Genomic DNA, 230,686 nt, shown 5'->3' on the forward strand with positions numbered 1-230,686 from the left:
CTAAGCGTGAAGCCCACCTCAAGATGAGATTTCCCATAGCGTAAGCTAGTAAGACCCCTTGAAGAACACAAGGTTGATAGGTCAGAGGTGTAAGTGCAGTAATGCATTCAGCTGACTGATACTAATAGGTCGAGGGCTTGATCTAGAATTTTAGTACTCTGTGCGATTTTGAAAGAACATAGTTCTTTCTATAATATCTGGTGATTATGGCTTGAAGGTAACACCCGTACCCATTCCGAACACGAAGGTTAAGCTTCAAAGCGCCAATGGTACTGCCGGGGAGGCCCGGTGGGAGAGTAGGTCGTTGCCAGATAAGTTTATTCCGTGGTAGCTCAATGGCAGAGCATTCGGCTGTTAACCGAAGGGTTGGAGGTTCGAGCCCTCTCCACGGAGCCATTTTTATTTATAGTTAAATATACGATTGATAACATTAGTCTAAAATTACATTATATTTTGTAATTTTAGGCTTTTTTTATTTTTTCTAGGATAGAAATACTATAATACTAATATATTTTAAGTTTGTTGCATAATAATATCAAGTATGGAAAAAAATATAATATCAAATAATTTTGAAAATTATATTTTTTCTAAAGGATTTTTTATTCTTTAATAGAATATATAAAGCAAAGACAAAAAGTATGTTAGGGGGCATTGCTTATGAAAGAGTATAAAACAAGAAACTTGAGAAACTTAGGTATTATAGGGCACAGTGGTTCAGGTAAGACAACTCTTGCAGATGCAATATTATATCGTACTAAATCTGTAGATAGATTTGGAAAAGTAGATGAGGAAAGTAGCATATTTGATTATGATACGGAAGAAAGAAAAAGGAGAATATCAATTTCTACTTCAGTAGCTAATTGTGAGTGGGATGATATAAAAATTAACTTAGTAGATATGCCAGGATACTTTGACTTTGTAGGAGAAATGATAGAAGGTTTGAGAGCTATAGATGTAGCACTTATAGTGCTTTCAGGATCATCTGGAGTTCAAGTAGGAACAGAAAAAGCATGGGAATATGTAAATGAGCATAATCTTTCGAGAGCATTCTATATAAATAAGTTAGATAGAGAAAATAGCAATTTCCAGAAATGTTTATCAGAATTGAAGGATAGATTTGGTATATCGGTGGTTCCAATTCAATATCCAATAGGAGAGGAAAGTGGATTTCAAGGAGTTGTGAATGTTATTTCCAATAAAGCTATGATATATAACCCTAAAAAAGATGATATAGAAGAAGCAGATGTGCCACCTGAATTATATGATAAGGTTAAGGAATGTAAAAACATGATAATGGAGGCAGTTGCAGAAACAAATGAGGAGCTTTTAGATAAGTACTTCAGTGAAGGTGAACTGAGCGAAGAAGAAATATTTAGAGGATTAATAAATGGATGTGCTAGCGGTGAAATAGCTCCTGTTATGTGTGGATCTGCTTTAACTGGAAAAGGTGTAAAGACATTAATTGATGATATAATAGAGTGCTTCCCATGTCCAGAAGATATATCAGCTATAAAGGCTAAAAGTGTAAAAGATAATAAAGAAATAGAAGTAAAGATTTCTGAAGATGGACCATTTTCAGCTTTTATATTTAAAACTATTGCAGATCCATTCATAGGAAAGCTATCAATGTTTAGAGTTATTACAGGTAAAGCAAGTCCAGATATTATGGCATACAATGGTAATAAAGATAAACAAGAAAAGTTAGGTTCACTGTATTTTATGAAAGGGAAGCAGCAAGTCAATACTGATAGTGTAATAGCTGGAGATATAGGAGCAGTTGCAAAACTTCAATATACTAGTACAGGAGACACTTTATGCGATAGTAGCTGTCCTATAATATTTGAAGAGATAAAATTCCCGCACCCTTCAATGTCTATGTCTGTCATTCCTAAATCCAAAAATGATGAAGATAAGATATCTAGTGGCTTGAACAGGCTATTAGAAGAAGATCCTACATTTAATATTTCAAGGGATTTAGAGTATGCAGAAACAATAATCTCAGGAACAGGAGAAACTCACCTAGAAGTCATAGCAAATAAATTGAAAAATAAGTTTGGAGTTGAGGTAACTCTTGAAACGCCTAAAGTTGCTTACAGAGAAACTATAAGAAAAATTTCTGATGTACAAGGAAAGCATAAAAAGCAATCCGGTGGACACGGGCAGTATGGAGATGTGAAGGTGAAATTTGAGCCAAGATTTGATGGAGACGAACTAGAGTTTGTAGACCAAGTTGTAGGCGGGGTAGTACCAAGGCAGTATATACCAGCAGTAGAAAAAGGACTTAGAGAATGCATACAGCATGGTGTATTAGCTGGATATCCTATGATAAGACTTAAAGCTACTTTGCATGACGGTTCTTACCATCCAGTAGATTCATCAGAAATGGCATTTAAAATGGCAGCTTCTTTAGCATATAAGAAGGGGATTCAAGATGCTGAACCAGTACTATTAGAACCTGTAATGCATGTAGAAATATTAATACCTGACGAATATATGGGAGATATAATAGGAGATTTAAATAAAAAGAGAGGTAGAGTTCTTGGTATGGAACAGTCAGGTAAAAACCAGAAGGTTATAGCGGAAGTTCCACAAGTTGAGATGTTTAAATATGCAACTGATTTAAGATCACTAACTCAAGCAAAAGGAAGCTTTATTATGAGGTTTGAAAGGTATGATGAAGTTCCTCACTTAGAAGCTCTTAAAATAATTGAAGAGAGAAAAAAGGAAAAGGAAGCTTTATAAAATGCAAATTAAAATCCGGTATATAATATATACCGGATTTTTTTTATTAATAGTTTTCGCAAAATACTTCGAAGTAATCTTTTGGATGATTACATGAAGGACATACATTAGGAGCCTCTACGCCTTCATGTATATATCCGCAATTGTTACATTTCCATAAAACAGTTTCATCTTTTTTAAATACTGTATCATTTTCTATATTGCTAAGTAATTTTTCAAATCTCGCTTCATGTCTTTCTTCAACTTTACTAATATTTCTAAAGCTTAAGGCTATTTCTTTAAATCCTTCCTCTTCTGCAATTCTAGCAAATTCAGGATATGCTTTAGAATGCTCTTCATGCTCACCAGCAACAGCATAGCTTAGGTTTTCTTTTGTAGTACCAAGACCTACAGGGTAATCCGCAGTAATAGTTACGGCTTCACCTTTTAAATCTTTATTTAAATGTTTAAAGAATACTTTTGCATGCTCCTTTTCGTTTTCAGCAGTTTCCATAAATATATTAGAAATTTGAACATAGCCTTCCTTTTTAGCTGCAGACGCATAGTATGTATATCTAGTTCTAGCCTGTGATTCACCAGCGAAAGCTTTTAATAAATTTTCGGCAGTTTTAGTTCCTTTTAATGATTTTTCCATATAGTACCCTCCTCAATTTTGATATAATAATATTGTTAGGAAAATTATAACATTAATTTGCAAAAAAAATAAGTGAAATTTCAGTAAATTATATAAGAATTCAATGCTTATCAAAATATATTGGTATATTTTGAATTTTGTTTACAAAAGCTAACTAGGAGGAAAAGAAGAAGGGAGTTATTTTATGTCAGATTTTAGGCTAGATATAAGGGATAGAATAATATTAGAAGATTATAGCGTATTATATGATTATATGGATATTCCATCAGAAAATGATAGACTTACTATAAATATAAAGAATAATGATAGTGAGGATATAGATTTACTATGTAAGATTTTGATGGATAAAGGATTTGATATAATAAATAAAAACAGAGATGATAGTTGGAATTGTAATATAATAGCCAATAGAAGAAATAAATTACATTAAAGTTATGATATAATAAATATTAATTACCAAATTTGGGGGAAGGGTTATGAACAAAGAATTTGTAATAGGTATAGATTTAGGAGGAACTAAAATAAATACGGCTATAGTAGATTTCGAAGGAAATATAATTAAACAGATTAATATTCCTACATTAGCAAGTGAGGGAGAAAATGTAGTTTTAAATAGAATTATTCAAACTATATATGAAGTTTTAAGTAAATCTGAAGTTAAAATTGAAAATATTAGGGCAATAGGCATAGGTGCACCAGGTCCACTAAATTCAAAGGAAGGAACAATAATTACTACACCCAATTTGCCCTTCAAAAATTTTAATATTATAAATCCAATAAAAGAAATATATAATATAAATACTTACCTAGATAATGATGCAAATGTAGCAGCTATAGGAGAGCATACATTTGGAGCAGGAAAGGGTTCTAACAATATAATATACATTACAGTAAGTACAGGTATAGGCGGAGGAGCTATATTAGATGGTAATATATATAGGGGAAATACCTGTAATGCTTTAGAAGTAGGTCATATGACAATAGATCCTAAAGGACCATTATGTAATTGTGGAAATTACGGATGTGCTGAAGTTTTAGCTTCTGGCACATCCATAGGAAGGCAAGGAAGACAAGCTGTAGAAAAAAAAGTAATAACTAGCTTAAATAAGTATTCTGATATTACAGCATATGAGGTATTTAAGGAAGCAAAAAATGGTGATAAAGTATGTAGGGAAATAGTTAATAAAAGTTTAAATTACTTAGGAATTTGTATAGCAAATTTGGTTAGTATCTTTGATCCAGAAGTTGTAATAATAGGGGGAGGAGTATCTAAGGCCGGCGAAGTAGTTTTTAGTACTGTAAAAGATGTAGTGAAGATGAGGTGTTTTAAGATTCTTTCCGATTCTTGTGAAATACTTCCTGCGAAATTAAGTACTAACTCAGGAGTAATAGGAGCGGCGGCACTTGCTTTGAGGGAGGAGAATATATTATGACAACTACTATATATATAACTAGGCATGGGCAAACTGAATGGAATGTAGAGAGAAGAATGCAGGGATGGAGCGATTCTCCGCTTACGGAATTAGGAATTCAGCAGGCAAAGTGGCTTGAGGAGAGATTAAAGGATACTAAATTAGATGTCATATATTCTAGCCCCATTAATAGAGCGTTGAGCACAGCTAATATAGTCAATAGTAAAAGGAATATACCTCTTTACACAGATTCAAGACTTAGAGAAATTAATATGGGAGTATGGGAAGGCTTGACTCAAGATGAAATAGAGGAACTTTACAGTAAGGAATTATTCAATTTCTGGAATACACCTAAAGTGTATAAGCCTTACGATGGAGAGACCTTCTACGATGTAAGACAGAGGGCAGAAGAATTTATAAAAGAGATTATAAATAAAAATATTGGTAAGGATATCCTAATAGTAACACATACAATTGCATTAAAAGCTATAATGAGTTTTTTCCAAAATACATTAATAGAGGATTTTTGGAGCCCTCCATTTATTCATCCTACAAGTTTAACAATAGTGAGATCAGAAAATGAAAGATTCGAAGTACTATTGAATGCAGATAGTTCACATTTAAGAAACTTGAAAGAAGTAAAAACTATATAATAAAGGAGAGGGGTGTAAATTATAATCATGGAGGAAAGATTATATTATACTGATCCATATATTGAAGAGTGGAATGCTAGCATAAAAGAAGTATTTCAAGAAGATGGCAAGTTTTATGTAATTTTAGATAGAACAGCATTTTTCCCAGGGGGAGGGGGGCAGCCTGAAGATAGAGGGGTAATAGATGGTTTAGAAGTAAAAGGTGTATTTGAAAGAGAAAAGGAAATAGTACATGTTTTGGAAGAGAAGCTTGATAAAACAGAAGTAAAATGCAAGTTAGATTTTTCAAAAAGGTTTTATTATATGCAGCAGCATGCAGGAGAACATTTGTTATCAGCGGTATTATATGATAGCTATGGTACTGAGAATAATGGATTTCATATGGGAGATGAGTATATAACTATTGATAATTCAATCAAAAAATTTACAGAGGATATGATAAATGAAGTAGAAAAAATGGCAAATTATTATATATATAAGGATATACCTATCATAGATTATTTTGTGGATTATCAAAAGATTTCTGACTTAAATTTAAGAAAAAAATGTACTATACAAGAAGATATTAGAATAGTTGAAATAGAAGGAATAGATCGAATAGCTTGCTGTGGAACTCATGTAAGAACCACAGGGCAGATAGGATTAATAAAAATAATTAAGACTGAAAATTATAAAGGTATGACTAGAATATATTTTAAATGTGGACAAAAAGCTTTTCAAGACTATCAACAAAAGCATAAGATTGTAGCAACTCTAAATAAAAATTATTCATCTACTGATAAGGAAATTTTAGATAAAGTAACTAATGAAAGTTTACAGGTAAAGCTACTATCCAAGCAAGTAAAAGAGCTTAAAGAAAAGTTAATGGAATTTCGTGCTAAAGATATAATTAGGGAAGTAAATAATTTAATCTTATTTAAGACCTTTAACGAAGAAACCTTTGAAGAAATTCAAATTATTAATAGATTCATTATGGTAAAAAGCCATAGTATAAATATATTAGTTTCAGAAAAAGATAAGAAAGTAATATTATCTCATGATGGAACATTTGAGTTGGATTGCGGGAAAATCTTTAAAGAAAATATAAGTAAGTTTCAGGGAAAGGGTGGCGGTGGTCATAAACATTGCCAAGGGAGTTTTCTTAAAGAAGAGGATTTAAATAAGTTTAGTGAGTTTTTAAGCTATGAGATTAATAAATATACTACATAAACTTTGATTTGTTTATTTAGTAGGGTGTATAAAACTTAAATTATGAGTAAATGGTAGCTTTTAAGAGAAAATATTAATTAATTTACTATAAAGGGCATAAATACCTATAATTTTATTTATTTGAATATTGCATTTAAGTAAGTAAAATTATAATATTTAATTAAGGTCAAAGAAAGTCAAAGTCAGGGGGTGCAAACGTGGCAAGGCTATCTGATATTATCGAAGAGTTTATTAAACAATTATTGCAAGATAACGATGAAAGTGAATTGCAAATTCAACGCAATGAATTAGCTAATTATTTTAGATGTGCCCCTTCTCAAATAAATTATGTTCTTACTACCAGATTTACTACGGATAGAGGATATTATGTAGAAAGTAAAAGAGGAGGCGGAGGCTGCATAATAATTAAACATGTGGATTTTAACCATGATAAAAGGCTTATGCAGGCTGTAAATTTACAAATAGGTGACAGTATCACCTTTGACAAATCTATAAAAATAATAAATTATTTGCAAGAGAATAATTTAGTCTCTGAGAGGGAGGCTTATATCATGAAAGTGGCTATTAATGATAGAAGTTTAAGTTTATTACAAGAAAATAAAAATACATTTAGAGCAGAGTTATTAAAAAATATGCTATCTGTTTTATCAGTTTAGTAAGCAATAATTTTAAATAGGAATAAAGTTTTTATTTTAGGAGGCAATAGTTATGATGTGTGAAGTATGTAAAAGCAATGAAGCTTATGTACACATAACTAAAATAGTTAATGGAGTAAAACAGGAGCTGAATTTATGTGAATCGTGCGCTAAGCAGTTTCAAGGAATGGCTTACCCGGGAAATATAAATGTAAACTCTCCTTTTAGCTTTCAGCAATTAATAGGATTAATAATAGAAGGGGTCAATAATTCATCCTCTTTAGATAAAAGTTCTAATATAAAATGTGAAAAATGTGGAACCACATATAAAGATTTTAAAGAAAATGGTTTTTTAGGATGCGGTGAGTGTTATAAAAATTTTAAGACTTCCACGATTCCTGTAATAAAAAGAGTACAAGGAAGTATAGAGCATAAAGGTAAAATCCCTTGTAAACAAGGTAAAGAAATAATAAACAAAAGAAGAATACTTGAATTAAAGGAAAAACTTAAAAAAACTATAGAGTCTGAGGAATATGAGAAGGCAGCAGAAATCAGAGACTTAATAAGAGAGATGGAAAAGGAAGGGTAGGGATTAGGATGCAAAATTGGATACATTCATCCTATAATGAAGATGGCATAATTTTAAGTAGTAGAATAAGGCTAGCGAGAAACTTAAAGGATAAATCCTTTCCACATAAATTATTTGAAGAACAAGGTCGAGAAATTGTTAAAGAAGTTGAAGAAGTGCTTTATGATAATGTTAATAAGGATGATTTTACTACTATATATCTTTGGCAAACTAATTCTGTAGATGATGGAATCTATTTAGAAAAACATTTTATAAGCGATAGATTGATTTCTAATAAAAATAAAGCTGCTTTTATAATAAATGATGAAGAAACTATAAGTGTTATGATAAATGAGGAAGATCATTTAAGAATACAATGTATTACATCTGGCTATAATCTAGATGAAGCATATAAGGCTGCAAATGATTTAGATGATAAATTAGAGGGAAGATTACAGTATGCCTATGATGAAGAATTGGGATATTTAACAGCATGCCCCACTAATGTAGGCACTGCACTAAGAGCTTCGGTTATGATTCATTTGCCAGCACTTACTATGAATAATGAAGTTTCTAAAATCTTTAATGCATTAAATCAAGTTGGAATTACGGTCAGAGGATTATATGGTGAAGGATCTAAGGCTGAAGGTAATCTATATCAAGTTTCCAATCAGGTAACTTTAGGATTAACAGAACAAGAAATAATAAATAATCTTAAGCTAGTTGTAAATCAATTAATAAGCGAAGAAAAGCGCGCTAGGGAGATGCTTTTAAATACTCACTTAATCCAACTAGAAGATAAAGTATATAGATCCTTAGGGGTTCTAAAATTTTCAAGGCTTTTAAATGGTGATGAGTGTCTAAAGTTACTTTCCTATGTAAGACTTGGATTAGAAATGGGCATAATTAAGGATGTAGATAAGAATACATTAAATGAATTGCTTTTAATTTCACAGCGATCTATGCTTGATAAAATAGCTTCAAAGGAATTAAGTTATTCTGAAAGAGATATACTTAGGGCGAAAATTGTAAGAGATAAGTTAAAATAATTTTAAATGGTGGTGAATTATTATGATGTTTGGAAGATTTACTGAAAGAGCTCAAAAGGTGCTTATGTATGCTCAGGAAGAGGCAAAGAACTTACAACATGGTTATGTGGGAACGGAGCATATATTGTTAGGTATTTTAAGGGAAGATAGTATGTCACAAAATTTATTAAATAATATGAATGTAACTTTAAATGATGTAAAAGAACTCATTGAAGAATATGAGGGAAAGGGAGATATAGATATATACAGGAATGAGATACCACTTACTCCTCGTACTAAAAGATTATTAGAATTAAGTTTGTTAGAAGCTAGAAACTTAAATCATAACTTCATATGTCCAGAGCATATTTTATTAGCGCTTATTAAAGAATCAGAAGGCGTTGCGTTTACAATACTAAATAATTTGGGAGTAGATTTTGAAAAGTTAAGAAAAGAACTTTTGGAAAACTTATCTGGAGAGCAATCATCTGCTACAATTAATTCAGCTAAGAGAACTAACGAAGATACCCCAACCTTAAATCAGTTTGGTAGGGATCTTACTGAGATGGCTAGGGAGGGTAAATTGGATCCTGTTATAGGAAGAGACAAGGAAACTCAAAGAGTTCTTGAAATACTTTGTAGAAGAACTAAAAATAACCCTTGTTTAATAGGAGATCCAGGGGTAGGTAAAACAGCTATAGCAGAAGGGCTATCTCAAAAGATAGTTTCAGGAAATATTCCTGAAATTTTAAAGGACAAAAGAGTTGTTACGTTAGATTTATCATCAATGATAGCAGGAGCAAAGTATAGAGGCGAATTTGAAGATAGGCTAAAAAAAATAATGGAAGAAATAAGACGAGTGGGAAATGTAATACTATTTATTGATGAAATACACACTATAGTAGGAGCTGGTGCAGCAGAGGGTGCAATTGATGCATCAAATATATTAAAGCCTGCATTAGCTAGGGGAGAGATACAATGCATAGGAGCAACTACTATAGACGAATATAGGAAGTATATAGAAAAGGATGCTGCATTAGAAAGAAGATTTCAACCTATTACGGTAGGAGAACCATCTAAAGAGGAAGCAATACTTATATTAAAAGGATTAAGAGATAAATATGAAGCTCATCATAGAGTAAAAATAACAGATGATGCAATACTCGCTGCAGTAAATTTATCAGATAGATATATAACTGATAGATTTTTACCAGATAAAGCTATTGATCTTATAGATGAAGCTGCATCAAAGGTTAGAATTGAAAATATGGTAGCTCCTCCAGACGTGAAAAAGATGGAAGAAGAGCTTGAAACTATAACTCAAGAAAAAGAGGATGCTATAAGAGTGCAGGATTTTGAAAAGGCTGCTCAGTTAAGAGATAGGGAAAAAGAAATTAAAGAAAAGCTTGATAATATAAAAACAGATTGGAAGACACAAAAGCAGGCATCTACTCTAACAGTAGGAGAGGATCAAATAGCAGCTGTAGTTTCAAAATGGACTAATATACCTGCTGAAAGACTAACACAAAAGGAATCTGAGAAACTATTAAAACTAGAAGAAATATTGCACAATAGGGTAATAGGGCAGAGCGAAGCTGTTAAATCTGTGGCAAGAGCGGTAAGAAGAGCTAGGGTAGGACTAAAGGATCCGAAAAGACCTATAGGTTCATTTATATTTTTAGGACCTACTGGGGTAGGCAAAACAGAACTTTCTAAAGCACTAGCTGAGTCTATTTTCGGAGATGAAAATAGCATGATAAGGATTGATATGTCTGAATATATGGAAAAGCATACAGTATCTAGATTAGTAGGATCTCCTCCAGGATATGTAGGATATGATGAGGGAGGACAGTTAACTGAAAAGGTTAGAAGAAATCCGTATTCTGTAGTTTTATTTGATGAAATAGAAAAGGCACATCCTGAGGTGTTTAACATATTACTACAGATATTAGAAGATGGAAGATTAACTGATGGTAAAGGTAAAACAGTAGATTTTAAAAATACACTTATAATTATGACTTCTAATGTAGGTGCATCTACTATTAAAAAGCAAAAATCATTAGGATTTTCTGTTGCTTCTAATGAAAGTGAAGATCAATATGAAAAAATGAAGGAAAATGTTATGGAAGAATTAAGACGATCTTTCAGACCAGAATTTTTAAATAGAATAGATGATATAATTGTATTTCATCAATTGGAACAAGAAGATTTACAAAAAATAGTAGGATTGATGCTTAGAACTGTAAGCGAAAGATTAAATGAACAAGGCATAAATATAAAATTTGATAGAGAAGCAGAATTGCTTCTAGCTAAAGAAGGGTTTGATCAAGTATATGGTGCAAGGCCTCTTAGAAGGGCAATAACTAAAACCGTAGAAGACAAACTCTCAGAAGAAATATTAAGAGGAAATATTAAGAAGAATGAAGATATACTTGTTACAGTAAAAGATGATAAACTAGATTTTGTAAAGCGATAATAGCAATAAACAAGGAAGTTTTATGAATAATAAAACTTCCTTGTTTATTATTAACAAAACTTTGTAATAATATTGTATAATAGTTATTTGTACAGAATATTGGGAGTTGATTATATGGCAAAAATAAAAGCCGTGTTTGTATGTCAAAAATGTGGATATGAATCTCCTAAATGGTTAGGAAAGTGTCCTGACTGTGATAGCTGGAACAGTATGATTGAGGAGATAAAGACTTCGGTAAGTAAGACAGCTTCAATAGGACTTACAAGTGAAAAGAAAACTAATCCACAAAGTATATTAGATATTAAGTCTATTCAGTATGAGAGAATGAATACTGGAATTAATGAACTTAATCGTGTATTGGGTGGAGGAATAGTTAAAGGTTCTCTCACATTAATATCTGGAGACCCTGGTATAGGAAAATCTACTTTGCTTTTGCAGGCTGCAAATGAAATATCTAATAGATATGGCAAGGTTTTATATATATCTGGGGAGGAATCTGAAGAACAGATTAAGATGAGGGGAGAGAGACTTGATACATTATCAAAAGACTTATATGTGGTGTCTGAAACAAATGTGGAGACAATTAAGAATCATATAGAAAATATATCTCCTATTTTTATAATTATAGATTCTATTCAAACTTTATTTAACCCACAAATTACTTCAGCACCTGGAACGGTATCTCAAGTAAAGGAAAGTTCAAACGAAATAATGCGTATAGGGAAAACTAAAAATATTCCATTTTTTATAGTAGCTCATGTGACTAAGCAAGGAGCATTAGCAGGACCAAAGGTATTAGAACATATGGTAGATACTGTATTAAGTTTTGAGGGAGAAAGGACTCAAGAATTTAGGATACTTAGAACAATGAAAAATAGATTTGGAACTACTAGCGAAATCGGAGTTTTTGAGATGAAGGAAGAAGGATTAGCAGAAATTTCGAATCCATCTGAGGCATTTTTAGAGGATATTCAGTTTCAAAAGGAAGGTTCAGTAGTGATAGGTATTATGGAAGGAACCAGACCTATTTTAGTAGAAGTTCAGGCACTAGTAAGTGAAACAAAAGCATATATGCCTAGGAGAACTGCAGTAGGAGTAGATAATACAAGACTTAATCTTATTTTAGCTGTTTTGGAGAAAAAGTTAAAGATTCCATTTTATACATCTGATGTATATGTGAATGTCGTTGGAGGATTAAATATTGAGGGCACATCTGGTGACTTAGGCATTGCTCTAGCGCTAATTTCCAGTGCCAAGAATAATGCTGTCAATTTAGAAAAGCTTGCAATTATCGGGGAAATCGGATTAACTGGTGAAGTAAGACCTGTTTCATTTTCAGAAAGAATAATAAATGAAGCTGTTAAAATGGGATTTAGTAATTTTATAGTTCCATTACGTAACAAAGATAGGATAAATACAGAAGGAATTAACGTAATAGGGGTTTCTACATTAAAAGAAGTGATAAGCAAAGTATTTTAAAACATAGGGTGTGAGTAAAGTGAGATTTGAAAAAGATAAGGAACTTATGAGTATTTTAAAAATAATGGCTCCAGGTACTTTTCTAAGAGAAGGATTAGAAAATATTTTAAGAGCAAAAACAGGTGGATTAATAGTTCTAGGAGATAGTGAACAGATTTTGGGGCTAGTGGATGGAGGCTTTACCATTAGCTCGGAGTATAGTCCCTCCTATGTATATGAACTAGCAAAAATGGACGGAGCAATAGTTATAAGCACTGATTTGAAAAAAATTATTAAGGCAAATGCTCAATTAATGCCGGATTCCAATATACCAACCTTTGAAACGGGAACTAGACATAGAACAGCGGATAGAATGGCTAAGCAAACAGGAAGTATTGTTATAGCTATTTCTCAGAGAAGAAACATAATTACTGTTTATAAAGGAAGTATAAAATATGTGCTAAGAGATAGCAGTGTAATTTTAGGTAGAGCTAATCAAGCACTACAAACCTTAGAGAAGTATGTATCTGTATTAGATAGAGTGGTAAATAATTTAAATACTTTAGAATTTCAAGATTTAGTGACATTATTTGATGTGATGACAGCCATACAAAGAATGGAAATGGTAATGAGGATAGTAATTGAAATAGAAAGATATATTTGTGAACTAGGTAATGAGGGTAGATTGATTTCTATGCAACTTAATGAATTAATTAAGTCTGTAGAACAAGATGAAATATTCCTTATAAGAGACTATTGTGAAAGCTATATGGATTATACGGAAGTATATAAGCAAGTTCAAAATATGTCATCTGAGGATTTACTTAATTTAGATATTATATCAAAGTTCTTAGGATATGTAGGAGTTCCTTTAGTAGATACACTTATATCTCCAAGAGGATATAGAATGCTTAATAAGATTCCTAGAATACCAGCTAATGTAATAGAAAATTTAGTGAAGAATTTCCAAGAACTTAAAGCAGTAATGGAAGCTTCCTATGATCAATTGGATAAAGTAGAAGGAATAGGGGAGGCTAGAGCAAAGGCCATAAAAAATGGACTTAGAAGATTAAGAGAACAGATTATGATAGATAGACAAATTCCTTATAGATAGCTAGCAAAAAGTAAGTAAATATCCTTTACTTAGGATATTTACTTACTTCCTTATCTTAATGAATATTTACCTAAAGTGCCTATTTTATTATGTTCTTTTAATAAGATGTCATATAAGTTTAAGTCCAATATGTTACATAATGAAGTTAGATAAAATAGGTTATTTCCTATTTCGCGCTCGATTATATCTCTACAATTATCACATAAGGCACCTTCTAAATGAGTTTTTAAAAGATGACTCATATCCTCAATATCAGTATTATCATTTGGAAGCTCCTGCTTTTTTCCGCAAATTTCTATGCAGCCGCAATTAGTAACAGATTTTGCTACGGCTCTATTAATTCTACATTCGGATTCCTGTAACTTTGTAAGTATATCCAATATACTTTTATGTCTTAATAGAGATTCATCAACTACATTTTGAAAACTGTCATAAATCAAATCTTTCATTTTAGTCAACTCCTAACAAATAAGATTAACAAGCCTAACTAAATAGATAATTGGAAATAAGAAAATTTATAGCTTATCTCCATAAATTATTTATATATATATGATAAAGTAAAATTAATAAACTTAATAGGGGGTGAAAATAAATAAAAATTGGTAAATAAATAATTAAATTATACAGTAATTATTGAAAATTGCTAATTATTAAGATATATTAGAAATGACTGAATTTAATTTGTAAATTATGTTAATAATTATTTTAGGAGGTGAAGAAATGTTAAAAAAAATATTAAGAGGATTATTTACAATTATAGGTCTTTTATTTGGATACTTTATTGGCGAGTCCTTATTGAAATCCAATTTACTTGTGCAACTTAATCATTTTCAAAATAGTCCAATTAAAACGGTATTATTCTTAATATTATCAACTTTATCATTCGGATTCATATTATTTATAATTTCCCCATGGATAACTTTTATAATTATAAAAATCATGGATTATGTAGAAAAGAGTATCCAAAGGCTTCCGGCAAATGAGGTTATCTCTGGAACATTAGGAGCTATTTTAGGTCTTGCTATATCTTCGCTATTTGTAAATTTATTAGCTCGTGTGCCAGTACTTGGAGTGCCTTTAGCAGTTGTAGTAGCTGTTATAATGGGTGCCTTGGGGGCTAATATAGGTCTTAGAAAAAGAGATGATATAATGAATTTGTTTTCAGGACTAAGAAAAGCTGGTTCTGGAACTAAGGATAAAAAGGGTAAGGGATATAAAGCTGACCCTAAAATTTTAGATACTTCAGTCATAATTGACGGTAGAATATTTGATTTGTGTCAAACAGGATTTATAGAGGGAACGCTTGTGATACCTAATTTTGTTTTAGAAGAATTAAGACATATTGCAGATTCTTCAGATGGATTAAAGAGGAATAGGGGTAGAAGAGGTCTGGATGTTCTAAATAAAATCCAAAAGGAATTAAATATTGACGTGCAAATTTATGAAAAGGACTTTCCGGATATAGCAGAAGTTGATAGCAAACTTTTGAAACTTGCACAAGTTCTAAGTGGTAAGGTAATAACTAATGACTATAATTTAAATAAAGTAGCTGAATTTCAAGGAGTGCCTGTATTAAATATTAATGAACTGGCAAATGCCATAAAACCAGTGGTACTTCCAGGTGAAGAAATGAGAATTCAAATAGTTAAGGATGGTAAAGAATCCAATCAGGGAGTAGCTTACTTAGATGATGGAACAATGATTGTAGTAGAAGGTGGGAAAAAGCACATTGGAGAAATTGTAGATGTTACAGTAACTTCGGTACTTCAAACTGCAGCAGGTAGAATGATATTTGCAAAACAAAAGGAGAACTTTGAATAAAGGGTTATGAAAGAGGGCTGGATATGTGTAAAGCTTGTGCTGTAATAGTGGCAGGGGGAAAAGGGAAAAGGATAAACGCTGGTATAAACAAGCAATTTATAGAGATAAATGAAAGGCCTGTAATCTACTATACACTAAACGTTTTTCAATTACATGAAGATATAGAAAGTATAGTATTAGTAGCTGCTCCTGAAGAGGTTGATTATTGTAAGAGGGAGATAGTGCAAAAATATAAGTTTAGTAAAGTTACTCATATTGTAGCAGGAGGAGCTGAAAGAAGAGACTCTGTATTTAATGGATTAAGGGCTGTAGAAAATTCTGAAATTGTGCTAATACATGATGGAGCCAGGCCATTTGTAAGCAGTGATGTTATAACACGGGGAATAAAATTTGCAAGCCTATATGGGGCTAGTTGTTGTAGCGTTTCGCCAAAGGATACTATAAAAATAAGAGATGAAAATGGGTTTTCTAAGAAAACATTAAATAGAGACACCTTAGCATGTTTACAAACTCCTCAATGTTTTAAATATGATATGATTTATAAATGTCATGAAGGGATTCAGAAACTTAAGGATAGTTTTACCGATGATACTTCAGTAGTGGAATATTTTGGACACCGTGTATATCTGTACTCTGGGGACTATAGAAATATTAAAATAACAACTCCAGAAGATTTACTAATAGCGAAAAGTTTATTAGGAGAAAATTAAAGAAACAAGCAAGGTCTTGACAGAAAAATGTCTTTTACTATAGTATAGATATAGTGAAATTAATATTATGCTATGATGAAGAATAGTAAAAACAAACTACAGAGAGAAGACCCTAGGCTGAAAGGTGTTCACTGTTTTGAACCTGCTTCGGAGCTGTAGTATAAAACTACCGGTGATAACCGTTATCAAAAGTGAGTGAAAAGTTAGGTGGTACCGCGTATGTTCGCCCTAAGAGGGGCGGGCATATTTTTTGTATCTAAATAATGAATTTAATATATATTTTAATTATATAGGAGGAATTTATATGAGATTATCTAACATGCTTATCAGCACTTTAAGGGAAGTTCCAGCGGAAGCTGAAATAGTAAGTCATCAGCTAATGTTAAGGGCTGGAATGATGAGAAAAATGGCTTCAGGAATTTATAATTTTATGCCTTTAGGCTTAAGAGTTATTAAGAAGATAGAAGATATAGTTAGAGATGAAATGGATAAGGCAGGTGCACAGGAATTTTTGGCATCAGCAATTCTTCCTTCAGAACTTTGGAAGGAGTCAGGAAGATGGGAAGTCTTTGGCCCTGAAATGTTTAAACTAAAGGATAGAAATGAAAGAGAATTTTGCCTAGGACCAACTCATGAGGAAGTATTTACAGATATAGCAAGAAATGAAATAAAATCTTATAAACAGTTACCTTTAAATCTCTATCAAATACAAACAAAGTATAGAGATGAGAGAAGGCCAAGATTTGGTGTTATGAGATCTAGAGAATTTATAATGAAAGATGCATATAGTTTTGATAAGGACTATGAGGCACTAGATAAATCATATAATACCATGTATGAAACATATTATAATATATTTAAAAGATGTGGCTTAAGCTGTCAATCTGTAGAAGCTGATTCAGGAGCTATGGGTGGTTCAGGTTCCGCTGAATTTATGGTTAAATCAGAAATAGGTGAAGATGAGATAGCATTTTGTACAGCTTGTGAATATGCTGCAAATGTAGAAAAGGCTCCATCTACGGCAGCAAGTTCAGAAACTGAAGATTTAAAGCCAATTACAAAGGAAGCTACATCAAATATAAAAACAATTGATCAGTTAGTTGAGTTCTTTAAAACTACTCCTGAGAAGTTCGCAAAAACACTTATTTATAAGATAGATGATAAAGTAGTAGCGGTAATGGTAAGAGGAGATAGAGAAGCAAATGAAGTTAAGATAATAAATGCTTTAGGAGGGGCAGTTTCTTTTGAAATGGCAGATGAAAAAGTGGTTAGAGAAGCTACATCTGCAGAAATAGGATTTGCAGGACCTCTAGGAATAAAGGTAGATACTTTGCTAGTTGATGAAGAAATTAGCAAAATGTATAATTTTATTATAGGTGCTAATGACACAGGTTATCATTATATAAATGCTAATTATGGAAGAGATTTTGAAGGAAAAGTAGGAGACTTTAGAAGAGTTGTAGAAGGTGATAAGTGTCCAAAATGTGGCGAAAGCTTAACTGTGGCAAGAGGCGTAGAAGTAGGACATATTTTTAAATTAGGAACAAAATATTCGGAAACAATGGGGGCTAACTTCCAAGATGAAAATGGTGAAAATAAGCCTCTTGTAATGGGATGCTATGGTATAGGTATAAATAGAACGATGGCAACTGTTATAGAGCAAAACCATGATGAAAATGGAATAGTATGGCCATTATCTATAGCACCTTACCAGGTGATGGTAATTCCAGCAGTGATGAAAGATGATGCTCAGGTTAAAACTGCAGAAGAAATTTATAATAAGCTTAAGTCTATGGGAGTAGAAGTTCTTTTAGATGATAGAAATGAAAGAGCTGGAGTAAAGTTTAAGGATGCAGATTTAATTGGTATTCCTATGAGAATTACTGTAGGTAAAAAGATACAAGAAGGTAAAATAGAATTTAAATTAAGAGACTCAAGTGATGTAGAAGTTATAGAATTAGGAGATATTTATAACAAGATAAAAGCAGAGTTTGAAAAGAAGGGTATAAGATTATAGGCTTAGTAATATAGCAAGATTTATTAATAGGTGTACACGGATATAGAAAAAGTTTTATGGAGGAGGCAATGGGTATGAAAGTATTTAATACATTAACTAGAAAAAAAGAAGAATTTGTTCCTTTACAATCGGGGATTGTGAATATGTATGTATGTGGTCCAACTGTATACAACTTTTTTCATATAGGAAATGGAAGAACCTTTATAGTATTTGATACAGTAAGAAGGTATTTTGAATATAGAGGATATAAAGTTAACTTTGTACAAAATTTTACAGATATAGACGATAAGATGATAAAAAGAGCAAATGAAGAAAATATTACTGTAAAAGAACTAGGAGATAGATTTATAGAGGAATATTATAAAGATGCAGATGCATTAAATATTGAAAGAGCTACTATAAATCCACGTGCAACAGAGTTTATTGATGAAATAATTAATTTTGTAAAAGATTTAATTGATAAGGGATATGCATATGAAATAAACGGAGATGTTTATTTTAATACTAAAAGTTTTAAAGAATATGGGAAGCTATCTGGTCAAAATTTAGACGATTTACAAGCAGGAGCAAGAATTAATATCGATGAGAGAAAAAATGATCCAATGGATTTTGCTATTTGGAAGAAACAAAAGCCTGACGAGCCTGGTTGGGAAAGTCCATGGGGAATGGGAAGACCAGGATGGCATATAGAGTGTTCTTGTATGGCTCATAAGCTATTAGGAGAAACCATAGATATTCATGCAGGTGGCCATGATCTTATATTCCCGCATCATGAAAATGAAATAGCACAAAGTGAATGCAGAACAGGGAAAGCCTTTGCAAAATACTGGATGCATTCAGCGTTTTTAAATGTTAATAATGAGAAGATGTCTAAATCACTTAATAATTTTTTTACAGCAAGAGAAATATTAGATAAATATGAACCAGATGTAGTTAGATTATTCATGTTATCCGGGCATTATAGAACTCAGCTTAACTTTTCCGAAGAATCTCTAGAAGCTTCTAAGGCTGCAATAGAAAGATTGTATAACGCTATATCAAATTTAGAAAATCTTTTAGAGGAAGTAAAGGTTGAGGTTGCAAGTGACAGTGAAAGAGAATACTTAAAACATTTAAGTGAATATAAAGATAAATATATAGAAAAGATGGATGATGATTTTAATACCGCAGATGGAATATCTGTTATATTTGACATGATAAGAGATATGAATACAAATATAACTACTGAATCATCTAAAGAGTTAGTAAATTATTGCTTAAGTCTTATAAGAGAACTTGGAAGTCCTTTAGGAGTACTTCAAAAGACTACAAAAACAACTCTAGAAAAGGAAATAGAAGAGCTAATAGAAAAAAGACAAGAGGCAAGAAAACAAAAAAATTGGGCATTATCAGATGAAATAAGAGATAGTTTAAAATCAAGAGGAATAGTTCTTGAAGATACTCCTCAAGGAGTTAGATGGAAGAAAGTAGATTAAAATTTTAAGAAATAAGGAAGAATAATAATGGAAATGTCTTTTCTAGAAAATAGATTTACTCCTGCAGAAGCTAAATATTTAAATCCTCTTGTATTAGCTTTTGTGGGGGATGCTATTTATGAGGTGTTTGTAAGAGCGTATTTAGTAGATAATTATAGAGATATGCATGTACACAAACTTCATAAAAGGGCTGTAGAATTTGTGAAAGCTCAAGCTCAGAGCGAGTTTGTAAAAAATATAATTGATGAACTAACTGAAGAGGAATTTTCTATTTTTAAAAGAGGAAGGAACACTAAATCAGCTACAGTCCCTAAAAATGCTGATGTTCAGGATTATAGGATGGCTACAGGGTTTGAAAGTTTTATTGGATATTTATATTTAACCGAACAAGGCGATAGACTAAAATATGTATTAAATAGAGTACTTGATGTTTATAAACAAAATAATAGTCAGGATAGGTAAGTTTAGGGGGAAGCGAAATTGTTGAAAGTAAGATTATTAGAATATACACCAAATCCAGAGAGAGTTATAGCTGAAGCTGCAAAATTATGCTATAGTTCTGTTGGTGTAGATGAAATAGAAACTAATTTAGACAAAGATAAAATAGAAAAGTTTTTAAATATGCTTATGTCCTATGGACATGAATCACCAATAGAGCATGTTTCATTTACTTTCGCAGTAGAAGGAATATCGAGAAGTTTATCTCATCAATTAGTTAGACATAGAATAGCATCATATTCACAGCAAAGCCAGAGATATGTGAAGCTTGATCAATTTGAATATATAATTCCACCGGAAATAGCTAACAATGAGAAAGCTAAAATATTATTCCAAAAATCCATGGAAGACAGTCAAGGCGCTTATAATGAAATAGTTAAGCTTTTAGAAAAGGGATATTTAGGCCAAGGTATTCAGAAAAGTTCAGCTGAAAAAAAAGCTATAGAAGATGCTAGATATGTATTTCCAAATGCTTGTGAAACTAAAATAGTATTTACTATGAATGCAAGAAGCTTAATGAATTTTTTTAGACACAGATGCTGTAATAGAGCGCAATGGGAAATTAGAAACTTAGCGGATGCTATGTTAGTAGAGGTTAAAAAGGTAGCACCTATTTTATTTAAATATAGCGGACCTTCCTGTATAAATAATACTTGCCCAGAAGGAAAAATGAGTTGTGGCAATATAGAATCAGTGAGAAAAAAATATAAAGAAGAACTTTAAGATAAAAAGAGGGATCAATTATGAGTGAAAATATATTAGAAGGAAGAAATGCAGTAATAGAGGCGTTAAAGACAGATACTACTATAGAGCAGGTGTTAGTAGCTAAAGGAGATACCAAAGGTTCCATTAATTTGATACTTTCATTGGCACGTGAAAAAAAGGTAGTAGTAAAAGAAGTGGATAGAAAAAAACTGGATTCGATTTCAGAAACGGGAAGTCACCAAGGGGTAATAGCATATAAAACACCCTATAAATATTGTGATGTAGTAGATATACTAAATCATGCTAAGGAAAAAGGAGAAAAACCTTTTATAGTTATTTTAGATGAAATAGAAGATCCTCATAATTTCGGTGCAATCATAAGAACTGCAGAGGTGTCTGGAGTACATGGCATAATCATTTCGAAGAGAAGAAGTGTTGGTGTAACACCAACTGTATACAAATCTTCAGCAGGAGCTGTGGAACATATGAAGATTGCAAAGGTGCCTAATATAAATAGTGCAATAGATCAATTAAAGGAAAATGGAATTTGGGTATATGGTGCTGACATTAAAGGAGAGCAATATTGCTATGAAGCTAATTTAGAAGGAAGCATAGCGCTTATAATTGGCAGTGAGGGCAAGGGTATGTCTAAATTGACTCAAGAAAAATGTGATGTATTGATAAAAATCCCTATGCTTGGAAGAGTTAATTCTCTAAACGCTTCTGTGGCGGGGGGAATATTGATGTATGAAATATTAAAGCAACGATTGGTTAGAGAGAAAAAGTGAGAAATGTATTTGTAGATGGGTATAATGTAATAAATAGTTGGCCAAATTTGAAAAAAATAAAAGATTATAGTTTAGAATCTGCTAGAGAGAAGCTTATAGAAACATTACAGAATTATGCTTCTTTTAATGGATACAAGATTTTTTTAGTCTTTGATGCACATATGGTAGAGAGAAGTATTGAAAAAAGGGAAAAGTACGGAGAAAATTTAGTTGTGGTATTTACTAAAGAAAATGAAACGGCAGATAGCTTTATTGAAAGAATAGTAAATAATGTAGGAAGAAAAATAGAGGTTTTTGTAGTAACATCAGATGCATTGGAACAACAACTAATATTCCAAAGGGGGGCAATTAGAATGTCCTCCTTGGAATTTTATCATGAAGTGAAAAGTGTAGAAAAAAGAATAAGTACCAACATAGAAAAAAGTTCTATAAGAGAAAAAATGACTTTAGAAGAGCGAATAGATAAAAATGTTCTGGAAAAACTTCAAAAAATTCGCAAAAGTTGAGTAAATTCCTTGACTATGAAAATGCTTGTAAGGTATAATTTAACTTGTAGCACAAATATCTAGGGGGGATGTTATGTGGGAAAAGGGGTTGTCAGTAAGAGTGTGAATACTCAATTATTGAAGTATAAGGAAATGTTGGATGAAGAAATAGTAAGCCAAGCCAAGGCAGGAGATTCAAGAGCTCAGGAATATTTAATTAATAAATATGAGAATTTTGTAAAATCTAAAGCAAAGTCATATTTTTTAATAGGAGCAGATAAAGAAGATATTTATCAAGAAGGAATGATAGGCTTGTATAAAGCTATTAGAGATTTTAAATCAGACAAATTATCTTCGTTTAAAGCATTTGCAGAACTCTGTGTCACAAGGCAAATAATTACAGCCATAAAAACGGCTACCAGGCAAAAACATATCCCATTAAATACGTATATTTCTCTTAATAAGCCCATTTATGATGAAGAATCAGATAGAACATTAATGGACATTTTATCTGAAGCAAAGGTGGCGGACCCTGAAGAGTTGATAATAAGCAGGGAAGAAATAAATCATATACAAACTGAAATAGGAGAAGTGCTATCTGATTTAGAGATGGAAGTATTAATGTCGTACATAGATGGCAAGTCATACCAAGAAATTGCATGTGATTTAGATAGGCATGCTAAATCTATAGATAATGCGCTTCAACGTGTAAAAAGAAAGTTGGAAAAATGTTTAAACATTAAATGAATTTTATATTGACAAAGTGTAGTAGTTATATTAAAATTAGTAATCGGTATACAGTGTTTTATTTGTATGCTGATTTGAACTATTCGGGCGGGAGTAGTTCAGTGGTAGAACACTAGCTTCCCAAGCTAGTTGCCGCGGGTTCAATCCCCGTTTCCCGCTCCAGAGTTTCGTTTTCCAAATTGCCCATATAGCTCAGTAGGTAGAGCGTCACCTTGGTAAGGTGGAGGTCACCGGTTCAATCCCGGTTATGGGCTCCATATTTTTTACATATGTAATAGCATAAACACACCAGGGTAAGTTTACTTAAGTAAAAATAATTGTTTAACATAAAGGAGGAAATAAAAAATGGCAAAGGCAAAATTTGAAAGAAACAAACCTCATGTAAACATAGGAACAATAGGTCACGTAGACCATGGTAAGACAACATTAACAGCAGCAATAACAACAGTATTATCCAAGAAGGGATTTGCAGAAGCATTTGACTATGCATCAATAGATAAGGCACCAGAAGAAAGAGAAAGAGGAATCACAATCAACACAGCACACGTTGAATATCAGACAGAAAACAGACACTATGCACACGTTGACTGTCCAGGACATGCTGACTATGTTAAGAACATGATAACAGGAGCAGCACAGATGGATGGAGCTATCTTAGTTGTAAGTGCAGCAGATGGTCCAATGCCACAGACAAGAGAACACATACTACTAGCTTCCAGAGTAGGAGTTGAAAAAATAGTAGTATTCTTAAACAAAGCAGATATGGTAGATGATCCAGAACTAATCGAATTAGTAGAAATGGAAATAAGAGAATTATTAAGTGAATACGGATTCGATGGAGACGAAGCACCAATCGTAGTAGGATCAGCACTACAAGCATTAGAAAACCCAACAGATGAAGAAAAGACAAAACCAATAATGGACTTAATGGCAGCAGTAGATGAATATATCCCAACTCCAGAAAGAGCAACTGACAAACCATTCTTAATGCCAGTAGAAGATATCTTCACAATCACTGGAAGAGGAACAGTTGCAACAGGAAGAGTTGAATCAGGAATATTAAAAGTAGCTGATGAAGTAGAAGTAGTAGGATTAACTGAAGAAAAGAGAAAGACAGTAGTAACAGGAATAGAAATGTTCAGAAAGTTACTTGACTCAGCAATGGCAGGAGACAACATTGGAGCATTATTAAGAGGAGTACAGAGAGATGACATCGAAAGAGGTCAAGTATTAGCAGCACCAAATTCTGTACACCCACACAAGAAATTCGTAGGTCAGGTATACGTATTAAAGAAAGAAGAAGGCGGAAGACACACACCATTCTTCGATGGATATAGACCACAGTTCTATTTCAGAACAACAGACGTTACAGGATCAATCAAATTACCAGATGGAATGGAAATGGTAATGCCAGGAGACCACATCGACATGAAAGTTGAATTAATCACTCCAATAGCTATGGATGAAGGATTAAGATTCGCTATCAGAGAAGGTGGAAGAACAGTAGGTTCAGGTGTTGTTACTACAATAGAAGAATAATAAAAATTAGGACTGGGTTTCTAGACCTAGTCCTTTTAAAAGTAAAACATTACTAGTTACTTTATTTATGATTTTCATTGACATATAAATTCAATTATGATAAATTATTTAAGTAATGCTTAAATACAGCCAATATAATCTTCCTGCGTTTTTATATGTACCAGGAGAGTACCAGGAGGTGTAGAGATGAGAATAAAAGTTACTTTAGCATGTACAGAATGTAAGCAAAGAAATTACGATACAATGAAAAATAAGAAAAATGATCCAGATAGATTAGAAATGAGAAAATACTGCAGATTCTGTCGCAAACACACTATTCATAAAGAAACAAAATAATACATAGAGGCATATTAAATTTCAGGGATGTGAAATTATGAGTTCTGTAGAAAAGGTAAAAAAACTTAATAATGCATCTGAAAAAAAGGGTGGATTAATTAGATTTTTTAAGGAATTTAAAGCTGAGTTTAAGAGAATAACCTGGGCCTCTAGACAAGAAGTAAAAAAAGCGACCACTACTGTGTTAACTTTTTGCCTAATCTATATAGTAGCTATTACTGTATTTGATTTTGTGTTTAAAAATTTATCTCAGTTTATATTAAAATAAATATAAAAAAGGAGGTAGGGGTCGAGAAATACTCCCGTCCCTTGAAATATGGCAGAGAGAGCTAGATGGTATGTAGTTCACACATATTCAGGATATGAGAATAAGGTTAAAGCTAACCTAGAAAAAACTATTGAAAATAGAAATCTACACGATTGGATATGTGATGTTCAAGTTCCTATGGAAGAGCAAATAGAAATAACTAAAGATGGAAAAAAGAAAGTAACACTTAAAAAGGTATTCCCGGGATACGTTCTTGTCAAAATGGTTATGACTGATGACTCCTGGTATGTAGTTAGAAATACCAGAGGTGTTACAGGATTTGTAGGACCTGGATCTAAACCTGTTGCATTAACTGATGAAGAAGTTAATTCCATGGGTATAGTAGATAGGATAATGGATATAGATTTCCAAGTTGGAGAAACCGTAAAGGTTGTTTCTGGTCCATTAGAAGATTTTGCAGCAGTTATCCAAGAGATAAATGTTGAAAAAAGAAAAATTAAGGCTTTAGTCAACATGTTTGGCAGGGAAACCCCTGTTGAACTTGATTTTAATCAGATAGATAAATTAGACTAATCAAAAGCGAAGGTTTACAAGTGGGAGGATTTTAAATCCGTATTGTACCACATTTATAGGAGGTGTAAATTATGGCTAAAAAGGTTACAGGAATGATAAAACTTCAACTTCCTGCAGGGAAAGCAACTCCAGCACCACCAGTAGGACCTGCATTAGGTCAACATGGTGTAAACATTATGGCATTTACAAAGGAATTCAATGCTAAAACAGCTAGTCAAGCTGGTTTAATAATTCCAGTTGTAATAACAGTTTACCAGGATAGATCTTTTAGTTTTATACTAAAGACTCCACCTGCAGCAGTATTAATTAAAAAGGCTGTTGGAATAGAAAGTGGATCTGGTGTGCCAAATAAGACAAAAGTTGCTAAACTTACAAAAGAACAGTTGAAGCAGATTGCCGAAACTAAGATGCCAGACTTAAATGCAGCATCAGTAGAAGCTGCTATGAGCATGATTGCTGGAACAGCAAGAAGCATGGGCGTAACTATAGAAGAATAGTTAACGTTTTAAAAGTGGGAGGTAACAACCGCTAAAACCACAAAGGAGGTAATGAAATGTCTAAAGGAAAGAAATATATCGAAAGTGCTAAATTAGTTGATAAAAATGCTCTATACTCTGCAGCAGAAGCTATGGAACTTGTTGTAAAGACTTCTAAAGCTAAGTTTGATGAAACTATTGAACTTGCTGTAAGACTAGGAGTAGATCCAAGACATGCAGATCAGCAGGTTAGAGGAGCTGTAGTTCTTCCGCACGGAACAGGTAAAACTGTAAAAGTTTTAGTGTTCGCAAAAGGAGATAAAGCTAAAGAAGCTGAAGCAGCAGGAGCTGATTATGTTGGAGCAGAAGAATTAGTAGATAAAATTCAAAAGGAAAACTGGTTTGATTTTGATGTAGTTGTTGCTACACCAGACATGATGGGAGTAGTTGGTAGACTTGGTAGAGTATTAGGACCTAAGGGATTAATGCCGAACCCAAAATCAGGTACAGTTACATTTGATGTTACTAAGGCTTTAGCAGATATTAAAGCTGGTAAAGTTGAATATAGAGTTGATAAAACTGCTATAATTCACGTTCCATTAGGAAAAGGATCTTTTGGTGCTGAAAAATTAGTTGATAACTTCCATACATTAATGGAAGCTGTTATTAAGGCTAAACCAGCAGCAGCTAAAGGACAATATGTTAAATCAGTAGTTATTTCCAGCACAATGGGTCCTGGAATAAAAGTTAACCCAACAAAAGTTTTAGAATAGTATTGACATAGAATCTAAAATTTGATATTATTTTAAAAGTTGAATAAGGCAATATACCGTAGACAGTAGGTGCGTAAGCATAACGAATTTCAACCTACCGAGGGTTCCAATATATGACTATATTTGGTTTCTCCGCGTCTACGGGAGAAACCTTTAATTTTATATAAATTAAACTGTGAGGAGGTGGACACACAGTGGCAAACAATAGACAGTTAAAAGAAGCTAAAGTAGCAGAAATAAAAGAAAAATTAGAAAAAGCAGAGAGCGTAATTTTAGCTCAATATCAGGGATTAACAGTAGAAGAAGACACTGAATTAAGAAGCAAGTTAAGAGAAGCAGGTGTTGAATATAAAGTTTATAAAAACACTTTAACTACTCTAGCTGCTAAAGAATTAGGTTATGAAGGAATGGTAGAATTTCTTCAAGGACCAATTTCAGTAGCTTTTGGATATGAAGATCCAACTGCACCAGCAAGAGTTCTTAATGACTTTGCTAAAGCTCATAAGAAACTAGAACTAAAGGGTGGATTAGTTCAAGGAGAAGTATACGATACTGATAAGATTAAACAGCTTGCTGACATACCACCAAGAGAAGTACTTATTGCAAAATTACTTGGAAGCTTCAAGGCTCCAGTATCAAACTTTGCATATTTACTAAATGCAGTTAAAGAAAAGAAAGAAACTGAGGAAACTCAAGCTTAATAATAAGAGAAAATTTGGAGGTGCTTAATAATGACAAGAGAAGAAATCATACAGACTATAAAAGAAATGACTGTTTTAGAATTAAATGAACTAGTAAAGGCATGTGAAGAAGAATTTGGAGTAAGTGCTGCTGCACCAGTTGCTGTTGCAGGAGTTGCTGGAGCAGGAGCTGCAGCTGCTGAAGAAAAAACTGAATTTGATGTTGTTTTAGCTAACGCTGGAGCAGAAAAAATAAAAGTTATAAAAGCTGTTAGAGAAATAACTGGATTAGGCTTAAAAGAAGCTAAAGAAATAGTTGACGGAGCTCCAAAGACATTAAAGGAAGCTGTAGCTAAGGACGAAGCTGAAGCAATGAAAGCTAAGCTTGCTGAAGTTGGTGCAACTGTAGAATTAAAGTAATTGCTTAAATATAATTCAAAAGAGGTACTTTCTAAGTACCTCTTTTTTTATAAGGTATATAATTTCGATATTAGTATTGACATCTTGTTATTGTTATGATAATATAATAAATTGCATTGATTATACATTATAGAATAAATATATTGTATTTATTTTTAAATATTGAATTAAATAAATAAAATTGGTTATAATATTATGATGCAATGCATACAACCCAGAAACACTAGGTGTTTTTGGTTATTTTTACTTTATGCAAGGGGTGAAATTTTAATGGTACATCCTGTCCAAGTGGGTAAAAGAACAAGAATGAGCTTTTCTAAGCTTAAAGAAGTTGGCGATATGCCAAATTTAATTGAGGTTCAATTAGATTCTTATCAATGGTTTTTAAAAGAGGGACTTGAAGAGGTTTTTGATGACATCAACCCTATTCAAGACTATACAGGGAACCTTAACCTAGAATTTATAGGTTACAAATTAGACATGGAAAATACAAAGTACTCCGTAGAAGAATGTAAGGAAAGAGACGCTACTTATGCGGCACCATTAAAGGTAAGTGTAAGACTTATTAATAAAGAAACTGGTGAAATAAAAGAACAGGAAGTATTTATGGGAGATTTCCCTCTTATGACTGAACAGGGAACTTTCATAATAAACGGAGCTGAAAGAGTTATTGTAAGCCAGCTAGTTAGGTCACCGGGTGTTTACTATAATGTTGCACTAGATAAGACTGGTAAGCCGTTGTTTTCTGCTACAGTAATTCCAAACAGGGGTGCATGGCTTGAGTATGAGACAGATTCTAATGACGTAATATATGTAAGAATAGACAAAACAAGAAAGTTACCTATTTCTATTTTAGCTAGATCAATGGGCTTCGGAACGGATGCTGAGATATTGGATTATTTTGGTGAAGACGAGAGATTGAAGGCTACTATAGAAAAAGATAATACAAAAACAAAAGAAGAAGGTTTACTTGAAATATATAAAAGATTAAGACCGGGTGAACCACCAACAGTAGATAGTGCAATATCATTGATAGAATCATTGTTTTTTGATGCTAAAAGATATGATTTATCTAGAGTAGGTAGATATAAATTTAACAGAAAGTTATCCTTACATTTAAGAATTGCAAACCAGATTGCTGCAGAAGATGTGATAAATCCTATTACTGGAGAAATTCTAGTACAGAAGGGTGAAAAAATCGAGAGAGAAAAAGCTTTAGAGATACAAAATTCTGGAGTAAACAAGGTTGATATTCATGTAGATGACAAGGTTGTTAGAGTAATAGGAAATAACTTTGTAGATATACATAAGCTTATAGAGTTTAACATAGATGATTTAAATATTAAAGAATTAGTACATTATCCAACTCTAAAAGAAATACTAGATAATTATAGCGAAGAATCTAGTATAAAGGATCAAATAAGGAAAAACATTCATAGATTGATTCCTAAGCATATAATAAGAGATGATATATATGCAACTATAAGTTACGAGTTAGGATTACCTTATGGAATAGGATATACAGATGATATAGACCATCTAGGCAATAGAAGATTAAGGTCTGTAGGAGAACTGTTGCAAAATCAGTTTAGAATAGGTCTTTCTAGAATGGAAAGAGTTGTAAAAGAAAGAATGACTATTCAAGATCAGGAATCTATAACTCCACAAGCACTGATTAATATAAGACCAGTGGCAGCTTCTATAAAGGAGTTTTTTGGAAGTTCACAGCTTTCACAGTTCATGGATCAAACTAATCCATTATCAGAACTTACACACAAGAGAAGATTGTCAGCATTAGGACCAGGGGGACTTTCAAGAGAAAGAGCAGGTTTTGAAGTTAGAGACGTTCACCATTCACATTATGGAAGAATGTGTCCTATAGAAACACCTGAAGGACCTAATATAGGTCTTATAAACTCACTGGCTACGTATGCGAGAGTGAATGAATATGGATTTATAGAAGCTCCATATAGAAAAGTTGATAAAAAAGAGTGCAGAGTAACAGATGAAGTTATTTATATAACTGCTGACGAAGAAGATCAGTATTTAATAGCTCAGGCTAATGAACCTTTAGATGAAGAAGGAAGATTTATTGATTCTAAGGTAACTGTAAGAGATAAAGAAGATGTACTAATAGTTCCTAAGGCAGAAGTAGATTTTATGGACGTATCTCCAAGACAGTTAGTTTCTGTAGCAACTGCTATGATACCATTCCTTGAAAATGATGATGCCAGCCGTGCGCTTATGGGTTCTAACATGCAGCGTCAGGCAGTACCACTTTTGAAACCTCAGGCACCTGTTGTAGGAACTGGTATAGAATATAAAGCAGCTGTTGACTCAGGAGTTCTTCCTAAGTCTAGAAATTCAGGAACGGTTATATATGCGAGTGCTAATGAAGTTAAAGTAAAAAGAGATTCAGATGGTGGAGTTGACACTTATAAACTATTGAAGTTTAAAAGATCCAACCAAGGTACTTGTATTAACCAACGTCCAATTGTAAGTAAAGGTGATAAAGTTGAAAAAGGAACTGTTCTTGCAGATGGACCATCAACTGATTTAGGAGAAATAGCATTAGGTAAAAATATTAGAATAGGTTTTATAACTTGGGAAGGTTATAACTATGAAGATGCTATGTTGATTTCAGAAGAACTTGTAAGAGAAGATGTATTTACGTCTATTCATATTGAAGAATATGAGGCAGAATCAAGAGATACAAAACTCGGACCTGAAGAAATAACAAGAGATATACCTAATGTTGGAGAAGATGCACTTAAGGATATAGATGAAAGAGGAATAATAAGAATAGGTGCAGAAGTAAGGTCAGGAGACATACTTGTAGGAAAAGTTACTCCAAAGGGTGAAACTGAATTAACAGCTGAAGAAAGACTTTTAAGAGCTATCTTCGGAGAAAAGGCAAGAGAAGTTAGAGATACTTCCTTGAGAGTTCCTCATGGGGAAGCAGGTATAATAGTAGATGTTAAGGTGTTCACAAGAGAAAATGGAGATGAACTCCCACCAGGAGTTAACAAACTAGTTAGATGTTATATAGCTCAAAAAAGAAAGATATCTGTTGGAGATAAGATGGCTGGAAGACATGGTAATAAAGGGGTTATATCAAGAGTATTACCAGAAGAAGATATGCCATTTTTACCAGATGGAAGACCTCTTCAAATATGCTTAAACCCATTAGGCGTTCCGTCACGTATGAATATAGGGCAGGTGCTTGAAGTACATTTAGGATGGGCAGCTAGTGAATTAGGATGGCATATTGCGACTCCTGTATTTGATGGAGCAACTGAATCTGAAATATTAGAATGCTTAACTAAGGCCGGTTATACTGAAGATGGAAAGACAGTATTATATGATGGAAGAACAGGAGAGCCATTCCATAATAGAGTAACTGTCGGATACATGTATATTCTTAAACTTGCACATTTAGTTGATGATAAGATACATGCTAGATCTACAGGTCCATATTCATTAGTAACTCAGCAGCCTTTAGGAGGTAAAGCACAGTTCGGTGGACAGAGATTTGGAGAAATGGAAGTTTGGGCTCTTGAAGCTTATGGAGCAGCACATACTCTTCAAGAAATATTAACAGTTAAGTCTGATGACGTAGTAGGTAGAGTGAAGACTTATGAGTCAATAGTTAAGGGAGAGAACATTCCGGAACCTGGAGTGCCAGAATCATTTAAGGTATTAATAAAAGAATTACAGGCTTTATGTCTGGATGTAAAAGTATTAAATGATGATAAGGAAGAAATAAAATTAAGGGAATCTATAGATGATGATCTAGAAGAATTAGATGTTAATATAGAGGGAACTGAAGAATTTGCTCCGGGACCACCTGAAGAGGAATTTATAGAAGAACTAAAAGATGACAATATAGATGAAGACATAGACTTAGAGGACTTCGATGATTTACCATTAGATGAGTTACAAAGCGATTTAGAATTAGGCGATTTTAATGATGAACATTAATCTGAAGGGAGGATATACCCTTGTTTGAATTAAATAATTTTGATGCACTACAGATAGGGTTGGCTTCACCTGAGCAAATTAGAGAATGGTCTAGAGGTGAGGTAAAAAAACCAGAAACTATAAACTATAGAACACTTAAGCCTGAGAGAGATGGATTATTCTGTGAAAGAATATTTGGACCTCAAAAGGATTGGGAATGTCATTGTGGAAAATATAAGAGAGTAAGATATAAAGGTATAGTTTGTGATAGATGTGGCGTTGAGGTTACTAAATCTAAAGTAAGACGTGAGAGAATGGGGCATATAGAATTAGCAGCCCCTGTATCTCATATCTGGTATTTCAAAGGTATCCCATCTCGTATGGGACTAATATTAGATATGTCACCAAGGTCACTAGAAAAAATATTATATTTCGCATCTTATGTAGTACTTGATCCTAAAGAAACTTCATTATTAAGAAAGCAGCTTTTAAATGAAAAAGAATATAGAGAAGCTGTTGATAAATATGGTGAAGAAAGCTTTGAAGCAGGGATGGGAGCAGAATCTATTAAAAGATTGCTCGCAGAAATAGAGCTAGAAAGTCTTTCTAAAGAGTTAAAGGAAGGATTAAAAACTAGTACTGGGCAAAAGAAAGTAAGGATAATAAGAAGATTAGAGGTAGTGGAATCATTTAGAAAATCCGGTAATAGACCAGATTGGATGATTATAGATGTTATACCTGTAATTCCGCCAGATTTAAGACCTATGGTTCAGTTAGATGGTGGAAGATTTGCTACTTCTGATTTAAATGATCTTTATAGAAGAGTTATAAATAGAAATAACAGATTAAAGAAGCTGCTAGACTTAGGGGCACCAGACATAATTGTACGTAACGAAAAAAGAATGCTTCAAGAAGCAGTAGATGCTTTAATAGATAATGGAAGAAGAGGAAGACCTGTTACAGGTCCTGGAAATAGACCGCTTAAATCTCTTTCCGATATGTTAAAGGGTAAACAAGGTAGATTTAGACAAAACTTACTTGGTAAGCGTGTAGATTACTCAGGACGTTCTGTTATAGTTGTTGGGCCAGAATTAAAAATGTACCAATGTGGTTTACCTAGAGAAATGGCTTTAGAGTTATTTAAGCCATTTGTAATGAAAAAGCTTGTAGAAGGCGCGCTAGCACATAATATAAAGAGTGCAAAAAGAATGGTAGAAAGAGTTCAACCTCAAGTTTGGGATGTATTAGAAGAAGCTATATCAGACCATCCTGTACTTTTAAATCGTGCTCCTACACTACACAGACTTGGTATACAGGCGTTTCAACCAGTATTAGTTGAAGGTAGAGCTATAAAGTTACATCCTTTAGTTTGTACTGCATATAATGCTGACTTTGACGGAGATCAGATGGCTGTTCACGTTCCGTTATCTGTAGAAGCTCAGTCTGAAGCTAGATTTTTAATGCTTGCAGCACATAACATATTAAAACCTTCTGATGGTAAGCCAGTTGTAGTTCCAACACAGGATATGGTTTTAGGATCATATTATCTAACTTTGGATAAAGATGGTGTAAATGGAGAAGGAAAAGTATTTTCATCACAAGATGAAGTTATTATGGCCTATGAAGTAGGTGCCATAGATATACATGCTAAAATAAAGGTTAGAATGTATAAAGAAGAAAATGGAGTAGTAGAATCAGGAATTATTGAAACTACGCCAGGTAAATTAATATTTAATGAAGCTATTCCTCAAGATTTAGGTTTTGTAGACAGAAGTATTCTTGAGAATAAGTTTAAATTAGAAGTAGAATTTTTAGTTAATAAGTCTTCTTTAGGAAAAGTAATTAATAAGTGCTATCTGAAGCATGGTCCAACTAAAACATCTGTAATGTTAGATAAAATAAAGGCAAAGGGATATCATTATTCAACTATAGGAGCTATTACAGTTGCTACAGCAGATATGGTTGTGCCTGAGTCTAAGAAAACTTTACTAGCAGAAGCAGATGAAGTAGTTAATAAAATAGAAAAGCAGTATAGAAGAGGATTTATATCTGAAGATGAAAGATATGAAAGAGTTATAGAAAAATGGACTAAAACTACAGATGAAATAGCAGATGCGCTTATGGCGAATCTAGATAAGTTTAATCCTATATTCATGATGGCAGATTCTGGGGCCAGAGGTTCTAAGAGTCAGATAAAACAGCTTGCAGGAATGAGAGGACTTATGGCTAATCCATCTGGTAAAATCATTGAATTACCTATAAGATCTTCATTTAGAGAAGGATTAGATGTACTTGAGTACTTTATTTCTACACATGGTGCTAGAAAAGGTAATGCAGATACAGCATTAAAAACGGCTGACTCAGGTTATCTTACTAGAAGACTTGTTGATGTTAGTCAGGATGTTATAGTAAGAGAAGAAGATTGTGGAACTACTGAATCATATGAAGTTTCAGAAATTAAAGAGGGTAATGAAATAATTGAAAGTATTTCAGAAAGACTTACTGGAAGATATGCAGGGGAAGACATAGTTGATCCTAACACAGGAGAGGTTTATGCATATAGAGATTCTTATATGGATACTAAAGTTGCCGATAGAATTGAAAATGCAGGCATTAAAAAAGTTAGAATAAGATCAGTCTTTACTTGTAAATCCAAACATGGAGTTTGTGCTAAGTGTTATGGAATGAATATGGCAACTGCTGAAAAAATAAATATTGGAGAAGCAGTTGGTATAGTAGCAGCTCAAAGTATAGGTGAGCCTGGAACTCAGCTTACAATGAGAACTTTCCACACTGGTGGGGTTGCTGGATCTGATATAACACAAGGTCTTCCAAGAGTTGAGGAATTATTTGAAGCTAGAAAACCAAAAGGATTAGCTATTGTTACAGAAATTTCTGGTACTGTAAGAATTGAAGAAACAAAGAAAAAGAGAACAGTAGTAGTTGTAAATGAATCTGGAGAAGAAATGAGCTATGATATTCCTTTTGGTTCAAGATTGAAAGTAGCCAATGGTGATGTAATAAGTGCAGGAGATGAAATTACAGAGGGTTCTGTAAATCCGCATGATATAATAAGAATTAAAGGTGTTAAGGGAGTTAAGAATTATCTATTATCTGAAGTGCAAAAGGTTTATAGACTACAGGGTGTTGATATAAATGATAAGCATCTTGAAGTAGTAGTAAGACAAATGACACGTAAGGTTAAAATAGAAGATTCAGGTGATACAGATTTATTACCAGGAACAATGATTGACATTTTTGATTTTAATGAAGAAAATGAGAGAGTTGAAGCCTTAGGAGGTCAACCTGCATTAGGAAGAATTGCTCTCTTAGGAATTACAAAGGCATCGCTTGCTACAGAATCATTCTTGTCTGCGGCGTCTTTCCAAGAAACAACTAGAGTATTAACTGATGCTGCTATAAAAGGAAAAATAGATCCTTTACTAGGATTAAAAGAAAATGTAATTATAGGTAAGTTGATTCCAGCAGGTACTGGTATGACAAGATATAGATCAGTTAAGCTTAGTACAGATAAGGAGTCAGAAGGGTTAGAACAGAATGCTGACGAATTAACAAATGAAATAAAAGCTTAACATGAATTATGTTGACAGGATTAAATTAAGGTGATAAAATACACCTGTATGCTTACAAAGAAGAGGTAAAGATACAAGCTTTACCTCTTGTAATATGTCAAAAGGGGGATTAAGAATGATCGACAGGCTTAAAGGCAAAAAAGTTGTCGGTTTTAAGCAATCTTTGAGAGCTATTAAAAGTGGAACTGGCAAAAAGGTATATATTGCTAAAGATGCTGATAATAAGTTAGTAGAAGAAGTTAAAATTGCTGCTCAGTATAATTCCCTTGATATAGTATACATTGACACTATGAAAGAGCTTGGAAAGCTGTGTGGCATAGAAGTTGGAGCAGCCACAGCAGTTATACTAAATGAATAGTTGCTGATTCTTAAATTTAATTTATAGAATTTTAGTCGAATACATTGAGGAGGTGTAAGAATGCCAACTATTAACCAATTAGTAAGAAAAGGTAGAAAAATGGTAGAAACTAAGTCAACAGCACCAGCATTAAAGCAATGCCCACAAAAAAGAGGAGTGTGTACTGTAGTTAAAACTACTACTCCAAAGAAGCCTAACTCAGCATTAAGAAAAGTTGCGAGAATTAGACTTACAAATGGATATGAAGTTACTGGATACATTCCAGGTATAGGACACAACTTACAAGAACACAGTGTTGTTCTTATAAGAGGCGGAAGAGTTAAAGATCTTCCAGGTGTGAGATATCACATCGTTAGAGGAGCTCTTGATTCAGCTGGAGTTGCAAACAGACTTCAAAGCAGATCAAAGTATGGTGCTAAGAGACCAAAACAAAAATAATCTAAACTAAATTGGTGCTGTGTCTTCGGCGTTTATATATAAATATTCATAAATTTGCAGAAGTACAAAGCACTTTACGGTTAAGGTTTTTAGCCGAGTACCGATGAACTTAAACTTTTAATTGTTAAGGAGGGAAGAAAAGTGCCAAGAAAAGGACATATAGCAAAAAGAGATGTGTTACCAGATCCAATGCACAATAGCAAAGTAGTTACTAAACTTATAAACAGTATAATGGAAGACGGAAAAAAGGGAGTAGCTCAAAAAATATGCTACGATGCATTTGAAATAATCCAAAATAAAACTCAGAAAGAACCTATGGAAGTGTTTGAAGCAGCAATGAACAATGTAATGCCTTTACTTGAAGTAAAAGCAAGAAGAATTGGTGGTGCTACATACCAGGTTCCAATGGAAGTAAGACCAGAAAGAAGACAGACATTAGGTATTAGATGGATCCTTGCAGCAACTGCAAAAAGAGGCGAGAGATACATGAGAGAAAGACTAGCTGCTGAATTAATGGATGCAGCTAATAATACTGGTGCATCTGTTAAGAAAAGAGAAGATACTCATAAGATGGCTGAAGCTAACAAAGCTTTTGCACATTACAGATACTAATATTAAAATAAAACTGTTTTGGTATATTACCAAGACAGTTTTATCAAATTTTAAAATTGATTTGCATAGCAAAAGCGAGAGGAGGAAATACAGTGGCAAGACAGTTTCCATTAGAAAAATTTCGTAATATAGGAATAATGGCTCACATAGATGCAGGTAAAACTACAACTACAGAGCGTATATTATTTTATACTGGTAAAACTCATAAAATAGGGGAAGTACATGAAGGTGGAGCTACCATGGACTGGATGGTACAGGAGCAGGAGAGAGGTATAACAATAACATCTGCTGCAACAACATGTATGTGGAAAGATCATGTTATAAACATAATAGACACACCAGGACACGTAGATTTTACCGTTGAAGTTGAAAGATCACTAAGAGTACTTGACGGGGCTGTTACAGTTCTTACTGCAAAGGGTGGGGTTGAACCACAGACTGAAACAGTATGGAGACAGGCAGACAAGTATAAAGTTCCAAGAATGGCTTATGTTAATAAGATGGATATAATAGGAGCCGATTTCTTTAGAGTTGTAAACATGATGAGGGATAGACTTCATGCAAATGCAGTCCCAATTCAGCTTCCAATAGGTAAGGAAGATTACTTTAAGGGATTTGTAGACTTAATAACTCAAGAGGCTCATATATATACAGATGACCTTGGTACAACTATGGATACAAGTGAAGTTCCAGAAGATATGAAGGACTTAGTTGAAGAATACAGAGCTGCAATGGTAGAAGCTATAGTTGAAGTTGATGAAGAATTAATGATGAAGTACCTAGAAGGTGAAGAAATAACAATTGAAGAATTAAATGGTGCGCTAAGAAAAGGCGTTATAGCTAATAAGATAGTTCCAGTTATTTGTGGATCTTCTTATAAGAACAAAGGTGTTCAGCCAATGATAGATGCTATCGTTAAATATATGCCTTCACCAGTAGATATTCCAGCTATAAAGGGTCATGATGTAGAAACAGGAGCAGATATGGAAAGACATGCGTCTGACGAAGAACCAATGTCTACATTAGCATTTAAAATAGCTACTGATCCATTCATAGGTAAACTTGCATTCGTTAGAGTTTATTCAGGTATAATGACAAGTGGTACATATGTATATAACTCTACAAAGGGTAAGAAAGAAAGAATCGGTAGATTAGTTAAAATGCATGCTAATCACAGAGAAGATGTTGAAGAATTACGTGCAGGAGATCTTGGTGCAGTAGTAGGATTGAAAGATACTACAACTGGAGATACTCTATGTGATGAAAAAGATCCAGTTATACTTGAAAAAATGGAATTCCCAGAACCAGTTATATCTGTAGCTATAGAGCCAAAGACAAAGGCTGGTCAGGAAAAAATGGGTATAGCTTTATCAAAGCTTGCAGAAGAAGATCCAACATTTAGAACATTTACTGATCAAGAGACAGGTCAAACAATTATTCAAGGTATGGGAGAACTTCACTTAGAAATAATTGTTGATAGACTTCAAAGAGAATTTAAGGTTGAATGTAACGTAGGAGCTCCACAGGTTGCTTACAAAGAAACTATCAGAAAGCCAGTTAAGGCAGAAGGTAAGTTTGTAAGACAGTCTGGTGGACGTGGACAGTACGGTCATTGTTGGATTGAAATGATACCAACAGAAGGAGAATATGTATTCGAAAATGCTATTGTTGGGGGAGCTATTCCTAAGGAATATATATCACCTATTGATAATGGTATAAGAGAAGCTTCAAGAACTGGTATAATTGCAGGATATGAAGTTATTAACTTTAAGATAAGATTATTTGATGGATCATACCATGACGTTGACTCATCTGAAATGGCATTTAAGATTGCAGGTTCTATGGCATTTAAAAATGCAATGGCAAAAGCAGACCCAGTGTTACTTGAGCCTATGGAAAAGGTTGAAGTAACTGTGCCAGAGGAATATATGGGAGATGTAATGGGTGACATTAACTCCAGAAGAGGTAGAATAGAAGGTATGGAGCCAGATAATGGAGCACAAATTATTAGAGCTTTTGTACCACTTTCAGAAATGTTTGGATATGCAACTACTTTAAGATCAAAAACACAGGGTAGAGGAGTTTACTCAATGACATTTGATCATTTTGAAGAAGTTCCAAAGAGTATACAAGAACAAATATCATCATCAAAATAATTGTTTAACATAAAGGAGGAAATAAAAAATGGCAAAGGCAAAATTTGAAAGAAACAAACCTCATGTAAACATAGGAACAATAGGTCACGTAGACCATGGTAAGACAACATTAACAGCAGCAATAACAACAGTATTATCCAAGAAGGGATTTGCAGAAGCATTTGACTATGCATCAATAGATAAGGCACCAGAAGAAAGAGAAAGAGGAATCACAATCAACACAGCACACGTTGAATATCAGACAGAAAACAGACACTATGCACACGTTGACTGTCCAGGACATGCTGACTATGTTAAGAACATGATAACAGGAGCAGCACAGATGGATGGAGCTATCTTAGTTGTAAGTGCAGCAGATGGTCCAATGCCACAGACAAGAGAACACATACTACTAGCTTCCAGAGTAGGAGTTGAAAAAATAGTAGTATTCTTAAACAAAGCAGATATGGTAGATGATCCAGAACTAATCGAATTAGTAGAAATGGAAATAAGAGAATTATTAAGTGAATACGGATTCGATGGAGACGAAGCACCAATCGTTGTAGGATCTGCACTACAAGCATTAGAAAACCAAACAGATGAAGAAAATACAAAACCAATAATGGACTTAATGGCAGCAGTAGATGAATATATCCCAACTCCAGAAAGAGCAACTGACAAACCATTCTTAATGCCAGTAGAAGATATCTTCACAATCACTGGAAGAGGAACAGTTGCAACAGGAAGAGTTGAATCAGGAATATTAAAAGTAGCTGATGAAGTAGAAGTAGTAGGATTAACTGAAGAAAAGAGAAAGACAGTAGTAACAGGAATAGAAATGTTCAGAAAGTTACTTGACTCAGCAATGGCAGGAGACAACATTGGAGCATTATTAAGAGGAGTACAGAGAGATGACATCGAAAGAGGTCAAGTATTAGCAGCACCAAATTCTGTACACCCACACAAGAAATTCGTAGGTCAGGTATACGTATTAAAGAAAGAAGAAGGCGGAAGACACACACCATTCTTCGATGGATATAGACCACAGTTCTATTTCAGAACAACAGACGTTACAGGATCAATCAAATTACCAGATGGAATGGAAATGGTAATGCCAGGAGACCACATCGACATGAAAGTTGAATTAATCACTCCAATAGCTATGGATGAAGGATTAAGATTCGCTATCAGAGAAGGTGGAAGAACAGTAGGTTCAGGTGTTGTTACTACAATAGAAGAATAATAAAAAAATTGTTGAAGATTTTCAAATCAAGGTATATACTTTAGCTATGCATAGCAAAAGAAGAGTGTTTTACACTCTTCTTTTTTATAAAGTGTAGATATATAACATATATTGGGCTGTTAGATAAAATAAAAAAAATACTTGTCAACTTTAAAGAAATAGTGTATACTATAGAAGTTGTATTGTGATAACAGCGATGAGGTAAGAGGTTGCCGGACTTCCGGGTAATTCTTAACCTAGTTAGTTTTGGTCTAGAACCAGGCGACGGTTATTTTGTGATGTGCTTCGTTGTGGTGTATAATGCAACACCCGGAGCAGTTTATAGAATATATCCGCTGTTGTACGTATGAAGTAAAGCGTGCAGGAAAAAAGGAGGGAAATTAAATGGCAAAACAAAAAATTAGAATTAGACTAAAAGCATTTGATCACACAATTTTAGATCAATCAGCTCAAAAAATTGTTGAAACTGCTAAAACATCAGGAGCAAAGGTAGCAGGTCCAGTGCCACTACCAACAGAAAAAGATGTTGTTACTATATTAAGAGCTCCACATAAGTACAAAGATTCAAGAGAGCAGTTTGAAATTAGAACTCATAAGAGATTAATTGATATCCTTAGCCCATCACCAAAGACTGTTGATGCGTTAATGAGATTAGATTTACCAGCAGGCGTTGATATTGAAATAAAATTATAATTGTAATAGATTTTACTATTACGAACTATTATGACTGCGTAATAATGTGGTCCGCTAATATGTTGAGGAGGTGTAACAATTGAAAAAAGCTATAATAGGTAAAAAGCTTGGAATGACTCAGATATTTGATGAAAACAATAAGGTGGTTCCTGTAACAGTAATTGAAGCAGGTCCATGTGTAGTTACTCAGAAGAAAACTGTTGAAAAAGATGGTTACGAGGCTATACAGGTAGGATATGGCGTAATAAAAGAAAAATTAGTTAACAAGCCATTAAAGGGTCACTTCAGCAAAGCAGGTGTAGAATCTAAAAGATTATTAAAGGAATTCAAATTAGAGAATTCTAATGATTATCAAGTAGGACAGGAATTAAAGGCAGATTTATTTGTAGCAGGAGATAAAGTTGACGTATCTGGAGTTTCCAAGGGTAAGGGATTCCAAGGTACAATAAAAAGATGGAATGGTCACAGAGGACCAATGACACACGGTTCTAAATTCCATAGATCAGTAGGTTCCATGGGAGCTTCTTCAGATCCATCAAGAACTTTCAAAAACAAGAAGATGCCTGGACACATGGGGAATAGAAATACAACTGTATTAAATTTAGAAGTTGTTAAAATTATGCCAGAAAAAAATATAATTTTAATTAAGGGCGGAGTACCAGGACCAAATAAAGGTTTTGTGGTAATAAGAAATACCGTTAAAGCTTAATTTTTGTAGAAAGGAGGATGCAGAATGCCTACAGTAGGATTATTTAATAAACAAGGTCAAAAGGTTGGAGATGTTCAATTAGCAGATAATATATTTGCTACTGAAATTAATGAGTATGCATTACATCAAGTAGTTGTAGCTCAATTAGCTAATAAAAGACAAGGAACTCAGTCTGCAAAGACAAGAGCAGAAGTTTCTGGAGGCGGAATAAAGCCTTGGAGACAAAAGGGAACTGGTAGAGCAAGACAAGGATCAACAAGATCTCCACAATGGATACACGGAGGTATTGTTTTTGCTCCAAAGCCAAGAAGTTATAGAGTTTCAATTCCAAAGTCAATGAGAAGGGTTGCTATGAAATCAGCTTTATCTGCAAAAGTTAAAGATAATAGCATGATAGTATTAGAAAATCTTGAATTAGAAACTCCAAAGACTAAGGAAATGGTTGCTATGTTGAAAGCTTTTGAAGCTAAAAAGACTTTAATTGTTACAGCTGAATCAAACGAAAATGTTTATAAATCAGCTAGAAACATTGAAGGAGTAGCAGTTATTCCAGTAAACAATTTAAATGTATATGATATTTTAAAGTATGAAAAGTTTATTATAACTAAGGATGCTGTATCTAAAGTTGAGGAGGTGTATGCATAATGAAGCTAACAAATTATGATATAATAAGAAGACCTGTTATAACTGAAAAAAGTATGGCTTCTATGGGAGATAAGCAGTACACCTTTATCGTAGATAAGCATGCTAATAAGTGCCAAATAAAAACAGCTGTTGAAGCAGTATTTGGCGTAAAGGTAGAAGAAGTGAGAACTGCAAACATTCTTGGAAAGAACAAGAGAGTTGGAGTGCACTTTGGAAAAAGACCTGATTACAAGAAAGCTGTAGTTAAACTAGCTCAAGATAGTAAAGCTATAGAATTCTTCGAAGGAATGTAATATTAAATTAAAGCGTTAGTGGCTATAAGCCAGATAAGCTAAGAAATGGAGGTTTACAAATGGCAGTTAAAACATTTAGACCTACCACTCCAAGTAGAAGACAGATGACTATGAGCACTTTTGAAGAAATTACAACAAATGAGCCAGAAAAGTCATTATTAGTTTCTTTAAGTAAAACAGGTGGTAGAAATAATACCGGTAAAATAACTGTTCGTCATCGTGGTGGCGGTGCAAAGAGAAAATATAGATTAATAGACTTCAAGAGAAATAAGGATGGAATTCCAGCTAAAGTTTCTAGCGTGGAATATGATCCAAACAGAACAGCATTTATAGCATTAGTTGTATATGCTGATGGTGAAAAGAGATACATAGTTGCTCCACACGGATTAAAAGTAGGGGATACAATTGTATCAGGACCAGAAGCTGATATAAAAGTAGGAAACTGCTTGCCATTAAAGAACATACCAGTAGGTACAATTGTTCATAATGTGGAATTAGCAAGAGGAAAAGGTGCTCAGCTTGTAAGAGCAGCAGGAAGTTCCGCACAGTTAATGGCTAAAGAAGGAGACTATGCAACTTTAAGACTTCCAAGTGGAGAAATGAGATACGTTAGAGTAGAATGTAGAGCTACTATAGGAACAGTATCAAATTTAACTAATGATATAATTAACATTGGTAAAGCTGGAAGAACAAGACATAAAGGTTTCAGACCTACAGTTAGAGGTTCTGTAATGAATCCTAATGACCATCCACACGGTGGTGGAGAAGGTAGAACACCAGTTGGACGCCCAGGTCCTCTTACTCCATGGGGCAAACCAGCACTTGGATACAAAACTAGAAAACATAAAAAATATTCAGATAGACTTATCGTTAAGAGAAGAACTAAATAATTTGAAGAGAATATTTTTATTCTCTTCAAAGATTATTATAACGGTTATATGAAGGGAGGCCATAAATTTGAGTAGATCTGTTAAAAAAGGACCTTTTATACACGAAGGACTTTTAATGAAAATAAATGAAATGAACAAAAATGGAGAAAAGAAAGTTGTAAAGACTTGGTCTAGAAGTTCAACTATTTTCCCACAGATGATTGGTCATACTATAGCAGTACATGATGGAAGAAAACATGTTCCTGTATATGTTACTGAAGATATGGTAGGACATAAATTAGGAGAATTTGCTCTAACAAGAACTTATAAAGGTCATGTAGATAAGACAGCTAAATCAAGTTCTGTTAGATAATGCGGGAAGGAGGTAATAATAATGGAAGCTAAAGCAATAGCTAAATATGTAAGAATGTCCCCAATGAAAGTGGGTATAGTTCTTGATTTAATAAGAAATAAGAATGTAAATGAGGCCTTTGCTATATTAAAATATACTCCTAAAAGAGCAGCTGTAGTTGTAGAAAAAGTTTTAAAATCAGCTGTAGCAAATGCAGAAAATAATTTAAACTTAGATATAAATACATTATATGTAGCAGAAGCTTACGCTTGTCAGGGACCTGTATTAAAGAGATTTCAACCTCATGCACAAGGTAGAGCTTTTAGAATACTTAAAAGAACTAGTCATATAACATTAGTTGTTAAAGAAAGAGCTTAAAAAGAAGGAGGGAAACAGATGGGTCAGAAAGTACATCCACACGGCTTAAGAGTTGGAGTAATTAAAGATTGGGATGCTAAATGGTATTCTGATAAGAAGAATTTTGCAGATAACTTAGTAGAAGACAATAATATAAGAGAATTCGTAAAGAAAAAATCTTATGCTGCTGGAATCTCAAAAATAGAAATAGAAAGAGCTGCAAAAAGAGTTAAGTTAAACATCTATACTGCTAAACCAGGAATGATAATTGGTAAGGGTGGTCAAGGAATAGATGCTTTAAGAAACGAACTTAAGAAGTTTGTAAAAGATGATAAAAATATATTAATAAATATAGTAGAAGTTAAAAATGCAGAAACAAATGCACAATTAATGGCTGAAAATGTTGCTCAACAGTTAGAAAAGAGAATTTCTTTCAGAAGAGCAATGAAGCAAACTATACAAAGAGCAATGAAATCAGGAGTTAAAGGTGTTAAGACTGCTTGCTCAGGAAGACTTGGAGGAGCAGACATAGCTAGAACTGAACAGTATCATGAAGGCACAATTCCACTTCAGACATTAAGAGCTGATATCGATTATGGATTTGCTGAAGCAGATACTACATTTGGTAAAATAGGAATAAAAGTTTGGGTATATAGAGGTGAAGTTCTTCCAGTTAAAAAAGAAAAAAAGGAAGAAGTTAATGCATAGGGAAGGAGGAATATGACATGTTAATGCCTAAAAGAGTTAAACATCGTAAAGTACAACGCGGCAGAATGAAGGGTAAGGCTACAAGAGGAAACTTTATAGCATATGGTGATTACGGTTTACAAGCTACTGAATGTGGTTGGATTACTAGCAATCAGATAGAATCAGCCAGAATAGCTATAAATAGATATATAAAAAGAGGAGGAAAACTTTGGATAAAGATTTTCCCAGATAAACCAGTTACTGAAAAGCCAGCTGAAACACGTATGGGTTCCGGTAAAGGTTCACCAGAGTACTGGGTAGCAGTTATAAAACCAGGTAGAGTTTTATTTGAGTTAACAGGTGTAGAAGAAAAGGTTGCTAGAGAAGCTATGAGACTTGCATCACACAAACTACCTGTGTCAACTAAATTTGTAAAAAGATCAGACTTTGAGGAAATGGGTGGTGAAATCAATGAAGGCTAAAGAATTACAAGAATTAAGACAAAACAACCCACAAGATTTAGAGGGTAAATTAAATGACCTTAAGGGCGAATTATTTAACCTAAGATTTCAATTAGCTACTGGCCAATTAGAAAACCCAATGAGAATAAGAGAAGTTAAAAAATCTATAGCCCAGATTAAAACCATCCTTAGAGAAGCAGAACTAAGGACTATTGAGCAGTAATTGAGAGGAGGTTCATCCTGTGGAAAGAAAATTAAGAAAGACAAGATTAGGTAGAGTTGTTTCTGATAAAATGGATAAGACAATTGTTGTTGCAGTTGAAACAAAAGTTCGTCATCCACTATACGGAAAAACAATTAATAGAACAACTAAATTTAAAGCTCATGATGAAAATAATGAAGCAAAGATGAATGATAGAGTAGTAATAATGGAAACTAGACCATTATCTAAAGATAAAAGATGGAGACTTGTAGAAATAGTAGAAAAAGCAAAATAATAGTTACAAAGGCTGAAAGGAGGGTATTTGAATGATTCAGCAGCAAACTATACTAAAAGTTGCAGATAACTCTGGTGCTAAAGAAATAATGTGTATTAGAGTATTAGGTGGATCAAAAAGAAAATGGGGTAACATAGGCGATATAATCGTTGCTAGTGTTAAGAGTGCAACACCAGGCGGTGTTGTTAAAAAAGGTGAAGTAGTTAAAGCCGTTATAGTAAGATCTGTTAAAGGATTAAGAAGAGCAGACGGATCATACATAAGATTTGATGAAAATGCGGCTGTTATAATAAAAGATGATAAGCAGCCAAAGGGTACTCGTATCTTTGGACCTGTAGCTAGAGAGATAAGAGACAAAGAATTCACAAAAATTTTATCCTTAGCACCAGAAGTTCTATAGGATAGGGAGGTGACTTGAATGCAGAATAAAATACATGTTAGAAAACAGGACACTGTAATGGTTATATCTGGTAAAGATAAAGGCAAAATAGGTGAAGTTGTAAGTGTATCACCTAAGACTAACAAAGTATTAGTTAAGGGTGTTAATTTAATTACAAAACACCAAAAACCAAGCAAAGAGAATATGCAGGGTGGAATAGTTCATAAAGAAGCACCTATATATAGTTCCAAAGTTATGTTATACTGCACAAAGTGCAAATCAGTAACAAGAATAAGTCATAAGTTATTAGATGACGGAACTAAGGTAAGAGTTTGTAAAAAGTGTGGAGAAACATTCTAATCTTGAAAGGAGGTTTACTTAATGAATCCAAGATTACAAGAAAAGTATGAAAAAGAAGTTGTACCAGCTTTAATGGAAAAGTTCGGATATAAAAATATAATGGAAGTTCCAAAGCTTGATAAAATAGTTATTAACATGGGTATTGGAGAAGCTAAGGATAATCAGAAGGTATTAGAATCAGCTGTTAGCGATTTAACTATAATAGCAGGTCAAAAGCCAATATTAACAAGAGCTAAAAAATCTATTGCTAACTTCAAAATTAGAGAGAACATGGCGATAGGATGTAAGGTAACATTAAGAAAGAACACAATGTATGAATTTGCAGATAAGTTAATGAATGTAGCTCTTCCAAGAGTTAGAGACTTTAGAGGAATCTCTGATAAGTCTTTTGATGGTAGAGGAAATTATTCATTAGGACTTAAAGAACAATTAATATTCCCAGAAATTGAATATGATAAAATTGATAAAGTTAGAGGAATGGATATAACATTTGTAACTACTGCAAAGACTGACGAGGAAGCTAGAGAATTATTAAGATTCCTTGGAATGCCATTTGCTCAGTAATTAAGGAGGGAAAACTGTGGCACGTAAAGCTTTGATAGAAAAATGGAAAAAAGAACCTAAGTATTCCACTAGAGCTTATACAAGATGTAGAATATGTGGTAGACCACACGCTGTGCTAAGAAAGTTTGGTATATGCCGTATTTGCTTTAGAGAACTTGCATATAAAGGACAGATACCAGGATGCAAGAAAGCTAGCTGGTAATATAGAATAGGAAAGGAGGCACATTAAATGGTAATGACTGACCCAATTGCTGATTTATTAACTCGTATAAGAAACGCAAATATAGTTAAACATGAAACTGTAGAAATACCTTCTTCAACTATAAAGAAGGCTATTGCAAACATAATGTTACAAGAAGGATATATAAAGAACGTTGAGGAATATACTGACGGATCAGTTCCAATGTTAAAAGTAACAATGAAATATGGTCAGAATAAAGAGAAGACTATTACTGGTTTAAAGAGAATATCAAAACCAGGATTAAGAGTATATTGCAGAAAAGAAGAGATTCCTAGAGTGTTGAATGGATTAGGAGTAGCTATCGTATCAACTTCAAAAGGAATAGTTACAGATAGAGAAGCAAGAAAATTAGCTGTAGGCGGAGAAGTTCTTTGCTACATATGGTAATTAGGAAACAGGAGGTGTAATTATGTCAAGAATTGGTAGACTTCCAATAGCTATACCTAATGGTGTAACTTTCGCAGTAACACCAGACAACGTTGTTACTGTAAAAGGACCAAAGGGTGAACTTGTTAAAGCTATGAACACTGCTATTAATATAGCTGTTGAAGATAATTCTGTTGTAGTAACAAGAGATAATGATCAAAAACAAAACAGAGCTCTTCATGGATTAACAAGAGCTTTAATCAATAATATGATTATTGGAGTAACTGAAGGATACAAAAAAACTTTAGAATTAGTTGGTGTAGGTTATAGAGCTCAAGTACAGGGAAATAAATTAGTAATGAGCTTAGGATTCTCACATCCAGTTGAAATAGAACCAGTAGAAGGTGTTCAATTCCAAGTTGAAGGAAATAACAAGGTAGTAGTTAGCGGTATAGATAAACAAAAGGTAGGAAACGTTGCTGCTGATATAAGAAGTTGGAGAAAACCTGAACCTTACAAAGGAAAAGGTATTAAGTATGATAACGAAGTTATTAGACGTAAGGAAGGTAAGACTGGTAAGAAATAATAAGAAAGGAGTGAGTTTCAATGATTAATAAGCAAGATAGACAAGAATCAAGAGTGAGACGTCACATAAGAGTTCGTAAAAAAGTTTTTGGAACTCCTGAAATGCCAAGACTTGCAGTATATAGAAGCGAAAAAAACATATATGCTCAGATAGTTGATGACATAAATGGAGTAACTTTAGTTTCAGCTTCCAGTTTAGAAAAAGAATTCAGTGCAGTTGGAAGCAATAAAGAAGGAGCTAAATTAGTAGGCCAGTCCGTAGCTAAAAAAGCTATAGAAAAAGGAATTACTAAAGTAGTATTTGATAGAGGCGGATACATTTATCACGGAAGAGTGCAACAACTTGCCGAAGGTGCAAGAGAAGCAGGTTTACAATTCTAATAAAGGAGGGAAATAAATGAGAATAGATCCTAGCACTTTAAACTTGAAGGAAAAAGTGGTTTTTATTAATAGAGTTGCTAAGGTTGTTAAAGGTGGTAGAAACTTTAGATTTAGCGCCCTCGTTGTAGTAGGAGACGAAAATGGTCATGTAGGCGTAGGTATGGGAAAATCTATAGAAATACCTGAAGCAATTAGAAAAGGCATAGAAGACGCAAAGAAGAATTTAGTGGAAGTTGCAATGGTTGGAACTACAGTTCCACATAATATAGAAGGTAAATTCGGTACTGGAAGAGTACTTATAATGAAATCTAAAGAAGGTACAGGAGTTATAGCTGGGGGTCCAGTTAGAGCAGTACTTGAACTAGCAGGATTAAAAGATGTTAGAGCAAAATCTTTAGGTTCCAATAACCCAAGAAACATGGTTAATGCAACTATCGACGGTTTATCAAAAGTAAGAACAGCTGAGCAAATAGCTAAGCTAAGAGGAAAAACCGTTGAAGAGATCTTAGGTTAGGAGGGAATAGCCTTGGCTAAACTTAAAATTACTTTAAAAAGAAGTACAATTGGTAGAAGAAAAGATCAGATAGCTACAGTTACCGCTCTTGGATTAAAGAAAATCGGTAAAACTGTTGAACATGATGACACTCCTCAAATTAGAGGAATGATAAATAAGGTAAGCTACCTTTTAGATGTAGAAGAAGTACAGTAAAAGAGGAGGTGTAACTATAATGAAACTTCACGAATTAAGACCAGCAGAAGGTTCTAGAAAAGCTCCTAAAAGAGTCGGAAGAGGTACAGGTTCTGGCCTTGGAAGAAATGCAGGTAAGGGAGAAAAGGGACAGAATGCTAGATCAGGCGGCGGTGTAAGACCAGGATTTGAAGGTGGCCAGATGCCTTTATATAGAAGATTACCTAAAAGAGGATTTACGAACATATTTGCAAAAGAATATGCTACTATAAATGTAGATAGATTAAACATATTTGAAGATGGAACAGAAGTAACTCCAGAAGTATTAATGGAAAATGGAGTAATAAGCAAAGTATACGATGGAGTTAAAATTCTTGGAAACGGCGAATTAACTAAGAAGTTAACTGTAAAAGCTACAAAGTTCTCCAAGGCAGCAGCTGAAAAGATTGAGACAGCTGGAGGAAAAGTTGAGGTGATATAATGTTATCAACCCTACGTAATGCCTGGAAAGTTCCAGATCTAAAAAAGAGACTAATATTTACATTTTTTATGTTAGCTCTTTTTAGAATGGGTAATTTTATCCTTGTTCCTGGAATAGATCGAACTAAGTTACAAGCTCTTTCACAGGGTGGAAACTTGTTTGCTTTTTATGACTTGATATCTGGTGGTGCTTTCAGTAATTTTAGTATATTTGCAATGGGTGTAGGGCCGTATATTAACTCATCCATTATTTTTCAACTGTTAACTATTGCTTTACCTTCTTTAGAACAACTTTCTAAAGAAGGAGAAGATGGTAGAAAGAAGATTCAGCAATATACTCGTTATGGAGCTATATTCTTTGCCATAGTTCAGGCGTTTAGTACGTATGCTATAATTTCAAGAGCTGGGGCACTACAAGATGCATCAAGGCTAAACATGTTCTTGATTATTCTTACTTTAACGACAGCATCCACATTTTTAATGTGGTTTGGAGATAAGATTACTGTAAAAGGTGTAGGTAATGGTATATCACTCTTAATATTTGTCAATATTATATCTGGGATTCCAAATACTATATATCAAGTTGCTGCATTACAGAAGGTAGAAGAAGTAAACTTTATACAAGTGATAATGTTTGCTGCTCTAGCAGTAGCTTTATTTATAGTAGTAGTTATCATGAGTTTAGCAGAGAGAAGAATTCCTGTTCAATATGCAGGTAAGACTGTAGGCGGTAGGGTATATAAAGGACAATCAACTCATATTCCTATTAATGTTAACTCAGCAGGAGTTATAGGAATTATATTTGCTATGTCAGTTATGCAGTTTCCTGCCACTATAGGTGCTATTTGGCCAGAATCTAAATTTTATACTTTTGTTACAGGAAGTAAATTTAGTTTGTTCAAAGAAGGAAGCTTGCAGTATATGCTTATATATTTTATCCTTGTAATATTTTTTACATGGTTTTATACTCAGGTTACTTTTAAGCCAGATGAAATGGCTGAAAACATGCATAAATCATCAGGATTCATTCCAGGAATAAGACCTGGAGATTCGACTGCTAACTATATAGATAAGATATTAACAAGAATATCTATACTAGGAGGTATTTTTGTTGCTATGATAGCTATTCTTCCTATAATTATAGCAAATAGTACTCCATTTAAAGGAGTTTACTTTGGTGGTACAGGATTATTAATAATGGTCAGTGTAGCGCTTGAAGCTGTAAGACAAATAGAATCACAGTTGGTTATGAGACATTACCAAGGATTCTTAAAGTAATATATAATTGGAGATGGTTTAGTTGAATATAATTTTATTAGGTCCTCCAGGAGCTGGAAAAGGGACTCAGGCTAAATTAATAAGTGAAAAGTATTCCATACCACATATATCTACAGGAGATATTTTTAGAAAGAATATTTCTGAAAAAACGCCCCTAGGAGTAAAGGCAAAAAGTTACATGGATAAGGGTCAGTTAGTTCCAGATGAGTTAACTATAGATCTAGTTAAAGACAGATTACAACAAGATGATTGTAAGAATGGATTTCTTCTAGATGGATTCCCAAGAACAGTTGCACAAGCAGAAGCATTAGATGAATTTTTACATGAAAATAACCAAAGCATAAATTCTTCACTTTTAATAGATGTTCCTCATGAGTATATACTTGAGAGAATGACTGGAAGAAGAGTTTGTAATTCATGTGGAGCAAGTTATCATGTGAAGTTCAATCCTTCAAAAATTGAAGGAAAGTGTGATGTTTGTGGAAGTGAGCTAATTCAAAGAAAAGATGATTCAGAGGAAACAGTTAGAGAAAGACTTGACGTTTATTCAAAGCAGACGCAACCTTTAATTCAGTACTATAGTAATAAGGAAGTGTTATCTACTATAGATGGTACAAGAGAAATAAAAGAAGTATTTGAAAATATTTCTGATATTTTGGGGAGCGAAAAATAAATGATATTAATTAAAAATGATATGGAAATTGAATATATGAGGCAAGCAGGTAAAGTTGTGGGTGACACTCTAGCAAAACTTCAAGAGGTTATAAAGCCTGGTATAACTACTGCAGACTTGGATAAAATAGCTGAGGAATTTATTGCAAAAAGAGGCGCTAAGCCATCTTTTAAAGGGTATCATGGATTCCCAGCTTCCATATGTACATCGGTAAATAGTGAAGTAGTACATGGAATTCCTTCTAAAGATAGAGTGCTTCAAGAAGGCGATATAATAAGCATAGATTGCGGAGCTATACTTAATGGGTACCATGGTGATGCGGCAAGAACATTTGCTGTAGGGAATATATCCAAGGAAGCAGAGCAACTAATTAATGTAACTAGAGAAGGTTTTTTCAAAGGCATAGAAAAGGCTATAGTAGGTAATAGACTAACAGATATTTCACACTCAATTCAAATGTATGTGGAAGGTTTTGGATATTCTATTGTTAGAGACTATGTTGGTCATGGTATAGGAAGAGATATGCATGAAGCTCCTGAAGTTCCTAACTTCGGTAGACCTGGAAGAGGACCAAAATTGACTAAGGGTATGGTGCTAGCCATAGAGCCGATGGTAAATATAGGCGCATATCAAGTTTTTGTAGAAGATAATGAATGGACAGTAGGAACAAGTGATAATAGCTTATCTGCTCATTATGAAAATACAGTAGCTATCTTAGAAAATGGACCGGAAATATTAACACTAGGTCAGTAGAGGTGAATAATTTGGAACAAAACGACCACATTGGCAAGATAGTGTATTCTAAAGCTGGAAGAGATAAGGATAGGCTTTTTGTGATTGTTGCAAAGCTAAATGAAGAGTATGTATATATTTCAGATGGAAGCTTAAGACTAATAGAAAATCCTAAAAAGAAGAAAATCAAACACTTATCTTTTACCAACATATTATCACAGGAAATAAGAGAATTAATACTATCAGGAAATACAATTAATAATTCATTAATTAGAAAGTTTTTGCAGTCTCACGACATGAATAAGGAGGTTTGAGACCTTATGTCAAAGGAAGATGTAATTGAAATGCAGGGTACTGTATTAGAAGCTTTACCTAATGCAATGTTTGAAGTAGAACTAGAAAGTGGTCATAAGATATTAGCACATATTTCTGGAAAGCTAAGAATGAATTTTATTAAAATTTTACCAGGTGATAAAGTAACTGTTGAGTTATCTCCATATGATTTGACACGTGGAAGAATAACCTGGAGAGCAAAGTAATAAGGAGGGTTAGCTATGAAAGTAAGACCATCTGTTAAACCTATATGCGAAAAATGTAAAGTTATTAAAAGAAAAGGCAGAGTTATGGTTATCTGTGAAAACCCAAAACATAAGCAAAAACAGGGTTAGTTAAAGTCAATAATGTTTTAGGTGCGGCTGACGTTAGAAGCTAGTCTTTCTAATGGCCTAAACTTTAGATATAAATAAATTCATATTACTCATAAAGAAGATATTCAGGAGGTGTAAATTTTAATGGCAAGAATAGCAGGTATTGACCTACCAAAGGAAAAAAGAATAGAAATAGGCATAACCTACATTTATGGAATTGGATTACCAACAGCTCATAAAATTCTTAAAGAAACAGGAGTAAATCCAGACACAAGAGTTAGAGATTTAACTGAAGAAGAAGTAAACTCATTAAGAGACTATATAAATAAGAATTTAATAGTTGAGGGTGATTTAAGAAGAGATATCGCTCTTGATATAAAGAGATTAATGGAAATAGGATCTTACAGAGGAATAAGACACAGAAAAGGTCTTCCAGTAAGAGGTCAGAAAACTAAGACCAATGCTAGAACTAGAAAAGGTCCTAAGAAAATGGTTGCGAGCAAAAAGAAGAAATAAGATCTAATAATAAATAAGGAGGGATAAAGATGGCAGCTGGATCAAAGGTTAAAAAGACAAGAAGAAGAAAAGAGAGAAAAAATGTTGAACATGGTTGTGCTCATATACAATCAACTTTCAACAATTCTATAGTTACTATAACTGATGCCGTTGGAAATGCATTATCTTGGTCAAGTGCAGGAGGCTTAGGATTTAGAGGCTCAAGAAAGAGTACTCCATTTGCAGCTCAGATGGCAGCAGAAACTGCAGCAAAAGCAGCTATGGAACACGGTTTAAAGAGTGTAGAAGTTTTAGTTAAAGGACCAGGAGCAGGTAGGGAAGCGGCTATAAGATCACTACAGGCAGCTGGACTTGAAGTAACTTTAATAAAAGATGTTACTCCAATACCACATAATGGTTGTAGACCACCAAAGAGAAGAAGAGTCTAATATTATAGTAATAGGAGGTGTAATTTTAAATGGCAAGATATACTGGAGCAGTTTGCAGACTTTGTAGAAGAGAAGGATTAAAGCTATTCCTTAAAGGAGATAGATGTTATACAGATAAATGTGCTATCGCAAGAAGAGGATACGCACCTGGACAACATGGACAGAATAGAAAGAAGATCTCTAACTATGGATTACAGTTAAGAGAAAAGCAGAAAGCTAAGAGAATATACGGGTTATTAGAAAAACAGTTCAGAATGAATTATGATAGAGCTGAAAGAGTAAAGGGTATAACAGGTGAAAACCTATTAAAGCTTCTTGAAATGAGACTTGATAATGTAGTTTATAGATTAGGCTACGGAAGTTCAAGAAAAGAAGCAAGACAGTTAGTAACTCATGGACATTTCTTAGTAAATGGAAAGAAAGTAGATATACCTTCTTACCAAGTAGCTGTAAATGATGTTATAACTGTATGTGAGAAGAGCAGAGCTAGTGAAACTTTCAAAGTATTTGCTGAAAATCCAAAAACTTTACCAAACTGGTTATCTGGAAATCCAGAAAACTTTGAAGGTAAAGTAATAAGCGAACCAGCAAGAGTTGATATAGATGTTCCTGTAAACGAAACATTAATAGTTGAGTTATACAGCAAATAATAATTAACTTAATTAAAAGAATCAGTTGCCCTCAACGTCAATTTATATAAATAAAAAGGAGGGTTCTAAATGTTAGAAATAGAAAAGCCTAAAATAGAATGTGTAGAAATGGCTGAAGATGGTTCATATGGCAAGTTTGTTATAGAGCCACTAGAAAGAGGCTATGGAACAACCCTAGGAAATGCTTTAAGAAGAATATTACTTTCTTCATTACCTGGAGCAGCTGTTAATCACATAAAAATTGAAAATGTCCTTCATGAGTTTTCTACTGTTAAGGGAGTAAAAGAGGATGTAGCTGAGTTAATACTAAACATAAAGATGTTAGCTTTAAAAATGAATGGTGATGGGCCTAGAACTATATATATAGATGCACAAGGACCAGGCGAAGTTACAGCAGGAGATATTAAGGCAGATGGTGATATAGAAATAATCAATAAAGATTTACATATAGCTACCCTTGATGATGAAGCAAGACTTTACATGGAGCTAATAGTAAATAGAGGTAGAGGATATGTCACTCAAAGCAAGAACAAGGCAGAAGGTATGCCTATAGGAACTATTCCTGTGGATTCAATTTATACTCCTATAAAGAGAGTTAACTTTACTGTTGAAAATACAAGAGTAGGTCAAATAACTGACTATGATAAGTTAACACTTGAATTATGGACTAATGGAACGATTATGCCAGATGAAGCTGTAAGCTTGTCTTCTAAAATATTAATTGAACACTTTAAATTATTTATGACTTTAACAGATCACGCAAACAACGTAGAAATAATGGTAGAAAAAGAAGAAGATAAAAAAGAAAAAGTTTTAGAAATGACTATTGAAGAATTAGATTTATCTGTTAGAAGTTATAATTGCTTAAAGAGAGCAGGAATTAATACAGTTCAAGAATTAACAGAAAAAACTATGGATGATATGATGAAAGTTAGAAATCTAGGTAAGAAATCTCTAGAAGAAGTAGAACAAAAGCTTGAAGCTTTAGGCTTAGGTTTGAAACAAAGTGAGGAATAATTCACATATAGAATTTGCGTAAAAGGTAAGGAGGTATAGAGATGGCAGGATATCGTAAATTAGGTCGTCCAACTGACCAAAGAAGAGCTATGCTTAGAAATCTAGTTACTAGTTTCTTAAAAACTGGAAAGATAGAAACTACAGAAACTAGAGCAAAAGAAGCAAAAAACTTAGCTGAAAAAATGATCACTCTAGGAAAAAGAGGAGATCTTCATGCAAGAAGACAGGCGCTTGCATTTATAACAGAAGAAGCAGTAGTTACAAACTTATTTGAAAATATAGCTCCTAAATATGCTGAAAGAAACGGTGGATATACTAGAATGTATAAAGTAGGTCCAAGAAGAGGCGATGGAGCTGAAATTGTTATACTAGAATTAGTATAACAGCTTAGGGGATTAAGGAAATAGCTTAGTCCCCGTTTTAATATATTGTTAATCACTACGAGGTGTTTAAATGAAAACAAAAATGATTGAGTGTAGGGACGTAGTGTATAAGTATGAGGAACATGGTGAGGAAAAAGTTAAGATTGCTGTGAATCACGTAAGTTTAGAAATAACTAGAGGTGAATTTGTAGTAGTTTTAGGCAGAAATGGTTCTGGAAAGTCTACTTTGGCAAAACATTTAAATGCACTTTTAATTCCTACAGAAGGAAAAGTATATGTAAATGACTTAGATACATCAGTAGCAGAAGATATATGGAGCATACGAAATGCAGCAGGAATGGTATTTCAAAATCCTGATAATCAAATAGTAGCTACTATAGTAGAAGAAGATGTTGCCTTTGGACCTGAAAATTTAGGGATAGATCCTACTGAAATACGTAATAGAGTAGATGACTCTTTAAAAAGAGTAAACATGTATGAATATAGAAAGCATGCACCTCATTTATTATCTGGTGGACAAAAGCAGCGAATAGCTATTGCAGGAGTGTTAGCTATGATGCCAAAATGCATCATTTTTGATGAGCCTACAGCTATGTTAGATCCATCAGGAAGAAGAGAAGTAGTAAAGACTATAAAAGAACTAAATAAGAAATATGGCATTACTATTATACTTATTACTCACTATATGGAAGAAGCAGTAGAAGCTGACAGAATAATTGTTATGGATTCAGGAAAGGTAATTGAAGAAGGATCGCCTAGAGAGATTTTTAGTAAAGTACAAACTATGAAAAAAACAGGCCTTGATGTACCTCAAGTGACGGAATTAGCTTATGAACTTCAAAAAGAGGGAATACATATTAATTCAGATATACTAACTATTGATGAGATGGTGAATGTGTTATGCCAATTAAAATAGAAAACTTGACTCATATATATATGAAGGGGACTCCCTTTGAAAAAGTGGCTTTAGATAATGTTTCTATAGAAATAAATAATGGAGAATTTATAGCCCTTATAGGGCATACAGGTTCTGGGAAATCTACTCTTATACAGCATATTAATGGGTTACTTAAGCCTAGCTCAGGAAATATAGTTGTAGATGATGTGAATATTACTGCTAAAGGTGTTAAGCTATCAGATATAAGGAAAAGAGTTGGATTAGTATTTCAATACCCGGAGTATCAATTATTTGAAGAAACTATAGAAAAGGATATAGCATTTGGTCCTAAAAACTTAGGGTTAAATGATGAAGAAGTAGTAAAAAGGGTCAAAAGAGCAATGAATATAGTTGGATTAGATTATGAAACCTATAAAGATAAATCTCCATTTGAATTAAGTGGAGGTCAAAAAAGAAGAGTTGCAATAGCAGGGGTTGTAGCTATGGAACCTAAGGTTCTTATATTAGACGAACCCACAGCAGGTCTTGACCCAAAAGGTAGAGATGATATATTAGGAAATATAAAGGAACTCCATAATGAATATAACATGACTATTATATTAGTTTCACATAGTATGGAGGATGTAGCAAAATTGGCTACTAGAATACTAGTGATGGATAAAGGAAAATGTATCTTAAATGGGACACCTTCTAAAATATTTAAGGAAATAAATACTTTAGAAAGTGTAGGGCTAGGAGTTCCACAAGTAACTTATTTAGTACAAAGATTAAGAGAAAAAGGCTTTGACATATCTGAAGATGTATTTACCGTAGAACAAGCTAAAACAGAGATCCTAAAGGCTTTGAAGAAAAACTAAATTTTATTGTTAGGAGAATAGCTATGATTAAAGATATTACTTTAGGACAATATATTCCAGGTGATTCTTTTGTTCATAAATTAGATCCGAGAACAAAAATCCTGATATCTTTAATATATATAATTGATTTATTTATAGTTAACAATTTTAAAGGGTATGCTTTTATAGTCTTATTTACTGGAGTAGCAGTAATAGTATCAAAAGTTCCCTTTAAATACATATATAAGGGACTCAAACCTATATTTATATTAATACTCATCACTGCTTTATTAAATATATTTATGACTAGTGGAGGAAGGATTGTTTTTAAATGGCATTTTATAACTATATATGAGCAAGGGCTAAAATTGGCAGCATTTATGGTTATAAGGCTAATATTTTTAATTATTGGAACTTCACTTCTTACTCTTACTACTTCGCCAATAGAGCTCACAGATGGTATAGAAAAATTATTAAATCCTTTTAAAAAAATAGGGCTACCGGCTCATGAGTTAGCAATGATGATGACTATAGCTTTAAGATTCATTCCTACTTTAATGGATGAAACGGATAAGATAATGAAGGCCCAGATGGCAAGGGGAGCAGATTTTGAATCTGGTAACATTATGCAAAGGGCAAAAAGTCTTATTCCTCTTTTAGTACCGTTATTCATAAGCTCTTTTAGAAGGGCAGATGAGCTAGCTATGGCAATGGAAGCACGATGCTATAGAGGTGGAGAAGGTAGAACTAGAATGAAGCAATTAAAATTTTCACAAAGAGATGTAGTAGCTTGTATAGTTATTATGTTATTAGTAGCTACATCCGTAGGAAGTAGATTTTGGATATGATCAAAAATATAAAACTTACTATCGAGTATAACGGAACTAGTTTTTATGGATGGCAAAGACAACCTAATGCTAGAACTGTACAAGGTACAATAGAAGAATGTATAGCTAAAGTTACTCAAGAAGAAGTAGAGGTTATAGGATGTAGCCGTACGGATTCAGGAGTGCATGCTAAAAGATTTGTATGTAATTTTACTACTAGTAGCAAAATACCAAGCGAAAAATTTAGTTATGCAATTAATAGAATACTTCCACCTGAAATCATAATATTAGAGTCCGAAGAAGTTTCTTTAGATTTCCATGCACGATTTAGCTGCAAAGGAAAGCGATATGTATATAGCATATTAAGCAGAACATGGCCATCTCCTATTAAAAGGGATTTTACATATCATGTTAAAGATGAATTAGATATAGATAAGATGAACGAAGCTGCAAGATATCTTATTGGGCGACATGATTTCGCATCCTTTAGAAATTTAGGGAGCAGTGTTCAATCTACTGTAAGAACAATTACAGAATTAAGTGTTATAAAAAATAATGAATTAATTGAAATCAAAGTTGCTGGAGATGGATTTTTATATAATATGGTTAGAATCATAAGTGGTACTCTGTTAGAAGTAGGACTTAACAAAAAAGAACCAAAAGATATTAAAGTTATATTAGAATCTAGAGATAGAAGAAAGGCAGGAAGATCACTGCCTGCAGCAGGGTTATGTCTAGATGAAGTATTTTATTATTAGTATAAAAATTATTGACACACCAGGTACATTGTATTATAATAAATAATGTTTGTATCTTAACATAATAGTATAAGAGATCCACTAGCCCCGGGTCTTTATATAGAACGCATATAGTTGAGTGTTTATTAGTTCAAGGAGGGAAAAGGATGAAATCATACGTTGCAAAACCAGAACAAGTTGAAAGAAAATGGTATATAGTTGATGCTGCTGGCAAACCATTAGGTAGAGTTGCTAGCCAAGTTGCTTCAATATTAAGAGGTAAGAATAAGCCAGTATTTACACCACATGTAGATACAGGAGATTTCGTTATAATAATTAATTCAGAAAAGGTAGTTTTAACAGGAAAGAAATTAGATCAGAAGATGTTAAGACACCATTCTCTATATCCAGGTGGATTAAAGGAAACTCCATACAGAGAAGCTTTAGCTAAGAAACCTGAATTTGTATTTGAAGAAGCAGTTAGAAGAATGCTTCCAAAGGGAGTACTTGGAAGACAAATGCTTAAGAAATTAAAAGTATACAGAGGTTCAGAACATAATCATGAAGCTCAGAATCCAGAAGTACTTGAATTAAAATACTAATTGGTAGAGCTTATAGAAGGAGGAGTTAAAATGGCAAAGGTTCAGTATATCGGAACTGGTAGAAGAAAGAAATCTGTTGCAAGAGTAAGATTAGTACCAGGTGAAGGAAAAGTTATAGTTAATAAAAGAGATATAGAAAATTACTTTGGATTAGAAACATTAAGAGTTATAGTTAATCAACCATTAGTATTAACAGCTACTAAAGAAAAATTTGATGTAATTGTTAACGTTCATGGTGGTGGATTTACTGGTCAGGCAGGAGCTATAAGACATGGTATATCAAGAGCTTTATTAAAAGCTGATGAAAACTTAAAGCCTGCATTAAAGCAAGAAGGATTCTTAACAAGAGATCCAAGAATGAAGGAAAGAAAGAAATACGGTCTTAAAAAGGCAAGAAGAGCGCCACAGTTCTCAAAGAGATAATATTTCACAAAAGAGAGGAAACCCCTCTCTTTTTTTATTTTTTAGAAATAATTACATAAAACTTTTTATAATAAAAAAAATATATAAGGTAAAAACTATTATAGGATTAGAAAGGAGGAATAAAAGTATTGTTAAGACAACACAAAAAAATTTGTTTTTTTTCTTTAATAGTATTAGCAATTATGGTGTGGAAATGTATACCCAGTGTATTGGCGGAAAAGGAAATAGCAAATGAAAAGTCTTCAAGGATAATTCTTTTAGATCCAGGACATGGAGGAATTGATGGAGGAGCTGTATCACCTACAGGAACCGTAGAAAAGTATATAAATTTAGATATAAGTACTAAATTAAAAAGTGAGCTAGAAAAGCAAGGATTTAAAGTGATAATGACTAGGGAAGAAGATAAAGGATTATATAGTGATAGTGGGACAGTAAGACAAAAGAAAAGAGAGGATCTTAGCAATAGATCTAAAATGATAACGGAAAGTAACTGCGATGTCTTTGTGAGTATACATTTAAATATGTTTCCTGAAAGAAAATATTATGGAGCACAAGTTTGGTATGCTAACAACGAATCTAGTAATAAACTAGCTAACATTATACAAAGTAATTTTAAAGCTTATATAGATAATCAAAATAAAAGAGTAGAAAAACCAGCTAAGGATGAATACAGGGTATTAAGAAATGTGGGAGAAATACCTGCGGTATTAATTGAATGCGGTTTTTTATCGAATGAAGTAGAAGAATCTAAGCTTAAAACTAATATATATCAAGAAAAAATAGCCAAAGTAATTGCATTATCAATACAATCATATTTTGAGAAATTAGCTGATTCATAAGTATATATAAATATTTATATGGTAACCGTAAAAATGATATAAATATTAAAATTAGTCATATGCAAGTTAATGTAAAATCATTAGGTTTTTGGTTGAAATTATAGTGAAATTTTTAATAAAAATAACTAGTCTGATTATATTGTATATAAATAGACAAAAACTTAAAAAAATTTAATGTTTTTTAAAAAACATATTGATGTTAGATATCGGTTATGTTATTATTAATTTGGTTAATGGATTAGTCCATTAGTCAAATTACCTTTGGGAGTGATTATCATAGAAATCACGATAAATAAAGGGGATAAAGTACCTCTATATATACAAGTTAAAAAGCAAATAATGAATTTAATAAAAGATGGTACTCTCAAAGTAGGATATAAAATGCCAACAGAAAGACAGTTGTCTGAAGATTTGAAAGTAAGCAGGAATACTGTCAGTATGGCTTACAGGGAATTGGAGCAAGAAGGAGTTTTAAAATCCTATCAGGGAAAAGGAACTTTTGTTGAGGAAGAAGTCAAGCTGTGGAAGCACGAGGATGTAATAGAAAAAATAGGTAAGTTTATCGATTTGGCTTTTGAAGAAGCAATAGAGACAGGAATAGATGCAGATGAGTTTTTAGGATTGGTTAATCAAAGGTTAGACGATAAAAAGAAACTTATGACTGAAATAAGCGGTATTTATGTAGAATGCAATATAGAGCAAGCTAAAATATTTGCTAAACAGCTAAGTGAGAAGACATCTATAAACTTTATGCCGATTACAGTAAACGATTTAAAATCCATGCAAGAGCAAACAGAGAAACTGTTAGAAAAATCACAAATGGTGATTACAACTTTTAATCATGTTAATGAGGTTATAAGGCTTACAAAGGCCTATAATAAAAAGGTTTTTGGAGTAGCGATTGCTCCTAATTTGGAAACCATTGTAACAATTGCAAGGTTTTCAATTGGAACTAAATTTGCTTTTGTATGTATTACAGAAGAATTTAAATTTAAAGTAAGAAGAGCTTTAGAGAGTGCTGGTTTAGGAAATATATGTGTAGAATATACAAACTCTTTTGATAAGGATCAGCTAAACAAAATTATATCTAAATCAGATGTAGTGATTGCATCTCCAGGCAGATATAATGATGTTAAGAATCTCATAAAGGATGATAAACAAATAATTAATTTTTTATATAGCTTAGATGAAGGTACTGTAAAAGCGTTAAAGTCTAAGATACTTGAAATTAGATACCTTAGATAAGTTATTAATAAGCTTACAATATATAATTTTATATATAAGAATTTTCTAGGAGGTTTTGAAAATGGAGAAAAAGACAATAGTTCTTGGAGTTATTGGTTCAGATTGCCATGCTGTAGGAAACAAAATATTAGATCATTCATTTACAGCAGCAGGCTTCAATGTTATTAACATAGGAGTTTTATCACCACAGGAAGATTTTATAAATGCAGCAATAGAAACTAAGGCAGATGCTATATTAGTTTCCTCTCTTTATGGACAGGGAGAAATTGACTGCAAAGGATTAAGACAGAAATGTGATGAAGCAGGACTTAAAGGAATAACTTTATTCGTTGGTGGAAACATAGTTGTTGGAAAGCAGAACTGGCCAGATGTTGAACAGAGATTCTTAGACATGGGATTTGATAGAGTTTACCCACCAGGAACATCACCAGAAACTAGCATAGCTGATTTAAAAGAAGCGCTAGGAATTAAATAATTAGTTAAGTAAGCTATCTATATAGTCTTACGATTGATTGGGAGTTGATTAAGGTGGATGCTTATTTATTATTGGATTTTGGTAGCACATATACAAAGTTAACTGCTGTTGATATAGAAAATGAAGAAATACTAGCTACAGCTAAGGATATTACAACTGTAGAAAGTGATATAATGATTGGCTTTAATAAAGCTTATGATAATCTTATGTCTCAATTAGAGGGTAAGGAAGTAAACTTTATTGAAAAGCTTGCATGTTCTTCAGCAGCTGGGGGCTTAAAGATGATTGCTATAGGTTTGGTGCCAGAACTTACAGCTGAAGCGGCTAAAAGAGCAGCTTTAGGTGCAGGAGCAAGAGTATTAAATGTATATAGTTATGATTTGACTTCCAGGGAAATGGAGGAAATAAAGAATTCTAACTTAGATATAATACTTTTAGCAGGTGGTACTAACGGTGGCAACAAAGAGTGCATAATCCATAATGCCAAAATGATTGCAGAACATGGTATTAAACTTCCAGTGGTTGTAGCAGGAAATAAAGTAGCTAGTGATGAAATAGCTGAAATATTCGATAAAGCAGGTATATTATATAGAATCACTGAAAATGTAATGCCTAAACTTAATGTATTAAATGTAGAACCTGCAAGAGAAGAAATAAGACAGATATTTATGAAAAGAATAGTAGAAGCAAAAGGCATGAAAAGTGCTGAAGGCTTTATAAATGGGATATTAATGCCAACTCCTGCAGCAGTTTTAAAAGCAGCTAGAGTTCTAGCTGAAGGAACTGATAAGGAAGATGGATTAGGGGACATTGTGGTAGTAGATATTGGTGGTGCAACTACAGATATTCATTCTATCAGCGATGGTGAACCAACTAAGCCAGGAGTGACATTAAGAGGGTTACAGGAACCTTTTGCAAAGAGAACAGTAGAGGGAGACTTAGGTATGAGATACTCCGCAGTTTCTCTTTGGGAGGCAGCAGGTACTCGTAAGGTTCAAAAGTATCTCTGCGATGACAGTATAGATGTAGAAGCTTCTTGTAGGCATAGGTCAGCTAACATAAGAATGGTTCCTCAAACTGAAGAAGAAATAAAGTTTGATGAGGCCATGGGAATGGTTGCCACTGATTTAGCTATGGAAAGACATGTTGGATATATTGAAAGCATGTATACTCCTATGGGTGTTGTATATAGTCAAATAGGAAAAGACCTTTTAAGGACTAAATACATGATAGGTACTGGAGGGGTATTAGTTCATAGTAAAAATGCAGCAGGTATATTAAAAGCAGGAGCGTTTGATATGGCTGATCCAACGCACTTAAAACCTGAAAATCCTGATTTTTATTTAGATAAAACATATATACTTTCTGCAATGGGATTACTTGCAGAAAAAAAACCTGATATAGCAATTAGAATAATGAAAAAATATTTAGTTAAAGTTTGATAGGAGGGAATTTTCGTGGAACTTAGAAATAAAAGATGGACTGATGAACAGTTTTTTAGCGAAAGAGAAGAAGTTTTAAAACAGTGGCCAACTGGTAAAGACGTAGATTTACAAGAGGCTGTGGATTACTTAAAGAAAGTGCCAACAGAAAAGAATTTTGCTGACAAATTAGTTAGAGCAAAAGAAGCTGGAATAACAATGGCTCAGCCAAGAGCAGGTGTTGCATTACTAGATGAACACATAGCTTTATTACAGCATTTACAAAATGAAGGTGGAGCAGACTTCTTACCATCCACAATAGATGCTTACACTAGACAAAATAGATATGAAGAATGTGAAATTGGTATACAGGAAAGCTTAAAAGCAGGAAGATCATTACTTAATGGATTCCCAGCTGTTAACCATGGAGTTGCAGGTTGTAGAAAAGTTCTAGAAGGAGTAAATATACCATTACAGGCTAGACACGGTACACCAGATGGAAGATTACTTGCTGAAATAACTCATGCAGGTGGATACACTTCAAATGAAGGTGGCGGTATTTCTTACAACATACCATATGCTAAATCTGTTTCAATAGAAAAGACATTATTAGATTGGCAGTACTGTGATAGACTTGTTGGTTTCTATGAAGAACAAGGAGTTCACATAAACAGAGAACCATTTGGACCATTAACAGGAACTTTAGTTCCACCATCAATGTCCAATGCTGTTGCAATTACAGAAGCTTTACTTGCTGCTGAGCAGGGAGTTAAGAACATAACTGTTGGATATGGTGAGTGTGGAAACATGATCCAAGATATAGCTGCTTTAAGATCATTAGAAGAGCAGACAAATGAATACTTAAAAGCTTATGGATACAATGATGTATTTGTAACTACAGTATTCCATCAGTGGATGGGTGGATTCCCACAAGATGAATCCAAGGCATTTGGTGTTATAGTTACAGCTACAACAATAGCTGCACTAGCAGGAGCGACTAAAATAATAGTTAAAACTCCACACGAAGCTATTGGTATCCCAACTAAAGAAGCGAATGCTGCAGGTATAAAAGCTACAAAGATGGCATTAAACATGTTAGAAGGACAGAGAATGCCAATGTCAAAAGAATTAGAAGCAGAAATGAATCTTATCAAAGCTGAAACTAAGTGCATACTTGACAAAATGTTTGAACTTGGAAATGGTGATTTAGCAGTTGGTACTGTTAAAGCATTTGAAACTGGAGTAATGGATATTCCATTCGGACCAAGCAAATACAATGCAGGTAAGATGATGCCAGTTAGAGATAACTTAGGATGCGTAAGATACTTAGAATTTGGTAACATTCCATTTACTGAAGAAATAAAGAACTTCAACAGAGAAAAACTTCAGGAAAGAGCTAAAGTTGAAGGTAGAGATGTAAGCTTCCAGATGGTTATCGACGATATATTTGCAGTTGGTAAAGGAAGACTTATAGGAAGACCTTAATTAATATAATTAATCTCTTCTGATATATTATTAATATTGTTTATTACCACATTAGCTGTTGATAGCGAGACTATCAACGGCGAATGTGGATTAAAATGCATAAAATATAAATAATAAAAAAATAAAAAGGACAGGTGAATATTATGAAAATTGTTGACGTAATCTGTACCCCAGGTTTAACTGGTTTCTACTTTGATGACCAGAGAGCAATAAAAAAGGGAGCAGGACATGATGGCTTTACTTACACTGGAGACACTGTAACAGAAGGATTTACTCAAGTAAGACAAAAAGGTGAATCAATCTCTGTTATGTTTATTCTTGAAGATGGTCAAGTTTCACACGGAGATTGTGCTGCTGTTCAGTATTCAGGAGCAGGCGGAAGAGATCCATTATTCTTAGCTCAAGATTTCATACCTGTTATAGAAAAAGAAATAGCTCCAAAATTAATTGGAAGAGAAATAACAAGCTTTAAAGCAATGGCTGAAGAGTTTGATAAAATGACTGTTAATGGCAATAGATTACATACTGCTATAAGATACGGTATATCTCAAGCTATACTTGATGCAGTAGCTAAAACACAAAAATTAACTATGGCTGAAGTTATAAGAAATGAATATAACCCAGGTGCAGAATTACTACCAGTTGCAGTATTTGCTCAATCTGGTGATGATAGATATGACAACGTTGATAAAATGATCATAAAAGAAGCAGATGTATTACCACATGCTTTAATAAATCACGTTGAAGAAAAATTAGGTGCTAAAGGAGAAAAGCTTCTTGAGTACGTTAAATGGTTAAGAGACAGAATAATAAAATTAAGAGTTAGAGAAGACTACGCTCCAATATTCCACATCGACGTATATGGAACAATTGGTGCTGCATTCGATGTTAATATAAAAGCTATGGCTGATTACATCGAAACTTTAGCAGAAGCTGCTAACCCATTCCACTTAAGAATCGAAGGACCAATGGACGTTGAAGATAGACAAAAACAAATGGAAGCTATGAGAGACTTAAGAGCAGAATTAGACGGAAGAGGATTATCCGTAGAATTAGTTGCTGATGAATGGTGTAACACAGTTGAAGACGTTAAATTCTTCACTGATAACAAAGCTGGACACATGGTTCAGATCAAAACTCCAGACCTTGGTGGAGTTAACAATATAGCTGATGCTATAATGTACTGTAAAGCAAACGGTATGGGAGCATACTGTGGAGGAACTTGTAACGAAACTAACAGATCCGCAGAAGTTACTACTAACATAGGTATAGCTTGTGGAGCTAAGCAGGTTCTTGCTAAACCAGGTATGGGTGTTGACGAAGGAATGATGATCGTTAAAAACGAAATGAACAGAGTTTTAGCTTTAGCTGGAAGAAGAAAATAATTATATAAAGTTACACAATTAAGATACGAAAAGGCGGTTTAATGTAAACTGCCTTTTCGACTATAAAGGATCAATTTATAATATTTTGAAGGGAGGCATTTATCTAGCAAGTAATGAAAAAATGTACTTGCCTGGTAAATAATTACGATATGAAAGAAGTACATGTTTCTGATATTACAAAAAACATAAAACAATTATGTATAGATGCTAACTACTATCTTCCAGAGGATGTTAAGAAGAAGTTAGAAGAATATTATGCAAGTGAAAAATGGGAAATGGCAAAGGGTATACTTGGTAAGATATTAACAAATGTTGAAATATCTAAAAATGAAGATATGCCAGCTTGCCAAGATACAGGTATGGCTTGTATATTTGTAGAAATGGGTCAAGACGTACATATTGTAGGTGGAAATCTTGAAGATGCAATAAATGAAGGCGTAAGACAAGGATATTCTGAAGGATACTTAAGAAAATCTGTTGTAAATGACCCAATTGAAAGAATAAATACAAAAGATAACACTCCAGCAATAATATACTATGATATAGTTCCAGGAGATAAATTAAAAATTACTGTTGCTCCTAAGGGATTTGGTTCTGAAAACATGAGCCAATTAAAAATGTTAAAACCTGCTGATGGATTACAGGGAGTAAAGGATTTTGTATTAAAAGTAGTTAAAGATGCAGGTCCAAATCCATGTCCACCAATCGTTGTAGGAATAGGTGTAGGTGGAACATTTGATAAGGCTGCTAATATGGCTAAAAAAGCATTAATGAGATCCTTAGATGAAGAAAATCCAAATCCTTTCTATGCAAAGTTAGAAAAGGAATTATTAGAAGAAGTTAACGCATTAGGAATAGGACCACAAGGTTTTGGTGGACTTACAACAGCTATTGCAGTTAATATAGAAAGCTATGCAACTCATATAGCAGGATTACCTGTAGCAGTAAATATAAACTGCCATGTTACAAGACATAAGAGTGTAGAGTTTTAGGGGGGAGAAATAAATGGATATAAGAATCACAACTCCATTAACAGCAGAAAAAGTTAAGGATTTAAAAGCAGGGGATTCAGTACTTCTTACTGGAGTTATATATACTTCAAGAGATGCTGGTCATAAAAGATTAGTTGATTTATTAGATAAAGGCGAAGAATTACCAGTTGATCTTAAAGATCAAATAATATACTATGTTGGACCAACACCTGCAAAGCCAGGTCAGCCAATAGGATCAGCAGGCCCAACTACAAGTTATAGAATGGACCCATATGCTCCAAGACTTTTAGATGTAGGTTTAAAGGGAATGATTGGAAAAGGATTAAGATCACAAGAAGTTGTAGATGCTATAAAGAGAAATACTGGAGTTTATTTTGCAGCAATAGGCGGAGCAGCAGCTTTAATGGGAAAATCAGTTAAAAAGGCTGAAATAGTTGCTTATGAAGATCTAGGAGCTGAAGCATTAAGAAGATTAGAAGTAGAAGATCTTCCAGTTGTTGTTGTTATAGATAGCGAAGGTAATAACTTATATGAAATGGGACAACAAGCATACTTAAATAGCTTAAAGTAATTTAAATTGATAGTTGAAACTGAAGATTTTAAAAGTCTTCAGTTTTAACTGTTGGTTTTAGAAAGGAAGGTAAAAATAATGAAAATAAATAAGGTAGCTAAAGCTGGAACGTTGGAATCAAATGATGCTCTTATCATGATAATACCAAATGATAATACAGGAGTAGAAATTGAAATAGAAAGTATAGTTATGAAACAATTTGGAGAACAAATAAAGAAAGTTATATCAGAAAAGGCAACTGAATTAGAACTTGATGGAGTTAAAATACAGGTTCAAGATAAGGGAGCTCTTGATTACACATTAAAAGCAAGACTTGCAACTGCTGTAGCAAGAGCACAATAATTCACAATATGCTTAAAAAAGAATTTGAGGTGAAGTTACTATGAAAAAATTAAGAAGAACTATGTTATTCATGCCTGGTAATAATCCTGGAATGCTTCAAAATGCCCCTATTTTAGGAGCAGATGCTGTTATTCTAGACTTAGAAGATGCTGTTAGCTTAACTGAAAAAGATGCAGCTAGAGAATTAGTTAAAGGAGCTATAAAGACAGTAGACTATTCAAAAGTTGAATTAGTAGTTAGAATAAATCCTTTAGATACTGAATTTGGACCAACAGATTTAGAAGCTATGGCAAGAGTTAAGCCAGATACTATATTAGTACCAAAGGCAACAAGAGAACAGCTTATTGAAGCTGATGCAATAATTACTAAAATAGAAGAAGAAGAAGGATTTGAAAAAGGAAGCATTAATTTATTTGGTCTTATAGAAACTGCTTATGGATTAGAAACTGTATATGATGTTGCTACAGCTACTCCAAGACTAGTAGGATTACTTTTAGGAGCAGAAGATTTAACTTCAGACTTTGGAATAAAGAGAACTAAAGAAAGTGAAGAAATTTCTTATGCAAGAAACAGATTCTCCGCGGCTTGTAGAGCAGCAAGAATAGATGCAATAGATACACCATTTACTGATACAAATGATTATGAAGGATTAAGACTTGATACAATGAAGGCTAAATCAATAGGATTTACAGGAAAGGCTTCTATAAACCCAAGACAAGTAGATACTATTCACTCAGTATTTAATCCAACTGAAGCTGAAATTAAGTATGCAATAAGAGTTCTTGAAGCAAGAGATGAAGCTTTTGCAAAGGGCCTTGGAGTATTCTCCTTAGATGGAAAAATGATAGATGCACCTGTTATAAATAGAGCAATAACAACTGTTGAGTTAGCTAAGAGATTAGGACTTATAAGATAATCTCAAGTTAAATGTAATATAAATAATAAAGCGAGGGATTAAGATGAAAAATGTGCTTGGTAGAGAACTACCAGATTATATAGAAGGTTACGGTGAAATAAAGCCATTTGAAGGCGCTTTTGAAAATTGTGGAGTAGTAGAAAAAAGATCAATGAAAGTTAAAAGCGTAACTCCAGGAGAAGATAAAGTATTAGCTAGCATTGAAGAAGCTTTAGACAAAGTAGAAATAAAGGATGGTATGACAATTTCCTTCCACCATCATTTAAGAAATGGTGACTTTGTTTTAAACATGGTAATGCATGCAATAGCTAAAAGAGGAATTAAGGATATAACTATAGCTGCAAGTTCTATATTCCCAATACATGAACCACTTGTAGAATATATGAAGAGTGGAGTTGTAACAGGAATATATGCAAACTATATGTCAGGCCCTGTAGCTCAGGCTATATCAAAGGGATACTTAAAGAAACCAGCTGTTATGATGACTCATGGTGGAAGACCAAGAGCTATGGAATCTGGAGATTTACATGTTGATGTAGCATTTATTGCTGCTCCAACTGCTGATACATATGGTAACTTAAATGGAGTTCAAGGACCATCTGCTTGTGGTACTTTAGGATACGCTGTTACTGATGCGGAATTTGCAGATAAGGTAGTAGCTATTACTGATAATTTAGTTGCATATCCAGCATGCCCTATAGATATTACACAGATATATGTAGATTATGTTGTAAAAGTTGATTCTATAGGAAATCCAGCAGGAATAGTTTCTGGAACAACAAAAATAACTAAAGATCCTGTAGGATTAAAGATAGCAAAAATGGCAACTGAAGTTATAGAAGCATCAGGATTAATTAAAGATGGTTTATCATTCCAAACAGGTGCAGGTGGTACATCTCTTGCAGTTGCAGCGGAATTAAAAGAAATAATGAAAGCTAAAGGTGTAGTAGGAAGCTTCGCAGCTGGTGGAGTTACTGGATACATTGTAGAAATGTTTGAAGAAGGATTATTCAAGAACATATTTGATGTACAGTGCTTTGACTTAAAAGCAGCTGAATCTTATACTAAAAACCCAGGACATATGGCAATGTCAGCTTCCATGTATGGTAACCCACACAATAAGGGTGCAGTTGTAAATAACTTAGATGTTATGATACTTGGCGCTACAGAAATAGATACTAACTTTAATGTTAACGTAACAACTGGATCAGATGGAGTAATAATGGGTGGTTCAGGTGGACACAGCGATACTGCTGCAGGTTCAAAACTTGCTATAATAGTTACAAACCTTGTAAAAGCAAGATTACCAATCATTAAGGATAAAGTTACAACAGTTACAACTCCAGGTGAAAGCATAGACGTTTTAGTAACAGAAAGAGGAATAGCTGTTAATCCAAAGAGACAAGACTTAATAGAAAAATTAAAAGAAACTAATCTTCCTGTAATGACTATAGAAGAATTAAAAGAAGTAGCTGAAAAGATGACAGGAAAACCAGAAGCAATAAAAACAACTGATGAAGTTGTAGCTATAATCGAATACAGAGACGGTACTGTAATTGATGTAGTTAAAAAGCCTTTAGAATAGTATAAAAATAAGGACTGCATTTGGCAGTCCTTATTTTTTATTTAAAATTAATAGGGTATAATAATATATAGCTAAATAAAAAAACTGTAATAGGAGTAGATTTAAATGATATATGGTTTAAACTTACATAATATAAACTTGAAAAATGAAGAAGAAAGAAAAAGAGTACATAATTTTTTAGAAAGTTTTGAACTTAAATTAGATGATGATGTAGATTATACTTTGGTTATGGAAATTGAAGGAGAGATAAAAGCAACTTGTTCAAAAGCAAAAAACATTTTCAAATGTTTTGCTGTATCAGATGATCTAAGGGGAGAAAATGTTACATCTACGCTTATCACATCCTTAATAGATAAATCTTTTGAAGAAGGAATATATCATAACTTTATATTTACAAAGCCAGATAAGAAGGAAGTATTTAAATCTCTTAGCTTTAAAGTATTATATGAAGCACAGGATGCAGTGTTTCTAGAGTATGGAATATATGATATAAATAAGTCTTTAAATAAAATCAAGGAAAAATATAATATAAATGACTCTATAGAAAAGGGAGCATTGGTAATGAATTGTAACCCTTTTACTTTAGGTCATAGATATTTAATTGAAGAAGCTTCAAAGGCATGTAAAGAAGTAATTGTGTTTATAGTTGAAGAAGATAAATCCTTATTTCCATTTGAGTTTAGATATAATTTAGTTAAAGAAGGCACAAAGGATTTAGAAAACGTAAAGGTTGTTCCAGGAGGAGAATATATAATATCCTCTGCTACATTTCCTACATATTTCATAAGAGAAGATGACACAAGGTCAAGGGCTCATGGGGAAATTGATGCAGGTATATTTGGAAAGTATTTTGGAGAAAAGTTTAATATTAAAAAAAGATTTGTAGGAGAAGAGCCTTATGATGAGGTAACTCGTGCTTATAATGAAGCTTTGAAGAGTACACTACCAAACCATGGCATAGAGCTTATAGAAATAAAGAGAAAGGAACAAGGTGGAAGTTTTATTAGTGCTTCTAGGGTAAGAGAACTTATAAGAACTGATAGATTAGATGAAATAAAAGACTTAGTACCTAAAGTGACTTTTGAATTTTTAAAATCTGAAAAGGGGAAAGAGATAGGCGAGAAAATAAAAAACACCAAATCTCGACACTAAGATGAAAAATTATAATGCTTTAGATATTTTAAATGCAAGAGAAGAAAGAGTTTATTTAATAGAAGAGCTTATAAAGAAATATTCTTTACCAATTATATGTCTAAGAATAAATTATCCAGGAGAAATCAAGAATAATGATCTTACCTCTAATATATCGAAAGTATTAAGAGACGAAATTTTTAATGTTTTTAGGGATTATGTCCTATATGAGGATTTTAAGATTACTGCTGAAGGGCCATTATTAATACTAGTGATAAATAATGATGCTTTGATGATAAAGAAAAAAACTATAGAACTTGAAGAAAATCATTTGCTTGGAAGACTTGGAGATATAGATGTATATGATAAGGATGGGAATGGAATAAGTAGAAAAGACTTGGGATATCCATCAAGAAAATGTTTTATATGTAGTGATATGGCACAAAATTGTGTAAGAGCTCAAAGACATTCAATAGATGAAGTAATAAAATTTATACAAAAAAGATACATAAAATATCTAAACAAAGAAGCGGAGAAAACAAATGAGTAAGGATTTTAATATTCATGAAGCTGCATTTGATATAAGCAGTTTTGCAATACAATCAATGCTTTATGAAGTAGCCTGTGCTCCTTCACCGGGGCTTGTATCTGTAATATCAACGGGTGCTCATAATGACATGGATCATTATACATTTATAGATAGCACTTGTGCCTTAATAAAATACTTGACTTTATGTGTAGAAGAGGGGTTTTCTTCTAAGAACTCAAGAGAATTATTAAAATATATTCGTCCTATAGGAATAGAGGGAGAAAAGCAGATGTTTAAAAAGACATCTGGGATAAATACGCATAAGGGTATGCTATTTTTAATGGGCATAGCATGCGTTGCTACAGGAAAGGCGATTCACGATAAAAGGCAATTTGCAGATATTCCTGGGATAATTAAAGATATGTGTGAAGGTTTAGTTGAAAAGGAGCTTTATCCATTAAAAGAGGAAGTGAAAAAATATGGATCATTAGAGGAACTTTCTAGACATAGAAGGCTTTCATATGGAGAAAAACTATATCTCCTTTATAATACAGAAGGTATAAGAGGAGAGGTAGAAAGAGGACTTCCAATAATATTTGAATTTGCGTTAGATTTTTACAAGGAAAATAGTTGTTTAACTCAAAACGACAGATTAGTAAATACTCTCTTAGGAATAATGCAGTATTCAGAAGACTCTAATGTACTTCATAGACACTCTAAGGAGATACTTTCAGAAGTACAGGAAAGAGCAACATATATAATAAGCATTGGTGGCATGAACACTGCAGAGGGAAAACAAGCAATAAGAGATTTAGATATGGATTTTACTAATAGAAGAATAAGCCCAGGGGGAAGTGCAGACCTATTGGCAGTCACTGTGTTTTTTTCACTGGTGAAAGAATACTTTAGTACTAATAATCTGAAGTGAAACAATGTAAGGTTTATTTAAATAGGTAGTCCCTAATCACTAGTCGCTAAGTGCTGTTCAACAGTTAGATATAGCTATTAGTGATTAGGGATTTTTGGTTTACCATTTAAATAATATTATTTTTAGTTTGAAATTAATATATTTGTTTTTGTGTAAAGTAAATTTTTATGTGGGGAGAGTTAAGAATGTGGAGTAAGTTATCCTTAAAAAATAAAGTAATATTTTTTTCAGTGCTTTCTATTGTAAGTGCAATCTTTATATTCAATGGAGAAATAAAAAATAAGATATATATAAGTGATAGTAGTGCAAAAAAAACTGAAGTAGCCGATGATAAAGCCATTTTAAAAAGTGATAAAGGATCAAGTAAAATTGATGAACAAGTTGGTGAAGAAAAAGATAAGGAAAATAAAGAGTTAGAAGAAATTTATGAAAAGGCTTATAAAGCTTTTTTTGATAATAAATATACTGAATCAATTAACTTGGCAAATGAGGTTATAAAAAAAGATAATAGTCATTATAAGTCATATAATATAAAGGGAATTGCACTAGCTTATATGGGAAGTTTTGAAGAAGGAATGAAAAATATAAATAAGGCATTAGAAATAAGTCCTAATTACGGATATGCTAGGTTCAATAAAGCGCTGGCTTATGAATTGTACGATAAATATGATGAGGCTTTGAAATGGTATGATAAAAATTTAGAAGTTGAAAATTATATATGGAGTTATTATGGGAAAGCAAGCATTTATGGAAGAAAAGGTGACGTGAAAAATACCGTAAAATATCTTAAAATAGCAATTGAAATGGATAATGTAGTGAAAGAAGAAGCAAGGGCAGAAAGAGATTTTGATAATGTTAGACAAAGTAAAGAGTTCCAAGAGTTAATAAAGTAGAAAATCGCATAGGTGATTATGGTATAAGTTAATATAAAAATTAGCATTAGAGAATATAACTTAATAAAAATAGCTTCGTATAAATATATGAAAACATGTTTTTAGAAAGGAAGTAATAAGAAAGTGGATGAGGATTTAAGACTTGTAAAGGAAGTATTAAAGGGGAATTTAGATAGTTTTAATATAATTGTAAATAAATATGAAGTATCTATATTAAGGTTTATATATAACCTTATAAAAAATACACAAACAGCTGAAGATATAACTCAAGATGTATTTATAACAGTATATAATAAACTTTATCTTTACAAAAGTGAGTATAAGTTTTCTAACTGGATATTTCAAATAGCAAGAAATAAGTGTATAGATTACATTAGAAAAAATAAGAAAACTGTTGAGGCTAACATAGATGAAATAAAAGAATTAGCATCAAAAGAGACAACGCCACAGGAACTTTTAGAATTTAAAGAGCTGAAGGGGCAGGTGGAGAAGTTTTTATCCTCTTTAGAAGATATAGATAGACAGATAATATTATTGAGATATTCAGGAGAAAACACTACATTTCATGATATAGCACAAATTATGAAAATTAGTGAATCCTCAGTAAAAAGAAGATATTATAACGCAAGGGAAAGATTTAAAAAAAATATTTCTATTCAGGAAAAGAGGTGTAGAGGATGAATTGTAGCATATTTTTGAAAAGATTAGATGATTATATAGAAGATAATTTAAGTATGGATATGAAAATTGCTATGGAAAAGCACTTGGATGAGTGTTCAAGTTGTAAAGCTTATTATGAAGAAGAAGTAAATATAGAAAAAGCATTTAAGGGTGTAATTCAAAACAAGGATATAGTTTTTGGAAGCTGTAGATCCTCTATAATGGATAGCATAGATAAAAGTATGTATGAAAAGAAACTAAGTAAAAGGATGATATTATATTTTAAAAGATATAAATTTATATATAGCACTTGTGCAGCTTTATTAATTGGTTTTATTTCATTAGCCCCATATATATCCAATAAGCTAAATGAATCTGCTGGAGAAAAATTAGCTCAAAATAAAACTGCTAAGAATATAATGTTAAGGAATGATGAGCCTGAAAATTTCATGATGAAAAGTGTAGAAGAAAAAATCCAAGTAAAGCAAGCACCAGATGCAACTCTAACTAAGCCTACAGTTTTTTTAGAAGAAAAATATGTATTTAAAAAAAATAGTTTAGAAAGCAACACAATACCAAGTATGATTTGGAAGGAGTCTCCGGATAAAAAGGTGAGCGCTGCAATAGAAGGTCAAAATATAGAGGGAACTGAAGAAGGAATACATCCTATAATACTCAGGGAAAATGCCACTAAGAAAATATATAAGCTTTCTTTTAAGGATGAATCTATTCAGTATGCTCCAAAGAAATTACAATGGTGGGATGATAAAAATTTACTTGTTATCATAGGATATGGATTTGGGACAATAACTAAGGGAGGAGACTTATTTATTGTTAATATAGATACTGGTAACACATATTCAGTGTATAAAACTCAAGATGATAAAAAGGAAGTAACTGATGTAGAAAAGGTATCAAATAATGATGGAAGTATAGATTTTAAGCTAAAATTAAATGTATATGAAGATGAAAATTATTTAAAATCTCATCTGGAAGAAAAGTTGATAGAAAATTTTCAAGTAGTATATGATAAATAGCTAGAAAGAGAACCTAAAAATTAGGTTCTCTTTTTTAGTTATAATATGTATAATTTAGGTGTGCATATAATAAGGAGGAGTTTATGAAGAAGTCTAATAATTTATATTCTAAGGCAATCAAAAAATATAATAGCGGATATATAGATCATGCTTTAGAATTATGCGAAAAGAGCATAGCTTTAAACATAAATAATGCAGCTGCAATTAATTTAAAGGGACTTTTGCTTTATTTCAAGGGGGACTTAGATAATTCAAGAAGGCTTTGGAAAATGAATTCGCAAATAAATAAGGATAAGATAGCAGGTAGATATTTAGAGGATACGCTAAAGGATAAAGAGAGGTTTAATTTATATAGGGAAGCGCTAGAACTTATAAACAATTTAAACATTAATGAAGCTTACTTAAAATTAAAAAAGTGCTCCGAAAGTGATTTTAATTCCATAAATGTAAATAATCATTTGGCTTTATGCTGTATAAAAAAAGGTAATTATGACATGGGGCTGCAATATTTAAATAAAGTAATACAAATGGATAAAAAGAATAACTTTGCTTTAATGCAGAAAAAATCTTTAAAAAAATATGCAAATAATAATAATTCAATTTCTAGGTATAAAGCAGTTATAATATTATCTATTGTAGTTATTACATTGGGATTTACAATATTAATGAGATTTTTTAATGGTGATAATAAGCCATTATTTTATAAACAGGATAAAATAAAAATTAGTGAAAATGAAATTTATAAAGCAAAGAAAATTGAAATGAAAGAAAATGTTGAACCAAATAACAATAATGATAATAACATAGTAAGGGAAACTCAATTAAAGGAAGAGAAGTTTTCACAGAGTCAATTAAAAGAATTTATTAATAAAAAGGACTTCGAAAATTTACTAAGATATATAGAAAAGTGGAATAACAAAGATTTATCTATTAATGATAAAGCTCTATACAGTAAAGCTAGAGATCTATTAGAAAAGGAAGGAGCACAATATTTCTATAACAAGGGACATGAATATCTAAAAAGTAATAAGTATAAAGAAGCGAAGTATTTTTTAGAAAAAGCTCAAAGCGTGGGTTCTAAGGCATATTTTTTACCAGATACTTTATATATGCTTGGGATTGTTCATGAAAATATGGAGGATATAGAAAAATCAATATATTATTATAGCCTTTATCATAGCAAATATCCAAATGGTGTTTATGAAGATGTAACCTTATATAAATTAGCATTATTATATAAAGATATAGATATCAATAAGTCAAAAAGCTATGCCTCTATATTGGCTAGTAGATTTAAGGATTCAATGTATAATAACTCCCTTATAAAAGAAATACTAAATATGAAAAAATAAGTTTATAACTAATAATTATTATTAAATAGCATTGACTTAGCTGAAAAAGTGATATAAAATTATAATATAAAATACCCTTTGGGGGTATATGGGAGGAGTAAATATGGTAAAAGAAATAAAAGACAACAACTTTCAAGATGAGGTTTTAAAATCAGATATTATAACTGTAGTGGATTTTTGGGCACCTTGGTGTGGACCTTGTAAAATGATTGGACCTGTAATAGATGAAATATCTCAGGAGTTAAAAAATAAGGCTAAGTTTGTAAAGATAAATGTAGATGAGAATCCAAAAGTTTCAAGCCAATACAGAATAGAAAGCATACCAACAGTTCTTGTATTCAAGGGTGGAAAAATAGTTGAAAACTTAATTGGGTTTAGACCAAAACAAGCAATAAAAATGGCTATTGAAAGAAATTTTTAATACTATATGATAAAAAGAGGTGTAGTAAATGACTAAAAGATATGATATGGCTATAATAGGAAGCGGACCAGCGGGACTTTCCGCAGCTATAAATGCTAAGATAAGAAATAAGGAGTTTATTATATTTGGAACTGAAAATCTAAGTAATAAGCTGATTAAAGCACCTAAGGTAAATAATTATTTAGGATTTTATGATGTAACTGGAAAAGAACTTAAGGATAACTTTAAGAATCATTTAAACTCAATGGACATACAGATAACAACTGAGAAAATTACAGCAGTTTATGGAATGGGAGATTATTTTGCAGTAATGGCTAATGACAAGACTTATGAAGCTACTACTGTGATAATCGCAACAGGAATGGAATTTACAAAACCATTAAAAGGTGAAGAAGAATTACTTGGAAGAGGAGTAGGGTACTGTGCTACATGCGATGCGCCCCTATATAAGGGAAAAGTTGTAACTATTATAGGATATAATAGAGAAGCAGAAGAAGAGGCTAATTTTGTAAGTGAGTTAGCTTCTAAAGTAAATTATGTACCTATGTACAAGGCAGAATATGATTTGAAAAACAGTATTGAATTAATAGAAGATAATCCTGTTGAAATACAAGGAGAAGCTAAGGTAGAAAAGCTGATTTTAAAGACTTCTCAAATAGAAACAGATGGATTATTTGTGTTAAAGGACAGCGTATCTCCATCACAGTTAGTACCAGGACTTGAAATGGAAAATGGGCATATAAAAGTTGATAGAGAAATGAAGACAAATATACCTGGATGCTTTGCTGCAGGAGATTGTGCAGGAAAGCCGTATCAGTATCTAAAATCTGCTGGAGAAGGCCAAGTAGCAGCATTAAATGCTGTTTCATATATCGATTCATTAAAAAAATAAGTTTATAATCAATGCTTTTAGCCTATGAGAAACTTCTCATAGGCTAAGCTTATTTAAGTTAGTATAGTAAAACTATTTTACTACAAAGAATACATGATTACCTATAACCTTTTGATTACTTTTATCGATATTTTTCATCCAGCCACAGGTAGCTATTTTAGGGTTATAAAAAAATACAGCTTTATTTGTAGGATCTTTACCCTTTAATGCATCAGTAACTGCATTAAAGCTATCTTTATCAGGAGTTAATTTGATAACTCCATTTTTCACACAAGAAAATGCGTAAGGTTGTTTTATTACACCCGACACAGATTTAGGGAAACCAGGATTTTTTACTCTGTTTAATATTACAGATGCTACAGCAATTTTACCCTCATAAGGCTCACCGCGGCTTTCTGCATAAACTACTTGAGCCATTAGATATATATCTTCACTAGTTATATAAATTTTACTTTTATTTTCTCCGAAAACTTCTACTGCAATACTTTGATCATTAAATAAGTCACAATCTATATCAGGTTGAGGCATAGCAGCCAAACTTGTAGTACTGGACAATAATAAAAGATAAGAAGTTAAAATTATACTGATTATCTTTTTCATATGTAGTTCTCTCCTTTTACCGACGGGGTTAGCTGACGGATTAGGTAAAGGTTAACCTTCATAGTAAATATGATTCACCCCAAAACTTGGTTCCCCCGTGTTTTTTTACTTAGGCTAATGATATTGTGCCCGAAAAATCATAAAAGATACATATTAATTTATAGTATTTTCTTTAAAATTTTCATAAGATTCTAAAAAAGAATTAAAGTTATTATTTAGTGTATTATATGATGCTTCTGTTTCATTATAAGTAGAAGTTACTTCTTTAATATAATTAGATGTTTCTTTTTGGTTTTGATATGAAATAACATCTAATTTGAAACTTTGTATATATGAAATATAGTTATTTAAAGTAGTTAAAAACAATTCATATATATATATAGAATTAGAGGGAACAGTTAGTTTAGAAAACTCAGTCTTTATCTCTTGAACTTGTTCTACATTTAAATCAACTATTTCCATCAATGAATCTAAACTAAGGTTTTTGTTTAATCTATCTACGTAATCATTATAATTCATTTTTATATCTATAAAGGAACTTAAAATTTCATCCATACAATCAATAAATTCTTTATATTGTGCAGTATTAATTTCATTAGTTTTTCTAATTCTAATAAGGTCCTCTATATAAGAAATACAATTATTTATATAAGTTTTACTTTTATTAGTTAATGAAATACTTAATCTATTAGTATGGAAAAGTGAATAGTGGTAAAGACATTTATTATTAAGATTTTTTAAGGTTATTAAGGCCTTGTCCATATCTCCTCCTTGAGGATTAGCAAATATAGCAACAAGTTGTTCGTATATATGTATATTATAATTTAAACCTTGTAATAAGTTGTCATATTCGCTAGCGCTTATAGTATTTGCGCCTATATTATTTAAGTTATTTTTAACTTCTTTTAATTCCTTTACTATGATTGGGAGTTCTTCTCTTGATTTTTCTATATCTATGCTCTGTTCTTTTATTAAATTCCAAGTTTTATTATTAGTATTATTAATAGATGTTATACTAATGTGTAATACTTTTTTAGGGCTATTTTTAGTAAAATTCTTTAATAATGAATAGGTGTTAAGTATATTACCTATAATTAGTAATAGGGCAAATGTTATTATGCCTATAATAAGCTTTTTGTTTTTCATTTTAATCCCCCCTTCTAGTTATAATATTCATTAGAATTTAATAAAATTACTTCTAAAAAATTTTATTAATAATTTAATAAATTTTACTTAATAAATTATAAAAATTACTAAGTATAGTGTATAATTATTAATGTAATTAAAGAAATAAGGAGGTGAAGATGTTGGAGATATTACAGGTGATGGTAAATTCAATAAAAAATATAAATGTGTCTTCTATACTAGACATTTTGGCGGTATCATATCTCTTTTATAAAGCATATATGTTGATCAGAGAAACTAGAGCAGAACAACTTTTAAAGGGAATTATACTTATAATAATATTTATTCCAATAAGTAAAGTATTAAGACTTGAAATGCTGTATTGGATTTTAAGTAATACAATTACAATAGGGGTGCTTTCTTTTATTATCATATTTCAACCTGAAATCCGTAGAGCTCTAGAACATATAGGAAGAAGTGCTTTTACTGACAAACATATTTTACAAGATGAGGAAGCAATGGCAAAGGTAATAGAGGAAATAGTTAATGCTGTAGAAAACTTATCTAGAGAAAAAACAGGAGCATTAATAGTAATTGAAAGATTGACAGGACTCGGTGAAATTATAAATACAGGAACTAAATTAGACTCACTAGTATCTTCAGCTCTCCTAGAAAACATATTTGTGGTAAATACTCCCCTTCATGATGGAGCAACTATAATAAGGAATGATAGAATAATTTCTTCGGGATGCTTTTTGCCACTTACAAGCAATAATGAATTAAATAGGGCACTGGGAACAAGGCATAGGGCAGCACTTGGTATATCCGAGAACTCAGATGCAATAATTATAGTAGTTTCAGAAGAAACAGGAACAATATCTTTGGCTGTTAATGGCAATTTAACTAGGAATTACGATAAGGCAAGACTTAAGGATATACTTATGAGAATAATTAAAAAGACTCAAAGTAAAAAATTAAATTTTAAAGAGCGGGTGGTAGCATGGATGAGAGAAACAAAAAAGAGCAGCTAATTATAAAAATATGCTGTCTTATTGCTGCTTTTGGATTATGGTTATATACTACCAACGTATTAAATCCTATAAGAACTTATAAAAAAAGTATTCCAGTAGTTTTAATGAATGCAGATGCAATAGGACAATCAAATTTAACTTTAATTCCTGGACAAAATCCTTCTATAACACTAACATTAAAGGGAACCGCAAATGACGTATATTCTGTTACAGAAAATCAATTTAAAGTAGTAATTGATTTAGGTGCCTATGTGTTAAAAAAGGGAGAAAATATTATCCCCGTAGAGCTTAAAGAAATTCCAAACAATATTAAAGTAGTAAATACTGAAAATCTATGGGCAAAAGTTGAAATAGATGAACTTGAAGAAAAAGTGGTACCTATTAAGACAGATATAGAAGGTAAAGCAAAAGAAGGATATTATGCGTTAAAAACAAATATAAATGAAAACTCTGCTAGAATAACTGGAGCAGCTAGATATGTTGAAAAAGTAGATGCAGTAGTTGCAAAGTATAATATAAGTAATAGAACTTCGGACTTACAGCAGGCAGTTTCATTAAAACCTGTAGATAAAAACAATAATGTTGTAGATTATGTAAAAGTAGAACCTTCATATGTAAATGTTAAGGTACCGATAAAGAAAATAAAAAGTATTCCTATAACAGTTAAAACAACAGGAGAATTATCAGATAAAATTTTAAATAGCATTATTTCTATTCCTAGCTCTATAGAGATAGCTGGAGAGGATGCCCTTATAAATTCTATTACATCTTTAAATACTGAAACAATAGATTTATCTACATCATCTAAAGATGAAATTGATGTAAAATTAATAGTACCCGAAGGAGTTACTCTTATAAATAATAATGGATATGTAAAGGTGAAAATAACTTCAAATAATATTTTACAAAAAACCATATCATCAACGATTAAATTTATTAATAAAGGTGAAGACTATGATGTAACATTAGATGTTTCACAGGTAAATATTATGATAAAAGGTACAGGAGATATTTTGAATGATATAGCAACCTTAGAAAGTTATATAGATTTAAATTCTTTAAAGGAAGGTACACACTCTGTTCCTATAAGTGTAAATATACCAAGTAACGTTAGTTTAGTTTCAATGACTCCAAGTAATATAAATGTAACTATAAAGAAAAAGGTGGTAGAAACTATAAATGGCAATTAAAATAAACAACATAGCACTAGACATAGATGAAGATATATCAATTTTAAAATCTAAAGTAGCTAAAAAATTGAGACTTCCAGAAAAATATATAAAAGATTTTAAAATATTAAAAGAGTCTATTGATGCAAGAAAAAAAAATCTTATTAAGATTAATTATGCTGTAGAGATTACTTGTGATGATGAAGAAAGGGTAGTTTTAAAAGCAAATGATAAAGATGTAAAAATAGAAGAACAAAATTGTGAGGAGAATTTTCCCTTTGGAGAAAAAAAGTTAAGCCACAGACCAGTAATTATAGGCATGGGGCCAGCAGGGATGTTTGCTGGCCTTTTATTATCGCAAAAAGGGTATAATCCTATAATAGTAGAAAGAGGAGAAGCGGTAGAGGAAAGAACTAAATCCATTAATAAGTTTTGGAAAGAAGGAATATTAAAGGAAAGTTCTAATGTTCAATTTGGTGAAGGTGGGGCAGGAACTTTTTCTGATGGGAAGCTAACTACTAGAATAAAGGATACAAGATGTGACTTTATTTTAGAAGAGTTTATAAGGTGTGGTGCACCAGAGGAAATAAAATATATGGGGAAACCTCATATTGGTACAGATATATTAAAAGAAGTTGTAAAAAATATTAGAAAAGAAATAATAAGACTTGGGGGAGAAGTTTACTTTAATCATCAAATGCAAGATCTTATTATTAAAGATGGTAACTTAAAAGCTATAATAGCTAATGATAAAGAAATACCTTGTGAAGTTGCAGTGCTTTCAATAGGTCATAGTGCAAGAGATACCTATGAGCTTCTACATAATAAAAATATATTTTTAGAGCCTAAACCCTTTGCAATAGGAGTGAGGGCAGAGCATGTTCAATCATTTATTGATGAAAATCAATATGGAAAATATGCAGGCCATCCAAGGCTTAGGGCAGCCGATTATAGGCTTGCATATACAAGTGACAAGACAGGAAGAGGAGTATATAGCTTTTGTATGTGTCCTGGAGGATATGTTGTAGCCGCTTCATCAGAGGAAAATAAAATTGTGACTAATGGAATGAGTTATCATAAAAGAGATGGAAAAAATGCCAATTCAGCAATAGTTGTATCTGTAAGCCCAGAGGATTTTGAAGGAAGTAGCCCATTAAAAGGAATGGAATTTCAAAGACATTATGAAAGCTTAGCATACAAAACTACCAATAGTTATATGGCACCAGTTCAGCTTTTAGGAGATTTTATGAAAGACGAGATAAGTAAGGGTATAGGCAAGGTAGAGCCTACATATAAACCTGGATATGAGTTTTCAGACTTAAGAAAATGTCTACCTTCTTATGTAATAGAATCCCTAAAGGATGGTTTTATAAACTTTGATAAGAAGATAAAAGGTTTTGGGGATAAGGACACGGTGCTTACAGGAATAGAAACTAGAACTTCTGCTCCAGTAAGAATTACAAGAAATGAAGACCTACAGAGTATTTCACTGAAGGGACTTTACCCAGCGGGAGAAGGAGCAGGATATGCAGGTGGAATAATATCCGCAGCAGTAGATGGATTAAGGGTAGCAGAAAGTATAATGAAGGAATGGGCACCTATAATATAATTAAAAGCTTTGATTTAAATAGTAAGTATAATCTACTTAATTTAAGTCAAAGCTAAAAATTTAATAACTTAATTTTCTGAAAAACAGTGATTTTATGAAAATATTTGATACAATAAACATGAGATATTATAACAGTTTAGATAGTTAAAAATTTATCAATCATAAATAATTTTAAAGAGGTGTATTTCAATGATTAGAAGTTTTGATGAAGTTTTACAAAAGCTTAAAAGTCTTGAAACTAAAAAAGTAGCAGTAGCTGTAGCACAAGATGAACCAGTTCTTGAAGCAGTTAGAGATGCAAAGAAGAATGGTATTGCTGATGCTATATTAGTAGGTCACAAAGAAGAAATAGAAAAGATAGCGGACAAAATAGGAATGAATTTAAGTGACTTTGAAATAATAGACGAGCCAAACGTTGCAAAAGCATCCTTAAAGGCTGTAGAATTAGTATCTACAGGAAAAGCAGATATGTTAATGAAAGGTTTAGTTGATACAGCAACTTTCTTAAGATCTGTTTTAAATAAAGAAATTGGACTAAGAACAGGAAAAACTATGTCCCACGTAGCAGTTTTTGAAACAGAAAAATTTGATAGATTATTATTATTAACAGATGTTGCTTTTAATACATATCCTGAACTTAAGGAGAAAGTTGATATAATACATAATGCTGCATCAGTTGCACATGCTCTTGGAATAGAAAAACCTAAAGTTGCAGCAGTATGTGCTGTAGAAGTTGTAAATCCAAAGATGCCTGAAACTATAGACGCTTCTTTACTTGCAAAGATGAGTGATAGAGGACAGATTAAGGGATGCGTTGTAGATGGACCTTTCGCACTTGACAATGCATTATCTGAAGAAGCTGCAAAACATAAGAAGGTTACAGGGGAAGTAGCAGGTAAGGCAGATGTATTATTACTTCCAAATATCCATGCAGGTAACATAATGTATAAGACTTTAACTTATACAACTGATTCTAAAAATGGATGCTTACTTGTAGGAACAACTGCACCAGTTGTATTAACTTCTAGAAATGATAGTCATGAAACAAAGATGTATTCAATAGCTCTTGCAGCATTAGTAGCTGACAATATGAAGAAATAATTTATAATTATAATATATGGAGGTAACAAAATGTCATACAAATTATTGATAATAAACCCAGGTTCTACTTCTACAAAAATAGGTGTATTTGAAGATGAAAATTTACTATTTGAAGAAACTTTAAGACATTCTTCAGAGGAAATAGGAAGATATGAAACAGTATATGATCAGTTTCAGTTTAGACAAGAAGTTATATTAAATGTACTAAAGGAAAAGGGATTTGATATAGCTACTTTAAGTGCAGTAGTAGGAAGAGGCGGACTCTTAAAACCTATCGAAGGAGGCACATATGCTGTAAATGATGCTATGCTTCATGATCTTAAAGTAAGCGTACGTGGACAGCATGCTTCAAACTTAGGTGGAATAATTGCAAATGAAATTGCTACTTCACTTAATATACCATCATTTATAGTAGATCCAGTTGTTGTAGATGAACTTCAAGATATAGCAAGAATTTCTGGTATGCCAGAAATAGAAAGAACTAGTATATTCCATGCTTTAAATCAAAAAGCTGTTGCAAGAAAATATGCTAAAGAACACGGAAAAGATTATGCAGATGTAAACTTAATAGTAGCTCACATGGGTGGTGGTTCATCTGTTGGAGCACATAAAAATGGAAGAATCGTTGATGTAAACAATGCATTAGATGGAGAAGGTCCATTTTCACCAGAAAGAAGTGGCGGAGTTCCAATAGGAGATCTAGTAAGACTTTGTTACTCAGGAAAATATACTTTACCAGAAATGATTAAAAAGATAAATGGAAAAGGTGGTACAGTAGCATACCTTGGAACAAATGACTTTAGAGATGTTGAAAATAAAGGATTAGAAGGCGGCGAAGAATATAAGGAATATAAGCTTATATTAGATGCATTTATATATCAAATGGGTAAAGAAATAGGAAAATGTGCAGCCGTTCTAGCTGGTAAAATAGACGCTATAATATTAACTGGAGGAATTGCTTACAGTAAATATGTAGTAGCTGAAATTAAAAAGATGGTTGAATTTATGGCTCCTGTAGTACCATATCCTGGAGAAGATGAATTATTAGCATTAGCTCAAGGAGCAATAAGAGTACTATCTGGAGAAGAAAAAGCAAAAGAATATAAATAATTATATGTGATTATAAAGGTCTGGCGGTAGCGCCGGACCTTTACTTTTGTCGAATTAACTAACAGGCATTCTGTTGAGATAATATATAAATTGTATTATAATAGGTCTATATGTTTGAATTTTAACAATAAAATTGCATAAACTTATATTACATAAAACATAGAAGAGAGAGGTATTATCTATGGATAGAATGTTTGGAACGGATGGAGTAAGAGGTATAGCAAACCAAGAACTTACATCAAGACTTGCATACGATTTAGGAAGAGCAGGTGCACATATATTAACAGAAGGTACTCATAAGCCTAAAATCTTAGTAGGAATGGATACAAGAATATCAGGACATATGCTTGAAAGCGCATTAGTAGCAGGCATACTCTCTGTAGGAGCTGAGGCAGTTTGTGTAGGGATTGTACCAACTCCAGCTATAGCATATTTAACAAGAAAATATGGAGCAGATGCAGGGGTGGTAATTTCAGCATCTCATAATCCAGTTGAATATAATGGGATAAAGTTTTTTAACAAAAATGGATATAAACTTTCTGATGATTTAGAAGATAAGATACAAGCTGTAATAGAAGAAAACTTTGAAGGAGTACCTTCACCTATAGGAGAAAATATAGGAAGAAAGATTGTTGAAGAAGCGGCTATAGAAGATTATATAGAATTTGCAAAGTCTACTATAGATACAAATCTAAAGGGATTAAAGGTTGCACTAGATTGTGCCAATGGAGCAGCTTATGAAACAGCAGTTCAAACCTTTAGGGCATTAGGAGCAGAAGTAGTAGTTATAAATAATGATCCCGATGGATTCAATATAAATAAGAACTGTGGATCTACTCACCCTGAAGAGCTAATGGATTACGTTGTAAAAAAAGGATGTGACCTAGGATTAGCTTTTGACGGGGATGCAGATAGATGTTTAGCAGTAGATGAAAATGGAAAATTAATAAATGGAGATTTTATAATGTCCATTTGTGGTAAGCATATGAAGGATACAGGAAAACTAGATAAGGATACTATAGTTATAACTGTTATGAGTAATCTAGGTATGCATATAGCCATGAAAAGAGAAGGCATCAATTTTATAACTACTAAGGTAGGGGATAGATACGTGCTTGAAGAAATGGTTAAGGATGGGTATAAAATTGGAGGAGAACAATCAGGACATATTATTTTCTTAGATTATAATACAACTGGAGATGGGCTTATTACAGGACTTCAATTATCAGCTATTATAAAAAACACTGGTAAGAAGTTATCGGAACTTGCTTCTGTAATGAAAGAACTTCCTCAAGTACTTGTAAATGCAAGGATACCTAATGATAAAAAAGATATATATATAACAGATGAAGAAATAGCATCAGAAATTAAAGGTATAGAAGATAAAATGAAAGGTAACGGAAGGGTTCTAATAAGACCATCAGGAACAGAGCCATTAGTGAGAGTAATGCTTGAAGGAGAAGATCAATCTGAAATAGATGAAATAGCACACTCCTTAGCTAAATTAATAGAACAGAAGGCAAATCAATAATTAAAAGTATGTATAGTGAACATCTTATAATAAAAAAGATGTTCACTAAAACTATTTCTGAAGTTTTTATTAAATTTTCATTTACCATTGACCAAATTCAATATAAAAAATATAATGAATTAGATGCCTTTTTATTAAAAAGGACAAAAGGGGTGATAGTTAAGTAGGAAATTTTGGATGATTTAAATTTAAAGCGCCAGGACTCCATTGGAGTTGACGAGGATGGGGAGTATCGAATCTTCGGCGGGTGCCCCACGGTATCGCACTACCGTTAACGGCTTATAAAATCTAAAAGCGATTTTAGACACAAAATAAGCCAGGTGTTAAAAACTTTCATATACCTAAGGTATATCATATTAAATTAAATTTGAAAGGAAGAATAAATTATGTGCGGAATAGTAGGTTATATAGGCAAAAGACAGGCGTCTTCACTTTTAGTTGAAGGGCTTTCAAAATTAGAATATAGGGGATATGATTCATCAGGTGTTGCTATAATGGACCCCGATAGTGATGATATCAATGTAGTAAAATGCAAAGGCAGACTTGCAAATTTAGAAGCAAAGTTAAATAATACTCCATTAAACGGAACACTTGGAATTGGTCATACAAGATGGGCTACTCATGGTGAGCCATCTGACTTAAATTCTCATCCTCATAGTAATTCAGATGAAACTATAAGTGTTGTTCATAATGGTATAATTGAAAATTATATAAATTTAAGAGAATGGTTAACTTCTAAGGGATATAAGTTCTTATCTGAAACAGATACAGAAGTTATACCTCATTTAGTAGATTACTACTATAAAGGTGACTTATTAGATGCAGTTATGAAGGCAGTTTCTAAAATGGAAGGAAGCTATGCTATAGGTGTTGTATGTAGTAAAGAACCTGATAAACTTGTAGCAGTAAGAAAAGACAGTCCACTTATTGTAGGACTTGGAAAAGATGAGTGTTTTATTGCTTCTGATATACCAGCAGTATTAAATCATACAAGAGATATTTATCTTTTAAATGATAAAGAATTTGTTTTAATGACAAGAGATGGTATAAAGCTATTTACAGAAGACAAGGAAGAAATAAAAAAGGATATATATCATGTAACATGGAATGCCGATGCTGCTGAAAAGGGCGGATATGAAGATTTCATGCTAAAGGAAATTCATGAGCAACCAAAGGTTATAAAGGATACTATGACATCAAGAGTTATGCCTGGAAAACCAATTACTCTTGACGATATAACTATAACTCATGATCAGATAGAAAATATATCAAAGATTTATATAGTAGCATGCGGAACTGCTTATCATGCAGGAGTAGTTGGGAAATATGTTATAGAAAAGTTAGCAAGAATACCAGTTGAAATAGATATAGCTTCAGAATTTAGATATAGAAATCCTATAATAGATGAAAAGACATTAATGATAGTTATAAGTCAATCTGGTGAAACAGCAGATACTTTAGCAGCATTAAGAGAAGCTAGAATTCGTGGAGCAAGAGTTATTGCTGTAACTAATGTAGTGGGAAGTTCAGTTTCAAGAGAAGCAGATGATGTATTATATACTTGGGCAGGACCAGAAATTGCAGTTGCATCAACAAAGGCTTATGAAACTCAGCTTATAGCTATGTATATAATTGCTTTATACTTTGCTCAGCATAAGAAAACTTTAAGTGAAGAAGAGTTAGAAAGCTTAAAAGAAGAAATGCTTACACTACCTGAAAAAGCAGAAGAGTGCTTAAAGCATAAAGAAGTAATACAAAAGTTTGCAGCAAAGACATACATGCATAAAGATATGTTCTTCTTGGGAAGAGGACTTGATTATGCGGTAGCTATGGAAGGATCCTTGAAGCTTAAGGAAATATCATATATACACTCAGAAGCATATGCAGGTGGAGAATTAAAGCACGGCCCAATAGCTTTAATAGAAGATGGAACTATAGTTGTTGCATTAGCAACTCAAGATGATTTATTTGATAAAATGGTAAGCAACGTAAAGGAAGTTAAAACAAGAGGAGCTAATGTGCTTGGAATAGCATTTGAAGGAAATGAAAGCATAGAAAAAACAGTGGATTCAGCAATTTATTTACCAAGAATAAATCCATTATTTGCTCCATTACTTTCAGTAATACCACTTCAATTATTCTCTTATTATTCAGCAGTTCAGAAGGGCTGCGACGTTGATAAACCAAGAAATTTAGCAAAATCAGTTACAGTGGAATAAGTTTTAGATAAATACAATTTTTATAATCAATAATAAAGCTTGATTGAGCCTCGTGAGAGTAATAAAGGAAAAACCTTTCGTACTTTCACGAGTTTTTTTATTTGCTGCTATGCATCTAGTAGCAGCACAAGTAAAGTAAGTGTTGTTGAAGATTGATTAAACATAATAGTATAATTATAAGGTGTAGATTAAGGAAAGTATGGTGAGGTTTTTAAATGAAACTCAAATCAAAAAGAAGCAGAAACCATTTCATAATATTCTTTATAATTATAGGTTTAGTTATATTTTTTATATGGCAAAATAATGATATTGTTATATCAACTTATGAATATAGAAATTTAAAAGTTCCTAAGGGTTTTTATAACTATAAAATTGTTCAGATTTCAGATTTACACAATAAAAATTATCATGATAAATTATCAAAAAAAGTTAAAGAAATTAATCCTGATATCATTGTAATAACTGGAGATTTAATTGATAGGCGGAATACTAGAATTGATATAGCAGTAGAATTTGTACAGCAAATGGTTAAAATAGCACCTACATACTATGTTTCAGGAAACCATGAGCAATTGTCGGGAGAATATGATGAACTAAAAGAAAAATTGGAAGAGCTAAATGTAATAAATATCGATAATTCCTATGCTGTATTAAATCAAGGAGGAAATAGTATTGGTCTAATGGGAATAGCTGACCCTGCAATACAGCAGAGCGAAGGAACTTATCTTTGGGGTGATAACAGAGAGTATATTAAAAATGGTCTTGAAGAATTATTTAAAAATATAGATACCAATTTTAATATTTTACTTTCTCATAGACCAGAACAATTTAGCATATATAAAGAGATAAATGTTAATTTAGTTTTTAGTGGGCATGCACATGGAGGACAAATCAGGGTTCCATTTATTGGTGGACTAGTTGCACCAAATCAAGGCTTATTCCCCAAATACACAGGTGGAGTATACAATGATGGAGAAACATCAATGGTTGTAAGCCGAGGGTTAGGAAATAGTATTTTTCCTCTCCGAGTTTTTAATCGACCAGAGTTAGTGGTGGTTACTTTGAAAAAATAGTAAGTCTATACTATGTATATTCACATTTACGTAAATTAAAAGAATTTGCAGATAATCTAAAAATTATTATAGATAAGTTTAGTATATAAGAAGAAAACTTAGATAAGAATAAAGTCTCTAGAGCAAATTAATTACTAGAGACTTTTTTTATTTACTATTATTAAAATATTTTTGCTATAATGGTATTACAAAGATGATGGGGAGTGGAAAGTGTGAAAAATGATTTTTATGATAGATTGAGTATTAATCCGATAATAGCTGCTGTGAAGGACCTGGTTACTCTAGAGAAGGCTATAAAATCCCCTTGTGAAGTGATTTTTTTACTTACAGGAAATATATGCAATATTAAAGATATAGTTAGTAGAGTAAAAGCAGAAAATAAGAAGATATATATACATGTAGATTTAATGGAGGGATTTGCAAGAGATTCCTATGCACTAACCTACATAAAAGAAAATATAAAACCAGATGGAATAATAACTACTAAATCTAATTTAATAAAAATAGCTAAGGAGCTTGGAATCTTTGCTATACAGCGATTGTTTATAATAGATAATTTATCACTAAAAAGTGGGATACATTCTATAAATACTGTAAGGCCAGACGCTATAGAGGTTATGCCAGGGGTTATGCCTAAGATAACAAAGGAGATAAAAAGGCAGGTAAATGTTCCTATAATTACAGGAGGACTAATAAGTGATAAGGAAGATGTAATAGGAAGTATCAATGCAGGAGCATTAGGGATATCTACAAGCAAAGAATATATATGGAATATGTAAAAGAAAACATGTTATAAACTGTCTGCGGAGTGCTTGACTACAAAAAAGTATAATGCTATAATAAATACATAATATAATACTAAAAGGCAGAGTATAGAGAGCCATGATTTTAAAGGATATAGTTAAATATCCTTTTAAGTCATGGCTCTTTTTGAATAAAGAGGGAGGAAAAAATATGTTTGATATAGTCATTGTTGGAGCTGGGGTTATAGGTTGTAGTATTGCAAGAGAGCTATCAAGATATAATTTAAATATTTGTGTACTAGAAAAGGACTCAGATGTAGCAGCAGGCACATCTAAGGCTAATAGTGGGATAGTACATGCAGGCTTTGATGCAAAGCCAAATACTTTAAAAGGAAAGCTAAATGCAAAAGGAAATGCTATGTTTGATATGCTTTCAAAGGAATTAGATTTCCCATTTAAGAGAAATGGTTCTTTAGTGCTATGCTTTGATGAAAATGATGTTGATAAATTAGAGGAACTAAAAGTAAAAGGTGAGAATAATGCCGTACCAGGAATTGAAATATTAAATAAAGAAGAAGTACTGAAATTAGAGCCAAGCATAAATGAAAATGTAGTAGCAGCTTTATATGCACCAACTGGAGGAATTGTATGTCCTTATGAGATGACTATAGCTTATGCTGAAAATGCATATTCAAATGGAGTAGAATTTAAACTTAATACTGAAGTTAAAAATATAGAAAAAGTTGAAGATGGGTTTATTATTGAAACTAGTGAAGGTAGTTTTAAAAGCAAAGTAGTTATAAATGCAGCTGGATTATTTGCAGATGATTTAAATAATATGATAAGTAAAAATAAAATAAATATCATAGCTAGAAAAGGAGAATATTGCCTTTTTGATAAAGCAGCTGGTGCTATGGCAACAAGAACTCTTTTCCAGCTACCAACAAAGATGGGTAAAGGAGTACTAGTAACGCCTACTGTGGATGGAAACTTACTTATAGGACCCAATGCAGTAGATGTACAAGATAGAACTGATATGGGCACAACTCAAGATGGCTTAGATGGTATATTAAATAAAGCTAAGATGACACTAAAGGAGATACCAATGAGACAAGTCATCACTTCCTTTTCAGGACTTAGAGCTCACAGCACAGCGGATGATTTTATAATAGGAGAAGCTGAAGATGTAGAAGGATTTATAAATGTAGCTGGGATAGAATCACCAGGACTTTCAAGTGCACCTGCCATAGCAAAAATGGTTGAAGGCATAGTGGTCGAAAAATTGTCTCCAGCTAGAAATGAAAAATTTAATCCTATAAGACAAGGAATTCCTAAGTTTAGGGAAATGGATAATGAAGAAAGAAGGAATCTAATAAATAAAGATTCATCTTACGGCAAAATGGTATGCAGATGTGAAACAGTAACAGAAGGTGAAATACTAAGTGCTATAAGAAGACCACTTGGGGCAAGAGACTTAGACGGAGTTAAAAGAAGAACAAGAGCGGGTATGGGAAGATGCCAATCAGGTTTCTGCTCAACAAAGATAGTTTCAATCCTATCAAGGGAATTAAATGTACCTGAAATTGAGATCACTAAGTTTGGTGGAAACTCTAGGCTGCTAATAGGAAGAAATAAGGAAATATAGTTTGGGGGAGTGGAAAATGAGACAGCATGATATAGTAATAATAGGTGGAGGTCCTGCAGGTCTTGCTGCTGCAATAGGAGCAAGGGAAGAAGGAATAGAAGATATATTAATATTAGAGAGAGATAATTGCCTCGGAGGAATACTAAATCAATGTATTCATAATGGATTCGGGCTTCATACTTTTAAAGAAGAGCTTACAGGACCAGAGTATGCTGAAAGATTTGTAGATAAAGTAAAAGAAATGAATGTACCATATAAGTTAAATACTATGGTTATAGATATAAATAAAGATAAAATTATAACAGCAGTTAATGAAGAAGATGGTATTTTAGAAATTAAAGCAAAATCTATAATTCTAGCTATGGGATGTCGTGAAAGACCAAGAGGGGCTATAAACATACCAGGAAGCAGATGTGCAGGTATATATTCTGCAGGAGCTGCTCAAAAGTTCGTAAATATTGATGGATACATGCCAGGTAAGGAAGTAGTTATTCTTGGTTCTGGAGATATAGGACTTATAATGGCAAGAAGAATGACTCTAGAAGGTGCTAAGGTTAAGGCTGTTGTTGAACTTATGCCATATTCAGGAGGACTTAAGAGAAATATTGTTCAATGTTTAGATGATTTTGGTATTCCATTAAAGCTTGCTCACACTGTTACTGATATAAAAGGAAAAGATAGACTTGAAGGGGTTACTATAGCAAAGGTGGATGAGAATCGTAAACCTATAAAAGGAACAGAGGAGTATATTCCTTGTGATACTCTACTTTTATCAGTAGGTCTTGTTCCAGAAAATGAATTGTCTGCAAAGGCTGATGTGGAGTTGTCACAAGTTACAGGAGGTCCGATAGTTAACGAAAGTCTTCAAACTAACATTGAAGGAGTTTTTGCTTGCGGAAATGTACTTCATGTTCATGACTTAGTTGATTATGTTACAGAGGAAAGTGTAAGTGCAGGAAAAAATGCTGCAAGATATATAAACGGACAAACTTTTAATAAGACTGGAATAGAGGTAATTGCAACAAATGGAGCTAGATATACAGTTCCTAAGTTTATTAACCCGGAAAATATAAATAAGTTAATAGATTTAAGATTTAGAGTTGGAGATGTTTATAAAGATAATTATATTTCTATTTACTTTGATGAAGTAAGAGAAATGCATATAAAGAAAAGAATACTTACTCCAGGGGAAATGGAAACAGTAAAACTTACAAAAGCATTATTTGAAAAACATCCAGATTGTAAGAATATTACTGTTAAGGTGGAAGGAGAGTAATAGTTATGAGTGAAAAGAGAGAATTAACCTGCATTGGTTGTCCAGTAGGCTGTATGCTAGAAGTAACACTAGAAGATGGAATGGTAGTAGATGTAAAGGGAAATACATGTCTAATAGGAAAAAATTATGCAGAAAGAGAATGTACTAATCCTACAAGAATAGTTACTTCATCTGTTAAAGTAGGAAATGGAGAAATTGACGCAGTTTCTGTGAAAACAAAATCAGATATTCCAAAAAATAAAATTATGCAATGCATAGAAGAACTTAGAGGTGTAGTTGTAGAAGCTCCCGTAAATATTGGAGATATTATACTAACAAATGTTGCTGGAACAGGAGTTAATGTAATTGCTACCAAAAGTATTGCAAAAATGAACTAGGTAGTATATAATATAAATATAGAGATTTTTCAGAAAATATTTTTAAAAATAAAATATTTGGGCGGAGATATGAGAGCCATTATTAGGAAAAGGATATTATCCTTTTCTTAGTAATGGCTTTTTTACGCTCCTTATTAAATCTACTTTATGAAAATGGTTTCAACCATATGCAGCGATTAAATTTATATCAAATAGATATAAATTTAATATAAAAAATAACAAGGACTAAGGGGGAGTATGTATGTCTAGTCTTATGGGCGAGTTTTTAGGGACAATGATGTTAATTCTACTAGGTGATGGAGTAGTGGCAGGTGTAGCTTTGAATAAAAGCAAAGCTCAAAATGCCGGATGGATGGTTGTAACCGCTGCTTGGGCATGTGCAGTTGCAATTCCAGCATTTATATTTGGAGTTGTAAGTGGCGCTCATTTTAATCCAGCTCTTACAATAGCTTTAGCTGCTATTGGGAAATTTTCTTGGGCACAAGTTCCAGGATATATAATAGCTCAATTTTTAGGAGCTATTGCAGGAGCTACTTTGGTATGGCTTGCTTATTTACCACATTGGGCAGAAACAGAAGATAAGTCAGCAAAGCTGGGAGTATTCTGTACAGCACCAGCAATAAGAAATACTACAGGAAATCTTATAACTGAAATAATAGGTACTTTTGTATTAGTATTTGGAATTTTAGGACTTGGTCAAGTTAAGATGGCAGATGGACTTGGAACTTTAGCGGTAGGATTACTAATATTAGTTATAGGTCTTTCTTTAGGAGCACCTACAGGATATGCTATAAATCCAGCTAGAGATTTAGGACCTCGTATAGCACATGCAATACTTCCGATAGCAGGCAAGGGAGATTCTGATTGGGAATATTCATGGATACCAGTTATAGGACCAATTATAGGAGCATTAGCTGGGGCTATATTATTTGTGATAGTCTTTTAATGTAAATATTATTAACCAATATTGGACAGTATGAAAACCTTTAAATAAGTATTTGGGAATGAAGGGGAGGAAAATAAGATGGAAAAAGAAAAGTATATAATGGCGCTAGATCAAGGTACAACAAGTTCAAGATGTATAATATTCAATAAGCAAGGGGAAATAGTTGCCGTATCACAAAAAGAATTTACTCAAATATATCCCAAAGCAGGTTGGGTTGAGCATAATGCAATGGAAATTTGGGGAACACAGGCTGGTGTTGCAGGAGAAGCATTAGCAAAGGCAAGTTTAGATGCAACTGATATTGCATCCATAGGTATTACGAATCAAAGAGAAACGGTAGTAGTGTGGAATAAGAGAACAGGGATCCCTGTATATAATGCTATTGTATGGCAATGTAGAAGAACTGCAGAATATTGTGACGAGTTAAGAGGAAAAGGTTTTGATAAGGTAGTAAAGGATAAGACAGGCCTTATTTTAGATGCATATTTCTCAGGAACAAAGGTTAAATGGATACTAGATAATGTTCCAGGAGCTAGAGAAAAAGCAGAAAATGGAGAATTACTTTTCGGTAATATAGATACATGGCTAATTTGGAATTTAACAAAGGGAAAGGTTCATGCAACTGATTATACAAATGCCTCAAGAACAATGCTTTACAATATACATGAATTAAAATGGGATGATGAACTTTTAGAAGAACTTAATATACCAAAATCAATGCTTCCAGAAGTAAAACCTTCTAGTGCTATCTATGGAGAAACTGATGAACTTATATTTGGATCACCAATTACAATAGGTGGAGTTGCTGGAGACCAACAAGCAGCATTATTCGGACAGGTTTGTTGTTCAGAAGGTATGGCTAAGAACACATATGGAACAGGATGTTTCTTGCTTATGAATACTGGAAAGAAGCCTGTAGAATCTAAAAATGGATTACTTACAACTATGGCTGCTTGCTATAATGGAACTCCAGAATATGCGCTTGAAGGAAGTATATTTGTAGGTGGAGCAGTTATTCAGTGGATTCGTGATGAACTTAGAATGATTAAAAGTGCAGCAGAGTCTGAAAAATATGCAGAAGCGGTTGAAGATTCCAATGGAGTATATATAGTACCAGCCTTTGTTGGGCTTGGAGCTCCATATTGGGATGCATATGCAAGAGGAACTGTAGTAGGTCTTACAAGAGGGGCTAAGAAGGAACACTTTATAAGAGCAGCATTAGAATCTTTAGCATATCAAACACATGATGTATTAAAAGCTATGGAAGAAGATTCAGGAGTAAAATTACAGACATTAAAGGTTGATGGAGGAGCATGTGCTAATAATTTCTTAATGCAGTTCCAAGCTGATATATTAGATACACCGGTTCAAAGACCAGAGGTAATAGAAACTACAGCACTTGGGGCAGCATATCTCGCAGGACTTGCAGTGGAATATTGGAAGGACTTAGATGATATATGTTCAAGCTGTAAGACCTCAAAGACTTTTACGCCTAACATGGAACAAGAAAAGAGAGAAAAGTTTATTGCTGGATGGCATAAAGCAGTTGGAAGATCACAGGAGTGGGAAAAATAATTAAATAAATTAAGGTTGAAGATGGAATTCTATGAATTACAATAGAGTTCCATCTTATTATATTATACTTTTTAAATTTTAGATTTAGAGTCAATACTATAAAAGGTGTTATCAGTTAAGTTGATTATATTACCATTTTCTAACTGGATGATTGGAAGATATGGATATTTAACATAGTTATCAAAGCCAATTATTTTACCAGCAATACCATTAGGCAAATGTATTGTTTTATTTAGTTTGAAATACGTAGTTCTATGCAGAAATATACCTAAAATATTATTATCTAGTACCTCGTCTTTATTTTCACAGACAAATCTAATTGCTTCTGAAGGAAGAAGTCCAGTTGTATAGTTATACCCACCTACTAAATCATCGTATTCATGAGCTATATGAAGAATTCTGCCAAACAAACTTATTTCTTCTCCCCTTTTGCCGTTTGGGTATCCCTTACCGTTATAAGATTCATGATGATCTAAAATTCCATTAATAATTGACTTTTTACGTAAAAGTGGAGAGTTTGAAGTCATATTAGAGAAAACTTCAAGATGCTTTTTCATTGCTGGGTGATTGTATTCTTGAGTTTTTAAAAAAGCCTTATATTCCTTATTAGGTAGTTCTGTAAAGCCTATATTTAAAAACAATCCTGCAATGGCTAACTCAATTAAATCATCATTAGTCAATTCCACAGTTAGTCCAATCAAAAGTGAGATACAGGTTGTATTTATACTGTGAATTAATAGTATATCATCATAGTCTTTGATTTTATTGAAAAGATTAATAAACGTGTTATTATTTGAAAATAAAGTTAATAAGTTTGATTTGATGTCTATTGCCCGGTTTCTTAAATTCTCTGATTCTAAAGTGCTTTCTAAAGAGGCCCAATAAGGTGAAGTTGATAGCATGCTTGTAATAGGATTAATAGTATTAGAATTAATATAATTTTCAATTTCATAGATAGGAATATTTTTGTATTTTTTCATAATTTCATTTAAATCTTTTTTAAATCCAGTATTAATGTAGTTGTTATTCTGTAGAAATTCTTCAAAATCCTTTACAGATGGGGCTACTAAAACATAGGTATCAGGCAATATGTGCTTTTTCATTATATTAATTAAAGAAACGTTTAAGTTTTTATTTTCATTAATAAGCATTAATCCATCTGACCTGTAAATAGGATGTAATAAAATATCGCCAGGAATAAGATCTTGGATTTGTTTTTTTATATAATTTTGTTTTATAAAATGCCTTTTATCTTCAAACATAGAACTTCCCCTTTCGATTTCATTTACATATAATTATACTTTATTTGTATTTGCATGGAAAGTATTGGTGAAAAAACAAATATATTTATATGAAGCAGTAAATAAAAATAATCATTAAAGCTTTTAATAAAAGGATAATTACGTTGAAGGCCAATAGCTTTATTTAAAAAATAAGGGTAAAAATTGATTTTAATAAATATAAATACATTAATTACATATATAGGAATATCACAGAGAGATAAAAGGATTATCAATAGTCCTATAAAAAAGACTTTATATTACTTTAAAAGTAAATATTACAACAAAATATCCAAAATTTATTAAAAACATATACATATAATAGAAAAATTAGACAAAATATGATAATATATTATATGTATTAGGGAAGGTGGCTAGGTCTATGGGAAATAAAATAGAAGGAAGTAGAAAAGCAGAAATAAATATGCGCTTTTCAGAATTTGAAATGCCTCCAATGCAGGATGCATTAATAGTGGGCAAACGAGCTCCAATTGGAGCGGAGGCAACAAGAAGAATGGTAGACATACTTTCACCAGAACAATATGAAATAATTAGGATAGAACATGAGTATGTTGAAGCCATTGTTGTAAGAAGATCTTTATTAAATATGTTATCGGAGGATAAACTTATACCCATAATTATGGAGGAGGGAGAAAAAATTGCTAACGAATCAATGATTATAAGAGCTCAAGTGAATATAACTCTTAATGTTAGCAAGTCTATTGACTTATGATGCAGAAGGTATTAAATATAATGGATAAGAATTTTATGGAAGTTGATTTTCTGAGCGGAGTAAGGCGGGTTCAAGATGTTTTCTATGAAAGGGATACAGAGTGCTTTGTTGTTTATGATGAGGAAAGATTAGCTGGTGTAGTCACAAAAAAGGAATTAATTGGAGCGCATCCAAACAGAATAATCGCTGATGTTATGTCTTACAAATATATTTGTATTGATTGTTGTACATACATATGGGATATTAGAGAAACATTTGATTTAAATAGAGATATTGATATTGCACTTATAAGAGATAATAATAAAATCATAGGATACATAACAAGAACAACTTTAAATATAGAGTTAGGAAAACATATTGATTTACTTACAGGACTGTATAAAAATGATTATTTATTTTATAACGCATATAAATTAATAAAAAGTCAACAGAATACAACGATTATATTTATGGATTTAAATAATTTCGGTTATATTGATAAGAAGTATGGTCATATAAATGGAGATGCTATACTTAAAGATGTCGCAGAGGTATTAAAGGAAAGTATTAGTTCCGAATGTTATCTTTGCAGGTATGCGGGAGACGAATTTGCAATATTAACTCCACATCCTATAGATGACAGTAAGGTACTTGCAGAAAAAGTTATAAAGGCTATAAGTTCCTATGAGTTTACTAATAATATAGCAGTTTCTGCATCAATAGGAATTACAGGTTGTAGGATACATAATAATAAAATAGAAAATACATTTGAAATAATAAAAAAATTAGTAAACGTTGCAAGCTTAGCATCAACAAAGGCAAAGCAAAGTGCTAATAATTCAATTATTGTTGGGGATGTGGACATAGATGCAATTGCTTAAATATATAGTTGAGTATGGATTAATATATTTTAATCACACTCAACTTTTTGTATTTATAAATAAATATATAACAACAGGAGATAGAGTTTACAAAAAGAGCTATGTAAACCTATAGCTTTTACATAGCAAAATCACTGTTTAAGTTTTAAATTATTATCCGAAAAGAGCCAAAAGGACTCCAGCAGCAACTGCTGAACCTATAACGCCTGCTACATTGGGACCCATTGCATGCATAAGAAGATAGTTTGATGGATTAGCCTTTTGTCCTTCAACTTGAGAAACTCTTGCAGCCATTGGAACAGCGGAAACTCCAGCAGATCCTATAAGAGGATTGATTTTTCCCCCGGATAAAAAGCACATAAGTTTCCCTAAAAGTAATCCGCCTATTGTACTAAATGCAAATGCAGCAAGTCCAAGGAATATAATTTTTAAAGTCTCAGGGCTTAAGAATCTATCGGCTCTGGCAGTAGCCCCTACAGTAGTACCAAGAAAAATGGTAACGATATTAATTAATGCATTTTGTGCTGTATTAGAGAGCCTTTCAACAACTCCGGACTCCTTAAATAGATTTCCCATCATTAACATTCCTATAAGAGGTGCTACAGAAGGAAGCAATAGCACTGTAAGTACTGTAACTGCTATAGGAAACACTATTTTTTCAACTTTAGATACCTCTCTAAGCTGGTCCATTTTAATTTCTCGCTCTTTTTTTGTTGTGAGTAACTGCATTAAAGGAGGTTGTATAAGGGGAATTAGCGCCATATAAGAATAAGCTGCAATTGCAATTGCTGGCAGCAATTCTGGAGCAAGCCTCGTTGTTAAAAATATTGCTGTAGGCCCATCCGCGCCACCAATGATACCTATTGAAGCTGCAGCTTTAGGTGAGAAGCCTAGTGCAATTGCAATAATAAAAGCAGTAACAACACCTAATTGGGATGCTGCACCTAGAAATAAACTTGAAGGCCTAGCAATAAGAGGCCCAAAGTCAGTCATTGCACCGATTCCTAGAAATATTAGAGAAGGATAAATTCCTAATTTGACACCTTGATATAAATAATAAAGTAATCCCCCTGGTTCAGAAGGGCTTGCAAGCGGGCCAGACATTATTCCTGTAGATGGTAAATTAGCTAGAAGGACCCCAAAGGATATAGGTAGCAGTAAAAGGGGCTCGAACTTTTTTTTAATAGCTAGATATATAAGCAGAAAAGAGATAAGAATCATTATTAATTGTTCCCATGTTAGTGCTGCAAAACCTGATTCGTTAAATAATTTTATAATTGTATCTGAAAATGAAAAAGACATTTATATACCCCCCTTTTCTATTCAATCACAGCAAGAATATCACTTGTGTTAACAGAGCTTCCCTTTGCAACCTGAATTTCTTTAATGATTCCATCTTTAGGGGCTGCAATTTCATTTTCCATTTTCATAGCTTCAAGTATAAATAAAGTGCTACCTTTTTTCACATTATCTCCCAGACTTACTTTTATGTCTATGATTGTGCCAGGCATTGGAGATTTTAATAGTTCGCTAATTGTACTTGTCTTTTTAATTGTCTCTTTAGAAACGTTATTAGTGACTTTTTCTGTAGTAGAATTTATAATTTCCACCTCATATTTTTTATTATCAACAGTAATAATATAATTCATTTAAGTGTTCCCCCTCTAAAATAATAATGTGATTATACATCAAGTGGTCTTATGGATTTAATTTTAACTGATTTTAAAGGAATGTTAGATGCATGACTTATTGAAGCTGCAATAATTGCAACCGTCTTTTCATCAACATCGACGAAAGTGGTTTTATCAGTTAATACTTCTAAGGTATTTTTGCCTTGGGCAATGGTAGCTAATTTCGCTTTTTTCTTAAAAAAATGAAAACATTTGGATTGTAAATTTAAAAAAAGGCTTAGTGCAATAAGAACAGCAAAAACTATAGACATAACAAATAAAGCAACTAATATGCTTTCAAGTACTGACATAAAATTCCTCCTTATTAGTACAAACATTTATATATTTTTTATGAATTAATAAAGATAAATTATTACTGGTATATAAATAATGAACCATCGGTTTAGTATATTTATATGTCAATGGATTAAGAATATGCTATATAAAAAATTAAAGTTAAATTTATTTAAATAATTTATATGTACTATTAGTTAAAAGAAATAAGTTTTCATACATAGCCTGATTGAATATTTTTACATATTAAGGTAAACTATCATATAATGGGATTTTTAATGAGCGGAAAATAAAATCATAAGGTGAAAGTTTAGTCAAAAAGGGGGATAAGAAATAAGTGTTAACAGAACAAAACAATATAAATAACAGCCTGGATAAGGCGCTAGAGCTTTTAAAGTATTTTACTAATGAATGCCCTGTTAGAGGGTTAAGTGAAATAAGCAGAGAGTCCTCTATACCAAAAGCAACAGTGTATAGGCTACTTAATACTTTTGCGAAAAATGGATTTTTACAAAAGGTTGATATTCATGGACAGCAAAATCAGTATAAATTAGGTATGAAGTTTTTTGAACTGGGAATGCTTGTATCAGAATCAATGGAGCTAAAGGAAGTTGCCCTCCCGCTAATGAAAGAGTTAAGGGATCTACTTAATGAAGATATTCAGTTATCTATAAGGGAAAATAATTATTCTATTTATATTGAAAAAATAACATGTACGCATCCTGTGAGGTTATTCACAAGAGTAGGGAGAACAGTGCCTTTAAGTGCTGGAGCTTGTGCAAGGGCAATATTGTCTTTTTTAGATGATAAAGAGATACAAGACATTTTGGACAAGGAACCTTTGGTTAAATACACAGATAATACTATTACTGACAAGAAGAAGTTGTGGGAAAACATAGAAGAAAATAGAATAAAGGGTTATACAATTAGCTTCGGGGAGCTAGAACCACAAACTGTTTCAGTAGGGGTGCCTATATTTGATTATTCTCAAAATGTTGTGGCATCCTTAAGTGTTGCAGGACCAGAGCAAAGATTTAATAATAAGTCTCTACCATTGATCATAAATGAAGCAAAAAAGACTGCTAAAGAAATATCTAAAATTTTAGGGTGTAATTTTAGTAAAGTTTATAAATAAATTAATTAGACGTGATACCTAGTAAAAACTATTGGGTATTACGTCTAGTTTTTTGTTAATAAATATATATAAAATTTTATCAATGATACATATATCCAATATTTTATTAATATAAGTATTATAGGTATAAATGAAACATCGGTTTAATAATTGAAAAGATAATTATATGGGAGGTACTTATTATGTTTAAGGTTGATTTGAACAGTGATCTAGGGGAAAGCTTTGGAAATTATAAGATAGGATTAGATGAAGAAGTGATAAAATATGTTACTTCCGTAAATGTTGCTTGTGGATGGCATGCTGGTGATGCTGAAGTTATGGAAAACACTATTAAAACAGCAAAGGAAAATGGAGTGGCGATTGGGGCACATCCTGGTTTCCCAGATTTAATTGGGTTTGGACGAAGAAATCTTTCCGTAAGTCCTGGTGAGATGAAAGCTTATATAAAGTATCAATTAGGAGCACTTATGGCATTTGCAAAGGCTGAAGGTGAGAAAATACAACATGTAAAACCACATGGAGCTATGTATAATATGGCTGCAAAGGATTTAACATTGGCAACAGCCATAGCTGAAGCTATATATGAAGTGGACAAGGACATTATTTTATTAGGACTTGCTAATAGTGAATTGACTAGAGCAGGTGAACAGGTAGGATTAAAAGTAGCTAATGAAGTATTTGCTGATAGAGCATACAATTCTGATGGAACATTGGTGGCAAGATCGAAGAAAGGTTCTGTTATTCATGACGCTGATGTTGCTATATCTAGAGTTATAAAAATGGTAAAGGAAGGGAAGGTTACAGCAATAACTGGTGAAGATGTTAACATAAATGCCCAATCTATATGCGTACATGGAGATAATCCAGATGCTGTGAAGTTTGTTAAGGAAATTAGAAGGAGACTTCAAGAGGAAGAAATTGAAATAGCTTCAATCTCAAATTTTATTAAATAGGAGGGAAGGGTCATGAACACGGAAATGGAGAAAACCTCAAAGAATTTAAAACCGAGGCGTGGAAATGGAAGTGCCCTTATAGGTGCGGCGTTTATCATGGCAACTTCAGCTATAGGACCAGGATTTTTGACTCAAACAGCCCAATTTACCGAGAGATTTGCTGCGAGTTTTGCTTTTGTAGTATTAGTTTCAATTATATTTAATATAGGCGCTCAGATAAATGTATGGAGAATTATTGGTGTATCTGGGATGAGGGGACAAGACATTGCAAATAAAGTTGTACCTGGGCTTGGATATTTTATTGCAATACTCGTAGCAATGGGAGGGCTGGCATTTAATATTGGAAATGTTGGTGGTGCAGCTTTGGGATTAAATGTTATTTTTGGTCTTAACGTACAATATGCTACTATCATTTGTGGAATTGTAGCAAGTGTTATTTTTTTATCTAAGGAAGCAGGTTCAGTGGTAGATAAGCTTACACAGGTTTTAGGAGTATTAATGATTATAATTGTGACGTATGTTGCAATTAAGACGCAGCCGCCTGCTGGAGAAGCTTTGATTAGAAGCGTTACTCCAGAAAACCCTGAGTTGTTATTATTTCCAATAATTACGTTACTTGGCGGAACAGTAGGAGGCTATATTACTTTTTCAGGTGGACATAGATTGATTGATGCAGGAATTACAGGAATAAATAAGGTTAAAGAAGTTACGCAATCTGCAGTACTTGGTATTACAATTGCATCCATTATGAGAATACTAGTATTTTTAGCGGTATTAGGAGTTGTAAGCAAAGGAATTGCTTTAGATCCGTCTAATCCAGCGGCCTCTGCTTTTAAGAGTGGTGCGGGAATGATTGGATATAAGTTTTTCGGTGTTGTATTATTAGCTGCAAGTATTACTTCAGTAGTGGGGGCCGCCTATACATCTGTATCATTTTTAAAAACACTCAATCCATTTATACAAAAATATGAAAAGCAGACTACTATAGGATTTATTATTTTCTCAACAATTGTCATGGCTATGATAGGACAACCAGTAAAGCTGCTTATTTTAGCAGGATCCCTTAATGGATTAATCTTACCAATAACCCTAGGAGTAATATTAGTAGCCTCTAAAAGAAAGGATATTGTAGGAGAGTACAATCATCCTAAATGGATGTTAATACTTGGTATATTAGTTGTTGTAATTGCTGCATACGCAGGAATGAGGTCATTATCAAGCATATTTTAGAAAAATTAATCAGGAGGAAATACCATGTATAAGGAGACAAGATATTTAACAGCTGGAGATAGGGCGTTAACTGTTGAATATGGAAATGAGATTTCTGAAGATATAAGTAATAAGGTAAGATCAATGATGGTAGCCTTGGAATTAAATAAAATAGAAGGTGTAATAGAAATTGTGCCAACTTATCGCTCTTTAATAATTCACTATAATCCTTTAAATATAAAATATGATAATTTAGTAAGTGAATTAAAATTGTTAGAAAGTAAGCTTAAAGATATTTCATTACCAGAGCCTGAAGTTATTGAAATACCCACATTATATGGAGGAGAATATGGAGCAGATATTGGAAATGTTGCTCAGTATAATGGAATAACTGTAGAAGAGGTAATAAAAATACACAGTTCCAAGGAATATCTCATATATATGTTAGGATTTACCCCTGGGTTCCCATATCTTGGAGGAATGGATGAAAAAATTGCTACACCAAGATTAAAAGTACCAAGAACAAAAATTAGCAAAGGATCTGTAGGAATTGCAGCAAATCAAACAGGAATATATCCTATTGATAGTCCTGGTGGATGGCAATTAATCGGCAAAACCCCTTTAAAGCTTTATGAACCAAATAGGGAAGTGCCCATACTTTTAAAAGCAGGAAACTATATTAAATTTATACCTATCTCTGAAGAACAGTATAAAACTATAGAGAAAGATGCAAATGATGGATGTTATGAATATAGTACTTATATTAAGAAAAGGGAGGAGAGGGTATAATGGGAGAAATAAAAATCAAAAATCCTGGACTTTTGACATTGATACAAGACAATGGAAGATATGGATATCAGCAATTTGGTGTTCCTGTTTCAGGAGTTATGGATAGTTTTTCCCATAGAGTAGGTAATATTTTGGTAGGGAACAATGAAAATGAAGCTCTCTTAGAAGTGACTATATTAGGTCCCGAAATAGAGATTATGAATGACTCCTTAATTGCTATTACAGGAGGGGATTTAAGTCCAGTTTTAAATAGCGAACCTGTACCTATGTGGGAAAGTATACGTATAAAAAAAGGAGACATATTAGGATTTGGTCAGATTAAAAATGGATGTAGAAGCTATATAGCATTTGCAGGTGGGATTCAAGTTGAAAAGGTTATGGGAAGTAGGTCTACTTATGTTAAAGCTAAAATAGGTGGACTTAATGGAGGGAATTTAAAATCAGGAGATATTATAAAAATAGGTAATTTACAAGATAACTTAACTTCTACTAAGCACAGAAAGCTACCTAATAAATATATTCCTACGTATTCAAATAATATAGAAGTAAGAGTTGTTTTAGGACCTCAAGATGATTATTTTACTGAAAAGGGAATACAAAAGTTTTTATCTGCCGAATATAAAGTTACTAATGAATGTGATCGTATGGGATATAGATTAGAAGGAGAGGCAATTGAACATATTAGTGGTGGAGATATTATATCTGATGGAATTAATTTTGGTGCTATTCAAATCCCAAATCATGGACAACCAATTATTATGATGGCAGATAGACAAACTGCTGGGGGGTATACAAAAATTGCCAATGTTATTTCTATAGATCTTCCTAAAATAGCGCAGGCTAAGCCTGGAGATTGTATTACATTTAAAAAAGTAACTATTTACGAGGCTCAAAGGCTTCTCGAAGAAATGGAAGAAGATATTAATACAATTAAAAGGAATTGTATTAGTGAAAGTATCATTAGAATCAGTGAAATTTTATTAAAGGTAAATGGGAAAGAGTATAATGTAAAGGTAGAAGAAGTAGGATAAAATCAGGTATTAAAATCTGAAATCCCCATGCTGTAAGCATGGGGATTTTTATGTAGCTTGATATCTTTTTATAAATTACTTGGAAAAAAGGATAAGGAACTTATATCAATATCAAGTCTGTTTAACAAGGCTTCAATTTTTGCCTTAGATTGTATTAAAAGTTTTTTTATTAATTCTATTTTTTCAGGTGTTGCTCGGAATGAAGGAATACTTACACTAATAGCAAAACCAACTTGATTATCTTTACGAATTGGAACAGCTATACATCTAATGTGGTCGGTAATTTCCTCATACTCCACAGCAATATTAGTTTGACGAGTATTAGATAGCTGCTGATACAATATATCAAAATCAGTTATTGTATTAGGTGTATAAGATTCTAAGCCATTAGGATAAAGATCTTTTAATTGCTGCTTTGAACAATCACATAACAAAGCTTTACCCAAAGCTGTACAATAAGCCGGCAATGATTTTCCTACTGATGAAATTAATCTAATAGGCTCAGGGGAATCTACTTTAGCAATATAAAGAACTTTATCCTTATTTAGTACCCCTAGCTGGCAAGTTTCTGAGCTTTTATCGACAATAAGCTGCATTTCTTCAGTGATAAAATTCAAAACATCTAGATTCTGTGAATAAGAAGAACCAACAGCAAATGAACTTATACCAATTATATATTTAGATGTATGCTTATTAATCTCAATAAATTTTCTTTCATATAACGTTCTAATAACTGGGAAAATACTGCTTTTTGGAGCGTTAATAGCACTAGCGATTTCTGTTAAAGTATAGCCTTCAGAAGAAAATGCAAGCAGCTCTAATATATCTAAAACACGTGAAGTGGGTCTGTGTTCTGAATCAATCAAAGTATAATACCTCCTCTACAAATAAAGCCAACACTATAATAACAAAAAAGGAATTTATTTTCAAGACAGGCAATATGATTTTGCTGAAAACAAAGATAAATAAAATTTTTCAGAAAATGATAACAATTAATATTGACATACTATTCCATAGATGATATTATAATCTCAACAAGTTCGTAAATACAAATACGGTTCGTAATAACGAACGTGAAAAACGTAATTAAATTGAAAGGTGGGGAAAAAACAATTAGAAAACGATTTATATAGTTAAATTTTAATTTGGGAATTTTAATATTAAAACTTTTAGGAGGAAGATATTATTATGATTATGAAGTTTCTAAAAAAGGTACCAGCAGGTATGATGATTGTTCCATTACTGATTGGATCATTCCTAAACACATTTTTTCCAGAAGCACTTAAGATAGGATCCTTTACAACAGCTGTGTTTTCCAATGCAGGTGCAGCAACTGCGATGGGAATTCAACTATTTTGCTTAGGAACTACATTACAAATTAAGGACATGCCTAAAGTTCTTAAGCGTGGAGGAATATTATTAATATCAAAATTTATTATCGGGGCAGCTATAGGAATTGCAGTGGGGAAAATATTTGGATTTGCTGGAGTTCTAGGATTATCAGCATTATCAGTAATCAGCGCAGTAACAAATAGTAACGGAAGTGTTTACTTAGCATTAATGAAAAGTTACGGTGATACTACAGATTGTGCTGCTATGGCTCTTTTAGCATTAAATGATGGGCCGTTCTTTACTTTAATAGCTTTAGGAGCATCTGGACTGGCTAATATTCCAGGAAAGGCTTTAATTGCTACAGTTATTCCTATTATTGTAGGTATGATTCTTGGAAACTTAGACAAAAGTTTAAGAGATTTCTTAGCACCAGCAGGAGATATTTTGATACCGTTTGTTGGATTAACCTTAGGAGCTGGAATTAATTTAACTAATGTTATTAAAGGTGGCCCACAAGGAATAGTACTAGGCTTAATTACAGTATTAGTGGGAGGCGCATTTATTGTATTCTGCGACAGAATAATAGGAAGACGTCCAGGATATGCAGGATGGGCAGTTGCTACAACTGCTGGAAATGCCATTGCTGTGCCTGCAGCTGTTGCATTAATAGATCCAAGCTGGGCACCTTATGTAGCTGTAGCAACTTCTCAAGTAGCAGCATCTACTGTTGTTACAGCAATATTAGTTCCTTTAGTAACTGACTGGTGGGCTAAAAAATTTGGATGTCCACAAATTCCAATAACAAAAGAAGATGGGACATTAGTAGGGATTTAATCTAATTTTACTATAGATAAAATATCTAATATAAAAAGGAGAGATAAGCATGGTAAACGCGTTAATGATTGATGAGAAGGATGATGTCATAGTAGCAATTGAACCTATTGAGAAGGGTTCGGAAATTAACTATAAATCAAAGGATGATATGGTTAAAACGTTGATTGCATTAGATAATATCATAATTTATCATAAAATAGCGGTTAAAGACATTGCTAAAGGTAATCCAATAAGCAAGTATGGTGAACATATAGGTGTAGCGGCAACAGATATTAAGGCTGGTATGCATGTTCATGAACATAATGTACAAAGTGTTAGAGAAGAATTATAAGGGGGAGATTAGCTATGAATTTTTATGGATATAAAAGACCAGATGGAAAAGTAGGAATTAGAAACCACATTTTAATTTTACCAGCAAGTGTATGTGCTTCGGATACAACAAGAATAGTTGCATCACAGGTAGAAGGTGCTGTTACATTTAATAATCAAAATGGATGTTCACAGGTTGCTTCAGATCAGCAGTTTACAATGGATGTAATGGCTGGATTTGCAGCTAACCCTAATATTTATGGTACAGTTGTTATTTCCCTTGGATGTGAAAACTGTCAAATGGATTTAGTAACTAAAGCAATTGAGGAAAGAACTAACAAACCTCTTAAAACCGTTATAATTCAAGAAGCAGGTGGAACGCTTAAGACAATCGAAAAGGCTGTCCGCTATGCTAAAGAAATGGCAGAAGAAGCTAGTATGCTTAGAAGAGAAGAATTCCCGATTTCCGAACTAATTGTTGGTACAGAATGTGGTGGCTCAGACCCAACATCAGGACTTGCTTCAAACCCACTTGTAGGCGCACTTAGTGATAGATTAGTAGAACATGGATCAACATCAATTCTTAGTGAAACAACTGAGTTTATAGGAGCAGAACACATCCTTGCTAGACGTGCAAAGAATGAAGAAGTTCGTGATAGAATTTACGACATAGTTCATAGATATGAAAAAGCCCTTCAATTAGTTGGAGAAGAAGTAAGAGAAGGTAACCCATCACCAGGTAATAAGGCAGGTGGATTAACAACTCTTGAAGAAAAATCTCTTGGATGTATTCACAAAGGTGGGCATAGTGTAATTAATGCTGTATTTGACTATGCTAAGCCAGTAACAGAAAAAGGTCTTGTTATCATGGACACTCCAGGTAATGACCCATCCTCAGTTGCAGGTATGATTGCAGGAGGAGCTCAAATAGTTGTATTTACCACTGGACGTGGTACTCCAACAGGTAATCCAATAGCACCTGTTATAAAGATTACAGGTAATAAGATTACTTATAAAAATATGGAAGATAACATGGATTTCGATGCTAGTCCAGTAATTTATGGAACTAAAACTATGGACGAGTTAGCCGATGAGTTATTAGGTAAAGTTGTTGAAACAGCAAGCGGTAAACTTTCAAAAGCAGAATCTCTTGGTTATATGGAAATAGCTATTGCTAGAGTTTGTAACTACGTATAGTAGATATATAGGAAAATTACAATTAGGCTTGCAATAATGCAGGCCTCATTGCATAAAATCCAGATGTTATATTAATTAAAGGAGAAATATTTGTATGAGTATTTATTATATTCCACCAGTAAATTTACTTGGAAGAGGTTGTCTTGCTGAAGCAAAAGAACCAATTAAATCACTTGGAGCTAAAAAAGCTTTTGTGGTTAGTGATAAGTTTTTAACTTCCAATGGAACAGTAAAAAAGGTAACAAATCTACTAACTGAAATAGGTATAGAATATGTTGTATATGATGACGTTAAGCCAAATCCGACGGTAACTAATGTTGACAATGGCTTAAAAATTCTTGAGAAAGAAAATTGTGATTTTGTTATTACCATTGGAGGAGGATCACCGCAGGACTGTGGTAAGGCTATCTCTATTCTTGCTACCAATGGTGGTTCTACAAAAGATTATGAAGGTATAAATAAAACTACTAAAAAGTGTCTTCCAATTGTGGCTATAACAACAACTGCTGGAACTTCCGCAGAAGTTACGATTAATTATGTTATAACTGACGAAGAACGCCACGTAAAAATGATTATGGTTGATACCAATTCATTAGCAGCAATTACAGTTAATGATCCAGAGCTTATGATAAGTAAACCAGGGCCGTTAACTGCTGCAACTGGTATGGATGCATTGACCCATGCTGTGGAGGCGGTAGTAGCTAACGGTGCATATGATGTAACAGATTCAACTGCACTATATTCTATAAAACAAATATTTGAGTTTCTCCCAAGGGCTGTTAAAGACGGCAGTGGCATCGAAGCCAGAGAGCAGATGTGCTATGCTTGTTTCTTAAATGGTATTGCATTTAGTAATGCTGGACTTGGAAATGTACACGCCATGGCACATCAGTTGGGCGGACTATATGATTTACCGCATGGTGTATGTAATGCTATGTTATTACCTATAGTTGAAGAAGAAAATGCAAAGGGAGCTCCAGATAAGTTCCGTGCTATAGCTGAAGTAATTGGAATGGATGTTACGGGTAAATCAGATGAAGAGTGTGTTAATTTTGTAATTAGCAAAATGAAAGCACTTTCAGAAGAGGTTGGAATTCCAAAGTCATTAAAAGAAGTTGGAGTAGACAATCCTGATTTTGAGCTGCTAGCTGAAAATGCCATGAAGGATGCTTGTGCAGGTGCAAATCCAGTATTCTTTAGTAAGGAAAAATTAATTGAATTATTTAAGAGGATAGCGTAAATAGAAGAGGAATAGATATTGTAATTTATGTGAGGTGATGCATAATGAAATTCATATGTTTTAGGAAATCAGATAAAGAAGAGCTAGGTTTACTTTCTAAAGATGGCACTTTAGTAATAGAATTATCAAGCATTAAGCTAAGTAAAAAATTTACTGATATGAATGACTTAATAAACAATATATCCAGTTCTGATATTGAAATAATTCAGAATAGTTTACTTAAAAATGATACAACAGGCTTCACAACGTATCCAATACATGAAATTAAGCTCTGTTCACCAATTAAAAGACCAATTCATGACATTATTTGTGTAGGTGTAAATTATCAAAATCATTTGAATGAAACAAAAGAAAGTTTTGATAAAGAAAGTTTTAGTGAACCTAAAAGGACTGTTTACTTTTCAAAACGAGCAACAGAAACCATTGGGCCAGAAGATACAATAATAAGTCATATAAATATCGATGAACAATTAGATTATGAAGTTGAACTTGCAGTTATTATCGGAACTAAAGGTACAAACATTCCTAAGGAAAAGGCTGAGGATTATGTTTTTGGATATACAATCATGAATGATATTTCTGCACGAAATTTACAGCAGCAGCATCTGCAATGGTATAGGGGAAAAAGTTTAGATACCTTTACATCATTAGGACCTGCTATAGTTCATAAAAGTGAAATTCCATTTCCAGTAGAAATAAATGTTTGCAGCAGAGTGAATGGAGAACTAAGACAGAGCTCAAATACTAAACATTTTCTAGCGGACATTCCATCTATAATAGCTGAGATTTCTAATGGAATTACGTTAGAACCTGGTGACATAATTGCCACAGGAACCCCTTCCGGTGTTGGGATGGGATTTAAACCTCCACGATTTATGAAAGCTGGAGATGTAGTAGAATGTGAAGTTGAAAACATTGGTGTATTGAGAAATATAGTAGAATGACAAGTATTTTAAGAAATAACAAAAGGAGCGTATATATTATGAAAGCAAAGTTTTTGACCCCAGTAGTTACCGCATTTGATAAAGATGGAAATATTGATCATCAGGCAAATAAAAATGTTTATGATCATTTAATTAATGGTGGAGTAGATGGTATTGTAGTAATGGGTAGTACAGGTGAGTTCTTTACAATGACCATGGAACAGAAAAAAGAGCTCATTAAACTAGCAGTAGAATATATTAATGAGAGAACTCGTGTTTATATTGGCACAAGCTGTATGTCTACAGATGAAACTATAGAGCTTTCAAATTATGCTCATGAAGTAGGTGCACATGCTGTTATGATTATAAGTCCGTATTACTTTAGTCTTTCAAGAGAAAGCATTGAACTTTTTTATGACATAGTGGCAGAGAGAACCAAAGCAAATATTTATCTATATAACTTCCCAGATAGAACTGGATATGATTTGACACCGGAAATTACTTTAAGCTTGGTAAGAAAGCATAAAAATATTGTAGGCTATAAGGATACTGTTACAGTAATGGGTCATACAAGACAACTTATTGATGTAATGCATAAAGAGTTCCCTGACTTTGAAGTTTACTCAGGATTTGATGAAAACTTCGCACATAACATACTCTGCGGCGGAGCGGGATGCATTGGAGGACTTTCTAATCTTGCACCTGAAATATGCGCTGCATGGGTAAAGGCTATTAATGCAAAGGATTTTGAAAAGGTTGCAGAAATTCAAAAGATCATAAATGAAATGATGGCAATTTATGATATTGGAACGCCATTTATTCCTATTGTGAAGAAAGCGATGATATTGAGGGGAGTAGAAATGCAGGATTACTGCACAGTTCCATTTATTCAAGCAAATGAAGAACAAACTGCTAAAATTAAATCACTGATGGAAAACACAAAGTTAATATAAAATAAATGCCATGATAAAAACATTTTATCATGGCATTTATTTATCCTTATGAGATAAAGATGGTATGATGCTAACATTATTTGCAATATAGTTTCTAATTTATGTATTAAACTTGAAGTGTATGTTAAAATTATTATAATAGAAAAATGTAATTAAACGGTGAGAGGATGAGTGATTTGGATAACATACTTAAGGATTTATCCCCGAGTTTAGTATTTAGATACTTTGAAGAGATAAGCAGAATACCAAGGGGTTCTGGGAATGAAAGGGCTATAAGCGATTATTTAGTTGATTTTGCAAAGGAACATAATTTAGAGGTAATACAAGATGAAGCATTAAATATAATAATTAAAAAGGATTCAACTAAAGGATATGAAAATGCCCCAACTGTAATCTTACAAGGACATATGGACATGGTTTGTGAAAAAAACAATGGAACAGAGCATAATTTTGAAAAAGACTCTATTAAGCTAAAAATAGAAGGCGATTTTATAAAAGCAACAGGAACTACTTTGGGAGCAGATAATGGTATAGCAGTAGCTTATTGTTTAGCTATACTTGCAAGTAGTGATATAAAGCATCCTGCTATAGAGGTTTTAGTTACAACTGAAGAAGAAACAGGAATGGGAGGAGCCTCCAGTGTTAAGGGAGAAAATCTTTCTGGAAAGATTTTAATTAACATTGATTCAGAGGAAGAAGGGGAACTTTTATCTTCATGTGCTGGCGGTGTTAGAAATAAAGTTAGCATTAAGTTGGAATTACAGAAAGGACAAGAAGGCTTTATCCCTTATAAGGTTATTGTGAAGGGCCTAAAGGGAGGACATTCAGGAATGGATATCGATAAAGGAAGGGGAAACTCTAATAAGATTATAGGAAGAGTTTTAAATGATATAAATTCACAAATGGAATTATACATAGCAGAAATAAATGGTGGAGCAAAGATGAATGCAATTCCAAGGGAAGCTGAAGCTATAATCCTTATCAAAGAAGAAAATAAAAATCATTTACAGAATATAGCAAAAAAGTGGCAAGAAACCTTAAAAAATGAACTTAGGGCTTCAGATCCAGGAATAACTGTACAGTTAGAAGAAATGGATATAAATATAGATAAGGCATTCTCTAAAGAACTAACGAATAAGGTTATAGCAATACTTATGTTAATTCCTCAAGGAATACAAACTATGAGCATGGATATTAAAGGATTAGTTCAAAGTTCTACAAATTTAGGCGTAGTTACAACTGAATATGATAAGATAACCTTTGAAAGTGCTATAAGAAGTTCAGTTAAAAGCTTAAAGGATAGTATAGTGAAAGAAATTGAAAGTATCTGTAATGTTGTTGGTGCAAATATGAGCTTAGAATCTGACTATCCAGCCTGGGAGTACAGGGAGGATTCATATATTAGAGAAGTATTTAAAAATGTTTATAAGGATATGTATGGTTCAGAACCAAAAGTAACAGCAATACATGCAGGCCTTGAATGTGGAATACTAAAGGATATTTTAGGTGGTGTAGATATGATTTCCTTTGGACCAAATATGTATGATGTGCACACTCCTGATGAAAAGCTAAGTATTTCTTCAACTGAAAGAACATATAGATACTTCTTAGAAGTGCTAAAACAAATAAAATAATAGATGAATTTGATATTTGTAAAAGGCATATTTTCAAAGAGATATGCCTTTTATATTGTCATAATATACGGAATGATGATTGAAATGTAAAGTTATTTATTGACATAAAATAATCGGAGTGATACGATTTAAAATATTTAAACTTATAAAAATCGTCAGCGAATAACAAGAAAAGTTAAGAGTATATGCAAATTGATGTTAGAAAAGTATGTAAGGGGCCAATGCTTTTTTAGCATAAAAATAAATGACTACAAGGGGGACAATCTATGAAAAAATCAAAGAATAACAGACTAAAGGGATCCATAAAAAACAAATTAATATTCTTGCTTATAGGAATTATAGTAATTCCTATTGTAACTTTAGCACTTATTACTTATTCAAATGCAAAACATGTATTAGGGTCTGAGTTTAAGAAAAATTCTATGCAGATGGCTGAAAAACTCAGTTCAACCATTGAAACTTATATTACAGAAAATGAAAACAATATTAATATGTTAAGTAATAATTTAAACATAAGGGATGTCTTAAATAATAAGCCTGAGGAACTTCTCTATACATATAACGCACTTCAAAGCTATCAGGAAGTGCACACAGATTCAATGGCAGTTTATATTGCAACACATGATAAAAGGTTATTTGTTTATCCAAAAGTTAATTTGCCAAAGGGATTTGATCCAACAGCCAGGCTATGGTATCAACAAGCTATGAAAGCAGGCAAAATGACTTGGACAGAACCTTACGTAGATGAGGCATCAGGGAAACTAACTGTGACAGTTGCAAAGCCTGTAAGAAATTCTAAAGGTGAACTTATAGGCGTAGTTGGAGCTGACATATCATTAGATGTGTTATCTAAACTTGTCAGTGAAACCAGGCTGGGAAAAGAGGGACACTTTTTTATAGCCAATAGTAAAGGAAATATATTAGCTCATACAGATAAGGTGTTTAATAATAAAGAAATACCTGTCAAAGATATTTTAGATGCAGTGACAAGTAAAAAATCAGATACTATTGAGTATAGTTATAATGGTGAAAATAACTTTGCTGTTTTTACTACTAATAATAAAACAGGATGGAGTATAGTAGGAGAAATGAGTTACTCTGAAATACATGAAAGCTTATCAGTTATTTTTAAGGTGATATCCATAGCCGGAGTTATAATTATAATCATAGCAGCAATGCTAGGAATGATTTTCTCAAAACCAATGATTATATCTTTGCATAAATTAGTAAAGGATATGAAAGGAATTGGTGGTGGTGATTTGACAATAAGAAGTGACATTAAATCTAATGATGAGATAGGTATACTTGGTTCTACTCTCAATTCTATGTCTGAAAATCTAGGAGAACTGATAAAGGATATAAATAATATATCAACAGAAGTTACTTCCGCAGCAGATAGCTTAGCTTCAATGGCAGAAGAAAGTAGTGCTTCCACAGAAGAAATTACAAGAGTTATTGGAGAGGTTTCTAATATAACGGTAAATCAAGCTAAAGGAACTGATATGGCGCTTAGTAAGATTAAAGATTTGTCAAATAGCATTCAATTAGTTGCCAGTGCTATTAATGATTCAAAGGAAATATTTGATGAAGTTGATAGCTTAAATGAAAAGGGCATTGAAGTAGTACAGATGCTAACCCAAAGTACTAAAGAAAATAATGATGCAGCCCAAAAGGTTTCAAAAGTAATCAATGAAGTTGATATCAAATCAGATGAAATTGGAAGTATTATAGATACAATAGAAAAAATTGCAGCACAAACAAATTTACTTGCATTAAATGCCTCCATTGAAGCAGCTAGAGCAGGAGAAGCAGGTCGCGGATTTTCCGTGGTCGCAGATGAGGTAAGAAAACTTGCAGAACAATCAAAAGATGCAACAAGTAAGATAAGAGATTTAGTAATGGGAATTCAATCGGGATCCAAAAATGCAGTTAACACTATGGAATTTGCAAGTGAAATAGCTAGCCAACAATCAAATGCAGTGGTGAAAACGGAAGATATATTTATTAAGATAACCAATATGGTAAGCAAGCTAAGTGGGGAAGTAGAGAAAATTGTCAAGCTAAATTATGAAATGACTAGCAAAAAAGATGAAATAGTAGGGGTAATGGGAAATATAGCAGCATCTTCAGAGCAAACTTCAGCCTCAACTGAAGAAATATCAGCATCTACAGAAGAGCAGTTAGCAATTAGTTATGAGGTTTCAAAGACTTCAGAGGAACTTAATAAATTATCTCAAAAACTTAATGAAAAGATAGAAAGTTTTAAAGTGTAGTTTATAAATGGTATATAAATTTAACTTAGGCATAATAATATACTTGGAATAAATTATAAGAGAGGATGTGTTTGTTATGGCATTAAACAATGCAATGACTGCTGATTTTTTACGTTCGGCATATGGTGGAGAAAGTATGGCACATATGAGATATCTTATATGGGGGGAATATGCAGAAAAAGATGGATTTCCTAATATAGGAAGACTTTTTAAAGGAGTAGCATATGCAGAATGGGCTCATGCTAAAAATCACTTTAATGTACTTAAGGAACAAGTAGGAGATAGCACGGTTGCAGCGGGAGCAGTATTTGGTCATACTAATATAGTTGATAATCTTCAGGGAGCAATCAATGGAGAACTTCATGAAGTGGATCAAATGTATCCGGTATATCTTGAAACTGCAAGATTTCAAAATGAAAAAGATGCTGAAAGGGCATTTCATTATGCTCTAGAAGCTGAAAAAATCCATGCTAAGCTGTTTCAAGACGCTCAGGATAAAGCTAAAGAAGGAAAAGATATTGAAATAGACACTATTTATGTATGTCCAGTGTGTGGATATACAGAAATTGGGGACAATGTGGAAAAGTGTCCAGTATGCGGTGTAAAAAAAGACATGTTTAAGGCATTTTAAAGTGTGGCACGCTAAAGGTTGTGAAAAGAGATCAATCTTTAGCGTGTTTGCTTTTATAAATATTAAGATGATACCCTTTATAATAAAAAAGTCATAAGAATAGACTATCTATTTTTGTGACTTTTTTTGTGGAAATTGGTCAATAATAAAAATATACATAAAATTACTAAGCGATATTGTTCTATTTTAATTTTATAAATAATAAGAATGTATTATTTAAAGATATTAAACTAGGGGGCAAGCTGTATGAAGAATAAGTTTTCAAAGTTATATTTAGAACTTATAGAGTGGAGAGATGATGAAATTAAGTACGGTCATATGGAAAAAGCTAAGAGAATTCAAAAGGTAATAAGAAGAAAAAAGAAATGTTTAAATTATATATATAATAAATTCACTTAAAAGCTAGAATAATAGCAAGAGATTTAGCATATTATTTTGTATAAGGCATCTGTAAAAAGTGGAGTCACCTCGGGGATAAAAAAGGGGGAGAATACGTATGAAAAAGACATTAGCATTACTCATGAGCGTAATAGTATCAGGAGCAATATTTATACAATGTAAGCAAGCTGCTGTTAGTACAAGTAGTAATATAGTAGAGATAAGCAGTGAGGAAAATAATATATCAAAAGCTCAGCAAGCTGCAGAAGAGTTTGTAAAGGAATACTTCACATACAATCCTAATACTATTGGAGAGGTACTGGACAAGTCATCTTCTTATTTTCTAAATCCAAAGGATATTTTAGATGGAAAAGATTTTCAAGTAAAAATCATAAAATCAAAAAATGAAGTATCCACATATATTTTATCTACACTTGGTAGCAAAGTAGAGGAAAACATTAAAATTGACAATAAAGAATATAAGTCATATGTATTAAATTTTAAAATTGATTATATTTTAGATGGCAAACCTATTTACCAAGAAATTAAGTTAAGAATGGTTAATAAAGATAAAAAGTGGGTCATAGCTAGTTACGAATATAATGTGCTTCCTGAAATAGAAAAAGCCATGAAGGAAGGAGAGGATTTTGCAAAAAAGAATAAAGGAAAACTTCCTTCTGAGTCATTTGCCAAAACACATCCTGTTGAATGTGGAATATATTATATAGCAAGTAAATTTCAAAAAGAATATATAGATCAATATGGAATTGAATTTGAATTTTATAATATCATAAATGATAAGGATTTTGAGTTAATATTTAAAGTTAATAAAGACAATAAGGAAGAAATACAAATTATATATGTAACAATGCAAGATAATAAAACTTATAAAGTTGTCAGAGAGAAAACTATAAAATAAGGTTGTGCAGCAAAAAGTTGCTTCGCAACTTTTTTGTTTTTATTATATAATATAATGATATTACATACAAAATAAGCTTCTATCTTTGACCAGTATAGCAGTATGAAAGTTTCATTGATTTTATAATTTGCAAGGAGTATAATTTTGTATAGAAAGCCATCCTATGGATGGCTTTCTATACATATCAGATAATTAATATAAATCATTGATTATAGATAATGGGGGTAGAATATGTTTAATGAAAGACTTTCAAAGCAAATACAGTTTATTGTAGAAATTGATAAATTAAAACATATCTTTAGGCAAAATATTGTTACAGGAACAACAAGAAATGAAAATGATGCAGAACACTCATGGCATTTAGCTATTATGGCAATGATGCTTTATGAATATTCAAAGGTGCCTGTAGATGTATTACAAGTAATTAAAATGGTTGTCATACATGATCTTGTTGAAATTTATGCAGGAGATACATATTGCTATGATGAAAAGGGCTATGAAGATAAAGCAGAAAGAGAAGAGAGAGCAGCTGAAAGGCTTTTTGGAATGTTACCAGGGGATCAATCAGAGGAAGTTTGGAATCTTTGGCGTGAGTTTGAAGAATTAAAGACTTCAGAAGCTAAGTTTGCTGCTTGTCTTGATAGAGTTCAACCACTAATTCTTAATTATAATACTAATGGCCATACTTGGAGAAGGCCAGGAGTAACTAGTGAAATGGTATTAAAGAGAAATGAAATATTAAAAGAAAATGCTCCTGAAATTTGGGAATATGCAAAGGAAATTATAGAGGATTCTATCAAAAGAGGATATTTAAAACGTTAGAAACAGTATAATCTTAATAGCTTTAAATTAAGTTTTGGGGGCTAACTTATGAAAAATTTAGAGTTAACGTCTTTAAAAATCGTAGAAAGTATATTTATTTTAACTATCATAATTTTACTAGTTGTAAATATTACATTTTACAGGGTTGTTGTAAGTAAATTTCAAGTAGGTGTAAAAGCAAATGTAGTGGATGCTGTAAATGTCATCGATGGAGATAAATTAGATAGAGTCATAAAAAACAAATCTATGAATAGTACTGAGTACAAAGAAATTCAACTAGAAATGATAAAATGGAAAAATGATAAGGATGTAAAGTATTTCTATACAATGTATAGAGAAAGAGATACTATTCATTTCTTAGTAGATTCAGCGTTAGTTGAGCCATCAAAGCTTGGAGAAAAATATAATTTTGAAGAAGAAATGAGACAAGCATTTAAAGGAAAAGTTACTTATACACCGAATCCTATAAGGGATAATTTAGGTACATTTGTATCAGCTTATGCACCAATAAAAAATTCGCAAGGAGAAATCATTGCAATTGCAGGTATAGATGTTGATTTTGGAGTTTTTGTTTATATGAAATATAAATTTATTATAGATATAATAATTATTATATTTATGATTATTGTTGCATCAGTGATATTAAGAAAGCTAGAAGAAACATTAAGAAAACACAAAATTTTGTTTGAGAACGCACATGATATAATATTATATACAACAGAGGATGGACAAATTATTGACGGAAACAAAACAGCAGTAATAGAGTATGGATACAGTTACAGTGAATTAAAAACTAAAAGTTTAAAGAATCTTAGAACACTGGATTCTTCAAAAAACCTTGCTGAATGTGAAATTATAGATAATGAAGGCAGTGTTTTTGAAACAATCAACATAAGAAAAGATGGTACTACTTTTCCAGTAGAAATTAGTGCAAACTCTATTATTGTAAATAATGAAAGGATAATAATAAGAATAATAAGAAATATAACAGAACGTAAAAAGATAGAGGAGAAAGTTGTATATCTTGCCAAATATGATTCTCTTACTAATGTATATAATAGAGCTAGTTTAATGTCTAAACTTAATATAGCTTTAGAAGAAGCTAAAAAACATAAATATACAATTGCCGTTATATTATTTGATGTTGATAAATTTAAGGATATTAATGATACATATGGTCATTGTGAGGGCGATATGATGCTAAAAACCATAGCAAATGCAGTAAAGAAATCTATTAGAAATACAGATATTTTTGGAAGACTAGGGGGAGATGAGTTTTTAATAATCCAACAATTTATTAAAAATAGAGAAGATATTATTTGTCTTATGGATAGAATAATATATAATATTAAGTCTCAACCAATTAATTTGAATGATAATGAGCATTATATCAATATTAGTATAGGTATCAGCGTTTTTCCTAATGATGGAGATAATATAGAGGAGCTTGTGAACTGTGCAGATAACGCCATGTATTATACAAAAAAGAATGGCGGGGATTCATATAATTTCTACGAGTATTCAAAAAAGGTACTCATAAATAGCCTAGATAAAAGTGATTAAACAATTTAAAGCTGTATTTGAGTAAATTAATGCTCATTTATAGCTTTATTTTATATTTTTGCATTAAAACTATAAAAGATAAGCAAACTAAAAAATAGTATTATAGATCCTAAAAACGGAGGGGTACAAATGAGCATTTTAAGTGAAATTAAAGATAGATTATCTATATTTAAAAATCTTTATGATGTTATTAGGATTATTAATCCCGTTAATAAGAAGGTTATCTATAATGATGAGAATTATAATGTCGATATAACTAGCACTTGTTATGAGTTTTGGAATAAAAATAGAACCTGTGAAAATTGTGTATGTATAAGGGCTCTTCGAGAAAATGATACTTTTATAAAAATAGAGTATAAAGAAAAAAGAGTTTTTTTAACTATAGCATCACCGGTAAATATTAATGACTGTACATATGTGGTGGAACTAATAAAAGATATAACAATGAAAGCATTCGTTGTACAATCAGAATATAAAAATGTAGAAAAAATTAATGATTTAATTAGTAGATTAAATTATGCTATGATAACAGATCCTTTAACAGGAATTTATAATAGAAGATTTATTGATGGGCAGCTATATGTAGATATAAATGAAAATGCTATTAATAAATTGCCGATGTGTGTAATAATCTTGGATATTGATTATTTTAAAGAAGTAAATGATACATATGGACATTTAGCTGGAGACTATATTCTAAAAGAGTTCGGGAAACTTATATTGGAATCCATTAGAAAATCTACAGATTGGGTTAGTAGATATGGTGGAGAGGAGTTTTTAATTGTACTTAATAATACAAATAAAGAAGGAGCTATGGTGGTTTCAAATAAGATAAAGACATTACTAGGTAATAAAGAATTTATGTATGAGGGTAATAAAATAAATATCACTGCAAGTTTTGGGGTTTGTTGTTTAAAAGAAGGAAACATAATAAAGGCTAAGGACTTTATTAAATGTGCAGATGAAAATCTTTATAAGGCTAAGAAAACTGGAAGAGATAAAATAGTTATTAGTGAAATTAATGATGGGTAACAAATGAAACAGATATGAGGAAGATTTTGGGGTATAATTTATTTAGATAACAAAATTGGAACATGAAAAATTTAAAATATAGTATTAATCTTAAATACACTACAATGGAGGATATTTATTATGGATAAAAATTTTATTAAGAACATTGATTTTGCAAAGGCATTAAATTTAGAGAATCTTGTAACCTATCAAGAAGGTCAAGTAATAAGCAGAACTCTTTCTCAGAATAAACACTTGAGTCTAACACTATTTTCCTTTGATAAGGGAGAAGAAATAAGCTCTCATGCTTCAGGTGGAGATGCTTTTGTAAACATTTTAGATGGAGAAGCAGAGATAACAATTGGTGAAGAAAAGTTTGCAGTTAAAAAGGGAGAATGTATCGTAATGCCAGCAGGAATACCTCATGCATTACATGCAACAGAAAGATTTAAAATGATGCTAGTTGTAGTATTTGGATAATAACAATTAAAAGTCGCCTTTTGAAATGGCGACTTTTAAGCTTTGAAATTAGTTCTACTTAAAATGTAGGTAAGTTATTCAAGTTATTTTCCTCATTAGATTTAGGAGAAGAAGCTATGGTATTCACTCCATTCTGGTTTTTCTGAACAATTATAGAATCGAGTTTTCCACGTTTAGCCAAAGCTACTGCTTCTGTGAGGCTTCTTTGTATATTGTCATCTGTAAGTACATTAGTTATATCACCATCATTGTTTTTTCTAATCTTTACTATTTTCATGTTAATTCACCTCTTAATTTTTTTTCATTGAAAAGATGCTGAAGTTTAAAAAATAAAATCAGCATTTGTTTAAATAAAAGTTAAATGTTTATAAATAGTATTCCCAATCAAATAAAAAGTAATAATATTTTATAAATTTCGTATGATATAATAAAGTCCATTAACAACTAATGAAAGGGGATAATTATTATGGTGAAGGCTGTAATATTTGATATGGATGGAGTAATAATAGATAGTGAGCCACTTCATTTAAGCATTGAGGAAGACATATTTAAAAAACTAGGAATATCTATAGCATATGAAGAACACAATACGTTTATAGGAACTACTTCACATTATATGTGGGATAAGATAAAAACTAATCATAATTTAACCCAGAGCCTAGAGGAATTGGTACAATTAGATAGGGATACATATTTAGATTTTTTAAATGATGCATTAGATTTACAACCAATAAAGGGAGTAAAAGATCTCATAATTGATTTATATAAAAACAATATAAAATTAGCAGTAGCATCATCATCACCATTAAATGTAATAGAAAAGGTATTGAGCATGTTTGAAATAAGAGACTACTTTGATTACATAGTAACTGGAGATTATGTGAGTAAAAGCAAACCTGAGCCGGATATATTTTTATATGCTGCTGAAAAATTAGATGTTGATCCTAAGGAATGTGTGGTTATAGAAGATTCTCATAATGGGGCTTTAGCTGCAAAGAAAGCTAATATGAAATGTATAGGATACAAAAATATAAACTCTGGAAACCAAGATTTAAGTAAAGCGGATATAATGATTGATGATTTTAATGATATAAGCGCAGTATTCATAAAGGATTTGAGTAAGTAAATGAAGGTGATTTTATTTAGAAATCACAATTATAAATTTAGTGGCGTATAACTGCTTATAAATATAAGGAGGGGAGAGGTTTAAGTGAAGGTAAAATCACAAATAGATGTTAAGAGTATTGTTAAAAGGATTATAGATGATGAAGTTCCAGCATTAGCATCTGAATTATCTTATAGTTTAATCTTGTCCTTCTTCCCATTTTTAATTTTTTTAATGACATTAATAGGATATCTATCCCTAAATACCGAATTAGTACTTTTAGAATTAAGTAAGATATTGCCGGATGGGGCATATAAATTAGTTCATGATACAGTATTAGAGGTTTTACAAGGAAGGAATGGTAAGCTTTTATCACTTGGGTTCATTTTCTCCATATGGACGTCATCTACTGGATTTAGAAGTGTAATAAGAGGTCTTAATAAAGCTTATGATGAAAGAGAAAAAAGATCCTTAATAAAAGTAATACTTATCTCTGTTTTATGTACCATAGGATTAACTTTTATAATAGTTGTCACATTATTTTTATTAGTTTTTGGTGAAATATTTGGTTACTTTTTAATTAGAAAATTTTCCATTCCAGAATCTTTTATGTCTTTATGGAATATGGTAAGATATGTTATCATATTAACTTCCATGATATTTGTATTTGCTCTTTTATATAGATATACTCCAAGTAAAAGGCTTAGATGGAGGGAAGTAACCCCAGGTGCTATATTTGCAACTATAGGATGGATAGTGGTATCTGCTGGGTTTTCATTTTATGTAAACAACTTTGGAAATTACTCAAGGCTGTATGGAAGTATAGGAGCAGTTATTATACTTTTAACGTGGTTATATTTAACCTCCATCATTATAATGGTTGGTGGGGAATTAAATGCAGCGTTAGCCTTCGATAGAAAGGTAAAGGAAAATTCCAACATTTTAAGATAATATATAAAAAAGAAATATCTCTAACTTTAAAACACCTAAGTTTTCTAAACTATATGCTGATCAGACAGCCTAAGATTCTTAAAAGTGTTTTAAAGTTAGATGCTTTATTAAAGAGTATCTACAAAATTTTTATATTAAGCCTAATGAAATAATCTTTTCCTTAGAATAGCCCTCTCTAATTCCCTTTACTATTTTTATAGATAAGGAGGTATCCCCAAGAAGTATACAGCCAACTAGTTTATTATCTTTAAGGAAAAGCTTTTTATATATATGATTATCTTCATTCTTATAAGATAAAATATCACATTCATCATCAAAATATCCAGAGGAAAAAAGATTTGTATCCATTGAGGAGAAAATCGTAGATGAAACAAAATCTTTAAATATTAATTCATCTCCGCATGCATTAACACCTGCCACCTTCCCCATCTGAACAGCAGCAGGCCAAATGCCGTAGTTTCTACCGTTTAATTCTGCTACATCTCCGCAAGCATATATATTAGGTATATTAGTTTCCATTTTTTCATTTACTACTACAGATTTATCGGTTTTTATTCCACACTTTTCAGCCAATTCTTTGTTTGCTCTTATTCCAACAGAAAATAATACCATGTCTGTATCAATGGTAGTGCCACTTTTTAGTTTTATATTAGTTACATTATCATTGCCAAGTATTTCAACTAGCGAGTCGCCAAGAATTACATTAATGCCGCAATCACGGATTTGATTGCTAAAAATTTCAGCACCTTCCTCATCTAGCTGTCTAGGAAGAAGTCTTTGAAAAAATTCAACTACAGTTACATCGAGCCCTAAATTTTGTAGTTCCCATGCAGCCTCAAGGCCCAATAGACCGCCACCAATAACCACGGCTTTTTTAGAATCTTTTGCATAACTTATTATTTCATCTGCATCATTTATTGTTCTTAAGGAAAATACACCCTTTTTATCAGCCCCAGGAGTTGGTGGAATAAAATTACGTGCACCATTTGCAAGTATAAGTTTATCATACTTTAGGTAAGTGCCATCAGATAAAAATATCTTATTTTCTTTAGGAAGTATATTGTCTACTTTAGTATTTAGTTTTAAGTTTATACTATTCTCTTCAAACCAACTTTTATTTTTTAAATATAATTTTTTATTAGAAATTTCCTTAGCAAGATATTCGGAAAGAGAAGGTCTATAATAGCTATAATAACTTTCATCTGAAATCATTGTTATGTAGGCGTTTGAATTTTTCTGCCTTATAGCATCTGCAGCATAAAGTCCAGCAGCGCCGTTTCCAATAATAATAAAAGTTGTACCATTAGCTTTATTGTTCATATACTCAGCTCCCCATAGTTTAATTTTAACCCTAAGATTATTATACACTAATAATTATCAGATAATGATTAAGAAAGTAAACTTGAAAGAATTTTGTGATAAAAGTTTAATTGATGGTTAATACTGAATAGTTAATAGTCATTATTGAAATTTCACTAAGGTGAAATTTCTTCCTTTAGCAGGTCTACTTACATTTTTAATGTTAAATATTAGAGCTTTTTTACGAAGTGAAGCTTTCCTAAATGAAAATTCCATACTATATATCAACATTATCTTAAAATGTGGTAATTTTTAAAGGATTGACAATAAATTAGTTTGATGATAAACTATCCTTAAAATTTAATAAGAACTTCTTATCAAGAGCGGCGGAGGGACTGGCCCCATGAAGCCCGGCAACCCAGATACATCTGTTTTAATACATTTGTTTTGAAGGTGCTAAATCCAGCAGGTGAATACCTGACAGATAAGGGGAGAAGTGATAACTTCTTGTGTCTGTCGGCAAGGGGTTTTTTTATTTTCTAAATTAACTTTAAATAGTCATTATGGGAGGATATTAAATGAATAACTCAGTTGAAAAAAAAGGTAAGGCGACAGCATTACTACCACTAATAGTTTTTGTAGCAATATATTTATCAATAGCATTGATCAGTAATGATTTTTATGCTATGCCTGTTACTGTCCCATTTTTAATTGCTGCTGTGGTAGCATTACTTATGAATAAAAAAGAAAGCATAAATAGCAAAGTTGAGATATTTTGTAAGGGAGCAGGAGATCTAAATATTACACTTATGTGCTTAATATTTATCTTAGCAGGAGCCTTTGCGCAAGTTGCGAAAGATATGGGAGCAGTAGAATCTACTGTTAACTTAGGACTTAAGGTACTTCCAAGTAATATTTTAATTTCAGGTATATTCATTATTGGGTGCTTTATATCCACTTCTATAGGAACTTCTGTAGGAACGATAGTTGCACTGTCTCCAATGGCTGTAGGAGTAGCTGATAAGACTGGTATATCAGTGGCTTTAGTGCTAGGATCAGTAATTGGCGGAGCAATGTTTGGCGATAATTTATCAATGATTTCGGATACAACAATTGCAGCTACTAGAACTCAAGGATGCGAAATGAGAGACAAGTTTAAAACTAACTTCTTTATAGTTCTGCCAGCGGCAATCATTACAGCAGTGATATTTGCAGTAATTACATCAGGTAATAATGCTGCTTTATCTGGAAACTATCAGTATAGCATTGTAAAGGTACTCCCTTATTTATCTGTACTTATAGCAGCACTTTTGGGAGTAAATGTAATTTTAGTTTTAGTTGGTGGAGTAGCGCTTTCAGGTATAGTAGGAATTGCTACTGGATCTATGGGAGTTATAGCTTTTCTTCAATCTATAGCAAAGGGAATAGCAGGGATGTCAGAACTAGTGATAGTATCACTTGTAATTGGAGGAACTGTAGAGCTTATTAAGCACAATGGAGGCATAGATTTCTTGCTTCACTTTATAACAAGCAAGGTAAAGTCCAGAAAGGGTGCCGAGCTTGCCATAGGACTTTTAGTTACTTTAGTGGATGTATGTACTGCTAACAATACTATAGCTATAGTAACCACAGGACCTTTAGCAAAAAGTATATCTTCCAAATATAATATAGAACCACAAAAAACATCTAGTCTACTAGATACTTTTTCGTGCTTTGCTCAAGGAGTTATACCATATGGAGCTCAGCTATTAGTTGCATCAGGTATTGCAGGTATTTCACCATTTTTAATAATGAAGTATTTGTACTATCCATATCTAATTGGGATATCTGCAGTTATTGCAATAGCATTAGGATTCCCTAAGATAAAGAATATGGAGGCAGGGGTTCTAGAAAAAGTAATTTAATCAATAATTAGATATAAGTTATTATTTTGAGTGCAAAATTATATTGAATTTTGCACTCTTTTAATTTCTAATATAATATAGAATATGGGAAAATAACATAGTGGGGTGGATGGAAAAATGATAAAACTTCAATCAAGAACAAAAGGATTACTACTTGTTATCATAGGGGCTATGCTATGGGGAATATCGGGTACTGCTGCTCAATATTTGTTTCAAAAAAAGGGATTTAGTCCTGAGTGGCTTGTTGTAATCCGTTTATTAGTATCAGGAATAATTTTATTAACATACGCAGTCATAAGAGAAAAACAAGACATATGGAAGATTTGGAGAGCTAAACATAACTGTTATAGTCTTATAATTTTTAGTATTATTGGAATGTTAGGTGTACAATATACATATTTTGCTGCCATTAAACATGGCAATGCAGCAACAGCAACTATTCTACAATACCTATCACCGGTGATAATTACTTGCTATTTAGCTATTCGTACTAAGAAATTTCCAAGCATACGACAAAACATAGCTATTGTCTTTGCTATGTTAGGAACATTTCTTATAATTACAAAAGGAAATATGTATAGTATATCAATATCTAAGTTAGCGTTATTTTGGGGAATTGGTGCAGCCTTTACATCAGCTTTTTACACGTTATATCCTCGTGAATTACTTGGCAAATGGGGATCTACACTTATAGTTGGATGGAGTATGCTTATTGGTGGAGTAGCTTTTAGTTTTATACATCAGCCCTGGAATTTTATAGGACAGTGGTCCATTAATTCCATGGTTGCTGTTATGTTTGTAGTATTATTTGGCACCCTTGTTGCTTTTTATTGCTACTTGGAAAGTTTAAAATATATACAGCCAACAGAAGCAAGCGTATTATCCTCTATGGAACCTTTATCCGCGGCGGTCTTATCTGTACTGTGGCTAAGAGTTCCACTTGGCAGTGTAGAATGGGTAGGGATAGTATCTGTTATAATTGCTATTATAATTTTATCTAATGTAAAAAAATAGGTGCCTGATATATGTTATACTTAAATTTATTATAAGTAATATATCGGTAATAAGTATAAGAGTTGTACTATTCTTTATAGCTACTACTCTTATTTTATTAGAGTAAATTAATGTGATAATTACATAATTAATAATAAATAGGCTTTTAATGTGAGTTTTAAACCTATTATAATACTGAAATGTAAAATATTACATAAAAAATTTTAAGTAGAAATTAACTTAATTTACACTATAATTCGACATGAAAAAATCCAGATAAATACAGTTATTCCCATTGCATGGATAAGTATTCACTATTAGGAAGTGTTTTTTACCTTCTTTGTCATATTAGATAAACAACTTGTCCAAACCACAGTTCATAAAATGACAGGTTTCTTGAATCTTAAATGTTATTATATTAATATAACTTAGCGAGTGGGGGGAAATGAATTATGATAATAGTTGAAAATTTATCAAAAATTCATCAAGGAGAAGATATGGAAAAGACTTATTTTTATAGATTGATAAAGGATAAATTTAATCTTAATTATGGAGATGAATTAATAGAAGTACAGTCCTATGGAATAGAAATAGAAAGACAGGATAAGGTAGAGGGAAATATAGTAAATATAGAAAGAGATTATATAAAGAATATAAGTCCTCAAAGACATAAAGTACATAGCCTTTTGAAAGTACTGCATGATAACACTGTGTCACCGATACATCTTATAGATATAGCAGGGGATTATGTAGACGAGTATATCAATGATTTTGATAACGTATTAAGAGAGATAGCAACTAACTAATAATAAGTAACTAGAGGCCAACAGCCAAAAAGCAGAAATAAAAAATGGTTGTGGATAGATAGCATAAATATAAAATTTAAATTTGATTATTTTATTATAGGGTTTATTATGGGGATTAATTAATATAGAATTAATGATAAAATAGAGATATAGATCTCTATTTTATTTTTATATAAAAAAGGCGGTGATAAATATGATAGGGGGAACGGGCATAGACATAATTGAAATATATAGAATAAAGAATGCTATGATGAAAAATAATAATTTTATATATAAGATATTTACAGAAAGAGAGATTGAGTATTTTACTTCAAGGAATTTTTTGACAGAGGTGATTGCAGGTAATTTTGCTGCAAAGGAAGCCATAGCAAAAGCGTTAGGAACTGGATTTAGAAAATTTTCCTTAAAGGATATAGAGATTCTTCGTGATGAACTTGGAGCACCTGTAGCATTTTTACATGGAAGTTCAAAAGAACTTGTAAAAGAGCCCTATAAACTTCATGTATCAATATCTCATAGTAGAGAAAATGCTATAGCCTATGCAGTTTTGGAGGTGTATTAATATATGAGAATAGGTACTGCAGAAGTTATAAGAAAAATTGATAAATATTCTATACAAGTTTTAAAAATACCTAGTATAGTGCTTATGGAAAATGCTGCACTTAAAGTTGTAAAAAATATTGATATTGAGAATGTGCAGAATTGTTCAATCATATGTGGCAGGGGGAATAATGGTGGAGATGGACTAGCAGTAGCCAGGCATCTTCATGTAATAGGAAAAGATGTAGGTGTATTTTTATTGGGAGGAGAGCAAGGGCTTTCAGGAGACTCTCAAATTAATTATAATATACTTTTGAACATGGGAGTTAAGATAATATCTATAAATAATATGGAAGATATAAATGAAATGAGAGAGTACTTAGAACAAGCTGATATTATTATAGATGCCATATTTGGAACAGGTTTAAATAAAAATGTTGAAGGTATATATAGTGCAGCTATATCTGTAATAAATGAAAGCAAGTCCTATATCTTATCTATAGACATACCTTCAGGGTTAGAATGCAATAGTGGTAGGGTACTTGGGAATTCTATAAGGGCTAATAAAACTGTGACTTTTCAGTTATATAAAAAGGGATTTTTAAACTATGGTGTGGATAAATATACAGGAGCAGTGGTTATAGAGGATATTGGCATACCAAAGGAAGCAATTCATAAGTTCCATGAAAATGAATATATAATGGATGAGAATTTTATAAAACGAAGCATTATTAAAAGAAATAAGCATAGCTATAAAGGAGATTATGGAAGAGTTGTCATTATTGCAGGTTCTAAGGGGTTTACTGGGGCTTCGTACATAGCAACTCAGGGAGCCGTAAGAAGTGGAGCAGGACTTGTTACGTTGTGTTGTGATGAAGAAATACAGCCAATTTTAAGTTCTAAACTTATAGAAGCTATGACTTTACATTTTAAAAATACGGAAAAGTTTAAAGAGTTATTAAAGATCAGCAATTGCATAGCTATAGGTCCAGGAATGGGCAATAATGAAACTACATTACAATTTGTAATGGACACTTTGTTAAATGCAGCATGTCCTGTAGTAATTGATGCAGATGGATTAAATGTTCTTAAGGGTAACCTTCATTTATTGAAAGAATCAAAAAACAAGGTAATAATTACTCCACACTTAGGAGAAATGTCTAAATTAACGGGATTAACGATAGAAGAGATAAAACAAAATCGAATGGAAGTTGCACAAAACTTTGCGCAAAAGTATAAGTGTATAGTACTTTTGAAGGGATATAATACCGTAATCACAGATGGGAATAAAACTATTATAAACCCTACAGGAAATAGTGCTATGGCATCAGGAGGCATGGGAGATGCATTAACAGGCATAATTGCATCTTTTATAGCACAAGGATACGAGCCCCTAAAGGCAACAAGCATTTCGACTTTTATACATGGATACACAGGGGAGAAGCTTTCAAAGAAAATGTTTTGTGTAAGTGCAAGTCAACTTTTAGAAGAACTTCCTTATGTTATTAAAGAGCTGATGGAGTAATTAGGCCGAAATTAAGTGATATAATTTGGTTTTAATTAGAATAATGAAATTAAGGCAGGAATAGTATTAATAATAGAGAGTAAAGTTCAGGGGGAATTTTATGAAAAAATTATTGTTAATATTAATTGCTGCTTTTTTTATGACGGTTTTTGCTGGGTGCTATTTCAAAATAGATAAAACTCAGAAAAGTTTAGATTATATAAAGTCCTTGAAAAGTTATACTAGTGATGCTCACATTATACTGCAAAATGATAAGCAAAATATAGAATATGATATGAAACAATACTATAAAAAGAATATGGGAGTCAGATTAGAATTAAATTCGGATAGGATTTATATATGTAAAGGTGATAAAATATATGTGAATGATACTAAAAGTGGATTTAAGTATAGCTTAAGTGGAGATTTTGAGAATATTGTAAAGTTAAGTTCTGTAGGGGAGTATATCAGACTGATTTATACCAATGAGGAAATTAAGACCTATTTTAAAGATATAAGTGGAATTAAATATCAAGTACTCGAGATATATCTATCAAATCTAAATAGAAATTTAGACAAGGGGAAGCTCTATATCAATACTGAAACTAAGCTTCCTGAGTTTGTTGAAGTATATGATTTAAATAATAAAGTTAAATTTAAAGTGCTTTACAAAAACTTTGTGGCAAATGCAGAAATTAATGAAGAGTTATTAAGTACAGAAGTGAAGGGTGGAATTTAAGTGTTCAGACATCTAAGACCAGTATGGGCAGAAATAAATTTAGATAATTTAGCTCATAACATAAAGGAAATTAAAAGAGTAACAAAAGCTACGGAAATTATAGGAGTAGTTAAAGCGGATGCATATGGTCATGGAGCTTTAGATATAGCTCCGACCTTACTTGAAAATGGAGTTACAAGACTTGCAGTAGCTGTTTTGAATGAGGCAGTAGAGCTTAGAAGGGGCGGAATACAATGCCCCATTATGATTTTAGGATATACACCTCCAAACTTAATAGATCTTTTGATAAAGTATGATATAGAGCAAACGGTATATTCTTATGACTTAGCAAAGGAAATTTCAGATAAAGCTTTAGCGGAAAATAAAATAGGGAAAATCCATATAGCTTTTGATACAGGAATGGGGAGAATTGGTTTTTTACCTAGAGAAGAAGATATAAGTGAGGTAGAGAGAATTAGTAAGCTTCCTAATATAAAGATAGAGGGGATTTATTCTCATTTCTCTACAGCAGATGAAAAGGATAAAAACTATACGTATGAACAATTGAAAAAATTTAATTGGTTTTATAATATATTGCAGGAAAGAGGAATACAAATAAATATAAGACATATAGCAAATAGTGCAGCTATTATAGATATGCCTGAAACACATTTTGAAGCAGTAAGGCCTGGCGTTATATTATATGGCTACTATCCTTCAGAAGAGGTGGATAAAACAAAGGTATGCTTAAAACCTGTAATGTCTTTAAAAACTAACATAGTTCACTTAAAGAAGGTTCCAATAGGGGAGTATATAAGCTATGGAAGAAAATTTAAAACTGAGAGGGAGAGTATTATAGGAACTCTACCTGTAGGCTATGCAGATGGCTATACAAGATCTTTAGGAGAAGATGCTAAAGTAATAATAAACGGGAAGCTGGTACCCGTGGTAGGAAGAATATGTATGGATCAATGCATGGTTGATTTGACAAATGTACCAGATGTAAACTTGGGAGATGAAGTTATACTTATGGGAGAAGATAGTGAATTGAAAATGACAGCAGATGAATTAGCATCTATATTAGGCACTATTAATTATGAAGTGTTATGTATGATAAGCAGAAGAGTTCCTAGAGTCTATGTAAAAGATAAAAAAGTTATTAAAATAAGAAGTTATGTATAAAATTTCCAATTGCGTAAATAATAAAAAATACAAAAAAATTTTGACATGACTATGATTATAGTAATATAATTGTTCTGTACATATCTTTTGCATAGGTTAATAGGAGGTATAGATTTAATGTCAGATTCAAAAAAATTGGTAGTAAACCTCTCAGAAACACTTAATAATGAATTTAATAAGGCACTTAAAGAAGATTCCAAAAAAAGAAGTCAATTTATTAGGGAAGCTATAATACTATATATTGAGGAGAAAAAAAGAGCAAAAGAAATGGAGCTAATGAGAAAAGGTTACATGGAAATGGGAAATATAAACCTAGAATTTGCAGAGATGGGCTTTGCAAGTGACATTAGAGAATTAAAAGAATATGAAGCGAAGCTTCCGGAGTGTGATTGGTCCCATGACAACGATAGTGAAAAGAGGAGATATATTTTATGCTGATTTAAGCCCTGTAGTAGGTTCAGAACAGGGAGGCATAAGACCTGTAATTATTATTCAAAATGATGTAGGAAATAAATATAGTCCTACTGTAATTGTAGCGGCAATAACTTCACAGATTAACAAAGCAAAATTACCTACCCATGTGGAAATTTCTTCCGAGGATTATGGTTTAAATAAAGACTCTGTGGTATTGCTAGAACAAATAAGAACATTAGATAAAAAGCGACTTAAAGAAAAAATTGGACACATGTCTAATAGCGATATGAAAAAAGTAGATGCAGCACTTTTGATAAGTATAGGATTGAATATAGGATTGAAATAATAGTAAGGGCTCGGAGTGAGCCCTTATTCTTATATATAAAATAAACAAATGCTTAAGTGTGAATAGCAAAGAATTTTTGTAAGATAATAAATATGCAAACATCTCAATAAGTTGATTTGTAGGGACTTATAACTAAGTAAAAGGATTATATAGATCATGTGCGGAATTATGAATAGTTATCAAGTAATAAAAGAATGTGGAGAAGGTGTTATTTGTGAAAAAACTTAAAGAATATTTTTTAATCACATTTGGGGTGTTTTTGGTATCTTTGGCTGCGGAGCTATTCTATGCTCCAAATAACATTGCAGCAGGAGGGGTTATAGGAATAGCTATAATTGTAAATCACTTTTTTCCATTTCTAGAAATAGGTACTATTTCCTTAATGATGAATGGAGTATTATTTATCGTAGCGTTTGTAGTTATAGGCGGGAAATTTGGAGCTAAAACTATATATGCCAGCTTAGCTATGTCTTTGATATTATGGATAATGGGTAAAATTAAGTTTCCGCCAAGTATTATGACTCATGACCTTTTTTTAGCATCAGCTTTTGGAACTATAATATCTGCAATAGGAATGGGAATAACCTTTAATCAAAGAGCATCTACAGGAGGAACGGATATAATTGCAAAGATAATGAATAAGTTCGTACATATTCCAATAGGCAAGGCACTTTTATCCGTAGATTTCATAGTAACACTATCCTCAGCAATATCCTTTGGAATTGAAGTAGGAATGTATTCTTTGTTATCAGTAATATTTAATGGAATGATAATCGATTGGTATATTGAAGGATTTAATGTCTGCAAGCAAGTTGTAATAATAAGCTCTAAGCATGATAATATAAAAAAGTTTATAATAAATGAACTTGATAGAAGTTGTACGATTTTTAAAGGCAGGGGCGGATACAACAATGCTGACATTGATATTCTATATACTGTAATAAATAGAAGAGAGTTTATTAGGCTAAAGGATTATATAAGAGATACAGATAATAGAGCATTTATTACTGTGGGAGAAGTACATGAAGTTCTTGGAGAGGGATTTCAGGATATTTCATTAGAAGATTAAGTCAATTAATGGTAAATAATTAGGAAAAAAGTTTGCTCGGCAAACTTTTTTTATTTGCAAGAATTAAGTTAAATAATAAGCAGTTAAAGAATATTTACTATTAATTACTAAATATTAACTAAAATTTTTATTGTAATTTAATTTTTTATTTTATACACCTATGTTATAATAATATTGCATGTTAAGGGAAATTATGATGAAGAATGTTACTATATGTATAAATAAGGGAGAGGTTGAAATGATAGAATTTAGGAATGTTACGAAGGTGTATGGAAAAAATATACCGGCACTGTCAAACATCAATCTGAGTATAGGTAAGGGAGAGTTTGTGTTTTTGGTAGGTCCAAGTGGAGCTGGTAAATCCACATTTATCAAGACGCTTTTAAAGGAAGTAGATCCAAGTATTGGAAGCGTTGTGGTGAATAATGTAGATATAACTACTTTAAAAAGAAAGGATATACCTTATTATAGAAGAAAAATAGGGGTAGTTTTTCAGGATTTTAGACTTATACCTAACCTAAATGTATATGAAAATGTAGCTTTTGCCATGAGAGTTATAGAAGCTCCTATGAAAGATATAAAAAAGAAGGTACCAGCAGTTCTGTCTATGGTTAAACTGTCAAATAAACATAAGGCATTTCCACATGAGTTATCCGGTGGAGAACAGCAAAGAGTTTCACTTGCAAGAGCTTTAGTTAATAATCCGGCTCTTATTATAGCTGATGAACCTACTGGTAATTTGGATCCAGATACGTCAATGGAAATAATGGACATACTTAATGATATAAATAGAGCAGGTACTACAATATTAATGGCAACCCATGCGAAGGATATAGTAGACAATATGAAAAAAAGAGTAATAGCCTTAGAAAAAGGTAATTTGGTAAGAGATGAACAAAGGGGGTCATACGGATATGAGGATTAATACCTGCAAACACTTTTTTTCAGATGCGTTGAAAAGTTTTAAAAGAAATAGAACTATAAGTATTGCATCAGCTGCAACAGTAGCTGCAACACTTTTCATATTAGGAGTATTTTTGCTTACAATATTAGATGTTCAGCAAGTAGTAAAAGATGTAGAATCTAGAGTTGAAGCAAAGGTGTTTTTTAATCAAGATGTAACTATTGCACAAAAGAAAGCAGTAGAAGAAAAGATAAATTCTCTGGATGAAGTAGTAAAGGTTACTTTTGAAAGTAAGGCAGAAGCTATGGAAAAATTTAAGGAACAAATAGGAGAAGAAAATAAGCTTCTTGTTGAAGGACTTGAAAAGGACAACCCTCTACCAGATGCCTTTGTTGTAAAGGTAAAGTCTCCTGAAATGGTGTCTAAGGTAGTAGAAAGTGTTAAGGGGATGGAAGGTATATATGAAATACAGGATGGTAAAAAGATAGTAGATACTATAGTTAAAATTACAAGTACTATTAAGTGGGTAGGCTTGGCTTTATTTATAGTATTAATAGGAGTATCCTTATTCCTAATTGGAAATACCATTAAGATTACGGTGTATTCTAGAAGAAGAGAAATAGGTATAATGAAATACATAGGTGCTACGGATTGGTTTATAAGATGGCCTTTTATAATAGAAGGTATGCTTATGGGAGTTATCGGTGCAGTAGTTGCTTGTGGTGTACTTTATTATGCATATAATGCAGTGTATATTAGAATGTCTTCAAGCCTTATGATGATACAGCTTGTTGAGCCTATATATGTGTTAACTACTATATCATGGCAGTTTATAATTGCAGGAATAGTAATAGGAGCAGTGGGAAGTATACTTGCAATTAGAAAATTCCTTGCAGTATAAATGTTAAAACTCAAGTATGAGATTTTTTAAATAAACAATTATATGAGAATAACTACTATTAAAGTCGCTGTAAAGCGGCTTTAATTTGATTTATACTAGTTTATTATAGGGAAAAGTTTCATTAAGATGAATTTATCATCAATTATTTACTAATTATTATTTAAATTTAGTGTTATAATTATCTTAAGTTTATATAAACATATATATAGAAGAGATAGTAGATAGTCTGTACTTGAAAGGATAAGGAGTGATTGTTTTATGAATAAGAAAAGGTGGGTAATAACGACGATTTTAATTGTAATAGTAACTAATGCTATTACATTTTTAGGAACTAACGCAGTGTCGCTTATGATGCCTAATGGGAAAGTTATAGTTAGTAGAGATGATTATAATAGTTTTACTGAGTTTTCAAAGCTTTATGAAATAAAGAATGTACTTTATGAATTATATGATGGAAAGATAGATAATGGAGCTATTGAAGAAGGTGCAATAAAGGGTATGACTTCAGCTTTAAATGACCCTTATACAGTATTTATGGATAAAAAAGAATACACCGAATTTAATACTCAGACAGAAGGAAATTATAGCGGAGTTGGTCTTCAAGTACAGTCAAAGGACAACAAAATAGTAATAGTAGATATATTTGAAGAGTCTCCTGCTAAAAAGGCAGGACTTCTTCCAAGAGATGAAATAGAAAAAGTAAATGGAACTGCTGTAAGTGGAAAAGAACTTGATAAAGCAGTAACCATGATGAAGGGGCAAGAAGGAACAGAAGTAACTCTTACACTATTTAGAGAAGAGAAAGGAAACTTTGATGTAAAGCTAAAAAGGGCTAAAATTAATATGGTTACAGTTAAAGGTGAAATGTTAGATAATAATATTGGATATGTAGCTGTAAGTATGTTTGATGAAAATACATCTAAAAACTTTAAAAGGGAACTTGATACATTAAGTTCAAAGGGAGCAAAGGCATTTATACTTGATTTAAGAGGTAATCCAGGTGGTCTTTTAGATGAATGTGTGGATATGGTTTCAAATTTTGTGCCTAAGGATAAGGTTATAGTTTCAACAATTGATAAGTATAAAAGAGAAAAGAAATACAATTCAATTGGAGGCAAATATGTAGGAGTACCTTTAGTACTTTTGACAGATGAAGGGTCAGCTAGTGCATCTGAGATATTTTCTGGAGCTATAAGAGATTATAAAGCGGGTACATTGGTAGGAGAAAAAACCTTCGGGAAGGGTGTAGTTCAAACTGTTCTTGAAACAGGAGAAGGAACAGCTCTAAAGGTCACAGTATCTAAGTATTATACGCCTAATGGAGAAAACATTCATGGCACAGGAATAAAGCCAGATATAGAAGTGAAGTATCCAGAGGAACTTTTAAAGAAGCCTTATGATAGAACTACAGATCCTCAATTTCAAAAGGCTCTCCAGCTAATAAAAGGAAAACTCTAGGAAGGGAATACAATGAAATGAATATTTTAATATATACTTTAAGAAGGTTAGCAATTACATTAACAGATCCATATTATATATTCTTTTTAGCTGTTTTAGTATTTATGCTTTATAAACGGAATAGAAAAATATCAATAATGCAAAAGATGATAATTGGGGAGCCCTTGTACTCCCCTTTTGAATTAACAATTTCTCAGCTAGTACTTGGAATATTTGCAGGAATTTTGGCAAGTATTATGATGTCCTACTTAGGTGTAATATATTATGGTACTGAAGTTATTGAGATATTATTTATGACATCTATATTTCTTGCTATATTTAGTCCTAAATTTATATGTTTTTCATATTCAGCTGCAATTTTAGGTGCATTAAGCATAATACTTACCGTAGTTTATCAAAATGCAGGAGTAGGAGAAAATACTTTCTTAAGAGTAGATATACCGTCTTTAATAGCTACAGTAGCAGTGCTTCATTTTGTGGAAGGTATTTTAATTATTATAGATGGAAAAAGGGGTAATATTCCGGTATTTAGAAAGGTTCAGGGAGAGATTCAAGGTGGATTTGCCTTTAGGAGATACTGGACCGTTCCAATAGCCCTATTTATTATGGTGAATACAAGCTTAATAGCAGACTTAGGTACTACAGAACCTATGCCTAATTGGTGGCCAATTGTTAAGACATCAATACCAAGTGAAATACTTAAAAAATCAGTAGTAGCGCTCATACCTTTCTATGGTATGCTTGGGTATAAGTCAAATACCTTTACTCAAACTAAAAATCAAAAGACTTTAATGTCGGGACTATTTGTAATAGCTTATAGTATGGCATTATTTTTAGTGGCACAACTTGCTCATATAAACATATTTTTTCAGGCCTTAGCTGTGGTATTTGCACCAGTAGGTCACGAAGCAATGATTAGAATTCAGGCTTATTTTGATAATACAATGGAAGCAAAATATGTTAGCCGTGATGGAATTATGGTACTTGAAGTATCACCAAATTCTATTGGAAAAGCTTTAGAAATTAAAGGTGAAGATACAATTGTGGAAATGAATGAAGAAGAGGTAAAAACTGAGGAAGATATAAGTAGAATTTTACATTCTAAACCTGAAAGTATATTCTTTAAAATAAGAAACCCAAGAGGTGAGATGAGAGAGACAAGTAAACATCCTTATCAAAAGGGGAAAACTATACTTGGGATACTTATTGTCCCAACAAAAGTTGATAAACCTGAATCAATGAGAGACTTTGAGAAGGAGAATTTTTCTGATATATTAGATAAAATAAAGAATGATAAAGAAGATGGTGATGAATAGGTAATGAGAAAGTTTAAAATACATTCAAAATTTAAACCTACAGGAGATCAACCTCAAGCAATAAATAATTTAGCAGAAAGAATTGAAAATGGAGAAAAGTTTCAAACATTACTTGGAGTTACAGGTTCAGGAAAGACTTTCACAATGGCAAATATAATAGAAAGGGTCCAAAAGCCTACATTAATACTTGCCCACAATAAGACTCTAGCAGCACAGCTTTGCTCTGAATTTAGAGAGTTCTTTCCTGAAAATTCTGTGGAGTATTTTGTATCGTATTATGATTATTATCAGCCAGAAGCTTATGTTGCACAAACAGACACTTACATAGAAAAGGATGCTTCTATAAATGATGAAATAGATAAATTAAGGCACTCTGCAACCTCTGCTCTCTTAGAGGGAAGGGATGTTATAATTGTAGCTTCTGTATCTTGTATATATGGACTTGGTAATCCTGAGGAGTATAAGAATCTTACAATCTCCTTAAGAGAAGGTATGGAAAAGGACAGAGATGAGGTTTTAAAAAAGCTTATTGAGATTCAATATGAGAGAAACAATATAGAGTTTACACGTGGTACCTTTAGGGTTAAGGGAGATGTTCTTGATATATTCCCTGCTTCATCCACAAACGTGGGGATAAGAGTAGATTTTTTTGGGGATGAAATTGAAAAAATAAGAGAATTTGATGCGTTAACAGGAGAGATAATTGGAACAAGAAAACATGTAGCTATCACTCCAGCTTCTCACTTTGCTACATCTAGGGAAAGACTAGAAGGGGCCATAGGAAGAATTGAAGCAGAACTTGAAGCAAGAGTAAAGGAGCTTTTATCAGAGGATAAGGTGTTAGAAGCTCAAAGACTTAAACAAAGAACTAATTTTGACATAGAAATGATGAGAGAAGTAGGATATTGCAGCGGTATAGAAAACTATTCAAGAATACTTGATGGAAGAGCAGCTGGAACTTGCCCTCAAACCTTAATAGATTATTTTCCAGATGATTTCTTGTTATTTATAGATGAAAGTCATGTGACTTTACCTCAAGTTAGAGCTATGTATGCGGGAGATAGATCTAGGAAGGAGTCCTTAGTAAACTACGGATTTAGGCTTCCTTCGGCTTATGATAATAGGCCATTAAGATTCGAGGAATTTGAACAGAAGTTAAATCAAGTAGTTTTTGTAAGTGCTACACCATCGAGTTATGAACTCGAACATTCAACAAATGTAGCTGAACAAATTATAAGGCCTACAGGACTTCTAGATCCTGAAATAATTATAAAACCAGTAAAGGGTCAAATAGATGATTTGTATTCAAGGATAAAAGAAACTATTGATAATGGTTTTAGAGTTTTGGTTACTACTCTAACTAAAAAAATGGCAGAGGATTTAACAGCGTATTTTAAAGAAATGAATATAAAGACAAATTATCTTCATTCAGATATAAAGACAATTGAAAGAATGGAACTTATTCGTGATTTAAGAAAGGGCCAGTATGATGTACTTGTAGGTATAAACCTTCTAAGAGAGGGACTTGATATTCCAGAGGTAGCTCTAGTTGCAATACTTGATGCAGATAAAGAGGGATTTTTGAGATCAGATAGATCCTTGATTCAGATAATAGGTAGAGCTGCAAGAAATTCAGAAAGTAGGGTTATAATGTATGCAGATACAGTAACCAAATCCATGGATAGAGCAATTAAGGAAACAAATAGAAGAAGAAAAATACAAATAGAGTATAACGAAAAGCATGGAATAGTTCCAAGAACTATAATAAAGGATATAAGAGAAGTAATTGAGGCAACTCAGGTTGTAGAAGATAGTGCTACTTATGATAGTTTAGAAGAGGCAGTTAAGGCAAGTAATGATAGCGTTGAATCACTTATAAAGAAGTATGAAGATGAAATGAAAGAAGCTTCAAAGAAACTTGAATTTGAAAAGGCTGGAAGGCTTAGAGATATGATTTATAAATTGAAAAAGAAAATAGTCAAAGAGTAGTACACTAAGGAGGATGGAAATAAATTTATGATTGATAAAATAATTATAAAGAATGCTAAGGTTCATAATTTAAAAAATGTAAGCCTTGAAATTCCAAGAGATAAGTTCGTAGTTTTTACTGGACTTTCAGGCTCAGGGAAATCATCTCTTGCCTTTGATACATTATATGCAGAAGGACAAAGAAGATATGTAGAATCTTTATCATCCTATGCAAGACAGTTTTTGGGACAAATGGATAAACCAGATGTTGAATACATAGAGGGACTTTCCCCAGCAATTTCAATAGATCAAAAAACTACTAGCAGAAATCCAAGATCTACCGTAGGAACTGTAACAGAAATATATGATTATTTAAGGCTTTTATATGCAAGGATTGGAATTCCTCATTGCCCAAGTTGCGGTAAGGAAATAAAAAAGCAAACAATAGATCAAATGGTGGATAAAATATTAGAATTACCTGAAAGAACTAAAATACAAGTTTTAGGTCCTATTATAAGAGGGAAAAAAGGTGAACATGTCAAGTTAATTGAGAATATAAAAAAGAATGGATATGTAAGAGCTAGAATAGATGGAAATACTGTGGATTTAGAGGATGAAGAGATAAAGCTTGAAAAGAACAAAAAGCATACCATAGAGGTAGTAGTAGATAGGCTCATGGTAAAAAATGATGTAAGAAGCAGGTTATCAGATTCTATTGAAACAGCCTTAAAACTTGGAGAAGGTCTTATTATCATAAATATAATTGATGGGGAAGATATTTTATTTAGTGAAAATTTTGCTTGCCCTGATTGTGGTATAAGCGTTGGAGAAATATCGCCTAGAACATTTTCCTTCAATGCGCCATTTGGAAAGTGTAATAAATGTGATGGACTTGGAACGCTGTTAGAAATTGATGAAAATTTAGTAATTCCTGATAAGAGCAAAAGTATCATGGAAGGTGCTGTTTTGCCTTGGGCTAACAGTGTATTAAAGGAAGAGTCTTGGACTTACGGTATATTACAATCTTTATCGAAGGAATATCACTTTAAATTAGATACTCCAATAGAAGAGCTTTCTCCTGAAATAGTAGATATGCTTCTATATGGATTAAATGGAGAAAAGATAAGAGTTAGATACACTAAGGATGGTAAGACTTCAGACTTTTATCATGCCTTTCCGGGAGTTATTAATAATTTAAAAAGAAGATATTTTGAAACTAATTCAGAAGCTATGAAAAATGATATAGAGAACTATATGAGTAATAATCCTTGTCCAAAATGTAAAGGTGCAAGATTAAGCCCAGAACCTCTGGCGGTAACAGTTGGAGGGAAAAATATATATGAATTTACAACTATGGCTATAAAAGAAGAATTGGAGTTTATAAATTCAATAGAGTTTACAGAAAAAGAAAAAATAATAAGTAACCAAATATTAAAGGAAATAAGAAGTAGATTAAACTTTCTTATAGATGTAGGTCTTGATTATTTAGATTTGGCTAGAACTGCAGGAACTTTGTCTGGTGGAGAAGCACAAAGAATAAGGCTTGCAACTCAAATAGGTTCAAGTCTGGTTGGGGTTTTATACATATTAGATGAACCAAGTATTGGACTTCACCAAAGGGATAATGACAAATTAATATCCACGTTACAGCATTTGAGGGACATAGGAAATACTTTAATTGTGGTAGAACATGATGAAGATACCATGAAAGCTGCAGATTATATAGTTGACATTGGCCCTGGAGCAGGAGAACATGGTGGAGAAATAGTTGCAGAAGGCCCTATTGATGATATAATAAAAAATGAAAAATCAATCACTGGTCAATATTTAAGCGGTAAAAAGAAAATAGAATTACCAAGTGAAAGGAAAAAGACTTCAGGTAATTATATAACCATAAAGGGTGCTAACGAAAATAACTTAAAAAATGTAAATGTGAAATTTCCACTGGGAGTTTTGACTTGCGTTACTGGAGTTTCAGGCTCAGGTAAAAGTACACTAGTAAATGAAATACTATATAAAGGGCTAAACAAAAAACTGAATAATTCTAAAGATATGCCTGGGAAACATAAGGATATAGAGGGTGTGGAAAATATTGATAAAATAATTAATATTGACCAAAGTGCTATTGGAAGAACTCCAAGGTCAAACCCAGCTACCTATACTGGGATGTTTGATATAATAAGAGAAATATATTCAAGTACTTCAGAATCTAAATTAAGAGGATATAAGCCGGGCAGGTTTAGCTTCAATGTAAAAGGTGGAAGGTGTGAGGCTTGCAGGGGCGATGGTATAATAAAGATAGAGATGCAGTTCTTATCTGATGTATATGTTCCTTGTGAAGTTTGCAAGGGCAAAAGATACAATAGAGAAACCTTAGAGGTAAAATATAAGGGTAAAAACATAGATGATTTACTTAGTATGACTGTAGAAGAAGCATTAGGGTTCTTTGAGAATATCCCAAGAGTGAAAAATAAGCTTCAAACACTTATGGATGTAGGACTTGGATACGTAAGACTTGGTCAGCCTTCGACACAGCTATCTGGTGGAGAGGCACAAAGAATTAAACTTGCCTATGAGCTTTCAAAAAGAGGTACAGGAAAGACGCTGTATATATTAGATGAACCAACTACAGGATTGCATATAGATGATGTAAGCAGGCTTATAACTATACTTCAAAGACTTGTGGATACAGGGAATACAGTAGTTGTTATAGAGCATAATTTAGATGTAATAAAATGTGCAGACCACGTAATAGATTTAGGGCCAGAGGGTGGAGCAAAGGGAGGAACTATAATTGCAACAGGAACTCCAGAAGATATAAGTGAAGCTGAGGGATCCTATACAGGATTTTATCTTAAAAAGATGTTGAAATGATAAAAAGAAGGTGATTTATGTTGTTGGCTAAGTTAAGCCCAATATTTACTTTAATTATAATAGCTATAGTCTATATGATAATTTTTACAGCCCTTAGAATAATGAATAAAGATATAAAGGGTGGAACAAGAAAAAAATCTCAAAAGAAGGCTGCGGGATTAGAAATCATAGAACCTGGGAATAGCTATAATTTAAAAAGAGGAGGGGTAATCCCCCTCAAAGGTCAAATAACCATAGGAAGAAAAGAAGATAATACATTTATGTTAGACGATCCCTATGTTTCTGCAAAACATGCAAGGATTTATGCGAAGTCTGGAGATTATATCATTGAAGATCTAGGAAGCACTAACGGTACTTTGGTAAATGATGGTGAAATAGAAGGAAAGAAGTACTTGGAAACAGGAGACATTATAAAAATAGGAAATACAGTACTTAAGTTCTTAATTTAATTTTGGGATGGTGGTCTTTTGGATACCAGAAAAGATGAAAAAAAGCTCTTAAAATATACATATTTACTTTGTATAGTAGGGTTTTTTAATTTAACAATAATAAAGGAGCCTTTTGATAAGGGTGCTATGCTTATGGCGCTGGCAACGTGTCTTCTTATAGGATATTCTTATTTTATAATAAGGAGATTTTTTTCAGAAGGAGATAAATTTATATTTATATTCTCTAGTATTTTAGCGGTTATAGGGATTATAATGCTATACAGAATAGATACCGCAACTGCTATAAAGCAAATAGTATGGTTTGCTATAGGGGTTACAGGTTTTATATTAATAGTTGTAATCCTGCCAGACTTAAAAAGATTCGTAAAATTTAAGTATGTATACTTGGGTATAACTGTAATACTTATGGCCATGGGGACACTCATGGGAAAAGAGACTTATGGGGCAAAAAACTGGGTAAGTATTGCGGGATTTGCCTTCCAGCCATCGGAATTTGGAAAACTTTTTTTAGTTGCATATTTATCAGCGGCTTTGAAGGATTATAAAGACTTTAAAAACTTAATAGAACCTGGAATAGTTGTTATGTTAAGTTTAGGATTTATGGTTTTACAAAGGGATCTTGGAAGTGCGTTAATGTTTTTTGGAATATCTATTACTATGCTATATATAGCTACATCTAATTTTAAATACGTATTAGTTTGTCTAGTACTATTTGCACTAGGAGCAGTTATAAGTTATGGATTATTTGACCATGTAAAGCTTAGGGTTTTAATTTGGAAAAATCCTTGGCCATATGCTACAGATAAAAGCTATCAAGTTGTACAGTCTCTCTTAGCTATAGCATCAGGTGGACTTACAGGATCAGGATTAGGACTTGGGTATCCTAAGTATATACCAGTAAGGACAACGGATTTTATTTTTTCTGTAATATGTGAGGAACTTGGAATACTAATGGGATTTGCCATTATACTTATATACTTTTTACTTTTTTACAGGTGTATGAGAGCAGCTATATACGCAGGAGATGATTTTTCAAGACTTATTACAGTTGGATACAGTGCTATGATAGCTTGCCAGGTATTTGTTATAATTGGAGGGGTAATAAACCTGATACCGCTAACTGGTATAACATTGCCTATGGTAAGTTATGGCGGAAGCTCCATGCTTAGTACGTTTTTCGCACTAGGTATAATACAAAAGGTTTCTGAAGAAGGAAGATAAGATTATGAAGGATATATCGAATAATATAAAAAAAGTACTGATAGTATTTTTAATATGTTTTGTGGGGTTAATATCATACATAACATATTTTCAAGTAATGGTCGCACCGAAAATTGTAAATAGCCAGTATAATGCACGTATGTGGGCTAAGAGAGATGAAGTTTTAAGAGGAAGTATATTTGATAGAAATATGAAGGTGCTTTCTAAAAGTACTAGAGTAGATACTGAAACTCAAAAAAGAAACTATGAAGGTGGAGAAGCATTTGCTCATGCTTTAGGATACGTAGATGTTCGATATGGAATTACTGGACTTGAAAGAAGATATGATAAGGAATTATCTACGAGCAGCATAAGAGACACTTTATTGAATATATTAAAATTACCAGGACAGACAAAAGAAAAGTATGGGAGTAATTTAAAAACTACCTTAGATTTTAATATACAAAAAAAGGCTTATGAACTTTTAGGAAATAACAAGGGGGCAGTGGTAGCGCTGAACCCTAAAACAGGAGAAATATTGGCTTTAATATCAAAGCCATCTTTTAATCCTAATAATCTTGAGGAAAATTGGAAGAATATTAATGCTAATAAGGATAGGCCGCTGCTCAATAGGGCGACTTCAGGTATGTATCCACCAGGGTCTACTTTTAAGGTAATAACTGCAATAAGCGCGTTGGAAAATATCGATGATATTACGAGTAAAAGAATTCAAGATAAAGGGATACTAGTATTTAATGAAAAGGAATCTCTAAAAAACTATAACGGAGAAGTTTTGGGCAATATAGGTCTTAAAGAAGCCTTTATACATTCAAGTAATGTTTATTTTGGAAGTCTAGGTATTGACCTTGGAAATGGTAAGCTCAAAGATACCGCAGAAAAATTTTACTTCAACAAAGATATACCGGCAGATGGAGTTGTAATTGAAAATAGTAAATTTCCATCCTTTAAAAGTTATGAAAAAGGTAATATAGCTCAAAGTGCTATAGGACAGTCGACAGTACTTTCAACTCCTATGGAGATGGCGTTAGTAGCAAGCACCATAGCAAATGATGGAACTATGATGAAGCCTCATATAGTAAAAGGAGTTATGGATAGTAAAAATAGCTTAGTAAGTGAAGTGAAACCGCAGAAGATAGATGATGTTACAACAAAGGAAAATGCACAGATAATAAAGAATTATATGAGAGAAGTTGTGGCTCAGGGTACAGGGGGAAATGCATCTGTATATGGAATAAAGGTAGCAGGTAAAACCGGTACTGCAGACCATAAGGAAGAAGGAAGTGGAGCAAAGCCTCATTCATGGTTTATAGGATTTGCACCATATGAGAATCCTGAAATAGCCTTGGCAGTTATTGTTGAAGATGGTGGTCAAGGAGGAGTTTTAGCGGCAAGCATAGCTTCAGGAGTTATAAAGGAAGCTTTATCAAAATAAGTATTACGGAAAGGGGAATTTTGGTGAAGATAAAGGAAATAGGAGAGCTTAAAAATGGGGAACAGGTGGACTTTAATGCCTTAGTTAGTGATAAAAGAACTGGTTATAAAAAAGATGGAACCCCCTACTTATTACTTATAATGCAAGATAACACAGGAAGTATAGCCTTCCCTGTATGGACCAACTATGATAAATTAAATACCATAGTAGAGGTAAATACGTTAATAAATGTAACAGGTATCGTAGCTAGATTTAATGGAAATGTTCAAGTAAGAAATCCAATGATAAATTCCATTTCTATGGAAGGAGTGAATTATGAGGATTTTGTACCGCAATATGATATACCAGAAGAGTTAATAGATTATTTTAATTATATGGTGTTAGATATGGAAGAAAAATATCAAAAGATAGCCACCGCAGCAACTGGAGCTATGGGTTATAATGATGAGAGATGGGATGCTTTTATAAATTGTGTGGCAGCCGAAAAGTTTCATGGCAACAAAAGAGGAGGATTGTTCCTTCATACAGTGGGAGTTATGAAAGCTGTAGAGAATGTAGTGAAGGATTATATAACAAATCCATTCTATATGAGTGCAGCTAAGGTAATTAATAAAGACAGACTCATGCTTAAGGCGATTATTCACGATATAATGAAAATTAAGGAATATGATTATAAGGGAATAATAAGAAGAAAAGACATAAAGTTAGACCACTTAGTACTTGGGGCAGGATACGTAAGAGAAATAAATGTAGAAGTAGGCAATCTTCTTTCAGAGGAAGAGTTAGATGATATATGTTACTCAATACTTTCCCATCACGGCCAATTTGGTAACTTTGAACCAAAGGGAATAGAGGATATACTTTTAAATATGGCAGATATTATAGATAGTCAAGTTGTAAATGCCATTGAGAATAAGATATAGGGGAATTGCTTTGCAATTTCCCTATATTTTTATTTTAATAAACTTAGATTTTCCAATTTGAATGGTGAAGCTCTTATGTGGATTTAACATTGTAAATTCATTAAACCTTTCTCCATCTATTTTCATAGCATTTTGACCAATAAGTCGTCTGGCTTCGCTGTTACTTTTAGCAAGCTCATTTATAACCATGATTTTTACAAGATCAATTTGTCCATCGCTTGTGACAAAATCAGAGGATAAATTGAATTCAGCTATATCATCTGGGATTAGATTTTTTTGAAAAACAGTTTTAAAGTGGTCTTCAGCAATTTCTGCTTCATTTGATCCACAATATAAGGTTGTTATTTCTTTTGCAAGCTTCATTTTAACATCACGAGGATTAGTATTTGGATTGTTAAGCTCTACCTTAATTAACTCAATTTCATCTGGATGAATATCTGTTGCAAGTTCAAAGTATTTAATAATAAGGCTATCTGGAATAGTCATGGTCTTTTGGTAAATATCAACCGCATTTTCATGTATACCAATGTAGTTGCCAAGACTTTTGCTCATTTTTTCAATTCCATCTGTACCTTCAAGCAAAGGCATAAATAATGCAATTTGACTATCCTGACCATAATCTTTTTGCAGGGTTCGACCCATAAGGATGTTAAAAGTTTGATCTGTGCCGCCCATTTCAATATCTGCTTTTATTTCTACAGAGTCATATGCTTGCATTAATGGATAGAAAAATTCGTGAAGCCCAATAGGCTCATTATTTTTATATCTTTTTTCAAAGTCATCTCTTTCAAGTATTCTGGCAACAGTAACTTTACCTGCAAGCTTTAGTATGTCTTCGAAGTTTAGCTTTGATAACCACTCGCTGTTGAATCTAAGGTCAGTTTTTTCTTTATCCAGGATTTTAAAAATCTGATTCTTATAAGTCTTTGCATTTTCTAGTACTTGCTCAGTAGTCAACGGTTTACGTGTCTTGCTTTTGCCTGATGGATCGCCAATTCTGCCTGTAAAATCTCCAATTATAATTACTGCCCGATGGCCTAAGTCCTGCATTTGCTTAATTTTGCGAAGTACAACAGCATGGCCTAAATGGATATCTGGAGCAGAAGGATCTAGACCAAGCTTAACTATAAGGGGGGTATTTGATGCAATGCTTTTTTCTAACTTTTGCATCAAATTCTCTTCGCTAACAACTTGATTTACCCCTTTCATAATAATTTTAAATTGTTCTTGTGCACTTTTCATTGTGTTCATCCTCTCCAATAAATTTATATAAAATAAAAAACTCCCGTTCTCTGCATTATGCAGAGGACGGGAGAATTACTCACGTGTTACCACCTCAATTTTGTTTACACATCACTGTATAAACCTCATCAGGTACGGCACAAAAGTGCTTATACCTTAGCGATATAACGGTCGCACCCGGCAACAGCCTACTAAGATATAAAATCTTTTCAGTGTGCCACTCAGAGATGTATTCAAAATCTGTTTTCTGCACCTCTCATCACCCGGTAGCTTTCTGTTGAAAACGTATGATTTCTACTTCTTCTCGTCGCAGTTTTGTTGTATGATTGGTAGTTTAGCACCAATATAATAAAATGTCAATACAGCATTTTAAAACATAGGGAATGCTTATTAGTTATTAACTGTGAATAGCAACTATTCAACATAAATCTTCTATGTTCGCTATTAATTATTAATGGGTTTATGTATAATAGGGTTAAAATAAGCAAAAAAATAAATAGTTCAAAGTCGTAAAAAAATAGAGAGGATAATTTATGAAAGGAAAGACACATGCAGGTGTAGGTATAGTTACTTATTTGCTGCTTTATAATAAATTGCCTGATAAGGTGAGTTTGACTGGATTAGCTGTAGTAACATTTGCATCACTGCTTCCAGATATAGATCACCCTAAAAGCATAATTAATCAATATATACTGCCTTTTAAAAATAAGATGACTAAGGTTGTATTATATGCTTGTAGTGGTATTATATTTTTATGGTATAGTTTTTTATATGATAAAGAACCTTATATAAAGACTATAGGAATATTTTTGATTTTAATAGCTGTCTCATCTCATAGAAAAGGTCTTACCCATAGTCTTATGGGAATGATATTATTTGCATTTCAAATAGCATATATAGGGAATGCATATGAAATAAGAAATTTAATTTATTACTTTATGCTAGGTTATGGTCTTCACCTACTCTGTGACATGGCAACAAATAGAGGAGTACCTCTTTTATATCCTTTCAAGGAAAAAAATATTAAACTTCCAATTACATTTAAGACTAATTCCTTTATAGGAAATTTTATAGAAACTCTAATAATTGTAGCGGGGCTTTTATATGTTATATATAGTTTCCCGAGTATATTTCAGTAACTAGTAGGCTAGTATCCAGTTTTATAAATCAAGGTTATTTACTGGGCACTGGTTACAAAATGAGAAGAGGTGATAAGATGTTTGATTTTGAATATCATTTAAAAGTATTACCAGATAAACCTGGAGTTTACATAATGAAAAATGCTTTAGGCGAAGTTATTTATGTAGGAAAAGCTAAGGTGCTTAAAAATCGAGTAAGGCAGTATTTTCAAAGTTCTCGTAATCACTCAGAAAAAGTAAAGGCTATGGTTAAAAATATAGCAGAATTTGAGTATATAGTTACCGATTCAGAAATGGAAGCACTTATATTAGAGTGTAACTTAATAAAAAAGCACAGACCTCGATACAATATATTACTTAAAGATGATAAAAGCTACCCATTTATAAAGGTAACAACTACAGAAGACTTTCCAAGGGTATTTGTAACAAGAAATTTCATAAAGGATGGAGCAAAATATTTTGGCCCTTATACTGATGTATCAGCAGTTTATGAAACATTGGAACTTATAAAAAAAATATTTCCTATAAGGACTTGTAAAAGGGTTATAAAAGAAGAAGATAAAGAAAGTGCAAGGCCTTGCTTAAATTATCATATAGGTCTCTGCAAAGGACCTTGTGCAAAGTTTATAAGTAAGGAAGGGTATAAAAGTATAATAAGTGATATTATAAGTCTTCTTTCTGGGAAGTCTGCAGATATTTTAAGAGATTTAGAAGATGAAATGGAAAAGGCAGCAGAAAGTCTTCAGTTTGAAAAGGCAGCAGCTCTTAGAGATAAGATAAATGCCATAAAAAAAATAACAGAAAAGCAAAAAATCATAACTTCTAACTTTGAAAATGAGGATTTTATAAGTCTTTACAAAGATGAAAAAGATGTGTGCGTTCAGGTGTTTTTCTTAAGAGAAGGAAAAATAGTTGGAAGAGAACACTTTATTATAGAAAATTCAGCGGATATGGAAGATAAAGAAATAATATCGGACTTTATAAAAAGTTTTTATGGAGCAGCAGCATTTATTCCTAAGTCTATATATGTAGAAGATATTGATGAACAAGAACTGTTAGAGCAGTGGCTTACTATGAAGCGTGGTTCTAAAGTTTGGATTAAAGTTCCTCAAAGGGGAGATAAAAAAGATACTTTAGATATGGTTAGAAGGAATGCAAAGATAACCTTAGAGCAGTTTAAAATTAAAATACTTCAAGATAAAGAACTTTATGAAGTAGCCTTAAGAGAACTTAGTGAAATACTAAACTTAGAAGACATTCCAAAGAGGATAGAAGCTTATGATATTTCCAATATACAAGGCATGGACTCAGTTGGAAGTATGGTGGTTTTTGAAAATGGTAAATCCAAAAATAGTGATTATAGGAGATTTAAGATAAATAGTGTAGTTGGGGCAAATGATTATGAGAGTATGAGAGAAATTCTTACAAGGAGATTTCAGCATGGGCTAGATGAAATTAGAGCGATAAGTGAAAAAAATCTTCAGGTAAGCTCGGGAAAGTTTTGTGTTTTTCCTGATTTAATACTCATGGATGGTGGAAAAGGTCAAGTGAATATAGCTTTGGAAGTATTAAGAGGATTTAAAATAGATATTCCTGTATGTGGTATGGTGAAAGATGACAAACACAGCACAAGAGGGCTTATATATAATAATCAGGAACTTCCTATTAAAAAACATTCTAACATAATGAGACTCATTACCAGAATTCAAGATGAAGTTCATAGATTTGCAATAACTTATCATAGATCATTGAGAAATAAAACAACTTTTCATTCTATATTAGATGATATACCAGGAGTTGGAGAAAGAAGAAGAAAAGAACTGCTAAAGAAATTTGGCAGCATAGAAAGCATAAAAAAAGCAAGTTATGAGGAAATTTTAGAAACTCCATCTATAGATAAAAAATCTGCACAAAATATAGTGGAATTTTTTAAAGATAATGCATAGTATAATTAATAGTTATAATTAATAGGTGGGAATTACTGATTATTTTTCAATAAAATTGGATAAAATGCAGATGGGTTGTTTTCTATATTAGGTATATATTTCCACTTTATTCGTTATTAATTGACTTTATAAATATTGATTAAGTGTTACTTATCCTTTATACTTATTTATGTATTAATTTTGATGTTAAGGAGAATATACTATGAGCTGTTATAAAGAATTTGCTATAAAATTGTACGATATTTTAGGTGAAGAAAATGTAAAAATAGATGAACCAATGAAAGCACATACATCTTTTAAAGTTGGAGGCCCAGCGGATATATTAGTAACTCCGAAGGACTATTCACATATACAATACTTAATAAAACATTGTAATGAAAATCATATACCATATTTCATTATAGGAAACGGATCAAATCTTCTTGTAAGAGATGGGGGAATAAGGGGAATTGTTATCAAACTTACAAGACTTGATAACATAAGTATAAGTGATAATAAAGTAACAGCAGGGGCTGGGGCATCACTTTCAAAGACTTCGAAGGCAGCTGCAGATGAATGCCTTACAGGATTTGAATTTGCAATTGGAATACCTGGAAGTATAGGTGGAGCGCTTACTATGAATGCAGGAGCATATAATGGGGAAATATCTCAAATAATTAAAGAAGCACTTGTCATAGATAAGGATGGAGAAATAAAGAAGTTATCTAAGGAAGAATTACAACTTGGATATAGAATGAGTGCCATTATTAAATATGGATATACAGTACTTGAAGCAACCTTTGAGCTTCAAAATGGTGAGTGTGAAAAGATACATGAAAGAATAGATGACTTGACTAGAAGAAGAACAGAAAAGCAGCCACTAGAATATCCTTCTGCGGGAAGTACTTTTAAGAGGCCTGAGGGTTACTTTGCAGCAAAGCTAATAGAAGACAGCGGGCTAAAGGGCATAAACATAGGGGATGCAGAAGTTTCATCAAAGCATTCAGGATTTATTATAAATAAGGGAAATGCAAATGCTCAGGATATTTTAGACTTGATCAAAAAGGTTCAAGAAACAGTAAAAGAAAACTTCAACGTTGATCTTCATACAGAAGTTATGATAGTAGGCGAAGAGAAATAATATTACATTTAAAGGTTAAGGATAAAGTACATATGTATATATCCTTAACTTTTATTTTTAACAGAAATTAATACATATTGATACCAATTAATAATAACTATCTCAGATAAAATTTCCATGTTAAATTCAAAGCTTAAAATTCATAATTGGTAATTGAAATATGTTATAATAAATAATAAAATATTTTAATAAATTGCGAAATGTAATGAAGGATTTCTATAAATGATGCAAGGAGGGTTAGAAATGAGATTTGTAATTGTAACAGGAATGTCCGGGGCAGGAAAAACTCAAGCTATTAGAAATTTAGAGGACCTAGGGTACTTTTGTATAGATAACTTGCCACCTACCCTCATACCTAAGTTTGCAGAAGTCTGCTATGAGGCGAGAGGGAAGATAGATAAAATTGCATTAGTAATTGATATAAGAGGTGGAGAGTTCTTCCATGATTTATTTCACAGTCTAAGTTATTTAAAAAGCCAAAATTATAAGTATGAAATTTTATTTTTAGATGCTTCAGATGAGGTGTTAGTAAAAAGATTTAAAGAGTGTAGAAGAAAGCATCCCTTAGCACCAGAAGGAAGAATCTTAAATGGAATAATTGAGGAAAGAAAGAGACTTAGGGAGGTAAAGGATAACGCAGATAATATAATAGATACCTCTAATTTTACAAATATGGTACTAAGGGAAGAAATAACAAGAGTTTATGGAGAAGAGGGACAGCTGGAAACTCAACTTATGATTACAGTGCTTTCTTTTGGCTTTAAATATGGAATTCCAGTAGATTCTGACTTAGTATTTGATGTTAGATTTTTACCTAATCCATTTTATATTCCAGAGCTTAAGGAGTTTTCAGGAAATGATACTCCTGTGGTAGAGTACGTTATGGGATATAATGAAACTAAGAATTTTATCGAGAAGTTGCAGGATATGTTAAACTTTTTAATACCAAATTACCAGAGAGAAGGAAAAAGACAGCTTATTGTATCAATAGGTTGTACTGGTGGCAGACATCGATCAGTTGCCATTGCAAATGCTATATATAAAAAGCTAAAGGAAGATGGACACAAGGCTAGTTTAGACCACAGAGATATAAATGAAGATATCAATAAGGGTGGTAAAAAGGTATGAAAATACTAGATTGGCTTAGGCCAGGAATCAAGGTAAAAAGATGGATATTACTTGGGGCCATGGGAATACTTTTTATTGCATTTGCGCTTTTGGAGTTTGTAAGGCATAGATTATATAGCTTTTATTATATGGCTTTTTATGTGTTTTTAATTACACTGGGTCTATTTGTACTATATATGTCTGTAACTCAAGGAATGCGTTCGATTATTGCACTTATAAATAAAGGTTATTTAAATGTGTCTTTAGATTCAAAAAAGTTAGAAACACTAATATATGAAAAAAGATTATTAGTAAAGGGTCCCAAAATAGTTGCAATAGGAGGGGGGACAGGACTTTCTACAATGCTTAGAGGACTAAAATATTATACCTCTAATATAACTGCAATAGTTACTGTTGCAGATGATGGAGGAGGTTCTGGGGACTTAAGAGAGGATCTTGGAATACTGCCTCCAGGAGATATAAGGAACTGTATCTTAGCACTATCTGATACAGAACCTTTAATGGAGGAATTACTTCAATATAGATTTAAAGATGGAAGACTTAAAAATCAAAGTTTTGGGAATTTGTTTTTAGCTGCTATGGACGGCATATCAACTACCTTTGAGGAAGCAGTTCAAAAGATGAGTTCCGTTCTTGCAGTAACAGGGAAAGTTATCCCTGTTACTTTAGAAAATGTGGTATTGAAGGCTGAACTTCAGAATGGAAACATAGTGGAGGGAGAATCTATGATTCCTGAGGAAGCATTAAGACAAAAAAGCCCAATTCAAAGGGTTTTTATAGAACCCAAAGATGCTAGGGCACTTAAGGAAGCTGTAAATGCCATAAGAGAAGCCGATGCTATCATACTAGGACCTGGAAGTCTATACACAAGTGTTATCCCTAATTTACTTATTAAAGATATAAGTTCCGCCCTTAAAAGAACTACTGCTATTAAAATATATGTGTCAAATATAATGACTCAGCCTGGAGAAACTGATAATTATGCTGTAAGCGACCATATTAAATCTATTTTTAGACATGCAGGGGATGAAGTTATTGACTATGTAATAGTAAATAATGGAGGAGTAGAAGAAGGACTTCAAGGAAAATATAAGGAAGAAGAGTCCCATATGGTTAATGTGGATATAGATGTGATAAATTCTATGAATATTAAAAGAATCGATGGAGATTTAATAAGTATTAAAAATGGTTTTATAAGACATAACTCTGAAAAGCTAGCATCTATGATTATAGAAACTATAATGGAAAAAACATTGCTGTACGATAAAAAGAAGATTATAGAATACTTCTATTTATCTGAAAGATTAAAAGAAAAAAAGAATAGGGAGTAAAAAATATGTCATTTTCAGCTAAAGTAAAAAACGAGGTATGTAGATATACAAAATTGTCAAAAGAAGAAGCTTTAGCAGAGCTATCGGCAATAATGAGAGCAAGTGGAACATTAACTTTTGGAAGTAATCGAAAGATAAGCTTTAAAATTACCACAGAAAATCCTGCTATTGCAAGAGTTGTTTTTAAATTACTTAAAGAGTACTTTAATATTCATGCAAAAATAATGATGAAAAGAAGTAATTCTTTTAAAAAAAATAACTTATATATTGTAGTCATAACAGAAGATTCAGATGTTAAAGGAATTTTGACTAAAACAGAAGTATTAATAGAGGAAGAAGGAATGCTTTCTTTAAACTATGGTATTTCTGATGAAATGATACCAGACGACTCTACTAAAAGAGCTTATATAAGAGGAGCCTTTTTAGGGGGAGGAAGTATAAGTAACCCTGAAAAAACCTATCATTTAGAATTTGTTACGCATAATGAAGACTATGCAAAAAAATTAAGCGATACAATAAATGTTTACGGACTAAATTCTAAAGTTATACAAAGAAAAAGCAGCTATATAATTTATATAAAAGAAGGAGAACAAATAATAGATCTTCTTAATGTAATTGGAGCCCATACATCACTTTTAGAATTAGAAAATGTACGTATTATGAAGGAAATGAGAAATAACGTAAATAGATTAGTTAACTGCGAAACTGCAAATTTAAGTAAAACTGTAAATGCAGCAGTAAGGCAAATAGAAAGTATAAAGCTTATACAGAGAGAAGTAGGTCTTCAAAGGCTTGCAAAAAACCTACGTGAAATTGCAGAGATAAGGCTGAAATATCCAGATGAATCCTTGAAAGAGTTAGGAGAAATGCTAAATCCTCCTGTGGGAAAGTCTGGTGTAAATCACAGACTTAGAAGAATTGAAAAAATTGCAGAAGAATTGAGAAAGGAAGGGAAGTAATATGTCTAAGCATAATAAAGTTATAAATTATATTACTTCCCTTCAAGTGGGAACTAAGATTTCTGTAAGAACTATGGCATCTAACTTAAATATAAGTGAGGGAACTGCCTATAAGGGAATTAAGGAATGTGAGGCATTAGGACTTGTAACAACTATTCCAAGAATAGGTACCGTTAGAATAGAAAAGCTTGAAAGAAAAAGTGAACATATGCTGACTTTTGGAGAAGTTGTAAATATAATTAATGGGAATTTAGTTGCAGGTAAAGATGGAATTCATAAAACTCTAAATCAATTTGTAATAGGGGCAATGACTCCTGAAGCAATAAGCGAATATATATATGAAGGATGTATTGTAATTGCAGGAAATAGAGAAATAGTTCATAGATTGGCTTTAGAAAAAGGTTGCGGAGTTATAATAACTGGTGGATTTAAATGTAGTGAAGACATAAAAGATCTTGCAAATGAACTTAAGCTTCCGGTAATATTAACCCCTTACGATACGTTTACTATAGCTACTATGATAAATAAGGCCATGTCTGAAACTATGGTTAAGAAAGATATTGTATTGGTAAAGGATATTATGGATATACAGTATCCTTTTTTAAAGGCTGAAGATAAAATAACGAGACTTAAAGAGCTTACATTAGAGGCTTCAGAAGCTTTGTTTCCTGTAGTAAATGATGATATGAAGCTGGTAGGGGTTGTGGGACTTAGAAACCTTTCATCTAAAATAGGAGATGATGAAAAGATAGAAAGAATAATGGATAAGAATTTTTTATTCTTAGAAATTGGTGATACGGCAGCATATGCAGCGCATTTAATGGAAAGTCAAGCAATGGAGTTTTGTCCAGTAAATTATAACAAAAAACTAGTTGGTGTAGTAAAAAGGGAAAATATAATAAGAGCCCTCAAACGTGTGAGCAATCAGCTGCAAATGGAAGAAAACTTAGAGTCAATAATACTTAGAAAGTTTAAATGTGAAAAGCGAGAGGACAAAGTTTATTTCTCAGGCAAGGTTGTACCTGAAATGCTTGATCCTATAGGTACTGCATCCTGGGGGTCATTAAACATGTTATTAACTACTGTGGGAATGCTTGCAATTAAGGAAAGAGACGTCATTAATTTAATTGTTGATAATGTATCTACTTACTTTGTAAAGCCACTTCAAATGGATGAGAAGGTAGCTATATATGCTGAAATAATGGATTATGGAAGAAATTCCTGTAAAATGGTTGGAAGAAGTTTTTATAAAGTAGAAGTGGAGATGTATAACGATAAAGGTGATTTAGTAGCAAAATGTATGATGTCAGCAAAGATGATAAGAAGCTAGTACCCGGTGAACAGTAACCCAGTGCTAGTCGGTGGCGACTTGAGATTTAACATAGAAGCTAAACTTTAAATTAAACAAAATATACTAAAGAAGGGAGAGATATTATGGAACAAGCAGTAAATCGGCCTCGGTGGGTAAGCTTACATCAACATACGGGGTATTCCCTTTTAGATTCTTCTGCAAAAATCCCTGAGCTTATAAAAAGGACTAAGGAATTAGGTATGGACAGCATTGCTATAACGGATCATGGAGTGATGTATGGATGCGTAGAATTTTATCAAGAAGCTAAAGAACAAGGCATAAAGCCTATAATAGGCTGTGAGATATATGTAGTACCAAAGTCTATGCATATAAAGGTAAATGACAAAGAAAATGACATATATCATTTGGTTCTTTTAGTGAAAAATGAAAAGGGCTATGAAAACTTGATGAAGATAGTGTCTAAGGCATCTATAGAGGGATTTTATTACAAACCAAGAGTGGATCATGAAGTTTTAAGAGAACATAGCGAAGGTCTTATTGCATTAAGTGCCTGCTTAGGAGGAGAAATACAAGCCTACATATTGCAGGATAATATACAAAAGGCAGAAAAAACAGCATTGTTATATAAGGAAATTTTTAAAGATGGATTTTATTTAGAACTTCAATACCACGGTATGAAAGAACAGCTTAGGGTAAATAAAGAGTTAATTGAAATGTCAAAAAAGCTTAGTATACCACTTGTTGCAACTAATGATGTGCATTATATAAAAAAAGAAGACTATAGATCCCATGATATACTTCTTTGCATACAAACAGCAAAAACTGTAGATGAAGAGGAGAGAATGAGATATCCTTCAGATGAGTTTTATTTGAAATCTCCTGAGGAAATGTATGAAATGTTTTCTCACGTACCTGAGGCACTGGAAAATACGGTTAAAATTGCAGAGCAATGTAATTTTGATTATGAATTTCATAAATCCAAGCTTCCAAATTTTCCACTTCCTGAAGGAACAGACCATTATGAGTATTTAAAAGATGTATGCTTAAAAGGCTTAGAGGAAAGATATGAAGTAATAACTGAAGAGCTTACTGAAAGACTTGAATATGAGCTTGGAGTTATAAATCAAATGGGATATGTGGATTACTTTCTCATAGTTTGGGACTTTATAAGATTTGCTGTGGAAAGCGGCATTCCAACAGGGCCTGGAAGGGGTAGTGCAGCGGGATCCTTAGTTGCATACACATTGGGGATAACTAAGATTGATCCTATTAAGTATAATTTGCTATTTGAAAGGTTTTTGAACCCGGAAAGAATAAGTATGCCGGATATAGACTCTGACTTTTGCTATGAAAGAAGACAAGAAGTAATAGATTATGTAGTTGAAAAGTATGGCAAAGAAAATGTATCTCAAATTGTAACCTTTGGAACCATGGCAGCAAGGGCATGTATTAGGGATGTAGGTAGAGCAATGAGCTATCCTTACTCTGAAGTGGACAGAATAGCTAAGATGATTCCAACCATGCTTAATATAACTATAGATAAGGCATTAGAGTTAAATCCAGAACTTAGTACAGCTTATGAGGAAGAGCCAAGAACTAAGGATCTCATAGATGTAGCAAGAGCTTTAGAGGGGCTGCCAAGGCATACTTCTACTCATGCAGCAGGAGTTGTAATAGCTTCAAACCCTTTAGTAACCTATGTGCCACTTCAAAGAAATGAAGGAAATATTGTAACTCAATTTACCATGGGAACTTTAGAAGAGCTTGGACTTTTGAAGATGGATTTCTTGGGTCTTAGAACTTTAACTGTTATGACAGACGCAGTTAACATGATAAAAGAAAATAAAGGAATAGAAATAGATTTAGACAATATAGATTTTGATGATAAAAATGTATATAGGATGCTTGGTGAAGGAAAAACTGTAGGAGCCTTCCAGTTAGAATCTGCAGGAATGACATCCTTTATGAAGGATTTAAAGCCGGATTCTTTTGAGGATATAATAGCTGGAATAAGTCTTTATAGGCCAGGTCCTATGGCAGAAATACCAAAATATGTTGAAAATAAAAGGCATCCTGAAAGCATAGAATATGAAACACCTCATCTTGAGCATATACTAAAAGTCACCTATGGGGTAATGATTTATCAAGAAGAAGTAATGCAAATAGTTAGGGACTTAGCTGGGTACTCCTTGGGACGTGCAGATTTAGTTAGACGTGCCATGTCCAAGAAAAAACACAAAGTTATGGAGGAAGAGCGTAAAAACTTTATATATGGAATTGTAGATGAAGAGGGCAATGTAGAGGTGCCAGGATGTTTAAAAAATGGTATCAGTAAGGCAGCTGCAAATAAAATATTTGATCAAATGATGGACTTCGCAAGCTATGCTTTTAACAAATCCCATGCAGCAGCATATGCCGTAGTTGCATATCAAACAGCATATTTGATGAGATATTATACAACTGAATTTATTGCAGCAATGCTAAACAGTGTAATGGGAAGCAGTGAAAAGGTTGCTTTTTATATAAGATTTGCAAATGAAAGAGGCATAGAAATACTTCCTCCAGATATAAATGAAAGTTACACAAAGTTTACTGTTCAGGGAGAACAAATTAGGTTTGGAATGGCAGCTATAAAAAATGTAGGTGTCAATGTTATCGAAAATATAGCAAAGGTTAGAAATGAAAAGGGCAAATTTAAAGATTTACTGGATTTTTGCAATAAAGTGGATCTGGGTGTAATAAATAAAAGAGCGGTGGAAAGTTTAATAAAGGCAGGCGCTTTAGACTCCTTTGGTGTATATCGTTCAAGGCTTTTAGCAGTACATGAAAAGGTAATGGATGGAATAAATGGTGATAAGAAAAAGAACATACAAGGTCAAATAAACCTATTTTCAGATTTTGGAGATGAGCAAATAGATCCAATAGATATAAAATATCCTGAAATAAGAGAATTTGATAAAAAGCATTTACTGTTTATGGAAAAGGAAATGACAGGTTTATATCTTTCGGGACATCCTTTAGAAGAGCATAAGGAAGTTTTAAAGAATAAAACTAGTATTAATATTGGAGAAATAATTTCCTCAGGAACTTTAGAAGAAAGTAGTGAGGGAGTACTAGTGCAGGACAAGAAGGTAAAGGATGGGCAAAAGGTTAAAATAGGTGGGATAATAACTTCTGTAAATAAAAAGCTTACCAAAAATAACGATATGATGGCTTTTGTCGAGTTAGAAGATTTATATGGAATCATTGAACTTGTGGTATTCCCTAAAGTCTTTAATAAAGTTCGACAGCTTATAAATGAAGATGCCATAATACTGGCCAGTGGCAGGGTGTCCATTAGAGAAGATGAAGCACCTAAAATATTATGTGAGGACATAAGTGAGCTTTTAGTCAGCAGCATTGAAAAAGTATATATTAGGATAGATACAGAAGAAGAACTTCAACCAAGTTTAAGACAGTTAAAGATAATATGTCCAAGTTATAAAGGAAATGTTCCAATATATTTATATGTGAAAAGTATCAACAAGGCCTTTGTAATGAATAAAGAACTTTGGATAAATGGAGAAAAAGAACTTCTTACATTTTTAAAAAATCAATTTGGTATAGAAAATATTAAGGTAGTATAAAGTTCAATAAGAATAAGCAAAATAGTAGGAGGTAAGTATCTCATAATGTTTTGCTTATTTTTGATTATATTTATTAGGAAAAGATTGCATAAAAGTCATAATTTTATTAAAATTAGTTATAGGTAGTATTAGATGTCTTTATTATAAAAATAGTGGGACATAAAATGTCCAAGCGGCTTAAAAAATGTTATTGTCAATATACTTTTAAATATAAATAATAACAGTAAAAGAAATTTTTAATGAAAATTTGACTGCGGAGGGATTGTTATGAAAAAGATTGCTGTTTTAACCAGTGGTGGAGATGCACCTGGAATGAATGCTGCCATAAGGGCAGTGGTAAGAACAGGTTTAGATAAAGGTTTATCCGTAATGGGAATACAAAGAGGATTTAGTGGTCTTATAAGTGGAGAAATTTTTGAAATGGATAGAAGAAGTGTGGCTGATATCATACATAGAGGTGGAACCATACTTAGAACTGCTAGATCAGAAGAATTCAGAACTGAAGCGGGACAAAAAAAGGGAGTTGCAATATTAAATGCTTTTGGAATAGATGGATTAGTGGTTATAGGAGGAGATGGATCTTTTCATGGAGGGCAAGCATTATCAAAGTATGGAATAAAGATGGTGGGGATTCCAGGAACAATTGATAATGATCTTTCTTATACAGACTGTACTATAGGTTTTGATACTGCAGTAAATACAGTACTTGATGCTATAAATAAATTAAGAGATACCTCTACTTCTCATGAAAGAGTAAGCATAGTAGAAGTTATGGGAAGAAACTGCGGAGATATAGCGCTTTATGCAGGACTTGCAGGTGGAGCAGAAAGTATAATAGTTCCTGAAAAAGGATATGACATAAATTCATTATGCAAAACTATTTTAGAAGGTAAGCTCCGTGGAAAAATGCACAATTTAATAATAGTTGCAGAAGGCGTTGGAGGAGCTAATGAAATAGCAAGAAAGATAGAAGATGTCACAGGTATAGGAGCAAGAGCAACTATTCTTGGACATATACAACGAGGTGGAAGTCCCACTGCAAGTGATAGAATATTAGCTTCACGCTTAGGATACAGGGCAGTAGAATTATTGCTTGAAGGAAAATCAGCAAGAGTAGTGGGTATAAAGGATGGAAAAACAATAGATGAAGACATCGATGAGGCTCTTGCTATAAAAAGAAGCTTTGATGAAAAATTATATAGTATAGCAGAGGCGTTATCCTATTAAGAAATATTAAATAATAGATTAATACAATTTGGAACTTATAAGATAATATTATGAATTAAAACTGGAGGGGATTTTTATGCAAAAGACTAAAATGGTTTTTACAATAGGTCCTGCAAGTGATAATGAGCAAGTGTTAGCAGAACTTGTAAAAATTGGGATGAATGCTTCAAGACATAATTTTTCACATGGCACTCACGAGGAACACAAGATAAGAATGGAAATGGTAAGAAGTACAAGTAAGAAATATAATAAAGAAGTTGCAATAATACTTGATACTAAGGGACCGGAAATAAGAACAGGGGATTTTGAAGGCGGGAAATTAGAGCTTAAAGAAGGAAATAAGTTTACTATATATTGCGGAGAGGAAGTACTAGGAGACGAAACTAAGTGCTCAATAAGTTATGATAAGCTTTGGGAAGATGTAAAACCAGGCAATATAATTCTTATAGATGATGGTCTTGTAGGGCTTGAGGTTGAATCTACAGAGGAAAATAAAATTCATTGTATAGTGAAAAATAGTGGAATGGTAGGAAATCATAAAGGTGTAAATGTTCCAGGAGTATGCACATCGCTTCCATCTCTTACTGAAAGGGATAAGGGAGATTTGAAATTTGGATGTGAAATGAATGTAGATATGGTTGCAGCTTCATTTATAAGAAGGGGATCTGATGTTTTAGCTATAAGAAAAGTACTTGAGGAAAATGGAGGAGGAGATATTCAAATATTCTCCAAGATAGAAAATCACCAAGGTGTAGAAAATATAGATGAAATAATAAGACTGTCCGATGGAATAATGGTTGCTAGAGGAGATATGGGAGTTGAAATTCCAATAGAGCAAGTACCGCTAGTTCAAAAGATGATAATAGAAAAGTGTAATAAGGCAGGTAAGGCTGTTATAACAGCAACTCAGATGCTTGATTCTATGATAAGAAATCCAAGACCTACAAGAGCTGAGGCTTCAGATATTGCAAATGCAATATTTGATGGAACTGATGCTATAATGCTTAGTGGAGAAACTGCAAGTGGTAAATACCCTGTAGAAGCAGCTACAACTATGTCAAGAATAGCTCAAGCTACAGAATCACAACTTGATTATCAAGCAATATTAAATAAAAGAAAGGAATTACATGTACTTAATGTAGCAAATGCTATAAGTGTTGCAACTTGTACTGCAGCGTTAGAGTTAAATGCTTCAGCTATAATTACAGCAACCCAAAGTGGATATACAGCAAGAATGGTATCTAAATACAGACCATCTTGTCCTATAATTGCAGTAACACCAAGCGTAAGTGTAGCGAGAAAGCTTTCATTAAACTTTGGAGTATTCCCTATACTTACAAATCAAGTAGAATCTACTGATGAACTTATAGATGCATCCGTAGATATATCTGTAAAATCAGGCTATGTTAAAAGTGGCGATTTAGTAGTAATTGCAGCAGGAATACCAGTAAGTTTATCTGGAACCACAAATATGTTAAAGGTTCATGTAATAGGAGATATACTGGTTCAAGGAAGAGGAGCTGGAAATATACCTGGATTTGGTAATGTGAAAGTTGTAAAGAATCCAAGAGAAGCAGTTGAAGTAGCAGAAAAGGGAGATATTTTGGTAGTTAGAGATTCAGATATAGAATATATTTCCGTTTTAGATAGAATATCAGGAATTATAACTGAAAAGGGAGGATTAACTTCTCACTTAGCTATTCAGTGTATAACAAATGAAGTTCCTATAATAACAGGAGCTGGTGGTGCAACAGAAATATTAAAAAATGGTGCATATATAACAATGGATGTAAAACGTGGAATAGTTTATAATGGAAAAGTAAATATAGTATAATAGAAGTTAGAATAAGGGTACTAAATACTAGGGAATGTGAGAATTTTACTAAGTAAAATTTCATAAAATCATTGCTATATAAAATCAATGATTTAAAAACTCCTAGGCTTTAGTACCTATTGCCTTAAATCAATAAATAAAATTTATAGTTTTAAGGCGAAAAAGAGATTAAATTTAAAATTATAAACTTAATTACAATTAAATGGGGGTGTGAAGAGTTGAAATACAAAGTTTTAGGAAGTACGGGGCTTAAGGTATCAGCAGTTGGATTTGGAGGAATACCAATTCAGAAGGTGGATGAAAAGGAAACTGCAAAGCTTTTGGAATATGCTGAGAGTAAGGGAATAAATTTTATAGATTCTGCAAGGGGATACACAGTTTCAGAAGAGCTAATAGGAAATGCTCTCAAGGGAAGAAGAGATAAATGGATTATAGCAACTAAATCTATGGCAAGGGATAGAGAGTCCATGCTTAAGGATGTGGAGATAAGCTTAAAAAACTTACAAACAAATTATATTGATCTTTATCAATTTCATAATGTGAGAACCCAAGAACAGTTGGATCAGGTTTTAAGTGAAGATGGAGCTTATAGTGCCTTATTAGAATTAAAGAAAAAAGGTATTATAAAACATATAGGAATAACTTCACATAGTGCAGATATGCTTAAGATAGCTATAGAAACAGGGAAATTTGAAACAATTATGTATCCGTATAACATAGTGGAAACTCAAGGGGAAGAAGTCTTCAAAAGAGCAAAGGAATTAAATATTGGTGTAATAGCAATGAAACCTATGGCAGGGGGAGCTCTAACTAAGGGAGATTTATCAATAAAATTTATACTTTCAAATGATAATATAACCAATGCAATTCCAGGCATGGCTTCTTTAAGTGAGGTAGATGTAAACTGCGATGCAGGAAGCTCAGAATATACTTTAACTGAGGATGAAAAAGAAGAAATAAAAAAGATATCAGAGGAGCTTGGAACGGAGTTTTGCAGAAGATGCAGTTATTGTGCACCATGTACTACAGGTATAGATATTCCAAGTATATTTGTACTTCAAGCATATAAGGAAAGATACGGACTTCCAGATTGGGCAAATGATAGATATCAAAGCACAGAGCGTAGAGCAAAGGACTGCATAGAATGCGGAATTTGTGAGGAAAGATGCCCCTATGACTTGCCTATAAGGAATATGCTGAAAAAGGTAAGAAAGATTTTTAACGAATAAAGATCTAGAAAACTAAATTACAAAGTGTATGGAGCAAATTATGAACTATGAACTTAATATTATAAAACATAAGACTAATATTATAAGACAACTATTAAAAGATGAAATAATATTTACTATTTCATTAATTTTTGCGGTAGTAACATCTTTAATATCAGTGCCTAAGATGAAATATATAGATTTTAAGGTGCTTGGGATTTTATTTAATCTGATGGTGGTAATAGCAGCTTTTGAAAAGCTAAAGATACTAGATAAGATAGCGGTAAGCATATTAAGTAAGTTTAATAAAGAAAGGCAAATATCTCTTGTGTTAATATTTTTAACTTTTATAAGTTCTATGTTTATAACAAATGATGTAGCGCTTATAACATTTGTGCCTTTAACCTTAATAATAGGTAAAAAAACAGGATGGCATCCGATACTTACAATAATATTTCAAACTTTAGCTGCAAACTTAGGAAGCAGCTTAACCCCTATGGGGAATCCTCAAAATTTATTTCTATATTCCTTTTACAATATTTCCCCTATAGAATTTTTTAGGGTAACACTGCCAATTATTTTAATAGGAATATTGTGGCTTATGATAATAAATTACAGACTTAAGGAAAATGAAATAAATTTCGAATTAGAAGATATATACATAGAAAATAGAACTCAAGGCATTATTTATACTGGACTTTTTATATTTGTAGTACTTTCTGTATTTAATATTGTAAACTATAAAATAGCCTTTTTAGTGACAATTTTCATAGCAATTTTTACAGATAAGAGTTTATTAAAACAAGTGGATTACATTTTATTAGCTACATTTATATGCTTTTTTATAATTATAGGGAATCTTTCGCATATGCCTAGCTTTACTTCTAGCATAACTAAATTTTTATCTAGTAGTAAAAATGTTTACTTTTCATCAATATTATTTAGCCAAGTTATAAGTAATGTTCCAAGTGCCATATTATTATCTGGCTTTACCTCACGATGGAGGGAAATAGTTTTAGGGGTAAATATAGGGGGAATGGGAACACTAATAGCATCCTTAGCTAGCCTTATCTCCTATAAATTTTATATAAAGGAATATGGACAAAGTAAAAAATACTTGATTCATTTTCATGGATACAGCATTATAAGCTTATTTATCTTCTCATTTATTATATATTTGTTAATTTAGGGTATAAAAATAAATAAACTATTGTATAATAGGTACATATATGGTTAAAATATATTGATAATAAAAGTAAAATTAGGACAACTGATTCTTTTTTGCACCTCTTAAGAGGTGCGCTTTTTTTATATATAAGTAATGGTATTGTATAAAGGTAGTTGGTATTTTTAATATTATTTTGAAGCTAGGGGTTTAATTTAATATCTCAATAATTTATAATTTTTATAAGACGCTAGGAGTTAGGTGCAAGGGACTAAAATTAGAAAAAACTTTGCTATGCAAGGCTTTTTCTAATTCTATTACCTGGTACTTTTGTTCTAGCACCTTAAAACAGACAGGAGGGGCATATTTATGGACATGTTTATAAGAAAATTAACAAAAGAGGACAATAAGAACATTGAAAAAATCATCAAGGAATGCCTAATTGAATTTGGGGCAAATAGAGAAGGCTTTGCTTGGGCAGATCCAGAACTAGGATATCTTTCTGAAGCTTATAAAGACGCGAATTCAGAATACTGGGTTGTGGAAAAGAATGGGGAAATTATAGGGGGATGTGGAATAGCACCTATGAATGGTCTTGATGGAGTATGCGAACTTCAAAAAATGTACTTTATAAAAGAAGCGAGAGGTACAGGTGCAGCAGGGAGAATTATAAAAATTGCGTTAGATTTTGCAAGGGAAAGATATAATAAATGTTATCTTGAAACATTAAATAGCATGGAAGCTGCTAATAAGTTTTATCAAAAGAATGGTTTTTATAAACTTGATAGACCTATCATAGAAACAGAACACTTTGGCTGTGATGCATGGTACTTAATAGATTTATAATTTATAATTAACTGTTTATCAAAAAGAATGGCGATTGACAAGCCTTTTGATAGTGATCAAAGATTGAAAAAGGGGGCTATAAAATGTTCGGGGTTATAGTAAATTCTTTGGCAGTAGCTGCTGGGGGATTAGTAGGAATGCTTATAGGCAAGGGGATTCCAGAGAAAATAAAGGAGACAGTATTTACTGGATTAGCTCTTTGCGTGATGCTTATAGGAATTTCAGGAGCAATAAAGGGACAAGATACTATACTGATCATCATGAGTATAGTTATAGGAGCTATTATTGGAGAAATTATAGATATTGATTTAAGACTTAGGAAATTAGGAGATAGCATACAAAGTAAGTTTCAAGGAAAGCATGGTAAGTTTTCCGAAGGATTTGTAGTATCTACTCTTCTTATGTGTATAGGAGCTATGGCCATAGTAGGACCTTTAGAAAGTGGACTTACAGGAAATAACAGTACTTTGTTTGCTAAGTCTGTTATAGATGGATGTTCTGCAATAATATTATCTTCTACATATGGCATAGGCGTGGTATTTACAGGAGTATCACTATTTATATATCAAGGGTTAATAGCATTATCTGCTGCTTTTATAAAGGGAATATTGGTGCAATCTGTAATAACAAATATTACGGCAGTAGGAAGTTTGCTTATATTAGGACTAGGATTTAATATGTTAAATCTTACAAAAATTAAGGTAGCAAATTTACTTCCAGCAGTACTTGTGCCATTTGTATATCAGCTTATTTTAGGATGGTTTTAGATATATTTATTTGTATATAGTTAAACATACAACCCCTGTAGATAATTTTCATTTAAGTGTAAATATCTACAGGGGTTAATATAATGTAAAATCATATGTGGAGTTTTCTTAATTTGGGTTATAATATAAAAGAAATATCTTATAATTATTTAGAAAGAAATTAAGTAGGCTAATTTATTGGTGTTGGTTAAGATAAATTAATTTTTAAATAAAATATTATTTTAAGGTGGTAAATATGAAAAGAGTTATACCAGTAGAAAAAAACAAAGATTACATAGTAGAAATAAAGGGTATGGGATATGAAGGTGAAGGAGTAGGAAAAATAGATGACTTTACTATATTTATTCCAGGAGCAATTAAGGGAGAAAAGGTAAATGCCAAAATAGTGAAGGTAAATAAAAATTTTGCCTTTGGAAAACTTTTAGATGTGGTAGAAGAGTCTAGTTTCAGAACTGAGCCTATATGCGGTATATATAAAAGATGCGGAGGATGCCAACTTCAACATCTATCTTATGAAGGGCAGCTAGATTTTAAAGGACAAAGAGTTAAAGATGTCATAGAGAGAATAGGTAAGATAAATCCCGAGGTGCTTCCTGTCATAGGTATGGAAAACCCTTATAATTATAGAAATAAGGTTCAACTCCCTGTAGGCCAGGCAAATGGAGAAATAAATATAGGGTTTTATGCACTGCGCTCTCATGACATAATTAACATGGAAAAGTGTTATATACAAGATGAAATAAGTGAAAAAATAATGGCGTTGGTAAAGCAGTGGATGATAAAAAATAATATAAAGGCCTATGAAGAAACCACTCACACGGGAGTTTTAAGACATCTTATGATAAGAAAAGGTTTTAAAACTTCAGAGGTAATGGTAGTACTTGTTACAAAAACTAATGAACTTCCATATAAGGATGAAATTATAGAACTTTTAACTAGCAATGTAAAAGAAGTAGTTAGCATTATTCAAAATATAAATTCAGAAAAAACTAATGTAATATTAGGATTAAAATCAAATACCCTTTGGGGGAAAGATGTTATACAAGATTACATAGGAAAATTTAAGTTTAACATATCACCATTATCCTTCTTTCAAGTAAACCCTGTACAAACGGAAGTGCTTTATAATAAAGCATTGGAGTATGCAAATTTAACTGGAGATGAAATAGTTTTTGATGCTTATTGTGGAACTGGAACTATATCACTTTTCTTAGCTCAAAAGGCAAAAAAGGTATACGGAGTAGAGATAATTCCTGAAGCTATAGAAAATGCTTGGGAAAATGCTAAGCTAAATAGTGTGGACAATGTGGATTTCTTAGTAGGAAAGTCTGAACAAGTTATACCGGATTTAATAAACAAAGGTATAAAAGCAGATGTAGTAGTAGTAGATCCTCCAAGAAAGGGCTGTGAGAGAGTTCTTTTAGAAGCCATAGCTAAAATTAATCCTAAAAGAATCGTATATGTATCCTGTGATGCAGGAACCTTAGCTAGAGATTTAGCTATTTTAGATGAGTTAAATTATAAAACGCAAAAGATACAACCAGTAGACATGTTCCCGCATACCGCGCATGTTGAGAACGTAACTTTACTTATCAAGGACCGAAGGGACGAAGAAAAGTAATTAGTACGTTCCGTGCAAGGTCTGCCCAAGAAGACTAGAGTTAGCGAAGTCTGATTGGCTGCAATCTACTGAGGAGTGTGCTGCTCTGATAGAGAAGAGGCATTAAATGTTTTGTATTAAAAGTGATTGACAACTGATGGGTTGTATGATAATCTACGTAATAACAAAGTTTCAATTATGAATATTTGGTTTTGGAGTTGAAGAGGATGATATTCAAAGGAAGTTCGATGACAAAAGGACAAATTGAATCGAAATTAAGCGAAGCAATAAGTAAATTTGAAATTGAACAAATGGGTAGGGGTCCTGAGAAAATTCGTACAATTATTCTTCAAGACTTGATTCTTATAAGGCTCAAAGGCTTTTTAAGCATGTCTGAGAAAAAACTAGCTCACAACAAAGACGGCGTTGAGCTAATAAAAAAGGTAAGAACTTCATTGTTTGAAAATGCTCGGGAAGAACTTGAATCAGCAGTAAAATCAGTTATTGATGCGAATATTGTAAGTACTTATTCTGATGTGAGCACAAAAACCGGTGAAAAAATTATAGCAATAATTTTAGATCAGGATATAGAAGAGTTTTTTAAAAAGTAATTTGGAAGACTTATTGAAAGGTTAAAAACCAGTCATAGAGTAAGCCGATAACAATTTTCCTAGTAGGAAGTGTTGTTATTGGCTTTTTTTATTTGGTAAAAAAAGGAGGAATACAGATGGAAAATAAGTTGATTTTAGGGAAAAGTATGGAATCTGGTTTGAGATGGGCATATGTATTTTTAGGAATAATAATAATGATGTGCTTTGGCACAGTTTATTCCTGGGGGATTTTCAGGATGCCTGTGGAAAAAGCTTTCAATATAGGTTCTACTCAAAGCGGTTTACCCTATATGGCATCCTTGGCGTTCTATGCGTTGTTTATGATGTTATCAGGAAGATATTTTAATAAATTCGATCCCAGGGTAATTATTTTAATTGGATCATTACTGTTATCATTTGGATGGATATTAGCCTCCTTTTCATCAAACATATATACTTTGACAATAACATATGGGGTTATTGGCGGTGCAGGGGTTGGTATAGCTTATGGCGTTCCTTTAGCAATAGTAACAAAGTGGTTTCCAGAAAAAAAGGGATTTGTTATTGGACTTGTTTTGTTAGGTTTTGGAGTATCACCATTGGTCACAGCCCCACTTGCAAGACTTTTAATTGAAATATTGGGAGTTATGAGAACTTTTCTTGTATTAGGAATATCCTTTGGCATTATAATTCCTATTCTTTCTTACCCATTTAAATATCCTTCTGAATTGGAAGTTGATGTACTAAAAGAAGTGATAGATAAAGATGATGAATCAAATGATATTGGCACCAAGGAAATGATTAAGGCTGATAGTTTTAAAGGATTATATGTAAATTTTATTATTGGAACTATGATCGGATTAATGTTAATCGGACTGACAAACAATGTTGGTATACAATTAATTGGATTATCACAAAAGAAGGTTGCATTGATGATTTCTTTATTTGCAATTTTTAATGGAATTGGAAGACCTGTATTTGGATGGATAACTGATAAGCTATCATCAAAAAAAGCAATGATAATTTCATATAGTCTTATTATTATAGGAGCATTGTTGATGTCTTTTGCAGACGGTGGCAGCATTGTTTTGTTTGGCATAGCGTTTTCAATATTCTGGTTTAATCTGGGGGGATGGCTTGCAATAGCCCCAACTGCCACAGGAATGTTGTATGGAGCAAAACACTATAGCCAAAACTATGGAGTGGTATTCACGGCCTATGGTATAGGAGCTATTTTAGGCGTATTAGGATCTGGATTAATTTTAGATATTTTTAAAAATTATTATTATATTTTTTATTTCGTAATAGGGCTTTGCTTTATGGGCTGCCTCTTTACGTTTAAATCAATTAAAGACTAAAGAAATTGCTATTAATATTTTCAAGTATTTAAAGAAAGGAGTGCTAGTCATAATGCATGATATTATATCAAAAAAAGTTGGAATAATAGGTGGGGGACAATTGGGTAAAATGTTAGTAAGTGAAGCAGCCAAAATGGGTATTTATACAATTGTACTTGATCCGGATAAAGATAGCGCTGCAGCTTGTCTTGCAAATAAAAAAATTATTGCAAGCTTTGATAATCGTGCAGCCTTGCTTAAATTAGCAAAAGAGGTAGATGTTTTAACTTGTGAATTTGAACATATATCAACAGAGGCCTTGAAGTATTTAGAAAGCAAAGGGTTTACAGTTTATCCTCCAGCAGAAAAATTGGAAATAGTTCAAAATAAATTTAATCAGAAGGTAGAGCTTAAAAAGCATGGCATACCTGTAGGGGATTTTTTAAAAGTTCATGGCATTGAAGGGATAAAGGATGCAATTAAAATATTTAATTATCCCATTATGCTCAAGACTTCTATAGGAGCCTATGATGGAAAAGGAAACAGCATAATTCGATGTGAAGAAGATATTGAAAAAGCTTTCATGGAACTTGGAGGTAACGCTGATTCTATTTATGTTGAAAAGTTCATTCCATTTGTTAAAGAGATATCTGTACTTTGCTGTGGAGGGATAAATGATGAAGTTGTGGTATATCCTATTGCAGAAAATATTCATAAAGATAGTATTCTTTATGAAACTTCAGTCCCAGCGATGATAAGTGATGCTCAGAGAAATAATGCAATAGAAATTGCCAGAAAAGTTTACAGAATACTTGGAAGTGTGGGGATGCTGTGTGTTGAGATGTTTTTGACAAGAAGTGGTGACCTGCTTGTGAATGAAGTTGCCCCAAGGCCGCATAACTCAGGTCATTATACAATAGAGGGGTGTATTACATCACAGTTCGAAAATCATATACGTGCAGTAATTGGACTACCTTTAGGTAAAACTAATTTAATAATGCCAACAGTTATGAGAAATATCTTAGGTGAAGATGGTTTTAAAGGGACTCCTGTTACTATGGGGGCATATGAAGCTTTAGCTATTGGAGGAGTGAGGCTTCATATCTATGGGAAAAAGGAAACGAAACCTAAAAGAAAAATGGGACATATAACAATTACAGCATCAACATTAGACAAAGCACGTGAAAAAGCTGATAAAGCGCACAAAATAATTAAAATAATTTCAAAGTGATATGAAAGGAATGAGAGAAAGATGAGACCTATTGTTGGAATAATTATGGGAAGCGATTCAGACTTTCAAGTAATGAAAGAGGCTTCAGATATGTTAAATTATTTTCAGATACCACATGAAGTAACAATTGTATCCGCACACAGAACCCCTGACAGATTATTTAATTATGCAAAGGAAGCAAAAGATAAGGGTATAAGAGTAATAATTGCAGGGGCAGGTGGCTCTGCGCATCTGCCTGGAATGACAGCAGCCCTGACTTCACTTCCTGTTATAGGAGTTCCGGTTAAGAGCAATGCACTTAGTGGCATTGATTCACTATATTCAATCGTACAAATGCCAAGTGGAGTTCCAGTTGCTACCGTGGCAATAAATGGAGCAAGAAATGCAGGAATTTTAGCAGCACAGATTTTAGCTGTTTCCAATGAAAAATTATACTGTTCCCTTGAAGAATATAAGAAGGAATTAGAGGATTTGGTGATGAAGAAAGCTGAGGATCTTGAAAAAGATGGGTGCGGCAAATAATCGAATCTGAAGCATTGACAATTTAATATGTTTTTTATGTTCCCTCAGACTGATTAGTTTGAGGGAATTTTGCTTTAGTGTGTCTAACTTTTATGCACAATTAAACAAAGGCATAAAAATAAAAATAAATAATTGACAGAATATTTGGGGCAGGTGTACAATGTTAATAAACCGACGACGGTATATTAATTAAAAGTATTATAAATTGCCATAGTATGGAAGGGAATGGTTATAATGAAAGAGAAAAAATATTTTAAATGGGATATACATCACCACATCGTTCCAGATTTTTATGTAGAAGAAATGAAGAAAATGGGGATGGCAGAATTCAATACTTTGAAATGGCCAAAATGGAACCCTGAAGCATCTTTAAAGCTGATGAATACTCTTCAAATTGAAAAAGCTTTTGTGTCAATATCTGCACCAGGTATCTTCTTTAAGGACGCAGCATTTAGCGAAAAACTTAGTAGAAGGTGCAATGAGTATATTGCTAAAATGGTAAAGGATCATCCGGAGAGATTTGGAGGATTTGCATCGGTGGCTTTACCGGATGTTACCAGTGCGCTTAGGGAAGTAGAGTATGCATTAGATATTTTAAAGCTTGACGGTATTGGTTTGATGTCTAATGTGAATGGCAAATATCTTGGAGATGAGGATTATCGTGAATTTTATGCTGAACTTAACAAACGTAATGCAATTGTATATATACATCCCAATGGAATAGCTCCTAGAGATGATCATCGATTTTTAAATCCTTTATATTTATGGCAAAACGATACAACAAGAACAATCATTGACTTCATAAAAAGCGGTTATCATAGAGAATATCCAAATATTCGATGGATTCTATCTCATGGGGGAGGAGTTCTGGCGCCTCTCTATGAGAGTATCATACAATCGTTGAAAGGTGAAAATCCGAACATTGAGGCTGAACTCCAACAGTGGAAGTCCCAGATTTTCTTAGATACCGCTTCAAAGGCTTATGATGAACAAATTCCACAGCTTCTTAATTTCTCTGATAGACAGCATGTGTTATTCGGCAGTGATATCGGATGGGCCAATAAAATGGCAGCTACAGTATTGATTAAGAGTTACAGCAAATTGGATGAAAAGCTAGGATTGAAGGAAAATGAAATTGAAGATATATTTATGGGAAATGCAAAGAGACTGTTTGCTCAAGACAAAGTATCAATAAATAAAGAAAATCAGACATCTATTGTTATTAAAGACTATAAGCCAGCTGGACAATTTGAAAAAATAAAGTACCATTATCACTGTATTCCTGAAAAGGTGATTGAAACAATAAAGTCTATAAATCCATCTTTTGAATTAAATAGCATAACCCCTTGGAATGAAAAAGAAACGTTGGAATGGATGAAAGAAAAGGAATATAATAAAGTGATGTTATCTTTTGATCTGCCAGAGCTATGGAAGATGCCAGAGAAAGACATCGTGCACATTCTGAGAGTTTATAATGAAGAGGTTGCGAAAATTCGCAATCAAAGCCCTGAAACTTTTGGAGCCTTCGGTGCAGTGGATATAAATCAACCACTTTATGCTATTAGTGAAATAGATTATTGTCTGCAACAGCTAAAACTTGATGGAATTACTCTGTCAACCAATATAGATGAAACAGAATTTGATGAGTTTTTAGATGAAAGTTTATTAAAAAAATTATCCAGCATTAAAGCACCAGTGATGATTCATCCTCAGGATAGTACAGGAATTCCTCTAGTGAATGAAAATTATCTTGATTCTATATATTTTATGGCAAAGTCATTTTATTTAGGGTCATATGCAAAATACCTAAGTAATACACAGTTCATATTAACTCATACCGATGGCGTATTGCCTTATGTGGCACAGCCTCTTAATATATTATTTTATATGACAGTTAAAAAGCCAAGGGTATGGCTGTACCTTATTGATAATATGGTAAGAAATAACCCTAAGGGATACAAAGCCCTAATGAATATGATTGTTGACTAGGAGGAGATATTGTGGCAAGATCGGCAGATAACCATGAGAATAAGAAAAAAGAACTACTGGAAGTTGCAGAAAAGCTTTTTTTAGAAAAGGGGTACGAGCAAACCAGTATAGATGATATTTTGAAAGAGAGTGGAATTTCCAAGGGAGGTTTTTATCATTATTTCAAGTCAAAAGATGAAATACTTTCTGGAAGCATCAATAATATCATTGAAGAATCAATAGAATATCTAAAACCCATTGTGGAGGATAATAAACTTGGAGCATTGGAAAAGTTTAAGCTCTTCATGAAGAAAAAATCGGAGTTTCAAAGTTCAAAAATAGAATATGCACGACTCTTAGGTAGTATTTTACAATCTGATATTGCGCAGTATAAATATAGTTTGATAATGTCACAGAAAATGGTGGTACCTTTTGCTAAGATTATTGAGCAGGGGGCGAAAGAAGGAGTATTTGATGTGGATTATCCCTGTGAGACTGCCGATATTTTAATACGCACAATTACTAGCGTAGTACAAAGTGCATCCTATGATGAATATTTGCATGATGAAATAAAACACCGTCAGTATTTACTTTCTTTGAGAAGTTTAATTGCTAAGACTTTGGGTATATCTCCAAAAGAATTCGCCATATACGATGAAGACGTGGATATATAGTAATTATAAAGTTAAAACAAGTATATTGTATGTTCCCTCAGACTGATGGTTTGAGGGGACTTTGTTTTAGGATCTAATAAATACTCAGAACTAAAGATATTTGTGATAAGGGTAGAATTTGGCGTAATTGTTAATTGAGATAGAAAAGGGTCGTCTAAGCTGGAGTGGCGAGCAAAATGGTATGAGAATAGCAGGGGGTTGTGATATTATGTGGAGGGAAGCTCACCTTCGATATAAGATTAACTATATCACAAAAAGACACTTATCTAATGACAAATGTCTTTATATTGACACAACAAAATAAAAGTGATAAACTTAGCTCATGTCACTTTTATCAGAAATATAATATAATCCTCTAATTATATTATATACCCTGGTAATAACAATGTCAATAGAATTTAAAAAAAATCTCACTTAATTATTTGCTAAAAGGGAGGGGTATATTTATGAACAAAAAGGACCTTGAATGGAAGTTTGAAAATGAATGGCTGCAGGAAGTACTTAAAGAGCTTCAAAAACAGCTTGACGAAAAACATGATTTAAAAGAAAGATTTAAAAAGGATTCTATTGAAACACAAAGAGAACTGTGGCAGGATATAGGTTCTATTTCTGTAAACAATGGTTTAGAGCAGGTGGTAGACTTTATGCAATTTATCAATACAATGAAAATACAAAAAAGAAGCTATGAGTTTACCAGAAAACTTGAAGAAAAATATGAGAGAATGCTTTTGTCACCCTATTTTGGAAGAATTGATTTTATTGAAAAGGGTGAGGAGAAAGCTGAAAGGTATTATATTGGAATCTCAAATCTTATTAATGATAGTTATGAGTTTCTAATATATGACTGGCGGGCACCGCTCTCAAGTATGTTTTATGATTATGAAATCGGAGAAGCAAGTTATAAATGCCCCGAAGGAATTGTTGATGGAAGATTAACACTAAAGAGACAGTACAAAATTAATGATGGTAAACTTGAATATATGTTTGATAGTAATCTTAAGATAGACGATGAAGTGCTGCAGGATATGCTGAGTAAAAGTACTGATAGTAAGATGAAGGCAATAGTAACAACTATTCAAATGGAGCAGAATAAAGTAATTCGCAATGAGGAATACAAGAATTTAGTTGTACAAGGTCCTGCTGGAAGTGGGAAAACTTCTGTTGCGCTTCATAGGATTGCTTATCTTTTATATAAGCATCGGGAAAAAATAACTCCTCAAAATATAGTTATATTTTCCCCAAATGATATTTTTAATGATTATATTTCTAATGTATTGCCGCAGCTTGGAGAAGATAATATGTGTCAGGCCACATTTAAGGAATACATGCATAAGGCATTAGGTAATGAGCTTATAAAGGAAAGCTATTGCGAGATGATGGAATATATTCTCGTATCTAAAAAACAAGATTCCTACCAAAAGAGAATCGATAATATAAAATTTAAGTCTTCCATGGAATTTGTAGACATATTAAAACGGTATGTATGCTATCTAGAAAAGATGGATAGAAATTTTACAGATATCATTTTTAGGGGGCATTTGATAATTTCATCTAAGGATATAGAAGAACTATTTTTTAAAGATTATGTAGAGCTTCCACTTAAAAGGAGGCTTCAAAAGATAAGAGAAAGAATTTTGTTTCTTGTAGAGCCTTACCAAAAACAACAAATAAAAGAAGTAACTAATGAACTTGCGAGCTCAGATTCTTATATAGATAAAGTAGAGACTATAGAGCGAAGTGAAGCTATTGTGAAGGATGAAATAAAGGATATACACTATGAAATTAATAAAATGACGGAGTTTGATTTAGTCGATATTTATAAAAATCTCTTTAAAAATCTAGAGCTTTTCTTAACAAAATCAAATACCAAATATAATGAGAAAAACATTGATGAAATCAAAAGCTATACCCTTGAAAGCCTAAGGACTCGAATGCTTAATTATGAGGATCAGCCACCCCTGCTATATCTAAAAGGTGCACTGGGGGATTTTCCTAAAACCTCAGAAATTAAATATGTTGTTATTGATGAGGCGCAGGACTATACACCACTGCAGTATGAGATTTTTTATCAGCTTTTTAAGTCTGCGAGTATGACCATACTGGGTGATTTACAGCAATCCATTAATCCGTTTATGAACGTAGGAGACTATAGTAATATATCTAATATATTTCCCAAAGATAGTACCTGCGTAATAAATTTAACCAAAAGCTATAGATCTACAATGGAAATTACTAAGTTTTCAAGAAAGCTGCTTAATAAGGAAATTGCAGATGAATGCGTAGAAAGAAGCGGAGAGGAACCTTTAGTTCTTGGTTTTGAAAATAAAGAGGATATAAAAAATAGACTTCTTAATGATATTAAAATATATAAAGAAAAAGGGTGCAAATCAATTGGTATCATAACAAGGACTGTAGGAGAAGCCCAGGAGGTATACAGTTTCCTAAAAGACAAGGTTCATGTTAAGGCTATAATGAAGGAAGATGATGAATATGTGAGTGATACCTTGGTAATTCCAGCTTACCTTGCTAAAGGATTAGAATTTGATGTGGTGCTTATTTATAATGCAGGGGGTGAAAATTATGCTTGTGAGGAAGAAAGGCTGCTGCTCTATACTGCTTGCACCAGAGCACTTCATGCTTTATGCATATACTATTCAGGTAAGATTACACCATTGCTGAAAGGAAGTTGTTAAATTTATTACTATAAAATAAAGAACTAAATTGCCTAAGGAGGGGAATGTATGAATTCATATGTACTTGGCTTTCAGGAAGTTGATAAAACGAAGCTTTCCATGGTCGGAGGTAAAGGCGCCAATCTAGGCAAACTATCCAGCCTTACAGGGATTCTAGTACCGGAAGGTTTTTGTATTACCACAGAAGCGTATAAAAAGATAACCGAAAATAATCAGGAACTTGACGGTTTATTATATAAATTATCCCATCTTAGAGTAGAAGATAGGGAAAAAGTTTATGAAGTTAGCAAAAAAATTCGCATGGTCATCGAAAGTATATCTATTTCTAAGGATATAGTAGAAGAGATTATGGATTATATAACAAAGTTTGGTGAAAAAGATGCCTATGCTGTGCGTTCCAGCGCAACTGCGGAGGATTTACCGACGGCCTCCTTTGCCGGTCAGCAGGATACCTATTTGAACATTATTGGAAAGGAGGCAATACTAAAGCATATCAGCAAGTGCTGGGCATCGTTATTTACCGAAAGGGCAGTAATTTACCGACTTCAAAACGGCTTTGACCACCGTAAAGTCAACCTATCTGTGGTTGTTCAGAAGATGGTCTTCCCACAGGCATCAGGAATTTTGTTCACTGCCGATCCCGTGACTTCTAATAGAAAAGTGTTATCCATTGATGCCAGTTTCGGACTTGGTGAGGCCTTGGTCTCCGGATTGGTGAATGCTGATAACTATAAAGTGTGTAACGGCAAGGTTGTGGATAAGAAAATATCTACCAAGAAGCTGGCTATTTATACCTTAAAAGATGGCGGTACGAAAGAACAACAGATTGGATCTGATATGCAGAATAGGCAAGCACTCACCGATGAGCAGATTTTACAGCTTGAACGCATGGGCAGAAGGATTGAAGAACATTTTGGCCACCCTCAGGACATCGAATGGTGTTTGGCAGATGATACATTTTATATTGTCCAGAGCCGTCCAATCACTACTTTATACCCAATCCCTGAAGTAAGTGATGAGGAAAATCATGTTTACTTATCTGTGGGGCATCAACAAATGATGACTGACCCCTTGAAACCATTGGGAATGTCTTTGTTCCAGTTAACATCTTTTGGACCCAGGTTCAAAGCTGGTGGAAGGTTGTTTGTTGATGCTACGCCTATCCTGGCTTCACCTGACAGCAGAAAAATGTTATTAGATGGCATGGGACAACACGATCCACTCATGAAGGACGCGCTCATGACCGTAATAGAGCGAGATTTCATAAATATTTTACCAAATGATAAAGAGGAGCAGAGTAACCTTAGAAGCAATAAAAGTGTGTCGTCTGCGGATTCAAAACCACAAGTGGAAAATGGCCCCACAATTGTTTCTGATTTGATTAAGAGTACTGAAAAATCCATAGAAGAGTTGAAGCAAAACATCCAAAGGAAATCAGGAGCGGCTTTATTTGATTTTATTCTAGAAGATATAGAGGAGTTAAAGAAGATTTTATTTAACCCACAAAGTACAGCTGTATTTATGACTGCTATAAATGCTTCATTATGGGTCAATGAAAAAATGAACGAATGGCTAGGTGAAAAAAACGCAGCAGATATCCTTTCTCAATCTGTACCAAACAATATTACTTCAGAAATGGGTCTGGAACTATTGGATGTGGCAGATGTGATTCGTCCTTATCCAAAAGTAATTGATTATTTGGATCAGGTAAAAGATGATAACTTTTTAGATGAATTGCTTAAGTTCGATGGTGGAATAAAAATCCAAGCCGCTATTTATGATTATCTAAACAAATACGGAATGCGATGTGCGGGAGAAATCGATATTACAAGAACTCGTTGGAGCGAAAAACCAATTACCCTTATTCCCATGATTTTAAGTAACATCAAAAATTTTGAGCCTAATGAGGGTAAGCGGAAATTTGAGCAAGGGCGGCAGGAAGCTTTGGCAAAAGAACAAGAGTTATTAGAGAGATTGAAGGAGTTGCCGGATGGTAAACAAAAGGCCAAAGAAACAAAAGAGAGAATCGACCTAATCCGAAATTTCATCGGCTATCGTGAATATCCAAAATACGGCATGGTTAGCCGCTACTTTGTTTATAAACAGGCTTTAATGAAAGAAGCAGAACAACTAGTGCAAAAGAGCGTTATTCATGAAAAAGAAGATATATATTACCTGACTTTTGAAGAACTTCGCGAAGTCATAGTCACAAATAAACTAGATTACAATATCATCAGCAAGCAAAAAGAAGAGTACAAATTATTTGAAAAACTAACCCCTCCACGTGTTATCACCTCTGACGGTGAAACACTCTCCGGTAAGTACAGACGAGAAAATACTCCAGAGGGCGCTGTTCCAGGTTTGCCTGTCTCTTCAGGAGTTATAGAGGGAAGAGCCCGTGTAATCTTGAACATAGAAGATGCTGATCTAGAAGATGGCGATATATTAGTTACCTCCTTTACTGACCCTAGCTGGACACCATTGTTTGTATCCATAAAGGGCCTAGTCACCGAAGTTGGTGGGCTGATGACCCATGGAGCAGTTATCGCACGTGAATATGGTTTGCCAGCAGTTGTGGGAGTAGAAAATGCCACCAAGCTGATAAAAGATGGACAGCGAATTCGGGTACATGGAACAGAAGGGTATGTAGAAATCCTATAATGGTGAAGATGTTGTCTTCCTCCTCCATAGTTAAATAAAAGATGAAAGCTAGGAAAGCCACCCAGTCAGGGTGGCTTTCTAAAATGGAAAAAGTAATTACAATAGCATAAAATTACTCAGGAAATTTATGTGCAATAAGTTGTATAATGTAGTTAGTACTTATTAGTATTAAAGTGCAAATATTTAAGCATAATGAATAAAGGAACAATCTCTTGTGAGATTTTACAATTTAAGGTGTTTTGAATCTGATAATTTTAAGTGTTCTTAAGGAGAATAGAGACATGGCTATAGATAGTAATAAAGAATCAAAAAAGAAAATATACAGGATAGTGACAAGGTTTTGCATAGCTATTGTGATTTTAGCTGCTTGTTACTTCGGTTATTACAAATACCAGCAAAGTAAGATTAAGTTTCAATCACCAGAAGGCTTCTCCGTTGAAGTTAATACAAAAGATCTTACTGTAGTGGGGACAAAGTGGCTTGAAGCATATACTGAGCAATACCGAAGGAAATACGTGACTAGAAATCAAAAGATAATTGAGTATTCTATTAATAATATTGAAGTTAAAGAGACTAATGTAATTCAAGTTGATTTTTCCATTGTACCAAAAAAGTTAGATGAAAGAAGTACCTATAATTGGGATGGGATTGTAGAGGAAAACAAAATTAAAAGTCAATGGGTTTTATGGTTTAAAGAAGAAACAACCTCCAAAGGAACTTTTGTTTATACCGTAACAAAATTACAAAGACCTGCTGGATATGATTTGGAGAAATATCAAACCAGTGGTAAGAAAGAAAGAGACGAGTATAAACATGAATATGAAGATGAAATTCCTTATGAAAATCAGCAGTATACCTATAAGATAGAAAATACAATCCTCTATGTAAGTTATGATAAGGGAAATACATGGGAAGAAGTCCCTGTTCCGCTGGAAACCTTGGTAGCAGTTGGAGATGGAAGGCCTTATTATAATAAATTGCAGGAAAAAAGCTATGTAATAACACCAGAAAAAACTGCATTTGTCTATGGAGGCACTAGAGAAAATCCTCTTATAATGGTTCATTCAGAGAATAGGGGAATCACTTGGAAAACATCTGAAATAAGTAAAAACTTAGATAGTACAAGAGTGAAGTTTTGTAGTTTTCCAACAGCTACAATAGGTTATGTCATTGCAACAGGTGGAAGGGCTATGTCTCAAGAAGGACAGATAATCTATAAAACAACAAATGGTGGTGATACATGGAAAGAGGTAGGGGCTGGACCTAGCACCTGGCTTTTACAGTCAGCTGGTTTTATAGATGAAAATCTGGGCTTTATGAGTTATCCAAGGGTGGAAGGAGCTGTTACTAATTTTTATAGAACGCAAGATGGGGGCAAAACCTTTGAGCCAATAATACTGCCTGTTCACAAGGAAGAATGGATGGGTGCCACCTTTGAGCCTTTTATACAACCAGAAACTCCTTATGTTGAAAATGGCCAGTTGTTTCTTTTAGTAGGACAGGGGCAACAAGGCGATTTCAAGGGAGGTACTGTTATGGCAAAATACAAATCAGAGGACAGGGGAAAAACCTGGAGTTTTGTGGAATTGGTGGAGCCGCCTTCTAAAGAAATAGGGTGATAAAAAGTTAATATCCTATGAAAACACACATTGAAACAGTTTGCCTTCTTAAACGAAAGTAATCAGGAAATCAAATGCATAATGTGGTATTTAAAAAACATAAGTAGTAATATGGAAAATGAAATGAGTGGGGGAAATGTAATTTATGAAATCCTTAATTATATATTTTTCTAGTTATAAGAACAACACTAAAAAAATAGCTAAAGTATTTGCTGATAAAATTAATGCTGATTTAATAAACTTAAAGAACCTTAAGGAGATTGAAATTGATAATTATGATTTAATTGGATTTGGATCTGGAGTTTATAAAGAAAGTCTATCTCCACAATTATTTAATTGCATTGAAAAATTAAATTTGAAGGGTAAAAAGTTTTTTGTATTTTCAACCAGTGGAATTGGAATGAAGTTCTATAATAATAAGCTAATTAAGCTATTGGTATCAAAGGGAGCAATAAATAAGGGCAGTTTTGCATGTAAAGGTGCCCTTGTGGCGCAGGAGTTTAGTAACAATAAGATTTTTGATATTGTAGGAAGATTATCACAAGGGCATCCGAATGATAAAGATCTTAGAAAGGCAGAAGAATTTATTGAGAAGGTAGTACTTTATTTATAGGTACACCTAACTAACTTAAAATATCAATCTGTTAAAGATATTGCTTCCATAACAGGAAAAGTTCCAAGAATATTACATTACTAAGAGACAAGGCATAATTAACTTGTCTCTTAAGAATCTGTTACTCTATTAAGTTCCATTGATATCTAATGCTATTATATCTCTATAAGGGGCATTTATGAAAACAATTAATATAAACAAAAATAAGTTCTTGATTATAGTTATTAAACTCAAGGGCTTATTTTTGTTTATATTAACCTGTAAAGTTAACTAATCTTCTTTTCCTAACAAGCCATAAAAAAATAACTTTAGTATTCCCATCTTGTATTCAGGACTAGTTTTAAGATAATCAGACTGCTCAATAATGGAAACTGAGGATAGAAGGAATGCTAGAATCGCATCGTCTGGAATGCTTCTGTCAATGGCACCTTCTTTTTTACCTAACTCAATAAATTTATTGTATACTGTGATTGCTTTTGAGTTTGCAGCCTCTTTATATACCTGTTGTAAAGTTTTATCTCCCCATGCGTACTTGCTAAAAGCTGAGCGGCTTAATTCAGCTGTGGCCTCATGTTTTTTATCCATAATAATTTTGAGCTTTTCAGAAAAAGGAATTTCTCTTTCTAGTATTTCATCATATCCTTTGATTGCTTTATCTAAATAAGAAACAAGTACTTCCTTGGCAAGAGTATTCTTATCGCCAAAATAATTATAGATGGAAACCTGTGAAACTTTAGCCTTTGCAGCTATTTCGCTTATACCAACATCAGTTATGCCTCGATTAGAAAAAAGTTCCCATGCAGCACTAATGATGGAGTCTTTTTTTAGTTTTGTTCTTTTTTCATATCCATTCATGTTCATCACCTAGATTCAATTATAACATAGTTTTGAAATATGACAAACAATATTTCAAAAGATATTGACAATAGTATTTTGTAGATATATTATGAAATAAAAACTTAATTATTTCAAAACTTTATTTCCTGCTCTTTTTAACAGGAGTGGAGCATAGGAGAACTTGGATATTAAAATATTATAAGAATTATGGAGGATGCTATGAAACCATATATTTTGACTTTTAATGAAATAGATAAAACAAAACTCATGATTGTCGGAGGAAAAGGTCTAAACCTTGGACAACTGTCAAAAATTGATGGGATATCAGTGCCAGATGGCTTTTGCATAACAACCGAAGCCTACAAAAAATTCATTGACAATAATGCGGATCTGAAAGTGCTAATTGATAAGTTAAGAGAATTAAAATCTGATGACAGGGACAAAATTTCAGAAATTAGTAAGAAAATACGTTTAGTTATTGAAAACCTAAGAATGGGAGCTGATATTGAAAATGAAATAACTAGGGAATTATCAAAATACGGCAGTAATGAAGCCTATGCTATACGTTCAAGCGCTACAGCAGAAGACCTTCCCCATGCATCATTTGCCGGACAGCAGGACACATACTTAAATATCAGGGGGAAGGATGAGGTTATACAACATATAATTAAATGCTGGGCGTCACTTTTTACTGATCGAGCAGTGACGTATCGTATACAAAATGGTTTTGATCACAGAAAAGTATTATTATCTGTAGTTGTACAAAAGATGATTATGTCAGAAGCCTCAGGGATTATGTTTACAGCGGACCCAATGACCTCTGATAGAAAGACACTTACCATTGATGCAGGATTTGGACTTGGTGAGGCATTAGTATCTGGATTGGTGAACCCAGATATTTATAAGGTTGTAAATGGTAAGATTACTAAGAAAAATATAGGAACAAAGGAGATGGAAATCAGGACTGACCAAAATGGAGGCACTAAAGAAATAAGAATTGAAAATGGCAGACAGCAAAAACAGGTACTGGAAAATGAGAAGATACAAAAGCTTGCTGCTATAGGAAAGAAAATCGAATCCTATTTCGGATCTCCTCAAGATATAGAATGGTGTCTTGTAGATAACGAGTTTTATATTGTTCAAAGTCGTTCTATTACCACATTGTTTCCGCTTCCAAAGGTAATAGGCTCCAAGAAACCTCGTGTATATATGTCAATTGGGCATACGCAAATGATGACGGACGCTATTAAGCCATTGGGTATGTCCTTCTTTGAAATGATTTCTGAAGTCTCAATGGAGAAGATAGGAGGTAGAGTTTACACAGATATTACTCATGACCTAGCCTCGACCATAGGGCGCAGCCGTTTAGTGATGGCAAGCGGTAAGCAGGATCCACTAATACAGAGTGCTATAAAAAATCTTATAGAAGATAAGAAGTTTATGGCATCTCTTCCAAAGGGTAAAAGAAATGTAAAAGGTGGCATTTTTACCTTAGGTTCTATTATCGAGACAATAAAAATAAGTATAAAAAATGACCCTTCGATTATTAAAGAATTAAAAAATGAATTTGAGAAAGAGATTAGGGATATGGAGCAACAACTCTCCAAGCTTTCAGGAGATCAGGTCTTTCAATTTATAGGTAAGGATCGTGAGAAACTATTAAAGGTGGCATATAATCCCAAAATGCTGGGTGCTATAATTGCAGCCATATTGGTTAACGACTCTCTCAATAAGAAAGTTGGGAAATTGTTAGGAGATAAGAGTGCAGCTGATACACTTACCAAATCTCTAGATCATAATGTTACTACTGAGATGGGGGTAGCTTTATGTGATATAGCGGATATTATCCGTAAACACCCAAAAGTTCTACAATATATTTCACAGAATCCTAGTGATGAGAAGTTTTTTGAAGAGATGGAAAAGCTAACCGGAGGCGAAGAGACAAGCAAAGCATTTAGACTGTTTTTAAATAAATACGGAATGCGATGCCCCGGAGAGATAGATATTACTAGAGAGCGTTTCGAAGAAAAACCTACACAGCTTATTCCTATGCTTCTTAATAATATTAGTGTTCTAAGGCCAGGTGAGCATAGAATCAAATTCCAGGCGGGAAGACAGGAAGCAAAAAATAAGGAAGAGGAGATCATCCTCCGTTTAAAGAATTTGCCAGGAGGTAGTAAGAAGGCGAAAAAGATTAAAAAAAGCATTAGCTTACTTCGCAACTTCATAGGATGCCGTGAAGATCCTAAATATTATATTGTTCGACGCTATCAGGTTTATAAGAAGGCACTTATGGAAGAAGCACGCAAGCTTGTAGAAAAGGGAATTATCAAAAGTGTTGAGGATATATTCTATTTGTATTTGGATGAACTTCGTAATGTGGTAAGGACAAATAAGTTGGACTATTCGATTATAGTAGAAAGAAAACAGAATTATGCGCGTTATGAAAAGCTTACTCCTCCACGTGTATTTACTTCCGAGGGATTTGTTCCGCCATTTAGCTTCTCAACAGGAAATGTACCTAAAGGAGCAATTTCAGGTATCCCTGTTTCTACTGGCATAGTGGAAGGTCGTGCTAGAGTAGTTTTATCAGTAGGTGAAGCTAAGCTGGAAGATGGCGATATTCTTGTGACTCAGTTTACAGATCCAAGTTGGACTCCATTGTTCGTCACCATAAAAGGATTAGTTACTGAAGTGGGAGGATTTACTACTCACGGGGCAGTTATTACACGAGAATACGGTCTTCCAGGAGTAGTAGGCGTTGAAAATGCCACAAAGCTTATAAAAGACGGCCAGAGAATTAGGGTAAATGGGACTGAAGGATATGTGGAGATACTTGGGGAATGATAAGAGTAGAGCTGCAGGATTTAGTATCTAGATTTAAACTGATTAAAATCATGAAATATAATATATAGTATAGAAAAATAGCAAAATTAGGTATATAATGTATATAAATGTTAAATTGGCTAATTGAAAATTTATTTTATTTAAATAGTTTTGTGGGGAATGGGATGTTAATTATGGACTTAAAAAATGATTTTTTGATAAATGAATTACAGAGAGTTGAACAACTTGGAATATTTATCTATGACATAAAAAATGATATGTGGACTAGTTCAGAGATATTTGACGAATTAGTTGGAATAAATGATAGTTATTCTAAGGATTTTAAAGGTTGGCTAAATATTATTCACCCAAGTCAGAGAGCAGATGCTGAGACATATGCCAATGAAGTAATTATGAATGGTAAAAACTTCAACAAGGAGCATAAGATAGTACATCAAATTGATGAAACTGAAAGATGGGTAGTAGCAAAAGGAAAAGTATATTTTGATGAGTACGGTATGCCGGAGAAATTAGCAGGTACCATTCGCGATATTAGTGAGCTTAAGAAAAGCGAAGAAAGATATAAAAAACTTTATGAACAATTTCAACAAAAAGAAGCTTTTTTAACTTCTCTTGTTAATTTAATTCCAGACCTGATTTTCTATAAAGACGTTAATAGTACATATTTAGGCTGCAATAAAGCTTTTGAAGATTTTATAGGAATTGAGGAAAAAGATATTGTCGGACAAACTGATTTTGAAATTATGGATAAGGAACAAGCAAAACATTTTAGAGAAATGGATTTAAGAACGATGCAGCAAGGAAAGCATCTCAGAAGAGAAGAATGGATTAAGTATCCTAATGATAAACGTGTTTTAGTAGATACAATAAAAACACCTTACTATGATTCTGAAGGCAACATCTTGGGACTTATAGGGGTAAGCAGGGACATCACTGAAAGAAGTAAAAAAGAAGAGTTGCAAAAAAGTATCCAAGAGGAAAGAAGAAGGTTAAATGAAGCAAGAGAGGCTGATAGAATTAAAACAGAGTTTTTTACCAATATTTCTCATGAACTAAGGACTCCAATAAATGTTATATTTTCAGCTTTGCAGATGGAAGAACTTATGTTAAAAAACTATTCAAGCGATAATATTTTTATGGACAAATTTAAATATATAAAGATGATGAAGCAAAATTGTTATCGACTTTTAAGATTAATTAATAATTTAATTGATATAACAAAAATTGATAATAATTATTTTAGCGTAAATGAAAGCAATCATGATATTGTAAACTTAATTGAAAATATCACATTATCTGTAGCTGATTATATTGAAAATAAAGGTATTTCTATTACATTCGATACTGATGTTGAGGAAAAAATTATTGCATTTGATCCAGAGAAGATAGAAAGAATTATGTTAAATTTATTATCAAATGCAGTGAAGTTTACTCCTTATAATGGCAATATATTTGTTAAAATGGAGGATAATATAAGCAGTATATGTATAAGAGTAAAAGATAGTGGAAGAGGTATACCGGATAATAAACTTAATTCAATATTTGAACGGTTTGTACAAGTTGATAAGTCCCTTACAAGGAATCATGAAGGGAGTGGAATAGGGCTCTCGCTTGTTAAATCATTAGTTGAGCTGCATGGCGGAAAAATATCCGTAAAAAGTAAAGAAAATCTGGGAACAGAATTTATTATAGATATTCCGTATAAATTAGTTGAAAGTGAAATCTATGTTGAAAGTGCATGTGATGCTCAGATAGATGAAAATTGTATTGAAAAAATTAATATAGAATTCTCGGATATATATAACTAAAAATGAGTACACCTTCTAAGGGGCGCACTCTATCTATATGATATCCCATAGGAAAGAAAAAGTCTATAAATTTATTTTTATTTATCCTATAATTTTTATTGTTGCAACAAAAATATAATTAGATAGGAGAATAAAGATGGTAAAACAGAAGATATCAAATATTCCTTTTGGACCATACATTGCCGTTTTAGCAGGAGCTACTGTTAATGGGAAGCCAAACTATGCTACCATTGGTGCATATGGAGTTGTAAGTCAAAAGCCTGTGCTTTACATTTCACTAAAGAATACCCACTGTACTACAAAGGGAGTTATAGAAAATGGATTTTTCAGCGTAAACATTCCATCATCGGACGAGATTAAAAAAACTGACTATTGCGGCACTGTTTCTGGCAATAAAGTAGATAAATCAAAGGTATTTGAATCATTTTATGATGAAGCAGGAAATGCACCATTGATAAAGGAATGTCCTGTAAATTATCTTTGTAAGGTGATACAGACTATTCCTATGTTTGATTTTACAATGTTTATTGGTGAGATTGTTGCTGCATATGCGAGCGAAGAGTGTTTAGAAGACGGGAGACCAAACGCTTTAAAAGTTAAACCAACTATATTAATGGATTCTGGGTATTTTGATTTAAATGATAGAGTTGGATCAATATTTAAAGCATGTGAGGGCAATAAATAAAAACGTAATTTAGTGATAAAGGAAGCTATCAGCTATTCTAATAATAAAGTAATCGATTATTTTAGTCAGAGGTTAGATATAGTGGATATTAAAAATATCAACTATAAATTTGCTGTGGATGAAGAACTTTTACCACATTTCATTAAAATGACACCATTAATCTGGGGAAAAAGTACTGAAAGTTTAAATTATATATTTCAAAAAAATATATCTTCTATAACTGTAGATTTAGCCATAATAATTGGTATGAAGAAAAATTAGAATTCACAAAAGATAGGAGGTGTTTTTACATGACTATTAACGGTGGTATTTTCCATATAAGATTAAGAGGATAAGGCGCGGTTTATGGCGTTGTCTTTCCAAATAAGAATAAGAGTTTTTAAATGAGAAAGTAGAATAGTCATAATCCGTGCTATTTGAAATTAAAAATAGCAAATCGAAGGAGAATGATTATGAATAATAAAGTTAATAACAATTGGAAAAGGATATTTTATACTATTTCAGCGGGACAGGCATTTTCATTGCTTGGAAGTTCAATGGTACAGTTTGCTATTATATGGTGGTTAACTGTTAAAACTAATTCAGCTGTGGTATTATCTGCGGCATCTATTGCTGGTTTTCTACCACACGCAATACTTGGGCCTTTTATTGGAGCGCTAGTAGATAGACACAGTAGAAAAGCAGTAATGATAGCGGCAGACCTTACTATTGCAGCAGCTACTTCAGTACTGATTATGTTCTTTTTTATTGGAGAACCATCAGTATGGGTAATATATTTAATTCTTACTGTTAGATCTCTTGGCAGCGCTTTTCACATGCCAGCAATGCAGGCGTCTATTCCTATGATTGTTCCTGAAGAGAGATTGACTTCAGCTTCAGGAGTTACTCAGCTTATACAATCAGCATCGTACGCATTAGGACCAGCACTTGCAGCGCTTATGCTTGGTGTGTTTTCAATTGAGTATGTAATGATGATAGATATATTGGGAGCAGTTATAGCAACTATTACACTTTTAGTAGTTAGCATACCTAATCCTAAAAAAAGTATTGAAGATAGTGAAAACATTGGTATGTTAAAAGAGGTATTACATGGAGTTAAGACACTAAGAGGTTATAAAGGATTATTCATTCTTACTGTTATTTCATCTATTTATATGATTATATATATTCCTGTAGGCTCTCTATTTCCATTAATGGTTAGGGGACATTTTCAAGGAGGAGCTTTTGAGGCAAGTGCTGTGGAGGTAGCTTTTGCTCTGGGAATGTTTCTAGGGTCTATAGTACTTGGAGCAATAGGCGATAAGCTTAAAAAGGATTTTATAATTAGCATATCAATATTACTTATGGGGGTGGCCCTAGTAATATCTGGATGCCTACCGAGTTCAGGTTTTATAACTTTTGTGATATTATCAGCGATTATGGGATTAAGTGCCCCTTTATTTTCTGGAGCATACATGGCATTACTTCAAAGCAAAGTTGACCCTAGTGTATTAGGAAGAGTTATGGGTGTTGTTAATAGTATGATGCTGTTTGCTACACCTTTAGGGTTATTAATTGCAGGACCTGGAGCAGAGAAGTTGGGTATTGCTAGATGGTTTTTGATATCAGGGATAATGATAGCTATTTTAGCTGTTATTTGTAAGCTTAATCCTAGTATAAAAACTATAGAAGATTAATTTTGTCTTAACAATTAAATTTTAATTATTAAGCTTTAATTATTAAGTAAGGGCTGTTTCAAAATAATTATACTATTATTTTGAGACAGCCTTCTTTTCTATAAAAAACCTGAGTACCTTCAAAGTTTTGCAGGTTTGCAATTTCACAAAACATAAGGCAGGAACGGTAGAAAAATTAAGGTGAAATTAAGGATACCTAAATTTAGAGTTAATTTGGGGCTTATATAATTATAAGTAGTTAGAAGTAATTAACTTTAGGGGGTATTAAGGATGAGTGAATTCATTATTGAAACAAATAACTTAACAAAAGAATTTAATAAGTTTACAGCAGTAAAGGATGTAAGTTTAAAAGTACCTAAAGGTGCTTTATATGGTTTTTTAGGTCCCAATGGGGCTGGGAAATCAACTACTATACGTATGCTTTTAGATTTAATGAAACCTACGAAGGGTACAGTGCATATTTTTAATAAGGATATAAGAAACCATCGCATGGATATATTAAGAAAGGTAGGAGCAATGGTAGAGTCACCTTCATATTATGAAAATTTAACAGCCTATGAGAATCTAGAGATAACAAGAAAAATTCTACAAGTAGATAAAAAGGAAATTGATAAAGCTTTAGAAATAGTGAATTTATCTAAGTGGAGAAATAAAAGAGTTAAAAACTTTTCCCTTGGTATGAAACAGAGATTGGGCATTGCTCAAGCGTTAATAGGAGATAGAGAACTTCTAATACTGGACGAGCCTACGAATGGACTTGATCCTGCAGGAGTAAGAGAAATTAGAAATTTAATAATCAGCTTGCCGGAAACTATGGGAGTTACTGTATTAATTAGTAGCCATATTTTAAGTGAAATTGAATTGATAGCAGACCATGTAGGAATTATACGGAAAGGAAGTTTATTATTTCAAGGAACTTTAGAAGAACTAAAGACAAAGGGAAATAGGGAAATTGCCATTAAAGCAAAGCCGCTTAAAGAAGTAGAAAATTTCTTGAGGGGAAAAGGCATTTCTGCAAATAATAGGGAAGGAACACTTTATATTCCTAGGAGAAACATAGACATAGAAGAATTAAATAAGACATTGGTATTATCTGGGTATGGAGTTTCTCATTTAAGTGAATGTGAAAAAAACTTGGAAGAAATATTCTTAGAATTAACAGGGGGCATAGAATAATGAGGGAATTTTGTCAACTATTAAAAGGGGAATTTTTAAAACAAAGAAAAAGCTTTACCTGGGCTATAGCTATTTTAACACCTGTGCTAGCAGCAGGACTTACATTTATTAACCTTTTTATTCGATATGATTACCTTATGAGTCTAGAAGCTAATAAAGGTGCAAGCCCTTGGAATATGTTATTATTACAACATCACTTTATATGGTTCTTGCTTTTTTCCTTAGTGGTTACGATTTTTGCGTCCATGGTGAATTATATAGAATATAAATCTAATAGTTGGAAAAACACATTGGCACTTCCAGTTTCAAGAAACAAAGTATACTTATCAAAATGGTTTTTAGTATATATATTGAGTATTATAATGATATTTTTTAATGGGATTCTTTTAGTAATTGTAGGTAAAATATTAGGATTTCGCGAAGCTGTGGATTTAACGCTAATTTTAAAATATGAACTTTATCAGATGGCGGCTGTTACTAGCTTGATAAGTCTTCAATGTTTTATAAGTGCTGAGATAAGTAATACCAATATTTCTCTAACTATAGGAGCTGTAGGGGTAGCATCTTCCATGTTTTTTGCACAGTCAAAGATCATGTCTAAACTAATTCCCTATGCACATATAATCTATTCTCTTCCAGATTCTACTATAGATAATACAATTACTCTGCAATATGGTCTTAGCTTTGGAATAGTTTTTTTGATAATAGGAACTTTTTTCTTTAACAAAAAAGAAATATGTTAGGGGTGAATCGTATGAAGGATATATTTGAGATAGAAATTTTAAAATTAAAGAATTCTAAAATACTTAGTATTGTTATTTTAGCACCTATATTTATGGTAGTTCAAGGAGCTCTAAATTTAATTAGATACTATAATTTGTTTACAGGAAAGGGGCAAGATGTTTGGAAGCAGCTCTATAGTCAAAGCATGATCTTTTATGTAGGAGTTCTTCTCCCAGTCTTAGTAAGTATAGTCATGACTTTAATGGCTAGAATAGAAAATGCTAATGGGAGTTGGAAACATTATTTAAGTTTACCAGTAAAAAAAGAAAAGATATATGGAATAAAGTTTATTATTGGCTGTGGACTTGTTTTTATAAACATAGCAGTGTTGATTGTAAGTATGATAATAGCAGGAAAAGTTATTGGAATCCAGGGACATATGCCCTATAATATGATTCTTATACAACCTATGGCTGTCTATGTATCATCTCTGCCTATTATGGCTATTCTTTATGTTTTAAGCATTAGGTTTTCACATATGGCTCTTCCCTTGGGAGTTGGCATCGGGTTAAGTATACCAGCTATGATAGTGGCTAACTCCAAGTTTTGGATGTTTTACCCTTGGACTTATCCTATTATGGCAGGTTTAGGAGGAGATATGGATACTTTTAGTAAGGGGAATATAGTATATAAGATTAGTTTTATATTTCTGATTATAGTATTTAGTTTTGGATATGTTAGGTTTAAAAAGAAAGATGTTGCTTAAATATGTAAATTCCTTAAAAACCATAACAAAGTTGCTCACAGTTATTGTATAATGGGCAGTAGTAGGAGGTGAGATCTTTGATGGATATGTACATGACAAGTATGGGTGATAAGAAAATACTATTAGTAGACGACGAAGTTGATATATTAAATTTATTAGAGACTGTTCTTTTAAAAGAAAGCTTCGAAAAAATTTATAAAGCTGTTTGTGGTCATGAAGCTATTGAAATATGCAGAGAAGTGAAACCTGATATTATAATTTTAGACATTATGATGCCAGATATTGATGGTTTTGAAGTATGTAGAAGATTAAGGCAAATTACCTTAGTGCCTATCATTTTTTTATCAGCTAGGACTGAGGATGTAGATAAGCTTTTAGGATTAGGAATTGGTGGGGATGATTACATTACTAAGCCTTTTAGTCCAAAAGAAGTAGCCTTTCGTGTTAAAGCTCATTTTAGAAGAAATGAGTACATGGCTATAGAGAATCAAATTAAGGGAAAAAGTATAATAAGTTTTGGGGATATTGAAATCCATGAAGAAAAGGGGGAAGTTAAAAAGTCAGGAATATCTGTAACTTTAACAGCTAAGGAGTATAGTCTTTTATTGTATTTAGCCAAAAATCCTAATCAAATTTTAAGCAAAAATAAAATATTTCAGCAAGTATGGGGAGACGATTTTCAAGGTTACGATAATACTTTAATGGTTCATATTAGACATCTTCGTCAAAAAATAGAGGATGATTCAGCTAACCCTAAGTATATTATTACGGTAAAAGGCTTAGGGTATAAGCTCATTATAGGGGATAAGTAAAATGAAACGAAAAATTTTACTGCGGTTTTTATTAATAATTGTATTGTCTGTAATTATTATTTTGAATATCAGCATGTTTGTGCAGTATAAATTTTTGGTTGAAAGTCAAAATGGTGATGAGAAATGGAGTTATGTAAAAAATTTTTCTTTGAATTTTCAGCAGTATATTGTGCAAAAGGATGGTAAGCCTATAGTAACTGAAGCTGGAATTAGGGAACTCCATATTCGAAGTGCTTGGATTCAGATTTTAGATGAGGAAGGATACGAAGTCTATAATTTGAGGAAACCCAAGGAAGCTTTAAGCCATTATGCTCCGAGCCAAATGGTCTATTACAATATTTATTCTGGAGCTATAAAAGATTATACAATTTATTCCGGAACAGCTAAAATAAATAATTATAGATGGAGCTATATTATAGGTTTTCCAATGAATAAAGTTGCTAAATATATTTTTGAATTTTCACCAGAAAAAATAAAAACTAATATATTTAAAGCATTGATTTGTCTGTTAATAGTTCCAATCATGGTATTTATAGTTACTGGGTATATTTTTGGCAGGAATATTGCTAATCCAATTATACATATCATTAAAGGTATAGGACAATTATCAAAGGGTGAATATGATAAAAAGTACGCTGAAAAAGGCTTATATAAAGAAGTTTATAGTAGTTTTAACAATTTATCCAGTATACTAAAAACTAATGAGGTTGAACGCGGCAACATAGAAAAAATGAGAGAAGAGTGGATTCAGAACTTGTCCCATGATCTAAAAACTCCTCTGGCTTCTATTAAGGGGTATGGAGAGCTGATAGCTGACGAAGAATATGCTTTAACAGCGGGGGAAATAAAAAAATATTCTCATATAATTCAAGAAAAAGCTCAATATATGGAGAAGTTACTGGAGGATCTAAAGCTAACTCAAGTTTTGAAAAGAGGATTGATACCAATAAATAGTAAAGATAAGGACCTTGTAGAATTGTTGAGGGATATTACTATTGATGTGTTAAATAACCCACAATATCAAAAAAGAGAAATACAGTTTAACTCAAACAAGGAACAGATTATTTTTTCTTTTGATAAATCTCTGCTGCAAAGGGCTTTTACAAACCTTATTTACAATGCTATAGTTCACAATGATGAAAATGCCAGGATTATTATTAATATAGATAAAAGAGACAAAATTTATGTTGAAATAGAGGATAATGGGAGGGGCATTTCAAAGGAAGATCTAGACAATCTCTTTGAAAGATATTATAGGGGAACAAGTACAGGGGAAAGCCATAAAGGTTCAGGACTTGGAATGAATATAGCTAAGCAAATAATTGAAGTTCATGGCGGAACAATAAATGTAGAAAGTACTTTAGCAGTTGGAACAAAGATTACTGTAGTATTGTCATGAGATTGTAAGAAGTGTAATTTATAATTTAGATTGTGGCATCAAGTGATTCTTAGACTCAGGTGGAGTTTGCTTATAAAGAATACTTATCTCCAGCTGAGTCTTAGAAGAACTTATCCAGGGGCGTATCAGCCGTTATGCACAGCATAAGAACTCTAACTGACTGAAGTCAAAGAGTTCTAATATCTCCCACCTAAGAAGATGGGAGTATTACGGATGGTTGCCATCGGATAAAGCTGCAATCTAATTTTTTTGGAGATGATTTATTATGAGTATATTAAAAACAGAACAATTAAAAAAATATTATGGAAAAGAGCCCAATATAGTTAAAGCACTTGATGATGTAAGTGTTGAAATAAATGAAGGAGAATTTATATCCGTTGTTGGAACATCTGGAAGCGGCAAAAGTACACTTTTGCACATGCTTGGTGGACTTGATAGAGCAACAAGTGGAAGTGTAGAGGTAAGTAGTAAAAATATATTTTCAATGAATGATGAACAGCTTACTGTATTTCGACGCAGAAATATTGGATTTGTGTTTCAAAACTATAATCTTGTGCCCATATTGAATGTATATGAAAATATTACTTTACCAATAGAACTCGATGGTGGGATGATTGATAGGGGTTTCCTGGAAGAGATTATAAATACTTTAGGGCTTGAGAGCAAGCTAAGGAACATGCCCAATAATCTTTCAGGAGGACAACAGCAGCGTGTAGCAATAGCAAGGGCATTAGCAACTAAGCCAGCAATCATACTTGCAGATGAACCTACAGGGAATCTTGACAGTAAAACAGGTATGGAAGTTATTGGACTTTTAAAAATGACAAGTAGGAAATTTAATCAAACCATAGTTATGATAACTCACAATGAAGAAATTGCTCAGTTAGCGGACAGGATAATTCGTATTGAAGATGGTAAGATAGTCGGAGGTACATGTATATGAAATTTGAGAATAATAATAAAGCTATAATAAATAAACTAACAAGAAAAAGCATAAAGGGAAATAAATTAAGGAATATTTTTGTAATTACTGCAATAGCGCTAACAACAATTTTATTTACAGCTTTATTTACCATAGGCATGGGTATGGCAAATTCAATGGAGCAGCAGTCCATGAGACAAGCAGGGGGGTATGCTCATGGAACATTTAAAGAGTTAACAAGAGAAGAATTTGACAATATAAAAGATAATTCACTTATAAAAGAATTAGGTTATTCAATTATGGTAAGTATGGGAGAAAATAAAGAATTTATAAAGCATCATACTGAAGTTAGATATGCTACTGATAACCAAGCGAAAATGTGGTTTTCTTATCCCACGAAAGGAAAAATGCCCCAAAGAGAAAACGAAGCAGCAACGAGTACAACTGTCTTAGATTTATTAGGGGTACCACATGAAATAGGAGAAAAGATTACAATCCAATATTACATTGGACAAGAGAAGATGTCTACAGAATTTGTTTTATCTGGATTTTGGCAAAGTGACAAGGCGTCTGGCGGGGATATGGTGTTTGTATCAAATGAGTTTATAGACAAAAAACTGAAAAATGTAGAGATTTCCAATGACAGTAAGACAGGGCTTATCTTTGCAGATGTGATGTTTAAGAATAGTTTTAATATAAAAGAAAACATGGAAACAGTGCTTAAAAGTAGTGGGTATAGTAGTGATCAAAATTCACCAAACTTTATAGCAACGGGAGTAAACTGGTCATATATGTCCACAAATTTTCAAATCGATATTCCAACTGTAACCGCAATTTTAGGTGCTACTCTTTTGATTGTTTTCACAGGATATTTAATTATTTACAATATATTTCAAATATCTGTAATAAGAGATGTACGTTTCTATGGCTTATTAAAAACCATTGGAATGACTCCAAAGCAAATTAAAAAGTTTATTAAAAAGCAGGCATTAATGTTATCTATTATAGGAATACCAATTGGACTTGGCGGTGGTTATGCAATTGGGAATATGCTCTTGATAACTATTATGAATACCTCCAACTTTAAAGAAAGCTATAAGTCATATAGTCCTCTTATTTTTATTGGTGCTGCCTTTTTTTCACTTATTACTGTATTTATTAGCTGCAGGAGGCCTGGTAAAATTGCATCAACGGTTTCTCCTGTGGAAGCCACAAAGTATATTGATGCTAATAATGAAGGTAAAACACATAAAAATTCCTTAAATGGTGGAAAAGTACACAGTATGGCTTTTTTTTATATCTTAAGAAATAAGGGAAAAACTGCTGTGGTAATCATTTCAATATCCCTAAGTTTAATTCTTCTCAATTCTACATTCACGCTTACTAATGGTTTTGATATGAATAAGTTTTTACAAAAGTTTGTAATAACCGATTTTATAGCAGGTAATGCAAACTACTTTAATGTAACTAAGACTTTTGAATCTGAGGATGATGTCATATCAGAGGAGATGATTAATAAAATCTCTAGGCTTCAAGGCATAGAAGCTAATGGAAGAATTTATTATAATTTAGGAAATACTAGAACAAGGATTGATGATAAAGAAGCAACGGTGCAACTATATGGATTAGATGACTTCCCAATATCACAGCTTAATATATTTGAAGGAAATTTTGATTTAGAAAAATTTAAAACAGGAAACTATATTATTGAGGGTGTAGGATCTGATGATAATGGTAAGATAAAATATGAAACAAGCAAATTTAATATAGGAGATAAGGTTACTATAACTCTTGATAATAATATTACAAAAGAATATGAGGTTATGGCAAAGGCAGAGAATAAATATACTATGTCTGTAAGATACTCTTTTATGGATAACAATTGCATAATGTATCTGCCATCGGATAAATTTATAAGTGAAATAAAGAATCCTTTAACAATGACCTATGTGTTTAACGTGAAAGATGAGTATATAGAACAGACAGAAGGTTTCTTACAAGATTATACAAGAAAAATTGAACCTCAAATGGATTATGAATCAAAGCAAAAGTTTGTAGATGAATTTAAGGACTTACAAAACATGTTTTTAATAGTAGGTGGTACACTTAGCTTTATTATTGGGATAATTGGGATACTTAACTTTATAAATGCCATGTTAACGAGTATTATCTCGAGACGAAGAGAATTTGCTATGCTGCAAAGTATAGGTATGACAAATAAACAACTTAACAAAATGCTAATATTGGAGGGGCTTTTTTATGCACTAGCCACAATAGTTGTTTCAGTAATTTTAGGCAGCTTAGTATCACTAAGTATTGTTCAGTCCATAGGAAGTAGTTTATGGTTTTATAACTACAAGTTTGTAATATTTCCTATTTTAATTACAGCACCAATTTTAATTTTTATATCAGTATTTGTGCCCTTTATTTCATATATAAGTGTAAATAAACAAAGCATTGTTGAAAGATTAAGAGAAGCAGAATAAGTTGCTAAATTAAGGATACATAGCATTTATGTATCCTCAATTAGTTGGTATAATATGTACATGATATGGGGTGATTTTTTGATTAATATATTAATAGTGGAGGACGATAAACTCTTAAATAAAGGTATTTCATATGCTTTAGGAAAGAGTACTTATAATGTTATAAGCACTTTCAATTATGATGAAGGTCTTATTGCTTTCTCAAATAACAGTATTGATCTGATACTGCTTGATATCAATTTGCCACATAAAAGTGGATTAAAACTTTGTGAGGAGATCCGGAAGAATTCTGAATCACCTATAATTTTTATAACAGCTAATGATACCGAACAAGATATTATTCATGGTTTCCAAACAGGATGTGATGATTATATCACAAAGCCATTTTCTATAGAAATTTTAAAACAGAGGATTATTGCTGTACTAAAAAGAAGCAGTATAAAAGAGAAGAACATATTTGTATATAAGAATATAACCATTGATTATGATATGATGATTTTAAAAAAACTAAAAGAAGTTATCAAATTAACTACAAAGGAATATAAGCTAGTAGAGCTGCTTGCCAAAAACAAAGGACAGGTTATATCAAAGCAGATTATATTGGGAAAATTATGGGACGATCATGGTAATTTTGTTGATGAAAACACATTAAGCGTAAATATTCGTAGACTAAGGCAAAAGATTGAGGATGATCCTAGAAATCCAAAGTATATAATTACGGTATTTGGAATTGGATATACATGGGGTGAGATGGAGTGAATATTAATTTTAAAATAGCTATGTACTTTACCGCAATTATAATCTGCTGTACTTCCTTTGGATATTATATATGGATTACCTATAATAATACTGCTTTGCTCATGGCAATTGTGATATTTTGCAGTATAATGGCAGCCCTATCTATAATATTAATATGCGCTGTAAGAAAGCATATCGAATATATATTAAGTAAACTTTCAAAACTTATTTATTCTATTATAGATATGAATGATCAGGAAGTATTTTCAGTTTTAAATGATGATATGCTAGGGAAGCTGCAATCACAGGTGATAAAGTTAACAAATATATTAAAGGCACAAAATTCAAGAATAAAAAAAGAACGGGATGAAATAAAGCTGCTTATTTCGGATATTTCTCATCAACTAAAAACTCCCTTGTCAAATTTAAAATTATACTATGAGCTTTTACAGGATAGTTCAATTTCAAAAGATGAATACACTGAATTTAGCAAAAACATGCAAAGTCAAATTGAAAAACTTAGCTTTTTAATGGAAAGTATGATTAAAATGTCCCGTCTTGAAGGTGGAGTAATCAAACTAACTCCAAGGCAAACCAGTTTAAATGATGTTTGTTTAACTGCAATCAAGCAAGCATACCAAAAATCTAAAGCAAAAAACATAGAAATTAAGTTTAATGCTGCACAAGATGTTGTTTTAAATATTGATAAAAATTGGACAGTGGAAGCAATTTTTAATATTATTGATAACGCTGTAAAATATACAAACTTTGGTAGGAGTATTATTATTGAAGTAATACAATATGATATGTTTGTAAGAATAGATATTATTGATAATGGAATAGGCATAAGTGAAAAAGAGATTAACAACATATTTAAGAGATTTTATAGGGGAGAGGGTAGTAAAGATGAGGAGGGAATAGGGCTAGGACTGTATCTTACAAGACAAATTGTCTCTAAGCAAAATGGCTATATTAAAGTAAAATCAAAAGTAGAGCAAGGTTCTACTTTTTCAGTATTTCTGTCTTTGAATTAGAAAAAGAATAATTATATAGAGGAGAGGTTACTATTCTATTCGAATCTTCAAGAAGAATATTATAATAATAAAACTACTAGTTGATGAGTCTCTCAGGGAGCAGATGTTAGAACGTTGTGGAAAAGAGAATATTGAGAACTATGGAGATAATAAATTAATTGTAAACTTTCCATTTATAGAAGATGAGTTTGGCTATAATATTTTGCTTGGTTTTGGGGATAAATGTGAATGCTTAGAGCCGGCGCATGTAAGGGAGGAAGTTATTCGCCGAATTAAAAATATGCTAAATGTTTATAGAAGCTGACCAAATCATTACATTAATTAAGTAAATGCATGGATTGACAAGTGCATATGCTTAGTATATAATCAAAATGAACAATGTTCAGGTGGTGATATGGGGGCATGAAGAATCATACTAGAAACAATAAGGATATTATTTTATCAGCAGCTAAGGATATTGCTGCAAGTCAAGGCATCACAAAGATGGATATACGATCAGTGGCAAAACAAAGTGGTATTGCGATAGGAACGGTGTATAATTATTTTCCTTCAAAGGGAGATTTACTGGTAGCTGTTATCGAGGATTTTTGGGAGGGAGCCTTTTCAAATGTTGATTGGGAAAGTCTTGCCTACAATGATTTTTATAATAACTTAGAAATAATATATGATTTATTATATGTTTATCTTCATAAGTTCAAGGAAAATTGGTTAGATCAGCTTTCACTTTTAAAAACACAAGAAAAATTACTTGGAAAGCAAAGGCAGAACGAATACTTTAAAAAAATATATTCAAGAATTATAATCTTAATGGATATGGATAATAGTTTAAGGGATTACCCTTGGAATGATATTGTTTCAAAGGAAAAAACAGCACAGTTTATATTTGAAAATATGCTTATGATGCTTAGAAAAGATGAAAAAGACATGAAGTTTTTAACTATGATTTTAAAAAGAATATTATGTAATTAAAGGTCATACTTATGTATGATTTTTAATATAAACAAAAATGAACAATGTTCATATTGCAAAATAAGGAGGATTAATATGCAAGCAATTATGGAAACTTTATTTGATGTAGTTTATTTACTTAGTGTTATTACACTAGGATTAAAAATGGCAAGAAACAGTGGTGACAATAAAGAGTATAAGCTTTTTGGCTGGATGGCGATTTTACTAGGAGCAGGGGATGCGTTTCATCTAGTACCTAGATCCTATGCGCTTTTAACAACTGGACTTGAGGCAAATGCTACTGCACTTGGATTTGGCAAATTAGTAACATCTATTACTATGACTATATTTTATGTGATTTTGTACCACATATGGAGACAGCGTTATAATATTGAAGGATATAAAAATCTTACACTTTCAATTTATGTGTTAGCCGTTGTTAGAATAGTATTATGTTTATTTCCTCAAAATGATTGGCTAAACTATTATGCTCCAGTTTCATGGGGAGTATATAGAAATATTCCATTTGCTATAATGGGAATTATCATAATATGTATTTTTTATTCTGAAGCTAAAAAGTACAATGATAACAATTTTAAATTTATGTGGCTTGCAATTGTACTATCCTTTGCATTTTATATCCCTGTTGTGATTTGGGCTACTGAAATCAGATGGATTGGAACATTGATGATACCAAAGACCCTGGCCTACGTTTGGATAGTAATTATGGGATATAAAAGTGCCACCCACATGGCAAGTGGCAAGTTTAATATTTAAATATGAAATTCAATAGAAATAAATATGCCGGATCAGGTGGTTAAATAGCACCTGATCCGGCTTTTTCTAATAAATTAATTAACTTCTCCAAATATGCCATAGAGCATTATTTGTACCTCTAGCAAATACGTCAGTTCTGTTTGGTCCCCAAGATACCGCAGCTGGATCAGAAGTTATTCTTCCTCCAAGGTTACTCCAATTGCTCCAGCGAGAGCCATTCCAAGACATTGTCATCAATTGATTGTTTTGTCCTCTAGCAAATACTTCAAGTCTATTAGCTGCTCTGGAGGATACTGCAGGAGCTGAGGTTAAGTTTCCACCAAGATCCTCCCAGTTACTCCAGCGGGAACCATCCCACCATTTATGATATAAGCGGTTACGTTCACCACGGGCAAATACATCAATTCTGTTATTTCCCCAGGAAACTGCAGCAGGTGCCGAGGTTAACGTTCCACCAAGGTTTTCCCAATCACTCCAGCGGGATCCATCCCACCATTTGTGATATAAAGCATTATCGGTACCTCTTACAAAGGTATCAAGTCTGTTAGCGGCCCAAGAAGAAACAGCAGGGGAAGATGTCAAAACTCCGCCAAGGTCTTCCCAATTACTCCAGCGGGATCCATCCCACCATATATGCCACATAGCATTATTTGTACCGCGAGCAAATACATCGATTCTATTATTTCCCCAGGAAACTGCAGCAGGGGCAGAGGTTAATGTTCCGCCAAGGCTTTCCCAATCGCTCCATCGGGAGCCATTCCACCATTTGTGATATAAAGCATTATCACTTCCGGCTACAAATACATCAAGTCTATTAGGTGCCCATGAGGAAACACCGGGACCGGAATTTAAAACACCACCAAGATCCTCCCATTGACTCCATCTATCACCGGGAGCAGGTCCAGGGCCAGGCCCAGGTGAAGGAGGTCTGCTAATATTTCTTAGAACAAATTGTATTATATCTCTAATGGTTGAATTTATTATATTGTTAGGGATACCGGCTGCACGAAGAGCGGAGAATATCCACTCATTATTTCTTCTGAAGTCATTAAATATGGCATTTGTTCTTGCATTTATGTTTCCACTATGCCTTCCTGCATTATCTATTGTATAGTTTATAACATTCCTAAAGTAATTATCGACTATAGGTTGAAAACTTCTGCCAAGTTGAGGCTGCTGAGTATTAAGTAATGATAGTATTCTGCTTACTTCCTGCTGAGGAGCTCTAAAGCCGTCGAATTCATATTCTTCATAAAAGGAGGGAACGGTTTCAAGTTCATCTTCTTCATAGAAGGGGTCAAAGTTTTCAAATTCATCAAATTCATCAAATTCTTCAAAGTCATCAAACACATCAAATTGTCTCATTTGGCTGCTTGAAAATGGACAAGTAGTTGGTTCTATGCAATAAGGACAATAAAAAAACTCATTATACATTGGAAACCTCCTTGGATTTTGCTAAGGGTTAAATCCTCATCAATTATATTGTATTCGGAAAGATGAAAAAGGTGCCACCCACATGGCAAGTGGCAAGTTTGTTTTGAAAAAAATGGGGGACAGGTAACAATGTTTGTACTAAAACAGCTCCCTATTTAATGAAATGTAACAAGGTTATTGGTTAGTACATAAGATATTATGAAAGTTTATAATATAAAGGAGCTGCCATGTATAATTGTTATTTTAGGTCTAATGCGATATATCCAAGAATTGTTGCTTATGCGAGAGGAGACGTAAATGGTGATAGGATACCTGATAATGTATATTTAACTGGCACAAAGACACCTGATAGTCCATTCATTCAAAATATCACTCTTATAATACAGGATGGAATGTCAGGCAGGGTTAAGGGAATACCCCTTAGTGAAAATGCAGGATATAATCCTACGCTATTTTTGGGAGACTTCACGGGAGATGGGGTAGAGGACATATTAGTCAGCATTAACTCAGGTGGAAGTGGAGGGATAATGTACCACTACATTTATTCTTTTGCTAACAATACAGCAAGATTACTATTCAATTTTAATGTGTATAATGAAGAGTACAACTATGATGTTACTTATAAAGACAATTATAAAGTGGAATTTATTAGCCAGAAAAATAATGAAAAATATATTATAGACATAACTTATAAGGGAGCAGATTATTTAAGCGAAATATATGATGATAACGGAAAACTAAAGCAGCCAATTAGCGGATTTGTAAATCCATTAAGCGGCTTATATCCTGTGGATTTTGACTCAAATGGAGTATATGAGTTACTAGCATATCAAAAAATAGCTGGCAGGTATAATGCAGATTCTTTAGGATATGTTTTAAATACATTGAAATATGAAAATAATAGGTTTGTTTTGAATAACCAAAATGTTGCTATCTTTGGATCACAAGCATAGGTATATTTATAATTTAATGAAAAAGACCGTCTACTAGAAAGGCGGTCTTTTCAAGTGAAGTTTAAAAGTCCTAATTTTAATTTCTACTTATATTGTAAAACTGTCACTGAGCTCAACTGGATTCGGACAAGTCATAGCCTCAGACATTATACACATTCCAGCTGCCCCTGCATTTATAACATCTTTTACTTTATCCTTTGTTATGCCGCCGATGGCAAATACCGGAATTGAGGTGCAATCACATACTTCCTTTAAGAATGAGAGGCCTCTCGGTGGAACTCCCTTTTTACAATCCGTAGAAAAGATATGTCCTGCGATTAAATAGGAAGCTCCTAAATCCTCTGCCTCCTTTGCTTCAAGCAGGGAATGAACAGAGGCGCCTATATTAGTAAATTGATGTAATTCATTTTTATGTGCTCTTAAATCTGGCATTGATAAATGGATATTAGGAAGCTTTAGTTTTGAAGCTACCTCAATATTTTTATTGATAATAAGCGGAACTTCATTTATATCACAGATTTCTTTTGCTTTTATAGCCAAGCATTTATATTCTTCTAGGCTTAAGTCCTTTTCCCTAAGCATTATTGCATGAGGCTTTCCTTTTGCTATTTCATTCATTCTATTAAAAAAGTCATCTGTGCAAAGTTTTCGATTGGTTAAACAAATTAGCATTTTGCCCTCCTAAACTCTAACATAATCCGTATAAACAGGCTGTAGTCCTCGGTTTAAAATAGCTTGATGAACTTCGTCTACATTTCTAGGATCGGAAATTTCAAATTGCTCATCACCTTTTTCATCCCCATTATGACCTCCAACACCAACCTTTACACCTGCTGATATTTTTGTAGCTACCATTCCGATAACATGGTCACGGAATCCTGCTCTTTCTCTTGTGGAAATTGTGATTCCCGCAAAAGGCATAAGTAATCGATAAGCAAGCATTACTTGTAAAAGCTGTTTTTCATGAACATCGTTAGGATTATTATCTGAATTATTGATGTAAGGTCTTAATCGTGGAGTGGAGAAGGAGATTTCTGCATGAGGATATTTTTGTTGTATAAAAAATGCATGTGCACCAGCTGCAAAAGCATCCTTTCGAAAATCATCTAGCCCAAGCAGTGCTCCAAAAGCAACCCCACGCATACCACCTAATAAAGCACGTTCTTGTGAATGGAAGCGGTAGGGGAAAATTCTCTTTGGACCGCTTAAGTGAACCTGTTCATACTTATATGGATTATAAGTCTCCTGATAAACAGAAACGAAGTCAGCACCACAATCATGTAAATAAGCATATTCATCTGAGTTTAATGGATATATTTCAATACCAACTGTAGAAAAATATTTTGCAGCTAATTTAACTGCTTCTCCAATATACTCTATTCCAGACATAGGACGAGATTCTCCTGTCAAAAGTAAGATCTCTTTCAAACCAGTGGAAGCAATTTCTTTTAATTCTTCTTCTATTTCATCTAAAGAAAGTTTGCCTCTGTGAATTTTGTTTTTACAATTAAAGCCGCAGTAAACACAATGGTTTTCACAATAGTTGGAAATATATAATGGCGTAAACATACAAACAGAATTACCAAAATGTTTTCTGGTCTTTGACATTGCCCTCCTTGCCATATCTTCTAAATAGGGCATAGCGGCAGGGGAAAGTATGGCTGCATAATCATCCAATGAAAGGTTATCTTTCATTAGGGCATTTTTTACATCACTATCGGTATATTGATGATAATCATACTTATGAACTAAATTTAATACCTTGTCCATGATATCGGAACTTACAGCTTCCATTTCATCTAAATATTCCATATGATTTATTTTATTTGATTCCATAATTAATCCTCCAAAAACCCAGTTAATGGACTAGATGCTTCAGCCTTTAAATCCAATACTCTACCAAGGCCTGCAAGATAGGCGCTGCGTCCTGATTCAATAGCTTGTTTAAATGCTTTTGACATTACTGCAACATCCTTTGCTGTTGCAATTGCAGTATTACACATAACAGCATCTACGCCCATTTCCATTACTTCACAGGCTTGAGATGGACGTCCAATACCAGCATCTACAATAATAGGTAAGTTTATTTCATCTACTAAGATTTGTATAAAATCCTTTGTGCAAAGGCCTTTATTGCTTCCAATAGGTGCAGCTAATGGCATTACTGCTGAGGCACCAGCATTTACAAGTGATCTTGCCACATTCAAATCTGGATACATATATGGCATAACAATGAACCCTTCCTTAGCTAGCATTTCTGTAGCCTTAATTGTTTCATAGTTGTCCGGCATCAAATATTTAGAATCATGAATAACTTCTACTTTTACAAAATTGCCGCATCCAATTTCTCTTGAAAGGCGTGCAATTCTCACTGCTTCCTCTGCAGTTCTTGCTCCAGAAGTGTTTGGAAGTAATGTAATTTCCTTTGGTATGTAATCTAATATATTTTCTTCTCCACCTACATTTGCGCGGCGCAGTGCAAGGGTTACCATTTCTACTTCACCATGTTCGATAACTGCTTTTGTTAGATCCAATGAAAATTTACCCGAACCTAATATAAATCTTGATTTAAATTCATGACCACCAATTATTAATTTATCACTCATCTTTAACATCCTTTCTTATACATCTTCTATTCCAAGTAATAACCTTAAAATCATATTTGCTTGATGACCAGCGCATATCTGTACTCTTGGTGCCATCAATCCTTGTCCGATTTTTGCTCCGTTTTCTAAATCTCCACATAGATATAAGCGATTCATAGGTTTTACTGTTTTAATCAAATTTGAACTATCATAACCAGCCATACCAGAAGCTGCTACTATTTTAATATCAGTAAGTTCTTCTAATGCTGTATTTACAAGCATAGATTTTGCCTCCGGTTTATCAAAAGCTTCGCAAACAATATCATAGCCACTAAAAAGCTTACTAACATTGTTTTCAGTTACTCTTGTGTTTTGAGTTTCCACCTTGATAAATGGGTTAATTTCTTCTATCTGTTTTTTTAGAGCTAATGTCTTTGGCATCCCTAGATGACCAATATTATAGCTTTGTCTATTTAAGTTGCTTGGCTCAACAATATCAAAATCCACTAGAAGTAACTGGCCAACACCTATTCTTGCAAGCATAACTGCAATGTTAGATCCAAGACCTCCAAGACCCGCCACGGCAACTTTACCTTTTTTAATCTTTTTATGTACATTTGGAGTGTGTCTTGCCATCATCATGCTTTCAAGTTCGTCTTCCTTAGGCATAGTGCCTTTGCGTATTATATTTAATACATCATTTTCTGATATTTTGCAGTCAGCATCTATTTGAAAGCCATTTAAAATTACAATGTCAGTTTCATTTCCAATTTGATTTCTCAGCTGAAATGCTGTGCTGCAAGTTAGCTCCAGTTCTTTGCCGTTTACTGTTACTTTCATTTATTAGCCTCCTCCTACAAATCTAACAACCTCTAAAGTATCTTCATCATCAAGCATAACGATTTTATATGCTGATTTCGGAACAATTTCACCATTACGCTCTACTGCAATTTTAGTAATATCGTAATTTTGTTCTTCTAAGAAATCAAATAAACTTTGAGCTTCATTTAAGGAAATATCGGTTCCATTTACTCTCATATTTTCACTTCCTTTCCAAAATACCCGCAAAAAAAGCACAAAATGGCCTTACACCCTTTCGGTGGTGTACCCCATTTTGTGCTTATTATTCACGAACAATATTATATTGGTGATATTATATCATAGTGCCACCCACGTGGCAAGTGGCAAGTAATATATATTTTATAAATTGACTCTTGTTATCATGTTTGACTGCTTTGATTTAGGTAGTATCACTTTAAATTTGTTTTATTTTTTAAATCCTGCCACTTTTTATCCCTTTGTTCTTCTATAAGTTTTATATCTTCATTGGTTAAGTGTTTAAATCTACTTTGCTTTTTAAGATAATCTTTTACGCTGCTAAATTCTTTAACTTGTTTATTTATTTTATACTCATTATTTTCATATTCTGCTAGATACCAAAGCCCACAATCTAAAGCATCTTTAGCTATTTCAATAGTGCCTGAACTGTCTACTCCCCAACCAGTAGGGCAGGGTGCCGCAACATGTATGTAGGACGTTCCCTCAACCTTGCTTGCTTTTTCTACTTTTTTAATGTAGTCAGGTATATTTCCAACGCTTGCTGTTGCAGCGTATTGTATTTTATGTGCAGCAACTATATCGAACATATCCTTTTTAACGTTAGTACTACCATGAATCCTATCACCTGCAGGGGTTGTTGTTGTTCTTGCCCCATATGGAGTTAGTGAACTTTGTTGTACTCCAGTATTCATATAAGCTTCATTGTCATAACAGATGTAAATTATTTTATCACCTCTATCTATTGCACCAGACAATGCTTGTAACCCTATGTCTGCCGTTCCACCGTCACCAGCAAAGCCTACTACATGTACATCTTTTAAGCCTAGAGATTTTGCTCCAACATAAACTCCAGATAATACTGCTCCTGTGCTAGCAAAAGGGGAGATAAGAGCATTAACTCCAAAAGCTAATTGTGGATAAACAAATCCAACTGCAGACATACACCCAGCTGGGAGAACTGCTATACTATTTTTGCCTAAGACCTTAAGAGCTAGCCTTACAGCAAGACTTCCTCCACATCCAGCGCAGGCCTTATGACCATAAAAGTATTCGTTTTTATCTAAAAGATTATTCTTCATTTCCTGCCACCTCTATTCCTACAAATCTCAAATCACCATCTTTAAGGGTAGAGGTTCCTTGTGATTTATTATTTTCATTTATTTCTTTTAAATCTGTGAAAATATCGATTATTTCTTCCTTCTTTATATTTCTACCGCCAAGTCCTGCTATATAGTTAACAATTTTAGCATTACTACCTCTAAGAGAAGCGGAAACATTAGTAAATACGGTTCCGCGATATCCAAATGATATATCCTTTTCCAAAACTGCTAGTGCCTTAGCATCTTGAGTATATTTTCTAATCTCATCTTCTGGAAATGGTCTCATATATCTTATTTTTAGGAGGCCTACCTTTCGACCATTTTTTCTAAGTTCATCAACCACATCTCGTACAAGTCCACATACGCTTCCAAGGGTTACGATAATTTCATCAGCATCTTCGCATTTATAGGCTTCTACTAAACCATCATATCCTCTCCCTGTAATGTTCTTATATCTCAAATCTATTTCTTCAATTATTTTCTTGGATTTTTCCATAGCCATATTTTGCTGATACTTAAATTCTAAATTATTACTTGGAGAAGATGAAAAGAACAAATTTTTGGGATTATCTAAATCCATTTTGTGTTCCAATTCAAACTTTGGCAAAAACTCTGTCACTTGATCTTCAGTAGGGACATCAACAGATTCATAAGTATGAGTTAATATAAATCCATCTAAGTTCACCATTACTGGAGTTAAAACGTCTTTATGTTCAGCTAAGGCATAAGCTTGAAGAATCATGTCTAAACTTTCTTGAGCATCTTCTACGTAAACCTGTATCCAACCACTATCTAGTAAAGATAGGGAATCACTTTGATCTCCAAATATACTCCAAGGAAGTGCTACTGATCTATTAGCATTCATCATAACTAGAGGGACTCTTCCACCACTTGCATAATGCATTACCTCTGCCATATATAAAAGTCCTTGTGAAGAGGTAGCAGTAAAGGTTCTTGCACCTAAAACACTAGCACCCATAACTGATGCAAGAGCAGAATGCTCTGATTCTACATACATATATTCTGCATCAATTTCGCCGCTTTCTACCATCTCAGAAAGTCTCTCTACAACTATTGTCTGAGGGGTTATAGGGTATGCTGATATTACATTTGGCTTAGCAAGTTTTACACCTATGGCAACCGCTTCATCTCCAGATACGAATTGTTTGTTTGAGTTCATCTTTATACCTCCTCCTTCATAGATATGCATCCTTTTTTACATTCTTTAGCACATATACCGCAGCCTTTGCAAAATCTATAATCTATATTCATTTTATTATCGTCTTCATATATAACACCTTCGGGACATACAAGGTAACACCAATTGCATAAATTGCATGCTTTTGTATCTATTATTGGGGCTGCGCTTCTCCATCCTTCAAAGGTTTCGCTAAGCTGCATTGCCTTACCATAGGTTCCTAAAGGTAAATCATTAACAGAGCTTGTTTTGAAATTTTCGTTTAGTTTAGGTCTAGACATGTTCTTTTCCTCCTATCTCATGAGAGATATGCTCTACTAATTTTTGATTTTTTTCAGCGAGTTTTGAGGGCATATCATATTTAATAGCTTTTACAATACTTTCTATAGTTACAATTCCAGTATTCATAGCAAGAACTGCTAACATAGCAGTATTGGTAATAGGATGACCCAAGTATTCTTTGCACACACTAGAAGCATTAAAAGTTACAATTCTTTCATCTGTATATTTATCTTTACTAGTATCATTTATTATTAGCTTTCCATTTTCTTTAAGTTTTTGGAGCAGCCCATCGTTATATAAGCTGCTGTCCAAAAGTACAAAGTAATCACTTTTTTCACTTTGGCTTCTGTCTCTGATTACTTTGCCATCAATTTTTGTATATGCAAATACTGGTGCGCCTCTTCTTTCTGGTCCAAAGCTAGGAAAGCTGAGACTATACATACTACCATATAGATTTGCAGCTATTCCAAGTATTCTTGAAGAAGTAAAAGCTCCTTGGCCTCCTCTTCCTAAAAAGGTAATCTCTATCATCCTTTATTCCTCCTAAGTCAAATATATTTTATTAAAAGAACTTTCGAATATTTTGAAGTCTATTAAGTGCGGCTTCCAATGTGCTTTCTTTTTTAGCAAAGTGGAATCTTATATATGTGTTTACATCTTCTTTGAAAAATGAAGACCCTGGAACTCCAGCTACACCTACAGTTTTTATAAGCTTTTCTGCAAATTCTACATCTGATGCCATGCCAAATTCCTCTATATCAACCATTACATAATAGGCGCCTTCAGGTTTGAAGTATTTTAGCCCTATACTGTCTAATCCATTTAAGAAGAAATCTCTTTTTTTGGTATATGCTTTTGTCAGCTCTTCATAGTATTCTTTACCGAATTTAAGGCCCACTGTTGCTGCTCTTTGGAGTGGGGCAGCAGCACCTACGGTAAGAAAATCATGAACTTTTTTGCAATTATCTAATACTTCCTTAGGTGCAATAACATAACCAAGTCTCCAGCCAGTAATGGAATAAGTTTTAGAAAGAGAACCACAAGAAATAGTTCTTTCAAGCATTCCAGGTAGTGTCGCAAAATATATGTGCTTATGAGGTTCATATACTATGTGCTCATAAACGTCATCAGTTATAACAAAGGCATCATACTTTTCTACAAGAGCTGCAATATCTAAAAGTTCCTCTTTTGTAAACACTTTACCTACAGGATTAGATGGATTACATAATACAAGAGCTTTTGCACCTTGTATAAATGCATCTTCTAATGCCTTTATATCAAAATTAAAATTTGGTGGATTTAGAGGAATGTAAATAGGATCAGCACCACAAAGTATCGTATCAGCACCATAGTTTTCATAAAATGGAGAGAAGATAGCTACCTTATCGCCAATTTCACATACGGACATCATTGCAGTCATCATTGCTTCTGTACCACCGCAAGTTATAACTATATTTTCTTCTGGATTTATCTTTAGACCAGTAAATTTTTCTTGTTTTTCTGCTAAGGCTTCTCTAAAGTCCTTTGCGCCCCAGGTAATTGAATACTGATGGGGACCCTCATAAGCTGCTCGTGCAAGTTCGTCCAAAATTTCCTTTGGGGGATCAAAATCAGGGAAGCCCTGAGCAAGGTTAATTGCATTATATTTATTTGAAATACGAGTCATTTTTCTTATTACTGATTCCTCAAAACCATCTAATCTAGTGCTAAGTTTAGCCATTAGTTTATACCTTCCTTTCTAAGATCTACTATTCTTTTTGCTTTATGAGTTGCTCTTGGAAGTTCACCATCTTTTAGTACAATAACTTCCTTTGGCTTTACTCCAAGTCTGCTTTTAATATCATGCTCAACTACTTTTTTAAGCTCATCTACTGATAAATTTGCTGTTTCTTCTCTTTCAACTTCTAAATTAAACTTTGTGATATGTTTATCTGTGATAAGGCTTATTCTATATTCTCCTGTTATTCCTTCAATTTCTCTTATTACATGTTCTACATCACTTGGAAAAATATTTACTCCCCCTGAAATAAACATGTCATCAGTTCTTCCTACAACTTTTATACGTTTGTGGGTTCTTCCACACTGACATTTTTCAGATGTACAAGTAACAATATCTCCTGTTGTAAATCTAATCATAGGTCTAGCTTCTTTTCTAAGAGTTGTGAGAATAAGCTCTCCACGTTCTCCTTCAGCTACAGGAAGTCCAGTTTCTGGATCAATAACTTCTACAATCATATGATCCTCTGCAATATGTATCCCATCGTTGAATTCACAAGCTGCACCACATGCCCCAAAGATGTCAGATATACCGTAAAAATCATATAATTTAGCATCCCATAGTTCTTCTATAGCTTCTCTAGTGGATGTTATAGAACCACCTGGTTCACCTGCAACAATAATAGTTTTTATACTTAAGTCTTTAGCTGGATCTATGCCTTGTTTTTTAGCAGTTTCTCCTAGGTACCAAGCATAAGAAGGAGTTGTCCATATTACTGTTGGCTGATACTGTTTTAAAAGAAATATTAACCTATCGGATGGAATTGTACCCGCCCATATGCAAAGTGCTCCCAGGTTTTGCGCACCAATAACATCAGGCCCGCCTACAAATAGTGTAAAATTGAGAGCATGTATGTATCGATCATTTGGTCTCATTCCAGCCTGCCAGAAGAGTCTGCTTTCTACATCTTGAAATTCATCAAAATCCCTTTTGCTAAATGGACTAGCTGTAGGAGCTCCAGTTGATCCGCTGGATGAGGATATGAAGACTACCTGGTCTTCATCTACTACTGTTAAATCTCCTAAAATAGGTTTTACATCTTGTCTTGCTCTTACAATCTTTTTAGTTAGAACTGGAAGTTTTCTGATATCTTCTAAAGATTGAATATCTTTAGGATGAACGCCAGCTTTATCAAAGCTTTCTCTATAATAAGGCGATTTTTCGTAAGCTAAAGTAATCTGCTCTTTCAATTTACCTAATTGATAGATTTCTAGTTCCTCCCTTGGCATAGTTTCGACTTCTGCATTCCAAAATTCTTTGTTCATAATAATGTTGCCCCCTAATACTTTAATTTTTTGTATAAAAAAACTTCCCATGAATAAATTCACAAGAAGCGTTTTTTTAAACTATAGCACAGAAAACATACTTATTTACTAAGATATTGTTTTCAAAAATAGTAATAAAAAAACTGCTTTCTTCAACTAAGAAAGCAGTTTGATATAACTATCTTATTGCTTTCTCATCTTTCAAACTTTACAGTTTGTAGGAATTAGCACCTTGAGTAAAATGTTGTTATCATTTTATTCAGGTTGCTGGGCATCATAGGGCCTGTCCCTCTGCCTCTCTTGATAAGAAAAGTCTTATTTAATTTTCTGTTATTAGAATTATTTTCATTTTTATGACTAAGTTTTTTTAAGTATAATTTGTTTTATATTCGTTGTCAATAGTTTTTTTTAGTAGTAGCGGCATCCACGTGCCAAGTTTTAGGTTATATATTAATATTAAGACCACCTTGGGGCATTGGCACAGTAATATTATTAGCTCATAACTTTATTGACAGAAAAGGTTATTTATGATACTGTGTGACTATAAGTACTAAAATGGTCATACAGTATGGAGGTAACTATGGCAACTGCATTTAGTGAAAGTGAAAAAGAGTTAATAAGAATAAAATTAAATAGTGCGGCACAAGAGTGCCTTGGTAAATTTGGGGTAAAAAAAACAACTGTTGATCAGTTAGCTCAGATGGCAGGCATATCAAAAGGAGCTTTTTATATTTTTTATCCATCAAAGGAAAGTTTATTTTTTAAAGTATTTGAAGAATATCAAAACTCCATTATTGATGAAATGTTCAATGAACTTAATGAATTAGAAAGTGTAGGTTCAGAGGAGCTTTCTGACTTGATCTATGAAATTTATAAAAAAGTAAGGCATTCTTTTATTATGAATATAATTGAAAATCAAGAACTTGAATATCTTATGAGAAAAATACCCGAGAAAGATATACTTGATCATCATTCATTTGATGATATATTTATAAAAAAGCTATTACTGCATTTAAAAGTAAAAAAAGATGTTGAAATTGGTACTGTATCAGCTTCTCTAAGAGCAATATTTATGACTATGCTCCATGTGAAAGAAATTGGGGAAAAGGATTTTGACAACGCTTTAAAATTATTAATAAGTGGTCTCCTACAGCAGTTAATAGAGGAGGATTGAATCTATGAATGAAATTATAAATACTACTCAGCTAACAAAGATTTATGGTAAAACACTTGCTGTAAACAATGTCAACTTGTCTATTAAAAGCGGAGAAATATTTGGCTTTCTGGGACTAAACGGTGCAGGAAAAACTACTACGATACGTATGTTACTTGGAATGATAGCTCCAACATCAGGGCAGTGCTATCTACAGGGTAAAAAGGTAAGTGCCGGAGATACAAGTATATGGAATAACGTAGGATATATCGTTGAAACACCATACTCATATCCAGAACTCACAGTAAAGGAAAATCTAGATATAATTCGAAAGCTGCGAGGCATTAGAGGAATAAATTGTGTTGATTGGATTATGAATAAACTAAATTTAAGTATATACTCTGATAAAAAAGCTAAACATCTTTCTTTAGGAAATGCACAGCGCCTTGGGATAGCAAAGGCGATTATTCATAGACCTAAAATACTAATATTAGATGAGCCAACTAACGGGTTAGATCCAGCAGGAATTGTTGAAATTCGTGATTTGCTACAGGATTTGGCGAAAAATTTTGGTGTAACAATATTGATATCAAGTCACAAGCTAGATGAAATTTCAAGGCTTGCTACCAATATAGGAATAATAAATAATGGAGAATTAATTAAAGAGATAGATGGAGCAGAGCTTAAAAATCAGGTAAAGAAAACATTATTTTTAGATGGAAAAGATAGATCTAGTATGGCATCAGTTTTATGTAAAGCTGGGTATAAGGTGCATATGGCAGATGAATATCAAGGAAAAGATATATGTGCATTAGAGATTCAGGATGAAGATGCCATAAATCATTCTGACAAGATTGCAACGCTGCTTGTAGGTGCTGGATGCCCACCAACATTGTTAAAGGTACAAAGTGAGGATTTAGAAGAATATTTTTTAAGAACTATTAAAGAAGCTGGAGGAGATTTAAGGTGAATAAAATATTGATTACAGTCTCTGTAGAAATTAAAAAGTTTTTTTGTTCTAAAGTACCTCTAATAACAATGTTTGCTGCGCTGATTATACCATTTATAGGAGGCTTATTCATGTTTATTTTAAAAGAACCTGATTTGGCCCAGAAGATGGGAGTGATTTCTGCGAAAGCTCAGATTGCAGGAACTGCTGATTGGGATTCTTATATTAGTCTTCTTACACAAGCAATATCTATAGGGGGGTTGATGATATTTGGGTTTGTGACAAGCTGGGTTTTTGGAAGAGAATATTCGGATAGAACAATAAAGGACTTACTTGCGCTGCCAATTTCACGAAATATTATTGTATTTTCTAAATTTATAGTAGTAATTTTATGGTGTTTACTACTTTCCATACTTGTATTTGCTTTGGGTTTAATTGTAGGTCAAGTTGTAGATATACCTGGATGGTCACTTGAATTTATAATTCAAGGTCTTAAAGTTTTCTTTACTTGTTCTTTGCTTACAATAATGCTTTCTACACCAGTAGCTCTTTTTGCATGCATTGGACGAGGATATTTATCTCCTCTTGGGTTTGTAGTGTTTTCTCTTGTACTGGCACAAATAGTAGCTGCAACAGGATATGGGCAGTTTTTTCCATGGTCCATCCCTGCTCTAGCAAGTGGAGCTGCTGGAAAGGAGAGCGCAGCACTTGAAAATATCAGTATTATTATCGTACTTCTAACTAGCATGATTGGCTTTATTGGGACTACCTTTTGGTGGAGATATGTTGATCAAAATTGATGATGCGTTTAAATTTAAGATTTTCTTAAGAGGTTTTTAATCTAATTTTAAATTATATACTTCATAATCAGTATGTACAAATAGATAACTAGGAGGATGAATACTGTTTATGAATATACATAAGAATAAATTAAAATTCTATTTTTTATTATTAGTAACTCTATGTGGGCTAGCAGGAATATTTATTTATGCTAAATCCAGTGGTATCTTGAATCATATGACTTCTATGGAGGATTTAAAAAAGTATATTGAGGGATATGGTAAAAATGCATATATTATATTTTTTATAGTGCAATTTGTATCTGTTATTATCGCACCCATACCTAGTAATGTAAGTGCTGTAGTTGGGGGAATGATGTTTGGCATGTGGGGATCTTTTTTTATCAGTATGCTGGCAATAATAAGCGGATCTGTAGTAGTATTTATTCTTGCAAGAAAATTTGGAAGATCTTTTACAAACAAGTTTGTAAGCCATAAGGTTTCAGATAAGTACGAGCAGATTATTTCATCAAAAAAGGGGGAACTATTAATTATGTTAATGTTTCTTCTTCCGTTTCTACCAGACGATATTATTGGCTTTTTAGTTGGACTTAGCAAAATGAGCTTAAGCAGATACTTTATAATAATGCTATTAGCAAGGCCGTGGGAAATACTAGCTGCATCTGCATTAGGATCTTCGAATATAATAATACCATGGTGGGTATGGGGAATAATTGCACTATGCATGATTTTTATAATAAAGAATAGTAATAAGATGGAAGACAAGTTAATCAGTGCTGTTAAATAAAGGTTAAATATACTTTTTTAACAAAATATTTTTAATTTTTTTTATATTGACTACTTCTTAGGCTGGTTTATAATTATTTATTATATAAGGACGTATGAAGCTTAATGTATGCTTTTAAATTTGCAAAAAGAATTATTATATAAGGAGAAAGTTATATGAAAAAAATATTGTTATTATCTACAGGGGGAACTATTGCTTGTGCAGAAGGCAATGATGGACTTGCACCAGCTCTTACGGGAGAAAGTCTTTTAAGTTACACAAAAGAAGTACAAGATATTTGCCAAATTGATGCCGTACAAATATTAAATATTGATAGTACTAATATGCACCCAGAATATTGGATAAATATTGTTGAATATATTGAGAAAAGTTATAATAATTATGATGGATTTGTTATAACTCACGGAACAGATACTATGGCATATACCTCTGCAGCACTTTTTTATATGATACAAAATTCTAATAAGCCAATTGTTATTACAGGTGCTCAAAAGCCTATTATATTTAAAGAAACAGATGCAAAAAGAAATTTAGTAAATGCCATTCAATTTGCATGTAATGGGGTAGGCGGAGTATTTATTGTCTTTGATGGTAAGGTAATCTGTGGATCTCGTGCGGAAAAATTAAGAACAAAAAGCTATAATGCTTTTGAAAGTATTAACTATCCTTATTTAGCTAGTATTGAAGAAAATAAGATTAAATATAATGATCAAGTTTCCATTTATAAAAAAGAACAGGAACTTACATTTTATAAATCTCTATGTACTAATATTTTCTTACTAAAGTTAACTCCTGCAACGGATCCTGATATACTTGACTATTTAAGTGATAAGTATTTAGGAATAATTATAGAAAGCTATGGCAGCGGGGGAATTCCTTTTGAGAATAAAAAGAATTTCTTGGCTAAATTAAAAATGCTAGATGAGGCGGGAAAGATTGTAGTTATAAAAACTCAGGTGCTTTTAGAGGGCACTGATTTGAGTAAATATGAAGTTGGACAAAAGGCCTTGAAGTATGCAGTAATTCCAGGGCATGATATGTCAACAGAGGCAATAGTAACAAAGCTCATGTGGGTACTTGGACAAACTAAAGATAAGGAAAAAGCAAAGCAGCTGTTCTTAACATCCATACGTAATGACTTGATTATTGAAAAATTAGCTTAAAATTTAAATATAAAAATAATATTTATTCAAGGGAGAAAATAAGTTATGAAATTTTGTTGGAGTACATTAATGGTTAAGAATATGGAGGAATCTCTAAAGTTTTATCAAGAAATAGTTGGACTTACAGTTGATAAAAGATTTAAAGCTGGTCAAGGGACTGAAATTGCATTTTTAGGAGATGGAGAAACAAAGATTGAGCTAATATACAATGAAAATAATAAAGGGATTGATGTTGGACAAGATATTTCATGGGGATTTGAAATAGAATCTGTGGACAAAATGATGGAGTTTGTTAATAGTAAAGGCATAGAATATAGTGAACCATTTCAACCTAATCCACATGTTAAGTTCTTTTATGTAACAGATCCAAATGGATTAAAGATTCAGTTTGTAGAAAATATGTAGTCTATATGATTAGAGCATTTGGCACCTCCCATTGAAGGTGTCTTTTTGCTTTGAAAAAAACAAAAATGGACTTGATAATATCTTTCATTGTTGTTAATAAAGTTAGTTAAGATTAAATAAAAATAAGAAAATTTGATCCAGAAGCCTCTTAAAGAAGCTTATATTTAAATTATTAAAGGTTGGATTAAAAATATTAATTATAAAATTAATTATTTTAAAAAATATATAATTTTGGATTGATTATTTTAATTAAATTATTGATTTGTTATAAGAATAGTATTATAATGAAGATACAGAAAAGGAGAGGATGATTATGGCTTATAGGGTAATAAGCAAATGTCCTATATGTAACGGAAAATTAAAAGCTATCAAGCTTAGATGTGATAAATGTGGCACTATTATCGAAAATGACTTTGAATTTTCTAAGTTCGAGTATTTAGGAGAAGAATATCTTAATTTTATGGAAGTTTTTTTAAAGTGTAGAGGCAATATTAAGGATGTTGAAAAGGAACTTGGGATATCTTATCCTACTGTAAGAGCTAAGCTAGATGAAGTTGTTTCAGCTCTTGGCTATACCGTAGTAAAAAAGCCTACAGTAGACAACAAGGAAATACTTGACATGCTAGAAAAGGGTGAAATATCAGCTGAGCAGGCTTTAAATATGATGAAAGGGAATTAAAATTTGAAAGGGTGGATTGTAAAATGAAGGAAGAGGTTAAAAGAATTTTAAAAATGGTTGAAGAAGGTAAAATTGATTCAGAAAAAGCTACAGAACTTATTGAAGCACTTGATAAATCCAGTAGTGCACAACAGCTTACTGTATCAAAAAATTTAGATAAAATGCTTAAAGTTAGGGTGTTATCAGGCACCAATGATACCGTAAATGTAAATGTACCAGTTAAGTTTCTAAAAGCTATAGGAAATGCGGTTAATAATATTAAAATACCAGGCATTTCAGAGCAGGATGGAATAGATATAAAGATGATTATGGAGGCTATTGATTCAGGTCTCGAAGGTAAGATAGTGGATGTAAAAAGCAGCAATGGAGATATAGTTGAAGTTTCTATAGAATAAAGGTTTTATTAAGTCGCTGGATTAAATATGAAGTAAACATGCTCAATTTAATTTGCAAGTTAAATGAAAGGGAGAATAAAATTGAGAATTTATATAAAGCTTAATACTGGAAGAAGCTTTAAAATACCAGCACCAATGGCACTTATAAAAATAGCCCTTGGCTGTGGCAACTTTGGACTCACAATTGCAAAGCGATATATTACTGAAGAACAAAGAAAATATATTGAAAATATCGACCTTAAGGAACTTAAAAAAGGATTTGATATGTTAAAAGCTTATAAGGGATTAAAGATGGTAGAAGTAAAAGCTGGAGATGGAACAGAAGTAACTATAATAGTTTAATTATAAGGAAAATATGCGAACGTAATCGCTGATAGCAACAATTACCATAAAACAAATTTATAAAAATCTTGACAATAAAAGTCGTATAATATATAGTATTCCTATAAGAATACTTTTAAAGTATATAGATGAAAATAAAAATGCTGTGATAAGAATTAGTAGTATAGACTAAACTTACAGAGAGAAACCCTCTAGGCTGAAAGGGGTTTTTAGTGTAATCTATGTGAATGCATCTTTGAGCACTGTCTCGAAAATAAGTAGACGGCAGCGGGTACGCTCGTTAAAGCGTTAAGGTATGTTTGTACCTAAATTGATGAGAGTCATGAATTTATTTATATTCGTGATAATTAGAGTGGGACCGTGGAATATAACTTCTACCTCTATATTTTAGAGGCAGGAGTTTTTTGTTTTCAAGATGTATTAATGTATTTAAATAATTATAACATAGAAAAAATTGAAACAAGGGGGAGTTATTGATTAAATAATTTTTCAAGAAATATAAGATACTATAAATAAAATTAACATAAGAATATTATAAAAATCGGAGGGAATAAAAATGAAAAAAAGAAATATATTTGTGAGTGCTGTTTTAGCTTTAACTTTAATTATAGGTGTTACAGGATGTTCAACAAAAGATAATAATGCAGGTAAAGAAACTGCACCTAAAAACTTATTAGAAACAATAAAGAATGATGGCAAAATTCGTATAGGTACTGAAGGAACATATGCTCCATTTACTTTCCATGATAACAATGGAACTTTAACAGGCTTTGACGTGGAGATAGCAAATGAAATAGCAAAACGTCTTGGTGTAAAAGCAGAGTTTGTTGAAACAAAATGGGATGGTATGTTTGCAGGACTTGATGCAAAAAGATTTGATGCAGTATTAAATGAAGTTTCAATAAATCCTGAGCGTGAAAAAAAGTATGATTTTTCAACTCCATATATAACATCAAGAGCTGTACTTATCGTAAGAAGCGATAACCAAGATATTAAAAAATTTGAAGACTTAAAAGGTAAAAAATCTGCTCAATCTTTAACAAGTAATCTTGGTAAGATTGCAAAAAGTTATGGAGCAGAGCTGGTTCAAATTGATGGTTTTAATCAAGCCATTGACCTTTTAACTTCAAAGAGAGTAGATGCCACTATTAATGACAGCCTATCTTTCTTGGATTTAAAAAAGCAAAAGCCAGATGCGCCAATAAAATCAGTAGCAGATTATAATAATGCCGAGCAAAGTGCTGTATTATTTAGAAAAGGAAATAAGGAGTTAGTAGATGCAGTAAATAAGGCACTTGCAGATATGAAGGCAGATGGTACTTACTTAAAAATTTCTCAAAAGTGGTTTGGTACTGACGTATCAAAATAACGAGGTGACAAGATGAATTTTGATGAAAGAGCATCAAGAATAATAGAAATATTAATAAGCTCATTTTTACCTATATTAAAGGCGGGATTGGAATTTACAGTCCCCCTTGCCATTATATCCTTTTCTCTTGGATTAGTTCTTGCTTTAATTACAGCTTTAGCAAGAATATCAAGTTTTAAACCATTGGTGTTATTAGCTAAGTTCTATGTTTGGATAGTAAGAGGGACACCACTTCTAGTTCAATTGTTTATCATATTCTATGGGCTTCCAGCAGCAGGTGTAACACTAAACGCGCTGACTGCAGCTGTAATTGGTTTTACCCTAAGTGTAGGTGCGTATAATTCTGAGATTATAAGAGCTGCTATTACATCTATACCTCAAGGTCAGTGGGAGGCTGCATATTCCATAGGTATGACGTATAAACAAGCACTAAGAAGAGTAATTCTTCCTCAAGCTGCTAGAGTTTCCATACCCCCACTAGCTAATTCTTTTATAAGTCTTGTTAAAGATACATCACTTGCTGCAACTATAACCTTTACTGAAATGTTTATGATAGCTCAGAGAATTACAGCTGCAACTTATGAACCTCTTTGGTTATATATTGAAACAGCAGTTATCTATCTTATGTTCTGTAGTGTACTATCAGTGCTTCAGAATAGGTTAGAAAAAAGACTTGAAAGATATACAACTAGGTAAAGGAGGGATTTTATGATTAACATAAAAAACTTACACAAAAGCTTTGGTAAGAATGAGATTTTAAAGGGTATAGATTTACAGATTAATAAGGGAGAGACAGCGGTTATTATTGGACCATCAGGTTCAGGAAAAACCACTCTATTAAGATGTATAAATTTATTAGAGACTCCAAATGAGGGATCTATAACAATTGGGGAAAATGAGGTAATGTTTAGCGGAAATAAAAAGATCTCTACTAGTGAAGTACAAGCACTAAGAAGACAAACTGGAATGGTATTTCAAGGCTTTTATCTTTTTCCTCATATGACCGTTATAGAAAATATAATGGAGGGACAGGTAACAGTATTGAAACGTTCAAAGGAAGAGGCTCGTGAAAAAGGTCTTAAGCTTTTACAAAAGGTTGGACTTTTAGAGAAAAAAGATCAATATCCATTTGAACTTTCAGGAGGTCAGCAGCAAAGAGTAGCTATTGCCCGTGCCATGGCAATGGAACCGGAAGTTTTATTATTTGATGAGCCTACTTCTGCATTAGATCCAGAACTGGCAGCTGAAGTTACAAAGGTAATGAAGGATCTTTCTAAAGAAGGAATGACTATGGTAGTAGTAACTCATAAAATGAGTTTTGCAAGAGATGCAGCTCATAAGGTTGTATTTATGGAAAATGGGTCAATTGTTGAAGCTGGTACACCAGAGCATGTTTTTGAAAATACAGGCAATGAGCGTTTAAAGAAGTTTTTGAGTATAATAGATGATTAGTGCCACCCACGTGGCAAGTGGCAAGTTAGCAAATCGAGGGCACTTAATTTATAAACTATGGGGGAAAAATGGACAAATTTAAAAAGGTAATAAAGAAAAAATCGGCAATATTTTTTATAATATTATTTACATTTGTCTATGTGAGTAACAGCTCACTGTTTATAAAGCAGCGAACAGGAAAAGCAACTATACTTGCACATCGTGGGCTCGCACAAACTTTTAGTATGGAGGGAATAACTAATGAAACCAATACGGCTCAGCGCATTCATAAGCCTGAGCATACTTTTTTAGAAAATACAATTCCTTCTATGGAGGCAGCCTTTAAATATGGAGCGGATATAGTTGAGCTTGATATTCAGCCAACCAAGGATGGAAAATTTGCTGTTTTTCATGATTGGACATTAGAATATAGAACCGATGGGAAAGGACTTATAAAAGATTATACAATGGACGAGTTGAGATTACTTGACGTTGGGTATAACTACACTGCAGATGGAGGAAAGACATTTCCTTTTCGAGGTAAAGGAACAGGACTTATGCCTTCATTAGATGATGTTCTTACTAAATTTCCAGAAGGTTCTTTTTTGATTCATATCAAAACTGATGAAACAGAAGATGGGCAGCAGCTTATTCAATATCTTTCTAAGCTATCCAAAGAAAGTTTAAATAAATTGGCTGTATACGGAGGAGATAAACCTATTGCTTTATTACAGAAGGAGTTACCTAATCTTCGAGTTATGTCAAAGGAAACGTTGAAAAAATCACTGCTTTCTTATATTGCTATAGGGTGGACAGGATATGTTCCCAAGGCGTGTAGAAATACTGAATTACATATACCATTAAAATACGCTCCTATCCTATGGGGATGGGGAAGCCGATTTTTAAATCGAATGGATAGTGTAAATACTCGTGTAATTGTTGTAGGCGGCAGCGGAGAATTTTCTGAAGGATTTGATACTGTCGAAGACTTGAAGAACTTACCACCTAACTATACTGGAGGTATTTGGACAAACCGCGTTGATAAAATAGCTCCATTATTTCAGAAATAGAAATTTCTTATATAAGTTTATATGGAATGAGTTAACACTTGCAATATAAGCAGGATTTATAGTACAATAAGTATACTAAATTAGTAGTTTATAAAATAGGTTCAATAGATTTTATCTGTTGATTAAAAGAGAAGCTGGGTGAAAGTCCCACACGGTCTCGCCGCTGTAAGAGAATAGTTTTTTCAATATGTCACTGGGAAACTGGGAAGGCTGAAAAAATGTTGACGCTCGAGTCAGAACACCTGCCTGTTTTATATTGCCAAAAACTCTACGAGTAATAGGGGGAGGAAAATTAAAATGACTTATATGCATTTTGGATAGACAGCCCTTTAACTAAACGTTGAAGGGTTATTTGTTTTATGATTTTACGATAATGAGAAAAGAGGAGAATAATATATGAAAATAGCTATTATAGCATGTGAAAACACAAATGGTACATGCTCAACCATGGGATGTTTTAAGGCTTATAATAATAGAAATAAGGCTTTTAGTATTTATGAAAAGGATGAGGATTTGGAAATGATGGCATTTGCTACATGCGATGCTTGTTCCAAAAATTCTGATGAAAATTTATTAAAGACTGCAAAAAAACTTCAAGAAGCAGGTGTTAAAAAAATTCATTTAGCGGTTTGTATTATTAAAAAATGCAAGGCTAATAGGGCCCATGAAATAAAACAAATTTTTGAAAATCATAACATAGAGGTAA

The 230,686-nt window shown here is 32.7% G+C and carries 233 protein-coding genes, 3 tRNA genes, 2 rRNA genes, 4 riboswitches and 3 other annotated features (1 of these 245 cut by a window edge); of the genes, 213 read left to right on the top strand and 25 right to left on the bottom strand.

The annotated features are described in order from the left end of the window. The 4 genes from JOC70_RS05060 to fusA (JOC70_RS05075) all read left to right on the top strand — a co-directional run. Nucleotides 1-145, top strand: a 23S ribosomal RNA gene (locus JOC70_RS05060); the annotation flags it as partial. A 51-nt stretch (nucleotides 146-196) separates the two neighbouring features. Further along, a 5S ribosomal RNA gene (gene rrf / locus JOC70_RS05065) occupies nucleotides 197-313 on the top strand. Between the two features lie 8 nt (nucleotides 314-321). Further along, a tRNA-Asn gene (locus tag JOC70_RS05070) sits at nucleotides 322-396 on the top strand. Nucleotides 397-657: 261 nt separating this feature from the next. Then, nucleotides 658-2,742 carry an elongation factor G gene (gene fusA / locus JOC70_RS05075; protein WP_204597841.1) on the top strand — a complete coding sequence of 695 codons (2,085 nt, stop codon included), beginning with the start codon at nucleotides 658-660 and terminating at the stop codon, nucleotides 2,740-2,742. Nucleotides 2,743-2,788: 46 nt separating this feature from the next. Here the strand turns inward: fusA (JOC70_RS05075) and rbr are convergent, their stop codons facing one another. Next, entirely contained in the window at nucleotides 2,789-3,376 is a 588-nt protein-coding gene (gene rbr, locus JOC70_RS05080; RefSeq protein ID WP_204597842.1) for a rubrerythrin, read from the bottom strand. A gap of 184 nt (nucleotides 3,377-3,560) precedes the next feature. Between rbr and JOC70_RS05085 the strand changes: the two genes are divergently transcribed. From JOC70_RS05085 to disA, 10 genes are all read left to right on the top strand, one after another. Then, a complete protein-coding gene (locus JOC70_RS05085) occupies nucleotides 3,561-3,806 on the top strand; it encodes a hypothetical protein (protein ID WP_204597843.1) in 246 nt (81 codons plus the stop codon). A 46-nt stretch (nucleotides 3,807-3,852) separates the two neighbouring features. Continuing rightward, the gene (locus JOC70_RS05090) at nucleotides 3,853-4,809 is read left to right on the top strand and encodes an ROK family protein (protein WP_204597844.1); all 957 of its coding nucleotides are present in this window, start codon (nucleotides 3,853-3,855) and stop codon (nucleotides 4,807-4,809) included. Further along, on the top strand, nucleotides 4,806-5,441 hold the full coding sequence (locus JOC70_RS05095) for a histidine phosphatase family protein (RefSeq protein WP_204597845.1): 636 nt from the start codon (nucleotides 4,806-4,808) through the stop codon (nucleotides 5,439-5,441). The genes JOC70_RS05090 and JOC70_RS05095 overlap by 4 nt, the downstream gene beginning before the upstream one ends. A 27-nt stretch (nucleotides 5,442-5,468) precedes the next feature. Next, the gene (locus tag JOC70_RS05100) at nucleotides 5,469-6,650 is read left to right on the top strand and encodes an alanyl-tRNA editing protein (RefSeq protein ID WP_204597846.1); all 1,182 of its coding nucleotides are present in this window, start codon (nucleotides 5,469-5,471) and stop codon (nucleotides 6,648-6,650) included. A gap of 197 nt (nucleotides 6,651-6,847) precedes the next feature. Continuing rightward, the gene (locus tag JOC70_RS05105) at nucleotides 6,848-7,306 is read left to right on the top strand and encodes a CtsR family transcriptional regulator (RefSeq protein WP_204597847.1); all 459 of its coding nucleotides are present in this window, start codon (nucleotides 6,848-6,850) and stop codon (nucleotides 7,304-7,306) included. Nucleotides 7,307-7,358: 52 nt separating this feature from the next. Then, a complete protein-coding gene (locus JOC70_RS05110) occupies nucleotides 7,359-7,874 on the top strand; it encodes a UvrB/UvrC motif-containing protein (RefSeq protein ID WP_204597848.1) in 516 nt (171 codons plus the stop codon). A gap of 8 nt (nucleotides 7,875-7,882) precedes the next feature. Further along, on the top strand, nucleotides 7,883-8,902 hold the full coding sequence (locus tag JOC70_RS05115; protein WP_204597849.1) for a protein arginine kinase: 1,020 nt from the start codon (nucleotides 7,883-7,885) through the stop codon (nucleotides 8,900-8,902). A gap of 22 nt (nucleotides 8,903-8,924) precedes the next feature. Next, nucleotides 8,925-11,357, top strand: a complete 2,433-nt coding sequence (locus JOC70_RS05120) for an ATP-dependent Clp protease ATP-binding subunit (RefSeq protein ID WP_204597850.1) — start codon at nucleotides 8,925-8,927, stop codon at nucleotides 11,355-11,357. A 114-nt stretch (nucleotides 11,358-11,471) separates the two neighbouring features. Beyond that, nucleotides 11,472-12,836: a DNA repair protein RadA gene (gene radA, locus JOC70_RS05125; RefSeq protein WP_204597851.1), complete on the top strand. Its 1,365-nt coding sequence runs from the start codon at nucleotides 11,472-11,474 to the stop codon at nucleotides 12,834-12,836. Nucleotides 12,837-12,855: 19 nt separating this feature from the next. Next, the gene (gene disA, locus JOC70_RS05130) at nucleotides 12,856-13,929 is read left to right on the top strand and encodes a DNA integrity scanning diadenylate cyclase DisA (protein ID WP_204597852.1); all 1,074 of its coding nucleotides are present in this window, start codon (nucleotides 12,856-12,858) and stop codon (nucleotides 13,927-13,929) included. Between the two features lie 50 nt (nucleotides 13,930-13,979). Here the strand turns inward: disA and JOC70_RS05135 are convergent, their stop codons facing one another. Beyond that, nucleotides 13,980-14,378, bottom strand: coding sequence for a nucleoside triphosphate pyrophosphohydrolase family protein (locus JOC70_RS05135; protein ID WP_035307058.1), 399 nt, complete (start codon nucleotides 14,376-14,378; stop codon nucleotides 13,980-13,982). 271 nt (nucleotides 14,379-14,649) lie between these two features. Between JOC70_RS05135 and JOC70_RS05140 the strand changes: the two genes are divergently transcribed. The 84 genes from JOC70_RS05140 (at nucleotide 14,650) to JOC70_RS05555 (ending at nucleotide 79,932) form a co-directional block, all read left to right on the top strand. Beyond that, complete coding sequence (locus JOC70_RS05140; RefSeq protein WP_204597853.1) at nucleotides 14,650-15,750, top strand: PIN/TRAM domain-containing protein; 1,101 nt, start codon at nucleotides 14,650-14,652, stop codon at nucleotides 15,748-15,750. A gap of 23 nt (nucleotides 15,751-15,773) precedes the next feature. Next, nucleotides 15,774-16,460 carry a 2-C-methyl-D-erythritol 4-phosphate cytidylyltransferase gene (ispD, locus tag JOC70_RS05145; protein WP_204597854.1) on the top strand — a complete coding sequence of 229 codons (687 nt, stop codon included), beginning with the start codon at nucleotides 15,774-15,776 and terminating at the stop codon, nucleotides 16,458-16,460. Between the two features lie 304 nt (nucleotides 16,461-16,764). Continuing rightward, nucleotides 16,765-18,477, top strand: coding sequence for a proline--tRNA ligase (locus JOC70_RS05150; RefSeq protein WP_204597855.1), 1,713 nt, complete (start codon nucleotides 16,765-16,767; stop codon nucleotides 18,475-18,477). 74 nt (nucleotides 18,478-18,551) lie between these two features. Beyond that, a complete protein-coding gene (gene cysS / locus JOC70_RS05155; protein WP_204597856.1) occupies nucleotides 18,552-19,952 on the top strand; it encodes a cysteine--tRNA ligase in 1,401 nt (466 codons plus the stop codon). A gap of 27 nt (nucleotides 19,953-19,979) precedes the next feature. Beyond that, complete coding sequence (locus tag JOC70_RS05160) at nucleotides 19,980-20,414, top strand: Mini-ribonuclease 3 (RefSeq protein ID WP_204597857.1); 435 nt, start codon at nucleotides 19,980-19,982, stop codon at nucleotides 20,412-20,414. Between the two features lie 18 nt (nucleotides 20,415-20,432). Beyond that, complete coding sequence (thyX, locus tag JOC70_RS05165; protein ID WP_204597858.1) at nucleotides 20,433-21,173, top strand: FAD-dependent thymidylate synthase; 741 nt, start codon at nucleotides 20,433-20,435, stop codon at nucleotides 21,171-21,173. Between the two features lie 20 nt (nucleotides 21,174-21,193). Then, a complete protein-coding gene (rlmB, locus tag JOC70_RS05170; protein WP_204597859.1) occupies nucleotides 21,194-21,943 on the top strand; it encodes a 23S rRNA (guanosine(2251)-2'-O)-methyltransferase RlmB in 750 nt (249 codons plus the stop codon). Further along, on the top strand, nucleotides 21,940-22,449 hold the full coding sequence (locus JOC70_RS05175) for an NYN domain-containing protein (RefSeq protein ID WP_204597860.1): 510 nt from the start codon (nucleotides 21,940-21,942) through the stop codon (nucleotides 22,447-22,449). Before rlmB ends, JOC70_RS05175 begins: the two co-directional genes overlap by 4 nt. Before the next feature lie 75 nt (nucleotides 22,450-22,524). Beyond that, complete coding sequence (sigH, locus tag JOC70_RS05180) at nucleotides 22,525-23,175, top strand: RNA polymerase sporulation sigma factor SigH (RefSeq protein ID WP_204597861.1); 651 nt, start codon at nucleotides 22,525-22,527, stop codon at nucleotides 23,173-23,175. An 87-nt stretch (nucleotides 23,176-23,262) separates the two neighbouring features. Further along, nucleotides 23,263-23,337: transfer RNA gene (locus JOC70_RS05185), tRNA-Gly, on the top strand. Between the two features lie 19 nt (nucleotides 23,338-23,356). After that, nucleotides 23,357-23,432: transfer RNA gene (locus JOC70_RS05190), tRNA-Thr, on the top strand. An 88-nt stretch (nucleotides 23,433-23,520) separates the two neighbouring features. Further along, nucleotides 23,521-24,714 carry an elongation factor Tu gene (tuf, locus tag JOC70_RS05195; protein WP_186431328.1) on the top strand — a complete coding sequence of 398 codons (1,194 nt, stop codon included), beginning with the start codon at nucleotides 23,521-23,523 and terminating at the stop codon, nucleotides 24,712-24,714. A 186-nt stretch (nucleotides 24,715-24,900) separates the two neighbouring features. Then, nucleotides 24,901-25,050 carry a 50S ribosomal protein L33 gene (gene rpmG, locus JOC70_RS05200; RefSeq protein ID WP_035311710.1) on the top strand — a complete coding sequence of 50 codons (150 nt, stop codon included), beginning with the start codon at nucleotides 24,901-24,903 and terminating at the stop codon, nucleotides 25,048-25,050. Between the two features lie 37 nt (nucleotides 25,051-25,087). Next, complete coding sequence (secE, locus tag JOC70_RS05205) at nucleotides 25,088-25,318, top strand: preprotein translocase subunit SecE (protein ID WP_204597862.1); 231 nt, start codon at nucleotides 25,088-25,090, stop codon at nucleotides 25,316-25,318. A 48-nt stretch (nucleotides 25,319-25,366) separates the two neighbouring features. Continuing rightward, nucleotides 25,367-25,891, top strand: coding sequence for a transcription termination/antitermination protein NusG (nusG, locus tag JOC70_RS05210; protein WP_035311708.1), 525 nt, complete (start codon nucleotides 25,367-25,369; stop codon nucleotides 25,889-25,891). 71 nt (nucleotides 25,892-25,962) lie between these two features. Further along, nucleotides 25,963-26,388 carry a 50S ribosomal protein L11 gene (rplK, locus tag JOC70_RS05215; protein ID WP_035311707.1) on the top strand — a complete coding sequence of 142 codons (426 nt, stop codon included), beginning with the start codon at nucleotides 25,963-25,965 and terminating at the stop codon, nucleotides 26,386-26,388. Nucleotides 26,389-26,444: 56 nt separating this feature from the next. Beyond that, complete coding sequence (gene rplA, locus JOC70_RS05220) at nucleotides 26,445-27,140, top strand: 50S ribosomal protein L1 (RefSeq protein WP_204597863.1); 696 nt, start codon at nucleotides 26,445-26,447, stop codon at nucleotides 27,138-27,140. A gap of 38 nt (nucleotides 27,141-27,178) precedes the next feature. Then, nucleotides 27,179-27,307 (top strand) — a sequence feature (ribosomal protein L10 leader region). A gap of 27 nt (nucleotides 27,308-27,334) precedes the next feature. Continuing rightward, nucleotides 27,335-27,841 carry a 50S ribosomal protein L10 gene (gene rplJ / locus JOC70_RS05225; RefSeq protein ID WP_186431329.1) on the top strand — a complete coding sequence of 169 codons (507 nt, stop codon included), beginning with the start codon at nucleotides 27,335-27,337 and terminating at the stop codon, nucleotides 27,839-27,841. A 30-nt stretch (nucleotides 27,842-27,871) separates the two neighbouring features. After that, nucleotides 27,872-28,240 (top strand): 50S ribosomal protein L7/L12, encoded by a 369-nt coding sequence (rplL, locus tag JOC70_RS05230; protein WP_204597864.1) that lies wholly within the window; start codon nucleotides 27,872-27,874, stop codon nucleotides 28,238-28,240. Nucleotides 28,241-28,510: 270 nt separating this feature from the next. Further along, on the top strand, nucleotides 28,511-32,221 hold the full coding sequence (rpoB, locus tag JOC70_RS05235; RefSeq protein WP_204597865.1) for a DNA-directed RNA polymerase subunit beta: 3,711 nt from the start codon (nucleotides 28,511-28,513) through the stop codon (nucleotides 32,219-32,221). A gap of 20 nt (nucleotides 32,222-32,241) precedes the next feature. After that, on the top strand, nucleotides 32,242-35,793 hold the full coding sequence (gene rpoC / locus JOC70_RS05240) for a DNA-directed RNA polymerase subunit beta' (protein WP_204597866.1): 3,552 nt from the start codon (nucleotides 32,242-32,244) through the stop codon (nucleotides 35,791-35,793). Between the two features lie 115 nt (nucleotides 35,794-35,908). Further along, entirely contained in the window at nucleotides 35,909-36,151 is a 243-nt protein-coding gene (locus JOC70_RS05245) for a ribosomal L7Ae/L30e/S12e/Gadd45 family protein (protein WP_186431332.1), read from the top strand. Nucleotides 36,152-36,211: 60 nt separating this feature from the next. After that, nucleotides 36,212-36,589: a 30S ribosomal protein S12 gene (gene rpsL / locus JOC70_RS05250; RefSeq protein WP_035311698.1), complete on the top strand. Its 378-nt coding sequence runs from the start codon at nucleotides 36,212-36,214 to the stop codon at nucleotides 36,587-36,589. A gap of 141 nt (nucleotides 36,590-36,730) precedes the next feature. Further along, the gene (gene rpsG / locus JOC70_RS05255; protein ID WP_204597867.1) at nucleotides 36,731-37,201 is read left to right on the top strand and encodes a 30S ribosomal protein S7; all 471 of its coding nucleotides are present in this window, start codon (nucleotides 36,731-36,733) and stop codon (nucleotides 37,199-37,201) included. A gap of 92 nt (nucleotides 37,202-37,293) precedes the next feature. Continuing rightward, on the top strand, nucleotides 37,294-39,357 hold the full coding sequence (fusA, locus tag JOC70_RS05260) for an elongation factor G (RefSeq protein WP_204597868.1): 2,064 nt from the start codon (nucleotides 37,294-37,296) through the stop codon (nucleotides 39,355-39,357). Nucleotides 39,358-39,385: 28 nt separating this feature from the next. Continuing rightward, entirely contained in the window at nucleotides 39,386-40,579 is a 1,194-nt protein-coding gene (gene tuf, locus JOC70_RS05265) for an elongation factor Tu (protein WP_204597869.1), read from the top strand. A gap of 384 nt (nucleotides 40,580-40,963) precedes the next feature. After that, nucleotides 40,964-41,272, top strand: coding sequence for a 30S ribosomal protein S10 (gene rpsJ / locus JOC70_RS05270; protein WP_204597870.1), 309 nt, complete (start codon nucleotides 40,964-40,966; stop codon nucleotides 41,270-41,272). Nucleotides 41,273-41,351: 79 nt separating this feature from the next. Next, the gene (rplC, locus tag JOC70_RS05275; protein ID WP_204597871.1) at nucleotides 41,352-41,981 is read left to right on the top strand and encodes a 50S ribosomal protein L3; all 630 of its coding nucleotides are present in this window, start codon (nucleotides 41,352-41,354) and stop codon (nucleotides 41,979-41,981) included. 24 nt (nucleotides 41,982-42,005) lie between these two features. After that, nucleotides 42,006-42,626: a 50S ribosomal protein L4 gene (gene rplD, locus JOC70_RS05280; protein WP_204597872.1), complete on the top strand. Its 621-nt coding sequence runs from the start codon at nucleotides 42,006-42,008 to the stop codon at nucleotides 42,624-42,626. After that, the gene (gene rplW, locus JOC70_RS05285; RefSeq protein ID WP_204597873.1) at nucleotides 42,626-42,919 is read left to right on the top strand and encodes a 50S ribosomal protein L23; all 294 of its coding nucleotides are present in this window, start codon (nucleotides 42,626-42,628) and stop codon (nucleotides 42,917-42,919) included. Before rplD ends, rplW begins: the two co-directional genes overlap by 1 nt. A gap of 59 nt (nucleotides 42,920-42,978) precedes the next feature. After that, nucleotides 42,979-43,809, top strand: a complete 831-nt coding sequence (gene rplB / locus JOC70_RS05290) for a 50S ribosomal protein L2 (protein ID WP_204597874.1) — start codon at nucleotides 42,979-42,981, stop codon at nucleotides 43,807-43,809. A 67-nt stretch (nucleotides 43,810-43,876) separates the two neighbouring features. Beyond that, nucleotides 43,877-44,161, top strand: coding sequence for a 30S ribosomal protein S19 (gene rpsS / locus JOC70_RS05295; protein ID WP_035306427.1), 285 nt, complete (start codon nucleotides 43,877-43,879; stop codon nucleotides 44,159-44,161). Between the two features lie 21 nt (nucleotides 44,162-44,182). Beyond that, complete coding sequence (gene rplV, locus JOC70_RS05300; RefSeq protein WP_035306430.1) at nucleotides 44,183-44,518, top strand: 50S ribosomal protein L22; 336 nt, start codon at nucleotides 44,183-44,185, stop codon at nucleotides 44,516-44,518. Nucleotides 44,519-44,536: 18 nt separating this feature from the next. After that, a complete protein-coding gene (rpsC, locus tag JOC70_RS05305) occupies nucleotides 44,537-45,205 on the top strand; it encodes a 30S ribosomal protein S3 (protein ID WP_035306432.1) in 669 nt (222 codons plus the stop codon). 17 nt (nucleotides 45,206-45,222) lie between these two features. After that, entirely contained in the window at nucleotides 45,223-45,666 is a 444-nt protein-coding gene (rplP, locus tag JOC70_RS05310; protein WP_204597875.1) for a 50S ribosomal protein L16, read from the top strand. Beyond that, a complete protein-coding gene (gene rpmC / locus JOC70_RS05315) occupies nucleotides 45,656-45,868 on the top strand; it encodes a 50S ribosomal protein L29 (RefSeq protein ID WP_035306437.1) in 213 nt (70 codons plus the stop codon). The genes rplP and rpmC overlap by 11 nt, the downstream gene beginning before the upstream one ends. A gap of 19 nt (nucleotides 45,869-45,887) precedes the next feature. After that, nucleotides 45,888-46,142, top strand: a complete 255-nt coding sequence (gene rpsQ / locus JOC70_RS05320) for a 30S ribosomal protein S17 (protein ID WP_097027212.1) — start codon at nucleotides 45,888-45,890, stop codon at nucleotides 46,140-46,142. A gap of 31 nt (nucleotides 46,143-46,173) precedes the next feature. Then, entirely contained in the window at nucleotides 46,174-46,542 is a 369-nt protein-coding gene (gene rplN, locus JOC70_RS05325) for a 50S ribosomal protein L14 (RefSeq protein ID WP_035306444.1), read from the top strand. 18 nt (nucleotides 46,543-46,560) lie between these two features. Continuing rightward, the gene (gene rplX / locus JOC70_RS05330) at nucleotides 46,561-46,881 is read left to right on the top strand and encodes a 50S ribosomal protein L24 (protein ID WP_204597876.1); all 321 of its coding nucleotides are present in this window, start codon (nucleotides 46,561-46,563) and stop codon (nucleotides 46,879-46,881) included. A 21-nt stretch (nucleotides 46,882-46,902) separates the two neighbouring features. Continuing rightward, entirely contained in the window at nucleotides 46,903-47,445 is a 543-nt protein-coding gene (rplE, locus tag JOC70_RS05335; RefSeq protein WP_035306451.1) for a 50S ribosomal protein L5, read from the top strand. Nucleotides 47,446-47,461: 16 nt separating this feature from the next. After that, a complete protein-coding gene (locus JOC70_RS05340) occupies nucleotides 47,462-47,647 on the top strand; it encodes a type Z 30S ribosomal protein S14 (protein ID WP_035306453.1) in 186 nt (61 codons plus the stop codon). A gap of 27 nt (nucleotides 47,648-47,674) precedes the next feature. Beyond that, entirely contained in the window at nucleotides 47,675-48,073 is a 399-nt protein-coding gene (rpsH, locus tag JOC70_RS05345) for a 30S ribosomal protein S8 (protein WP_035306457.1), read from the top strand. A gap of 22 nt (nucleotides 48,074-48,095) precedes the next feature. Further along, a complete protein-coding gene (rplF, locus tag JOC70_RS05350; protein WP_204597877.1) occupies nucleotides 48,096-48,638 on the top strand; it encodes a 50S ribosomal protein L6 in 543 nt (180 codons plus the stop codon). Between the two features lie 20 nt (nucleotides 48,639-48,658). Continuing rightward, on the top strand, nucleotides 48,659-49,018 hold the full coding sequence (gene rplR / locus JOC70_RS05355; protein ID WP_035306462.1) for a 50S ribosomal protein L18: 360 nt from the start codon (nucleotides 48,659-48,661) through the stop codon (nucleotides 49,016-49,018). A gap of 16 nt (nucleotides 49,019-49,034) precedes the next feature. Next, a complete protein-coding gene (gene rpsE, locus JOC70_RS05360) occupies nucleotides 49,035-49,532 on the top strand; it encodes a 30S ribosomal protein S5 (protein ID WP_035306466.1) in 498 nt (165 codons plus the stop codon). A gap of 12 nt (nucleotides 49,533-49,544) precedes the next feature. Next, nucleotides 49,545-49,727, top strand: a complete 183-nt coding sequence (gene rpmD, locus JOC70_RS05365) for a 50S ribosomal protein L30 (RefSeq protein ID WP_035306470.1) — start codon at nucleotides 49,545-49,547, stop codon at nucleotides 49,725-49,727. A 19-nt stretch (nucleotides 49,728-49,746) separates the two neighbouring features. Beyond that, nucleotides 49,747-50,187: a 50S ribosomal protein L15 gene (gene rplO, locus JOC70_RS05370; RefSeq protein ID WP_035306474.1), complete on the top strand. Its 441-nt coding sequence runs from the start codon at nucleotides 49,747-49,749 to the stop codon at nucleotides 50,185-50,187. Further along, on the top strand, nucleotides 50,187-51,464 hold the full coding sequence (gene secY, locus JOC70_RS05375; RefSeq protein WP_204597878.1) for a preprotein translocase subunit SecY: 1,278 nt from the start codon (nucleotides 50,187-50,189) through the stop codon (nucleotides 51,462-51,464). The genes rplO and secY overlap by 1 nt, the downstream gene beginning before the upstream one ends. A gap of 22 nt (nucleotides 51,465-51,486) precedes the next feature. Further along, nucleotides 51,487-52,137, top strand: coding sequence for an adenylate kinase (locus tag JOC70_RS05380; RefSeq protein WP_204597879.1), 651 nt, complete (start codon nucleotides 51,487-51,489; stop codon nucleotides 52,135-52,137). Further along, the gene (map, locus tag JOC70_RS05385) at nucleotides 52,138-52,890 is read left to right on the top strand and encodes a type I methionyl aminopeptidase (RefSeq protein ID WP_204597880.1); all 753 of its coding nucleotides are present in this window, start codon (nucleotides 52,138-52,140) and stop codon (nucleotides 52,888-52,890) included. Between the two features lie 11 nt (nucleotides 52,891-52,901). Next, nucleotides 52,902-53,183, top strand: coding sequence for a KOW domain-containing RNA-binding protein (locus JOC70_RS05390; protein WP_204597881.1), 282 nt, complete (start codon nucleotides 52,902-52,904; stop codon nucleotides 53,181-53,183). 6 nt (nucleotides 53,184-53,189) lie between these two features. Further along, nucleotides 53,190-53,408 (top strand): translation initiation factor IF-1, encoded by a 219-nt coding sequence (gene infA, locus JOC70_RS05395; protein WP_035306489.1) that lies wholly within the window; start codon nucleotides 53,190-53,192, stop codon nucleotides 53,406-53,408. A 15-nt stretch (nucleotides 53,409-53,423) separates the two neighbouring features. After that, nucleotides 53,424-53,537, top strand: coding sequence for a 50S ribosomal protein L36 (rpmJ, locus tag JOC70_RS05400; protein WP_003373491.1), 114 nt, complete (start codon nucleotides 53,424-53,426; stop codon nucleotides 53,535-53,537). Between the two features lie 123 nt (nucleotides 53,538-53,660). Next, on the top strand, nucleotides 53,661-54,032 hold the full coding sequence (rpsM, locus tag JOC70_RS05405; RefSeq protein ID WP_204597882.1) for a 30S ribosomal protein S13: 372 nt from the start codon (nucleotides 53,661-53,663) through the stop codon (nucleotides 54,030-54,032). Between the two features lie 29 nt (nucleotides 54,033-54,061). After that, nucleotides 54,062-54,460, top strand: a complete 399-nt coding sequence (gene rpsK, locus JOC70_RS05410; RefSeq protein ID WP_035306494.1) for a 30S ribosomal protein S11 — start codon at nucleotides 54,062-54,064, stop codon at nucleotides 54,458-54,460. A gap of 29 nt (nucleotides 54,461-54,489) precedes the next feature. Continuing rightward, entirely contained in the window at nucleotides 54,490-55,110 is a 621-nt protein-coding gene (rpsD, locus tag JOC70_RS05415) for a 30S ribosomal protein S4 (protein WP_204597883.1), read from the top strand. Between the two features lie 69 nt (nucleotides 55,111-55,179). Beyond that, complete coding sequence (locus tag JOC70_RS05420) at nucleotides 55,180-56,127, top strand: DNA-directed RNA polymerase subunit alpha (RefSeq protein WP_204597884.1); 948 nt, start codon at nucleotides 55,180-55,182, stop codon at nucleotides 56,125-56,127. A gap of 41 nt (nucleotides 56,128-56,168) precedes the next feature. Further along, complete coding sequence (gene rplQ / locus JOC70_RS05425) at nucleotides 56,169-56,510, top strand: 50S ribosomal protein L17 (RefSeq protein ID WP_204597885.1); 342 nt, start codon at nucleotides 56,169-56,171, stop codon at nucleotides 56,508-56,510. Between the two features lie 70 nt (nucleotides 56,511-56,580). Further along, complete coding sequence (locus JOC70_RS05430; RefSeq protein WP_204597886.1) at nucleotides 56,581-57,426, top strand: energy-coupling factor transporter ATPase; 846 nt, start codon at nucleotides 56,581-56,583, stop codon at nucleotides 57,424-57,426. Beyond that, a complete protein-coding gene (locus JOC70_RS05435) occupies nucleotides 57,411-58,265 on the top strand; it encodes an energy-coupling factor transporter ATPase (RefSeq protein WP_204597887.1) in 855 nt (284 codons plus the stop codon). Before JOC70_RS05430 ends, JOC70_RS05435 begins: the two co-directional genes overlap by 16 nt. 23 nt (nucleotides 58,266-58,288) lie before the next feature. After that, on the top strand, nucleotides 58,289-59,092 hold the full coding sequence (locus tag JOC70_RS05440; RefSeq protein WP_204597888.1) for an energy-coupling factor transporter transmembrane component T family protein: 804 nt from the start codon (nucleotides 58,289-58,291) through the stop codon (nucleotides 59,090-59,092). Then, nucleotides 59,092-59,829: a tRNA pseudouridine(38-40) synthase TruA gene (gene truA / locus JOC70_RS05445; protein WP_204598485.1), complete on the top strand. Its 738-nt coding sequence runs from the start codon at nucleotides 59,092-59,094 to the stop codon at nucleotides 59,827-59,829. The genes JOC70_RS05440 and truA overlap by 1 nt, the downstream gene beginning before the upstream one ends. A 146-nt stretch (nucleotides 59,830-59,975) precedes the next feature. After that, nucleotides 59,976-60,410 (top strand): 50S ribosomal protein L13, encoded by a 435-nt coding sequence (gene rplM / locus JOC70_RS05450; RefSeq protein ID WP_097027228.1) that lies wholly within the window; start codon nucleotides 59,976-59,978, stop codon nucleotides 60,408-60,410. A 30-nt stretch (nucleotides 60,411-60,440) separates the two neighbouring features. After that, entirely contained in the window at nucleotides 60,441-60,833 is a 393-nt protein-coding gene (gene rpsI, locus JOC70_RS05455; RefSeq protein ID WP_204597889.1) for a 30S ribosomal protein S9, read from the top strand. 182 nt (nucleotides 60,834-61,015) lie between these two features. Next, on the top strand, nucleotides 61,016-61,672 hold the full coding sequence (cwlD, locus tag JOC70_RS05460; protein WP_204598486.1) for an N-acetylmuramoyl-L-alanine amidase CwlD: 657 nt from the start codon (nucleotides 61,016-61,018) through the stop codon (nucleotides 61,670-61,672). Between the two features lie 267 nt (nucleotides 61,673-61,939). Then, the gene (locus JOC70_RS05465; protein ID WP_204598487.1) at nucleotides 61,940-62,917 is read left to right on the top strand and encodes a GntR family transcriptional regulator; all 978 of its coding nucleotides are present in this window, start codon (nucleotides 61,940-61,942) and stop codon (nucleotides 62,915-62,917) included. Between the two features lie 61 nt (nucleotides 62,918-62,978). After that, complete coding sequence (mamA, locus tag JOC70_RS05470) at nucleotides 62,979-63,392, top strand: methylaspartate mutase subunit S (protein WP_035306523.1); 414 nt, start codon at nucleotides 62,979-62,981, stop codon at nucleotides 63,390-63,392. A 53-nt stretch (nucleotides 63,393-63,445) separates the two neighbouring features. Then, entirely contained in the window at nucleotides 63,446-64,834 is a 1,389-nt protein-coding gene (gene glmL, locus JOC70_RS05475; RefSeq protein ID WP_204597890.1) for a methylaspartate mutase accessory protein GlmL, read from the top strand. 15 nt (nucleotides 64,835-64,849) lie between these two features. Beyond that, nucleotides 64,850-66,298, top strand: coding sequence for a methylaspartate mutase subunit E (locus tag JOC70_RS05480; protein WP_204597891.1), 1,449 nt, complete (start codon nucleotides 64,850-64,852; stop codon nucleotides 66,296-66,298). 143 nt (nucleotides 66,299-66,441) lie between these two features. Further along, nucleotides 66,442-67,683 (top strand): methylaspartate ammonia-lyase, encoded by a 1,242-nt coding sequence (locus JOC70_RS05485; RefSeq protein WP_035306529.1) that lies wholly within the window; start codon nucleotides 66,442-66,444, stop codon nucleotides 67,681-67,683. A 149-nt stretch (nucleotides 67,684-67,832) separates the two neighbouring features. Next, nucleotides 67,833-68,675 carry a fumarate hydratase gene (locus JOC70_RS05490; protein WP_035306628.1) on the top strand — a complete coding sequence of 281 codons (843 nt, stop codon included), beginning with the start codon at nucleotides 67,833-67,835 and terminating at the stop codon, nucleotides 68,673-68,675. Nucleotides 68,676-68,688: 13 nt separating this feature from the next. Continuing rightward, nucleotides 68,689-69,246: a Fe-S-containing hydro-lyase gene (locus JOC70_RS05495; protein WP_035306532.1), complete on the top strand. Its 558-nt coding sequence runs from the start codon at nucleotides 68,689-68,691 to the stop codon at nucleotides 69,244-69,246. A gap of 78 nt (nucleotides 69,247-69,324) precedes the next feature. After that, nucleotides 69,325-69,588 (top strand): citrate lyase acyl carrier protein, encoded by a 264-nt coding sequence (gene citD / locus JOC70_RS05500; protein WP_204597892.1) that lies wholly within the window; start codon nucleotides 69,325-69,327, stop codon nucleotides 69,586-69,588. A 40-nt stretch (nucleotides 69,589-69,628) separates the two neighbouring features. Continuing rightward, nucleotides 69,629-70,504, top strand: coding sequence for an HpcH/HpaI aldolase/citrate lyase family protein (locus tag JOC70_RS05505; RefSeq protein ID WP_035306538.1), 876 nt, complete (start codon nucleotides 69,629-69,631; stop codon nucleotides 70,502-70,504). 43 nt (nucleotides 70,505-70,547) lie between these two features. After that, the gene (citF, locus tag JOC70_RS05510) at nucleotides 70,548-72,089 is read left to right on the top strand and encodes a citrate lyase subunit alpha (protein WP_204597893.1); all 1,542 of its coding nucleotides are present in this window, start codon (nucleotides 70,548-70,550) and stop codon (nucleotides 72,087-72,089) included. Between the two features lie 105 nt (nucleotides 72,090-72,194). Beyond that, nucleotides 72,195-73,241, top strand: a complete 1,047-nt coding sequence (citC, locus tag JOC70_RS05515) for a [citrate (pro-3S)-lyase] ligase (RefSeq protein WP_207755240.1) — start codon at nucleotides 72,195-72,197, stop codon at nucleotides 73,239-73,241. Between the two features lies 1 nt (nucleotide 73,242). Further along, entirely contained in the window at nucleotides 73,243-73,770 is a 528-nt protein-coding gene (gene citX, locus JOC70_RS05520; protein WP_204597894.1) for a citrate lyase holo-[acyl-carrier protein] synthase, read from the top strand. Continuing rightward, nucleotides 73,763-74,677, top strand: a complete 915-nt coding sequence (citG, locus tag JOC70_RS05525; RefSeq protein ID WP_204597895.1) for a triphosphoribosyl-dephospho-CoA synthase CitG — start codon at nucleotides 73,763-73,765, stop codon at nucleotides 74,675-74,677. Before citX ends, citG begins: the two co-directional genes overlap by 8 nt. A gap of 185 nt (nucleotides 74,678-74,862) precedes the next feature. Then, nucleotides 74,863-75,570 (top strand): tetratricopeptide repeat protein, encoded by a 708-nt coding sequence (locus JOC70_RS05530; protein ID WP_243429054.1) that lies wholly within the window; start codon nucleotides 74,863-74,865, stop codon nucleotides 75,568-75,570. 123 nt (nucleotides 75,571-75,693) lie between these two features. Beyond that, nucleotides 75,694-76,251 carry a sigma-70 family RNA polymerase sigma factor gene (locus JOC70_RS05535; RefSeq protein WP_204597897.1) on the top strand — a complete coding sequence of 186 codons (558 nt, stop codon included), beginning with the start codon at nucleotides 75,694-75,696 and terminating at the stop codon, nucleotides 76,249-76,251. Then, the gene (locus JOC70_RS05540) at nucleotides 76,248-77,267 is read left to right on the top strand and encodes a DUF4652 domain-containing protein (protein ID WP_204597898.1); all 1,020 of its coding nucleotides are present in this window, start codon (nucleotides 76,248-76,250) and stop codon (nucleotides 77,265-77,267) included. Before JOC70_RS05535 ends, JOC70_RS05540 begins: the two co-directional genes overlap by 4 nt. A gap of 83 nt (nucleotides 77,268-77,350) precedes the next feature. After that, the gene (locus JOC70_RS05545; RefSeq protein ID WP_204597899.1) at nucleotides 77,351-78,619 is read left to right on the top strand and encodes a tol-pal system YbgF family protein; all 1,269 of its coding nucleotides are present in this window, start codon (nucleotides 77,351-77,353) and stop codon (nucleotides 78,617-78,619) included. A 103-nt stretch (nucleotides 78,620-78,722) separates the two neighbouring features. Continuing rightward, a complete protein-coding gene (gene trxA, locus JOC70_RS05550; RefSeq protein ID WP_204597900.1) occupies nucleotides 78,723-79,040 on the top strand; it encodes a thioredoxin in 318 nt (105 codons plus the stop codon). A gap of 28 nt (nucleotides 79,041-79,068) precedes the next feature. Next, entirely contained in the window at nucleotides 79,069-79,932 is an 864-nt protein-coding gene (locus JOC70_RS05555; RefSeq protein ID WP_204597901.1) for an NAD(P)/FAD-dependent oxidoreductase, read from the top strand. Nucleotides 79,933-80,004: 72 nt separating this feature from the next. On the opposite strand, the gene JOC70_RS05560 is transcribed toward JOC70_RS05555, so the two are convergent. Continuing rightward, nucleotides 80,005-80,532, bottom strand: a complete 528-nt coding sequence (locus JOC70_RS05560; RefSeq protein ID WP_204597902.1) for a cell wall hydrolase — start codon at nucleotides 80,530-80,532, stop codon at nucleotides 80,005-80,007. Nucleotides 80,533-80,535: 3 nt separating this feature from the next. Then, nucleotides 80,536-80,658, bottom strand: a riboswitch (cyclic di-AMP (ydaO/yuaA leader). A gap of 27 nt (nucleotides 80,659-80,685) precedes the next feature. Further along, a complete protein-coding gene (locus tag JOC70_RS05565) occupies nucleotides 80,686-81,678 on the bottom strand; it encodes a hypothetical protein (protein WP_204597903.1) in 993 nt (330 codons plus the stop codon). A 161-nt stretch (nucleotides 81,679-81,839) separates the two neighbouring features. On the opposite strand from JOC70_RS05565, the gene cdaA reads away from it, so the two are divergent. The 14 genes from cdaA to glpK all read left to right on the top strand — a co-directional run bounded on the left by cdaA (nucleotide 81,840) and on the right by glpK (nucleotide 99,062). Then, a complete protein-coding gene (cdaA, locus tag JOC70_RS05570) occupies nucleotides 81,840-82,688 on the top strand; it encodes a diadenylate cyclase CdaA (protein ID WP_204598489.1) in 849 nt (282 codons plus the stop codon). Continuing rightward, the gene (locus JOC70_RS05575) at nucleotides 82,658-83,878 is read left to right on the top strand and encodes a CdaR family protein (protein WP_204597904.1); all 1,221 of its coding nucleotides are present in this window, start codon (nucleotides 82,658-82,660) and stop codon (nucleotides 83,876-83,878) included. Before cdaA ends, JOC70_RS05575 begins: the two co-directional genes overlap by 31 nt. Then, on the top strand, nucleotides 83,868-85,466 hold the full coding sequence (locus JOC70_RS05580; RefSeq protein WP_204597905.1) for an NAD(P)/FAD-dependent oxidoreductase: 1,599 nt from the start codon (nucleotides 83,868-83,870) through the stop codon (nucleotides 85,464-85,466). The genes JOC70_RS05575 and JOC70_RS05580 overlap by 11 nt, the downstream gene beginning before the upstream one ends. 189 nt (nucleotides 85,467-85,655) lie before the next feature. Continuing rightward, nucleotides 85,656-86,567, top strand: coding sequence for a phosphate butyryltransferase (ptb, locus tag JOC70_RS05585; protein ID WP_204597906.1), 912 nt, complete (start codon nucleotides 85,656-85,658; stop codon nucleotides 86,565-86,567). Nucleotides 86,568-86,597: 30 nt separating this feature from the next. Then, the gene (buk, locus tag JOC70_RS05590; RefSeq protein WP_204597907.1) at nucleotides 86,598-87,677 is read left to right on the top strand and encodes a butyrate kinase; all 1,080 of its coding nucleotides are present in this window, start codon (nucleotides 86,598-86,600) and stop codon (nucleotides 87,675-87,677) included. 181 nt (nucleotides 87,678-87,858) lie between these two features. Beyond that, nucleotides 87,859-89,208, top strand: coding sequence for a phosphoglucosamine mutase (gene glmM / locus JOC70_RS05595; protein WP_204597908.1), 1,350 nt, complete (start codon nucleotides 87,859-87,861; stop codon nucleotides 89,206-89,208). Between the two features lie 386 nt (nucleotides 89,209-89,594). Further along, complete coding sequence (gene glmS / locus JOC70_RS05600) at nucleotides 89,595-91,427, top strand: glutamine--fructose-6-phosphate transaminase (isomerizing) (RefSeq protein WP_204597909.1); 1,833 nt, start codon at nucleotides 89,595-89,597, stop codon at nucleotides 91,425-91,427. A gap of 215 nt (nucleotides 91,428-91,642) precedes the next feature. Further along, nucleotides 91,643-92,500, top strand: coding sequence for a metallophosphoesterase (locus JOC70_RS05605; protein WP_204597910.1), 858 nt, complete (start codon nucleotides 91,643-91,645; stop codon nucleotides 92,498-92,500). Nucleotides 92,501-92,712: 212 nt separating this feature from the next. After that, nucleotides 92,713-93,279, top strand: a complete 567-nt coding sequence (locus tag JOC70_RS05610; protein ID WP_204597911.1) for a glycerol-3-phosphate responsive antiterminator — start codon at nucleotides 92,713-92,715, stop codon at nucleotides 93,277-93,279. 175 nt (nucleotides 93,280-93,454) lie between these two features. Then, nucleotides 93,455-94,888 (top strand): NAD(P)/FAD-dependent oxidoreductase, encoded by a 1,434-nt coding sequence (locus JOC70_RS05615; RefSeq protein WP_204597912.1) that lies wholly within the window; start codon nucleotides 93,455-93,457, stop codon nucleotides 94,886-94,888. Between the two features lie 16 nt (nucleotides 94,889-94,904). Then, complete coding sequence (locus JOC70_RS05620) at nucleotides 94,905-96,164, top strand: NAD(P)/FAD-dependent oxidoreductase (RefSeq protein WP_204597913.1); 1,260 nt, start codon at nucleotides 94,905-94,907, stop codon at nucleotides 96,162-96,164. A 5-nt stretch (nucleotides 96,165-96,169) separates the two neighbouring features. Then, nucleotides 96,170-96,541, top strand: a complete 372-nt coding sequence (locus JOC70_RS05625) for a DUF1667 domain-containing protein (RefSeq protein ID WP_204597914.1) — start codon at nucleotides 96,170-96,172, stop codon at nucleotides 96,539-96,541. Nucleotides 96,542-96,782: 241 nt separating this feature from the next. Beyond that, nucleotides 96,783-97,487, top strand: a complete 705-nt coding sequence (locus JOC70_RS05630; protein WP_204597915.1) for an MIP/aquaporin family protein — start codon at nucleotides 96,783-96,785, stop codon at nucleotides 97,485-97,487. Between the two features lie 78 nt (nucleotides 97,488-97,565). After that, the gene (gene glpK, locus JOC70_RS05635; protein WP_204597916.1) at nucleotides 97,566-99,062 is read left to right on the top strand and encodes a glycerol kinase GlpK; all 1,497 of its coding nucleotides are present in this window, start codon (nucleotides 97,566-97,568) and stop codon (nucleotides 99,060-99,062) included. Between the two features lie 71 nt (nucleotides 99,063-99,133). On the opposite strand, the gene JOC70_RS05640 is transcribed toward glpK, so the two are convergent. Further along, a complete protein-coding gene (locus tag JOC70_RS05640; protein ID WP_204597917.1) occupies nucleotides 99,134-100,324 on the bottom strand; it encodes an HD-GYP domain-containing protein in 1,191 nt (396 codons plus the stop codon). A gap of 400 nt (nucleotides 100,325-100,724) precedes the next feature. Here JOC70_RS05640 and JOC70_RS05645 point away from each other — a divergent pair, with 400 nt between their 5' ends. Together JOC70_RS05645 and JOC70_RS05650 are read left to right on the top strand one after the other, a co-directional pair. Further along, nucleotides 100,725-101,075, top strand: coding sequence for a hypothetical protein (locus JOC70_RS05645; RefSeq protein ID WP_035306597.1), 351 nt, complete (start codon nucleotides 100,725-100,727; stop codon nucleotides 101,073-101,075). A 20-nt stretch (nucleotides 101,076-101,095) separates the two neighbouring features. Beyond that, entirely contained in the window at nucleotides 101,096-101,935 is an 840-nt protein-coding gene (locus JOC70_RS05650) for a diguanylate cyclase (protein ID WP_243429055.1), read from the top strand. A 153-nt stretch (nucleotides 101,936-102,088) separates the two neighbouring features. Here the strand turns inward: JOC70_RS05650 and JOC70_RS05655 are convergent, their stop codons facing one another. From JOC70_RS05655 to JOC70_RS05665, 3 genes are read right to left on the bottom strand one after another with little or no spacing between them, the layout of a single operon-like run. After that, entirely contained in the window at nucleotides 102,089-103,237 is a 1,149-nt protein-coding gene (locus tag JOC70_RS05655) for a sodium ion-translocating decarboxylase subunit beta (RefSeq protein ID WP_204597919.1), read from the bottom strand. 17 nt (nucleotides 103,238-103,254) lie between these two features. After that, entirely contained in the window at nucleotides 103,255-103,584 is a 330-nt protein-coding gene (locus JOC70_RS05660) for a biotin/lipoyl-containing protein (protein WP_204597920.1), read from the bottom strand. Between the two features lie 32 nt (nucleotides 103,585-103,616). After that, entirely contained in the window at nucleotides 103,617-103,916 is a 300-nt protein-coding gene (locus JOC70_RS05665; protein ID WP_204597921.1) for an OadG family protein, read from the bottom strand. 320 nt (nucleotides 103,917-104,236) lie between these two features. Here JOC70_RS05665 and JOC70_RS05670 point away from each other — a divergent pair, with 320 nt between their 5' ends. The 5 genes from JOC70_RS05670 (at nucleotide 104,237) to JOC70_RS05690 (ending at nucleotide 109,016) form a co-directional block, all read left to right on the top strand. Further along, a complete protein-coding gene (locus JOC70_RS05670) occupies nucleotides 104,237-105,034 on the top strand; it encodes an IclR family transcriptional regulator domain-containing protein (protein WP_204597922.1) in 798 nt (265 codons plus the stop codon). Nucleotides 105,035-105,216: 182 nt separating this feature from the next. After that, a complete protein-coding gene (locus tag JOC70_RS05675) occupies nucleotides 105,217-105,987 on the top strand; it encodes a LamB/YcsF family protein (RefSeq protein WP_204597923.1) in 771 nt (256 codons plus the stop codon). A gap of 12 nt (nucleotides 105,988-105,999) precedes the next feature. Continuing rightward, a complete protein-coding gene (locus tag JOC70_RS05680) occupies nucleotides 106,000-107,217 on the top strand; it encodes an NRAMP family divalent metal transporter (RefSeq protein WP_341534861.1) in 1,218 nt (405 codons plus the stop codon). Between the two features lie 24 nt (nucleotides 107,218-107,241). After that, entirely contained in the window at nucleotides 107,242-107,985 is a 744-nt protein-coding gene (gene pxpB / locus JOC70_RS05685) for a 5-oxoprolinase subunit PxpB (RefSeq protein WP_204597924.1), read from the top strand. Beyond that, nucleotides 107,985-109,016, top strand: a complete 1,032-nt coding sequence (locus JOC70_RS05690; protein WP_204597925.1) for a 5-oxoprolinase subunit C family protein — start codon at nucleotides 107,985-107,987, stop codon at nucleotides 109,014-109,016. Before pxpB ends, JOC70_RS05690 begins: the two co-directional genes overlap by 1 nt. Before the next feature lie 68 nt (nucleotides 109,017-109,084). Here JOC70_RS05690 and JOC70_RS05695 read toward each other — a convergent pair whose 3' ends face one another. Next, entirely contained in the window at nucleotides 109,085-109,882 is a 798-nt protein-coding gene (locus tag JOC70_RS05695; protein ID WP_204597926.1) for an IclR family transcriptional regulator, read from the bottom strand. Nucleotides 109,883-110,204: 322 nt separating this feature from the next. On the opposite strand from JOC70_RS05695, the gene JOC70_RS05700 reads away from it, so the two are divergent. The 15 genes from JOC70_RS05700 (at nucleotide 110,205) to JOC70_RS05770 (ending at nucleotide 125,515) form a co-directional block, all read left to right on the top strand. Further along, complete coding sequence (locus JOC70_RS05700; RefSeq protein WP_207755241.1) at nucleotides 110,205-111,182, top strand: 2-keto-3-deoxygluconate permease; 978 nt, start codon at nucleotides 110,205-110,207, stop codon at nucleotides 111,180-111,182. A gap of 49 nt (nucleotides 111,183-111,231) precedes the next feature. Then, on the top strand, nucleotides 111,232-111,513 hold the full coding sequence (locus JOC70_RS05705; protein WP_204597927.1) for a UxaA family hydrolase: 282 nt from the start codon (nucleotides 111,232-111,234) through the stop codon (nucleotides 111,511-111,513). A gap of 14 nt (nucleotides 111,514-111,527) precedes the next feature. Further along, on the top strand, nucleotides 111,528-112,688 hold the full coding sequence (locus JOC70_RS05710; protein WP_204597928.1) for a UxaA family hydrolase: 1,161 nt from the start codon (nucleotides 111,528-111,530) through the stop codon (nucleotides 112,686-112,688). A gap of 94 nt (nucleotides 112,689-112,782) precedes the next feature. After that, entirely contained in the window at nucleotides 112,783-113,928 is a 1,146-nt protein-coding gene (locus JOC70_RS05715; protein WP_204597929.1) for an iron-containing alcohol dehydrogenase, read from the top strand. 44 nt (nucleotides 113,929-113,972) lie between these two features. Next, nucleotides 113,973-114,872 carry a fumarylacetoacetate hydrolase family protein gene (locus JOC70_RS05720; RefSeq protein WP_204597930.1) on the top strand — a complete coding sequence of 300 codons (900 nt, stop codon included), beginning with the start codon at nucleotides 113,973-113,975 and terminating at the stop codon, nucleotides 114,870-114,872. A gap of 38 nt (nucleotides 114,873-114,910) precedes the next feature. After that, nucleotides 114,911-115,804 (top strand): dihydrodipicolinate synthase family protein, encoded by an 894-nt coding sequence (locus JOC70_RS05725; protein ID WP_204597931.1) that lies wholly within the window; start codon nucleotides 114,911-114,913, stop codon nucleotides 115,802-115,804. A gap of 167 nt (nucleotides 115,805-115,971) precedes the next feature. After that, on the top strand, nucleotides 115,972-117,438 hold the full coding sequence (locus JOC70_RS05730; RefSeq protein ID WP_279381237.1) for an aminoacyl-histidine dipeptidase: 1,467 nt from the start codon (nucleotides 115,972-115,974) through the stop codon (nucleotides 117,436-117,438). Between the two features lie 266 nt (nucleotides 117,439-117,704). Continuing rightward, a complete protein-coding gene (locus JOC70_RS05735) occupies nucleotides 117,705-119,711 on the top strand; it encodes a methyl-accepting chemotaxis protein (protein ID WP_204597933.1) in 2,007 nt (668 codons plus the stop codon). Nucleotides 119,712-119,787: 76 nt separating this feature from the next. Further along, entirely contained in the window at nucleotides 119,788-120,342 is a 555-nt protein-coding gene (locus JOC70_RS05740; RefSeq protein ID WP_204597934.1) for a rubrerythrin family protein, read from the top strand. A gap of 246 nt (nucleotides 120,343-120,588) precedes the next feature. Continuing rightward, a complete protein-coding gene (locus JOC70_RS05745) occupies nucleotides 120,589-120,741 on the top strand; it encodes a hypothetical protein (protein WP_204597935.1) in 153 nt (50 codons plus the stop codon). A gap of 97 nt (nucleotides 120,742-120,838) precedes the next feature. Continuing rightward, complete coding sequence (locus JOC70_RS05750; protein ID WP_204597936.1) at nucleotides 120,839-121,639, top strand: hypothetical protein; 801 nt, start codon at nucleotides 120,839-120,841, stop codon at nucleotides 121,637-121,639. 231 nt (nucleotides 121,640-121,870) lie between these two features. Beyond that, nucleotides 121,871-122,461 carry an HD domain-containing protein gene (locus JOC70_RS05755; RefSeq protein WP_204597937.1) on the top strand — a complete coding sequence of 197 codons (591 nt, stop codon included), beginning with the start codon at nucleotides 121,871-121,873 and terminating at the stop codon, nucleotides 122,459-122,461. Between the two features lie 48 nt (nucleotides 122,462-122,509). After that, nucleotides 122,510-124,024, top strand: a complete 1,515-nt coding sequence (locus tag JOC70_RS05760) for a sensor domain-containing diguanylate cyclase (protein ID WP_204597938.1) — start codon at nucleotides 122,510-122,512, stop codon at nucleotides 124,022-124,024. A gap of 129 nt (nucleotides 124,025-124,153) precedes the next feature. Continuing rightward, the gene (locus JOC70_RS05765) at nucleotides 124,154-125,056 is read left to right on the top strand and encodes a GGDEF domain-containing protein (RefSeq protein WP_204597939.1); all 903 of its coding nucleotides are present in this window, start codon (nucleotides 124,154-124,156) and stop codon (nucleotides 125,054-125,056) included. Nucleotides 125,057-125,176: 120 nt separating this feature from the next. Then, nucleotides 125,177-125,515 (top strand): cupin domain-containing protein, encoded by a 339-nt coding sequence (locus tag JOC70_RS05770; protein ID WP_204597940.1) that lies wholly within the window; start codon nucleotides 125,177-125,179, stop codon nucleotides 125,513-125,515. Between the two features lie 58 nt (nucleotides 125,516-125,573). Here the strand turns inward: JOC70_RS05770 and JOC70_RS05775 are convergent, their stop codons facing one another. Then, nucleotides 125,574-125,792, bottom strand: a complete 219-nt coding sequence (locus JOC70_RS05775) for a DUF3892 domain-containing protein (protein ID WP_204597941.1) — start codon at nucleotides 125,790-125,792, stop codon at nucleotides 125,574-125,576. A gap of 189 nt (nucleotides 125,793-125,981) precedes the next feature. Here JOC70_RS05775 and JOC70_RS05780 point away from each other — a divergent pair, with 189 nt between their 5' ends. Beyond that, nucleotides 125,982-126,641, top strand: a complete 660-nt coding sequence (locus JOC70_RS05780) for an HAD family hydrolase (protein WP_204597942.1) — start codon at nucleotides 125,982-125,984, stop codon at nucleotides 126,639-126,641. An 84-nt stretch (nucleotides 126,642-126,725) separates the two neighbouring features. Further along, nucleotides 126,726-127,571: a YhjD/YihY/BrkB family envelope integrity protein gene (locus JOC70_RS05785; RefSeq protein WP_204597943.1), complete on the top strand. Its 846-nt coding sequence runs from the start codon at nucleotides 126,726-126,728 to the stop codon at nucleotides 127,569-127,571. A gap of 129 nt (nucleotides 127,572-127,700) precedes the next feature. Here JOC70_RS05785 and JOC70_RS05790 read toward each other — a convergent pair whose 3' ends face one another. Continuing rightward, nucleotides 127,701-128,891, bottom strand: a complete 1,191-nt coding sequence (locus tag JOC70_RS05790) for an NAD(P)/FAD-dependent oxidoreductase (RefSeq protein WP_204597944.1) — start codon at nucleotides 128,889-128,891, stop codon at nucleotides 127,701-127,703. A gap of 350 nt (nucleotides 128,892-129,241) precedes the next feature. Further along, nucleotides 129,242-129,361: riboswitch (SAM riboswitch) on the top strand. A gap of 87 nt (nucleotides 129,362-129,448) precedes the next feature. Here JOC70_RS05790 and JOC70_RS05795 point away from each other — a divergent pair. From JOC70_RS05795 to JOC70_RS05890, 20 genes are all read left to right on the top strand, one after another. Continuing rightward, entirely contained in the window at nucleotides 129,449-130,774 is a 1,326-nt protein-coding gene (locus JOC70_RS05795; protein ID WP_204597945.1) for a Na+/H+ antiporter NhaC family protein, read from the top strand. A gap of 117 nt (nucleotides 130,775-130,891) precedes the next feature. Next, nucleotides 130,892-131,788 carry a DMT family transporter gene (locus JOC70_RS05800; RefSeq protein WP_204597946.1) on the top strand — a complete coding sequence of 299 codons (897 nt, stop codon included), beginning with the start codon at nucleotides 130,892-130,894 and terminating at the stop codon, nucleotides 131,786-131,788. A gap of 431 nt (nucleotides 131,789-132,219) precedes the next feature. Further along, a complete protein-coding gene (locus JOC70_RS05805; RefSeq protein ID WP_204597947.1) occupies nucleotides 132,220-132,573 on the top strand; it encodes a DUF6514 family protein in 354 nt (117 codons plus the stop codon). A gap of 193 nt (nucleotides 132,574-132,766) precedes the next feature. Next, nucleotides 132,767-133,135 (top strand): holo-ACP synthase, encoded by a 369-nt coding sequence (gene acpS / locus JOC70_RS05810; RefSeq protein WP_204597948.1) that lies wholly within the window; start codon nucleotides 132,767-132,769, stop codon nucleotides 133,133-133,135. A 3-nt stretch (nucleotides 133,136-133,138) separates the two neighbouring features. Further along, complete coding sequence (locus JOC70_RS05815) at nucleotides 133,139-134,638, top strand: NAD(P)H-hydrate dehydratase (RefSeq protein WP_204597949.1); 1,500 nt, start codon at nucleotides 133,139-133,141, stop codon at nucleotides 134,636-134,638. 100 nt (nucleotides 134,639-134,738) lie between these two features. Beyond that, nucleotides 134,739-135,356: a germination lipoprotein GerS-related protein gene (locus JOC70_RS05820; protein ID WP_204597950.1), complete on the top strand. Its 618-nt coding sequence runs from the start codon at nucleotides 134,739-134,741 to the stop codon at nucleotides 135,354-135,356. After that, entirely contained in the window at nucleotides 135,357-136,517 is a 1,161-nt protein-coding gene (gene alr / locus JOC70_RS05825; RefSeq protein WP_204597951.1) for an alanine racemase, read from the top strand. 117 nt (nucleotides 136,518-136,634) lie between these two features. After that, nucleotides 136,635-136,955: a hypothetical protein gene (locus tag JOC70_RS05830; protein WP_035309459.1), complete on the top strand. Its 321-nt coding sequence runs from the start codon at nucleotides 136,635-136,637 to the stop codon at nucleotides 136,953-136,955. Next, the gene (locus tag JOC70_RS05835; RefSeq protein ID WP_035309460.1) at nucleotides 136,915-137,277 is read left to right on the top strand and encodes a type II toxin-antitoxin system PemK/MazF family toxin; all 363 of its coding nucleotides are present in this window, start codon (nucleotides 136,915-136,917) and stop codon (nucleotides 137,275-137,277) included. Before JOC70_RS05830 ends, JOC70_RS05835 begins: the two co-directional genes overlap by 41 nt. A 214-nt stretch (nucleotides 137,278-137,491) precedes the next feature. Beyond that, nucleotides 137,492-138,346: a DUF6198 family protein gene (locus tag JOC70_RS05840; RefSeq protein ID WP_204597952.1), complete on the top strand. Its 855-nt coding sequence runs from the start codon at nucleotides 137,492-137,494 to the stop codon at nucleotides 138,344-138,346. A gap of 238 nt (nucleotides 138,347-138,584) precedes the next feature. Then, a complete protein-coding gene (gene ftsE / locus JOC70_RS05845; RefSeq protein ID WP_204597953.1) occupies nucleotides 138,585-139,271 on the top strand; it encodes a cell division ATP-binding protein FtsE in 687 nt (228 codons plus the stop codon). Next, nucleotides 139,261-140,151, top strand: coding sequence for a permease-like cell division protein FtsX (gene ftsX, locus JOC70_RS05850; protein ID WP_204597954.1), 891 nt, complete (start codon nucleotides 139,261-139,263; stop codon nucleotides 140,149-140,151). The genes ftsE and ftsX overlap by 11 nt, the downstream gene beginning before the upstream one ends. A gap of 258 nt (nucleotides 140,152-140,409) precedes the next feature. Then, nucleotides 140,410-141,609, top strand: coding sequence for a S41 family peptidase (locus JOC70_RS05855; protein ID WP_204597955.1), 1,200 nt, complete (start codon nucleotides 140,410-140,412; stop codon nucleotides 141,607-141,609). A 17-nt stretch (nucleotides 141,610-141,626) separates the two neighbouring features. Further along, nucleotides 141,627-142,925 carry a PDZ domain-containing protein gene (locus JOC70_RS05860; protein ID WP_204597956.1) on the top strand — a complete coding sequence of 433 codons (1,299 nt, stop codon included), beginning with the start codon at nucleotides 141,627-141,629 and terminating at the stop codon, nucleotides 142,923-142,925. A gap of 3 nt (nucleotides 142,926-142,928) precedes the next feature. Then, nucleotides 142,929-144,914, top strand: a complete 1,986-nt coding sequence (uvrB, locus tag JOC70_RS05865) for an excinuclease ABC subunit UvrB (RefSeq protein ID WP_204597957.1) — start codon at nucleotides 142,929-142,931, stop codon at nucleotides 144,912-144,914. Between the two features lie 27 nt (nucleotides 144,915-144,941). After that, complete coding sequence (gene uvrA, locus JOC70_RS05870; RefSeq protein ID WP_204597958.1) at nucleotides 144,942-147,767, top strand: excinuclease ABC subunit UvrA; 2,826 nt, start codon at nucleotides 144,942-144,944, stop codon at nucleotides 147,765-147,767. A gap of 17 nt (nucleotides 147,768-147,784) precedes the next feature. Then, the gene (locus JOC70_RS05875) at nucleotides 147,785-148,216 is read left to right on the top strand and encodes an FHA domain-containing protein (RefSeq protein ID WP_204597959.1); all 432 of its coding nucleotides are present in this window, start codon (nucleotides 147,785-147,787) and stop codon (nucleotides 148,214-148,216) included. An 18-nt stretch (nucleotides 148,217-148,234) separates the two neighbouring features. Further along, nucleotides 148,235-149,437 (top strand): FtsW/RodA/SpoVE family cell cycle protein, encoded by a 1,203-nt coding sequence (locus JOC70_RS05880; protein WP_204597960.1) that lies wholly within the window; start codon nucleotides 148,235-148,237, stop codon nucleotides 149,435-149,437. 4 nt (nucleotides 149,438-149,441) lie between these two features. Beyond that, nucleotides 149,442-150,869 (top strand): peptidoglycan D,D-transpeptidase FtsI family protein, encoded by a 1,428-nt coding sequence (locus JOC70_RS05885; protein WP_204597961.1) that lies wholly within the window; start codon nucleotides 149,442-149,444, stop codon nucleotides 150,867-150,869. 23 nt (nucleotides 150,870-150,892) lie between these two features. Next, complete coding sequence (locus JOC70_RS05890; RefSeq protein ID WP_204597962.1) at nucleotides 150,893-151,792, top strand: HD domain-containing protein; 900 nt, start codon at nucleotides 150,893-150,895, stop codon at nucleotides 151,790-151,792. A gap of 21 nt (nucleotides 151,793-151,813) precedes the next feature. Here JOC70_RS05890 and tyrS read toward each other — a convergent pair whose 3' ends face one another. Then, nucleotides 151,814-153,034 carry a tyrosine--tRNA ligase gene (gene tyrS / locus JOC70_RS05895; RefSeq protein WP_204597963.1) on the bottom strand — a complete coding sequence of 407 codons (1,221 nt, stop codon included), beginning with the start codon at nucleotides 153,032-153,034 and terminating at the stop codon, nucleotides 151,814-151,816. Nucleotides 153,035-153,093: 59 nt separating this feature from the next. After that, nucleotides 153,094-153,354 (bottom strand) — a binding site (T-box leader). Between the two features lie 213 nt (nucleotides 153,355-153,567). Between tyrS and JOC70_RS05900 the strand changes: the two genes are divergently transcribed. From JOC70_RS05900 to JOC70_RS06020, 25 genes are all read left to right on the top strand, one after another. Continuing rightward, nucleotides 153,568-154,173, top strand: coding sequence for a metal-dependent hydrolase (locus tag JOC70_RS05900; protein WP_204597964.1), 606 nt, complete (start codon nucleotides 153,568-153,570; stop codon nucleotides 154,171-154,173). 77 nt (nucleotides 154,174-154,250) lie between these two features. Next, nucleotides 154,251-156,119, top strand: a complete 1,869-nt coding sequence (gene uvrC, locus JOC70_RS05905) for an excinuclease ABC subunit UvrC (protein ID WP_204597965.1) — start codon at nucleotides 154,251-154,253, stop codon at nucleotides 156,117-156,119. 202 nt (nucleotides 156,120-156,321) lie between these two features. Further along, nucleotides 156,322-157,239, top strand: a complete 918-nt coding sequence (murB, locus tag JOC70_RS05910) for a UDP-N-acetylmuramate dehydrogenase (RefSeq protein WP_204597966.1) — start codon at nucleotides 156,322-156,324, stop codon at nucleotides 157,237-157,239. 243 nt (nucleotides 157,240-157,482) lie between these two features. After that, nucleotides 157,483-158,367: an RNase adapter RapZ gene (gene rapZ, locus JOC70_RS05915; RefSeq protein ID WP_204597967.1), complete on the top strand. Its 885-nt coding sequence runs from the start codon at nucleotides 157,483-157,485 to the stop codon at nucleotides 158,365-158,367. Then, complete coding sequence (locus tag JOC70_RS05920; protein ID WP_204597968.1) at nucleotides 158,364-159,698, top strand: gluconeogenesis factor YvcK family protein; 1,335 nt, start codon at nucleotides 158,364-158,366, stop codon at nucleotides 159,696-159,698. The genes rapZ and JOC70_RS05920 overlap by 4 nt, the downstream gene beginning before the upstream one ends. Before the next feature lie 5 nt (nucleotides 159,699-159,703). Beyond that, the gene (gene whiA, locus JOC70_RS05925) at nucleotides 159,704-160,657 is read left to right on the top strand and encodes a DNA-binding protein WhiA (RefSeq protein WP_204597969.1); all 954 of its coding nucleotides are present in this window, start codon (nucleotides 159,704-159,706) and stop codon (nucleotides 160,655-160,657) included. A gap of 1 nt (nucleotide 160,658) precedes the next feature. Beyond that, nucleotides 160,659-161,987, top strand: a complete 1,329-nt coding sequence (locus JOC70_RS05930; protein ID WP_204597970.1) for a DRTGG domain-containing protein — start codon at nucleotides 160,659-160,661, stop codon at nucleotides 161,985-161,987. A gap of 104 nt (nucleotides 161,988-162,091) precedes the next feature. After that, the gene (locus tag JOC70_RS05935; protein ID WP_204597971.1) at nucleotides 162,092-165,595 is read left to right on the top strand and encodes a DNA polymerase III subunit alpha; all 3,504 of its coding nucleotides are present in this window, start codon (nucleotides 162,092-162,094) and stop codon (nucleotides 165,593-165,595) included. Nucleotides 165,596-165,862: 267 nt separating this feature from the next. Beyond that, nucleotides 165,863-166,822: a 6-phosphofructokinase gene (gene pfkA, locus JOC70_RS05940; protein WP_204597972.1), complete on the top strand. Its 960-nt coding sequence runs from the start codon at nucleotides 165,863-165,865 to the stop codon at nucleotides 166,820-166,822. A 76-nt stretch (nucleotides 166,823-166,898) separates the two neighbouring features. Continuing rightward, the gene (gene pyk / locus JOC70_RS05945; protein ID WP_204597973.1) at nucleotides 166,899-168,656 is read left to right on the top strand and encodes a pyruvate kinase; all 1,758 of its coding nucleotides are present in this window, start codon (nucleotides 166,899-166,901) and stop codon (nucleotides 168,654-168,656) included. A gap of 218 nt (nucleotides 168,657-168,874) precedes the next feature. Continuing rightward, entirely contained in the window at nucleotides 168,875-169,885 is a 1,011-nt protein-coding gene (locus JOC70_RS05950) for an aldo/keto reductase (RefSeq protein WP_204597974.1), read from the top strand. A gap of 40 nt (nucleotides 169,886-169,925) precedes the next feature. Beyond that, nucleotides 169,926-171,053, top strand: a complete 1,128-nt coding sequence (locus tag JOC70_RS05955) for an SLC13 family permease (protein WP_204597975.1) — start codon at nucleotides 169,926-169,928, stop codon at nucleotides 171,051-171,053. A gap of 345 nt (nucleotides 171,054-171,398) precedes the next feature. Beyond that, nucleotides 171,399-171,875, top strand: coding sequence for a GNAT family N-acetyltransferase (locus tag JOC70_RS05960; RefSeq protein ID WP_341534862.1), 477 nt, complete (start codon nucleotides 171,399-171,401; stop codon nucleotides 171,873-171,875). Nucleotides 171,876-171,958: 83 nt separating this feature from the next. Continuing rightward, on the top strand, nucleotides 171,959-172,642 hold the full coding sequence (locus tag JOC70_RS05965; protein ID WP_204597976.1) for a DUF554 domain-containing protein: 684 nt from the start codon (nucleotides 171,959-171,961) through the stop codon (nucleotides 172,640-172,642). A 235-nt stretch (nucleotides 172,643-172,877) separates the two neighbouring features. Then, nucleotides 172,878-174,263, top strand: a complete 1,386-nt coding sequence (gene rlmD / locus JOC70_RS05970) for a 23S rRNA (uracil(1939)-C(5))-methyltransferase RlmD (RefSeq protein ID WP_204597977.1) — start codon at nucleotides 172,878-172,880, stop codon at nucleotides 174,261-174,263. Between the two features lie 206 nt (nucleotides 174,264-174,469). Then, entirely contained in the window at nucleotides 174,470-174,853 is a 384-nt protein-coding gene (locus JOC70_RS05975; protein ID WP_243429056.1) for a Na-translocating system protein MpsC family protein, read from the top strand. 116 nt (nucleotides 174,854-174,969) lie between these two features. Continuing rightward, nucleotides 174,970-176,190 (top strand): L-lactate MFS transporter, encoded by a 1,221-nt coding sequence (locus JOC70_RS05980; RefSeq protein WP_243429057.1) that lies wholly within the window; start codon nucleotides 174,970-174,972, stop codon nucleotides 176,188-176,190. Nucleotides 176,191-176,242: 52 nt separating this feature from the next. Then, the gene (locus JOC70_RS05985; RefSeq protein ID WP_204597978.1) at nucleotides 176,243-177,400 is read left to right on the top strand and encodes a 5-(carboxyamino)imidazole ribonucleotide synthase; all 1,158 of its coding nucleotides are present in this window, start codon (nucleotides 176,243-176,245) and stop codon (nucleotides 177,398-177,400) included. A gap of 21 nt (nucleotides 177,401-177,421) precedes the next feature. Further along, nucleotides 177,422-177,922, top strand: coding sequence for a 5-(carboxyamino)imidazole ribonucleotide mutase (gene purE / locus JOC70_RS05990; RefSeq protein ID WP_204597979.1), 501 nt, complete (start codon nucleotides 177,422-177,424; stop codon nucleotides 177,920-177,922). 225 nt (nucleotides 177,923-178,147) lie between these two features. After that, nucleotides 178,148-179,911, top strand: a complete 1,764-nt coding sequence (locus tag JOC70_RS05995; protein ID WP_204597980.1) for an amidohydrolase family protein — start codon at nucleotides 178,148-178,150, stop codon at nucleotides 179,909-179,911. A gap of 11 nt (nucleotides 179,912-179,922) precedes the next feature. After that, nucleotides 179,923-180,564 (top strand): TetR family transcriptional regulator, encoded by a 642-nt coding sequence (locus JOC70_RS06000; RefSeq protein WP_204597981.1) that lies wholly within the window; start codon nucleotides 179,923-179,925, stop codon nucleotides 180,562-180,564. Between the two features lie 446 nt (nucleotides 180,565-181,010). Further along, nucleotides 181,011-183,257: an RNA polymerase recycling motor HelD gene (gene helD / locus JOC70_RS06005; RefSeq protein WP_204597982.1), complete on the top strand. Its 2,247-nt coding sequence runs from the start codon at nucleotides 181,011-181,013 to the stop codon at nucleotides 183,255-183,257. Nucleotides 183,258-183,305: 48 nt separating this feature from the next. Next, on the top strand, nucleotides 183,306-185,918 hold the full coding sequence (gene ppsA, locus JOC70_RS06010; protein ID WP_204597983.1) for a phosphoenolpyruvate synthase: 2,613 nt from the start codon (nucleotides 183,306-183,308) through the stop codon (nucleotides 185,916-185,918). 281 nt (nucleotides 185,919-186,199) lie between these two features. Then, on the top strand, nucleotides 186,200-187,537 hold the full coding sequence (locus JOC70_RS06015; RefSeq protein ID WP_204597984.1) for a WD40/YVTN/BNR-like repeat-containing protein: 1,338 nt from the start codon (nucleotides 186,200-186,202) through the stop codon (nucleotides 187,535-187,537). A 145-nt stretch (nucleotides 187,538-187,682) separates the two neighbouring features. Next, a complete protein-coding gene (locus JOC70_RS06020; RefSeq protein WP_204597985.1) occupies nucleotides 187,683-188,150 on the top strand; it encodes a flavodoxin family protein in 468 nt (155 codons plus the stop codon). A gap of 270 nt (nucleotides 188,151-188,420) precedes the next feature. Here the strand turns inward: JOC70_RS06020 and JOC70_RS06025 are convergent, their stop codons facing one another. Then, nucleotides 188,421-189,005, bottom strand: a complete 585-nt coding sequence (locus JOC70_RS06025; protein WP_204597986.1) for a TetR/AcrR family transcriptional regulator — start codon at nucleotides 189,003-189,005, stop codon at nucleotides 188,421-188,423. A 201-nt stretch (nucleotides 189,006-189,206) separates the two neighbouring features. Here JOC70_RS06025 and ppsA (JOC70_RS06030) point away from each other — a divergent pair, with 201 nt between their 5' ends. The 17 genes from ppsA (JOC70_RS06030) to JOC70_RS06110 all read left to right on the top strand — a co-directional run bounded on the left by ppsA (JOC70_RS06030) (nucleotide 189,207) and on the right by JOC70_RS06110 (nucleotide 207,784). Then, entirely contained in the window at nucleotides 189,207-191,834 is a 2,628-nt protein-coding gene (ppsA, locus tag JOC70_RS06030) for a phosphoenolpyruvate synthase (RefSeq protein WP_204597987.1), read from the top strand. Nucleotides 191,835-192,007: 173 nt separating this feature from the next. Further along, nucleotides 192,008-193,642, top strand: coding sequence for a sensor histidine kinase (locus JOC70_RS06035; protein WP_204597988.1), 1,635 nt, complete (start codon nucleotides 192,008-192,010; stop codon nucleotides 193,640-193,642). Between the two features lie 136 nt (nucleotides 193,643-193,778). Next, nucleotides 193,779-194,327 (top strand): flavin reductase family protein, encoded by a 549-nt coding sequence (locus tag JOC70_RS06040; protein WP_204597989.1) that lies wholly within the window; start codon nucleotides 193,779-193,781, stop codon nucleotides 194,325-194,327. Nucleotides 194,328-194,408: 81 nt separating this feature from the next. Next, a complete protein-coding gene (locus JOC70_RS06045) occupies nucleotides 194,409-194,588 on the top strand; it encodes a hypothetical protein (RefSeq protein WP_243429058.1) in 180 nt (59 codons plus the stop codon). Nucleotides 194,589-194,779: 191 nt separating this feature from the next. Next, nucleotides 194,780-196,003 (top strand): MFS transporter, encoded by a 1,224-nt coding sequence (locus tag JOC70_RS06050; protein ID WP_243429059.1) that lies wholly within the window; start codon nucleotides 194,780-194,782, stop codon nucleotides 196,001-196,003. Nucleotides 196,004-196,273: 270 nt separating this feature from the next. Continuing rightward, the gene (locus JOC70_RS06055) at nucleotides 196,274-197,179 is read left to right on the top strand and encodes an ABC transporter ATP-binding protein (protein WP_204597991.1); all 906 of its coding nucleotides are present in this window, start codon (nucleotides 196,274-196,276) and stop codon (nucleotides 197,177-197,179) included. Then, nucleotides 197,179-197,922 carry an ABC transporter permease gene (locus tag JOC70_RS06060; protein WP_204597992.1) on the top strand — a complete coding sequence of 248 codons (744 nt, stop codon included), beginning with the start codon at nucleotides 197,179-197,181 and terminating at the stop codon, nucleotides 197,920-197,922. Before JOC70_RS06055 ends, JOC70_RS06060 begins: the two co-directional genes overlap by 1 nt. Before the next feature lie 11 nt (nucleotides 197,923-197,933). After that, on the top strand, nucleotides 197,934-198,668 hold the full coding sequence (locus JOC70_RS06065; protein WP_204597993.1) for an ABC transporter permease: 735 nt from the start codon (nucleotides 197,934-197,936) through the stop codon (nucleotides 198,666-198,668). An 80-nt stretch (nucleotides 198,669-198,748) separates the two neighbouring features. Further along, nucleotides 198,749-199,480 carry a response regulator transcription factor gene (locus JOC70_RS06070; RefSeq protein WP_341534870.1) on the top strand — a complete coding sequence of 244 codons (732 nt, stop codon included), beginning with the start codon at nucleotides 198,749-198,751 and terminating at the stop codon, nucleotides 199,478-199,480. A 1-nt stretch (nucleotide 199,481) separates the two neighbouring features. Next, nucleotides 199,482-200,879: a HAMP domain-containing sensor histidine kinase gene (locus JOC70_RS06075; RefSeq protein WP_204597994.1), complete on the top strand. Its 1,398-nt coding sequence runs from the start codon at nucleotides 199,482-199,484 to the stop codon at nucleotides 200,877-200,879. Between the two features lie 265 nt (nucleotides 200,880-201,144). Further along, on the top strand, nucleotides 201,145-201,822 hold the full coding sequence (locus tag JOC70_RS06080; RefSeq protein ID WP_204597995.1) for an ABC transporter ATP-binding protein: 678 nt from the start codon (nucleotides 201,145-201,147) through the stop codon (nucleotides 201,820-201,822). Further along, the gene (locus JOC70_RS06085; protein WP_204597996.1) at nucleotides 201,819-204,287 is read left to right on the top strand and encodes an ABC transporter permease; all 2,469 of its coding nucleotides are present in this window, start codon (nucleotides 201,819-201,821) and stop codon (nucleotides 204,285-204,287) included. The genes JOC70_RS06080 and JOC70_RS06085 overlap by 4 nt, the downstream gene beginning before the upstream one ends. 78 nt (nucleotides 204,288-204,365) lie before the next feature. Further along, nucleotides 204,366-205,046: a response regulator transcription factor gene (locus JOC70_RS06090; RefSeq protein WP_204597997.1), complete on the top strand. Its 681-nt coding sequence runs from the start codon at nucleotides 204,366-204,368 to the stop codon at nucleotides 205,044-205,046. Beyond that, nucleotides 205,043-206,059: an ATP-binding protein gene (locus tag JOC70_RS06095; RefSeq protein WP_204597998.1), complete on the top strand. Its 1,017-nt coding sequence runs from the start codon at nucleotides 205,043-205,045 to the stop codon at nucleotides 206,057-206,059. Before JOC70_RS06090 ends, JOC70_RS06095 begins: the two co-directional genes overlap by 4 nt. A 67-nt stretch (nucleotides 206,060-206,126) precedes the next feature. Further along, nucleotides 206,127-206,363 carry a WCX domain-containing protein gene (locus JOC70_RS06100; RefSeq protein ID WP_341534871.1) on the top strand — a complete coding sequence of 79 codons (237 nt, stop codon included), beginning with the start codon at nucleotides 206,127-206,129 and terminating at the stop codon, nucleotides 206,361-206,363. A 98-nt stretch (nucleotides 206,364-206,461) separates the two neighbouring features. Continuing rightward, a complete protein-coding gene (locus JOC70_RS06105; RefSeq protein WP_204597999.1) occupies nucleotides 206,462-207,028 on the top strand; it encodes a TetR/AcrR family transcriptional regulator in 567 nt (188 codons plus the stop codon). 75 nt (nucleotides 207,029-207,103) lie between these two features. Next, nucleotides 207,104-207,784, top strand: coding sequence for a hypothetical protein (locus tag JOC70_RS06110; RefSeq protein WP_204598000.1), 681 nt, complete (start codon nucleotides 207,104-207,106; stop codon nucleotides 207,782-207,784). A gap of 78 nt (nucleotides 207,785-207,862) precedes the next feature. Here JOC70_RS06110 and JOC70_RS06115 read toward each other — a convergent pair whose 3' ends face one another. Then, nucleotides 207,863-208,720, bottom strand: coding sequence for a PLL family lectin (locus JOC70_RS06115; RefSeq protein WP_481128506.1), 858 nt, complete (start codon nucleotides 208,718-208,720; stop codon nucleotides 207,863-207,865). A gap of 725 nt (nucleotides 208,721-209,445) precedes the next feature. Between JOC70_RS06115 and JOC70_RS06120 the strand changes: the two genes are divergently transcribed. Continuing rightward, entirely contained in the window at nucleotides 209,446-210,171 is a 726-nt protein-coding gene (locus JOC70_RS06120; RefSeq protein WP_204598002.1) for a VCBS repeat-containing protein, read from the top strand. An 87-nt stretch (nucleotides 210,172-210,258) separates the two neighbouring features. Here JOC70_RS06120 and JOC70_RS06125 read toward each other — a convergent pair whose 3' ends face one another. The 11 genes from JOC70_RS06125 to JOC70_RS06175 all read right to left on the bottom strand — a co-directional run bounded on the left by JOC70_RS06125 (nucleotide 210,259) and on the right by JOC70_RS06175 (nucleotide 219,437). Continuing rightward, nucleotides 210,259-210,843, bottom strand: coding sequence for a thiamine phosphate synthase (locus JOC70_RS06125; RefSeq protein WP_204598003.1), 585 nt, complete (start codon nucleotides 210,841-210,843; stop codon nucleotides 210,259-210,261). A gap of 9 nt (nucleotides 210,844-210,852) precedes the next feature. Beyond that, complete coding sequence (thiH, locus tag JOC70_RS06130; RefSeq protein WP_204598006.1) at nucleotides 210,853-212,007, bottom strand: 2-iminoacetate synthase ThiH; 1,155 nt, start codon at nucleotides 212,005-212,007, stop codon at nucleotides 210,853-210,855. Nucleotides 212,008-212,009: 2 nt separating this feature from the next. Then, nucleotides 212,010-212,777 (bottom strand): thiazole synthase, encoded by a 768-nt coding sequence (locus tag JOC70_RS06135; protein WP_204598007.1) that lies wholly within the window; start codon nucleotides 212,775-212,777, stop codon nucleotides 212,010-212,012. Between the two features lie 15 nt (nucleotides 212,778-212,792). Further along, nucleotides 212,793-213,596, bottom strand: a complete 804-nt coding sequence (thiF, locus tag JOC70_RS06140) for a sulfur carrier protein ThiS adenylyltransferase ThiF (RefSeq protein ID WP_204598009.1) — start codon at nucleotides 213,594-213,596, stop codon at nucleotides 212,793-212,795. Nucleotides 213,597-213,599: 3 nt separating this feature from the next. Continuing rightward, a complete protein-coding gene (gene thiS / locus JOC70_RS06145) occupies nucleotides 213,600-213,794 on the bottom strand; it encodes a sulfur carrier protein ThiS (RefSeq protein ID WP_204598010.1) in 195 nt (64 codons plus the stop codon). A gap of 212 nt (nucleotides 213,795-214,006) precedes the next feature. Continuing rightward, on the bottom strand, nucleotides 214,007-214,894 hold the full coding sequence (locus JOC70_RS06150; RefSeq protein ID WP_204598011.1) for a thiamine pyrophosphate-dependent enzyme: 888 nt from the start codon (nucleotides 214,892-214,894) through the stop codon (nucleotides 214,007-214,009). Beyond that, a complete protein-coding gene (gene porA / locus JOC70_RS06155) occupies nucleotides 214,884-216,095 on the bottom strand; it encodes a pyruvate ferredoxin oxidoreductase (protein ID WP_204598012.1) in 1,212 nt (403 codons plus the stop codon). Before porA ends, JOC70_RS06150 begins: the two co-directional genes overlap by 11 nt. Before the next feature lie 2 nt (nucleotides 216,096-216,097). Next, nucleotides 216,098-216,394 carry a 4Fe-4S binding protein gene (locus tag JOC70_RS06160; protein ID WP_204598013.1) on the bottom strand — a complete coding sequence of 99 codons (297 nt, stop codon included), beginning with the start codon at nucleotides 216,392-216,394 and terminating at the stop codon, nucleotides 216,098-216,100. Next, complete coding sequence (locus JOC70_RS06165) at nucleotides 216,387-216,926, bottom strand: 2-oxoacid:acceptor oxidoreductase family protein (RefSeq protein WP_204598014.1); 540 nt, start codon at nucleotides 216,924-216,926, stop codon at nucleotides 216,387-216,389. The genes JOC70_RS06160 and JOC70_RS06165 overlap by 8 nt, the downstream gene beginning before the upstream one ends. 31 nt (nucleotides 216,927-216,957) lie before the next feature. Beyond that, nucleotides 216,958-218,115, bottom strand: a complete 1,158-nt coding sequence (locus JOC70_RS06170) for a pyridoxal phosphate-dependent aminotransferase (RefSeq protein ID WP_204598015.1) — start codon at nucleotides 218,113-218,115, stop codon at nucleotides 216,958-216,960. After that, nucleotides 218,115-219,437, bottom strand: coding sequence for a phenylacetate--CoA ligase family protein (locus JOC70_RS06175; RefSeq protein ID WP_204598016.1), 1,323 nt, complete (start codon nucleotides 219,435-219,437; stop codon nucleotides 218,115-218,117). Before JOC70_RS06175 ends, JOC70_RS06170 begins: the two co-directional genes overlap by 1 nt. A 191-nt stretch (nucleotides 219,438-219,628) precedes the next feature. Then, nucleotides 219,629-219,747, bottom strand: a riboswitch (SAM riboswitch). A gap of 270 nt (nucleotides 219,748-220,017) precedes the next feature. Here JOC70_RS06175 and JOC70_RS06180 point away from each other — a divergent pair. The 14 genes from JOC70_RS06180 to JOC70_RS06245 form a co-directional block, all read left to right on the top strand. After that, nucleotides 220,018-220,611 (top strand): TetR/AcrR family transcriptional regulator, encoded by a 594-nt coding sequence (locus JOC70_RS06180; protein ID WP_204598017.1) that lies wholly within the window; start codon nucleotides 220,018-220,020, stop codon nucleotides 220,609-220,611. Nucleotides 220,612-220,615: 4 nt separating this feature from the next. Beyond that, complete coding sequence (locus tag JOC70_RS06185; RefSeq protein ID WP_204598018.1) at nucleotides 220,616-221,560, top strand: ABC transporter ATP-binding protein; 945 nt, start codon at nucleotides 220,616-220,618, stop codon at nucleotides 221,558-221,560. After that, a complete protein-coding gene (locus JOC70_RS06190; protein ID WP_204598019.1) occupies nucleotides 221,557-222,339 on the top strand; it encodes an ABC transporter permease in 783 nt (260 codons plus the stop codon). Before JOC70_RS06185 ends, JOC70_RS06190 begins: the two co-directional genes overlap by 4 nt. Nucleotides 222,340-222,448: 109 nt before the next feature. Next, nucleotides 222,449-223,126 (top strand): TVP38/TMEM64 family protein, encoded by a 678-nt coding sequence (locus JOC70_RS06195; RefSeq protein WP_204598020.1) that lies wholly within the window; start codon nucleotides 222,449-222,451, stop codon nucleotides 223,124-223,126. Between the two features lie 155 nt (nucleotides 223,127-223,281). Continuing rightward, nucleotides 223,282-224,289, top strand: coding sequence for an asparaginase (locus JOC70_RS06200; RefSeq protein WP_204598021.1), 1,008 nt, complete (start codon nucleotides 223,282-223,284; stop codon nucleotides 224,287-224,289). A 45-nt stretch (nucleotides 224,290-224,334) separates the two neighbouring features. Continuing rightward, nucleotides 224,335-224,694 carry a VOC family protein gene (locus JOC70_RS06205; RefSeq protein WP_204598022.1) on the top strand — a complete coding sequence of 120 codons (360 nt, stop codon included), beginning with the start codon at nucleotides 224,335-224,337 and terminating at the stop codon, nucleotides 224,692-224,694. 313 nt (nucleotides 224,695-225,007) lie between these two features. After that, on the top strand, nucleotides 225,008-225,373 hold the full coding sequence (locus JOC70_RS06210; protein ID WP_204598023.1) for a DUF2089 domain-containing protein: 366 nt from the start codon (nucleotides 225,008-225,010) through the stop codon (nucleotides 225,371-225,373). A gap of 23 nt (nucleotides 225,374-225,396) precedes the next feature. Continuing rightward, a complete protein-coding gene (locus JOC70_RS06215; RefSeq protein WP_204598024.1) occupies nucleotides 225,397-225,768 on the top strand; it encodes an SHOCT-like domain-containing protein in 372 nt (123 codons plus the stop codon). A gap of 81 nt (nucleotides 225,769-225,849) precedes the next feature. After that, entirely contained in the window at nucleotides 225,850-226,110 is a 261-nt protein-coding gene (locus tag JOC70_RS06220) for a hypothetical protein (RefSeq protein WP_204598025.1), read from the top strand. 136 nt (nucleotides 226,111-226,246) lie between these two features. Beyond that, nucleotides 226,247-226,495, top strand: a binding site (T-box leader). Between the two features lie 171 nt (nucleotides 226,496-226,666). Then, on the top strand, nucleotides 226,667-227,479 hold the full coding sequence (locus tag JOC70_RS06225) for an amino acid ABC transporter substrate-binding protein (protein WP_204598026.1): 813 nt from the start codon (nucleotides 226,667-226,669) through the stop codon (nucleotides 227,477-227,479). Between the two features lie 12 nt (nucleotides 227,480-227,491). Next, on the top strand, nucleotides 227,492-228,175 hold the full coding sequence (locus JOC70_RS06230; RefSeq protein WP_204598027.1) for an amino acid ABC transporter permease: 684 nt from the start codon (nucleotides 227,492-227,494) through the stop codon (nucleotides 228,173-228,175). 12 nt (nucleotides 228,176-228,187) lie between these two features. Next, nucleotides 228,188-228,931 (top strand): amino acid ABC transporter ATP-binding protein, encoded by a 744-nt coding sequence (locus JOC70_RS06235; protein ID WP_204598028.1) that lies wholly within the window; start codon nucleotides 228,188-228,190, stop codon nucleotides 228,929-228,931. 68 nt (nucleotides 228,932-228,999) lie between these two features. Next, nucleotides 229,000-229,980, top strand: coding sequence for a glycerophosphodiester phosphodiesterase family protein (locus JOC70_RS06240; protein ID WP_204598029.1), 981 nt, complete (start codon nucleotides 229,000-229,002; stop codon nucleotides 229,978-229,980). An 80-nt stretch (nucleotides 229,981-230,060) separates the two neighbouring features. Continuing rightward, nucleotides 230,061-230,244, top strand: a riboswitch (cobalamin riboswitch). Between the two features lie 132 nt (nucleotides 230,245-230,376). Beyond that, a protein-coding gene (locus tag JOC70_RS06245; RefSeq protein ID WP_204598030.1) for a CGGC domain-containing protein crosses the window boundary here: on the top strand, nucleotides 230,377-230,686 show its 5' portion. Its footprint extends 17 nt past the window's final position; 310 of the gene's 327 nt are visible here — the first part of the coding sequence; its start codon is at nucleotides 230,377-230,379; the stop codon falls past the right edge of the window.

The sequence above is a fragment of the Clostridium pascui genome (assembly GCF_016908015.1).
Taxonomy (GTDB): domain Bacteria; phylum Bacillota; class Clostridia; order Clostridiales; family Clostridiaceae; genus Clostridium_AK; species Clostridium_AK pascui.

Coding starts and splice junctions, on each gene's coding strand:
- JOC70_RS05855 (WP_204597955.1), top strand. CDS start 140,410: ATGAATAAGAAAAGGTGGGTAATAACGACGATTTTAATTGTAATAGTA.
- JOC70_RS06015 (WP_204597984.1), top strand. CDS start 186,200: ATGGCTATAGATAGTAATAAAGAATCAAAAAAGAAAATATACAGGATA.
- infA (WP_035306489.1), top strand. CDS start 53,190: ATGTCAAAGGAAGATGTAATTGAAATGCAGGGTACTGTATTAGAAGCT.
- ftsX (WP_204597954.1), top strand. CDS start 139,261: ATGAGGATTAATACCTGCAAACACTTTTTTTCAGATGCGTTGAAAAGT.
- JOC70_RS05625 (WP_204597914.1), top strand. CDS start 96,170: ATGAGTGAAAAGAGAGAATTAACCTGCATTGGTTGTCCAGTAGGCTGT.
- JOC70_RS05900 (WP_204597964.1), top strand. CDS start 153,568: ATGAAAGGAAAGACACATGCAGGTGTAGGTATAGTTACTTATTTGCTG.
- JOC70_RS05710 (WP_204597928.1), top strand. CDS start 111,528: ATGAATTTTTATGGATATAAAAGACCAGATGGAAAAGTAGGAATTAGA.
- JOC70_RS05095 (WP_204597845.1), top strand. CDS start 4,806: ATGACAACTACTATATATATAACTAGGCATGGGCAAACTGAATGGAAT.
- glmS (WP_204597909.1), top strand. CDS start 89,595: ATGTGCGGAATAGTAGGTTATATAGGCAAAAGACAGGCGTCTTCACTT.
- JOC70_RS05545 (WP_204597899.1), top strand. CDS start 77,351: ATGAAGAAGTCTAATAATTTATATTCTAAGGCAATCAAAAAATATAAT.
- rlmB (WP_204597859.1), top strand. CDS start 21,194: ATGAGTGAAAATATATTAGAAGGAAGAAATGCAGTAATAGAGGCGTTA.
- JOC70_RS05690 (WP_204597925.1), top strand. CDS start 107,985: ATGGGAGAAATAAAAATCAAAAATCCTGGACTTTTGACATTGATACAA.
- JOC70_RS06235 (WP_204598028.1), top strand. CDS start 228,188: ATGATTAACATAAAAAACTTACACAAAAGCTTTGGTAAGAATGAGATT.
- citD (WP_204597892.1), top strand. CDS start 69,325: ATGAAAATAAATAAGGTAGCTAAAGCTGGAACGTTGGAATCAAATGAT.
- JOC70_RS06215 (WP_204598024.1), top strand. CDS start 225,397: ATGAAGGAAGAGGTTAAAAGAATTTTAAAAATGGTTGAAGAAGGTAAA.
- trxA (WP_204597900.1), top strand. CDS start 78,723: ATGGTAAAAGAAATAAAAGACAACAACTTTCAAGATGAGGTTTTAAAA.
- tuf (WP_186431328.1), top strand. CDS start 23,521: ATGGCAAAGGCAAAATTTGAAAGAAACAAACCTCATGTAAACATAGGA.
- rbr (WP_204597842.1), bottom strand. CDS start 3,376: ATGGAAAAATCATTAAAAGGAACTAAAACTGCCGAAAATTTATTAAAA.
- rpsK (WP_035306494.1), top strand. CDS start 54,062: ATGGCAGCTGGATCAAAGGTTAAAAAGACAAGAAGAAGAAAAGAGAGA.
- JOC70_RS05860 (WP_204597956.1), top strand. CDS start 141,627: ATGAATATTTTAATATATACTTTAAGAAGGTTAGCAATTACATTAACA.
- mamA (WP_035306523.1), top strand. CDS start 62,979: ATGGAGAAAAAGACAATAGTTCTTGGAGTTATTGGTTCAGATTGCCAT.
- JOC70_RS05615 (WP_204597912.1), top strand. CDS start 93,455: ATGTTTGATATAGTCATTGTTGGAGCTGGGGTTATAGGTTGTAGTATT.
- JOC70_RS05750 (WP_204597936.1), top strand. CDS start 120,839: ATGAAAAAGACATTAGCATTACTCATGAGCGTAATAGTATCAGGAGCA.
- JOC70_RS05630 (WP_204597915.1), top strand. CDS start 96,783: ATGTCTAGTCTTATGGGCGAGTTTTTAGGGACAATGATGTTAATTCTA.
- JOC70_RS05740 (WP_204597934.1), top strand. CDS start 119,788: ATGGCATTAAACAATGCAATGACTGCTGATTTTTTACGTTCGGCATAT.
- murB (WP_204597966.1), top strand. CDS start 156,322: ATGAGCTGTTATAAAGAATTTGCTATAAAATTGTACGATATTTTAGGT.
- JOC70_RS05565 (WP_204597903.1), bottom strand. CDS start 81,678: ATGAAAAACAAAAAGCTTATTATAGGCATAATAACATTTGCCCTATTA.
- rpsE (WP_035306466.1), top strand. CDS start 49,035: ATGAGAATAGATCCTAGCACTTTAAACTTGAAGGAAAAAGTGGTTTTT.
- JOC70_RS05680 (WP_341534861.1), top strand. CDS start 106,000: ATGAACACGGAAATGGAGAAAACCTCAAAGAATTTAAAACCGAGGCGT.
- JOC70_RS05780 (WP_204597942.1), top strand. CDS start 125,982: ATGGTGAAGGCTGTAATATTTGATATGGATGGAGTAATAATAGATAGT.
- JOC70_RS06160 (WP_204598013.1), bottom strand. CDS start 216,394: ATGTCTAGACCTAAACTAAACGAAAATTTCAAAACAAGCTCTGTTAAT.
- rplN (WP_035306444.1), top strand. CDS start 46,174: ATGATTCAGCAGCAAACTATACTAAAAGTTGCAGATAACTCTGGTGCT.
- JOC70_RS05755 (WP_204597937.1), top strand. CDS start 121,871: ATGTTTAATGAAAGACTTTCAAAGCAAATACAGTTTATTGTAGAAATT.
- JOC70_RS05985 (WP_204597978.1), top strand. CDS start 176,243: ATGCATGATATTATATCAAAAAAAGTTGGAATAATAGGTGGGGGACAA.
- JOC70_RS06225 (WP_204598026.1), top strand. CDS start 226,667: ATGAAAAAAAGAAATATATTTGTGAGTGCTGTTTTAGCTTTAACTTTA.
- helD (WP_204597982.1), top strand. CDS start 181,011: ATGAACAAAAAGGACCTTGAATGGAAGTTTGAAAATGAATGGCTGCAG.
- rpsM (WP_204597882.1), top strand. CDS start 53,661: ATGGCAAGAATAGCAGGTATTGACCTACCAAAGGAAAAAAGAATAGAA.
- JOC70_RS05555 (WP_204597901.1), top strand. CDS start 79,069: ATGACTAAAAGATATGATATGGCTATAATAGGAAGCGGACCAGCGGGA.
- JOC70_RS06125 (WP_204598003.1), bottom strand. CDS start 210,843: ATGCTAATTTGTTTAACCAATCGAAAACTTTGCACAGATGACTTTTTT.
- ftsE (WP_204597953.1), top strand. CDS start 138,585: ATGATAGAATTTAGGAATGTTACGAAGGTGTATGGAAAAAATATACCG.
- JOC70_RS06040 (WP_204597989.1), top strand. CDS start 193,779: ATGGTAAAACAGAAGATATCAAATATTCCTTTTGGACCATACATTGCC.
- thiF (WP_204598009.1), bottom strand. CDS start 213,596: ATGAAAGTAACAGTAAACGGCAAAGAACTGGAGCTAACTTGCAGCACA.
- JOC70_RS05835 (WP_035309460.1), top strand. CDS start 136,915: ATGACAACGATAGTGAAAAGAGGAGATATATTTTATGCTGATTTAAGC.
- pfkA (WP_204597972.1), top strand. CDS start 165,863: ATGAAAAAGATTGCTGTTTTAACCAGTGGTGGAGATGCACCTGGAATG.
- JOC70_RS05675 (WP_204597923.1), top strand. CDS start 105,217: ATGTTTAAGGTTGATTTGAACAGTGATCTAGGGGAAAGCTTTGGAAAT.
- rplL (WP_204597864.1), top strand. CDS start 27,872: ATGACAAGAGAAGAAATCATACAGACTATAAAAGAAATGACTGTTTTA.
- JOC70_RS05770 (WP_204597940.1), top strand. CDS start 125,177: ATGGATAAAAATTTTATTAAGAACATTGATTTTGCAAAGGCATTAAAT.
- JOC70_RS05965 (WP_204597976.1), top strand. CDS start 171,959: ATGTTCGGGGTTATAGTAAATTCTTTGGCAGTAGCTGCTGGGGGATTA.
- uvrC (WP_204597965.1), top strand. CDS start 154,251: ATGTTTGATTTTGAATATCATTTAAAAGTATTACCAGATAAACCTGGA.
- JOC70_RS05120 (WP_204597850.1), top strand. CDS start 8,925: ATGATGTTTGGAAGATTTACTGAAAGAGCTCAAAAGGTGCTTATGTAT.
- JOC70_RS06180 (WP_204598017.1), top strand. CDS start 220,018: ATGGCAACTGCATTTAGTGAAAGTGAAAAAGAGTTAATAAGAATAAAA.
- rlmD (WP_204597977.1), top strand. CDS start 172,878: ATGAAAAGAGTTATACCAGTAGAAAAAAACAAAGATTACATAGTAGAA.
- cwlD (WP_204598486.1), top strand. CDS start 61,016: ATGGTGTGGAAATGTATACCCAGTGTATTGGCGGAAAAGGAAATAGCA.
- JOC70_RS05815 (WP_204597949.1), top strand. CDS start 133,139: ATGAGAATAGGTACTGCAGAAGTTATAAGAAAAATTGATAAATATTCT.
- tuf (WP_204597869.1), top strand. CDS start 39,386: ATGGCAAAGGCAAAATTTGAAAGAAACAAACCTCATGTAAACATAGGA.
- porA (WP_204598012.1), bottom strand. CDS start 216,095: ATGAACTCAAACAAACAATTCGTATCTGGAGATGAAGCGGTTGCCATA.
- uvrB (WP_204597957.1), top strand. CDS start 142,929: ATGAGAAAGTTTAAAATACATTCAAAATTTAAACCTACAGGAGATCAA.
- JOC70_RS05930 (WP_204597970.1), top strand. CDS start 160,659: ATGTCTAAGCATAATAAAGTTATAAATTATATTACTTCCCTTCAAGTG.
- JOC70_RS05765 (WP_204597939.1), top strand. CDS start 124,154: ATGAGCATTTTAAGTGAAATTAAAGATAGATTATCTATATTTAAAAAT.
- pxpB (WP_204597924.1), top strand. CDS start 107,242: ATGTATAAGGAGACAAGATATTTAACAGCTGGAGATAGGGCGTTAACT.
- JOC70_RS05885 (WP_204597961.1), top strand. CDS start 149,442: ATGAAGGATATATCGAATAATATAAAAAAAGTACTGATAGTATTTTTA.
- JOC70_RS06055 (WP_204597991.1), top strand. CDS start 196,274: ATGAGTGAATTCATTATTGAAACAAATAACTTAACAAAAGAATTTAAT.
- citF (WP_204597893.1), top strand. CDS start 70,548: ATGAAAAATGTGCTTGGTAGAGAACTACCAGATTATATAGAAGGTTAC.
- JOC70_RS06170 (WP_204598015.1), bottom strand. CDS start 218,115: ATGGCTAAACTTAGCACTAGATTAGATGGTTTTGAGGAATCAGTAATA.
- rplK (WP_035311707.1), top strand. CDS start 25,963: ATGGCTAAAAAGGTTACAGGAATGATAAAACTTCAACTTCCTGCAGGG.
- rpmG (WP_035311710.1), top strand. CDS start 24,901: ATGAGAATAAAAGTTACTTTAGCATGTACAGAATGTAAGCAAAGAAAT.
- JOC70_RS05420 (WP_204597884.1), top strand. CDS start 55,180: ATGTTAGAAATAGAAAAGCCTAAAATAGAATGTGTAGAAATGGCTGAA.
- thiS (WP_204598010.1), bottom strand. CDS start 213,794: ATGAGAGTAAATGGAACCGATATTTCCTTAAATGAAGCTCAAAGTTTA.
- JOC70_RS05645 (WP_035306597.1), top strand. CDS start 100,725: ATGGGAAATAAAATAGAAGGAAGTAGAAAAGCAGAAATAAATATGCGC.
- JOC70_RS05430 (WP_204597886.1), top strand. CDS start 56,581: ATGAAAACAAAAATGATTGAGTGTAGGGACGTAGTGTATAAGTATGAG.
- JOC70_RS05435 (WP_204597887.1), top strand. CDS start 57,411: ATGCCAATTAAAATAGAAAACTTGACTCATATATATATGAAGGGGACT.
- whiA (WP_204597969.1), top strand. CDS start 159,704: ATGTCATTTTCAGCTAAAGTAAAAAACGAGGTATGTAGATATACAAAA.
- JOC70_RS05820 (WP_204597950.1), top strand. CDS start 134,739: ATGAAAAAATTATTGTTAATATTAATTGCTGCTTTTTTTATGACGGTT.
- JOC70_RS06200 (WP_204598021.1), top strand. CDS start 223,282: ATGAAAAAAATATTGTTATTATCTACAGGGGGAACTATTGCTTGTGCA.
- JOC70_RS05090 (WP_204597844.1), top strand. CDS start 3,853: ATGAACAAAGAATTTGTAATAGGTATAGATTTAGGAGGAACTAAAATA.
- JOC70_RS05650 (WP_243429055.1), top strand. CDS start 101,096: ATGGATAAGAATTTTATGGAAGTTGATTTTCTGAGCGGAGTAAGGCGG.
- JOC70_RS05505 (WP_035306538.1), top strand. CDS start 69,629: ATGAAAAAATTAAGAAGAACTATGTTATTCATGCCTGGTAATAATCCT.
- JOC70_RS05660 (WP_204597920.1), bottom strand. CDS start 103,584: ATGAATTATATTATTACTGTTGATAATAAAAAATATGAGGTGGAAATT.
- rpsH (WP_035306457.1), top strand. CDS start 47,675: ATGGTAATGACTGACCCAATTGCTGATTTATTAACTCGTATAAGAAAC.
- JOC70_RS05115 (WP_204597849.1), top strand. CDS start 7,883: ATGCAAAATTGGATACATTCATCCTATAATGAAGATGGCATAATTTTA.
- JOC70_RS05135 (WP_035307058.1), bottom strand. CDS start 14,378: ATGAAAGATTTGATTTATGACAGTTTTCAAAATGTAGTTGATGAATCT.
- JOC70_RS05160 (WP_204597857.1), top strand. CDS start 19,980: ATGGAAATGTCTTTTCTAGAAAATAGATTTACTCCTGCAGAAGCTAAA.
- ispD (WP_204597854.1), top strand. CDS start 15,774: ATGTGTAAAGCTTGTGCTGTAATAGTGGCAGGGGGAAAAGGGAAAAGG.
- cysS (WP_204597856.1), top strand. CDS start 18,552: ATGAAAGTATTTAATACATTAACTAGAAAAAAAGAAGAATTTGTTCCT.
- ppsA (WP_204597983.1), top strand. CDS start 183,306: ATGAATTCATATGTACTTGGCTTTCAGGAAGTTGATAAAACGAAGCTT.
- JOC70_RS05830 (WP_035309459.1), top strand. CDS start 136,635: ATGTCAGATTCAAAAAAATTGGTAGTAAACCTCTCAGAAACACTTAAT.
- JOC70_RS06195 (WP_204598020.1), top strand. CDS start 222,449: ATGAATATACATAAGAATAAATTAAAATTCTATTTTTTATTATTAGTA.
- JOC70_RS05975 (WP_243429056.1), top strand. CDS start 174,470: ATGATATTCAAAGGAAGTTCGATGACAAAAGGACAAATTGAATCGAAA.
- JOC70_RS05745 (WP_204597935.1), top strand. CDS start 120,589: ATGAAGAATAAGTTTTCAAAGTTATATTTAGAACTTATAGAGTGGAGA.
- purE (WP_204597979.1), top strand. CDS start 177,422: ATGAGACCTATTGTTGGAATAATTATGGGAAGCGATTCAGACTTTCAA.
- rapZ (WP_204597967.1), top strand. CDS start 157,483: ATGAGATTTGTAATTGTAACAGGAATGTCCGGGGCAGGAAAAACTCAA.
- JOC70_RS05725 (WP_204597931.1), top strand. CDS start 114,911: ATGAAAGCAAAGTTTTTGACCCCAGTAGTTACCGCATTTGATAAAGAT.
- glpK (WP_204597916.1), top strand. CDS start 97,566: ATGGAAAAAGAAAAGTATATAATGGCGCTAGATCAAGGTACAACAAGT.
- rplX (WP_204597876.1), top strand. CDS start 46,561: ATGCAGAATAAAATACATGTTAGAAAACAGGACACTGTAATGGTTATA.
- rplB (WP_204597874.1), top strand. CDS start 42,979: ATGGCAGTTAAAACATTTAGACCTACCACTCCAAGTAGAAGACAGATG.
- JOC70_RS05530 (WP_243429054.1), top strand. CDS start 74,863: ATGTGGAGTAAGTTATCCTTAAAAAATAAAGTAATATTTTTTTCAGTG.
- JOC70_RS05640 (WP_204597917.1), bottom strand. CDS start 100,324: ATGTTTGAAGATAAAAGGCATTTTATAAAACAAAATTATATAAAAAAA.
- JOC70_RS05490 (WP_035306628.1), top strand. CDS start 67,833: ATGAAAGAAGTACATGTTTCTGATATTACAAAAAACATAAAACAATTA.
- rpsC (WP_035306432.1), top strand. CDS start 44,537: ATGGGTCAGAAAGTACATCCACACGGCTTAAGAGTTGGAGTAATTAAA.
- JOC70_RS05110 (WP_204597848.1), top strand. CDS start 7,359: ATGATGTGTGAAGTATGTAAAAGCAATGAAGCTTATGTACACATAACT.
- secY (WP_204597878.1), top strand. CDS start 50,187: ATGTTATCAACCCTACGTAATGCCTGGAAAGTTCCAGATCTAAAAAAG.
- JOC70_RS05995 (WP_204597980.1), top strand. CDS start 178,148: ATGGTTATAATGAAAGAGAAAAAATATTTTAAATGGGATATACATCAC.
- JOC70_RS06085 (WP_204597996.1), top strand. CDS start 201,819: ATGAAATTTGAGAATAATAATAAAGCTATAATAAATAAACTAACAAGA.
- JOC70_RS06025 (WP_204597986.1), bottom strand. CDS start 189,005: ATGAATGGATATGAAAAAAGAACAAAACTAAAAAAAGACTCCATCATT.
- JOC70_RS05720 (WP_204597930.1), top strand. CDS start 113,973: ATGAAATTCATATGTTTTAGGAAATCAGATAAAGAAGAGCTAGGTTTA.
- JOC70_RS05980 (WP_243429057.1), top strand. CDS start 174,970: ATGGAAAATAAGTTGATTTTAGGGAAAAGTATGGAATCTGGTTTGAGA.
- JOC70_RS06065 (WP_204597993.1), top strand. CDS start 197,934: ATGAAGGATATATTTGAGATAGAAATTTTAAAATTAAAGAATTCTAAA.
- JOC70_RS06210 (WP_204598023.1), top strand. CDS start 225,008: ATGGCTTATAGGGTAATAAGCAAATGTCCTATATGTAACGGAAAATTA.
- JOC70_RS06060 (WP_204597992.1), top strand. CDS start 197,179: ATGAGGGAATTTTGTCAACTATTAAAAGGGGAATTTTTAAAACAAAGA.
- JOC70_RS05140 (WP_204597853.1), top strand. CDS start 14,650: ATGTTAAAAAAAATATTAAGAGGATTATTTACAATTATAGGTCTTTTA.
- JOC70_RS05150 (WP_204597855.1), top strand. CDS start 16,765: ATGAGATTATCTAACATGCTTATCAGCACTTTAAGGGAAGTTCCAGCG.
- rplQ (WP_204597885.1), top strand. CDS start 56,169: ATGGCAGGATATCGTAAATTAGGTCGTCCAACTGACCAAAGAAGAGCT.
- JOC70_RS05920 (WP_204597968.1), top strand. CDS start 158,364: ATGAAAATACTAGATTGGCTTAGGCCAGGAATCAAGGTAAAAAGATGG.
- ptb (WP_204597906.1), top strand. CDS start 85,656: ATGATTAGAAGTTTTGATGAAGTTTTACAAAAGCTTAAAAGTCTTGAA.
- ppsA (WP_204597987.1), top strand. CDS start 189,207: ATGAAACCATATATTTTGACTTTTAATGAAATAGATAAAACAAAACTC.
- JOC70_RS05775 (WP_204597941.1), bottom strand. CDS start 125,792: ATGAAAATAGTAAAGATTAGAAAAAACAATGATGGTGATATAACTAAT.
- JOC70_RS05495 (WP_035306532.1), top strand. CDS start 68,689: ATGGATATAAGAATCACAACTCCATTAACAGCAGAAAAAGTTAAGGAT.
- rpsJ (WP_204597870.1), top strand. CDS start 40,964: ATGGCAAAACAAAAAATTAGAATTAGACTAAAAGCATTTGATCACACA.
- JOC70_RS05715 (WP_204597929.1), top strand. CDS start 112,783: ATGAGTATTTATTATATTCCACCAGTAAATTTACTTGGAAGAGGTTGT.
- JOC70_RS05955 (WP_204597975.1), top strand. CDS start 169,926: ATGAACTATGAACTTAATATTATAAAACATAAGACTAATATTATAAGA.
- JOC70_RS05245 (WP_186431332.1), top strand. CDS start 35,909: ATGATCGACAGGCTTAAAGGCAAAAAAGTTGTCGGTTTTAAGCAATCT.
- JOC70_RS05580 (WP_204597905.1), top strand. CDS start 83,868: ATGGCAATTAAAATAAACAACATAGCACTAGACATAGATGAAGATATA.
- JOC70_RS05760 (WP_204597938.1), top strand. CDS start 122,510: ATGAAAAATTTAGAGTTAACGTCTTTAAAAATCGTAGAAAGTATATTT.
- rplV (WP_035306430.1), top strand. CDS start 44,183: ATGGAAGCTAAAGCAATAGCTAAATATGTAAGAATGTCCCCAATGAAA.
- acpS (WP_204597948.1), top strand. CDS start 132,767: ATGATAGGGGGAACGGGCATAGACATAATTGAAATATATAGAATAAAG.
- fusA (WP_204597841.1), top strand. CDS start 658: ATGAAAGAGTATAAAACAAGAAACTTGAGAAACTTAGGTATTATAGGG.
- JOC70_RS06175 (WP_204598016.1), bottom strand. CDS start 219,437: ATGAACAAAGAATTTTGGAATGCAGAAGTCGAAACTATGCCAAGGGAG.
- rpsL (WP_035311698.1), top strand. CDS start 36,212: ATGCCAACTATTAACCAATTAGTAAGAAAAGGTAGAAAAATGGTAGAA.
- JOC70_RS06105 (WP_204597999.1), top strand. CDS start 206,462: ATGAAGAATCATACTAGAAACAATAAGGATATTATTTTATCAGCAGCT.
- JOC70_RS05540 (WP_204597898.1), top strand. CDS start 76,248: ATGAATTGTAGCATATTTTTGAAAAGATTAGATGATTATATAGAAGAT.
- JOC70_RS05960 (WP_341534862.1), top strand. CDS start 171,399: ATGGACATGTTTATAAGAAAATTAACAAAAGAGGACAATAAGAACATT.
- rplW (WP_204597873.1), top strand. CDS start 42,626: ATGAAGCTAACAAATTATGATATAATAAGAAGACCTGTTATAACTGAA.
- JOC70_RS05705 (WP_204597927.1), top strand. CDS start 111,232: ATGGTAAACGCGTTAATGATTGATGAGAAGGATGATGTCATAGTAGCA.
- JOC70_RS06020 (WP_204597985.1), top strand. CDS start 187,683: ATGAAATCCTTAATTATATATTTTTCTAGTTATAAGAACAACACTAAA.
- JOC70_RS06080 (WP_204597995.1), top strand. CDS start 201,145: ATGAGTATATTAAAAACAGAACAATTAAAAAAATATTATGGAAAAGAG.
- citG (WP_204597895.1), top strand. CDS start 73,763: ATGAGTAAGGATTTTAATATTCATGAAGCTGCATTTGATATAAGCAGT.
- secE (WP_204597862.1), top strand. CDS start 25,088: ATGAGTTCTGTAGAAAAGGTAAAAAAACTTAATAATGCATCTGAAAAA.
- rpsI (WP_204597889.1), top strand. CDS start 60,441: ATGGCAAAGGTTCAGTATATCGGAACTGGTAGAAGAAAGAAATCTGTT.
- map (WP_204597880.1), top strand. CDS start 52,138: ATGATATTAATTAAAAATGATATGGAAATTGAATATATGAGGCAAGCA.
- JOC70_RS06135 (WP_204598007.1), bottom strand. CDS start 212,777: ATGAGTGATAAATTAATAATTGGTGGTCATGAATTTAAATCAAGATTT.
- JOC70_RS05795 (WP_204597945.1), top strand. CDS start 129,449: ATGAATAACTCAGTTGAAAAAAAAGGTAAGGCGACAGCATTACTACCA.
- JOC70_RS06185 (WP_204598018.1), top strand. CDS start 220,616: ATGAATGAAATTATAAATACTACTCAGCTAACAAAGATTTATGGTAAA.
- JOC70_RS06205 (WP_204598022.1), top strand. CDS start 224,335: ATGAAATTTTGTTGGAGTACATTAATGGTTAAGAATATGGAGGAATCT.
- JOC70_RS05790 (WP_204597944.1), bottom strand. CDS start 128,891: ATGAACAATAAAGCTAATGGTACAACTTTTATTATTATTGGAAACGGC.
- uvrA (WP_204597958.1), top strand. CDS start 144,942: ATGATTGATAAAATAATTATAAAGAATGCTAAGGTTCATAATTTAAAA.
- JOC70_RS05605 (WP_204597910.1), top strand. CDS start 91,643: ATGAAACTCAAATCAAAAAGAAGCAGAAACCATTTCATAATATTCTTT.
- JOC70_RS05800 (WP_204597946.1), top strand. CDS start 130,892: ATGATAAAACTTCAATCAAGAACAAAAGGATTACTACTTGTTATCATA.
- thiH (WP_204598006.1), bottom strand. CDS start 212,007: ATGGAATCAAATAAAATAAATCATATGGAATATTTAGATGAAATGGAA.
- pyk (WP_204597973.1), top strand. CDS start 166,899: ATGCAAAAGACTAAAATGGTTTTTACAATAGGTCCTGCAAGTGATAAT.
- citC (WP_207755240.1), top strand. CDS start 72,195: ATGATATATGGTTTAAACTTACATAATATAAACTTGAAAAATGAAGAA.
- rpmC (WP_035306437.1), top strand. CDS start 45,656: ATGAAGGCTAAAGAATTACAAGAATTAAGACAAAACAACCCACAAGAT.
- JOC70_RS05700 (WP_207755241.1), top strand. CDS start 110,205: ATGATTATGAAGTTTCTAAAAAAGGTACCAGCAGGTATGATGATTGTT.
- JOC70_RS05085 (WP_204597843.1), top strand. CDS start 3,561: ATGTCAGATTTTAGGCTAGATATAAGGGATAGAATAATATTAGAAGAT.
- JOC70_RS05735 (WP_204597933.1), top strand. CDS start 117,705: ATGAAAAAATCAAAGAATAACAGACTAAAGGGATCCATAAAAAACAAA.
- rplD (WP_204597872.1), top strand. CDS start 42,006: ATGCCTACAGTAGGATTATTTAATAAACAAGGTCAAAAGGTTGGAGAT.
- JOC70_RS05440 (WP_204597888.1), top strand. CDS start 58,289: ATGATTAAAGATATTACTTTAGGACAATATATTCCAGGTGATTCTTTT.
- rpsD (WP_204597883.1), top strand. CDS start 54,490: ATGGCAAGATATACTGGAGCAGTTTGCAGACTTTGTAGAAGAGAAGGA.
- rplO (WP_035306474.1), top strand. CDS start 49,747: ATGAAACTTCACGAATTAAGACCAGCAGAAGGTTCTAGAAAAGCTCCT.
- rplE (WP_035306451.1), top strand. CDS start 46,903: ATGAATCCAAGATTACAAGAAAAGTATGAAAAAGAAGTTGTACCAGCT.
- JOC70_RS06120 (WP_204598002.1), top strand. CDS start 209,446: ATGTATAATTGTTATTTTAGGTCTAATGCGATATATCCAAGAATTGTT.
- JOC70_RS05935 (WP_204597971.1), top strand. CDS start 162,092: ATGGAACAAGCAGTAAATCGGCCTCGGTGGGTAAGCTTACATCAACAT.
- JOC70_RS05575 (WP_204597904.1), top strand. CDS start 82,658: ATGGATGAGAGAAACAAAAAAGAGCAGCTAATTATAAAAATATGCTGT.
- glmM (WP_204597908.1), top strand. CDS start 87,859: ATGGATAGAATGTTTGGAACGGATGGAGTAAGAGGTATAGCAAACCAA.
- JOC70_RS05665 (WP_204597921.1), bottom strand. CDS start 103,916: ATGTCAGTACTTGAAAGCATATTAGTTGCTTTATTTGTTATGTCTATA.
- rpmJ (WP_003373491.1), top strand. CDS start 53,424: ATGAAAGTAAGACCATCTGTTAAACCTATATGCGAAAAATGTAAAGTT.
- rplF (WP_204597877.1), top strand. CDS start 48,096: ATGTCAAGAATTGGTAGACTTCCAATAGCTATACCTAATGGTGTAACT.
- JOC70_RS05730 (WP_279381237.1), top strand. CDS start 115,972: ATGAGTGATTTGGATAACATACTTAAGGATTTATCCCCGAGTTTAGTA.
- JOC70_RS06035 (WP_204597988.1), top strand. CDS start 192,008: ATGGACTTAAAAAATGATTTTTTGATAAATGAATTACAGAGAGTTGAA.
- JOC70_RS05875 (WP_204597959.1), top strand. CDS start 147,785: ATGTTGTTGGCTAAGTTAAGCCCAATATTTACTTTAATTATAATAGCT.
- nusG (WP_035311708.1), top strand. CDS start 25,367: ATGGCAGAGAGAGCTAGATGGTATGTAGTTCACACATATTCAGGATAT.
- rplP (WP_204597875.1), top strand. CDS start 45,223: ATGTTAATGCCTAAAAGAGTTAAACATCGTAAAGTACAACGCGGCAGA.
- JOC70_RS05485 (WP_035306529.1), top strand. CDS start 66,442: ATGAAAATTGTTGACGTAATCTGTACCCCAGGTTTAACTGGTTTCTAC.
- rplR (WP_035306462.1), top strand. CDS start 48,659: ATGATTAATAAGCAAGATAGACAAGAATCAAGAGTGAGACGTCACATA.
- JOC70_RS06230 (WP_204598027.1), top strand. CDS start 227,492: ATGAATTTTGATGAAAGAGCATCAAGAATAATAGAAATATTAATAAGC.
- JOC70_RS05655 (WP_204597919.1), bottom strand. CDS start 103,237: ATGTCTTTTTCATTTTCAGATACAATTATAAAATTATTTAACGAATCA.
- JOC70_RS06070 (WP_341534870.1), top strand. CDS start 198,749: ATGGATATGTACATGACAAGTATGGGTGATAAGAAAATACTATTAGTA.
- JOC70_RS05620 (WP_204597913.1), top strand. CDS start 94,905: ATGAGACAGCATGATATAGTAATAATAGGTGGAGGTCCTGCAGGTCTT.
- rplA (WP_204597863.1), top strand. CDS start 26,445: ATGTCTAAAGGAAAGAAATATATCGAAAGTGCTAAATTAGTTGATAAA.
- radA (WP_204597851.1), top strand. CDS start 11,472: ATGGCAAAAATAAAAGCCGTGTTTGTATGTCAAAAATGTGGATATGAA.
- JOC70_RS06150 (WP_204598011.1), bottom strand. CDS start 214,894: ATGAAGAATAATCTTTTAGATAAAAACGAATACTTTTATGGTCATAAG.
- buk (WP_204597907.1), top strand. CDS start 86,598: ATGTCATACAAATTATTGATAATAAACCCAGGTTCTACTTCTACAAAA.
- JOC70_RS05560 (WP_204597902.1), bottom strand. CDS start 80,532: ATGAAAAAGATAATCAGTATAATTTTAACTTCTTATCTTTTATTATTG.
- JOC70_RS06165 (WP_204598014.1), bottom strand. CDS start 216,926: ATGATAGAGATTACCTTTTTAGGAAGAGGAGGCCAAGGAGCTTTTACT.
- JOC70_RS05100 (WP_204597846.1), top strand. CDS start 5,469: ATGGAGGAAAGATTATATTATACTGATCCATATATTGAAGAGTGGAAT.
- JOC70_RS06075 (WP_204597994.1), top strand. CDS start 199,482: ATGAAACGAAAAATTTTACTGCGGTTTTTATTAATAATTGTATTGTCT.
- JOC70_RS06050 (WP_243429059.1), top strand. CDS start 194,780: ATGAATAATAAAGTTAATAACAATTGGAAAAGGATATTTTATACTATT.
- tyrS (WP_204597963.1), bottom strand. CDS start 153,034: ATGAAAAGTGCACAAGAACAATTTAAAATTATTATGAAAGGGGTAAAT.
- JOC70_RS05805 (WP_204597947.1), top strand. CDS start 132,220: ATGATAATAGTTGAAAATTTATCAAAAATTCATCAAGGAGAAGATATG.
- JOC70_RS06240 (WP_204598029.1), top strand. CDS start 229,000: ATGGACAAATTTAAAAAGGTAATAAAGAAAAAATCGGCAATATTTTTT.
- rplM (WP_097027228.1), top strand. CDS start 59,976: ATGAAATCATACGTTGCAAAACCAGAACAAGTTGAAAGAAAATGGTAT.
- rpoB (WP_204597865.1), top strand. CDS start 28,511: ATGGTACATCCTGTCCAAGTGGGTAAAAGAACAAGAATGAGCTTTTCT.
- JOC70_RS06110 (WP_204598000.1), top strand. CDS start 207,104: ATGCAAGCAATTATGGAAACTTTATTTGATGTAGTTTATTTACTTAGT.
- citX (WP_204597894.1), top strand. CDS start 73,243: ATGAAAAATTATAATGCTTTAGATATTTTAAATGCAAGAGAAGAAAGA.